The organism is Streptomyces sp. NPDC004609 (genome assembly GCF_042873655.1).
In the GTDB taxonomy this organism is placed as follows: Bacteria; Actinomycetota; Actinomycetes; order Streptomycetales; family Streptomycetaceae; genus Streptomyces.
On sequence record NZ_JBIALS010000004.1, the window covers coordinates 1 to 230686 of the forward strand.

Annotated in this window: 170 protein-coding genes, 2 tRNA genes and 11 pseudogenes (1 of these 183 cut by a window edge); 71 read left to right on the plus strand and 112 right to left on the minus strand. The window is 71.5% G+C overall.

The features are described from left to right. Window positions 1-616: 616 nt before the first annotated feature. The 6 genes from folE to dacB all read right to left on the minus strand — a co-directional run bounded on the left by folE (window position 617) and on the right by dacB (window position 8430). Window positions 617-1222, minus strand: coding sequence for a GTP cyclohydrolase I FolE (gene folE, locus ACFYT4_RS04820; RefSeq protein ID WP_389265307.1), 606 nt, complete (start codon window positions 1220-1222; stop codon window positions 617-619). 159 nt (window positions 1223-1381) lie between these two features. Then, a complete protein-coding gene (gene ftsH, locus ACFYT4_RS04825) occupies window positions 1382-3403 on the minus strand; it encodes an ATP-dependent zinc metalloprotease FtsH (RefSeq protein ID WP_389265308.1) in 2022 nt (673 codons plus the stop codon). A 253-nt stretch (window positions 3404-3656) separates the two neighbouring features. Further along, window positions 3657-4196, minus strand: coding sequence for a hypoxanthine phosphoribosyltransferase (gene hpt, locus ACFYT4_RS04830; protein WP_389265760.1), 540 nt, complete (start codon window positions 4194-4196; stop codon window positions 3657-3659). Between the two features lie 101 nt (window positions 4197-4297). Continuing rightward, window positions 4298-5506, minus strand: coding sequence for a tRNA lysidine(34) synthetase TilS (gene tilS / locus ACFYT4_RS04835; RefSeq protein WP_389265310.1), 1209 nt, complete (start codon window positions 5504-5506; stop codon window positions 4298-4300). 233 nt (window positions 5507-5739) lie between these two features. Beyond that, the gene (locus tag ACFYT4_RS04840; protein ID WP_389265312.1) at window positions 5740-6867 is read right to left on the minus strand and encodes a zinc-dependent metalloprotease; all 1128 of its coding nucleotides are present in this window, start codon (window positions 6865-6867) and stop codon (window positions 5740-5742) included. 147 nt (window positions 6868-7014) lie between these two features. Next, a complete protein-coding gene (gene dacB / locus ACFYT4_RS04845; protein ID WP_389265314.1) occupies window positions 7015-8430 on the minus strand; it encodes a D-alanyl-D-alanine carboxypeptidase/D-alanyl-D-alanine-endopeptidase in 1416 nt (471 codons plus the stop codon). Window positions 8431-8620: 190 nt separating this feature from the next. On the opposite strand from dacB, the gene ACFYT4_RS04850 reads away from it, so the two are divergent. Both ACFYT4_RS04850 and ACFYT4_RS04855 read left to right on the plus strand, forming a co-directional pair. Then, window positions 8621-9115, plus strand: a complete 495-nt coding sequence (locus tag ACFYT4_RS04850) for an inorganic diphosphatase (RefSeq protein ID WP_108151010.1) — start codon at window positions 8621-8623, stop codon at window positions 9113-9115. Window positions 9116-9640: 525 nt separating this feature from the next. Then, a complete protein-coding gene (locus ACFYT4_RS04855; RefSeq protein ID WP_389265316.1) occupies window positions 9641-11407 on the plus strand; it encodes a threonine/serine exporter family protein in 1767 nt (588 codons plus the stop codon). 287 nt (window positions 11408-11694) lie between these two features. Here the strand turns inward: ACFYT4_RS04855 and ACFYT4_RS04860 are convergent, their stop codons facing one another. Further along, window positions 11695-12414: a DedA family protein gene (locus tag ACFYT4_RS04860; protein ID WP_389265318.1), complete on the minus strand. Its 720-nt coding sequence runs from the start codon at window positions 12412-12414 to the stop codon at window positions 11695-11697. A gap of 186 nt (window positions 12415-12600) precedes the next feature. On the opposite strand from ACFYT4_RS04860, the gene ACFYT4_RS04865 reads away from it, so the two are divergent. Both ACFYT4_RS04865 and ACFYT4_RS04870 read left to right on the plus strand, forming a co-directional pair. Beyond that, window positions 12601-12969: a YbjQ family protein gene (locus ACFYT4_RS04865; protein ID WP_389265319.1), complete on the plus strand. Its 369-nt coding sequence runs from the start codon at window positions 12601-12603 to the stop codon at window positions 12967-12969. Between the two features lie 204 nt (window positions 12970-13173). After that, on the plus strand, window positions 13174-14610 hold the full coding sequence (locus tag ACFYT4_RS04870; RefSeq protein ID WP_389265321.1) for a glutamate decarboxylase: 1437 nt from the start codon (window positions 13174-13176) through the stop codon (window positions 14608-14610). A 53-nt stretch (window positions 14611-14663) separates the two neighbouring features. On the opposite strand, the gene ACFYT4_RS04875 is transcribed toward ACFYT4_RS04870, so the two are convergent. From ACFYT4_RS04875 to ACFYT4_RS04900, 6 genes are all read right to left on the minus strand, one after another. Next, on the minus strand, window positions 14664-15440 hold the full coding sequence (locus tag ACFYT4_RS04875) for an ABC transporter permease (RefSeq protein WP_389265323.1): 777 nt from the start codon (window positions 15438-15440) through the stop codon (window positions 14664-14666). After that, the gene (locus ACFYT4_RS04880; RefSeq protein WP_389265325.1) at window positions 15437-16453 is read right to left on the minus strand and encodes an ATP-binding cassette domain-containing protein; all 1017 of its coding nucleotides are present in this window, start codon (window positions 16451-16453) and stop codon (window positions 15437-15439) included. Before ACFYT4_RS04880 ends, ACFYT4_RS04875 begins: the two co-directional genes overlap by 4 nt. 141 nt (window positions 16454-16594) lie before the next feature. Continuing rightward, on the minus strand, window positions 16595-17236 hold the full coding sequence (locus tag ACFYT4_RS04885; RefSeq protein ID WP_389265327.1) for a PadR family transcriptional regulator: 642 nt from the start codon (window positions 17234-17236) through the stop codon (window positions 16595-16597). 189 nt (window positions 17237-17425) lie between these two features. Next, the gene (locus tag ACFYT4_RS04890; RefSeq protein ID WP_389265329.1) at window positions 17426-17977 is read right to left on the minus strand and encodes a DinB family protein; all 552 of its coding nucleotides are present in this window, start codon (window positions 17975-17977) and stop codon (window positions 17426-17428) included. Window positions 17978-18184: 207 nt separating this feature from the next. Further along, a complete protein-coding gene (locus ACFYT4_RS04895; protein ID WP_389265330.1) occupies window positions 18185-19642 on the minus strand; it encodes an aldehyde dehydrogenase family protein in 1458 nt (485 codons plus the stop codon). A gap of 161 nt (window positions 19643-19803) precedes the next feature. Next, on the minus strand, window positions 19804-20685 hold the full coding sequence (locus ACFYT4_RS04900) for a helix-turn-helix domain-containing protein (protein WP_389265332.1): 882 nt from the start codon (window positions 20683-20685) through the stop codon (window positions 19804-19806). A 331-nt stretch (window positions 20686-21016) separates the two neighbouring features. On the opposite strand from ACFYT4_RS04900, the pseudogene ACFYT4_RS04905 reads away from it, so the two are divergent. Both ACFYT4_RS04905 and ACFYT4_RS04910 read left to right on the plus strand, forming a co-directional pair. Next, window positions 21017-21355, plus strand: a pseudogene (locus ACFYT4_RS04905) (ATP-binding protein); the annotation flags it as partial. Window positions 21356-21673: 318 nt separating this feature from the next. Beyond that, window positions 21674-21790, plus strand: a pseudogene (locus tag ACFYT4_RS04910) (ATP-binding protein); the annotation flags it as partial. A 450-nt stretch (window positions 21791-22240) separates the two neighbouring features. Here the strand turns inward: ACFYT4_RS04910 and ACFYT4_RS04915 are convergent. Then, window positions 22241-22483, minus strand: coding sequence for a DUF397 domain-containing protein (locus ACFYT4_RS04915; RefSeq protein ID WP_389265762.1), 243 nt, complete (start codon window positions 22481-22483; stop codon window positions 22241-22243). A 458-nt stretch (window positions 22484-22941) separates the two neighbouring features. Here ACFYT4_RS04915 and ACFYT4_RS04920 point away from each other — a divergent pair, with 458 nt between their 5' ends. Continuing rightward, window positions 22942-23433: a hypothetical protein gene (locus ACFYT4_RS04920; RefSeq protein WP_389265334.1), complete on the plus strand. Its 492-nt coding sequence runs from the start codon at window positions 22942-22944 to the stop codon at window positions 23431-23433. Window positions 23434-23851: 418 nt separating this feature from the next. Here ACFYT4_RS04920 and ACFYT4_RS04925 read toward each other — a convergent pair whose 3' ends face one another. The 3 genes from ACFYT4_RS04925 to ACFYT4_RS04935 form a co-directional block, all read right to left on the minus strand. Then, window positions 23852-25915 (minus strand): FUSC family protein, encoded by a 2064-nt coding sequence (locus ACFYT4_RS04925; RefSeq protein WP_389265336.1) that lies wholly within the window; start codon window positions 25913-25915, stop codon window positions 23852-23854. 207 nt (window positions 25916-26122) lie between these two features. After that, window positions 26123-30712, minus strand: a complete 4590-nt coding sequence (locus ACFYT4_RS04930) for a hypothetical protein (protein ID WP_389265338.1) — start codon at window positions 30710-30712, stop codon at window positions 26123-26125. Window positions 30713-30731: 19 nt separating this feature from the next. Then, a complete protein-coding gene (locus ACFYT4_RS04935; RefSeq protein WP_389265340.1) occupies window positions 30732-31058 on the minus strand; it encodes a CU044_2847 family protein in 327 nt (108 codons plus the stop codon). A gap of 96 nt (window positions 31059-31154) precedes the next feature. On the opposite strand from ACFYT4_RS04935, the gene ACFYT4_RS04940 reads away from it, so the two are divergent. Continuing rightward, the gene (locus tag ACFYT4_RS04940; RefSeq protein WP_389265341.1) at window positions 31155-32009 is read left to right on the plus strand and encodes a serine peptidase; all 855 of its coding nucleotides are present in this window, start codon (window positions 31155-31157) and stop codon (window positions 32007-32009) included. A gap of 150 nt (window positions 32010-32159) precedes the next feature. Here ACFYT4_RS04940 and ACFYT4_RS04945 read toward each other — a convergent pair whose 3' ends face one another. Next, entirely contained in the window at window positions 32160-33407 is a 1248-nt protein-coding gene (locus ACFYT4_RS04945) for a DUF2786 domain-containing protein (protein ID WP_389265342.1), read from the minus strand. A 63-nt stretch (window positions 33408-33470) separates the two neighbouring features. Beyond that, the gene (locus ACFYT4_RS04950) at window positions 33471-34127 is read right to left on the minus strand and encodes a lipoprotein (RefSeq protein WP_389265343.1); all 657 of its coding nucleotides are present in this window, start codon (window positions 34125-34127) and stop codon (window positions 33471-33473) included. 104 nt (window positions 34128-34231) lie between these two features. Here ACFYT4_RS04950 and ACFYT4_RS04955 point away from each other — a divergent pair, with 104 nt between their 5' ends. Together ACFYT4_RS04955 and ACFYT4_RS04960 are read left to right on the plus strand one after the other, a co-directional pair. Continuing rightward, window positions 34232-34789 (plus strand): sugar O-acetyltransferase, encoded by a 558-nt coding sequence (locus ACFYT4_RS04955; protein ID WP_389265344.1) that lies wholly within the window; start codon window positions 34232-34234, stop codon window positions 34787-34789. A gap of 205 nt (window positions 34790-34994) precedes the next feature. Then, window positions 34995-36692, plus strand: coding sequence for a bifunctional 3'-5' exonuclease/DNA polymerase (locus ACFYT4_RS04960; RefSeq protein WP_389265345.1), 1698 nt, complete (start codon window positions 34995-34997; stop codon window positions 36690-36692). A 146-nt stretch (window positions 36693-36838) separates the two neighbouring features. Here ACFYT4_RS04960 and ACFYT4_RS04965 read toward each other — a convergent pair whose 3' ends face one another. Beyond that, entirely contained in the window at window positions 36839-37969 is a 1131-nt protein-coding gene (locus tag ACFYT4_RS04965) for a nitroreductase (protein ID WP_389265347.1), read from the minus strand. Window positions 37970-38691: 722 nt separating this feature from the next. Here ACFYT4_RS04965 and ACFYT4_RS04970 point away from each other — a divergent pair. Continuing rightward, a complete protein-coding gene (locus tag ACFYT4_RS04970; protein ID WP_389265349.1) occupies window positions 38692-41031 on the plus strand; it encodes a SpoIIE family protein phosphatase in 2340 nt (779 codons plus the stop codon). A gap of 895 nt (window positions 41032-41926) precedes the next feature. Then, entirely contained in the window at window positions 41927-43903 is a 1977-nt protein-coding gene (locus ACFYT4_RS04975; protein WP_389265764.1) for an ABC transporter ATP-binding protein, read from the plus strand. A 90-nt stretch (window positions 43904-43993) separates the two neighbouring features. On the opposite strand, the gene ACFYT4_RS04980 is transcribed toward ACFYT4_RS04975, so the two are convergent. Continuing rightward, window positions 43994-44482: a DUF1269 domain-containing protein gene (locus tag ACFYT4_RS04980; protein ID WP_389265351.1), complete on the minus strand. Its 489-nt coding sequence runs from the start codon at window positions 44480-44482 to the stop codon at window positions 43994-43996. Window positions 44483-44930: 448 nt separating this feature from the next. Here ACFYT4_RS04980 and ACFYT4_RS04985 point away from each other — a divergent pair, with 448 nt between their 5' ends. After that, window positions 44931-45287: a DUF805 domain-containing protein gene (locus ACFYT4_RS04985; protein ID WP_389265352.1), complete on the plus strand. Its 357-nt coding sequence runs from the start codon at window positions 44931-44933 to the stop codon at window positions 45285-45287. Window positions 45288-45439: 152 nt separating this feature from the next. On the opposite strand, the gene ACFYT4_RS04990 is transcribed toward ACFYT4_RS04985, so the two are convergent. Both ACFYT4_RS04990 and dnaE read right to left on the minus strand, forming a co-directional pair. Next, window positions 45440-46447 (minus strand): hypothetical protein, encoded by a 1008-nt coding sequence (locus ACFYT4_RS04990; protein WP_389265354.1) that lies wholly within the window; start codon window positions 46445-46447, stop codon window positions 45440-45442. Further along, window positions 46444-50088, minus strand: coding sequence for a DNA polymerase III subunit alpha (gene dnaE, locus ACFYT4_RS04995; RefSeq protein ID WP_389265356.1), 3645 nt, complete (start codon window positions 50086-50088; stop codon window positions 46444-46446). Before dnaE ends, ACFYT4_RS04990 begins: the two co-directional genes overlap by 4 nt. Before the next feature lie 300 nt (window positions 50089-50388). Between dnaE and ACFYT4_RS05000 the strand changes: the two genes are divergently transcribed. From ACFYT4_RS05000 to ACFYT4_RS05015, 4 genes are all read left to right on the plus strand, one after another. Then, the gene (locus ACFYT4_RS05000) at window positions 50389-50748 is read left to right on the plus strand and encodes a hypothetical protein (protein WP_389265358.1); all 360 of its coding nucleotides are present in this window, start codon (window positions 50389-50391) and stop codon (window positions 50746-50748) included. Between the two features lie 246 nt (window positions 50749-50994). Beyond that, the gene (locus ACFYT4_RS05005; RefSeq protein ID WP_389265360.1) at window positions 50995-52167 is read left to right on the plus strand and encodes a helix-turn-helix domain-containing protein; all 1173 of its coding nucleotides are present in this window, start codon (window positions 50995-50997) and stop codon (window positions 52165-52167) included. A gap of 591 nt (window positions 52168-52758) precedes the next feature. Beyond that, window positions 52759-53031 carry a hypothetical protein gene (locus ACFYT4_RS05010; protein WP_389265362.1) on the plus strand — a complete coding sequence of 91 codons (273 nt, stop codon included), beginning with the start codon at window positions 52759-52761 and terminating at the stop codon, window positions 53029-53031. A gap of 230 nt (window positions 53032-53261) precedes the next feature. After that, window positions 53262-53492: a hypothetical protein gene (locus ACFYT4_RS05015; protein WP_389265363.1), complete on the plus strand. Its 231-nt coding sequence runs from the start codon at window positions 53262-53264 to the stop codon at window positions 53490-53492. A 443-nt stretch (window positions 53493-53935) separates the two neighbouring features. On the opposite strand, the gene ACFYT4_RS05020 is transcribed toward ACFYT4_RS05015, so the two are convergent. The 10 genes from ACFYT4_RS05020 to ACFYT4_RS05065 form a co-directional block, all read right to left on the minus strand. Then, window positions 53936-54103 (minus strand): hypothetical protein, encoded by a 168-nt coding sequence (locus tag ACFYT4_RS05020; RefSeq protein WP_389265366.1) that lies wholly within the window; start codon window positions 54101-54103, stop codon window positions 53936-53938. A gap of 17 nt (window positions 54104-54120) precedes the next feature. Next, window positions 54121-54609 carry a S24/S26 family peptidase gene (locus ACFYT4_RS05025; protein WP_389265368.1) on the minus strand — a complete coding sequence of 163 codons (489 nt, stop codon included), beginning with the start codon at window positions 54607-54609 and terminating at the stop codon, window positions 54121-54123. Further along, window positions 54606-55361 (minus strand): ABC transporter ATP-binding protein, encoded by a 756-nt coding sequence (locus ACFYT4_RS05030; protein ID WP_389265370.1) that lies wholly within the window; start codon window positions 55359-55361, stop codon window positions 54606-54608. Before ACFYT4_RS05030 ends, ACFYT4_RS05025 begins: the two co-directional genes overlap by 4 nt. Then, a complete protein-coding gene (locus ACFYT4_RS05035; protein ID WP_389265372.1) occupies window positions 55358-57250 on the minus strand; it encodes an ABC transporter ATP-binding protein in 1893 nt (630 codons plus the stop codon). Before ACFYT4_RS05035 ends, ACFYT4_RS05030 begins: the two co-directional genes overlap by 4 nt. Then, window positions 57247-57789: a TlpA family protein disulfide reductase gene (locus ACFYT4_RS05040; protein ID WP_389265374.1), complete on the minus strand. Its 543-nt coding sequence runs from the start codon at window positions 57787-57789 to the stop codon at window positions 57247-57249. Before ACFYT4_RS05040 ends, ACFYT4_RS05035 begins: the two co-directional genes overlap by 4 nt. A gap of 103 nt (window positions 57790-57892) precedes the next feature. Further along, complete coding sequence (locus ACFYT4_RS05045; RefSeq protein WP_389265376.1) at window positions 57893-58423, minus strand: MauE/DoxX family redox-associated membrane protein; 531 nt, start codon at window positions 58421-58423, stop codon at window positions 57893-57895. A 2-nt stretch (window positions 58424-58425) separates the two neighbouring features. Beyond that, entirely contained in the window at window positions 58426-61101 is a 2676-nt protein-coding gene (locus ACFYT4_RS05050) for an ABC transporter permease (RefSeq protein WP_389265378.1), read from the minus strand. A 25-nt stretch (window positions 61102-61126) separates the two neighbouring features. Then, a complete protein-coding gene (locus ACFYT4_RS05055; protein ID WP_389265380.1) occupies window positions 61127-61375 on the minus strand; it encodes a hypothetical protein in 249 nt (82 codons plus the stop codon). Window positions 61376-61753: 378 nt separating this feature from the next. Continuing rightward, complete coding sequence (locus ACFYT4_RS05060) at window positions 61754-62653, minus strand: PaaX family transcriptional regulator C-terminal domain-containing protein (protein WP_389265381.1); 900 nt, start codon at window positions 62651-62653, stop codon at window positions 61754-61756. Further along, window positions 62650-63306: a GNAT family N-acetyltransferase gene (locus tag ACFYT4_RS05065; RefSeq protein ID WP_389265383.1), complete on the minus strand. Its 657-nt coding sequence runs from the start codon at window positions 63304-63306 to the stop codon at window positions 62650-62652. The genes ACFYT4_RS05060 and ACFYT4_RS05065 overlap by 4 nt, the downstream gene beginning before the upstream one ends. 111 nt (window positions 63307-63417) lie before the next feature. Here ACFYT4_RS05065 and ACFYT4_RS05070 point away from each other — a divergent pair, with 111 nt between their 5' ends. Continuing rightward, entirely contained in the window at window positions 63418-64677 is a 1260-nt protein-coding gene (locus ACFYT4_RS05070) for a DUF418 domain-containing protein (protein WP_389265385.1), read from the plus strand. Window positions 64678-64770: 93 nt separating this feature from the next. Here the strand turns inward: ACFYT4_RS05070 and ACFYT4_RS05075 are convergent, their stop codons facing one another. Beyond that, window positions 64771-65010 carry a hypothetical protein gene (locus ACFYT4_RS05075; RefSeq protein ID WP_389265387.1) on the minus strand — a complete coding sequence of 80 codons (240 nt, stop codon included), beginning with the start codon at window positions 65008-65010 and terminating at the stop codon, window positions 64771-64773. Window positions 65011-65139: 129 nt separating this feature from the next. Continuing rightward, window positions 65140-66054 carry a LysR family transcriptional regulator gene (locus tag ACFYT4_RS05080; RefSeq protein WP_389265388.1) on the minus strand — a complete coding sequence of 305 codons (915 nt, stop codon included), beginning with the start codon at window positions 66052-66054 and terminating at the stop codon, window positions 65140-65142. A gap of 238 nt (window positions 66055-66292) precedes the next feature. Between ACFYT4_RS05080 and ACFYT4_RS05085 the strand changes: the two genes are divergently transcribed. The 3 genes from ACFYT4_RS05085 to ACFYT4_RS05095 all read left to right on the plus strand — a co-directional run bounded on the left by ACFYT4_RS05085 (window position 66293) and on the right by ACFYT4_RS05095 (window position 68006). Continuing rightward, window positions 66293-66643, plus strand: coding sequence for a DoxX family protein (locus tag ACFYT4_RS05085; RefSeq protein ID WP_389265390.1), 351 nt, complete (start codon window positions 66293-66295; stop codon window positions 66641-66643). Between the two features lie 713 nt (window positions 66644-67356). Beyond that, entirely contained in the window at window positions 67357-67587 is a 231-nt protein-coding gene (locus ACFYT4_RS05090) for an antitoxin (protein ID WP_389265392.1), read from the plus strand. 5 nt (window positions 67588-67592) lie between these two features. Then, window positions 67593-68006 carry a type II toxin-antitoxin system VapC family toxin gene (locus tag ACFYT4_RS05095; RefSeq protein WP_389265394.1) on the plus strand — a complete coding sequence of 138 codons (414 nt, stop codon included), beginning with the start codon at window positions 67593-67595 and terminating at the stop codon, window positions 68004-68006. A 994-nt stretch (window positions 68007-69000) separates the two neighbouring features. Here the strand turns inward: ACFYT4_RS05095 and ACFYT4_RS05100 are convergent. The 7 genes from ACFYT4_RS05100 to ACFYT4_RS05130 all read right to left on the minus strand — a co-directional run bounded on the left by ACFYT4_RS05100 (window position 69001) and on the right by ACFYT4_RS05130 (window position 78686). Further along, window positions 69001-69717, minus strand: a complete 717-nt coding sequence (locus tag ACFYT4_RS05100; protein ID WP_389265396.1) for a hypothetical protein — start codon at window positions 69715-69717, stop codon at window positions 69001-69003. Between the two features lie 693 nt (window positions 69718-70410). Next, complete coding sequence (locus ACFYT4_RS05105; RefSeq protein ID WP_389265398.1) at window positions 70411-71727, minus strand: hypothetical protein; 1317 nt, start codon at window positions 71725-71727, stop codon at window positions 70411-70413. A 7-nt stretch (window positions 71728-71734) separates the two neighbouring features. Next, window positions 71735-72205, minus strand: coding sequence for a hypothetical protein (locus ACFYT4_RS05110; protein ID WP_389265400.1), 471 nt, complete (start codon window positions 72203-72205; stop codon window positions 71735-71737). A gap of 400 nt (window positions 72206-72605) precedes the next feature. Further along, a complete protein-coding gene (locus ACFYT4_RS05115; protein WP_389265402.1) occupies window positions 72606-75029 on the minus strand; it encodes a DEAD/DEAH box helicase family protein in 2424 nt (807 codons plus the stop codon). Then, on the minus strand, window positions 75026-76618 hold the full coding sequence (locus tag ACFYT4_RS05120; RefSeq protein ID WP_073795366.1) for a site-specific DNA-methyltransferase: 1593 nt from the start codon (window positions 76616-76618) through the stop codon (window positions 75026-75028). The genes ACFYT4_RS05115 and ACFYT4_RS05120 overlap by 4 nt, the downstream gene beginning before the upstream one ends. Window positions 76619-76863: 245 nt before the next feature. Further along, complete coding sequence (locus ACFYT4_RS05125) at window positions 76864-77406, minus strand: GNAT family N-acetyltransferase (RefSeq protein ID WP_389265403.1); 543 nt, start codon at window positions 77404-77406, stop codon at window positions 76864-76866. Next, window positions 77403-78686 (minus strand): XRE family transcriptional regulator, encoded by a 1284-nt coding sequence (locus ACFYT4_RS05130; RefSeq protein WP_389265405.1) that lies wholly within the window; start codon window positions 78684-78686, stop codon window positions 77403-77405. The genes ACFYT4_RS05125 and ACFYT4_RS05130 overlap by 4 nt, the downstream gene beginning before the upstream one ends. Window positions 78687-78917: 231 nt before the next feature. On the opposite strand from ACFYT4_RS05130, the gene ACFYT4_RS05135 reads away from it, so the two are divergent. The 6 genes from ACFYT4_RS05135 to ACFYT4_RS05160 all read left to right on the plus strand — a co-directional run bounded on the left by ACFYT4_RS05135 (window position 78918) and on the right by ACFYT4_RS05160 (window position 87258). Further along, a complete protein-coding gene (locus ACFYT4_RS05135; RefSeq protein WP_389265407.1) occupies window positions 78918-79364 on the plus strand; it encodes an ATP-binding protein in 447 nt (148 codons plus the stop codon). A gap of 54 nt (window positions 79365-79418) precedes the next feature. Then, complete coding sequence (locus ACFYT4_RS05140) at window positions 79419-79598, plus strand: FxLD family lanthipeptide (protein WP_347726181.1); 180 nt, start codon at window positions 79419-79421, stop codon at window positions 79596-79598. A 216-nt stretch (window positions 79599-79814) separates the two neighbouring features. Continuing rightward, complete coding sequence (locus ACFYT4_RS05145) at window positions 79815-82745, plus strand: lantibiotic dehydratase (protein WP_389265766.1); 2931 nt, start codon at window positions 79815-79817, stop codon at window positions 82743-82745. Continuing rightward, complete coding sequence (locus ACFYT4_RS05150) at window positions 82745-83977, plus strand: lanthionine synthetase C family protein (protein ID WP_389265409.1); 1233 nt, start codon at window positions 82745-82747, stop codon at window positions 83975-83977. The genes ACFYT4_RS05145 and ACFYT4_RS05150 overlap by 1 nt, the downstream gene beginning before the upstream one ends. 22 nt (window positions 83978-83999) lie before the next feature. Then, the gene (gene fxlM, locus ACFYT4_RS05155; RefSeq protein WP_389265411.1) at window positions 84000-86081 is read left to right on the plus strand and encodes a methyltransferase, FxLD system; all 2082 of its coding nucleotides are present in this window, start codon (window positions 84000-84002) and stop codon (window positions 86079-86081) included. A gap of 76 nt (window positions 86082-86157) precedes the next feature. Then, window positions 86158-87258: a hypothetical protein gene (locus tag ACFYT4_RS05160; protein WP_389265413.1), complete on the plus strand. Its 1101-nt coding sequence runs from the start codon at window positions 86158-86160 to the stop codon at window positions 87256-87258. Here ACFYT4_RS05160 and ACFYT4_RS05165 read toward each other — a convergent pair whose 3' ends face one another. The 5 genes from ACFYT4_RS05165 to ACFYT4_RS05185 form a co-directional block, all read right to left on the minus strand. Continuing rightward, window positions 87259-88959, minus strand: a complete 1701-nt coding sequence (locus tag ACFYT4_RS05165) for a relaxase/mobilization nuclease domain-containing protein (RefSeq protein WP_389265415.1) — start codon at window positions 88957-88959, stop codon at window positions 87259-87261. Further along, the gene (locus ACFYT4_RS05170) at window positions 88956-89603 is read right to left on the minus strand and encodes a MobC family plasmid mobilization relaxosome protein (RefSeq protein WP_389265417.1); all 648 of its coding nucleotides are present in this window, start codon (window positions 89601-89603) and stop codon (window positions 88956-88958) included. Before ACFYT4_RS05170 ends, ACFYT4_RS05165 begins: the two co-directional genes overlap by 4 nt. Before the next feature lie 245 nt (window positions 89604-89848). Next, a complete protein-coding gene (locus ACFYT4_RS05175; protein ID WP_389265419.1) occupies window positions 89849-90571 on the minus strand; it encodes a DUF2637 domain-containing protein in 723 nt (240 codons plus the stop codon). 373 nt (window positions 90572-90944) lie between these two features. Then, a complete protein-coding gene (locus ACFYT4_RS05180; RefSeq protein WP_389265421.1) occupies window positions 90945-92216 on the minus strand; it encodes a DUF3631 domain-containing protein in 1272 nt (423 codons plus the stop codon). A 311-nt stretch (window positions 92217-92527) separates the two neighbouring features. Further along, window positions 92528-92758 (minus strand): hypothetical protein, encoded by a 231-nt coding sequence (locus ACFYT4_RS05185; protein WP_389265423.1) that lies wholly within the window; start codon window positions 92756-92758, stop codon window positions 92528-92530. Between the two features lie 95 nt (window positions 92759-92853). Here ACFYT4_RS05185 and ACFYT4_RS05190 point away from each other — a divergent pair, with 95 nt between their 5' ends. Both ACFYT4_RS05190 and ACFYT4_RS05195 read left to right on the plus strand, forming a co-directional pair. After that, window positions 92854-93531: a helix-turn-helix domain-containing protein gene (locus tag ACFYT4_RS05190; RefSeq protein WP_389265424.1), complete on the plus strand. Its 678-nt coding sequence runs from the start codon at window positions 92854-92856 to the stop codon at window positions 93529-93531. Beyond that, a complete protein-coding gene (locus ACFYT4_RS05195) occupies window positions 93528-95129 on the plus strand; it encodes a tyrosine-type recombinase/integrase (RefSeq protein ID WP_389265426.1) in 1602 nt (533 codons plus the stop codon). The genes ACFYT4_RS05190 and ACFYT4_RS05195 overlap by 4 nt, the downstream gene beginning before the upstream one ends. 128 nt (window positions 95130-95257) lie before the next feature. Here ACFYT4_RS05195 and ACFYT4_RS05200 read toward each other — a convergent pair. The 11 genes from ACFYT4_RS05200 to ACFYT4_RS05250 form a co-directional block, all read right to left on the minus strand. After that, a tRNA-Thr gene (locus ACFYT4_RS05200) sits at window positions 95258-95331 on the minus strand. A 154-nt stretch (window positions 95332-95485) separates the two neighbouring features. After that, a complete protein-coding gene (locus ACFYT4_RS05205; protein WP_389265427.1) occupies window positions 95486-97042 on the minus strand; it encodes an alpha/beta hydrolase in 1557 nt (518 codons plus the stop codon). Between the two features lie 195 nt (window positions 97043-97237). After that, on the minus strand, window positions 97238-98443 hold the full coding sequence (locus ACFYT4_RS05210) for a DNA polymerase III subunit delta' (RefSeq protein WP_389265429.1): 1206 nt from the start codon (window positions 98441-98443) through the stop codon (window positions 97238-97240). Between the two features lie 194 nt (window positions 98444-98637). Next, window positions 98638-102153 (minus strand): dTMP kinase, encoded by a 3516-nt coding sequence (gene tmk, locus ACFYT4_RS05215; protein WP_389265431.1) that lies wholly within the window; start codon window positions 102151-102153, stop codon window positions 98638-98640. A gap of 307 nt (window positions 102154-102460) precedes the next feature. Then, window positions 102461-105319: a type I DNA topoisomerase gene (gene topA / locus ACFYT4_RS05220; protein ID WP_389265433.1), complete on the minus strand. Its 2859-nt coding sequence runs from the start codon at window positions 105317-105319 to the stop codon at window positions 102461-102463. Window positions 105320-105586: 267 nt separating this feature from the next. Beyond that, window positions 105587-105784: a hypothetical protein gene (locus tag ACFYT4_RS05225; protein ID WP_389265435.1), complete on the minus strand. Its 198-nt coding sequence runs from the start codon at window positions 105782-105784 to the stop codon at window positions 105587-105589. A gap of 950 nt (window positions 105785-106734) precedes the next feature. After that, window positions 106735-108267: a methyltransferase gene (locus tag ACFYT4_RS05230; protein WP_389265437.1), complete on the minus strand. Its 1533-nt coding sequence runs from the start codon at window positions 108265-108267 to the stop codon at window positions 106735-106737. Between the two features lie 228 nt (window positions 108268-108495). Further along, on the minus strand, window positions 108496-109065 hold the full coding sequence (locus ACFYT4_RS05235) for a small secreted protein (RefSeq protein WP_389265438.1): 570 nt from the start codon (window positions 109063-109065) through the stop codon (window positions 108496-108498). 220 nt (window positions 109066-109285) lie between these two features. Continuing rightward, a complete protein-coding gene (locus ACFYT4_RS05240; RefSeq protein WP_389265440.1) occupies window positions 109286-111694 on the minus strand; it encodes a sodium-translocating pyrophosphatase in 2409 nt (802 codons plus the stop codon). 282 nt (window positions 111695-111976) lie between these two features. After that, the gene (locus ACFYT4_RS05245) at window positions 111977-112417 is read right to left on the minus strand and encodes an ATP-binding protein (RefSeq protein ID WP_389265441.1); all 441 of its coding nucleotides are present in this window, start codon (window positions 112415-112417) and stop codon (window positions 111977-111979) included. Between the two features lie 99 nt (window positions 112418-112516). Next, the gene (locus ACFYT4_RS05250; protein WP_328318827.1) at window positions 112517-112870 is read right to left on the minus strand and encodes an STAS domain-containing protein; all 354 of its coding nucleotides are present in this window, start codon (window positions 112868-112870) and stop codon (window positions 112517-112519) included. A 79-nt stretch (window positions 112871-112949) separates the two neighbouring features. Here ACFYT4_RS05250 and ACFYT4_RS05255 point away from each other — a divergent pair, with 79 nt between their 5' ends. After that, window positions 112950-115436: a DEAD/DEAH box helicase gene (locus ACFYT4_RS05255; protein ID WP_389265444.1), complete on the plus strand. Its 2487-nt coding sequence runs from the start codon at window positions 112950-112952 to the stop codon at window positions 115434-115436. A gap of 453 nt (window positions 115437-115889) precedes the next feature. Here the strand turns inward: ACFYT4_RS05255 and ACFYT4_RS05260 are convergent. The 7 genes and pseudogenes from ACFYT4_RS05260 to ssd form a co-directional block, all read right to left on the minus strand. Continuing rightward, a pseudogene (locus ACFYT4_RS05260) lies at window positions 115890-116549 on the minus strand (Rv3654c family TadE-like protein); the annotation flags it as partial. Continuing rightward, on the minus strand, window positions 116447-116803 hold the full coding sequence (locus tag ACFYT4_RS05265) for a TadE family type IV pilus minor pilin (protein WP_389265446.1): 357 nt from the start codon (window positions 116801-116803) through the stop codon (window positions 116447-116449). The pseudogene ACFYT4_RS05260 and the gene ACFYT4_RS05265, both read right to left, overlap by 103 nt. Next, window positions 116790-116993, minus strand: coding sequence for a DUF4244 domain-containing protein (locus ACFYT4_RS05270; protein ID WP_389265768.1), 204 nt, complete (start codon window positions 116991-116993; stop codon window positions 116790-116792). Before ACFYT4_RS05270 ends, ACFYT4_RS05265 begins: the two co-directional genes overlap by 14 nt. A gap of 53 nt (window positions 116994-117046) precedes the next feature. Next, window positions 117047-117826, minus strand: coding sequence for a type II secretion system F family protein (locus tag ACFYT4_RS05275; protein ID WP_389265448.1), 780 nt, complete (start codon window positions 117824-117826; stop codon window positions 117047-117049). Next, window positions 117823-118653, minus strand: a complete 831-nt coding sequence (locus ACFYT4_RS05280; RefSeq protein WP_389265770.1) for a type II secretion system F family protein — start codon at window positions 118651-118653, stop codon at window positions 117823-117825. Before ACFYT4_RS05280 ends, ACFYT4_RS05275 begins: the two co-directional genes overlap by 4 nt. Window positions 118654-118667: 14 nt before the next feature. Further along, window positions 118668-119816, minus strand: coding sequence for a TadA family conjugal transfer-associated ATPase (locus ACFYT4_RS05285; protein WP_389265449.1), 1149 nt, complete (start codon window positions 119814-119816; stop codon window positions 118668-118670). Beyond that, window positions 119813-120913: a septum site-determining protein Ssd gene (ssd, locus tag ACFYT4_RS05290; protein WP_389265451.1), complete on the minus strand. Its 1101-nt coding sequence runs from the start codon at window positions 120911-120913 to the stop codon at window positions 119813-119815. Before ssd ends, ACFYT4_RS05285 begins: the two co-directional genes overlap by 4 nt. 468 nt (window positions 120914-121381) lie before the next feature. Here ssd and ACFYT4_RS05295 point away from each other — a divergent pair, with 468 nt between their 5' ends. Further along, a complete protein-coding gene (locus ACFYT4_RS05295) occupies window positions 121382-122281 on the plus strand; it encodes an HAD family hydrolase (protein ID WP_389265453.1) in 900 nt (299 codons plus the stop codon). A gap of 513 nt (window positions 122282-122794) precedes the next feature. On the opposite strand, the gene ACFYT4_RS05300 is transcribed toward ACFYT4_RS05295, so the two are convergent. Further along, window positions 122795-123754, minus strand: coding sequence for an oxidoreductase (locus ACFYT4_RS05300; protein WP_389265455.1), 960 nt, complete (start codon window positions 123752-123754; stop codon window positions 122795-122797). 102 nt (window positions 123755-123856) lie between these two features. Between ACFYT4_RS05300 and ACFYT4_RS05305 the strand changes: the two genes are divergently transcribed. After that, window positions 123857-124852 (plus strand): ATP-binding protein, encoded by a 996-nt coding sequence (locus ACFYT4_RS05305; RefSeq protein WP_389265457.1) that lies wholly within the window; start codon window positions 123857-123859, stop codon window positions 124850-124852. A gap of 7 nt (window positions 124853-124859) precedes the next feature. On the opposite strand, the gene ACFYT4_RS05310 is transcribed toward ACFYT4_RS05305, so the two are convergent. Further along, window positions 124860-126239, minus strand: a complete 1380-nt coding sequence (locus tag ACFYT4_RS05310; RefSeq protein ID WP_389265459.1) for a hypothetical protein — start codon at window positions 126237-126239, stop codon at window positions 124860-124862. Between the two features lie 287 nt (window positions 126240-126526). Between ACFYT4_RS05310 and ACFYT4_RS05315 the strand changes: the two genes are divergently transcribed. The 6 genes from ACFYT4_RS05315 (at window position 126527) to ACFYT4_RS05340 (ending at window position 135616) form a co-directional block, all read left to right on the plus strand. Beyond that, window positions 126527-128896 carry a bifunctional SulP family inorganic anion transporter/carbonic anhydrase gene (locus ACFYT4_RS05315; protein ID WP_389265460.1) on the plus strand — a complete coding sequence of 790 codons (2370 nt, stop codon included), beginning with the start codon at window positions 126527-126529 and terminating at the stop codon, window positions 128894-128896. 697 nt (window positions 128897-129593) lie between these two features. Continuing rightward, window positions 129594-131549, plus strand: coding sequence for an acetate--CoA ligase (acs, locus tag ACFYT4_RS05320; protein WP_389265462.1), 1956 nt, complete (start codon window positions 129594-129596; stop codon window positions 131547-131549). Window positions 131550-132017: 468 nt separating this feature from the next. Further along, on the plus strand, window positions 132018-133409 hold the full coding sequence (gene nhaA / locus ACFYT4_RS05325) for a Na+/H+ antiporter NhaA (protein ID WP_389265464.1): 1392 nt from the start codon (window positions 132018-132020) through the stop codon (window positions 133407-133409). 98 nt (window positions 133410-133507) lie between these two features. Then, complete coding sequence (locus tag ACFYT4_RS05330) at window positions 133508-133963, plus strand: phage holin family protein (protein WP_389265466.1); 456 nt, start codon at window positions 133508-133510, stop codon at window positions 133961-133963. 321 nt (window positions 133964-134284) lie between these two features. Then, window positions 134285-135214 carry an alpha/beta fold hydrolase gene (locus ACFYT4_RS05335; RefSeq protein ID WP_389265468.1) on the plus strand — a complete coding sequence of 310 codons (930 nt, stop codon included), beginning with the start codon at window positions 134285-134287 and terminating at the stop codon, window positions 135212-135214. 213 nt (window positions 135215-135427) lie between these two features. Beyond that, window positions 135428-135616, plus strand: a complete 189-nt coding sequence (locus tag ACFYT4_RS05340; RefSeq protein WP_389265470.1) for a hypothetical protein — start codon at window positions 135428-135430, stop codon at window positions 135614-135616. A 326-nt stretch (window positions 135617-135942) separates the two neighbouring features. On the opposite strand, the gene ACFYT4_RS05345 is transcribed toward ACFYT4_RS05340, so the two are convergent. From ACFYT4_RS05345 to nth, 3 genes are all read right to left on the minus strand, one after another. Beyond that, window positions 135943-137142, minus strand: coding sequence for a MarP family serine protease (locus ACFYT4_RS05345; protein WP_389265472.1), 1200 nt, complete (start codon window positions 137140-137142; stop codon window positions 135943-135945). A gap of 89 nt (window positions 137143-137231) precedes the next feature. Then, the gene (locus ACFYT4_RS05350; protein WP_389265474.1) at window positions 137232-138143 is read right to left on the minus strand and encodes an NUDIX hydrolase; all 912 of its coding nucleotides are present in this window, start codon (window positions 138141-138143) and stop codon (window positions 137232-137234) included. Window positions 138144-138189: 46 nt separating this feature from the next. Next, window positions 138190-139158, minus strand: coding sequence for an endonuclease III (gene nth / locus ACFYT4_RS05355; protein WP_389265476.1), 969 nt, complete (start codon window positions 139156-139158; stop codon window positions 138190-138192). 312 nt (window positions 139159-139470) lie between these two features. On the opposite strand from nth, the gene ACFYT4_RS05360 reads away from it, so the two are divergent. Continuing rightward, window positions 139471-140145: a Crp/Fnr family transcriptional regulator gene (locus ACFYT4_RS05360; RefSeq protein WP_003956804.1), complete on the plus strand. Its 675-nt coding sequence runs from the start codon at window positions 139471-139473 to the stop codon at window positions 140143-140145. A gap of 216 nt (window positions 140146-140361) precedes the next feature. On the opposite strand, the gene ACFYT4_RS05365 is transcribed toward ACFYT4_RS05360, so the two are convergent. The 5 genes and pseudogenes from ACFYT4_RS05365 to ACFYT4_RS05385 all read right to left on the minus strand — a co-directional run bounded on the left by ACFYT4_RS05365 (window position 140362) and on the right by ACFYT4_RS05385 (window position 144360). Next, window positions 140362-141249: a prohibitin family protein gene (locus ACFYT4_RS05365; protein ID WP_389265478.1), complete on the minus strand. Its 888-nt coding sequence runs from the start codon at window positions 141247-141249 to the stop codon at window positions 140362-140364. A gap of 105 nt (window positions 141250-141354) precedes the next feature. Then, window positions 141355-142185, minus strand: coding sequence for an MBL fold metallo-hydrolase (locus ACFYT4_RS05370; RefSeq protein ID WP_389265480.1), 831 nt, complete (start codon window positions 142183-142185; stop codon window positions 141355-141357). Between the two features lie 335 nt (window positions 142186-142520). Beyond that, window positions 142521-143372 (minus strand): annotated as a pseudogene (locus ACFYT4_RS05375) (NUDIX hydrolase); the annotation flags it as partial. A gap of 362 nt (window positions 143373-143734) precedes the next feature. Then, entirely contained in the window at window positions 143735-144205 is a 471-nt protein-coding gene (locus ACFYT4_RS05380) for a RidA family protein (protein WP_389265482.1), read from the minus strand. Beyond that, a complete protein-coding gene (locus ACFYT4_RS05385; RefSeq protein ID WP_003967454.1) occupies window positions 144202-144360 on the minus strand; it encodes a DUF4177 domain-containing protein in 159 nt (52 codons plus the stop codon). Before ACFYT4_RS05385 ends, ACFYT4_RS05380 begins: the two co-directional genes overlap by 4 nt. Before the next feature lie 209 nt (window positions 144361-144569). Here ACFYT4_RS05385 and ACFYT4_RS05390 point away from each other — a divergent pair. Beyond that, window positions 144570-145538, plus strand: a pseudogene (locus ACFYT4_RS05390) (ArsA family ATPase); the annotation flags it as partial. A gap of 233 nt (window positions 145539-145771) precedes the next feature. Continuing rightward, on the plus strand, window positions 145772-147229 hold the full coding sequence (locus ACFYT4_RS05395; RefSeq protein ID WP_389265484.1) for an ArsA family ATPase: 1458 nt from the start codon (window positions 145772-145774) through the stop codon (window positions 147227-147229). Between the two features lie 504 nt (window positions 147230-147733). On the opposite strand, the gene ACFYT4_RS05400 is transcribed toward ACFYT4_RS05395, so the two are convergent. After that, window positions 147734-148078 carry a WhiB family transcriptional regulator gene (locus ACFYT4_RS05400; protein WP_389265486.1) on the minus strand — a complete coding sequence of 115 codons (345 nt, stop codon included), beginning with the start codon at window positions 148076-148078 and terminating at the stop codon, window positions 147734-147736. Window positions 148079-148528: 450 nt separating this feature from the next. On the opposite strand from ACFYT4_RS05400, the gene ACFYT4_RS05405 reads away from it, so the two are divergent. Then, a complete protein-coding gene (locus ACFYT4_RS05405; RefSeq protein ID WP_389265488.1) occupies window positions 148529-150793 on the plus strand; it encodes a transglycosylase domain-containing protein in 2265 nt (754 codons plus the stop codon). 580 nt (window positions 150794-151373) lie between these two features. Here ACFYT4_RS05405 and ACFYT4_RS05410 read toward each other — a convergent pair. Further along, window positions 151374-151838, minus strand: coding sequence for a GatB/YqeY domain-containing protein (locus tag ACFYT4_RS05410; RefSeq protein ID WP_389265490.1), 465 nt, complete (start codon window positions 151836-151838; stop codon window positions 151374-151376). Between the two features lie 218 nt (window positions 151839-152056). Between ACFYT4_RS05410 and ACFYT4_RS05415 the strand changes: the two genes are divergently transcribed. Both ACFYT4_RS05415 and ACFYT4_RS05420 read left to right on the plus strand, forming a co-directional pair. Next, window positions 152057-152983, plus strand: a complete 927-nt coding sequence (locus ACFYT4_RS05415) for a metallophosphoesterase (protein WP_389265493.1) — start codon at window positions 152057-152059, stop codon at window positions 152981-152983. Between the two features lie 108 nt (window positions 152984-153091). Continuing rightward, a tRNA-Pro gene (locus ACFYT4_RS05420) sits at window positions 153092-153165 on the plus strand. Between the two features lie 104 nt (window positions 153166-153269). Here ACFYT4_RS05420 and ACFYT4_RS05425 read toward each other — a convergent pair. The 3 pseudogenes from ACFYT4_RS05425 to ACFYT4_RS05435 form a co-directional block, all read right to left on the minus strand. Continuing rightward, a pseudogene (locus ACFYT4_RS05425) lies at window positions 153270-153812 on the minus strand (LacI family transcriptional regulator); the annotation flags it as partial. Window positions 153813-153888: 76 nt separating this feature from the next. After that, window positions 153889-154223, minus strand: a pseudogene (locus ACFYT4_RS05430) (glyoxalase superfamily protein). Between the two features lie 419 nt (window positions 154224-154642). Further along, a pseudogene (locus tag ACFYT4_RS05435) lies at window positions 154643-155111 on the minus strand (PE-PGRS family protein); the annotation flags it as partial. 171 nt (window positions 155112-155282) lie between these two features. Between ACFYT4_RS05435 and ACFYT4_RS05440 the strand changes: the two are divergent. The 5 genes from ACFYT4_RS05440 (at window position 155283) to ACFYT4_RS05460 (ending at window position 164414) form a co-directional block, all read left to right on the plus strand. Further along, on the plus strand, window positions 155283-156905 hold the full coding sequence (locus ACFYT4_RS05440) for a TIGR02677 family protein (protein ID WP_389265495.1): 1623 nt from the start codon (window positions 155283-155285) through the stop codon (window positions 156903-156905). Next, a complete protein-coding gene (locus tag ACFYT4_RS05445; protein ID WP_389265497.1) occupies window positions 156902-158227 on the plus strand; it encodes a TIGR02678 family protein in 1326 nt (441 codons plus the stop codon). The genes ACFYT4_RS05440 and ACFYT4_RS05445 overlap by 4 nt, the downstream gene beginning before the upstream one ends. Continuing rightward, window positions 158224-162471, plus strand: a complete 4248-nt coding sequence (locus ACFYT4_RS05450; RefSeq protein WP_389265498.1) for a TIGR02680 family protein — start codon at window positions 158224-158226, stop codon at window positions 162469-162471. The genes ACFYT4_RS05445 and ACFYT4_RS05450 overlap by 4 nt, the downstream gene beginning before the upstream one ends. Beyond that, window positions 162468-163739 carry a TIGR02679 family protein gene (locus ACFYT4_RS05455; RefSeq protein WP_389265500.1) on the plus strand — a complete coding sequence of 424 codons (1272 nt, stop codon included), beginning with the start codon at window positions 162468-162470 and terminating at the stop codon, window positions 163737-163739. The genes ACFYT4_RS05450 and ACFYT4_RS05455 overlap by 4 nt, the downstream gene beginning before the upstream one ends. Before the next feature lie 252 nt (window positions 163740-163991). Then, window positions 163992-164414 (plus strand): SRPBCC family protein, encoded by a 423-nt coding sequence (locus ACFYT4_RS05460; RefSeq protein ID WP_389265502.1) that lies wholly within the window; start codon window positions 163992-163994, stop codon window positions 164412-164414. A 361-nt stretch (window positions 164415-164775) separates the two neighbouring features. Here the strand turns inward: ACFYT4_RS05460 and ACFYT4_RS05465 are convergent, their stop codons facing one another. Further along, the gene (locus tag ACFYT4_RS05465; protein ID WP_389265503.1) at window positions 164776-165357 is read right to left on the minus strand and encodes a hypothetical protein; all 582 of its coding nucleotides are present in this window, start codon (window positions 165355-165357) and stop codon (window positions 164776-164778) included. Between the two features lie 904 nt (window positions 165358-166261). Between ACFYT4_RS05465 and ACFYT4_RS05470 the strand changes: the two genes are divergently transcribed. Then, window positions 166262-167494 (plus strand): hypothetical protein, encoded by a 1233-nt coding sequence (locus ACFYT4_RS05470; protein WP_389265505.1) that lies wholly within the window; start codon window positions 166262-166264, stop codon window positions 167492-167494. Between the two features lie 274 nt (window positions 167495-167768). Here the strand turns inward: ACFYT4_RS05470 and ACFYT4_RS05475 are convergent, their stop codons facing one another. Then, a complete protein-coding gene (locus tag ACFYT4_RS05475; protein ID WP_389265507.1) occupies window positions 167769-168227 on the minus strand; it encodes a hypothetical protein in 459 nt (152 codons plus the stop codon). A gap of 215 nt (window positions 168228-168442) precedes the next feature. Beyond that, window positions 168443-169873: a hypothetical protein gene (locus ACFYT4_RS05480; RefSeq protein ID WP_389265509.1), complete on the minus strand. Its 1431-nt coding sequence runs from the start codon at window positions 169871-169873 to the stop codon at window positions 168443-168445. Window positions 169874-170226: 353 nt separating this feature from the next. Between ACFYT4_RS05480 and ACFYT4_RS05485 the strand changes: the two genes are divergently transcribed. Beyond that, entirely contained in the window at window positions 170227-171558 is a 1332-nt protein-coding gene (locus ACFYT4_RS05485; protein ID WP_389265512.1) for a chloride channel protein, read from the plus strand. A 115-nt stretch (window positions 171559-171673) separates the two neighbouring features. On the opposite strand, the gene ACFYT4_RS05490 is transcribed toward ACFYT4_RS05485, so the two are convergent. Continuing rightward, window positions 171674-172360 carry an SRPBCC family protein gene (locus ACFYT4_RS05490; RefSeq protein WP_389265514.1) on the minus strand — a complete coding sequence of 229 codons (687 nt, stop codon included), beginning with the start codon at window positions 172358-172360 and terminating at the stop codon, window positions 171674-171676. A 185-nt stretch (window positions 172361-172545) separates the two neighbouring features. Beyond that, a pseudogene (locus ACFYT4_RS05495) lies at window positions 172546-172869 on the minus strand (ArsR/SmtB family transcription factor); the annotation flags it as partial. 150 nt (window positions 172870-173019) lie between these two features. Here ACFYT4_RS05495 and ACFYT4_RS05500 point away from each other — a divergent pair. The 3 genes from ACFYT4_RS05500 (at window position 173020) to ACFYT4_RS05510 (ending at window position 175068) form a co-directional block, all read left to right on the plus strand. After that, window positions 173020-173595, plus strand: coding sequence for a TerD family protein (locus ACFYT4_RS05500; RefSeq protein ID WP_389265516.1), 576 nt, complete (start codon window positions 173020-173022; stop codon window positions 173593-173595). 269 nt (window positions 173596-173864) lie between these two features. Then, window positions 173865-174575, plus strand: a complete 711-nt coding sequence (locus ACFYT4_RS05505) for a 4'-phosphopantetheinyl transferase family protein (RefSeq protein WP_389265518.1) — start codon at window positions 173865-173867, stop codon at window positions 174573-174575. Window positions 174576-174765: 190 nt separating this feature from the next. Beyond that, the gene (locus ACFYT4_RS05510; RefSeq protein WP_389265772.1) at window positions 174766-175068 is read left to right on the plus strand and encodes a DUF6191 domain-containing protein; all 303 of its coding nucleotides are present in this window, start codon (window positions 174766-174768) and stop codon (window positions 175066-175068) included. Between the two features lie 200 nt (window positions 175069-175268). Here the strand turns inward: ACFYT4_RS05510 and ACFYT4_RS05515 are convergent, their stop codons facing one another. Then, complete coding sequence (locus ACFYT4_RS05515) at window positions 175269-176096, minus strand: class I SAM-dependent methyltransferase (RefSeq protein WP_389265520.1); 828 nt, start codon at window positions 176094-176096, stop codon at window positions 175269-175271. A 70-nt stretch (window positions 176097-176166) separates the two neighbouring features. Here ACFYT4_RS05515 and ACFYT4_RS05520 point away from each other — a divergent pair, with 70 nt between their 5' ends. Further along, complete coding sequence (locus ACFYT4_RS05520; RefSeq protein WP_389265523.1) at window positions 176167-178017, plus strand: prolyl oligopeptidase family serine peptidase; 1851 nt, start codon at window positions 176167-176169, stop codon at window positions 178015-178017. Between the two features lie 21 nt (window positions 178018-178038). Beyond that, window positions 178039-178791, plus strand: coding sequence for an SURF1 family protein (locus ACFYT4_RS05525; protein ID WP_389265524.1), 753 nt, complete (start codon window positions 178039-178041; stop codon window positions 178789-178791). Between the two features lie 978 nt (window positions 178792-179769). On the opposite strand, the gene ACFYT4_RS05530 is transcribed toward ACFYT4_RS05525, so the two are convergent. The 7 genes from ACFYT4_RS05530 to ACFYT4_RS05560 all read right to left on the minus strand — a co-directional run bounded on the left by ACFYT4_RS05530 (window position 179770) and on the right by ACFYT4_RS05560 (window position 186766). Continuing rightward, the gene (locus tag ACFYT4_RS05530) at window positions 179770-180999 is read right to left on the minus strand and encodes a hypothetical protein (protein WP_389265526.1); all 1230 of its coding nucleotides are present in this window, start codon (window positions 180997-180999) and stop codon (window positions 179770-179772) included. A gap of 83 nt (window positions 181000-181082) precedes the next feature. Then, window positions 181083-181820 carry a SigE family RNA polymerase sigma factor gene (locus ACFYT4_RS05535; RefSeq protein ID WP_389265528.1) on the minus strand — a complete coding sequence of 246 codons (738 nt, stop codon included), beginning with the start codon at window positions 181818-181820 and terminating at the stop codon, window positions 181083-181085. A gap of 569 nt (window positions 181821-182389) precedes the next feature. After that, a complete protein-coding gene (locus tag ACFYT4_RS05540; protein WP_389265529.1) occupies window positions 182390-183457 on the minus strand; it encodes an aspartate-semialdehyde dehydrogenase in 1068 nt (355 codons plus the stop codon). A gap of 22 nt (window positions 183458-183479) precedes the next feature. Next, window positions 183480-184751 (minus strand): aspartate kinase, encoded by a 1272-nt coding sequence (locus ACFYT4_RS05545; protein ID WP_389265531.1) that lies wholly within the window; start codon window positions 184749-184751, stop codon window positions 183480-183482. Window positions 184752-185072: 321 nt separating this feature from the next. Continuing rightward, window positions 185073-185729 (minus strand): DUF5063 domain-containing protein, encoded by a 657-nt coding sequence (locus ACFYT4_RS05550; RefSeq protein ID WP_389265533.1) that lies wholly within the window; start codon window positions 185727-185729, stop codon window positions 185073-185075. Next, complete coding sequence (recR, locus tag ACFYT4_RS05555) at window positions 185722-186321, minus strand: recombination mediator RecR (protein WP_389265535.1); 600 nt, start codon at window positions 186319-186321, stop codon at window positions 185722-185724. Before recR ends, ACFYT4_RS05550 begins: the two co-directional genes overlap by 8 nt. A 109-nt stretch (window positions 186322-186430) precedes the next feature. Then, a complete protein-coding gene (locus ACFYT4_RS05560) occupies window positions 186431-186766 on the minus strand; it encodes a YbaB/EbfC family nucleoid-associated protein (protein WP_389265774.1) in 336 nt (111 codons plus the stop codon). Window positions 186767-187075: 309 nt separating this feature from the next. Between ACFYT4_RS05560 and ACFYT4_RS05565 the strand changes: the two genes are divergently transcribed. Then, window positions 187076-187822, plus strand: coding sequence for an SLATT domain-containing protein (locus tag ACFYT4_RS05565; RefSeq protein ID WP_389265537.1), 747 nt, complete (start codon window positions 187076-187078; stop codon window positions 187820-187822). A 220-nt stretch (window positions 187823-188042) separates the two neighbouring features. On the opposite strand, the gene ACFYT4_RS05570 is transcribed toward ACFYT4_RS05565, so the two are convergent. From ACFYT4_RS05570 to ACFYT4_RS05580, 3 genes are all read right to left on the minus strand, one after another. Next, window positions 188043-188693: a hypothetical protein gene (locus ACFYT4_RS05570; protein ID WP_389265776.1), complete on the minus strand. Its 651-nt coding sequence runs from the start codon at window positions 188691-188693 to the stop codon at window positions 188043-188045. 171 nt (window positions 188694-188864) lie between these two features. Beyond that, window positions 188865-191330, minus strand: coding sequence for a glycosyltransferase (locus tag ACFYT4_RS05575; protein WP_389265538.1), 2466 nt, complete (start codon window positions 191328-191330; stop codon window positions 188865-188867). Next, on the minus strand, window positions 191327-192004 hold the full coding sequence (locus ACFYT4_RS05580) for a GntR family transcriptional regulator (protein WP_389265540.1): 678 nt from the start codon (window positions 192002-192004) through the stop codon (window positions 191327-191329). Before ACFYT4_RS05580 ends, ACFYT4_RS05575 begins: the two co-directional genes overlap by 4 nt. Window positions 192005-192103: 99 nt before the next feature. On the opposite strand from ACFYT4_RS05580, the gene ACFYT4_RS05585 reads away from it, so the two are divergent. After that, window positions 192104-192544, plus strand: coding sequence for a hypothetical protein (locus ACFYT4_RS05585; protein WP_389265778.1), 441 nt, complete (start codon window positions 192104-192106; stop codon window positions 192542-192544). 37 nt (window positions 192545-192581) lie between these two features. Here the strand turns inward: ACFYT4_RS05585 and ACFYT4_RS05590 are convergent, their stop codons facing one another. Next, window positions 192582-194141 (minus strand): hypothetical protein, encoded by a 1560-nt coding sequence (locus tag ACFYT4_RS05590; protein WP_389265542.1) that lies wholly within the window; start codon window positions 194139-194141, stop codon window positions 192582-192584. Between the two features lie 224 nt (window positions 194142-194365). Between ACFYT4_RS05590 and ACFYT4_RS05595 the strand changes: the two genes are divergently transcribed. Next, a complete protein-coding gene (locus ACFYT4_RS05595; RefSeq protein ID WP_389265544.1) occupies window positions 194366-198484 on the plus strand; it encodes a hypothetical protein in 4119 nt (1372 codons plus the stop codon). Window positions 198485-198667: 183 nt separating this feature from the next. After that, a complete protein-coding gene (locus tag ACFYT4_RS05600; RefSeq protein WP_389265545.1) occupies window positions 198668-200266 on the plus strand; it encodes a TerD family protein in 1599 nt (532 codons plus the stop codon). Between the two features lie 416 nt (window positions 200267-200682). On the opposite strand, the gene ACFYT4_RS05605 is transcribed toward ACFYT4_RS05600, so the two are convergent. Further along, window positions 200683-202050: an aspartate aminotransferase family protein gene (locus ACFYT4_RS05605; RefSeq protein WP_389265546.1), complete on the minus strand. Its 1368-nt coding sequence runs from the start codon at window positions 202048-202050 to the stop codon at window positions 200683-200685. Window positions 202051-202222: 172 nt separating this feature from the next. Between ACFYT4_RS05605 and ACFYT4_RS05610 the strand changes: the two are divergent. The 3 genes and pseudogenes from ACFYT4_RS05610 to ACFYT4_RS05620 all read left to right on the plus strand — a co-directional run. Next, a pseudogene (locus ACFYT4_RS05610) lies at window positions 202223-202834 on the plus strand (DJ-1/PfpI family protein); the annotation flags it as partial. Window positions 202835-202977: 143 nt separating this feature from the next. Beyond that, window positions 202978-203424 (plus strand): MarR family winged helix-turn-helix transcriptional regulator, encoded by a 447-nt coding sequence (locus tag ACFYT4_RS05615; RefSeq protein ID WP_389265549.1) that lies wholly within the window; start codon window positions 202978-202980, stop codon window positions 203422-203424. 395 nt (window positions 203425-203819) lie between these two features. Further along, window positions 203820-205427, plus strand: a complete 1608-nt coding sequence (locus ACFYT4_RS05620; protein WP_389265551.1) for a serine/threonine-protein kinase — start codon at window positions 203820-203822, stop codon at window positions 205425-205427. 29 nt (window positions 205428-205456) lie between these two features. Here ACFYT4_RS05620 and ACFYT4_RS05625 read toward each other — a convergent pair whose 3' ends face one another. After that, a complete protein-coding gene (locus ACFYT4_RS05625; protein ID WP_389265553.1) occupies window positions 205457-206701 on the minus strand; it encodes a hypothetical protein in 1245 nt (414 codons plus the stop codon). Between the two features lie 289 nt (window positions 206702-206990). On the opposite strand from ACFYT4_RS05625, the gene ACFYT4_RS05630 reads away from it, so the two are divergent. Then, the gene (locus ACFYT4_RS05630; RefSeq protein WP_389265780.1) at window positions 206991-209012 is read left to right on the plus strand and encodes an ABC transporter ATP-binding protein; all 2022 of its coding nucleotides are present in this window, start codon (window positions 206991-206993) and stop codon (window positions 209010-209012) included. Between the two features lie 280 nt (window positions 209013-209292). Beyond that, on the plus strand, window positions 209293-209454 hold the full coding sequence (locus ACFYT4_RS05635) for a hypothetical protein (RefSeq protein ID WP_389265555.1): 162 nt from the start codon (window positions 209293-209295) through the stop codon (window positions 209452-209454). A 121-nt stretch (window positions 209455-209575) separates the two neighbouring features. Here ACFYT4_RS05635 and ACFYT4_RS05640 read toward each other — a convergent pair whose 3' ends face one another. Continuing rightward, window positions 209576-210136: an RICIN domain-containing protein gene (locus tag ACFYT4_RS05640; protein ID WP_389265557.1), complete on the minus strand. Its 561-nt coding sequence runs from the start codon at window positions 210134-210136 to the stop codon at window positions 209576-209578. A 425-nt stretch (window positions 210137-210561) separates the two neighbouring features. After that, a complete protein-coding gene (locus ACFYT4_RS05645) occupies window positions 210562-211845 on the minus strand; it encodes an adenylosuccinate synthase (protein ID WP_389265559.1) in 1284 nt (427 codons plus the stop codon). A 162-nt stretch (window positions 211846-212007) separates the two neighbouring features. On the opposite strand from ACFYT4_RS05645, the gene ACFYT4_RS05650 reads away from it, so the two are divergent. Together ACFYT4_RS05650 and thyX are read left to right on the plus strand one after the other, a co-directional pair. Continuing rightward, complete coding sequence (locus tag ACFYT4_RS05650) at window positions 212008-212796, plus strand: diacylglycerol kinase (protein ID WP_389265561.1); 789 nt, start codon at window positions 212008-212010, stop codon at window positions 212794-212796. 324 nt (window positions 212797-213120) lie between these two features. Beyond that, window positions 213121-213906, plus strand: coding sequence for an FAD-dependent thymidylate synthase (gene thyX, locus ACFYT4_RS05655; protein WP_389265563.1), 786 nt, complete (start codon window positions 213121-213123; stop codon window positions 213904-213906). Between the two features lie 330 nt (window positions 213907-214236). Here the strand turns inward: thyX and ACFYT4_RS05660 are convergent, their stop codons facing one another. After that, window positions 214237-214749: a GbsR/MarR family transcriptional regulator gene (locus ACFYT4_RS05660; protein WP_389265565.1), complete on the minus strand. Its 513-nt coding sequence runs from the start codon at window positions 214747-214749 to the stop codon at window positions 214237-214239. Between the two features lie 93 nt (window positions 214750-214842). Between ACFYT4_RS05660 and ACFYT4_RS05665 the strand changes: the two are divergent. Further along, a pseudogene (locus ACFYT4_RS05665) lies at window positions 214843-215774 on the plus strand (ATP-binding cassette domain-containing protein). Then, a complete protein-coding gene (locus tag ACFYT4_RS05670) occupies window positions 215771-217393 on the plus strand; it encodes an ABC transporter permease (RefSeq protein WP_389265567.1) in 1623 nt (540 codons plus the stop codon). Before ACFYT4_RS05665 ends, ACFYT4_RS05670 begins: the two are co-directional and overlap by 4 nt. Before the next feature lie 956 nt (window positions 217394-218349). Here ACFYT4_RS05670 and ACFYT4_RS05675 read toward each other — a convergent pair. The 5 genes from ACFYT4_RS05675 to ACFYT4_RS05695 form a co-directional block, all read right to left on the minus strand. After that, the gene (locus tag ACFYT4_RS05675; RefSeq protein WP_389265568.1) at window positions 218350-219105 is read right to left on the minus strand and encodes an SRPBCC domain-containing protein; all 756 of its coding nucleotides are present in this window, start codon (window positions 219103-219105) and stop codon (window positions 218350-218352) included. 200 nt (window positions 219106-219305) lie between these two features. Further along, on the minus strand, window positions 219306-219857 hold the full coding sequence (locus ACFYT4_RS05680) for a dihydrofolate reductase family protein (RefSeq protein WP_389265570.1): 552 nt from the start codon (window positions 219855-219857) through the stop codon (window positions 219306-219308). Between the two features lie 152 nt (window positions 219858-220009). Continuing rightward, on the minus strand, window positions 220010-220588 hold the full coding sequence (locus ACFYT4_RS05685) for a DUF6069 family protein (RefSeq protein ID WP_389265572.1): 579 nt from the start codon (window positions 220586-220588) through the stop codon (window positions 220010-220012). Between the two features lies 1 nt (window position 220589). Further along, window positions 220590-221204 (minus strand): ArsR/SmtB family transcription factor, encoded by a 615-nt coding sequence (locus ACFYT4_RS05690; RefSeq protein WP_389265573.1) that lies wholly within the window; start codon window positions 221202-221204, stop codon window positions 220590-220592. Window positions 221205-221611: 407 nt separating this feature from the next. Then, window positions 221612-222331: a TetR/AcrR family transcriptional regulator gene (locus tag ACFYT4_RS05695; protein ID WP_389265575.1), complete on the minus strand. Its 720-nt coding sequence runs from the start codon at window positions 222329-222331 to the stop codon at window positions 221612-221614. Between the two features lie 86 nt (window positions 222332-222417). On the opposite strand from ACFYT4_RS05695, the gene ACFYT4_RS05700 reads away from it, so the two are divergent. After that, the gene (locus ACFYT4_RS05700) at window positions 222418-223452 is read left to right on the plus strand and encodes an FAD-dependent oxidoreductase (RefSeq protein ID WP_389265577.1); all 1035 of its coding nucleotides are present in this window, start codon (window positions 222418-222420) and stop codon (window positions 223450-223452) included. 122 nt (window positions 223453-223574) lie between these two features. Here ACFYT4_RS05700 and ACFYT4_RS05705 read toward each other — a convergent pair whose 3' ends face one another. The 5 genes from ACFYT4_RS05705 to ACFYT4_RS05725 all read right to left on the minus strand — a co-directional run bounded on the left by ACFYT4_RS05705 (window position 223575) and on the right by ACFYT4_RS05725 (window position 228785). After that, a complete protein-coding gene (locus tag ACFYT4_RS05705) occupies window positions 223575-223832 on the minus strand; it encodes an MW1434 family type I TA system toxin (protein WP_389265579.1) in 258 nt (85 codons plus the stop codon). A 176-nt stretch (window positions 223833-224008) separates the two neighbouring features. Continuing rightward, window positions 224009-225244 (minus strand): cytochrome P450, encoded by a 1236-nt coding sequence (locus ACFYT4_RS05710; RefSeq protein WP_389265580.1) that lies wholly within the window; start codon window positions 225242-225244, stop codon window positions 224009-224011. Between the two features lie 86 nt (window positions 225245-225330). Next, on the minus strand, window positions 225331-225999 hold the full coding sequence (locus ACFYT4_RS05715; RefSeq protein ID WP_389265582.1) for a response regulator: 669 nt from the start codon (window positions 225997-225999) through the stop codon (window positions 225331-225333). Then, window positions 225996-227303 (minus strand): sensor histidine kinase, encoded by a 1308-nt coding sequence (locus ACFYT4_RS05720; protein ID WP_389265583.1) that lies wholly within the window; start codon window positions 227301-227303, stop codon window positions 225996-225998. Before ACFYT4_RS05720 ends, ACFYT4_RS05715 begins: the two co-directional genes overlap by 4 nt. Before the next feature lie 225 nt (window positions 227304-227528). Beyond that, window positions 227529-228785 carry an alkyl sulfatase dimerization domain-containing protein gene (locus tag ACFYT4_RS05725; protein WP_389265585.1) on the minus strand — a complete coding sequence of 419 codons (1257 nt, stop codon included), beginning with the start codon at window positions 228783-228785 and terminating at the stop codon, window positions 227529-227531. Window positions 228786-228998: 213 nt separating this feature from the next. Here ACFYT4_RS05725 and ACFYT4_RS05730 point away from each other — a divergent pair, with 213 nt between their 5' ends. Beyond that, window positions 228999-230686, plus strand: the 5' portion of a protein-coding gene (locus ACFYT4_RS05730; protein ID WP_389265587.1) for a flavin-containing monooxygenase. The gene runs 37 nt beyond the window's last position; only the first 1688 of its 1725 coding nucleotides appear in the window; its start codon is at window positions 228999-229001; its stop codon lies beyond the right edge, outside the window.

The following is a 230686-nucleotide window of genomic DNA, read 5'->3' on the forward strand; positions in this document are numbered from 1 at the left end:
AACACCCCAGACCGTTCGTCTGGACCAAGACAGCCGACGAGATCCTCGACAAAGTCGCCGCATACTGCCAACGAATCTCCGACTCAGGTCACTAGGGCGTTTCTGACGGATCTTGCTGGGGCGCGTGCCCTGGCCTCCACCGTCACCCGTGGCGGGGCCCGTTGCGGGCTTCGGGCACCCGCGCCACGACCGCGGGCCTCCGCCCGGCCTCTCCGCCCCGCGCCGGCCCCCGTACACGGCACGCCTCCTGCCCGGTCCTTGCCGCATCACTCGCGCCCGATACGGGGATGGGCCGCCCCTCGCGCGGGTGACGAAGCCCATGCGGCTCGGACAGCTCTCCCGTGGCTCGGACAACTCGGCGTGGCTCGGACAGCCCGGCTCGTACACATCCCGCGCCACGTCCCCGCTCCCCCATACGCGCTCCTCGTGACCGCGTGGCCGCGTGGCCGGGCCCGAACACCCTGATCCCGCCCCGGGTCGCTGGATGCCCCGCGCAGGCAAGGAGCGCAGGGCACGGATCAGGGGGTGGAAGTCCCCGGAGGTGCCAAGGGGTCAGCGGGTCAGCGGGTCAGCGGGTCAGCGGGTCAGCGGGTCAGCGGGTCAGCGGGTCAGCGGGTCAGCGGGCCATGATCAGGCTCATCGCCTCGTTACGGGTCGCCGGGTGGCGCAGTTGGCCGCGGACCGCGGACGTGATCGTCTTCGCGCCCGGCTTGCGGACACCGCGCATGGTCATGCACATGTGCTCGCACTCGACGACGACGATGACGCCACGGGGTTCGAGGATCTCCATCAGGGATTCCGCGATCTGGGTCGTGAGCCGTTCCTGGACCTGGGGGCGGCGGGCATAGACGTCGACGAGCCGGGCCAGCTTGGACAGGCCGGTGATCTTGCCGTCGGTGGAGGGGATGTAGCCGACATGGGCGACCCCGACGAAGGGAACGAGATGGTGCTCGCAGGAGCTCATCACCTCGATGTCCTTCACCAGGATCATCTCGTCATGGCCGAGGTCGAACGTCGTGGTCAGCACATCCCTGGGCTGCTGCCACAGTCCGGCGAATATCTCCCTGTACGCACGGGCCACCCGAGCCGGCGTTTCCCTCAGCCCCTCGCGGTCCGGGTCCTCCCCGACCGCGATGAGCAGTTCGCGGACAGCGTTCTCGGCACGCTTCTCGTCGAACTCACCGATCGTGCCCTCGCCGTCCAGTGTCACCGGGTCGGTCATCTGTGCCTCGTTCCTGTTGCTCCGCGTGCGCGACGCGCGGTCATACGACATGAGTCGGCGGTGATACGACAAGAGTCATACGAATGCCGCGTCCCCCCAGGCTAAAACCTGGGGGGACGCGGCATCCATCCCGTGACCGGTGTGACCAGGGAGACAGTGTCAGCTTTCGGGACGCTCCTCGGGGGCGATCTCGACCCCGGGGCCCGTGTCCGTCGCCGTGGTGCCGTTGGCCCCTGCCGCGCCGTTCGTCAGTGCCAGCTCCTTGGGGGAGAGGACCGGCGGACGGGTGGAGGGGGTGCGACGGGCGGAGCCGGTCCACGCCGGGCGGGCCGGGCGCTTCACGATCGTGGCGAAGACCTCGGCGATCTGCTCCTTGCCCAGCGTCTCCTTCTCCAGCAGCTGGAGCACCAGATTGTCGAGGACGTCGCGGTTCTCGACGAGGATCTCCCACGCCTCGTTGTGCGCGGTCTCGATGAGCTTCTTGACCTCTTCGTCGACCAGCGCGGCGACCTCTTCCGAGTAGTCCCGCTGGTGCGCCATCTCCCGGCCCAGGAAGGGCTCGGTGTTGTCGCCGCCGAACTTGATCGCGCCGAGGCGCTCGGTCATGCCGTACTGCGTGACCATCGCACGGGCCGTGGCCGTCGCCTTCTCGATGTCGTTCGCCGCGCCCGTGGTGGGGTCGTGGAAGACGAGTTCCTCGGCCGCCCTGCCGCCCAGCATGTACGCGAGCTGGTCGAGCATCTCATTGCGGGTGGTCGAGTACTTGTCCTCGTCGGGGAGGACCATCGTGTAGCCGAGGGCACGGCCGCGGGACAGGATGGTGATCTTGTGGACCGGGTCGGAGTTCGGCGAAGCCGCCGCGACCAGGGCGTGGCCGCCCTCGTGGTACGCGGTGATCTTCTTCTCCTTGTCCGACATGATCCGGGTCCGCTTCTGCGGGCCCGCGACCACACGGTCGATCGCCTCGTCCAGCGAGTGGTTGTCGATCAGCTTCTTGTCGCTGCGCGCGGTGAGCAGCGCGGCTTCGTTCAGCACATTCGACAGGTCCGCGCCGGTGAAGCCGGGCGTGCGCCGGGCGACGGCACCGAGGTCGACGTCCGGGGCGACCGGCTTGCCCTTCTGGTGGACCTTCAGGATCTCCAGACGGCCCTGCATATCGGGGCGGTCGACCGCGATCTGCCGGTCGAAACGGCCCGGGCGCAGGAGCGCGGGGTCGAGGATGTCCGGCCGGTTGGTGGCGGCGATCAGGATGACGCCGCCCTTCACGTCGAAGCCGTCCATCTCGACGAGCAGCTGGTTCAGCGTCTGCTCGCGCTCGTCGTGACCGCCGCCGAGGCCCGCGCCGCGGTGCCGGCCGACGGCGTCGATCTCGTCGACGAAGACGATCGCCGGAGCGTTCGCCTTGGCCTGCTCGAAGAGGTCACGCACACGGGAGGCACCGACGCCGACGAACATCTCGACGAAGTCGGAACCGGAGATCGAGTAGAACGGGACGCCCGCCTCGCCCGCGACGGCGCGCGCGAGCAGCGTCTTGCCCGTGCCGGGCGGGCCGTACAGCAGGACGCCCTTGGGAATCTTGGCGCCCACGGCCTGGAACTTCGCCGGCTCCTGGAGGAACTCCTTTATCTCGTGGAGCTCCTCGACGGCTTCGTCGGACCCCGCCACGTCGGCGAAGGTCGTCTTCGGGGTGTCTTTGGTGATCAGCTTGGCCTTGGACTTCCCGAAGTTCATCACTCGGGAGCCGCCGCCCTGCATCTGATTCATCAGGAACAGGAAGACCAGCACGATCAGCACGAAGGGCAGCAGCGAGAGCAGAATCGAGAGGAACGGGCTCTGCTTGGAGGGCGAGACGGTGTAGCCCTCCTTGATGTCACCGGCCTCGTACTTCTGCTGCAGCTTCGCGGCGAGATCGGCGCCCTGCGTCCCGATGTAGCTCGCCTGGATCTTGTCGCTGCCCTTGACCTTCTGGCCGTCCTTGAGGTCGACCTTGATGATCTGATCGTCGCCGGTCGTCAGCTTGACCTGGTCCGCCAGGTTCTTGTCGATCGACTGAACGACCTCGCCGGTGTCCACTGTCTTGTAGCCGCCCGACGAGCCGACGACCTGCATCACCACGACCACGGCAAGGACGGCCAGCACGATCCACATGACCGGCCCACGGAAGTATCGCTTCACGTCCATCCATACGGGGCGGAATCGCCCCGTTCCTCCTGCCCGTAGGTAAATGCTGCTGTGAGAAAAGACTGTTCTTCGGACGGTACCTCAGCATCGCTGCCGTGACCGCACGGTACGGCTGACAAACCCGCCTTCCCCTGCTTCAACGGCGCGGGACGGTCCTTGGTTCCCGCCCGGCCCCGCTGTCGTACGAGTCCGGCGCCGCGCCACCCGGGCCGCACCTCGTCACACCGTGGCGGGAATCACGCCCCGGCGGCCGTCAGCCACCGTAGACATGCGGTGCGAGCGTGCCGACAAAGGGGAGATTGCGGTACTTCTCCGAATAATCCAGCCCATAGCCGACAACGAACTCGCTGGGAATGTCGAAGCCGATCCATTTGACGTCGATCGCGACCTTTGCGGCATCCGGCTTGCGCAGCAGAGTGCACACCTCGATGGAGGCGGGCTCGCGCGATCCCAGGTTGGAGAGCAGCCACGAGAGCGTGAGTCCGGAGTCGATGATGTCCTCGACGATCAGGACGTGGCGGCCCTTGATGTCGGTGTCCAGGTCCTTGAGGATCCGCACGACACCGGACGACTGGGTGCCCGCGCCGTACGACGACACCGCCATCCAGTCCATGGTGACGGGGCTCGACAGGGCCCGCGCCAGATCCGCCATCACCATCACGGCGCCCTTGAGGACACCGACGAGCAGCAGTTCCTTGCCCGCGTACTCCGCGTCGATCTTCGCCGCCAGCTCCGCCAGCTTCGCGTCGATCTCTTCCTTGGTGATGAGCACCGACTGGAGGTCGGTGCCCATGTCCTTCTCGTTCACGCGGTCGCTTTCTCTCGCCGGGGTCCGGACGCCCCGGTGGAAGGGCTCCCGGGTGATCGCAGCCGCCAGGCTCACGCCGCGGCCGGTCAGCCTTGCCGGATGACAAGTCTGCCACTCTGCCGGCGTGCCTCGACGCGGCCGGGCAGATTGATGGCTCCCTGGCCGCGCCAGCCGGTGATCAGCCGGTCCACTTCCTCGACATGGCGGGCGAACAGCGAACCGGCGGGTGCTCCGGCATCGATCACGGCCCGGCGCAGCACCCGGCGGCGCACGGCGGGCGGCAGCGCGTACAGCTTGGCGCAGTCCAGTTGCCCGGCCTCGTCGCGCACGGAGGCCGCGGCGTCGGCGGCCCAGGTGTCCAGGGCGTCGGCGTCGTCACGGGAGAGCTGGGCGGTACGGGCGAGAGCTTCCACGACCCCCTTGCCGAGCGCCTTCTCCAGGGCGGGCAGGCCCTCGTGGCGCAGGCGGGAGCGGGTGTAGGCGGGGTCGGCGTTGTGGGGGTCGTCCCAGACGGGCAGTGACTGGACCAGGCACGCCTTGCGGGCGGTCTGGCGGTCGAGCTGGAGGAAGGGCCTGCGGTAGCGGCCCTGGGCACCCGAGACGGCGGCCATCCCGGACAGCGAGCGGATGCCGGAGCCGCGGGCGAGGCCCAGCAGGACGGTTTCGGCCTGGTCGTCGCGGGTGTGGCCGAGCAGCACGGCGGCGGCACCGTGGCGCTCGGCGGCGTCGTCGAGCGCGGCGTAGCGCGCGTCCCGGGCGGCGGCCTCGGGGCCGCCGCCGCGGCCGACCCGCACCGAGACGGCCTCGACGGGGTCGAGCCCCATCGCGGCGAGGCGGCTGGCGACCTCGGCGGCGCGCAGGTCGGAGCCGTCCTGGAGGCCGTGGTCGACGGTGACTCCCCCGGCGCGGACGGAGAGCTTGGGGGCTTCGAAGGCGAGGGCGGAGGCCAGGGCCATGGAGTCGGCGCCGCCGGAGCAGGCCACGAGGACGAGGGGGGCGGGGGTGCCGACGGGGAGGCCGGGCAGCCTGCCCGGGGAGGAGGTGGAGGGGCGCGGCAGGGAGGAGGCCGCGGAGGTCTCGGGTCGCCCGGTCCGCGCGGAGCGGTGGGCGCCGGGGGAGGTGCGGTGGGCCTCGGCGCGGGCGGCCGGGGACGCGTCGGAGCGGGCGGCCTCCGAGCGCGGGGAGGAGCCCGCGTGGCTGAGGCGCGCGACTCTCTCGGTGTGTTCGGTCAGTACGTCGTGGAGTACGCGGCGGACCGCCAGGCGTATCGCCGCGACCGCAGGATGGGGACCCATGTCCGGTGCCCTTCGTGAAGAGTTTGGGGGGTGCCTCGGCTCTGCCTCGGCCGGAGATCGGAGCAAGGAGCGTCTCCGACTCCAGTCACTCAGAGTGCGTCGATGGTGACAGAACCGAGCCGTTCCCCGAGCATTGCACGCCTATCCCAAGGCCTACGGTCCCTCGGATGGGTGATGCTGCACCCCCAAGGGGGCGTGTCCCCGGCCTGTGCGAGCGAATGCCGTCATTGCGCTCACGGCTCCGCCTTGCGATGCACCCGTGCGACCCAGTCCGCCGGTTTGGCGATCTCCGCCTTGGTGGGGAGCGTGTTCGGGGAGGTCCAGACACGGTTGAACCCGTCCATACCGACCTCCTCCACCACGGCGCGTACAAAACGCTCGCCGTCGCGGTACTGCCGCAGCTTCGCGTCGAGCCCGAGCAGCTTGCGCAGCGCCAGGTCCAGCCGGCTCGCGCCCCGGGCCCTGCGCTGCTGGAACTTCTCCCGGATCTCCGCGACCGAGCGCACCACCTCCGGTCCCACACCGTCCATCACGAAGTCCGCGTGCCCCTCCAGGAGGGACATCACGGCGGTGAGGCGGCCGAGGATCTCGCGCTGCGCGGGCGTCTGCACCAGTTCGACGAGGGAACGTCCGCTCTCGCTCTCCTCGCCCTCGGGGCGGGCGCCGGACAGCGACTGGGCGGCCTCCCTCAGGCGCTCCAGCACGGTCATCGGGTCGACCTCGGTCTGCCCGAGGAAGGACTGGATCTCGCCCTCCAGATGGTCGCGCAGCCACGGCACCCCGGTGAACTGGGTGCGGTGGGTCTCCTCGTGCAGACAGACCCAGAGCCGGAAGTCGTGCGGATCGACCTCCAGCTCGCGCTCCACGTGCACGATGTTCGGGGCGACCAGGAGGAGCCGGCCCCCGCCGTTCCCCGCGGGCAGATCACGGGTGGCGGGCGCGAAGGTCTCGTACTGCCCGAGGACGCGCGAGGCCAGGAACGACAGCAGCATCCCCAGCTCGACGCCGGTGACCTTGCCGCCGACCGCGCCCAGCACCGCGCCCGTGGGGCCGCCCGTGCGGCGCTCCTGCATCTTCTCCAGCAGGGGCTTGAGCAGTTCACGGAAGCCCGCGACATTCGCCTTGACCCAGCCGGCCCGGTCCACGACGAGGACGGGGGTGTCCTCCGGCTCGTGGTTCTCGGGGATCATGCGGGTGAAGCCCCGCACATGTTCCTCGGAGTCCCTGGCATGCCGCCGCAGCTCGGCGACGACCGCGCGCGCCTCGTCCCTGCTCACGTCGGGACCGGGCCGCACGAAGCGGGTCGCGGTCGCCACGGCGAGATTCCAGTCGACCATCTCGGCACCACCGATGCTCGTCATGCGTCAACCGTACGTGGTGGGCCCCGGGCACGGTGGGGTGTGACCCGACCGGCCGCCCCCGCCGCAGGCCGCCACCGGGGCCGGTCCCGGTGGTGTCAGGCCGGTGCGAGGGTGTCCCCGGACAGCACCCGGCTGTTTACGGGGGCGTCAGGACACCAGGGCCGCCGCCAGGCGGTCGAGGGCGAGCTGGGCCTCGTCGCGGGAGGGAGTCCGGTCCGCCAGGAAGGCGAAGGCCAGGAGTCGGCCGTCCGGGGCGACGACCGTGCCGGACAGCGAGTTCACCCCGGTCAGGGTGCCCGTCTTGGCGCGGACGAGGCCGGCGCCCGGTGAGGTCGCGGGGTAACGGGAGTCGAGGGTTCCGGTGAAGCCCGCGACCGGGAGACCCGTGAGGACCGGGCGCAGTCCGGGGCGGCCCGGCTCGGCGGCGCGGGCCAGCAGTGCGGTCAGCAGCCGGGCGGAGACCCGGTCCTTGCGGTCGAGGCCGCTGCCGTCGGCGAAGTTCGTCCCGGCCAACGGGACCTTCAGCCGTGCCAGTTGTTTCTTGACGGCCCGTCCGGCACCCGCGAAGCTCGCCTCCTCGCCGGTCGCGATCGCGGTCTGCCGGGCGAGGGACTCGGCGATGTCGTTGTCGCTGTCGGTCAGGGTCCGTTCGACGAGTTCGGACACCGGCGGGGAGAGCACCCTGGCGAGTTGCCGCGCTCCGGGGGCGGGTGCGCCGGAAGCGGGACCGCCGGCGATCGCCACGCCCCGGGCCTCCAGCAGCCTCCCGAAGGCGCGGGCCGCGTCCCCGGCCGGATCGCCGCTGCGCTCGGCGGGCCCGGTGGACCGGGGGTCCAGGCGCCCCTGATCGACCATCAGCGGGGTGACCTCGGCGAGGTTCCCGTTCACGCCGATGGGGTGGAGCACCTTCCCCCGGTACAGCGAGGTGCTGTACGCCAGCCGGACCGGCGCCGGTCCGGCGGCGCGCAGGGCGCTCGCCGTGCGGTCGGCGAGCGTCCCGAGCCGGGCGCCGTCCAGGCTCGCGTCACCGCCGCCGACCAGGGTGACCACGGTCCCGGCGCCCTTGCCGGACGCGACGACGGTTGTGGGGATGCGGTGGTCGGGGCCGAGCGCGGACAGGGCGGCGGAGGTCGTGGCGATCTTCGTGGTGGAGGCCGGGACCATCGATGCGCCCGAGCGGGTCCCGTACACCTCCCGGCCCGTCGCCATATCGACCACGGAGGCGGCACTGACGGGTCCGAGGCCGCGGTCGCGGAGCAGCGGCCCGAGCTCCCGCGCGAGCCCTTCGGCGGGCGCCGTGGCCGCCCGGCCCGGAGCGGCGGCCCCGGCCGAGGAGCCGAGCGCGGTGAGTACTCCCGGGGCGGATGGGGCGGCTGCGGTCCGTTTCCCCTCGGATGCGCGGTGATGTGCGCCACCACCGGGGGCCCGGTCGGCCGCCCAGTCCCGCTCGGCCTTACGCTGGCCCGAGTCCCACGGGCCGGCCGCGGCCACCGCTCCGGCCGCCAGGGCGAGACCCACCACGGTCGCGCCCGCCGCGAGCTGCCATGTCCTGATCACCGGCATACCGGCACCTCGCACCAGCCCCTTTCGCGATCACACACGTGCGTGAGGGACACTTAACCACCAGAACTGCGTCTTGCCGCGAGCATGGCACCCCGGTCGGCACCAGAGACATTCGACCGGGGGTCCGGGGTCATCGCCCGGAGGGGCACAGCATCACCGGACGTATGTGTTGATCATGGAGGAGCCACCCGTGGAGTTCGACGTCACCATCGAGATCCCGAAGGGTTCGCGGAACAAGTACGAGGTGGACCACGAGACGGGCCGCATTCGACTGGACCGTCGACTCTTCACCTCGACCAGCTACCCGGCCGACTACGGCTTCGTCGAGAACACCCTCGGCGAGGACGGCGACCCGCTGGACGCCCTGGTCATCCTCGACGAGCCGACCTTCCCCGGCTGCCTGATCAAGTGCCGGGCCATCGGCATGTTCCGGATGACGGACGAGGCGGGCGGCGACGACAAGCTGCTCTGCGTTCCGGCCTCCGACCCGCGCGTCGAGCACCTCCGCGACATCCACCACGTCTCCGAGTTCGACCGCCTGGAGATCCAGCACTTCTTCGAGGTCTACAAGGACCTGGAGCCCGGCAAGTCCGTCGAGGGCGCGAACTGGGTCGGCCGCACCGAGGCCGAGGCCGAGATCGAGGCGTCCTACAAGCGCCTGGAGGCGCAGGGCGGCGCCCACTGAGCCCCAGCACACCCCACGTCCAGCGGGCGGGACACCCACGGGGGTGTCCCGCCCGCTGCGCGTGCTCCGAAGATCTCCGGGCACCCGGGAGGAAACCACGGATCCACACGAGTGAACCGAAGGAGCCACACGGGTGCCGACCAGGGCCAGCACCCAACGCCACAGCCCCCGCGCCTGCGCGCGGGCGAGCCGAAGGGCCACCCGGGATGCCGGTGGTTGCGCCGGGGCCGCGCGGGTGCCGAGCCAGTACAGACCCCGCACTCTTGGGCGAGTGAGCCGAAGGGCCACGCGGGGTACCGGCAGGCGAGCCAGGCTCACGCAGGAAGCCGAGCACGCGGAGACCCTCGCCCGTTGGGCGAGTGAGCCGAAGGGCCGCGCGGGTGTCGAAAGGGAGAGCGCGCGGAGGTCCCGAGGAACGAGGGACCGAGCACGGTCGACCGTCGACACACGCTAAAGCGGCCCGGTGGGGGTTCCCCCGGACGGAGTCTGGGGGAGAACCGAGCCACAAAAGAGAGAAGGGAGCACGTGGTGGCGGAGCCGGAGGGTCCGGAGCCGGAGGGCGAGGGGCCCGAGCAGGCCGAGGGGCCGGGTCAGAGCGGACGGAAGCCCACATCCGACGAGGCGCACAGCGCCTTCGCCCCGCCGACGGTGCCGGCCCGCCCGGAGCCGCCCGCCGAGGAGCATCCGACGTCGGAGTTCGCGGTTCCGGCCGGGGTCGCCCCGCCCGGCACCTCCGAGGAGGACCAGCCCACCTCGGAGTTCGCGACGCCCACGGGAGTGGCGGAGACGGCGGGAGCGGCGGAGACGGAGGGCTCTGCCTTCGCCCCGCCGTCCACCTACAGCGCGCGGCACTCGCCGCCCGCGTTCACCCCCGCCGAGGGCGTTCCCCTGGTCACGCTGACCAAGGACGCGCCCTGGCAGGACCGGATGCGGACCATGCTGCGGATGCCGGTGGGCGAGCGGCCCGTGCCGGAGGCGGTGCAGCGGCACGAGGAGGGCGGTCCGGCCGTACCGCGCGTGCTCGACCTGACCCTGCGTATCGGAGAGCTGCTGCTCGCGGGCGGTGAGGGCGCCGAGGACGTCGAGGCGGCCATGTTCGCCATCTCGCGCTCGTACGGGCTCGACCGCTGCGAGCCGACCGTCACCTTCACCCTGCTCTCGATCACCTATCAGCCGTCGCTGGTCGACGACCCCGTGACGGCGAACCGGACCGTACGCCGCAGGGCCACCGACTACACCCGGCTGGCCGCGGTCTTCCGGCTGGTCCACGACATCAGCTCGCCGGAGTCGGAGGTCTCGCTGGAGGAGGCGTACCGCCGTCTCGCGGAGATACGGCGCAACCGGCACCCGTACTCCGGCTGGGTACTCACGGTGGCGAGTGGCCTGCTGGCGGGTGCGGCGTCGGTGCTGGTCGGCGGCGATGTGCTGGTGTTCCTGGCGGCGGCGGTCAGCGCCATGCTCGGCGACCGGCTGGCGTGGGTGTGCGCGGGCCGGGGGCTGCCGGAGTTCTACCAGTTCGTGGCGGCGGCGCTGGCTCCGGCCGCGATGGCCGTCGCGCTGACGCTCTCGCCGCTGGATGTCCGTGCCTCCGCGGTGATCACCGGTGGGCTGTTCGCGCTGATCCCCGGCCGGGCGCTGGTCGCGGGGGTGCAGGACGGTCTGACCGGCTTCTACATCACCGCCGCGGCCCGGCTCCTGGAGGTCGGCTATCTGATCGTCGCCATCGTCATCGGTGTGCTGAGCGTGCTCTATCTGGGGCTCGCGCTGGGCGCGGGGCTCACCCCCGAGACCGCGCTGCACAGCGTGGAACGGCCCGAGGTGCAGCTCCTGGCCGCGATGGCGCTGTCGCTGTGCTTCGCCGTACTGCTTCAGCAGGAGCGCAACACCGTGCTGCTGGTGACCCTGAACGGCGGGGTCGCCTGGTCGGTGTACGGTGCGCTCGCGCTCACCGCGGACATTCCGACGGTCGCCGCGACGGCGATCGCCGCGGGCCTGGTGGGCCTGTTCGGCCAGATGCTCTCCCGCTACCGGTACGCGTCCGCGCTGCCGTATGTGACGGCGGCGATCGGGCCGCTGCTGCCCGGCAGCGCGACCTACTTCGGGCTGCTGGCCATCGCGCGGGGCGAGCTGAACAACGGTCTGGCCTCGCTCTCCAAGGCGGCGGCGCTGGCACTGGCGATCGCGATCGGGGTGAACCTCGGAAGCGAGATGTTCCGGCTCTTCCTGCGGGTGCCGGGTGTCGGCGAACCGGCGCCCCGCCGCAAGGCGGCCAAGCGGACCCGGGGCTTCTGACGCCTGGCCCCGGCCTCTTCCGGTCACCCGGCCGCAGGGACCCCACCCCAAGCCCTGCGCAGGCTCCCCCAAGCCCTGCACAAACGGTCACCCCGACCCCAGCACAGGCACCCCCTGCACAAACCCCCACCCCACCCCCGACCGAACCCCACCCCAACCCCGGCACAGGCACCCCCAACCCCGACCGGACTCCCCCCGGGCCGTCCACCGAATCCCACCCGCCGTGAACGGAAGAAGCCGTGCCCCGTTCGGTACGGGCACGGCTTCCCAGGTCGTACGGAAGGGGCTCAGCGCTTGGCGTGGCGACCGCGCTGGACCGGGGCGGGGGGCTGGGTCCGGTCGGCGGAGGCGCCGCCCTCGCCGCCGCCCCGCGCGGCCTCCTTCTTCCCCTTGGAACGGGCCCGCAGGAGCTCGATCACGATCGGCAGCACCGAGATCAGCACGATCAGGATCAGGATCTTCTCGATGTGCTGGTGCACGAAGTCGACATTGCCCAGCGCCGCGCCGAGCAGGGTGACGCCCGCGCCCCAGAGGATGCCGCCGACGATGTTGTAGGTGATGAACGAGCGGTAGTTCATCCGGCTGACACCGGCGATGATCGGCGTGAACGTCCGCACGATGGGCACGAAGCGGGCGAGGACCAGCGACTTCGGGCCGTACTTCTCGAAGAACTCGTGCGCCTTCTCCACGTTCTCCTGCTTGAACAGGCGGGAGTCGGGCTTCTTGAAGAGCGCGGGGCCCACCTTGCGGCCGAAGAGATAGCCGACCTGGTCACCGGCGATGGCCGCCAGCACGATCAGGGCGCACACCGCCCACAGCGGCAGGGTGTCCAGCGTCCCGGTCGTGACCAGCAGACCGGTGGTGAACAGCAGCGAGTCGCCCGGCAGGAAAAAACCGATGAGCAGCCCCGACTCGGCGAAGACGATGACCAGGACCCCGATGAGGCCGAAGGTCCCGATCAGATAGTCCGGGTCCAGCCAGCTCGGTCCGAGCGCAAGGGTAGTCACGAGGTCCGGGCTCCTGAGTCTCTGGGGCGGTGTCTCGGCACGCGCACAACCGGCCGACGTCCAAATTTATCAACGCATCGGTCCAGGTCCGCGTTCCACGGGCCCTTTCAGGATGCACTGTGCCCGCACCGGTACAAAGCTGTGCGTCAAAGACGCTGAACCAGGAGTGACGGAAGGCGGACGAACATGGGCATCGAGGACTACGGCGGCGGGCAGGGGCCGCACCCCGACGTGCTGGTCGTCACCACGAACGACGTACCCGGCTATCAGGTGCAGCAGATCATCGGCGAGGTCTTCGGGCTCACCGTGCGCTCCCGCCACCTCGGCAGCCAGATCGGCGCCGGGCTCAAGTCGATGATCGGCGGTGAGCTGAAGGGGCTGACGAAGACCCTGGTGGAAACGCGTAACCAGGCGATGGACCGGCTGATCGAGCAGGCACGCTCGCGAGGCGCGAACGCGGTGCTGATGTTCCGTTTCGACGTGACGGAGGCGGCGGACGTCGGTACCGAGGTGTGCGCGTACGGGACCGCCGCGGTGATCGCGCCCCAGCCGTGAGCCGGTGAGGGCCGCAGCGCTGGGGTCCCGGGCCGAGGGGTCCGGCTGAGCCGGGCTCCCGCGGCGCCTGGGAGCTGCTGTTCCGCGGGCTCGTACGGCGGCCCGGTCCTCGCGTTGCGGGGGCTGGGCCGCCGTATGAGCCTGAGAGCTACCTGAGCTAGCCGGGTGCCGTTCGGCGCCCGGACGCGGAAAGGCGGCGAGCAGATGGCACTCCACAAGGGTGCGGACACGTCCTCCGGTGCGGAGACCGAGGGGGAGCGGGAGGTACGCAGGCTCTCCCTGAACCCGTTCTACGGCGAGGCGAACCCGGTCAGTGGAATGACCTCGGCGCCGCCGACGCACCGGCTGCCCGCCGGGCCGCTGCCGCCGATGACCGCCTATCAGCTCGTCCATGACGAGCTGATGCTCGACGGCAACTCCCGGCTCAATCTGGCCACCTTCGTCACCACCTGGATGGAGCCCCAGGCAGGGGTGCTGATGAACGAGTGCCGGGACAAGAACATGATCGACAAGGACGAGTATCCGCGCACCGCCGAGCTGGAACGGCGGTGCGTCGCCATGCTCGCGGACCTGTGGAACGCGCCCGACCCGTCCGCCGCCGTCGGCTGCTCCACCACCGGGTCCAGCGAGGCGTGCATGCTCGCGGGCCTGGCGCTCAAGCGCCGCTGGGCACAGCGGAACGCCGACCGCTATCCCGCCACGGCGAAGCCCAATCTGATCATGGGCGTCAATGTGCAGGTCTGCTGGGAGAAGTTCTGCAACTTCTGGGAGGTGGAGGCCCGGCTGGTCCCCATGGAGGGCGAGCGCTTCCATCTCGACCCCCGGGCCGCGGCGGAACTCTGCGACGAGAACACCATCGGGGTCGTGGCGGTGCTCGGCTCCACGTTCGACGGGTCGTACGAGCCGGTCGCGGAGTTGTGTGCGGAGCTGGACGCGCTGCGGGAGCGCACCGGGCTGGACGTTCCCGTCCATGTCGACGGCGCGTCCGGAGCGATGGTGGCGCCCTTCGTGGACGAGGACCTCGTCTGGGACTTCCGGCTGCCGAGGGTGTCGTCCATCAACACCTCCGGGCACAAGTTCGGGCTGGTGTACCCCGGCGTGGGCTGGGCGCTGTGGCGGTCGGCCGAGGAACTGCCCGAGGAGCTGGTCTTCCGGGTGAACTACCTCGGCGGGGACATGCCCACCTTCGCCCTCAACTTCTCGCGGCCGGGGGCGCAGGTGGTCGCGCAGTACTACACGTTCCTGCGGCTGGGGAAGGACGGATTCCGCGCGGTGCAGCAGACCACGCGCGACGTGGCGACGGGGCTGGCGCGGAAGTTCGCCGCGTACGACGAGTTCCGGCTGCTCACGAAGGGCGACCAGCTGCCGGTGTTCGCCGTCACCACGGCGCCCGGGGTGACCAACTTCGATGTCTTCGACGTGTCGCGCCGGCTCCGGGAGCACGGGTGGCTGGTCCCGGCGTACACCTTCCCCGCGAACCGGGAGGACCTGTCCGTCCTGCGGGTGGTCTGCCGGAACGGCTTCTCCGCGGATCTGGCGGAGCTCCTCATGGAGGACCTGGACCGGCTGATGCCGGACTTGCGGCGGCAGGAGCGACCGCTGGTGAAGGACGTCGCGGCGGCGACGGCGTTTCATCATTGACCGGGCCGTCGCCCCGGGGCCGGGCGTACCGGCCCCGGGGCGACGGCGCGGGGCTACTTGCTCAGATCACGGAAGCGGCGGACCGCCAGGGGGAAGAAGACGGCGAGGAGCACCAGCGGCCACGCCGCCGCGAGGAGCGCCGCATGGTCCGTGGCCCAGCCGCCTCCCGGCACGGCGATGCCCGAGAGGTCGCGTACCACCGTCGCCGTCGCCGACATGGGGTTCCACTCGACGGCGAGCCCCAGCCAGTCCGGCATCGACGCCGGCGACGCGAACGCGGTGGACAGGAAGCCGATCGGCCAGACCAGGATCTGCACCGCCTGCAGCATCTCCGGCTTGCCCGCGACCATCGCGAGGTGGATGCCGATCCACAGCATCGCGAACCGCAGCAGAAGCAACAGCCCCACCGCGCCCAGCAGTCCGCCGAAGCTGCCGTGCCAGCGCCAGCCGATCGCGTATCCGGCACCGATCATGGCGGTCAGGCCGAGCACGGATTCGAGCATGTCGGCGACGCTGCGGCCGACGAGTACCGCCGAGTCCGCCATCGGCATCGAGCGGAACCGGTCGATCACCCCCCGGTTGAGGTCCTCGGTCACCGCGAGCATCGTCGACTCAAGGCCGAACGCCATGGTCAGCGCCAGCATCCCGGGCACCAGATAGCCGATGTAGGCGCCCTCGACCCCCCGGCCGCCGCCCATCACGAAGGCGAACATCACCATCATCATGACCCCGAAGGCGACGCCGACGACGAGCTGCCACGGCATCCGCACCCAGTGGGCGAGTTCTCGCCGGGTCATGGTCCACGCGTCGGTCAGTACGTGCGTACTCATGCCGAGACCTCCTTGCCGGCGGCCTGGGTGGATTCCCGGGGGTTCCCGGGACCCGCGGGGTTCCGGGCCCCGGGCGGTGCTTCGGCGGGGTCGCCGGTGAGGTGCAGGAACACCTCGTCGAGCGTCGGCCGGCGGACCGCGATGTCCTCCGCCTCGATGCCCGCGGCCTCCAGCGCCCGTACGGTCTCGGTGAGCGCCGCCATCCGCCCGGTGACCGGCGCGCTGAGCAGCCGCCGGTCACGGTCGAACGTCACCGCGCGGTCGAAGGGCAGCAGCGCCGCGACCACCGCGAGATCCTCCGCGTCGCGCAGGACGACATCGATCCGGTCGCCGCCGGTCGCCGCCTTCAGTTCGTCGGGGGTGCCGTCCGCGACGACCCGGCCCGCGTCGACGACCGAGACACGGTCGGCGAGTTGATCGGCCTCCTCCAGATACTGCGTGGTCAGCAGGACGGTCGTGCCGCCGCCGACCAGTGAGCGGACCGCGCTCCACACCTCGTTGCGCCCGCGCGGGTCGAGTCCGGTCGTCGGCTCGTCCAGGAACAGCACCTCCGGTTCGGTGATCAGGGAGGCAGCGAGGTCCAGCCGTCTGCGCATACCGCCGCTGAACTGCTTGACCGCCTTCGATCCGGTGTCCGCGAGGCCGAACCGCTCCAGGAGTTCATCGGCCCGCGTTCCCGCCCGGCGCGCGCCCAGATGGTGGAGACGCCCGAACATCTCCAGGTTCTGCCGGCCGCCGAGGTGCTCGTCGAGCGCCGCGTGCTGGCCGAGGAGCCCGATCCGCCGCCGCACCTCGGCGGAGTCCTTCCGTACGTCGTACCCGGCGACGCGCACCACGCCCTCGTCCTGCCGCAGCAGCGTCGCCATGATGCGTACGGCGGTGGTCTTGCCCGCGCCGTTGGGCCCGAGCACTCCGTGGACCGTGCCCCGGCCGACCGCCAGGTCCAGTCCGTCCAGGGCCGGTTTCCCGCCGAACCGCTTCCGCACGCCCTCGATGACGATCACGTCGGTCATAGGTCTCCTTCCGTGCCTCCACAGGGCCTGTAGTCAAATTTGATTACAGGCACGGCAAGGTATCCTCCGATCGCCGGTTAGTCAAACTTGATTACTGAACGGCGGGAGGACACGAAAGGCCCGTTCCACCGGGCCCGGTTGTCAGCTCAGATCGCCTTCGTGCGGCTCACCCGTCGCGTACGGGTTCTCCTCCCCCTCGCCGAGCACCCCCACGAAGGGCTCCCCCTCCCCCGCGAAGGAGTACGCACCGCCCTCGATACGGGCGATCAGGCCGCGTGTCCACTCGACGCCGAAGTCCGCCGAGGAGACCCAGAGATTCATGATCTCGCCGATGTGCCCGAGCTGCCCGGGCCCGTCCTCGGGGACGTAGTAGCCGGTCACGGCCGACCGCCAGTCCTCCATCCCGCGCACGCGCTCCTTCAGCAGCGCCACGGCCTCCTCCCGGGTCAGCTCGACGATGAAGCCGACGGCCCCGGAGAGGGCGTCCATCTTCTGGTCGTACCCGGTGAGGGCCTCGCGCAGCAACCGGAAGAACTCCTCGTCGCCCTCCTCGGTGATCTCGTACTCGGTGCGCGGCGGACCGCCCGCTGTGGACGGCGCGATCTCGTGCGCGTGCAGCAGGCCCTGCTTGGCCATCTGCTTGAGCGCGTGGTAGATCGAACCGGGCTTGGCGTTGGACCACTCGTGCGCGCCCCAGTACTCCAGGTCGTTGCGGACCTGGTAGCCGTGCGCCCGCCCGTGCTGGCGCACGGCTCCCAGGACCAGCATGCGGATCGCTGACATCGTCCGGGACTCCCATCTCTTCAACTTTGACTAGAGTAGGGGGTGACTTCCCCGGCGTGTCGCCACCCACGCCACCCACCGGCGCCCACGCCTCTAGCCGAGGTCCGCCGGCGCCCGTGAGCCTCCCGCCGAGGTCCGCCGGCGCCCGTGAGCCTCCCGTGCGCACAGCGGCGCACGGGAGTGCCCGGCCTACCCGCCCCAGCTCTCGCCGCGCTCCAGCGCCACCAGCTCGAACGCCGTCTTCCCGTCGAGCGACTCGCGGAGGATGTCCGCGTGGCCCGCGTGCCGGCCGATCTCCTCCACCAGATGGAGCATCAGCCAGCGCATGGACACCCTGCCCTCCGGGGGGAACCACGGCGCCTCGGGCAGCGGGAAGGTGTCGTTCAGGCTGGGCACCGAGTGGATGAGCTCCGTGGTCTCCCCGGCGACCGAGTCCCAGAACACCAGGATGTCCTCGATCGACTCGCCCTCCACCAGCCGGAAGCCGTCACCCCAGGTGTCCTCGGTGCGCTGCTTCTCGTTCGGGCGCTGCTGGGCCATCCGCAGCCAGTTCAGCTCGGTCTCGGCGACATGCTTGAGCAGACCGGACAGGGACAGTTCGCCGGCGCTCGGCCGGCTCGCGGCCTGCTCCTCGGTGAGCCCCAGGACCGACCGCCGGATCGCACCGCGCTGCGCCTCGACGAAGGCGAGCAGCGCCCCGCGCTCGTCTCCGTGGGCCTCCGCTGGAACATGAGTGACCATGGTGTACGCCCTTCGGGCTGCTCCACAGGAGAGGCTCCCGCCCTCCCTCCGACACCGCAAACACTACGGACCATTGAGGACAGGTCCTGTCCTCAATGGTCCGGGTGGAGCAAACATTCTCACCGGGTGCGCGCCCGGCCCGGCGGGAGCCGGACGGCGGAGAACCGAGACGGCGGTGAACCGGGCCCGGAAGGCCCGTCGGCCCGGTCAGAAGGGGAACTGCGAGCGGCCGTGCTGCACCGAGATCCACTTCTGGGTCGTGAACGCCTCGATCATCGACTCACCGTTCAGCCGCCCGCTGCCGGAGTGCTTCTCACCGCCGAAGGGGACGATGGGCTCGTCGTGGACCGTGCTGTCATTGATGTGGATCATGCCGGTGTTGATCCGCTTGGCGATGGCCACGCCCCGCTCGACATCGGCGGTGTGGACGGCTCCGCTGAGTCCGTACGGAGTGTCGTTCGCGATCCGCACCGCGTCGTCCTCCCCGTCGAACGGCACGATCAGCACGACAGGACCGAAGATCTCCTGCCCCAGGACCGGGGAGTCGGTCGCGATACCCGTGAGCACCGACGGCTCCACCAGATTGCCCTCGGAGCCGCCGCGCAGCAGCGCGGTCGCGCCCGCCTCGACCGTCTGCGCGACCAGTGTGGTGACGGCGTCGGCCTGACGGGAGTTGATGAGCGGCCCGATGTGGGTGGCGGGGTCGGCCGGGTCGCCCACCTTGAGCGTGCGCACCTTGGCGACGAACTTCTCGGTGAACTCCTGCTCGATCCTGCGGTCCACGAGCACCCGGTTCGCCGCCATGCACACCTGGCCCTGGTGCACATAACGGCTGAAAACCGCCGCATCGACGGCGTAGTCGATATCCGCGTCCTCCAGGACGATCAGCGCGCTGTTGCCGCCCAGCTCCAGAATCGCGCGCTTGAAGTTGGCCGCGCAGACGGTGGCGACGTGCTGGCCGACCTTGTCGGAGCCGGTGAAGGAGATCGCCTTGGGGACCGGGTGCTCGATGAGCGCGTCGCCGATCTCCGCGATGTCCGTGATCACGACGTTCAGCAGACCGGGCGGCAGCCCCGCGTCCTCGAAGACCTTGCCCACCAGCGAGCCACCGCAGATCGGGGTGTTCTGGTGCGGCTTGAGGACGACCGCGTTGCCGAGCGCCAGCGAGGGCGCGACCGACTTGATGGAGAGGAGGAAGGGGAAGTTGAAGGGACTGATCACCCCGACGACACCGACCGGCAGCCGGTAGACGCGGTTCTCCTTGCCGTCGACCGGTGAGGGAAGAATCCTTCCTTCGGGCCGCAGCGCCAGCTGGATCGCCTCGCGCAGAAACTCCTTGGCCAGATGCAGCTCGAATCCCGCCTTGAGGTGGGTGCCACCCAGCTCGGCGATGATCGCCTCGGTGATGTCCGCCTCGCGCTCCTCGATGATGCGCAGGGCGTTCTCGAAGACGGCGCGGCGGGCGTACGGGTTGGTCTCACCCCAGGCCACCTGCGCACGCTCGGCCGCGCGGTACGCCTGGTCCACCTCGACCGCCGTCGCGACGGGTATCGAGGCCAGCTTCTCCCCGTTGTAGGGGTTGAAGTCGATGATGTCCCAGGAGCCGCTCCCGGGCCTCCACTCGCCGTCGATGTACTGGTGGGCCAGCTCGGTGAACAAGGACATGTGATCCGATTCCTTACCCTCAGTTACCTCTTGCGGAAGCAGTGGGAGCCGTCAGGAGAAACAGATGCCTGATGTCACGTCACTATACTTGCGCAGAGGGCGAGTTGGAGTAGACCACGGGCAGGTGATTCCGATCGGACCGCAGGTCACGGTCGTCCCGTTCAGGTCAGCTGCAACAGACCGCGCAGTACGTCCCGGCTCTGCGCCGGGTCGGGGCTGTCCTCCTGGAGGCGCTTCATCGCCTTCTCGTACTGGGCGACTTCCTCGCGCTTGTCCAGGTAGAGCGCGCTGGTGAGCTGCTCCAGATAGACGATGTCGGAGAGATCCGACTCGGGGAAGCGCAGCATGCTGAAGGCGCCGCTCTCACCCGCGTGGCCGCCGAAGCTGAAGGGCATCACCTGGAGCGTGACGTTCGGCTGCTCCGAGATCTCGATAAGATGCCTCAACTGCCCCTGCATCACGGCTCGATCGCCGTAGGGGCGGCGCAGTGCCGCCTCGTCGAGAACGGCGTGCAGCTGCGGGCCGCGCTCCGAGACGAGCACCTTCTGGCGCTCCAGGCGCAGCGCCACCCGGCGGTCGATGTCGGCCGGGGTGGAGTTCGGCGTGCCGCGCGCGACGACAGCGGCGGCGTACGACTCGGTCTGGAGCAGACCGTGGACGAACTGGACCTCGTAGATCCGGATGAGCGAGGCCGCCGCCTCCAGTCCCACATATGTCTGGAACCAGCCGGGCAGCACATCTCCGTAGCTGTGCCACCAGCCGGCGATATTGGCCTCCTTGACGAGGGCGAGCAGTGCGCCTCGCTCCGTCTCGTCGGCGACTCCGTAGAGCGTCAGCAGATCTTCGACATCCCTCGCCTTGAAACTCACACGTCCCAACTCCATGCGGCTGATCTTCGACTCTGATGCGCGGATCGAGTAGCCGGCCGCCTCACGGGTGATGCCGCGCGATTCGCGCAACCGCCTCAGCTGCGAGCCCAACAGGATGCGCCGCACCACGGATCCGCCACCCGGCCCTTCGGCCCACGACTCGCCTGCGGTCACGACTCCAACCCTCCTCGTCCTTCTCGTCCAACGTTTCCGGTCCTCCGGTCCCTACAGCCTGGGGCATCCCCTAGCCCCAAGTGCCGGATTCTGCCACCAAAACACTCCAGCCCGTACTCATTCGATTACTGAAATGGGAAGCGCTTGGGAAGCCCATGAAAGAGATGTGGGGAAGATATGACCCAGAACTCGCACGGGAGCGGACAGAACGGGCGCGTGCACGTGCATCTGCCCTTGCATCTGCCGTACGCATTCGGAACCATGGTCCCCGCGCACCTGCATGCTCGTTTGTGTTGAAGCGTCACAGCCGCGATTCCCGGGAGTGCCTCGCATGGGGACGAATGGATCGACCATGCTCGAGCCTTTAAGGCAGGGGCTTCCCCCCATCGACCAGGCGAGGGCCACCAGTTCGGCGTCCTGCTCGCTGTCGGCCCGCTATGAAGCGGTGCGCGGTGCGCGCAAGTTCACCCGGGCGACCCTCCGGGACTGGAACCTCGACGACCGTTTCGACGATGTCAGCCTGGTCGTGTCCGAACTCGTCACCAACGCGCTGCGGCACGCCGTGCCCGACGGGACGAGGGAGACCCAGGATCCACCCGTACGGCTGCATCTGATGCGGTGGCCCGGCCGGCTGGTGTGCGCGGTGCGCGATCCCAGCCCGGCGAGTCCCGGGATGTCGTTCGGCAACGGGGCGTACGGGGAGGGGGGCCTCGGCGGCAACTCTCTGGGGAACGGGTCGTCGGCCAACGGGGCTCTCGGCAACGGGTTGCCCGGTGGCGGGGCGGCGGGCAACGGCGTGCTCGGCAGCGGGCCGTCGGCCAACGGTTCATCGAGCAACGGTTCGTCGGGCAACGGTTCGTCGAGCAATGGGTCGTCGGGCAATGGATCCCTCCCCGGCGGGTCGCTCGGTGACGGGTCCTTCGACGACGAGCCCTTCGGTGACGGGAGCTTCGGTGAGGACTCACCGTTCCCCGACCCCCGCGGTCCGGCCGAGTCCGGCCGGGGCCTGTTCCTCGTGGACGCCTTCAGCGACAGCTGGGGCTGGCACCCGCTCGCCGGGGCGCTGCACGGCAAAGTGGTGTGGGCGCTGTTCCGACTGAGCTGAACTCTCTCCGCCGGGCCGAACCGGCGGAGAGAACCGGTCCAACGAGCCGGAAGCGGGCCCGCTGTCGGGGGACGGGCCCGCTTCTTCGTTTCCCCCGATTCGTTTTTTCAGGGTTCTCCCGGTTCTCCGCATGCTCAGGGTTCTCCCACGAGGCGGTCCGAGGTCATGGACGGTTGCCGACGGGCCGTCGACCGCCGTGTCCCGGTACGCCGCGCCGCCCGGTCCCGCAGTCCGGGCAGTGGATCTGCCGGGGTCGCCCCGGCGCGGTCCGGCCCGCCCGCGCGTACGACTGTGCCCCGCCGGAGCCCGCAGGCAGCGCCTGGCGGGGCACGGCCTGCGGGCGGCTACGGGGCACCCGGGAGCCGGGCGCGGTCGGGCTGGGACGGGCAGCCGGTTCGAACAGCCCGTGCCAGGCCGCCCGTTGAGATTCCGGCGCGAGGCGGCGGCCGGTCAGCCGCCCGCTATCAGATGGTCGAACTCCCCGTCCTTCACGCCCAGAATCATCGCTTCGATCTCGGCGGGCGTGTAGACGAGCGCGGGACCGTCGGGATGCCGTGAATTGCGCATCGCCACATTCCCGCCGGGCAGCTTGGCGAACTCCACGCACGAACCCTGGGAGTTGCTGTGCCTGCTCTTCTGCCAGACGACCCCGGGAAGCTCCGTGGCCGCCATGCCGTTGTACGCGTGGTGCACGAGTAGCTCCCGAGGTACAAGGTGCATGTGTCAACTGTCGGGGATCATAGCTCTGTTCCACCTGCGAATGCATGAGCGTCCGCACGAGCAGATGCACGTGCACGTGGGGTGTTCCTCCGGTTACGCAGTGAGCGGTTTCCGGCGGATCACACCGTGTCTGTGACTTCGAGTGCCCCCTCGATCGCCCGGGGAACGGACGAGCGCCGGCCGCCGTCCGTGAGCGTGTGCGCCGACGTCCGGGGCGGGCCGTCCGGGTCGTTTCCCCCGTGCACTAGTAAGAGACGCGTAAGGGGCCCTTCCGGCTCCCATTTCCAGGTAACAGTCCAGACAAGTGCTGGTCGGACGGTACGACAGGAGTCCGGCCCGCGTGAGGAATCGCACGCCGGATTCCTCCCGGGGGTATCCGCTTCCTCCTGGTAACTTGGCGCGGTCTTTCATCCGACACAGGGGGACATCCCATGCGTGTACGTACATCCGTGGCCGCGGCCGGAATCACCACGGCGATCGCTCTTGTGCTGACCGGTTGCGGCAGCGACGGGGACGGTGGCGGGGACTCGTCCAAGGAGAAGAGCGCGGTGCCCGGCGGGCCCGCGACCTCGGCGACGGACTCCGCGACGAAGGAACCGGCCAGCGGTGGCGGTGACATCACCGGCGCGTGGTCCGGCATGAGCGAGGGCAAGCCCGTCAGCCTCGGGATCACCGACAAGAAGGCCGTGCTCGTCGCGGAGGGGCACACGTGCAGTGGTGAAGTCGCGGACCACGGCAAGCAGATGCTCTCGCTGACGTGTGTCGACGGCAACAAGGACCGGACGATGGGAACGATCGAGTCCAGCGACAGCAAGACGCTGGTCATCTCGTGGGACTCGGGCAAGAAGGACACGCTGAGCAAGGTGGGGGCGGGGCAGCTCCCCACGGACCTTCCCTCGATCCCCAAGCTTCCCGGCGCGTGATCTCTCTGCCCCGGGCGCGTGCGGGGCTCCGCCCCGGGCCCTGCGCCTCAAACGCCGGCGGGGCTGAGTTTTCCGGCCCCTCCGGCGCCTGAGGGCGGGCCCGGCGGCGGCCGGCGAATCGGCGTCGCCTGTACCCGCGGCTCTGGCCATCCGCCCCCGTGGCCGAAGGCACAGGCAACCGTGCCGCGGCCGCGTGCGGGGCTCCGCCCCGAACCCCGCGCCTCAAACGCCGGCGAGGTTGATTTTCCGACCCCTCGCCTCAGACCCGGGCGGGGCTGAATGTCCGACGCCGCGCCTCAGACGTCCGCGAGGCCGAATGTCCCGGTCCGCGCCTCAAGTCTCGGCGGGGCTGAATTTTCCGACGCCGCGCCTCAGGCGCGGGCGAGGCTGAATTTTCCGGTGGGTTGAGGCGTGGAGCTCAGGGTGAGGGGGTGGGGGAGGCGAGCGCGGTGGTGAGGTCCGTGAGGGCCTCCGCGACGAGGGCGGTGCCGCGGTCGAGGACCTCGTGTTCGGGGGTCCACTCGGCCAGCGTCCGGTCCGCCCGGTCCCAGTGGGGGGTACGCCGTTCGCGTACCGCTCTCGCCGCCCGGTCCGCGTCCTGGCGGAGCGCCTTGGCGAGGGCCGCGGCGGCGGGAACGGGACTGTCGGCCCGCCCTGGGAGATGGGCCTCCAACAGCATGCCGCCCCGGCCCAGTTTGGCGAGCGCCTCGGACGCGGCCTCCGCGGCGGCGCGGGACAGCCCCCGGCCGCGTACCGGCTCGTGCGCCGCCCTCGTCATCGCCTCCTGCCAGGCGATCCGGGCGTCCCGCGCCGCCAGCAGCGCCCGCCGGATGTCCCGCGCCGAGGCATCCGCCTCGGCGGGCCGGGCGTAGTGGTCGACCACCGCGGCGACATAGCGGCAGTCCGCCGTGAGCCAGTCGGCGAGCCGGTTCCGCAGCCGGGGCGTCTCCCACGCCGGGTAGAGGGCGTACGAGAGCATCGCCAGCAGCCCGCCGATCAGGGTCAGCAGCACCCGTTCCGGCACGGTCTGGCCCACGTCCTCGCCGCCCATGCCGAGCAGGAACACGACGTACGCGGAGATGCAGACGTTCGTGGCGGCGTACCCCGACCGCAAGACGAGGTACGTACAGAACGCGCACAGGACCGCGAGCGCGGCCGACAGCCATGTCCCCGGCCGTGCCGTCTCCAGGACGGCCGTCGCCAGGCTGACGCCGATCAGGGTGCCGCCGAAGCGGGCGACCGAACGGGCGTACGTCTGGGTGAAGTCCGGGCGCATGACCATGACCGAGGTGATCGGCGCCCAGTACCCGTGGCCGAGCGGCAGCGCGGAGCCGACGAGATAGCTGGTGACCACGACCGTGGACACCCGCAGTGCGTGACGCAGGATCGGGGAGCCCCGCCGGACCTCGGCGCGCATGGCGCGCAGGGCGCCGGGCAGCAGACGCAGAAGCGAGGGACGGTCGCGGTGGCCGCCCTGGCGCGCGCCCTCGCCCTCGCCCTCGCCCCGGGCCGTCTCGACGACGTCGTCGAGGAGGGCCCCGAGCCGCAGCGCCGCCCGGCGGGGCGGGCCGCTGAGGATCGCTCCCGTGTCCGGGGTCCTCAGCACGGCGAGCGCGGGCGCCGGTGGCGCGACCGGTTCGCCGTGGCGGACGGTCCGGGCCGCGGTGTCGAGTACGGTCCCGGCGGCGGCGAGCAGCTCCCGTACGCGGTCCCGCTCGGGCCCCTCGTCCGGCACCCCGAGTGCGGGGTCCGCCAGTGACGCCAGCACCGGTCTGATCCGTTCGGCGAGCCCCCGCGCGCCGTGCAGCTCGGCGGGCCTGCGGCGCGCCTGCCGGGGGCTGACGGCGGCGGCGTTCCGGGCGAGCATCAGGGGCGCCGGGTCGAAGGGGGCGGTGGGGTCGTGGCGCAGCCGCCGCGCGTAGTCCGCCTCGGCGGCGAGTGCGTCGGCGAGGGCGTCGCGCTGGGCGCCCCAGGGGCGTACGGGGAACAGCACGATCAGCGCCGCCTGCACCACCCCGCCGACCGCGATCACCGCGGCGTGGCCCGCCGCCGCGGCGACCGAGGTCGGCAGGGTGACCGTCACCAGCATGATCGCGACGTTCGAGGCGCCGATGATGCCGACGGTGGGCCCGACCGTCCAGGCGAGCCCGGCGATCAGGGTCCACACCGCGAGCAGCAGGGCGAAGGTCCCGGGATGTCCCGCGGCGAGGTACCCGATGAACGTCGACACCGCGAGGCTGCCGCCGGACGCGAGGGCGAGCACGGGTCGGGGGCGCCAGCTGCGCTGCAGTGTGGCGATGGCGGCCTGGAACGCGCCGAAGGCGGAGCTGACGGCGACGACGGGTCCGAAGAGGGCGAGGGCGCCGCCGACGACGAGCGCGAGTCCGCATGCGCCTCGCAGGGCCACGGCGGGGGCGACCCGCCGCGGTTCCAGGCTGAGCCCGGAGCGGGCGGTCTCCTTCAGGGCCCGGAGCCAGGTCATGGGGCGAGAGTACCGGTTGTTTGCACATGTTTGAGGTGTTTTGTACGGCGCCCCTCCGGTGTGTAAGGCACCCCTCCCCGGCGTCGGGCGGGCCCGGGTCCGCGCTCCCCCGACCGCCCGTCACCTCGCCCGCCGTCCTCGGAAGTCGTACGGGGGCGCCGAAGGCCCCGACCCCACGGGAGACGGCCGCCCGGGCCTGCCGTGCCGTCAGTGCAGCGACGCCCCCGGAGGCCCGGTGATGCCGGGCGACTCCTCCAGCACCACCAGGTCCCGTCCGAGTCCGAGAGCGATCCGGCCGGGGGACGACCAGGCCAGGTCGTGCGCGGCGGACGGCAGGTCCAGGACCGCCAGCGGCCGGCGCTCCTTCAGGTCCCATGTCCGCAGGGTCGCGTCGGCGCCGAGGCTGAAGACGGCGGGGACACCGGCGAACCGTCCGGCCGCGAGCCGGCCGACCGCGTCGGAGTGACCCGTCAGCGGCTCGCCGTCCGGCTCCCCCGACAGCGCGTCCCAGACCCTGACGGTCCGGTCCGCACCACCCGTCAGCGCCAGCCCGCCCACGACCCGGACACAGGTGACGGCGCCCGGAAGGCGGGCGAAGGACCGCTGGACGAGGGCCTGTTCGGTCAGCTCCCAGAAGCGCACGGTGCCGTCGTCGCCGCAGGAGACCAGCCGGGCCCGGCCCCCGGCGTCCGGCGCGAACGCCAGCCCCCTGACCGGTGCGTCGTGCGCCGTCGCGTGCTCGCCGACCAGTGACCCCGACGGCAGGTCCCACACCGCGAGGGCGCCGTCGCCTCCGGTCACCGCCACCGGTCGCCCGTCCAGGCGCCCCACCGCGAGCGCGTCCGTCCGCCCCGCACGCGAGATCAGCGGGGCGCCGACGGGAGTACGCCGCCGCGCGTCCCAGATCCGCAGGGTCCAGTCCGCGCCCGCCGTCAGGATCACCGGGCGGCGGCCGAGCCGGGTGAACGCCAGCGCCGTGACACCGACCTGCCCGGTCCGGATCCGCCCGGTCGTCAGGCCGGTGGCCGGATCGCGCATCCAGACCTCCTCACCGGAGGCGCCGAGGAGCAGCCGCCGCCCGCCCGCCGAACCGGCCGTCACCGCCACCACCGGCCCGGGGTGCCGCTGCCCGGCGTCCGGCGCGCGGGGCGCCGTCAGATCCCATACGCGTACGGAACCGTCGGCGCTGCCCCCGACCAGGATCCGGCGGCCACCGGCGACGGCGGAGGTGAGTGCGGTGAGGGAGCGCGCCGAACCGCCGAGAATCCGCCGGCCCTCACCGGGCGTGTCCACCGGGTGAAGCGTCACCGAACCGCCGTTCGCCACGGCGGCGACCGGGCCGCCCGACTCGTCCGCGAAGAGATCCACCGGTCCGAAGTCGTCGTACGGCTCCCCGCTCGTCAGCGGTACGGCCCGGACCTCCCGATCGCCCTCGGCGGGCCCCGGCCCGGACACGTCCCAGAACACCGGACCCGCCGAGGTGACGGCGAGCACCAGCGTCCGGCCGGGCCCGACCGCGGACACCGCGACCGCGCGCACCACTCCGGGTGCCCCCGTCAGCCGGAGCGGCGGCAGCGGTACGGGCCCGGCCGGGTCCAGCAGGCGGATCTCCTGCGAGTGGAGGACCAGGGCGGCCAGCGGCTTCCCGGAGGACTCGGCGACCCCCGTCCGCACACCGGCGAGAGTCGCCGTCTCGCCGCTGCGTTCGTCGAAGACGGTCAGGAGCCCGTCGGCCGGGCTGAACGAAGCCCGGACGGCCGGACCGTCCGCGCCGGGGGCCGGACCGCCGCCCGGCCGAGCGTTCATCCACCTGGCCAAGGCCGTCGCCCCCGCCCGCAGGAGGGCGGGGAAGACCACGCCCTTCGCCGGAACGGCCGGGTGAATCCCCTGGGCGCTCGCCAGATCCCATCTGCTCGTCCACCCGGTCCCGCCCGACGCCAGCACCTCGGTCCGGCCGGACCACTCCTCGACGGTGAGGCTCCGGGCCGCCCCGGGCGCCCCCGTCAGCACCGCCACCGGCGCCTCCGCCCCCGCCGAACCGGACGCCCACAGCGGGGACCAGCCGCCCGTCCCGCCGCCCGGGGCTCCCGCCTCGCCGTCCCGGCCGGCGGTGAGCAGCGCGGCGAGACCTCCGCGGCCCGAGCGCATCGCGTCCAGCGCCAGGACGGACCGGCGGGCGCCGGGGTCGCAGAGCCGGTGCCGGGGCGCCGACATCCGGTAGACGGCGGCCAGTTCACGGGCCTCTTCGCTGTCGAGCCCGTCCAGGGCGGCGGCGGGCGGACCGGCGTTGACGAGGAACTCGGGATCGGCGACGAGTTCGTCGGCCCGTCGGGCGTCCCCGGCGTGCTCCAGCACGTGCCGCAGCTGGTACGGAAGGGCCAGCCGCCACCGGACCGGCTCGGCAGGGTCCGGGCTGAGCGGGGAGAGCAGCGCGCGCAGGACGGCCGGGGCGGCGGGTTCTCCGCTCGCGGTCGGCAGGGCCCGGAGATGGTCGACCAGTTCCTGGTGGAACAGCCGGTAGAGGGTGGGCCCTTCGGGGTCGGCGGTGCGGCGCAGATAGAACCCGACCCGCTCCAGGGTCCCGGCCGCGTCGGGTACAGGGGGCACGGGGGCATTCGGCGCGGCGGCCGTCACCCGTCCGGCGCCCGCGGGGAGGCCGCCGCCCTCCGGCGGCCCGCCGTCGTCCGGCGGCCCGCCTTCCTCCCCGGGCCGGTCCGCGGCGGGCACGTTCGCCACCGGCCCGTCGTGCGCCTCCGGCCCGTCCGCCGGGGGCGCGCCGTTCATCCAGGGGGCGACGGCGCGGGCGAGGGCCGCCGGAATGCCCGGGTGCTTGGCGTGGGCCACCGCGACGAGCAGCGACCGGGCCCAGGGGTCGCCCAGCCGCGCGAGATCCAGTTCCAGCATGTCGGCGACGGTGCGCGGGGCCCGGCCGACCACGTCGTCGATGTCGTCGGACCCGATCGCCTCGGGAGCGTCCAGGAGTTGATGCAGGTAGAGCCGGGCGAGCAGATACGGGCCGGGAGCGCCCGGGTGCGTCTCCTCCCCCACCAGCGCGTCGGCCAGTCCGCCGCTGAGCCGATCGCGCAGATCCTCCTGGTGCCCGGCGTCGTACAGCGGCGAGAGCTCCAGATGCCGGCGCACGAACTCGGCGACGTCGTCCCGCAGTACGGTCCGGTCGGCGTCGTCCAGGTCGAGCAGCCGCCCCCGGTCCCGCGCGCCCGCCACGACGGCCGCCGTGTCCTCGACGTCCCGGGTCCCGACGAGCAGCCGGCAGACGGCGGTCTCGGCGCCGGACCGGGTCCTCTTCGTCCGCGCCCCGGCGAGGGGCAGCAACAGCAGGTCCACCACATCGGCGGGGTTCAGCGCCTCGTCGAGCGCGTCGAGGACGACGGTGGCCACCGGATGGCCCCGTTCCGCCCGCCGTCCCAGGGCGGCGATCAGCTGTACGGGGGTCAGTCCCGCGGCCGGGACCGAAAGCCCCAGTTGCCGCCCGATCGACGACGCGAGCTGCCCCGCCTCCCGCCCGCGCGCGTGGACGGCGGCGAAGGCGGTCGCCCGCCCGGGCAGCCTCAGCTGCCGGGGCAGCCGTTCGAGGAGGGCCCGCCGCAGCTGGGGATGCGCCGCGCAGACGAGCATGCCGAGCAGCGCGGACTTCCCGGTGCCGGGGCTGCCCGTCACCACGACCAGGGAGGGCGAGGGCGGACCGGCCGGTGACGGGCCGTGCGACGGAGAGACCCGGGCCCGCGAGGCACGCGACCGCGGGACAGGCGACGGGGAGGAGGCGGCCGAGGTGGTGTTCAACCACGGGGTCAGGATCTCCAGTTCGGCGTCCCGGCCGCTGAAGAGACAGCTGCCGACCGCGTCGTCCCGCGCCCCGAAGGCGCGGGTGATGTAGTGGTACGCGTCGAGCACCGGGTCGAGTTCGGCGAGGAAGCTGCGCAGCGAGTCCTCGGCACCCAGTCGCAGCCGCGCGAGGGTCGTCGGAGCGAACCGGGGGTTGCGGAACAGCCGCAGCGCGGGCTCCTCCCCCAGCGCGAGCGGGGTGCTGTCGAGATGCTGCGGCACCCCCTTCTCGTCCCGCCACAGCCGGTCGAGCGCCGCCCGTATCTCCCTGGTGACGAGCGAGACGGGGACGAACTCCAGGGACGGGTCCGTCTCCAGACCGTCCACGCGCAGACGTTCCAGCACGGCGGCCACCGCCTCGCTGAAACGGCCGTTGAACGCCTTCTCCTCCGGCGCGGCGGCGGCCAGCACCCAGGCCCGGCGCGCGTTCGCGCTGCGCGCCTCGGCCCGCAGCCGCATGGACCAGTTGTTCCACTGCCAGCGGACGGCCGCGCCGGCATGGCAGACGTCCAGCATGATGAGCGCCGCCGGGCGCCCCTCGCGCTCCAGGTCGCGCAGCCACGACTCGACGTCCAGCCCGTCACCGGGCGCGCTGTCGGCCAGGGCGATCCGCAGGGAGCCGGAGGAGTCGGTGTGGCCGTGGCTGACGAGGTGGACCACCAGCCCTCCGCCGGCGGGTGTGCGCCCGACGGCGTCGTCGAGTGAGGTACGGGCGACCGTGAGGGTCGGGTCGACGAGCACCGCGCCGCCGTGCAGCCGGTATCCCAGCGCGGCGAGGGAGGCGCCGACCGCCGTGGCCCGGCCGGGGGCGAACTCCAGCTCCGGAAAGCCGGTACCGCCCCTGAGCGGCACTTCGTCACCGTCGTCGGGCAGCGGGCTGTGCCGGAAGTTCCGTACGGCGAGGACCACCGCGTGATCTGTGTCCGGGGCGCTGTCCCCGGCGACATCGGTCATAGGGGGCGGGTTCCGTGCCTCAGTAGACCGTGTTCCTGTCCCAGGTGGCCTTGATATGGAAGTGCCCGTCCTCCGAGCTCTTGACGATCGTCGCCCCCGACTCGGCGCTCAGCTGCACACTGAACTCGATCTCCAGCTCGTTCGGCCGTGGGCCCGGCACGTCGAGAAAGCTCCTGACCATGTCCGACATCGCCGCCCCGATGGCCCGGGTGGCGTCGCCGAGGGAACTCCTCGCCTCGTAACTGCCCGTGACGTCCCGGTACCCGACGTCCAAGGCATCGTCGACGTCCACCTCCATGTTCACGACGCTGCCGTCCGACAGCCGGAACCGGGATACCTCGCGCATCGTTCTCCTTCTCCGGGCGGACCGGCCGGAACTGGGCAGGACTCCGCCCAACATAGCGGCGCCACGGCGCTGTCGGGGGCTCGGGGAGGAGACAGGATGCGCATTCTGGGCGTACACGGGGTCGGGAATCACTACGCGGGCGCGACGTCCGCCGAGGCGCGCGCGAAGCTCGCCGCCACCTGGACGAAAAACCTCGCCCGTGGCCCCTTCGGCGCCTCGGTACGGGAGTGCGATCTCGCGGTCGCCTACTACGCGGATCTGCTGCGCGAGCCCGGCGGGCAGAGCATCGACGAGGTGACCCTTGAGGAACTGGGCCCGGAGGCCGAGGCGTTGATGCGCCTGTGGCTGGACGAGCAGGGTCTGCCCGAGGAGGTCCCCCAGGGCTGGGCCACCTGGCCGCTCCGCCAGGCCCTCGCCTGGGTCGCGGCCCGCGACGGACTCGCGCCGTCGATGGTGGAAGCCTTCGTCGCCCGCTTCTTCGCCGAGGTGGCGACCTATCTGGGCGAGCCGGACGGCCGTCCGCGCGCGGACGCGGGTTCGGCGGTCGCCCTGGCCCTGACCGAGCACACCCCCCGGGTCGTGATCGCCCACTCGCTCGGCTCGGTCGTCGCGTACGAGGCCCTGTGGGCACACCGGGGCGCACCGGTCGACCTCCTGGTCACCCTCGGCTCCCCGCTGGCCCTCCCCCACGCGGTCTTCCCCCGGCTGCTCCCCGCGCCCGTCCAGGAGTTGGGCTCCCGCCCGCCGTCCGTCCGGCGCTGGGTGAACATCTCGGACGTCGGCGACCTGGTGGCCATCCCGAAGGGCGGTGTCGCGCGCGCCTTCACCGGCGTATCGGCCGACCACCACGACAGCATCCACGCCTTCGACTTCCACCTCGCCGCGAACTACCTGCGGTGCGATCCGCTGGCGCGGATCCTGCGGGAGGAGCTGGCCCGCCCGGTGACCTGACCCCGCCGCACCGCGAACGGCCCCCGGCGGGGGGGTACTGCCGCGGAGGCGCCCCCGGGCTCCTCGTAGATCCTCTGGCCGACGGCGTGCTGTCCCCCACCCCAGCGGAACGCGACCGCCTCGATCAGCGCGAGGCCCCATCCCGACTCGCTACTCGCGCGGCTCCGGCATGCGCCGGTGATCTTCACGGAGCCCTTCCCGTCCGCGGCCGGTGTTCCGTGCGGCTCGTTCCCGATCGGGGTCCCGGGCGTCGACGGCGCGGCGGTCCCGGGAGACCTTGGCGCTGTCCGCCGCCGCGCGGCCCTCCAGCCAGCCGGCCTCGTCGCCGGCACCCCGTACCCGGGTCGAGGTGGTGCGCGGGAACAGTTCCTCCGTACGGGAGGTGACGGCGATCTCCCGGGTGGCGAGGACGGGCAGCAGATCGGCGGGGGCGGACACGGTCCGCGCCGCCGCCGTGAGGCGTTCGCCGAGGCGGGCCGCGTAGGAGAGCAGGAAGGACTGGCGGAAGGTCTTCGTCCGTCTGCGCCCGCCGGCGCGCTGGGTCGCCTCGGCGCGGGTCATGGCGGCCGTGCCCTGGACGAGCAGGGAGGTGTAGAGCAGTTCGACCGCTTCGAGGTCGGAGTCGAAGCCGACGACGGTCGCGAAGCCGAAGCCCTCGTTCCAGACGGCGCGGCAGCGGTTCGCGGAGGCGACGGCGTCGAGGAGGATCGCCTTGGACGTCTCGTACGGCGGGTCGACACCGATCCGGCAGGCCGCGGGCACGGCGGACGCGGCCGACGCACCGGACGCGGACGCGGTGCGGGCGTCGCGTGCCGCGAGGGCCGACTCGTCCACGCTGTGGCGGGCCGCCAGTTCCTGGGCCTTCGCGGTGAGGGCCTCCGCCTCCTCCGGGTAGTCCGTGGCCTCCGCCTTGGCGAGCAGGGCCCGTATCCGGGTCAGCATGCGGGGCTCGTACACCGACGTGGGGGCGAAGGGCTCGCCCGGCACCGGGCCGACGGGTTCGAGGGCGGGGAGGCGGATCAGCAGGCGGTACAGCTCCAGGACGGCCGTGGCGTACGAGAAGCGGTCGGCGCTCCGGGCCGGGGCCGGCTCCAGTTCGGTGAGCTGGGCGGACCAGCGTGGGGCGAGCACGGCGTACCGCCGCGACTCGGAGACGATGAGGCCGGAGACCAGGCGGACATGGTGGTCGCCGAGATCACGGCGGACGAGACGGACGACATCGGCGGGCTGCCAGCCGCGTTCCCAGGCACGGCGGACGAACTCCTCGCCCCGGCGGGCGAGTTCCGCGTCGGCGGACCGGTCGGCGGCGAGGAGGGACGCCGCGGTGTCGAGGGACGCGTCCCCCGACGCGTACAGCGCGGCCGACAGCGCGGTGTCGACCGTGCTCGGCGTACTCATGGGAATCCTCTCGGGAGGCGGGCCGGGGCCCCGGGATGTGCGCCGTACCGGCTCGGTACGGGGTCAGGCCGTCGCCCGGACGGACTTCTTCGCGCGTTCGAAGGCCGGGAGCATCGCCTCGTGCTCCTCGTCGTCCATCCCGCTCATCTCCAGGACGACCAGGCCCTGGTCCGTGGCGAGGGCGAGCGCGCGCACCTTGGTGACCTCCTCGGTCAGCGCGGTCGCGTTGAGGAAGTCCGCCTCGGCCGACGCGAACCCGCCCGTCCTGGCCTCGGTGTAGACGACGTCCTTGCTGTTGTCGACGTACTCGGCGACGAACGACTCCAGTGCCCGGCGCGGGTCGTCGCCCTTCGCGCCGCCGGTCCAGACGCGGAGGAAGCCGACGTGCCCGGCCGGTTTGGCGTCGATCTCGCAGACGAGCCGCACCGGGCCCAGGGAGGGCATCGCCGTTTCGCCCCCGCCCTTGACGGCCTCCGGCCGCCACTTCGGCGCGAGGTCGAAGGTGACGGGCAGCGGGCAGGGGGAGCCCTTGCCGCCGACCGTACCGCTGCCCCCGGCCGCCGAGGGCGTCGTGGTGCCGCCCGTCTCCTGGTTCTCCCCGCCCTTCAGCGATGTCGCCGGCCGGTCCGGCTCCTGCCCACTGGAGCAGCCGGTGACCAGCGCGGCCAGCAGGATCGCCGGTGTCACGCGGTGCATCAGACGGCGTACGGGCCGCGCCATGACGTTCCCCTCTGGTTGAGCCGGTCGTATGAGGCGATCCTAGAGAACGGTGCGCGGAACAAGCACCTCGTGCGGGGTGCCTGGAGAGGCGGGAGGGGCCGGGAGTGGGCGAGCAGAAGGACCGGATGCTGGCCGGTGAGTGGTACATCGCGGACGATCCCGAACTGAAGGCGGACACCCTGCGCCGGGTCGCGCTGTGCGCGGCGTACAACGCGAACGGTGGCGCGCCCCCGGAGAAGCGGGCCGCGATACTGCGCGAGCTGCTGGGCTCGGTGGGTGAGGGCGTACGGATCCGGCCGCCGTTCCAGTGCGACTTCGGCGCCCGGATCTCGGTCGGCGACCGGGTCTTCGTGAACGTCAACGCGGTCTTCCTGGACATCGGCCCGATCACGATCGGCTCGGACGTCCAGATCGGGCCGAACGTACAACTGCTGACGCCGACGCACGAGCTGGACGCCGAGCGCCGTCGCGCGGGCTGGGAGAAGGGCGAGCCGATCACGATCGGGGACAACGTCTGGCTGGGCGGCGGGGTGATCGTCTGCCCGGGGGTGACGATCGGGGAGAACACCGTCGTGGGGGCGGGGGCCGTGGTGACGAAGGACCTGCCGCCCGGGGTACTGGCGGTGGGGAACCCGGCACGGGTGATCCGCGCGCTGGGGTGACATCGGCAGGGGCGGAGTAGGCGGTGCGCGGGGGACGGTACTCGGGGTCCGGGCGCGGGGCGGGCGCTGCATGGGGCCCGGGGGACGGGTGCGCCGTGCCCGGGCACGCGGGCGCTCTGGAGGGCGTGACGCGCGGGGTGGCGCCACGGCCACCGGAACCCGCCGGTCACCGTCGATGTCAGTGGTGGGTGCAAGACTCGGGGACATGGGTGGTCGGTGGGCGCTGGCGGCGGCGGAGGGCGACGGGGCGCGGCTCGTCCCCCTCGGCCCCGACGGGCTGCCCGCCGGGCCCGTGGTGGAGGAGCCCGACCTGGTCGAGGCCGTCCGGTCGCGGCCCCGGGTGGAGCGGTGGGTGTGGCGGTCCACCGCCGAGATCTACCCCCGGCTGCTGGCCGCCGGGGTGCGCGTCGAGCGGTGTTACGACATCGAGGACGCGGAGCTGTTGCTGCTGGGGCACGAGGGGCGTTCCGGGGAGCCGCGCTCGGCCGCGGCGGCGCTCGCGCGGCTGCGGCACGCCCCGGTGCCGCCCGATCCGCGCCCCCGCGCGGCCGAGCCCGGGTCGCAGTCGTCGCTGTTCGAGCCCCAGCCCGTGCCCGTACCGCTGGAGTCGCTGCTGGAGGTGTACGGGGAGCAGCTGCGGCGGCACGAGGCGGCCGAGCACCCGGGGCGGATGCGGCTGCTGACGGCCGCCGAGTCGGCGGGGATGCTGGTCGCCGCGGAGATGAACCGCGCGGGGCTGCCGTGGCGGGCGGATGTGCACCGGCGGGTGCTGCACGAGCTGCTGGGCGAGCGGTACGCGGGCGGGGGCGAGCCGCGGAGGCTGGCAGAGCTGGCGGACGAGGTGTCGGCGGCGTTCGGGCGGCGGGTGCGGCCGGATCTGCCCGCGGATGTGGTGAAGGCGTTCGCGGGGGCGGGCATCAGACTGCGGTCGACCCGGCGCTGGGAGCTGGAGGAGGTCGACCACCCGGCGGTGGAGCCGCTGATCCAGTACAAGAAGCTGTACCGGATCTGGGTGGCGCACGGCTGGAGCTGGCTCCAGGACTGGGTGCGGGACGGGCGCTTCCGGCCCGGCTATCTGCCCGGCGGCACGGTCTCCGGGCGCTGGACGACCAACGGCGGCGGGGCGCTCCAGATACCGAAGGTGATCCGGCGGGCGGTGGTCGCGGACGAGGGCTGGCGGCTGGTGGTCGCCGACGCCGACCAGATGGAGCCACGGGTGCTGGCCGCGATCTCCCGCGACCCCGGTCTGATGGAGGTCGCCGGTCATGGCGGCGATCTGTACTCCGTCCTGTCCGACCGGGCCTTCTCCGGCGACCGCGAGCACGCCAAGCTCGCGCTGCTCGGCGCGGTCTACGGCCAGACCTCCGGCGACGGTCTGAAGAACCTGGCGGCCCTGCGGCGCCGGTTCCCGGCCGCCGTCGCCTATGTGGACGAGGCGGCGCGGGCGGGCGAGGAAGGCCGGCTGGTCCGCACCTGGCTGGGGCGCACGAGTCCCCGGGCGTCCGGGGCGGGCGACGACGACGATGAGGCCGGGCTGCCGCAGGACGGCGGGGCGTCCGATCCGGACGGCCCGCCGGGCGGGGGCGACGGACCCCGGGGCACCTCCTCCGACGCGCGGGCCTGGGGGCGCTTCACCCGTAACTTCGTGGTGCAGGGCAGCGCGGCCGACTGGGCCCTGCTCCTTCTCGCCGCCCTGCGCCAAGCCCTGTCCCCCCTGCGGGCCGAGCTGGTCTTCTTCCAGCACGACGAGGTGGTCGTGCACTGCCCGGCCGAGGAGGCCGACACGGTGGTGAAGGCGATCCACGAGGCGGGGGACCTGGCGGGGCACATCGCCTTCGGCGAGACCCCGGTGCGGTTCCCGTTCACGACGGCGGTGGTGGAGTGCTACGCCGACGCGAAGTGAGGGCGGGGCCGACCGCGCGTCCCCGCGCCTCTCGGGCACCGCGCCCGTCGGCACCTCCCGGCCCCCTGGGCGCAGGCCCTGGGCGCAGGCCCTGGGCGCAGGCCCTGGGCGCAGGCCCTGGGCGCAGGCCCTGGGCGCAGGGTCCGCTACTCCTCGTACGTGTCGATCGACAGCACGTCGTCCACCGAGCGCCTGTGTGTCAGCGGCCCGGCGGGCCCGTATCCCAGTCTGATGACCATGTGTACGTGGCCCATCGCCGAAGCGGGGTCGCGCACCGCCCAGCGCAGGTCGCTCCACTCCAGGGCCTGGGAGGCGACGGAGGTGGAGAGGCCGTCGAGGGTCGCTTCGAGGAGGACGCGTTCCATCGCCTGGCCGGCCCGGAGCCAGTCGAGCGGACGGTCATGGGTGGTGCCGAGCAGGGCGAGCTGCGGAGCCTGCTCGAAGTCGGCGAGCTCGTGGGCGAGGCTGCCCTCGGGCGTGCCGAAGTCGCGCATCGGGGCGCCGCCGGTGCGCGGGCGCGGGCCGAAGGCGTAACCGGGAATGCCGTCGCCACGCGGCTCGCCACCCGGCACGTCACGAGGCCCCTGGCCCGCGCCGCTCTCCGCGCGGGCGTCCGTACCGGTATCCGTACCGGTATCCGTGGGGGCGTCGGTCCGGTCGCCGGTCCAGCGGGCGGTCTCCTCCCGGTGCGCGGGGTCGTGGAACTCACGGATGCCGGCCTCGTTCCCCAGTTCGAGGATCGTCTTCCGGTGGAAGTCGTCGGGGAACGCGAGCCGTGCGCCTTCGAGAAGGGCCGCCCGGCGCAGGACGTCGAGCAGGGTTTCCTCGATCCGCTCCTCGCGGAAGGGGGCGCGGCTGGTGTGCCGGCGGTGGAGCGCGGGGTAGAGGTCGGCGAGTTCGTCGTACGTCTCGCGGGGGCGGGCGAGTTCCACCTCCGCCAGCAGTTCGGGGGCCGAGGGGTCGGGGAGCAGCCGGGTGACGGGCTCCCAGCCCGCGTGCACGACGGCGACCCGGAGATTGAAGATCGCGGCGGCACAGCCGAGGTGGAGTGCCCTGCGGTCGGGGTCGGCCACCGGCATCTCGCGCGCCGGATCGGCCCGTACCCGGAACATGCGGGCCCGGGGGTCGAAGGCGAAGGCCCAGGGTTGGGCGTTGTGCATGGACGGGGCCAGTGCGGCGTCCTCCACGAGGGACGCGAGGGTGGCGGCGTCCGGTACGGGGGCCTGGGGTGTATCGGGGGCGGCTGGGGTCGTGTCGGAGGGGTGCACGAGTGACATGGCTTCCTTGTGGGATGTCGGGCGGTCCACCGGATCTTGTGGAGGGCGAGCGTCCGCCGGAGGGCGTCGTCCTGCTCCCAGGGTTCCCGCCCGGAGCCCTGAAAAGGACCGACAAAAGTCCCATATGAGTAATAAACTCATAAGACTCCACTTTGCTGGAATTTTAGTCGATCGGGTCTTGCCGACAGCGTCCTCGCGGGACTCGTCGGAGCCCGGCACCAGGCCCGCCCCGAGGCCCGCCCCAAGGCCGGTTACGCGATCGGATTCGAGGCCGGTTCCACGATCGGTTCCGAGAACGGATTCGACGTCCGGGACCGGGTGGAAGGGCGGTGGTCCGGGCGGGCGGGCCCCCGGTGGCGGTCGCACCCACCCCCGGCGGCCCAGAAGGAGGAAACTGGTCGAGAGAGCCGCCCCTGGAAGGGGGCGCGGCCGTTACGGAGACCGGCGCCCGGCCGTGCCGGGGCCACCGGACCGGAGAGGAGGAGGACGACCGGGTCGTACCTGACCCGGGCCGTCGCATGGGTGAGCACGTGAAGTGAGGAGGTGAGGCAGTGGCAGCGGAAGACATCCCCCGCGGCGCGGACCGGGCGGCGCCGAGTTCCCCCGCGGACCGGCCCCCCGAGCCCTCGCGCCCCCCGGACCCCGGCTCCCCCGCGGTCACCCGGCCCCCGCCTCCCACCGAGGCGGCGCACCCGGCCGCCTCGGCCTCCCTCCCTCCCCCCGTGTCGGGGACACCGTCCGCGCCCACGCGCGGGTCAGCATCCGCACCCGCGTCCACATCACGCACCACCGGCACCACCACCACCGGCACAGGTACCGACACCACCACCGGCACGGGCACGGACACCACCACCGGCACCAGCACCAGTACGGGCACCGGCACCGGGCCCGCCATGCGGGACGCCGTGATCCGGCTGCTGAACTGCCCCGACTCGGAGACCCTCCTCGCCACCGCCCTCGACATCGGGCTCGTGGGCATCAGGGCCGAGGCCGGGGCCGTCTACCTCGCCGAGGACGACGGATGGATGCGGCTGGCCGTGTACAAGGGCATGGAGAAGGAGATCATGGACCGGTTCCCCGCCGTCGCCCCCGACTCCTCGCTCCCGCTCGCCGTCGCCGTACGCGAACAGCGGCCCGTCCACGGACTGGCCGAAGACCTGCTGGGGCGCTATCCGGACCTCGACGCCCTGAACGTGCCCATCGACTTCGTCGTGATGCCGCTGCTGGTCGACAACCGGTGCCTCGGCGGGCTGATCGTGCGGTTCGCCCGGACCAGCGCGCTCTCCCCGGAGGACGACCAGCTGCTGACGATGGTCGCGGACGTGTGCGCACACCGGCTGGAGCATCTGCTCGTGCTGGAGCGTTTCGGGCCCCCGGCGGGCATCCCCGGCCCCGGGCCGGATTCCGCGGACCGCGAGGAGCTGGCCCGCCGGACCCGGCACTCCCGGCGCACCCGGCTGGAACTCGCCATGTCCGGCGGCAACGTCGGCGCCTTCGAGTGGGACATCCCCACCGACACCATCATCTGGGACGAACGACTGATCAGACTGTTCGGGTTCGACCCCGAGAAGTTCGACGCCCACGTCCACACCTTCCTCGACGCCATACACCCCAGCGACCGGCCCGCCATGGAGCGGGCCGTCCAGAGCAGCCTGGTGTCGGGCGAGTACCACTCCATCCACCGCGTCATCCGGCCCGACGGCGCCATCCGCTGGCTGGAGGCGAAGGGCACCATCGAGCGCACGCCCGAGGGCGACCCCGGACTGATGGTGGGCGTCGCCTGGGACATCACCGAGCAGCGGGAACGCGCGGCCCGGCGTGAGGCTCGCAGGGAGTTCGTCCTCAGGGTGACCAGCGCCTTCGCCGCCGCGCTGACGACCGAGGACATCATCGGCGCCATGACCGGCACGGTCCTGCCCGAGCTGGGCGCGCACGCCATGGCCATCCACCTCGAACGCGACGGACGGCTCCTGCTCGCGGGTGCCGTCGGCTATCCCCCGGAGACCCTGGAACGGCTGCAGCTGATCGGCACCGAGGACGACAACCCCATGGCCGAGGCCCTCCGGGTGGGCCAGCCCCTGTTCTTCGGTTCACGAGAGGCGTATCTGCGGCGCTTCCCCGGCGCCCGTCTGCGCCCCGCCGACCATCATCACGCGTTGGTTTTCCTGCCGCTCACCTCGGCGGACGGCACGGTCGGGACCTGTCTCATCTCGTTCGACGAGCCCCGCGAGTTCAGCCCCGACGACCAGCTCGTCGCCGCCGCCGTCTCCGGCATCCTCGCCCAGTCCCTGGCCCGCGCCCGGCTCTCCGACGTGTTCCGGGCACGGATGACCGAACTCCAGGAACTGATGATGCCGCGCACCCTGCCGCGGCTGCCCGGCTTCGAGGTCGCCGCACGCTATCTCCCGGCCTCCGAGGGCATGCAGGTCGGCGGTGACTGGTTCGACATGATGCCGCGCGAGGACGGCGGCGCGTCGTTCGTGATCGGCGATGTGCAGGGGCACAGCGCGCAGGCCGCCGGGGTCATGGGCCAGCTGCGCACGGCCCTGCGGGCGCACGCGTCGGACGGCTACCGCGCCGAGCATCTGATGGCCCGTGGCAATCAGACCCTGTGGGGCCTGGACACGGATCGGTTCGCCACCTGCTGCATCGCCGATGTGTCACCGCGCGCCGGGCATCTCCAGATCGTACGGGCCGGACATCCGAGCCCGCTCCAGTCCGAGCCGGACGGCACCGTCCACGAGCTGGCGGTGCCCGGCACAGTCCCGCTCGGATACGCGCCGGACGACCGGTACCCCGTCTTCCACGGCCAACTCCGGCCGGGCGCGGCCCTGCTGCTCTTCACGGACGGGCTGGTGGACCGCCCCGACCGTTCGTACGACGAGGCCGTGGGGGCGGTGTCCGCGGCCTTCGGCCAGTGGATGAAAAAGGCCCAGAACAGCGGTCCCGACAAGCCGGCCGATCTGGAGGAGCTGGCCGACATCCTCGTATCGGACGCTTTCACTCACCCCGGATACGACGATGTGGCGGTGCTGCTGATCAGGCGCGAGCCGCAGCCGTAGGCGCCCGGCGCGCGGGAGAGCGGTCCCGGCCGCCCGTATGCATCAGGCGGCCCCGCGCGGCGGCGTTGCCCTCCGCCGGGTGCGCGCCTCCGCCACGGGGTGGGCTCCTCATCCGTCGGTGGGTGCCTGTCCGTCATCGATACGACCCGCGACGGCCGGAGAGCCCGACGCGCCCGGATGAAGAGCCCCGAGTGTCCTGACAACCCCCGGTTCGGGTGGCCCCCACCGCCCCTGTGATTCGAACTGCGGATCACGGCGACCGCGCCGCGCGCCCACGGGCAACACGGCCCGGATATCGAATTTCTGACCGATGGCCGACCGTTACGCATCTCTGATCAGCAGCGTTGTACGGGCGCCGGAACGCAGGGCTCACGTACTACCGAGACGGGTGGCTCGTATGACACAGCGCGGCGAGAGCACAGAGAATCGAACGGGGAAGCAGGCGACCTCCGGGACCGAAGGGGCTGACGGGACCGGGGAGGCCCGGCAGGCACAGGATTCCGAGGGGGGACCTCAACCCGATACGGCGCCGGATTCCCGGACGGCCCGGGAATCCGGAACGTCACCGGAATCCGGAACCGTTCGGGAGACCGGAACCATTCGGGAATCCGGTGCGGTGCGGGAATCCGGAACGGCACGCCGATCTGGGAGAGCGCGGACGTCCACGAAGGCGTCCGCGAACGCGTCCACGAAGACGGAGAGGCCCGGCACGCACGGCCGGAAATCCCAGGAGCCCCAAGGAACCCAGAAATCCCAAGAATCCCAGGATTCCCGGAAACTCCAGGAGCCCGAGGAGATCTCGGAATCCGAGCAGCTGCTGTTCGGCGGCCCTCTCCGCTATGACGGGGGCTGGAACGAGCACGACGGCTCGTTCCTCGAACTGAGCCTCCGCAGCATGATCGCCCGGATGCCCCGCCTGATCGCCTCCACGGTCCGGCTGGCCCACCGCGCCGATCGCCGCGCCCTGCGCCAGGTGGCGGGCGCGGAATTCGGCAGCGGTATCGCACAGGCCGTCGGACTGGTCGCCGTCAACCAGGTCCTCGTCCACATCCTGGGGACGGGCGAGCCGGGCGAACGCCTCCTCGCCGCCGTGCCGGCCTTCGTCGCCGTGGCGGTGACCGCCCTGATCGCCGCGCTGATGCGGTCGGCCTCCACCGCCGGGACGGGCCGCCTCGAACCCAAGGTGTTCCGGGTGGCGACCGAGGAGTATCTGGAGCGGGTGGCGCGCGTCGAGCTGGAGGCGGTCGAGGACGAGCAGTTCCACAAGCTGCTGGACTCCGCCCAGTGGGGCGCCGAGTCCGCGCGCCGGATGATCAGGTTCTGTACCTCGGTGGTGAATGCCACCATCTCGCTGACGGCCGCCGCCGGTGTGCTGACGATCCTGCACCCCGCCCTGCTGCCGCTGCTCGCGCTGATGACCCTGCCCAGCGCCTGGAGTTCGCTGACGATCGCCCGCCGCCGCTATGTCTCGTTCCACATCTGGGTCCAGCACGCCCGCGCCGGTCAGCTGCTCGGCCGTCTCCTCATCGACGCGCAGGCCGCGCCCGAGGTACGGGTCCACCACATCGGCCCGTTCCTGCTGAGGCACTTCCGCACGATGGCCGAGACCGGAGAGCGCGAGCAGACCCGGCTGGCCGGGCTCGCGGCCCGTACCGGCCTGGTCGCCTCCGCCTGGACCGGGCTCACCGCCGCCGCCACGTACGCGACACTCGGTCTGCTGCTGTGGGCGGGCGCGATGGATCTGGCGGTCGCCAGTACGGCGGTCATCGCCATCCGCACCGGCTCCGCCAATCTGGAGGCTCTCGTCATCCAGCTCAACTACCTGTACGAGGAGAGCCTGTTCGTCGCCGACCTGGACCGGCTCTGCCGGGAGGCGGACCGCCGGCTGATCCCCACGACGGGCCGCCCGCTCCCTGAGGACCTGCGCGCGATCCGCTTCGAGAACGTCACCTTCACCTACCCCGGCGACCACGACGAGCCCGCGCTCGACGGGGTGGACGTGACCATCCCCACCGGCCGGATCGTGGCGCTCGTCGGCAACAACGGCAGCGGCAAGTCCACGCTCGCCAAACTGCTCTGCGGTCTGTACGTCCCCGACTCGGGCCGGATCCTCTGGGACGGCGTCGACGCGGCGGAGGCCGACCGGAACGAGCTGTTCGACCGGATCGCCGTCGTCGCGCAGGACTTCTACCGCTGGCCGTTCACCGCGCGGGTCAATGTCGCCATCGGCCGCCCCGACGCACCGCACGACGAACCGCTGCTGGACGCGGCGGCCGAGTACGCCGGAGCCGACGAGACGATCACCTCGCTCCCCCGCGGCTGGGACACCCTGCTCGCCCGCGGTTACAAGGGCGGCCACCAGATCTCGGGCGGGCAGTGGCAGCGCCTCGGCATCGCCCGCGCCCGCCACCGCGACGCGCGGATCCTCGTCGTGGACGAGCCCACCAGCGCGCTGGACGCGGAGGCCGAGCAGCGGGTCTTCGACCAGATCCGCGATCTCGCGGCCGAGGGGCAGACGGTCGTCCTGATCACCCACCGGCTGCACAGCGTCCGGCACGCGGACGAGATCTATGTGCTGGAGAAGGGGCGGGTCATCGAGCACGGTTCGTTCGCGGAGCTGATGCGGGCGGGGGAAGGGGCCTGTGACGGCGTCGGCGAAAAGGCCGGTGCCGGAGGCGGAGCTGAAGCCGGGGGGCGGGGTGGCTCTTTCCGCCGGATGTATCTGACCCAGTCACGCCAGTACGCGTACGAGAGCGGGGCGGAGACCTCGAACGGCGGGGAGGGCGGGACGGAGAACGGTACGGAAAGCCGGGGCGCGGGGGTGCCCGGCCGACGGGACGGCGCGGAGGCGGCGACGGCCCCGGCCGACTGACGCGGTACGGCCCGGCTTTCCCAAGGAGACCGGGCCGTACACCTGCATCACGCCGTGATATCCACCGTGTTTCCCCGTGGGAATCCCCGCTCAGGCAGCCTCGAACATCTCCCGGAGCTTGGCCTCGTCGTCCTTGGAGAGATTGCTGCGGATCAACTCGGCGGTTCCGGGCGGGAACGCGTCGTGGACACGGTCCACCACCGTGTCCGAGGTCAGCAGGAAGAGCGCGGAGGTGCCCGGCTCCACCTCCTTGCGGACGCCGGCGATGAAGTCGTCGTCGATTCCGACGTCCGCGAGCGACCCGCCGATCGCACCGGCGGCGGCGCCGATCGCCGCGCCGAGCAGCGGCACGAAGAAGATCAGGCCGAAGAGCATCCCCCAGAAGGTCCCGGACAGGGCGCCGACGGCGGCGAGGTTGTGGAGCTGCTTGGTCTTCGGCTGTTTACGGTCGGTCGGCCAGGTCACGACGGCGGCATCGTGGATCTGGATGAGGCTCTGCTTCTGGAGCGACTTCAGGGTGTCCTCGACCTGGGCGGCGCCCTCGGGAGTGTGGAACTTCCAGGCGGTGAGCGTGGCCACGGATGTCTCCTTGTCGAACGGCCGGGCACCCCTGGGCCCCCGGCAGAGCAGTGGTGCTGCGGTCGCGCACTGTCACCTATCCCAGCATTGAAGGTCATTTCCTGCATGTCGGGCGGATCGGAGCGTGATCCGGGGACGGTTGCCCCGCCCTCCCCCGGCCCCTCCCGCCCCCTCCCGTCCGGTCCGGGACGCCCCGCTCGGGCCGGTCCGCCCGGTGGTCCACACCAGTTACGCGGGCCCTGAATACGGAGGAAAGAAATCCGGAACGCCCGTTCCACAGGCACTTGTGGCCGGTTCGGGAAGAATTCGCGGGCTTTCGATTTCCCTCATATAACAGCTCGCCCGGAACCGTCCTTCTCCGCTTGACCCGAACACTTCAAGGCGCTTACCTTCTGCCCCTGGCTCGCTCCGTGAAGGACGGGCCCCACCGCATCCTCGGGGGACACCCATGCATTGGTACACAGATGTGCTCAAGAAGTACGCGGTATTCAACGGGCGGGCCCGCCGCCAGGAATACTGGATGTTCACACTGTTCAGCACGATCATCAGCATCGTCCTGAGCATCCTCGACAGCATCTTCGGCACGGTCGCCCTTTTCTCGGGCGTCTACGCCCTCGCCGTCCTGCTGCCCTCCCTGGGTGTCTTCGCCCGCCGGATGCACGACACGGGCCGCTCGGGCTGGTGGTTCTTCATCGCCCTCGTCCCGGTCGTGGGCTTCATCGTGCTGCTCGTCTTCCTGGCCACGGAGGGCAAGCCGGAGGAAAACCAGTACGGCCCGAACCCGAAGCTGGCTCCGAGCTACTGACCGTCCGTACGCCTTCCGCAAGCGGGCCGGCGGGAACCGCTCTCCCCATGGCCCGGCACAGCCCCGTCCTGCTCGCCAGGGCGGGGCTGTCCCCTGTCCGTCGTCCGGCGAACTCCCGCCAACGCGGCCCCGCCGCCTCCCGGTCGACGCGGTCAGCCGGATCCCGGCGCTTCCGGGCCCGGGGCAGGAGGCAGCCCCGCCAGCGCGGCCGGACGGACAGCCGAGGGGCCGAAGCGGGCGCGGGCCCGGTCCGCGGCGGCCTCGATCCTGCGGGCGGTGTCGTCGGACGGGTCGAAGGTCAGCTGATGGGTGGCGAGTTCGGCGGGGCCGATGTCCTCCGCCCGGAGGGTGACGGCGCGGACCCGGGCCCGCTGGAGAGCCAGCGCCGTGTACATCCGGTCGGCGGCGTCGGCGAGCGCCGGGGAGTGCGCGGTCGGCTCGGGCAGCGTACGCGCGCGGGTGGTCGTGGACCGGTCGGCGTAACCGATCGTGAGGACGAGGACGCGGGCGACCTGATGGTCGCTGCGGAGCCGCCAGCCGAGTTCCTCGGCGTTCGCGAGCAGGGCGCGGTGGTGCTGCCGGGGGTCGAGTTCGTCGCGGCCGAAGTCATGGGTGGCGGTGAGGGCGCGCGGCGGGGCGGTGGGGGTGACCGGGGTGGGGTCGATGCCGTCGGCGTACTGCTGGAGCCGGCGTCCGGTGGGCCCGCCGAGGATGCGCTGGAGGGTCAGGGGCGGGACGCGGCGGAGGTCGCCGATGGTGTGAAGGCCGTAGGGGGCGAGGGTGCGTACGGTGGCGGGCCCGACGCCGGGCAGCGCGGCCACCGGCAGGGGCGCGAGATACGCGGCGACGCCGTCCGGGTCCGTGGGGGTGGCCCGGATCGAGCCCGGCGGCCCGGACTGCGCGGCGATCCGGGCGAGCAGCGGGTTGGGGCCGATGCCGATGGTGCAGTCGGCGCCGTACACACCGGCGGCGCGCATACGGACGAGGGCGGCGAGTTCGAACGCGTCCCGCCGGAAGTAGCGGTGGGCTCCCGTGACATCGGCGAGGGCCGCGTCGGGCGGCGCCGCCTGGACGACGGGGGTGATCCCGCGCAGGAGACCGAGAAGCCTGCGGTAGGCGGCCTCGCCGCCCGGGGCACCGAAGTGGACGTAGAGGATCATCCCGCACTTCCCCGGCTGGCGTGGTGGAGGGTACGGCCGCCGACGAGGGGGACGCCGGGGGGCCGCAGATCGGCCCATGCGTTCATGACGTAACCGGTGGGCTCGGTGAGCGTCCGGCTTCCGGCGGTGGCGGAACGGGCCGCCGGGGCGGGGCGGGTGAGCCGGTCGGCGACGGCCGAGGCACCGCCGTCACGGTACAGGTCGATCAGTTCGGCGAAGTCCCAGGCGGCGAGCCCGGTGACGCTCAGGCTGCGCGGCCGGTTCCGGGGGCGGCTGACCGTGCCGCGTACCAGCAGCAGGGCGCTGTGGAAGACGGTGGACGCGCACAGGTCGTGGCTGTCCTCGAAGAAGGCCAGGTCGGACAGGCCGGTGGGGTCGTCGAGGGTCGCGAAGATCACCCGCCGCCCACCGCGTATCGGCGGGGTCTGGGTGGCGGTCTTCACTCCGGCGACCAGGACCGTGGTGCCGTGCGGCAGCTGTCCGAGGCGGGCGGCGGGGGTGGCGCCGACATCGGTCAGCAGGGACAGATGGTCGTCGAGGAGATGGCGGGTGACATCCATGTCGAGTACGTCCAGTTCGGCGGCGAGCTGGTCCCAGCCGTCCATGGCGGGCAGCCCGCTCGGGGTGGCCGGGCCGTCGCCGCCGCCGTCGTCCCCGAGGGGGAGCTGGCCGGATCCGGTGGACGCCCGCCCCTGCCGGTGCAGTTCGGCGATCTCCAGCAGCAGGTCCCGGCGACCCGTGCCGAGGCAGTCGAGCGCGCCGACGCGGGCGAGCCGGTCGGCGGTGGGGCGGCTGGGGCGGGCGCGCTGCCAGAAGTCCTGGAGCGAGACATAGGGCTGCCCGGTGATGATCCGGCCGGTCTCGGCCGCGCTGATGCCCCGGATATGCGCGAGGCCGATCCGCACCCCCCATTTCTCGGACATCGGTTCGCTGCCTTTCCCGGACGTCGGTACGTTGCCGGGGGCGGGGTGGGTGCGCACCGATTCGATCCGGGAGTCGGAATGGGCGTGGTTGACGTCCGGGAGCAGCAGCGGCACCCCCCGGCGGCGGGCGTCCGCGACGAACACCCGCTTGTGGTACATCCCCGGATCATGGGTGAGCAGCCCGGCGTAGAAGGCCGCGGCCCGGTGCCGCTTCAGCCACGCGGACTGGTACGTCGGCAGGGCGAAGGCGGCGCCGTGCCCCTTGCAGAATCCGTACGCCCCGAAGCCTTCGAGTACGGCCCACACCTCCCGTACGACCTCGGCGGAGTAGCCCCGCTGCCGCGCCCGGTCGGCGAACCAGGCGCGCAGCCGCCCCTGCCGGTCCCGGTCGGAGAGCGCCCGGCGGGCCTCGTCCGCCTGCCCGAGGTCGCAGCCGGTCATCGTCTCGATGATCCTGATGACCTGCTCGTGGAAGACGACCTGACCGCTGGTCTCGCGCAGGATGTCCCGCAGGTGCTCGTGGGGGTAGCCGACCCTGGACCGCCCGTCGCGTACGGAGATCAGCGGGTCGATCATGTTCGCGGCGACCGGGCCGGGCCGGAACAGGCTGATGTCCAGCGTGATGTCGTCCATGGACGCCGGTTTCAGCCTGCGGACCAGGTCCCGCTGTCCGGGCGACTCGATCTGGAAGCAGCCCATGGTCTGCGCCGACTGGATGAGCCGGTAGGTGGCCGGGTCGTCCAGCGGTACCTGGGCGGGGTCGTCGATGTCGAGTCGCTCGCCCGTGGCGCGCCCGATCTCGGCGACCGCGTGGGCGAGCGCCGACTGCATCCGTACGCCGATCAGATCGGCCTTGATGTGTCCCGTGTCCTCCACGTCCTCCTTGTCGAACTGGGCCATGGAGATGCCGTCGACCGTGGTGGGCACCACCGGGGTACGGTCCAGCAGCCCGTCGTCCGAGATCAGCAGGCCGCAGGGGTGCATCGCCATGCCGTGCGGCAGCCCGTCCAGCGCCTCCACCAGCGTCCACAGCCGCCCGTGGTCCTCCCCGGCGACCTCCCGCAGCTCCGGCAGCTCCCGCAGGGACGCCCGGACGTCCTTCGCCCGGATCTGCGGGAAGCTCCTGGCCAGCCGGTGCGCCTCCTCCGGCTCGATGCCGCGCGCCCGCGCCACGGCCTCGATCGCACCGCGCGCCCGGTAGGTCTCGTAGACGGCGAGCGTGGCCACCCGCTCATTGCCGAAACGTTTCAGCACCGCCTGGTAGACCTCCACCCGCCGCGCGCTCTCCACATCCAGGTCGATATCCGGCATGGCGGTGCGGTACGGGGAGAGGAAACGTTCCATCAGAAGCCCGCGCTCCACGGGGTCGACCGGGCTCATCCCGAGCAGGTGCACCACCAGCGAACCCACTCCCGAGCCGCGCGCCGACACCCGTACGCCCAGGCCTCTGGTGACCTCCACGATCTCCGCCATGGTCAGGAAGTACCCGGCGAGCCCGCGCCCCGCGATGATCCGCAGCTCGCTCTCCAGCCGGTCCCAGCGCGCGGCGTCGCGGTGGTGGCCGCGGTGCATCATCGCCCCCGCGCACCGGGCGGCCAGCACCCGGTCCGCCGTCTCCCGCGTGGCGCCGATCAGATGCGGCTCCGGCAGATGCAGCCGACCCAGCCCGAACGCGTCCCCCGGGTCCACCTCACAGGCCGCCGCCGTCTCCTCCGTCGCCGCCAGCAGTTCCCGCGCCCGCCGGGCGGGGCGCCCGGCCGCCTCGGTGACCCGCTCGGCGATCCGCTCCATGCTCCCGGCGTCCTTGAGCCACCGCTCGCCGCCGTCCAGCAGCGCGCCGTCACGGGTGTCGACCGGCACCAGCAGCCGCGCCGAGTCGAGGATGTCCGCGATCTCGCCCTGGCCGGGGTCGGCGTAACGGACCGCGTTGGTCAGCACCGCGGTGATCCGCTGCTCGTCCGCGAAGCCGAGCATCCGCGCGGCCAGCCGCAGCGACCCCGGCCCGGTCCCGGGCCGGTCGTGGCAGACGACCTCCAGCCGCAGCGCGTCCCCGAACCGCTCCCGCCACGGCTCCAGCAGCCGCACCGCCCGGTCCGGCCGCCCCTGGGCCAGCGCCCGGCCGACCTCGGAGTCCGCGCCGAGCAGGACGAACAGCTCCGCGCCGGGCGCTCCGTCCAGATCGCCCCAGGTGATCCCGTCCGCCGCCGAGGCCGACACCAGACGGCACAGCGCAGCCCAGCCGGCCGGCGTCCGCGCCAGTACGGTGGCGCGCTGGGGGGCCTCCTCGACGAAGGCTCCGCCTCTGGCGGGCGTACGGGAACGTCCGGCGCCGCGCGCGGCGGCACCGCTGCTCCCGGCGCCCTCGGCACTCCCGGCGGGGCCCCTGGCGGCGTCGCCCACGGCAGTCGTGTGCTCGGGCCGGGCCGTTCCGCTTCCGCCGTGCCCGGCGCCACCGCTGTGACCGGCGCCCGCGAACCCGGCTCCCGCGAACCCGGCATCGGGCACGGCGGGCATCGCGAGATCGGCACCGAACAGCGGCCGGACACCGGCCCTGGCGCACGCCTTGGCATGGCGCACCGCGCCCGCGAGGCTGTCCCGATCGCTCAGCGCGAGCGCGTCGAGGCCCCGTTCCGCGGCTCTCTCCGCCAGATCCTGGACATGGCTGGCTCCGTAGCGGAGGGAGTACCCGGAGGCCGCGCGGAGATGCGTAAACGACATACGCACCTCCTCTCACCAGCCACAACGCTCCCTCCGGTCGAATCGACCCTCGCGAACTCCTCCTCTCTCACGATAGACCAATTTCGAAGAAACGTTCGAACGGAGGGAGGGGCGGGATCGCCCGAGGTCGGACGCGCTCTCCGTGATCAACCGGGAGCGTGACCCGGGGCGTGACCGGGGGTCGGCAACCAGAGCCGGGGCGGGGCGGAGGGAACGGGTGCGCCGGGCGGCGCCCGCCGACACGGAGCCCGCCGACGGGCACGGCGGGGGCAGCGACGCCGACGCGGACGGGGGGACCCGGTGAGCACCGGCCATGGTCCGGGGCCCGTGGTGCGGGCGCTGCACCGCCATGTTCCGGACGTGGAGGAGTCCGGGGAGATCCGGGCCGGATTCCTGAGCCCCGACACCTTCCGGCCGTACCCGCCCGGGGCCATGGTCGTTCTGGACGCCGGGGAAGGCTGGTGGGCCCACGCGCACACGTGCGCGGTGATCGCGGGGGCGCTCGCGCACACCGGACACATCGCGATCACAGGGACCGGGCCCGACCGCACCCGGGGCGCGGACGAGCGTCACGGGGCGCTGTACGGGCTTGACGCCATCGCGGACGCCATCACCCGGGCGCACGCCCTGTACGGCCACGTGCGTGCACTCCCCCCCTGACCAGCCATCAGACACCCGGTGCGCTGGCACAGACCGACACGGACCGAGGAACCGGTTCCACCACCCCCTACACGTAAGGCCCGACCGGTCGCACCCCCGCCCGCGCGCGAAGGTCGACGACCACACCGCCAGGAATGGGACCCCCTGTCATGGCCGCTCCCGAACACCACCCGACCGGGGAACGGCGGTCGCAGAGCGCGCCGTTACATCTGACCCCCGCCGCAACAGCGGGCGTACTCTCGTGATATGAGCAACGCGGGTAAGCACGTGAAGGAAGTCCGTAAGCGCCGGGGGCTCACGCAACAGGGTCTCGCTGAAGCCTCGGGCGTCTCACTGTCGATCATCCGGAAACTGGAGCAGGGGGAGCGGGAGACCGCCCGCCTTGAGACGCTGCGGAAACTCGCCGTCGCACTCCGTGTGCCGACCATGCGTCTGTCGGGGGGACCTAACGAAGAGGGACCCCGGGCAGGCACCGAGGCGCGCTGGAAAGCCGTACGCGCCGCCCTCGAACAGCCCCCGCTCATCCCGGAACCAGACGACGACCAACCGACCGTGGCCGGTGTACGAGATGCGCTGAGCGCGGCGGAACCCCTTTTCCGCAAGGACGAGTTCGGGAGCCTCGCCGTAGTACTGCCTCCGCTACTGCGAGACGCGGAAGCGTTGGGAGCGGAGGGGCGCGCCATCCGCGTACGGCTTCTGCAGCTTGCCGGGTGGCTCATGGTCCAGACGCGTCAGTTCGACGCGGCAGAGACCGCCCTACAGCGCGCGTTGGACGACTCTGCGGACCGTATGGAAGGCGCAGCGACCGTCAACACGATGTGTTGGCTGTTGCTGCGTCAGGGGAAGTTGGACACGGCACTGAACCTAGCCGTGAAGTGGGCTGACGAGACCGAGCCACGTATCTCGCGGGCCACTGCGGCGGAGCTGAGCACTTGGGGGTGGATGCTGCTCCGGGTGTCGGCGGCAGCAGTGCGGAACTCGCAAGCCGGACAGGCGGCGGACGCGCTTAAGCTCGCTCAAGCAGCGGCTATTTTGCTGGGGCGCGAGCACACGCACGAATACGAGCTTCGGCGAACATTCGGCCCAACCACGGTGAAGCTGAAAATCGCTGAGAACGCGGGTGTCATTGACCGCCCGGATGCCGTACTGCGACTGGCAGAGCTGGTTCCGGGACCCGCGCTGAAGACTGTGACGTCCAACAACCGCAACCGCCACTTTCTCGATGTGGCGGACGCCTACGCAAAGACGGGCCAGTTCTCAGAGGCGTTCGGGAAGCTCGAACAGATCAGGGCCGGTAGTCCGGAATGGCTGCCCAATCAGCGGTACGCCCGGGACGTCCTTTCCAAGATCGTCAAGGGTCGTCGGACGCTGACACCTGAAATGCGGACCATGGCTGACGTCGTGGGGCTGCCGCTGTAGCTGAACCCTGGGGCACTTCGATGTGGCAGGTCATCAAAGTGCCACAGACGAGAGAATTGCCTCTCCGTAGCTTCGTCGTCACTCAGGCGAATCACGGGCGGGTGGGGCGACGTGTCAGGAGAACACGCGGGAAGGCGCACGGACTCGGGCCGTTCAGCACCCGATGACGTGACGGAGCCAGCGACCGGCTTACCAGTCCGGTTACACGCCCCCTCCACTCCCGACCCGGAGCCCGCACCCGTGGATGGCTGTTGTCTCTGTGCCGCTGCGGGGCGGGGGCGTGCGTCGGCACAGCACCGGGGCAGCGTCGGAGACGTACGCCACTACAGCGAGATCACCGGCAGCATCCCCACCGCCGGGCCACGGACCGAAAAGGGGTCGGCTGGTGAATCTCGACTTCCCCGAGAACGGTGAGCCCCCGGTCCGATCGGCGCTCGACTGGCCCCCGTGCAGGTGCGGGTTACCCACGTGCCCGGACGCGCCCCCCGCCGGGGACGGGCCGGATCAGGCGGATGCCGACTCGGAGGTGCTGCGGTCGCTGCGTGCCCGGGTGCGTGAGGAGAACCGGGCACGCCGGAACAGGTGGCCGCTGTGACGCTCCTCTACGTACGGCTCGTACTCGCCTTGGTTGCGGCGGAGATCCGGTTACGGGAACGCTTCCCCCGCCTGATGTGGAGGCTGACGACGACGCGTCGGCAGCGCCGGGCGCTCATGTCCGAGTTACAGCGTCTGGAGAGCGACCCCGAGTTCGCCGCACAGGCACGCGCCCGGCTCGACGCCGAGTTTGACCAGCAACTCGACCGCGCGTTCGCGGAACTGCTCCGGGCTCTGACCGACCCCGACAGCCCGGACGCCCACGGGTGAGCAACCCCCGCTCCTGACCCGCTGGCCCATCACACGAAAGCACCCCGACGGACCGAATAGGCCCGGTCCGCCGAGGCTCCGCCGAACAGCCAACTGGAGCTGAACGACGTATGCCCGACTGTATCCCCCGCACCCTCGCACGGGTGCTCGCACTCCTCCTGAGGACATGCCGCCCCGGGCCCGGACGCCACACCGGCCGGTACCTGACAGGGCACCCTGAGCCCAAGCCCATGCCCGTACCGGTGAACCCGTGGTCCCGCCCGTGGACCGGACCGACCAAGGAACAAGCACGCGCGATCTTCGAGCAGCAAGCGGAGACCACCCTCCAACTCCGCCGGTTACCGCAGCGGCGGCAGCGGACCACGCTCTACTACGCGCCCCGGGGAATCGATCTCCCCCACATGTTTCGGGGCGCCCTATTGCCCGCCGACACCGTCTCCACGGTGGAGGCCACCCCGTGAACGCCGACTCCTTCTTGACATCACTCCCGCCCGCACCCGCCGTCCGCTGCTGCTACTGCGGCAGGCTCACCACCGCACCGATCCCAGTCCGGTGGGCAGCCGGTGCCGACAGGTACGGAACAACCCTCTACGCCTGCCCCCACTGCGCCCCCACCCTCATCCCGGGCCCGACCCCCGGGGAACTCACACCTGACTCGTAACCCCCGCGCATGGAGCCCACCCCCATACGGCGGTCCCGGTCGGCCGTACCCGTACGACGACCGGGACCGCTCCTCGTTCCCGATGACGAGGGATCACCCGCCCCGGGGCACTCGGTGCCGACGGAGCAAAGAGCCAGTGCGTGTGTCTCCTATGAAAGGTGACAACGTCGAACCGGCGCGCCATCGGGCACCGGCACCGCCACCGGCCGACACCGCGCCCGCAGCCGTACAGCCGTCAGACGCTCAGAGGTCCTGGCCCCGGGACACAGGACTCCCGGGCCCCTCCGCCGACGGATCCCTGCTCCCGCGCGTGACGAGACTGGTGGCGAGGAAGACCTGGCGCGACTGCCGGCCCGGTTCGCCCATCCGGGCCGGCAGCATCTCCGTGGCCTGTGTGGTCAGCTCGCTCACCGGCTGCCGGATCGTCGTCAGCGGCGAGGGTTCGGGTGAACGTCCTCGCGTACGGGGTGTGCCGGGGCCGCTCGGCCCAGGGGGCGGACCACCACGCCCAGGACCTGGTCCACCGGGCAGGGCCCGTGGCTCCGGGAGTCGTCGCTGTACGCGCCGTCGCCGACCACCGCGAGATGGCCCGCCGGTACCGGTCCGCCGCCGAACGGGTCACCCGCCAGCGCCACCGCCCGCTTGATGAACCACTCGGTGGCCGTGAGGTCACCGGAGACCGGTGGCCTCTCCCGCCACGAGGTGTACAGATCGGGGCAGGCGACCACCACGATGTCGTCGCGCCGCAGCCCGCGCGCGCCGCGCCGGATCAGCACCCGGTCGCCGTCGGACAGGGTGGGCAGCATGCTCCCGCCGCGCACGGTCACGGCCACATAGCGCTGCCGTACCCGCCACGCGGCGACGGCGGCGGCGCCCGTACCGGCCAGGGCGACGAGCAGGACGAGGGACCACCTCATGCGATCCGGCCGTCCCGCAGCTGGACCACCCGGTCGCAGCGGGCCACCACGTCCGGGTCGTGGGTGGCCAGCACCACGGTCGTGCCGTGCCGGTCCCGCAAGCCGGCCAGCAGGTCGAGGACCTCCTCTCCGGCCCGGGAGTCCAGGTTGCCCGTCGGCTCGTCCGCCAGGATCAGCCGGGGGTCGCCGATCAGGGCGCGGGCGACGGCCACCCGCTGCTGCTGCCCGCCCGACAGCTTGGAGGGCAGGGACTCCTCCCGGCCCTCCAGCCCCACCGAGGCCAGCAGCTCACGTGCCCTGGCCCGCCGGTCGAAGTCCACCCGGTACGGCAGCACGGGCGCGATGACGTTGTCCAGCGCGGTGAGCGCGGGCAGCAGGTGGAACCGCTGGAAGACGAAGCCCACCCGGCGCCGGTACGCCGCGAGTTCCGCCCGCTTCATCGCGGTGACGCGCTGCCCGGCCACGTCGATCGTGCCCGAGTCGGGCTGCTCCAGCGCCCCCAGGAGGTACAGCAGGGTGGACTTGCCCGAGCCCGACGGGCCGGTCAGGGCGACCGTCTCCCCCTCCTCGATCCGCAGGTCCACCTCGTCGCAGGCCCGTACCGGGGCCCCGGACCCGCCGTCGTACGTCTTGCACAGGCCGCTCACCTCGACCAGGGGGTCCTTCCGGCTCGCGGAGCCTCTCCCGGCCGCCGGGCCCTTCCGGTCCCTGGGCGGCTCCGCCTCGGCCGCCTCGTCCATGGGGGCGCTCACACCGCCACCTCCTCGTCCTCGTTCTCGTTCTCGTCCTCGGTGTATCCGGATGCCTGAAGCGCGAAGAGTCGTGCGTACTCGCCGCCCAGAGCGACGAGTTCGCCGTGGCTGCCGCACTCGCTGATTCTTCCGTCCGCCAGGACCACGATGCGGTCGGCCCGGCGCACGGTACCCAGCCGGTGGGAGATCAGCAGGCTGGTCGTTCCCTCGCGGTGGGCCCGCAGCCGCTCGTGCAACCGCTGTTCCGCGGCGGGGTCGAGGCCGGCGGTGGGCTCGTCCAGGATGAGCAGATCGCGGCCCTCGCGGAGCATCGCGCGGGCCAGGGCGAGGCGCTGCCACTGACCGCCCGACAGAGCCACCCCCGCCGACGGCTCGCCCGTCTCCTCGTCGTCGGCCTCGGGGAAGGTACGGGACAGCAAGGTGGCGTAGCCGCGCGGCAGTTCGCTGAGGAAGCCGTGGGCGTCGGCGCGGCGGGCCGCGTCGGCGATCCGCTCGGGGTCGTCGAGATGGCGCAGGTCCCCGATGCCGATGTTGTCCGTCGCCGACAGGTCGTAGTCGACGCGGTCCTGGAACACCGCGCTGACCCGGCCCCGCAACAGCTCCGGGTCCATCTCGCGGATGTCCGTACCGTCCCACCGCACGGTGCCCCGCGTCGGGTCGTACAGGCGGCAGACCAGCTTGACCAGGGTGGACTTGCCGGCGCCGTTGAGGCCGACGAGGGCGACGGACTCGCCCCGCGCGATCGTCAGACTCACCCCGCGCAGCACCCAGGGGCCGTCCTCCCGGTAGCGGAACCAGACGTCGTCGAACGCGATACGGTCCGCGAGCGGTGCCACGGGCACCGGGTCGGGGCGCACCGGGAGGTCGGCGGGGAGGCGGTTCACCTCCACGTAGTGACGGATCGTCAACAGGGCGTGGTAGCCGGCGGTGATGTAGGAGATCCCGGTGGCCAACGCCCCCTGCACGCCGGCGGACGCGGCGAGGAAGGCCGCCACGCCCCCGGCGCCGAACCGCCCGGACAGCGCGCCGCTGACCGTCCACGCCAGCCCGCCCGCGGTGATGAGCGCGCCGAGGAGGGCGGGCGGCGACTGGAGGGCGAGCACCCGCCGGTCGTGCCGCTCCTCCGCGGCGTTGATGGCGCGCGTCTCGGTGTCCATCCGGCCGAGCAGGAACCTCCCGGCGCCGAACAGCCGCACCTCCTTGACCGCGGAGACGTCCAGCATCAGCCTCTGGTAGAAGAGCTGGCGCCGGTTGCGGGGACTGATCGTCCACGCCAGCCCGGCCTCCCGCCGGGCGAGAAGGACCTGCACCAGCAGCACGGGCACCGCCGCCGCGATCGTCACGACCGTCAGCCACGGAGAGATCGAGGAGAGGACCGCGACCATCCCCGTCACCGCGACGGCCTGCTGGACCAGGCCGAACATCGAGGTGGTGATCTGGCCCGGCGCACTGGTCGCCGAGTCCTGGGCCAGCCACAGCCGGTCCAGGAACTCCGGGTCCTCGAAGCGCCCCATGCCCACGAACCCGTTCACCTTGCCGTACAGGCGCCGCTGGGCCAAGTGGGCGATGCCGCGCTGGAGCCGGGCCTGGGTGTAGCTCGCGGCGAGTGGCAGTACGGCCATCAGCGCCGTGATCGTGCCGACGCCCACCGCGAGCGCCAGGGGCGAGAGCCCGGCGGTGTCCCGGCCGTACTGGAGCGCGTCGAAGAGCCACTTCGTCAGGAGGGTGACCCCGGCGGGCAGCAGCCCCTGCGTCACGGTGAGGACGACATGGCAGACGAAGGTGACCGGACCCGCGCGCCAGGTCAGCTCCAGGGCGGCGACCGAACCGGTGGCGAACCCGCGTGCACCACCGAGTCGGTGTGCCCCGGTGTCCCGGCTCCCGCTCACGCGGGCAGGCGGTCCAGCACCGGGTTGGTGCCGGCCTGGGCGTAGGTGACGGTGCCGTCCGGGGCGACCATCACCGTGGTGGGCGTGGCCTCGATCGTGTACCGCGTGGACAGCGGGCCGGAGGTCTCCTCCCGCACCACCGTCGCCACCCCCGCCAGCGGAGCCATCATCTCCTGGGCCGCCGTCTCGTCGTCCCCGGCGATCACCACCACCATCTGCGCGGCGTCCATCCCGGTGCGCCGGGCGAACTCGGGCAGGTCCCCGGCGGCCGTGACGCAGACGCCGCAACTGGTGGACAGGAACGTCAGCGCGGCTTCCCGGCCCTTCAGGGCGTCCGAGGTCACCGGCGTCCCGTCGGTGGCGACCGCGGTGAAGACGGGCAGCGGCTCACCCGTCGGGGGGCCCGAATCCACGGTCTCGTACGGCCGCTTGCGCTCCTCCTCGTGACGGCGCAACCGCCGGATGACCGCGAGGTTCAGCACCAGGTTCAGTGCGGTGACGGCTCCCAGGAGCAGCAGTGCTACGGACACGTAGACCATGTCACTTCCCTTTCGTCCGGTGAGTCGGGGTGTCGGGGTGTCGGGTGCGAGTGGTGCGGGTGGCGGCTGGTACGAGGGCGGAGCAGGCCCGCGTGCCGCGCCGTCACGGGGTGGCGAACAGGTCGGCGATGTCGTCGAAGAAGGCGGTCACCACGGTGATCACCGCCGCCGTCACGGCGCACAGGACGACGGCGGGCGGCGCCGGTGACGCCCCCGGGCCCGCCCCGGCTCCCGCCAGGCCCAGGACCGCCAGGCCCAGCAGGGGCGTGTTGCGCACGATGTGCCGTCGGCCCAGTCGCGCGGTAGGGCGGCCGAAGCAGGCGCACGACACCTCGGCGCGGGAGACGGTGGCCACGACGGCGACGGCGGTGAATCCCGCGGTGAGCGCGACGGCGGCGACGAGCCCGGGCCGTACCGTCTCCCCCGGGCCGAGCAGGGCGAGCCCGGTGACGCCCTCCGCCGCGATCAGGGCGGCGGCCGCGGGCCGGGCCAGGCGGCGGGCACCGGGGCCGACGCGGCGGAGGAGTCCGTCCGTCATGGCCCGGGCGTCTTCAAAGGACCGTGCCTTGGCGATCGCGGACACCAGGAGGACCCCGGCGAGCGCGAGCCGTGCCGTGAGCACCGCGTAGATCACCCTCACTCCTCCGCCAGCAGCCGGGCCGCGGACCTGCGCCGCTGGATCAGTACGGGGACCAGGCCGGCCGCCGCGGACAGCGCCGTGCCCGTGACGACGACCCCGGCGGCCGGGAGGAGCAGCGAGCCCGCCCCGCCGCCCGGTGCGAGCCACAGCGCGGCGGCCCCGCCGAGCAGCGTTCCGGCCACCGAGCCCAGCAGACCGATGAACATCCCCTCCAGCAGCACCAGCCGGGTCGTCACACCCTCGCCCCAGCCGACCGCCCGCAGCAGCGCGAACTCGGACGCGCGGTCCTGCACCCCGAGGTACATCACATCGCCCACGGCCACCGTGGACAGCAGCACCATCGTCACGACCGCGGCGACGTCGGTGGACCGCACCTGCACCGAGATGGTCTCGCCGAGCAGCGAACCGGCGAGGGTCCCCCGGAACGTGGAGGTCGCGGCGAGGAGGAGCAGGGTCGCGGCGGCGGCGGTGGCGACGGCGGCGGCACCCAGCAGGCTGCGGCCCCGGGCCCGTACGGCACCGGCCAGGGCCATGCCCGTCACCCCGGCGAACATCCGGGCCCGGCGCCCGGTGGTGACGGCCGGCCGCAGCGCGGCGACGGGCTGGACGCGTGCGGCGAGCCAGGCGGGTACCGCCCCGCTGACCAGTGCCACGACCAGGGCGACCGGGACGGCGAGCAGCGCCCGTACGACGGGCACGTCGATGCCGAGGGCGCGGCCGGTCACCCAGGCCACGGCCGTCCCGAGCACCCCGGCGACGGTCCCCAGCAGCAGCAGTTCGCCGAGGACGACGGTGAACAGCTGCCGTCGGCGCCAGCCCACGGCGGCGAGCAGCCCCAGCTCCCCGCGGCGCGAACGCACCGAGGCCGCCGCCGCGTTGGCGACGAACAGGGTGCACACCACGAGTACCAGGACCAGCAGGAGCAGGGACTTGGCGTCGGACGCCTCGATGATCCGGGCGGCGACGTTCTTCTTGCTCCACCACTCGGTGAGCGCCAGCTCGGGGCGTCCGTTCTCCCCGGCGGGCAGCGCCACGGTCGTCGCTTCGGGGGAGGAGCCGAGGACGATGTCCACGTGCAGTCCGGTGCGCTCGCGGATCTCCTCGGCGGCGACCCGCACCCGTTCCCGGGAGACCTCGTCGGCACCGGTCACCCCGGCGACCCGGACCCGGATCGCGGAGACGGGCGCGACGGTCTGCCGGTGGGAGGACAGGTGGTTGTACTCGGCGAGCCACTTGACCGACTCCATCGAGACGAGCATGAGCGGCGGCTGCTGGATGTACGCGGTGGGGGAGGACGCGGGCCGCATCGCCCCTCCGCCCAGAAGCTTGCGGGAACGCTCGTCCGCACCGGAGAGGGCCGGTTCGCCGTACGTGCCGAGGGGCAGCCGGGCGGCGGCGTCGAATTCGGGCAGCCGCTCGGGATCGAAGGTGCCGACGATCTCGGGGAGGATGGTTCCCCCCGACACGTTCTGGTTCTGCGGCAGGATCGTGCGGAACCAGGTGTCCTGGCCGTCGAGCGGCAGGAGCGTCTCGGAGCGCGCGGGGCGTTCGACGCGGCGGGGCCGCAGGGTGCCGTCGTCCGCCCGCTCGTAGGTGACCGGGCTGGTGGCCGTGAACGCGCCCGTGGCGATGTCGCTGACCTTGCCGACGGGATGTTGCAGGTAGCGGGCCCCGGCCTCGTACCGCTTGCGCAGCAGCGGACGGTCCTCGCCCCGGCGGGTGAGGGTCACCGAGACCGTGAGGTCGGTCGCGGTGCGCTCGGAGCGGAGCATCTGCAGGGCCGACGCCGGGTCGTCGGCCGGTCGGGACCGCAGCCGGGCCGGGGCGGCGGAGGTCAGGTACCGGCCCCGGGTCACCGCGCCGTCGAGCCCGAACAGCTCGGACTCGGCCTTCGGGTCGACCCCCGCGACGAGGTACGACACGGGGAGGTTGACGGGCACCCACGTCAGCGGCCCGTACGACCCTTCTTGGAGCCCCCCCTTGTAGGTGGTCCCCGACCAGCTCAGGCACTTCACGGTGCCGACGAGGTTGGTGACGTTCTCCTGCGCCCCCGCGCTGCCCTGGCACACCTCACGGCGCCGGCCCGAGGGGAGGACCTCGAAGTGGCGGTAGGTCTGATGCTGCATGGACACGCCGGTGGTCGCGTGCCGCCGCTGCACCGTGGGGCCGGGGCGGGCCTCCAGGCGGTGAGGGGTGATGAAGACGGGGTACGGCTTCTGGGTGATGGACGACAGCCCCCGGTCGTACCGCCAGGTCCGGCCCAGGTCGAACGTCCCCCGGGTGCCTTGGGGAACCAGTGCCGCGAGGTCGACGACGACCGCCCCGGTTTCCGGCTGGTGCCCGAGCACAGCGAGCGGCGCCGCGACGTCCACGCCCGGAACGCGCCGTACGGCGGCGACCTGGTCGAGGGTGATGCCGCCGTAGACGTCCGAGAGCGAGTTGGGGCGGATCAGCCCCTCGGCCTTCTCCGGTTCCTGCACCGCGTTCTCGGGGCGGACGAGGATGTCGTAGGCACCGCGACTCTTGGAAACGGTCCCCGTGACGGTGAGCCTGCTGGACTCCGTGGTGGCCGTCAGCACGACGAACGCCGACACCGCCACCAGGATCCCGGCAAGGAGGGCCGCGGACCTGGCCCGATGACGCGTCGAATGGAGCAACATCAGGCGGAACACGGGCCCTCCTCGTGAAAGATCGCGGTCAGCGGCCGGGAGAGCAGATGGTGAGACCGCAGTTCTTCCAGGGACCGCAGTACGGAGCGGGACAGGCGCCGCCGCCCGAGTAACAGCACCGCATGTGCAGCCGGTTGGCTATGCACTTTTCCTGGGTGTAGGAGGTCAGACAGGCGCCGGAGCAGCTGCCCAGGCACGGGTTGTCGGCGGCCCACGCCTCGGTCTCGGGGGCCAGTCTGTTCAGCAGGGTGTCGCCGAGTCGGGTCAGGAACTTCACGGGTTCGCCTCTTCTTGTCCGTCGGTGCACCGTGGTGGTTCTGACGGCCCGGGTCCCGTGATCTCTCGGAACCCGGGACGGCGCGTCCATCCTGAACGCGCATTGGAGTAGACCACTCACTCCCCGTGATCACAACGGATGGATCGACATTGTGACCGAGGGCACACGGAGAGGTGCTTATCTGCTCAACTCCCTTATACATAGGGGGCTTTGAGCCATCCGCGACGGCCCTCCGACGCTCCGACCGCGACCCACCCCGCCCCGTCCCGAGCACGGAGAGGCACCGCCCGGGGGCCGCCGTACCCCTGGAGCCCCGGGCCCGCGGCCGTCATCCGGGGCGGGCGCTCCCGGCTCGCGGACAAGGGGTCACCGTGGTCGTCACTGCCCGTCGGGTGGGGTGACGGCGTCACTGTAGAGGCGGAAGAGGCGGGGCAGTGGTGTGGGGGTGCCGTGCGCGGCGGGGAGAGCGCGAAGGGCGGTCCAGCACTCCTGGGCAAGCCGGCGGGCACGGCTGCCGGGCCAGGGCTGAGGCAGCAGTTCCGGTGGCAGGAGCGGGTCGGGTTCCATGGCGCGGGTGAACTCCGCGGCGAGTTCCACGGCCAGGGTGAGCCGTTCGGCCCCGGACAGGCGTGGCCCGCTCGCCAGGTGGCGGGCGCATGCCGTGGCGAAGGCGGCGAGTTGTTCGTACCGGGCGGCGATCTCCTCCAGCGGCCACATGGCGGCTGCCAGCCGTCGGGGGTCCCCGGTGTCGCCCATGCGCAGGTCGGTGCTGGTGAGGAAGGTGACGGTGTCGAGTACGCCGAGGTGGCGGGCCTGGGCCTCGACCGGTTCGGCGATGGGGTTGGCGCTGACGTACAGGCCGCCCTGGACGGGCGCCGCGCCCAGGTGGAGCAGCGTTCCCCGGAGGGCGTCGCGGGCGGTGCGACGCGATTCCGGGACGGCGAAGGCGAACAGGTGCCAAATGCCGTCCCAGGGCGCGAGTCCGTGGTCCTGCCGGTAGGCGTGGCGGACATGGCCGGCATCGGGGGCGACGGCTCCGGTGGCATCGGCCACAGCCCGCAGGACGGCTTTGCGCCCCCGGCCTTCCCGGGTGAACCGGCCTTCGGTGACGAGGCGTTTGACGCACAGCCGGACCTGCTGGTCCGTCATGCCCAGGAGGCCGGCGACGGCGTAGAGCTCACCCGCGTCGACGGTCCCGTCCTCGCGGACCAGGGCGTGCACGAGCAGCCGGGTGGGGATCTCCGGGCGGCCCGTTTCCGGTGTGTCCCCGTGATTCATCGAGTGCCTCCTTCGCCCAGGTCGTCCGGAGTGACAGGACGGTGCATGGTCGTCACGGCGTCAAAGCCCGTCAGGGTCCGCAGGAACGAGGTCTGCCGCGTGCCGACGGCGGTGAAGCCATGGCGCTCGTACAGGGCCTTGGCGCGCGGGTTGCCGCTGATGACGTCGAGCCGGACGCGTGAGCAGCCGTTCTCGGCGGCCACGGCGGCGACCTCGCGCAGCAGCAGGCCGCCGATGCCGGAGCCGCGGTGCGCGGCTGCCACGCAGATGCCGTCCATCACGAGTTCGCCCTCGGCGGGTCTCCGTTCGAACAGGGCGAGGAGGGCCAGCCGGGGCAGCCCCCGCAGCAGGCCGTAGCCGGACAGGACGTCACGCGCGGAGCCCCCGGTCAGAGAGCGGCCCGCGAGGTCGTATCCGGCGACGCCGACGATCCCGCCCTCGGCGTCGAGGGCGGCGATGCCGCGGTCGTGGTGCAGATGGGACGCGAGGAACGCCCGGCCCTTCTCGGGCGGCCCCAGGGCGGCGCCGAGCTTGCGGCCGAACGCCTCCCAGTACAGGGCGGCCACCTGCCGCTCGGCCCCTTCCGGGATCCCCCGGTGCAGGCGGGGGGCACTGTTGCCGCCCGGGCCTGCCGACTCCTGTCGTGCGCCCACGGTCCTCCTCGGTCCCGGCGGAAGTCGTCGCACCCTTCCACGCACCCGGCATCAACTATATTACGATCGTTTTCCATACGACCGTTTCACTAACGATAGTTTGGAGCTGCCGTGAAAGCTCGGTCACGCACTCAGGGGCCCCCGCGTCCCCCTGCGGCAGCGGAACAGCGGCAGGGCGGTGGCGCCCGGCTGGCGCAGGTCGACGCACTGCGCGGCTTCGCGCTGTTCGGCATCCTGATGGTCAACATCACCTACATGGCCTCCGCCTACCACGGCACCGGCCTGGAGGACCCCGGCCTCGGCGGCCCGGTGACCGAGGCCGTCCGCCTGCTGGTCGCCCTCCTCTTCGAGGGCAAGTTCTTCCTGCTGTTCTCGTTCCTGTTCGGCTACAGCTTCACGCTGCTGCTCGACTCCGCCGAGCGCCGGCACGCCGCCTTCGTGCCGGGCTTCCTGCGACGGCTGACCGGTCTGTTCGCGTTCGGTGCCGTCCACGCCGTCCTGCTCTTCTCCGGCGACATCCTCACCCTCTACGCCGTCCTCGGCCTGATCCTGCTCGCGCTGCGCGGCATCCGGCCCCGCACGGCGGTACGGATCGCCGTCGCGCTGCTGACGGTCACCGCCATCGGATACGCACTGGTCGCGCTCGCCATCGCCGAGTCGGGCGGCGGCACGATCCCCCGGTCCGCGGCCTCCGCCGCGGCCGAGGCGACCGAGGCCCTGCGCGGTGGCCCGGTCTCCGTCATCGGAGCGCATCTGGAGGCACTGCCGGACATGGCCTTCCTGCTGATCTTCTTCCAGGCGCCGTCCGCGCTCGCCGCCTTCCTCCTGGGCCTGGCGGCCGGACGCCGACGGGCCCTCGCGGACACCGACCGGCACCAGCGGATCCTGCGCAGGCTCCAGTGGGCCGGCTTCACGGCCGGGCTCGGCGGCGCCCTCGTGTACGCGGACGCGAGCGTGAACCATCCCGAGTCCGCCTACCAGGTCTTCGCCATGGGCCTCGACGTGATCACCGCTCCGCTGCTGGCCGCCGCCTACGCGGCGACCGTGCTCCGACTCGCCCAAGGCCGTCACGGCCGGGCCGTGGTCACCGCGCTCGCACCGGCGGGACGGATGTCGCTGACCAACTACCTCGGCCAGTCCCTGGTCTGCGCCCTGCTGTTCACCGGCTACGGGGCCGCCCTGGTCGGCCGCGTCGCACCCATCGGCGTCGCAGCGATCGCGGTCACGCTGTTCACGGCGCAGACAGTGGCCTCCCGCTGGTGGCTGAAGCGCCATGCCTACGGCCCGCTGGAGTGGCTGCTGCGCGCATGGACCACACTGTCGGTCCCGCCATGGCGCCCGCGGGTGAAGCCCGGGACGCCCCGCCGGTGATTCGCGAGATCCCGCCTCCCGTCCCGGGGCCGGTGACCGCATGGCCACGTGACCGCCGGGGACCGTACGACGCGGTTCCTGACGGGGCGCCCCTCACCCCGCCCCTCGCCGGTCCGCCGTCACAGCGGGGACCACGCGGGTGCGGTCGGTGCCGGCCCCGGCGTGCCGCCTCGCCCGCCGTACCGGGGCAAGAGCCGCACCCGACGCCTCGTACGCGCGGTCTCCCGGCACGCCCTCGCCCGGGGACAGCATGGTGTACGCGTCCTTCTCACCCGGCTTGCGCTGGAACGAGCCGCAGTACGGTGCCGACTCGACAACCACGGCTGGCGGCACCGGCCGGCTCCGCCGGCCTGACCCGATGCGGCACCTGGGACATCGTCCCGCCCGACTTGACCGCGCAACGAACGGCTGCGCGTCGGCGGGGGCGTCCGAGGCCCTTCCCGGTCCATCCGCAGCGTCGGGTCAGGCGGGGGTTCCGCCCGGCGGGGACGGCCCGCTGTCCCGGCAGCAGCGGACGAAGTCCTGGACGACGGGGTCGGTGTCGTCAAAGGGCGCCCAGGCGATGCCGACCCGGCTGGGGCTGACACCGCTGACGGGCCGATAGACGATGCCGGGGCGCGCGTAGAAACGGGCTGAGGACTCCGGGGTGAGAGCCACCCCGTAGCCGTTGGCGATCGCGCTGAGCCATTCGTCGGGCTGGTCGGTGACAGCGCCGATACGCACCGGGTGGCCTTCCCGTTCGTCGGCGGCCAGCCAGTACTCCCGCCACCAGCCCGTTTCGGGCGGGGCCGCCACGAAGGGTTCATCCCACAGATCCCGGAAGAGGATCTGGTCACGCGCGGCGAAGGGGTGGGCCGTGGGGAGCGCGACCCAGCGGGGTTCGGTGAACAGCACCTCCACTCGCAGTGCGTCCTGACCGGGGAAGGGCAACCGGAGCAGGGCAACGTCGACGTCACCGCTGGCGAGTCCCGCGGTCGGGTTCGACCACGCGGCCTGCCGCATGTCCACGCGCCAGCCCGGCCGACGCCGGGCGAACGCCGCGATGATCTGCTGGGTGCTCTCATTGGCGGCGCTGGCCACGAAACCGACCCGCAACACCCGGGCCGCGTGGTCGGCCGACCTCTTCGTCTCCCGCAGCGCCCGGTCCCAGCCGGCCAGGAGCGCGGGCACCTTCATGACCAAGGTCCGGCCGGCCTCGGTGAGAGCCATACCGGCCCGCGACCGCGTGAACAACAACACGCCGAGCTGGGCCTCCAGTTGCTTGATCTGTTTGGTCAGCGCCGGCTGGGACACGAACAGCCGCTCCGCGGCTCGGGTGAGGCTCCCCTCCTCCGCCACAGCGGCGAAGTAGCGCAGCAGTCGCGTGTCGACATCCATGCCATCAGGTTATAGACGCAGGTATTGGACGCAACCCCAGGAACCACCGAGGGTGGATACAGCACACGGATACCGGCTCGCCAAGCCAAGAGCCCACAGATTGAACCCACTGCCCGGCATCGAAGCGGCACGACAACTCCAGTCGGCCGTGGCCAAGTGGGCCGTCGGCACCAGACCGACACCACTGCCCCTGCGACTCCTCGGTGCTCACCGCCTCTCCTCCTGAACGGTCCACACCATGTCCATCGCCTACATCGTCGTCACCTCCGTCACGATCGCCGTCAACGCCGCGATCGCCATCACGGACTTCGCCAGGGCCAGGTTCGTCCTCGCCAACTCAGCCGAAGTGGGCGTCCCGCAGTCCTGGCTCCCGGCGCTCGCCACACTGAAGACCGCCGGAGCCGCCGGACTCGCCATCGGGCTCCTGGGCGTCCGACCCATCGGTATCGCCGCCGCGATCGGGCTCGTCCTGTTCTACACCGGCGCCGTGGTCACCCACCTTCGCGCCCGCGTGTTCCACAACATCGCCTTCCCCGGGGCCTTCCTCGCACTGGCCATCGCCTCCCTCGGACTCGCTCTCGCGCCATGACGACATCCCTCGTGGACGAACGTCCCCTGCGGCCCGAGCGCCCGCCGAGGAGCCGGCCCGCGCCTACGAGCCGATCCCGGAGCGTTTCCTCACAGCAGTCGGATCTGATCGGCACCCGGGCAGAACCGCCCAGCCAAACCGGCACCCCTGCCACCGCACCTCTCCGCACGCCGCCTGCACCCATGCACTCCCCCGGACCGGGCAGCACGGTCGGGACGCCCGCCCTCGCCGTGACAAGGGCTTGGATGACAAAAAGCCAGGTCAGACGGATCTTGACCTGGCTTTCGGACTGAGCCGCCTTCGGGATTCGAACCCGAGACCTACGCATGACGAGACCGCGATGGATCCTGTTGCGTGGTGCCTGCTCGTGCTGCTGGTGACGTCTTTCCTGATCGGAGCACGTGCGACCTGTTGACCCGTGACGCCTCGCGTTGCACCGTCCAAAGGCGTCTGTCCACCGGCTGTCCACCGGTGGGGCTCTCGCGGGCCCGCCAGTGTGGCTGCCGCCGGGCTACCAGCGATGCTGTCGACCGGTCGCAGAGACGAGCGGAGGTCACTGTCGGACCCCTACAAGCCATCCGCCAGTGGGTTCCTCTACAGATGCATCCCCGATAGCACCTCGTCCTGGCCGCTACCTGCCAGGCAGCACCGGCATGCAGCACGACCAGCCCACAGCGACTGCATATTGCCTGCATTGCCGCTAAAGTGAAGGCATGACCGCGATCACGATTCGGGATGTCCCGGAGGACACAGTCAACGCCCTGAAGGCCCGCGCCGCGCAGGCGGGCAAGTCGCTCCAGGCCTATGCCCTGGAGCTTCTCTCCCGGGAAGCTGTTAGGCCCACCCTCGCGGAGATGGCCACACGCCTGGAGCGTGAAACCCGCACCGAGCTCACGACGACCGACATCCTCGACGCCATCGAGGACGGGCGGGACCGACGTTGATCGTCATGGACTGCTCCAGCCTGGTGCACTTCCTCCTCGACCACGGCAAGACGGGAACCGCGATCCGTGAGCGGGTGGGTCGCGCCGATACTCTCGCAGCGCCGGGCTTGCTGGACTACGAGATCACCTCGGCCGCCTTCGGGCTTGCTCGCGGTCGGCGAGGGGGCAAGCCGAAGATCACGGAAAAGGAGGCCCTGAAGGCGATCACCGACTACCAGGCCCTCGCCGTCGATCTGCACCCCACGCTGGTCCTGTGGCAGCGCGTACGCGAGCTGTCGAACAACCTCTCCGTCTACGACGCGCATTACGTGGCCCTCGCCGAGAGCTTCGGTGTTCCGCTGATCACCAGCGACGCCAGGATCGAGCGCAGCGGGGCGGCCCGCTGCACGATCGAGACCTTCGAGGCATCTGGCACCTGACCCCAGCAGCACCTGGCGTCCAGGAGCAGGGCGTCGGCGGGACGCAGTCCGTCGAGGGCGACGATGTCGAAATTCGGCAGGACCTTGATGCCGCGGCAGTCTGTGTCGACGGGGGGCCGGCGCGGGGATGTAGGCGGTGGCGCGGCCGGTGGCGTACTCGCCGAGTGGGTTCAGGCGCAGCGCGAGCAGGCCGTCATAGCGGGAGAGTTGGTCGAGGTCGTCGCCGCCCCAGTTGTCGCGGTAGTCCTCACGGGCGCCGACGGGCGGAACGTACTCGATGTCGATGAGGCCGAGGGTGGCGGCGTACTCGAACAGGACGGCGAGTGTGTAGCGGCCCTGGAGCAGGGGCCAGTCGTGAAAGCCGTCGTAGCCGAGGCTGCCGTACTGCGGGTCTTGCAGGTACAGCTTCCACAGGGCGCGGTCGCTGCGCGCGATGGTGAAGTCGAACCCGCTCTTGCGCATGGCCGCGAACAGGTCGTCCGTCCACCTGGGTCCACTGCCCCGGTGCGCAGGCGCCGAGGGCCTGGCCGACCGTCTTGCGGCGGGCCCTGCGGCGGACAGCACCGCCGATGCGCGTTGGCCCTTGATCTCCTCGATACGGGAGAACTCGTCCAGCACGGCGCGGTTCAGCCACCGCTGCCACAGGAGCCTGAGGGTGTCATGGGGCGGCTTGGCCAGGGCTGCCCGCCCGCGGGTGGTCAACGCCAGTTTTCCTGCGGTGAGTTCGGCGAGGCCTCCGGCCTGGAGCAGCAGCGGCCAGGCGAAGGCGGCGATGGGGTCAGCCGCGTAGAAGTCGCCGTCCTGCTGGATCTCGGCGACAGCCGCCACCGTGGCCGCACCCGGGCGGTGCGTCTTCTGGCAGCACGACAGCTTCCCGGCCGCGCACAGCCGCAGTACGCGAGCAGGTTGGCCCCGCGCTTCCTGCTCAGTGCACCGCACTGTGCCGCGCGACGCCTGCTCGGTTGTCACAGGTGATGCCTCTCCGACACCTGTGCTACAGGTGTGCGATGTAGCGGTAGTTGTCCGCGCCACAGGTCCGCTCAAGCTGCCGTACGACGGCACGGGGGTCGTCGTGGGGGCCGGAGATGTAGAACGGTCTGCCGCCCTGCCCGTACCGGATCTCGGGCAGGCCGGGCGGCGCGGAGCCCAAGTGCCCAACGGCCGCATCGAATCCAGTGGCGGGCTCGAAGCCCAGAGCGCGCGCGTAGGCGACCGCGCCGTGGACGATCGCCTGGACCTGCTCCACGCCGACGCTCAGCGGCGGGTGGTCGAAGGCGGAGTAGTAGGAGCGGGCGTATGCCTGAAACGATCCGGCCCCCATCACCTCCGGACCGGTGACGTTCTTGACACCCAGGCAGTACACGTCCACCAGGAACCCGCATACCGTCACCCGGCTGGCGCGCTCCCGCCGAGCCAGCAACACCTGCGCGAACCCGCCCGTACCGAGATCCTCCCGGGCGTGCAGAGGGTCGGACGCCGCCCAGTCGGGAGCGGCGTCCATCCCGAGCCCAACGCTCCAGCCGGCGTTGACGAAGCAGCCCACCACCGCACGTTCGGCCGGCTCGACGCCTGTCTGCTGGGCCTCCGCCACCCGCCGAACCAGCGCGGTGGCCTGCGCCGGGCGCAACCCCAGCACCTTGGCGATCTGCTTCGGGCCGCTGCCACGCGCACGCATCTCCCGCACCCGGCCGAGAAGTTCATCGTCCTGCACCACCCCATTGTGCCCCGTCGCCTCACCTGGGCAGACCAATCCCAGGAAGCGGTAGCCGCAAGCTGCACCGATCCGGGTGCGGTGCACACGCTGAGAACACCGGCGCCGTGGTACGGCCCAGCCGAAGCCCAGCACCCTTGTTTTCGTCAGAAGCCGCCTACGCCGACAGACAGCGGCCCGCTGTCGCCAAGGCCAGAGAAACAGCTCCCACCGCGAGGCACTCGGCCGCTACCCGCACCGCCGCCGCAAGGCCGTCCACCGCTCGTCCACCGGAGACCGTTCACGTGAGCCTGCATCAACAGTCGGAAGCACGTGAAAACCCCGGCTCAAGGGGCTCAGCACCTGGATTCCGTCACGGAAACGGTATCTACGACCTACGCACTACGACGCACAGACCACAGGTGCCCGATTTACCCGAATTCCAGGTCAACGGAAAGAAGAAACCCCAGGCCAGATGCTTGACCTGGGGTTCACCATGGAGCCGCCTTCGGGATTCGAACCCGAGACCTACGCATTACGAGGACCTACAAGATCATCCCGGGTGGTGCTGGGCAGTGCCCCCGAATCCCGTTTCCGCTGACCAGAGGCTTGCAACCGTGATCACCGTGACACCTGGTCCTCCCTCGTGCCACCCAGTCCGCTCACGCAGCGCTCACGCACAGGACCCGGCATGCACACTGGCCCCATGGATGCTCAGAAGTCCAGAGGGTCACTCTGGGCAAGATCGTTAGTGATATCGGGAGCGCCTGCGGCCCACGGCCAGATCGGGTTGCCGTGCCTCCGGAAGAACAGGAAGGACCGATCCGCGAGGAACAGCTTTCGGCTGGACTTGTTGTAGGTGAGCACAAGAGGCTGCACACCGATCTTCAGCTGCAGACTGTCGATGCGGTCGAGGGCCTGCGTCAGGTCCGAGGCCCGGATTGCAGCTCCACCGGGATGAGATGCGATCCGCTGCAGCAGGACTGCAGAGTCGATGCCGTCGAGCAGCTCTTGGTCGCTGGCATCGGTGACGGCCTCGAGCAGGTGCCTGTAGACCTCAAGCCCTTGCGGAAGCCGGCGCATCCCTCGGACGAAGTTGTCGGCGAAAGTCTCGAAACGGCCCTCCATCTGATCAGCAACAGCTTGACGAGCCACAGCGAGGGAGGCGCCAACATCGAGGTTCCGGCGTGCCCCTCCGAACCCCGGCGAAGAGTAGACCTGCTCAGCCGTACATACCTGCTCAGCCAGTCGCTGAAGCAACCCCACGTTCCCCGACGCCTCCCTGACCAACTCTGCGATCAAGGCTGCCGAGAAAGTGATCTTCAAAGCGTCGGCACCCTGAACAAGAACTCTGGTCAGCTCGGCATCGCTCCAGGTCAGGTGAATATCGTCGACGCGCCCCTCAAGATCGCCGTTGTAGTACGAGAGGAGGTGCGTTTTCGGCCACACCCCCACAATCACTACAAATAGCCCATACTCACCCATCGCCTTGAGCATGAAGGCGAGTTCACGCTGAACGGTCTCATCGATGTAGTGGAAGTCTTCCAGGACAAGCCTGTGGTCGGACGCCGCGATCGTCTCCGCGACCCAAGCCAAATCGGCCGCGGTCTGACCGATCGGCTGAAGCTCCTTACCCTGCTGGATCTTGGCCTTGGCCCCCAACTTCCCCGTCAGACTGAGCTTGGCGAGAATCTTGGCTCCAAGCTCACCGGAGCCTGAGAAGTCGAGACTCCCCTCAAGGTCACGGCTGTTGGTCATCTTGAGGACCGCCTGCACGCCAATCCGGCCTAGCGCCTCTTGGAGGAGCGAGCTTGCGGTGGCCCCCGGCGTGCATTGAACGACGATGGTGGCCTCGCCTTCGAGCCCCTTGGTCCTGAGCCAGGTCTTCCCCTGCTTACTACCACCGTGAACCGCGATGTGCCGGTCGGCGGCAAGAGCCTGCCGAAAACGGGCGTCGAGCCCTCCCCTGTCCACGTAGGACTTCGAGTTAGCGTTTGCGCTAATCCCAAACACGGCACTCAAGTTGACCATTCGAGCATCATACGAGGATCAGCTGCTGCGGCGACCCCCCGCCCAGGCGCTCAGGCTGCAACTTCGCCGGGGTCTTCGTCCTCGTCATCCCGGTCAGGAAGGACCACGGGCGAACACAGGTGTAACCAGGGGGAAGGTCACAGCCCCTCAGCTCCCTGTACCTCGCGTTGGCCTCCTCGCTGGCACGCTGACCGGCGGGGAGCCTGCGAAGAAACGGATCGCGGTCAGGGTCGAGGAAGGACTGACGAGGCTCGTCCGTGGCTTCAGGATCGGAGAACGACTCGGAATCCCCGATGTCCTCGGCGTCGTTCCTCTCGGCCTCCACCTGCTCATGGAGATGGGCGACCACCGCCAGGCCCACGGCCAGAGTCACGCCGAGGGCGACGCGGATCTTCGGCTTGTGCTTCCCATACCAGTTCTCCGTCTTCTCGACGAAGGAGGTGGGCTCGCCGTCCTCGGGAGGCATGGAGTCAGTCACCTGCACAGATCTACCCGACCCATCCCTCACCTGTCAGGCAATCACCCGAAATCGGCCGATCAAGTTCAGCAGCCCGAGATGCGAGCCCATGGGATCAGACCTCATTCCCTCGGCGCCCAACCCCTGGCCCCAGACATCTTCCGCCACAAGGGCAAACAGACTCACGGCGTAGGCGCCCCAGAGCAACAAGTAGGCCAGGCCAGACGATGTCTGACCTGGCCTACTGAGGCACCTTCCAGATTTAAGCCCGAGACCCACATCACGAGGTCCACAAGATCACCCCGAAGGGCCGGAAAACGTCCCTAAATCTCGTTGCCGCTGATCAGGGGCCTATTCCCTTCATCGGCAAGCCACCTGGTCCGCTCTGGCACCGCCCCACCTGCTCACGCAGCAAGGCTGATCATTCCGGCTTGGCCAACGCGATCAGGGACTCCCACGATCCCTTAGCATCCTTGATGATCTTCTCGGTCGCGAAGATGTACCGCCACGTGCCGAACTCGCCATAGTCCCGGACGAAGCGCGCCCAATCCTCAGCAGCTCGCCGCTTCTCCAGCACCTCGGGATCATTCGCTCGGTCGTTGGCCTTGCCCTCCACGACCCAGTACGTTCCCTCGGCATCGAGGACGATGAAGTCCGGGTAGTACTTCTTCCCGTTGTCCCGCTCGATCCAGATGGGGCCCGGATCGTAGTTGCGCAGCCACCACTGGACGCTGGGGCTCGCGTCGAACAGGTGCGCCAGGGCGTACTCGGTACTGCCGGCGTCGAAGGAGGCAACCGGTTCGACTGAGTGCTCCCAGCCCTCGTACCAAAGGTCCTTACGGAAATCCGCCCACTTGCTGACGACGTTCGAGGGCATGGGCGGCGGGGGAACAGTCGGGACGTCTACCGGCCGGAAGGCGTAAGTGGGCTGGAGCTTACGGGTGTCGTAGGCGGTCTTGACCAACTTTCCGAGGGCAGTTGCTGCCTGGGTGGCACGCAGTTCACTCCACTCGTGTTCCTGGTCTTCCGCGGTGACGCCGGCTCCCGCCAAGAACTCGCGGACAACACGTTCGGCCGCTCGGGATTCGGCAAGCGTCTCCTCCACGTATCCGGTGTTCCAGATCCGCCCAAAGAGATCGTTGCGGAGCTCAGAGATCGAGATGAACTTCTGGGTGGCGTCAACCGATTCGGCTGCCGTCACGAACGTGCCCACCTTGCTGTCCAGGCCACGCTGGGCGTCGACCGCCTGCCGCACCAGCGGGACCTTGAACTCGTGCTTGTATGCGGCACCCTCAGACCGCGCGGCCGCATTGTCGATGTAGCTGAAGGAGAAACGAACAGGAAGAATCTCCCGCTCACGCCTGGGGAAGCGGATCGTCGGTGCACCGGGGACCTTGGTGCGGAGCGTTGCAACGGCCTTCGCGTCCCGCTTGCCTTGAGCCATGACAGCGTCAAACGACTCCACATGCAGCAGCGGAGAGCCGTCCACCAAGTCGTCGCCGATGACACGCGGGCGTGACGTAAAGGTCAGGATCTGCTGCTCATCGCCGCTGCTCGGCTGGTTCGCAACAGGGGCCGGCTGCGGACGGCCCTTGTCCAGGTCACCGCCGTCAGCGGGCAGAACCTGCTGCAGCAGCGCGTCCTTGTTGGCCAGCAGCTGCCGGTAGGACTCGTGGGCAACAAGGTCAACCGTGTCCACCATGGGAGTGCCGACCCTCCGCCCATAGGGCAGCCGCAGCCCTCGACCGAGGACCTGCTCCGTCAGAGTCTCCGAAGCAAGAGCTCGCAGGCCGACGATCACCCCGATGTTCTTGACGTCCCAGCCTTCCTTCAGCTTGTTCACCGAGACCACGACGCGTACCGGCGAGTCGGCCTCTTCCACCGCAGCCAGGGCCCGCAGTGCGGTGTCGCTCGACTGCGAGGTGATGGTGAGCACTTGTCCCTCACCGGGAAACATGTCATCGGCTGTCAGCCTGTTTGCGACGCGCTCGGCGTCAGGGATGTCACGGCATACCACGAACAACACGGGGTGCACGGGGGTCCTGCCCTGTGCTTCTGCCCAGGCAGTCCATGCGGCGTCCTTTATCCGCAGCAGATGGCAAGCATCGGCAAGGACCGTGCTCTCGTCCTTCCGGCCATCCGGGCGGTAGACGATCACAGGGATCTTCACGAAGCCGTCGGCAATGGCCTCGGCAAGGGAGTATTGGAAGATCGGCTTGACACCTGGTGCAGGTGTCGCGGTGAGTCCGACGACCGCCCGCGCGCCCAGTTCCTCGATGGCCTGGTTGAATGACTTGGCTCTTGAGCTGTAGACGTGGTGCTCGTCTGCGATGACGACGAGGTCCTCTACCTGCTGAAGGTGCTGGTAGAGACCCGTGCCGATGAACTCGTCTCGGGCCCGGACTTTTCTGGACGTCTTGTCGCTGGGCCGGATCAGCTGCTGCACGTTGAAGACGAACAGCTTCGTGATCGTATCGTCGTGCAGGGCATCGCCCACCTGTCCCCGGGAGAAGTTTTCCGAGGTAATCACCAACGGCTCGGCATCGCTGCCGTTCACGAACTTCGGATGCCCGGGAGTGAAGTTGGCGACCGTCTTATCCTGGATCGTCGTCCCTGGCGTGACGACCAGGATGTTCCGAACTCCCTGGGCTGCCAGGTAGTCCACCAGGCCGGCAAGGATGTACGTCTTGCCGACGCCCGTCGCCAGGTCGCACACCACTTCGCGGCCGTTCCCGTCCGCGATCGCTTCGGCAACCGCGCGGACGGCCGCTGCGTTGGGTGCCCGAAGGTCCAACCTCGCGGCGATGTCGTCCACGAGCGAGGCGTCGTAGTCGATCCAGGTCATCGCACAGCCTTCCCGCGACGCACCAGATCGCGAGGCGCCTTAAGCACCTTGGACCCTCGGCTCAGCTCCGCAACGAGACTCTCAGCTTCGGGCGTGATGCCCCTGCCGACGATCACTGCTCGTTCTCCCTCGTCCAAATGCCCAATAACGCCTCGGGCCACGACCTCGTCCACGACGCCGTCGACAACGGCCAGCCGGGCACGTCCCTTCGTACCGCAGAACGGCCCACCGTCCGCGCTGTCATACATGAAGCCCAGCTGGGCTGCGACGACGGCAGTAAAGTCTTCGCCCTTCACCCAATCCGCGAGGAAGACTCGGCCATCGGCGATCTCGAACGCGGACGGCGATGCCTTGAGGCTCCTGAAGCCGCCTCCGCCTTCCCATCCAACGGTCTTCGTGATGCCCCCCGGGTCGTCGCCGGCAACGACCTTCTCCAAGCGGGGACGGGTGAAGGTCTCAGCCGTCTCTTCGAGGATCTCGGCAGTCACCCACCGGCGTCCCATCTTGTGCGCTACCGCAGCGGTAGTGCCCGAACCGGCGAAGACGTCGACGACCACGTCGCCCGGATCGGTAGCGATCTGGATCACGCGCTTCAAGAGAGCCTCAGGCTTCGGGGTCGAGAAGATCCGGGACCGGTCGAAGAGCTTGGTCACCTCGGCCTTCGCCTGGCGGTTGTCGCCGACCTCGTCGTGCGTCCAGAATGTGGTAGGCACGAGGCCACCCAGTTCCGACTGGAATCGCTTTCTGAACGGGAAGGTGCGCCCCGTCTTCCCCCACCAGAGCCGGTTGTCCTCACGTAGTGAGTCGAAAGTCTCCCTTGAGCACGACCACCAACGGTTTCCTCGCGGGGAAAACACGTCCCCGTGCGGACCGACCACCTCATAGCGTCCGTCCTCGTATGCATGGGAAGCCGTGAGATCCGACCTTCGCCAGGGGCCGCGAGGGTCATTGTCCGGGTTCCAGAACTCCTGGTCGCTCAGCTCCGTGCGATCGATCTTGTTGAGGACAAGATCGCTCTTGGAGCGAGCGTAGACGAGGAGGTAGTCATGGACCGAGGAGAGATGCTGGGCTGAGTTATTGCGCGCGTGGATCTTCTGCCAGACGACAGTCCCGACGAAGTTGCCACGCCCGAAGACCTCATCCATGAGAACGCGGCAGTAGGCCATCTCGGCATCGTCCAGATGAACCCAGACCGATCCGCCAGGGGCAAGCAGGTCACGGATAAGCAGGAGCCGGTCACGCATCATCGTGAGCCAGACAGAGTGCTCAAGCGCGTCGTCGTAGTGCTGGAAAGCCTGGCCCGTGTTGAACGGCGGATCAATGTAGACGAGCTTCACCTTGCCGCGGTAGTGATCACCGTACTCCGGGTTACGGACCAGGGCCAGCAGGGCGTCGTAGCTGTCGCCATGAATGAGAAGGTTGTCGGCTGCCGTGCCGGTGACATCGCCTGCCTTGCCTGTTTCCTGCAGTAGGCGGACTTCTGTAACCCGCGGATCTTGCCGTGAGACCCACTCGTATCCGCCGTCCGCTGTGTTTCGCAGGGCCTCGTCCCTGCCGACCCACGACAGGGTCAGACGCCCACTCGTCACCCGCGACCACTCCCTTTTGTACTCGATCGGCCCCGGCACCCGGCGCGGACCACAACACTCGCTGCAACCGTACCGGCCGCTGCCGACAGTGGCGGGCGCTTGGATACCGTCGGCGCCGCAGTTCCATAGAGGGGCACCACTCGACCCGGGCACCATGTGCCGCACCTCATAGGCCGCAGCCGACCCTGCATCGACTGCGGGTCCTGCTCAGGCGTGTGCCTCAAGGCGGCGATCACCGCTATTGCTCAGCGGATCGCTCGGACCATCACGATCAGAAGCGGCGAGGCTGGCGACGGTTGGCTCCGGGCCATGTTCTCGTACCCCCACGACCTGTAGAGCGCGTGAACCTTGCCGTCGCCAGCAGCCGGATTGACCATGAGTGTGACATGCATCTCATCGCGGGTGCGGGCGAGGAGGGCGTCGTGAATGCGGCGAGCTGTGCCCGTCTTGCGCCAGGCATGCCGGACGCCGATCTCCTTCAGGGCCAGGGCTGGGCGCTCGGTGTACTTCTCCGGCGGCTCCGGGGTGGTGCGCTGCCAGTAGCGGTCGCCGCGTTCGATGGTGTTGCCGTAGGCGTAGCCGACCGGTTCGTCGTCGGCATAGGCGAGGACTGCGACGAAGCCCGGTTCAGTGCCGTGGCGGTCCAGGCGTTCGCCGAAGGTGGTGACCGCGTAGTTCGGGAGGTGGAGGAGGGGCGCGCGTACGTCGGCGTAGACGTCGAGGAGGTCGCCGCGGACGGGGTCGAGGTTGGTGAAGGTGCGCAGTTCGATGGCGGGGGCCGTGGTCATGTGGTGGTCCTCCAGGTGGCGGCGTGCTCAGCCCAGGTCTGCACGGTGGTGCTCCCGGGGGCGGTGGCGCGCAGGGCGGCGCCGAACTCCTGGAGCATGCGGGCTACCCGGGCATGGTGGGTGGCGACGTCGGTGGGGACCTTCATCGCGGTGGCCGTGGCGGCGTCCGCGGCCCCCTGCGCGAGCTGGGCGTGGGCGAGGCGGGTTGTCGCGATGGAGCGGGATCTGATCATGTGGGGGCGGAGTGCGGCCAGGCAGCGGTGGGCGTGGTACTCGGCGGTCGGGTAGTCGCCCAGGGCCAGGTTCGCGGAGAGGGCCAGGGAGTCCAGCTCGGCCTGGTCGTAGAAGGCGAGCATCCACACGGGGCGGTAGTCCGTCGGGTCGGAGCGCAGCATGGCCTCCTGTGCCTGGTCGAACGTTCGGCGCATGCCGCTGCGGTCCTGGGCCGTGCCCAGGATGGCTCCCTGCCGGGCCAGGCCGAGGGATGCGAACAGGGGGTCGCGCCGGGTGAGGAACAGGTTCCGGGCAACGTCGTTCGCGGCGAGCGCGTCGGCGGGGCGGCCGAGGTGCCGGTACATGGTTCCCGTGTGGCTCCAGATGCGGAACTTGATCGCCTGGTCACCGGACATCTCGGCGAGGGTCTGAGCCTCCCGCATGTGGGTCTTGGCGTCGTCGTAGCGCCGACCGTCAATCGCGGCCCACATCGCGGAGGAACGGAACGCCGCGGCGGAGGCGTACAGGCTGCTGCGTACGCGTTGGGTGGCGCTTCCCGCATTCTGGAGGTTCAGTGCCTCGTCGGCGAGGGCGGCAGCTCGCTGTTCGATGCCGAGCTGGCCGCCGTGCCGGTGGTCGCTGGCGATGATCTCGGCGAAGCGTTTCTGGAGACGGTCGACGTCGCTCATGCCGATCCTGCGTGGCGACGCGGTGCCGGGTGAGGCCGCGGCGACGGCGGCCGTCGCGAGCCCGCCGACGAGTGTGCGGCGCTTCATATCAGGGTCCTCCTGCTGCGGTGGAACCAGGGCCGACGGAGTCCTGCCCCGTGGAATGAACCCTAAAGCGGTGGCGGGCAGACCGGCGATGTCCTCAAGCGCCTTGCGGGTGGCCGACTTCGGCCACTTCACGCGGCCGGCTTTCCAGCCCCGGACCGATGATCCGTCGAGCCCTCCGGACCTTCCGGTCAACTGCTCTAAGGACCTGTTCACAGCGTCGGCGAGGCTGTTGGAGCTGTAGCCGTGCTCTGCCATCCACGCCTCAAGAACGGTGTTGCGCGTGGCATCCATCCCGGCACGGTAGCGCTCGCGTCGCCCAGTCGTCAGGTAAACGCTAGGTCAAATCGCCCTAGGTCGACCCGTTGAGCACATGCCTGATGGTCCTAACCAGCCGAACGGAAGCCGGGGTTATCTAGGTGCCGGCCGCCCACCATTCCGGGCGGCTGTTGACGGCCCGGTCCGCACGCTCATATCCCGCAAGGGGCGGACCGGGCGCCGAGACAACCCGAAGGCTCCATCCCCATGACGAGTCTCAACACACCTGTTCATGCCGCCCGTGTCGGGCGCCCCGCCTACAGCCAGACCATCCCGTGCCAGCCGTCCACCGCTGAGACCTGCCGCAAGCTCGTCCAGCGTGTACTCGGTGCGTGGTGCCTCAATGAACTCGCCGACGGTGCCGTGCTGATCGTCACGGAGCTGATCGCGAACGCGTCGAAGCACACCTCGTGCCACGACATCCGTCTGACCGTGGGACGCCCCAGCGCGTCGCGAATCCGGGTCGGCGTCGTGGACTGGGAACCGGAGCGTCTGCCCGCCGCCGGCCACGCGGACCACGGTGATGAGTCGGGCCGCGGCCTGCTCCTCATCGACGCGGTGTCGGACTGCTGGGGCTATGACCTGTACGGCTCGGACAGGTGCCCATGGGGCAAGGAGGTCTGGGCCGAGCTTCAGCTCACCAGCGACGGATGAACGACCCGTCGGCCGCATCAATCAGTGAACCCACGAAACAAGGAGGTAGTCACCATGACGCGCAACATCGTGGTCCCCAGTCTCACCCAGGTCCGCCCCCAGGCACGGGAGGCGTCGGACGGCTTCGACCTGGACGTCTCCCTCGTCGAGATCGCCGACCCGGCCGGGCTGGTCAACCTGACCGACGACAACTGCGGCACCACCTGTGGTGCCTGCACGACCAACGTCGCCTGACCTGTCCGTGACCAGTTCGGCTGGTGCCGCCGCCTTGGTGCGGCGGCACCAGCCGCCCGTTCCCGCACCCTACGGAGGTAGTCGGTGGTTACCACGACCGCGGCGTTCCGCGCCGGAACAACCGCCCTCGTACGCGCCGTCGCCCAGCCGCCGCTGGCGGTCCTTCCTTGGCCCGACCTGGACGGCGGGTTGCCCGGTGCCGCAGCAGCTCAAGCAATGTGGCTGCGTGCGGTCTGGGCGAACGAGAACCTCGTCCAGACCTTGCAGCACTCCAGTCCGGCGCTGGCCGCGCAAGTGCAGGGCCTGTGCACCGACCAACGGCCCGATCCGCGGGCCCTCCGGCGTACGGTGCTTTCCGTGGTCCGGTATTCGTTGCGGGCCCAGCACCGGGCGACTCCCTTTGGGCTGTTCGCCGGTGTGGCCGCCGCATCATTCGGATCGCGGGCGAGTGCGGACTGGGGCGAGGAACACGTGCTCGTCGGCCGAGCCGGGGCAGAGTGGCTGACCACGGTCGTACAGCGGCTGGAATCGTGCGCGGAGCTGCTCGAACGGCTGCCCGTTGTTTCCAACAGCACCGCGTCGGTTCGTGGGGACCGGCTCATCGTGCCGTTTCAGTCCGATGGCCGAGGCGGCGAGACCCGCGCCGTCGAGGCATCGTTGGCCCTCACCGCACCAGTGCAGGCGGCCCTCACTGCGGCCGAGGCGCCGATCAGGGTGGGCATGCTTCTTAGCAAGCTCCGGGCGGAGTTCCCCGAGGCCGGGCGGGAGAAGACTCGCCGGCTGTTGGCGGAGCTGATCCAACGGCGGGTGCTGATCACCAGCCTGCACGCCCAGAGCACCGAGACTGATGCTCTCGGGTACCTCGTCGACCGGCTCGATGCCGTCGAAGCCGAGAGCATTGCACCGATCTCGAAGACGGTGGCCGAGCTGCGCGCGATCCGGGCGGCCTTGGAGGGGTGCACCACGCGTGGTGGTCGGGGCAGAGCCGCCGCGCGGATGCGGGAGCTCGTGCCGGACGGGAACGGCCACCCCATCGCGTTCGACCTACGGCTGAACGCCCAGCTCGTACTGCCGGAGGCGGTGGCCCGGGAAGTGGAACGTGCCGCGCTCGTCCTGACCCGGCTGAGTGCTCGCCCATACGGAACCGCCGCGTGGGGTGAGTATCACCAGCGGTTCTACGAGCGGTACGGCATCGGCACGATGGTGCCCCTCAAGGAGGTCGTTGCGGACAGCGGCGTCGGCTACCCCGACGGCTACCCAGGCACTCCGGCCGGTGCGCGCCGACCTCGGGTCTCCGCTCGGGACGACGTACTCGTACGTCTGGCGCAGACGGCCGCGCTCGAAGGCCAGGAGGAGGTCGTCCTCACCGACGAACTGATCGCCGCTCTCGATGTGGGGCCCGACGAGCCACGAGTACCGCCGCACCTGGAGGTGGGCGTACGGGTGCACTCGGCCGACTTGGGCGATTTGCGGCGCGGGCGGTTCCGGCTGGAGGTCGTGAGCGTGTCACGCGGGTCAGGCGTCTCCACGGGCCGCTTCCTCGGTGTGCTGGAGCCCGGTGATCGCGAGGCGCTGAGTGCGGAGCTGGGGGATCTCCCGACTGCGGACAGCGACACCGTGCCCGCGCAGCTCTCCTTCCCGCCGCTCCTCCCCGAGAGCGCCCACGTCACTCGTACACCTCAGATCCTGCCCACCGTGATCAGCCTCCAGGAGCATCGGGCCCCCGACCCGGGCGTTCTCACCCTCGACGACCTCGCGGTCGCGTGCGACGGACGCCGGATGTACCTGGCCGCCCCCGAGCGGGGCCACCGCGTCGAAGCCGTGGGGATGAACGCGCTGAACCTGCGCACGCACACCCCGCCGCTGGCTCGGTTTCTCACCGAACTGTCCCGGGCACAGTGTGCGCAAGTCACCGTCTTCGACTGGGGCGCCGCCGCGGCGATGCCGTTCCTTCCGCGTCTCCGCTACGGACGTACCGTGCTGGCTCCGGCGCGCTGGCGACTCGAATCCTCGGAGCTGGCCAGCGGCGCCGAGTGGGACGCGGCTCTGGCTGACTGGCGGGTTCGGCGGCGGCTGCCTCGGCAGGTCTATCTCGTGGAGGGGGACCAGTACCTCTTCCTCGACCTAGACGAGGCCGGTCACCGAACGCTGCTCCGCGAGCACCTCGACCGTGCGCACACCGCCGTGCTCGTCGAAGCCCCGGAGGGGTACGGCTGGTGCGGCGGGCGTGCCCACGAGGTCGTCTTGCCGCTCAAGGCGGTACGGCCGACGGCGTGGCCGCCCTTGCCCGTCCCCACTCCGGCTCGGGCACTCTCACCAGCACAGATGCAGACCCCGGTCACTTCCTCCGTTCTCCTGGCCACCCTGTACGGAGACGCCCGCCGCCAGGACACCGTGCTCGCCCAGCACCTGCCCGGCCTACTGGAGCAGTTCGGCAACCCACCCTGGTGGTTCATCCGCTTCCGCGACCCGGCCCAGCACCTCCGCCTCCGTATCGCCCTCCCCCATCCGGACGCCTTCGCCGAGACCGCCCGTACGGTGAGTGAGTGGGCCGACGAACTGCGCCGGGCCGGCCTGCTGGCCGATCTGCGCTATCCGACCTCGTACCGCGAGATGGGCCGTTGGGGATCCGGAGCAGCGTGGGACGCTGCCGAGGATGTCTTCCGGGCCGACTCCCTCGCCGTGGTGGCGCAGCTTGCGCAGCAGCAGCGTCCCGGCCAACGCGCCCTGGTGGCGGCGCACACCGTCGCCATCGCCTCCGCCTTCCTCGGAAGCACGGAAGCCGGGATGCGATGGCTGGTCGACCACATTCCACCGACAGCTCCCGTGCCCGTACCGCGCCCGCAATTCACGGAAGCCGTACGGCTGGCCGACCCCCGCGACGGCTGGGCGGCGCTGCGCGGAGTACCAAGCGGGGACGCCATCGTGTCCGGGTGGGCGGAACGGGACACGGCCCTTGCCGCCTATCGGCCCCATCTGCCGGGCCCGGACACCCAGGGAATCGCCGTCGATGACGTTCTGACGTCCCTCTTGCACGTCCACTTCGTACGGCATGTCGCGGTGAACTTTCCCGAGGAAGAGGTGTGCCTCTACCTGGCGCGCGCTGCCGCTCTCGCCTGGACCGCCCGGCCAAAAGGGAGGTCGTGATGACCACCCACCCGGCCCTCGACCTGGTCGACGCCATCACGTCCCAGCTCACCGATCCCGAAGTGCCTCGGTCCTGGGCCTTGCCCGCGTACGGGCAGCACCTGGCCTACGGCCCTCCCGGCATCGCGCTCCTGCATATCGAACGGGCCGCGTGCGGCCTCGGACCGTGGCAGCGCGCTCACGACTGGCTCGCCGCCGCCTCCCGCCAACCCCTCACCAGCGGTCCCGACAGCCACCCCTTCTACGGGGCTCCCGCCCTCGCCCATGCCCTGGCCTGCGCGGCGGACCGCCTCCCCGGGGCCTATCAGAGTGCCCTGGACTCGTTGGACCGACAGATCGTGATCGACGTCCGACGCCGTCTGGAGGCCGCCCATCGCCGCATCGACGCCGGACGGCTACCGCAGCTCGCCGAGTTCGACGTCATCCGAGGGCTCACCGGGTATGGGGCCCATCTTCTGCGGCGCAGCCCCGACGTCCCCACGACTCGTGCCGTGCTCGACTACTGCGTACGCCTCACCGAACCACTGACCGACCAGGACGAGACCCTGCCCGGCTGGTGGACGGAGACCGGCCCCTCGGGCAACCCGGACGACCGCTTCCCCGGCGGTCACGCCAACCACGGCATGGCACACGGCATCGGCGGCGTACTCGCCCTCTTGGCCCTGGCCGCCCGGCACGGCACCGTCGTCAGCGGGCACCACGCGGCGATGCGTACCATCCTGGCGTGGCTGGACCGCTGGGAGACCGGGCCCGGTCAGGCGTGGCCGTACTGGATCACCCGCGACGAACTACGGACCGGACGCCTCGCCCCGTCCATGCCCCGGCGGCCGTCCTGGTGCTACGGAACCGCCGGCCTCGCCCGTGCTCAGCAGCTCGCAGCGCTCGCCCTCAGCGACACCGACCGCCGTATCCGGGCGGAGAGCGCTCTTGTGGCCGCCCTCACCGACTCCGATCAGCTCAAGGACACCACAGACAACGGCCTCTGCCACGGCTTTGCGGGGCTCGCCCACCTGGCGGCCCGTGTCGCCGAGGACGCCCATGCCACGACCACGGACCGGATACGCGCCGCGATCCCAGCACTCCTGGACAAAATCCGCCCACCGGGCGCAGTACTCGGGAGCGGAGATCCTGGCCTGCTCGACGGTGCCGCCGGTGTCGCCCTGGCGCTCATCGCGCCCAGCACCAGCACCCCGGCCCGATCCTCCTGGGACTCCTGCCTTCTCATCGCCTGATCCGCCTGACCGAAGGACCCCAATGCCCTCCGACCGCTGGCACCAGCACAACATCACCTTCGTCGACCGCTCGCGCGCCCAGCTGGTCATCACCGAACGCCTCGCCCCCGCGCTGATCACCGCCGAGGCGACCGGACAGCTCTCCGGCTGGTGGTTCATGAACAAGCAGCCCTGGCCGCTGCGATACCGCGCCGACGAACCGGCGCCAGCCGTGGAGTCGCTGCTGGACGACCTAGTCGGTGAAGGCTCGGTCGTGTCATGGCTGCCAGGTACGTACGAGCCCGAGATCGATGCATTCGGCGGCCAAGCGGCCATGGACACAGCCCACGAACTGTTCCACAGCGACTCCCGCCACCTGCTGACGTACCAGCCGGGACCGAAGCACCTGGGGCGGCGGGAGACCGTCGTCCTGCTGGTGAGCGCCATGCTGCGCGGTGCCGGGCTCGACTGGTTCGAGCAGGGAGATGTCTGGTCGAAGGTCGCTGCCCTTCGACCGGCCACCAATCCTCTGCCGGCCGAACGCACCGCTTCGTTGGCCCCCGCAGTGCGCAAGCTGATGACCGTCGACGCCCGCAGTCTCTGCAACCCGGGCGGCCCGTTCCACGGGCACGACGAATGGGTCACCACCTTCGAGCGGACGGGGGCAACGCTCGCCGATCTCACGGACCACGGTGGTCTCACCCGCGGCCTTCGAGCCGTGCTCGCCCACCACGTGATCTTCCACGCCAACCGCGCCGGTCTCCTTCGGGACGACCAGAGCGCTCTGTTCAACATCGCACGAGAGGTAGTCATGGGAACCAGTGACAACACCGCGTCGCCCAGCGGGGCAGCGGCGGACGTCGATAGCGTCGGCGCGGTGAACACCGACACGATCACCGCCAACTCGTCGGAGGCCGAGCGCCTCCGAAACGCCCTGGTGGACCAGATCCTGGCGAACGGCCACGCCCGTACCCCCGCCGTCGAGCAGTCTCTGCGGGCCGTCCCCCGCCATGTGTTCGTGCCCGACGCGACACTCGAAGACGCCTACGCCAACGCGCCGGTGCACATCAAGTACGACACCGAGGGCGCGTCCATCTCCTGCGCTTCCCAGCCAGGGGTCGTCGCCCTCATGCTGGACCAGCTCGATGTCCGGCCCGGCGAGCGCGTCCTCGAACTCGGCGCGGGCTCCGGCTACAACGCCGCACTTCTCGCGCACCTGGTCGGCGAGGCGGGCCACGTCACCACCCTCGATGTCGACGAAGACCTCGTGGAGGGTGCCCGCGCCCACCTCACCGCAGCCGGGATCACCAACGTCGAGGCCGTGACCAGGGACGGAGCCCTCGGATACGCGGAGGGAGCACCGTACGACCGGATCATCGCCACCGTCGGCGCGCACGGCGTGCCGCACGCCTGGCTGGACCAGCTCGCTCCCGACGGTCGGCTCCTCGTCCCCCAGCGCCTCAAGGGCAGCGTCGCCCGCTCCATCGCGTACGAACAGCGCGACGGCCGGTGGGTGTCCCTCGGCAGCGAGATGAACACCTTCATGCCGCTCCGGCGGGGCATCGCCGACGACGACCGCCGTGTCATCCCGCTCAGCGCCGACGGCACCGTCCGGCTCCAGGCCCCCGCCGGCCAGGACATCGACGCCGACGCCCTCGCCCACGTACTGGAGCAGCCACGCACCGAGGAATGGACCGGTATGACGGTCCGCGCCATGGAGTCGCCGGAATGGATGGAGCTCTTCCTCACCTGCTCCCTGCCCTCCGGCCTGATCCGCATGCTCTTCCCCCAGAGCGCCAAGGGCAGCCTGCTCACCGAGGACCCCTACCCCTCGTCCACCGCGGCCGTCGACAAGGGCGCCATCACCTACCTGGCCCGGCGGCCGCTGGAGAAGAGGACCCCGGAGGGCGGCAAGCTCTGGGAGTTCGGCGTCATCGGCCACGGCACCGGCAGCGACGAACTGGCCGCGAAGGTCGCCGACGCCGTCCGCACCTGGGACCGGGAGTACCGCGGCCGGGAGGCCACCTTCGAAATCCAGCCCCTCGACGCTCCACCCATCGAACAGCGCCCTGGGCTCTTCGCCCTCAACACCCCGCTGAACCGGATCATCGTCGACTGGCAGTGACAACCGACAGATAGAGGACGGTGCCCGTCGGCCTACGGCGGCGGGCACCGGCCCAAACCACGCCCCCGGGGGACTCATGGACCCGCACGGACCCACCGCCCAGCGCTTCCCGCTCGTCGCCCGATTCCGTCCCGCCTGCTTACCCCTGCCCCAACGTATTCGCGCGCTCGTCGAGCTGGCCGATACCGCGGTACGGAAGGCCGACCAGGGACTGGCATCGGCCGTCTACAACCAGGCCGCGCTCATCGCCTCCGACCTCGGCCTTCCCAACCTGGCACGCGAGCTGTGCCACCAGCACGCCGCCGCATACCTCCATGCCTGTCCGCTGCCCGGGATGAGCGCGATCCGAGGACTCGAACCCGTCGTCAACCTCGCCCGCCTCCAGATCCGCGCCGACCGAGCCGACGAAGGACGGCAACGACTGCTCGACCTGTACGGAGCCGTCGAAGCCGGCGCGCATGCCCGCTTCGACGGCGTCGGGATACCAGCGGACCTCACGGCGACCGAAGCCGACCGCCAAGAGGTCCGCGCATGGCTCTGGCGCGTGCTCCTCGCCGACGGCACCCGCACTCTCACCACCGCAGGCCGCTGGGTTGAGGCCCTGAAGCACATCGAGTCGCACCGGGGCGTCGGCCAGCGGATGCTCGACGGCCGCCAGGTCGCCGTACTGTCCGCCCTCGTCTCCGGCGACACGACCTCGGCAGCAGCGCTCCTCCACGACACGACGCCCGGCGACCCCTGGGAACAACACGTCACGGCGTGCCTGACCGTCTTGTGTCGCCGCGATGCCCAGCAGCCGGTCGACGACCACCTGGCAGAACTGATCGCGGCCTATCTTCAACGGTCACCGGAACCTGGGATGACCGTCTTCGACATCCGGCTGGGCCTCACCCTTCTCGAAGCCGTCGGTCCCGCCGAAACACCCGCCGCGCAGGACGTCGTGCACGCCCTCCACTGCAGGACGACCGAAGCGGAGGACGGCTACGCGGCCCGTGAGGTCCTGGCTCACCCTCTCTTCCCCGCCCTGGCCACAGATCGGGAGGCGCAGGACTGCCGCGCCCTGGTCAGGGTCTGCGCGCTGGGAGCCGGGGCCATCCCGGGTCATCTGCACGGCGAACTGGCGGCGGCCCTACGCGCCAGCGACAAGGTGATCCGGGACAGCCTCGTGCCCCGATGATCAGCGTCGGCGCCCCGGCGCCGAAGGCTGTGGCGGCGTGAACTCTGCTGGACGAGACGGGGCGCTACTCCGTTTGGCGGTACTGCGTACCCGAGCCACACGGTCTCGGCTACTGGGCACCTGACCTGTGCTGAGTCGCTGTACGCGCCATGTCAGCACTCGGGCGGGGTGGCGGGCGTCATCCAGGGCACGCTGATCGGTGGCCTGCCTCAGCAACCGATCCGGATCATGGCCAGCGGCCTCGGCTTCGGACAGAACGGCGACGAGGGCGTCGAAGGCAGGGTCTGCGAGGACCCGCTCCGCCTGACTGGGGACAGCACGGCGTACGCGGTGGATGTGCCGTTCCACGATCTGCCGGGATGGCCGGCCTTGGGCGAGGGCGGTCCATGGAGCGACGGCGGCCTGGTCGTAGGCGACTTGGAGATGCAGCAGAGCCTGGTGGGCAGCTTCGACCTGTTGGTCGTGATGGCGGAGCTGATGCCAGCGAGCTGCGGCGATGACGACGAGGACGGCGGCGTCGAGAAGCATTGCCAGGAAGGCTCCATCCTTTGGCGGGGGCTGCCGGAGCATTGCTCGTGCGGCGCTGCGCAGCGCACGGGCCTGGTTCTGCTCGGCCCGGACGCGGGAGCGGGTGGCGCGTTCGAACGCGGTGGCGGCGTCTCGGAGCTGGGTCCGAAGCTGCCGGGGTGCAAGGAGGGGAAGGGCGTCGAGGATTTCACCGAAGGCGTGGAGGTGGGCCTGGGAGGCTTCGTCGTCGGCTTGGTCCAAGTGGTGGGGAATGAGTTCGATCATGGTGATGGTCTGGTGCCACGGGTCGGGCGTGTCCCGGTTCGGTTGCTGGTCGGCGTCCGACTCGATGGTGTCCAGACGTTCCCGGATCTTGGGGAAGGACAGGTCCGGGGCGAGTTGGGAGCCGGAGAACCAGATGGGATCGCCTTGGGCATTGGTGTCACCTTTGAGCGCGATCTTGTATCCACGTACGTCCCCGGATGGGAAGTAGACGACCTGGGTGAGCACACCGTCGATCTGGCTGAGCAGGTGAGCGAATTCCTCGATGGTGGAAGCGGCGGCAACGGCGGTGCGGACGGTGGTGCGCAACTGCTCACGCGCGGTCGTTTCTCGGCCGCGACGGTGTGCCTTCTCCTGTTCGGCGCGGGTGGGGCGCTTGGCGGCGGTGCGATCTCCACGTGCGACTTGGCGGAGGCCGTACTCCTTTTCCACAGCGACAAGTTCGCGGTCGGCGTTGCGGTAGTCGTGCCAGTTGCGGGCACCACTCAGGTCACCGCGGACCTTGGTGGCGGCGATGTGGATGTGGTCCGGGGCGTGGCGAACGGCTACCCAGTGGCATCCGTCCGGATCGCCTTCGGGGGCGATGCCGGTGGCGTGGACGATACGGCGGGCTACCTCGGCCCACTCGTCGTCCGTGAGCTCTCGGTCCTCGGGCGCGGCCCGGACCGAGCAGTGCCACACATGCTGTTCGGGTGCCCGGCCGAGCCGCCTGGCCTGTTTGACCCGCAGGTCGAGGTCAGCGACGAGAAGCTTCTTGGTGGCGTCGAAGTCCTCGGCCCGGCCGGGGTCCGGGGCGAAGCCGTCCCAGGATGCGACCAGGTGCGGGTCGGTGTGGTCCTTGGCCTTCTTCGTGTCGAACAGGTACCAGATGAGGCCGGCGGTGCTCTTGCCGCTGGTGATGCTCGCGATCACTGGCCCTCCTTCCTTGTAAGGGCTTGGTTCGCGGCTGCTGCGATCCGGCGGACGGTGGTTCCGGTGTCCGCCAGGGTGCGTTCGGCTTGGGCCAGGAGCTCGGTGTCCCCAGGCTGGGGATGGCCACCGGCATTGAGCTTGCGGGCGATCTGGTTGATGTTGTTGCCGATCCTGGTGACCTCCCCGCGGAGGGCGGTCAGCTCATCGATGTAGTCGTCGAGCGGGGTGCGCTGGCCTGGCAGGGCGAGATCTCCGTGGATGTGGGCCATGACGACCGCACCGACGTAGTGGGCTCCGGCGATGTTCAGTGACCTGGCTCGGGCGAGGATCGCCGTCTTCTCGTCGACGCTGTAGCGGGCGTCGACACGCTGCTTGCGCTGGCCGCTCGGATCACGCCGGCGACGACGGGCGATGCGATGCAACGCGGCGGCTTCGGCTGCTCGTGGCAACGGGCTGGCGGCCGGAAACGCTGACGGTTCTCCCTCGGGCACCCCCTGGTGCCCGAACTCCTCCGCCACCCCTGGGGCGGAGGCATCCGCATGGGACCGGCCCTTGGACGGTCCAGCGGCATACCTTGCTGCGCTGGTGACCGCAGTGGTCGTCTCCTGGGGGTCGAGGGATTGAGGGCTGGCCGGGTGGGGCATGTGGCGGTTCTCCTCGAGGTGTGCTCGTGAAGTGGGTGGAGTCGTCGGACGGGTCCGGGAAAGCCACGGCGACGAGTGCTGAGACCACAGGCATGAGGCGGAGAAGGCTCGGTGGCAGGCCAACTTCTCGTCGCCATCCTGGGCTGCAACTCAGAGGGGTCTCGGTCCCGTCCGCGACAGGTGGTCCGTGACCGGGGTGGTCGGAAGGGTTCCGACCACCCCGTTCTTGTTCCGGTGGGGTGCGGTCAGCCGTCGGCGGGGGTGGTCTCGCTCTCAGCTCGCAGGGTGTTCATGACCTCGGTGAGCCGCTCTCCGCTGACCTTGAGACCCTTGTCCCTGATCGCTTGGAGGACGGTGGAGCGGGAGATGCGTCCGTGCTCGGCTACGGCGATTCGGCCGATCTCGACGAGTTCGTCGAGGGTTGCGTCCGCCGGCCGTCCACCTCGTCGGGTGGTCGTGGGTTCGCTGGTGGGCTGTTCCGGACTGCGGAGAAATGCCGGCGGGGGTGCTGTGTCGGTGGTGGTTTCGCGGGTGATGAGGATGTGGAGGTGGACGGCTCCGGCGAGGGCGAGTGGGGCGAGGGTGGACAGGATGCCGACGGTGAGGTCGCTCAGGTGGAGCGTGCCGGGCGGGTTCTGTTGGTTGATGCGTACGGCGTGGAGGGCGTTGGCCCAGATGCTGGCGCAGGTGGCGGTGCCGAAGAGGGCCCATACGTAGAGGCGGGCTCGGAACGGGGCGGTGCGCAGGACGAGGAGGGCGCGTACGCCGTAGGCGATGAATCCGTCGATGACGAGCGGGAACAGGTAGGTGAGGAGTCCGCGGACGTGGATGGCGACGGCCATCTGTTGGAGGGCGTCGTACGAGAGGGCGCAGGCGGCGGCGCCGAGGGAGAGGATCGCGGCGCGGTCCCAACTGGTCGCTCGGTGACCGGTGTCGGGGTGTGCGGGCGGTATGGCGGATGGGGCCATGGGGGTGTGTGCTCCTGGGGTGGTGCGTGGGGCTGTCGGCGTGGTCCGTATTTGCCGTCTTGGCCGTTGCAGGCGCAGGTCAGGGCCGGTACGTCAGCCGGGCGGTGAGAGTCCCAGTGGTGTCATGCCCTGTGGGACGGGTCGTGGACGGATGTGGTCTGCCTCCCGTCCCGGAGCGCGGGGCTGTGACCTGCGGCGATACGGTGGGTACGGCTGGGACGGCACGAGACGGATCGGGACGCGGTTGGGCAGCCCAGGCGGGCGGGAGTGATCGTGTTTCCGTCTTGGGCCCGGTTGCCGTCTCGTTCGGATGCCTGTTGACCTGCGAGATCACGTCAGGGACGGCATGGACGGCAACCGGGGCGGGGCTGGGTCAGCCCTCGGCGCCGGGGTCGGCGTCGAGCGGGTGGACGGTGGGGCAGTAGCGGCGCCAGGCGTCGGCGAACTTGTTGCGGGTGTAGCCCTTGCGCTGGATGTCGCCGACGCGGACGTTGCCGGAGGCGATGGTGTAGTCGCGGAGCATGGCGCCGAGCCCGCGTGGTGTGAGCCCGTTGCGGCCCCATTCGGCCCAGGGGGCTTCGGTGTCGCTGTTGAGGGTGAACAGGAGGTCGTCGGTGCTGAGGCTCTCCGGGTCGCCCTTGGCGTGGAAGATCCGCCGGATGTCGGCGAGGATCTTCGCCCCGCTGGGGTTCTCCTCCTCCGCCCGCTCCTCGGCGGCGACCATCCGCGCGCACGCCGCCCGTGCCAGGCGGGGCCAGGGCCCACCCGAGAGGTCGGCGATGATCACCAGGGGTTCCCAGGTGTCGGCGGCGCGGTCCTCGACCGGGAGTTCTGGTTCCAGGTCGGCCGCTTCGTCCAGCAGTGGGCGGGCCCAGGCGGCGATCCGGTCGCGCAGTTCATGCAGGGCCGGGATGTCGCGGCGGGAGCGGAAGGGTTTGACGTGCTCTCCCTCGGCCCGGCGGCGCATGCGGATCACCACGGCGCGGTCCATGATCGTGTCGGGGAGGTCTCCGATGCCCGCGATGGCGGCCATGGCGAAGGTGGCGAACTTGTGCGGGGTGTGGTCGTTGCCGACGACCCGGGTGACGTAACGGTTCCGCTGGTGCCCGGCGTTCAGCAGGCCGCGCATCTCCTCGTTCTTCTCGGCCTGCTTCGGCGTGCCGAAGATGGTGTCCGCCTCGTCGACCAGGAGAGTGGGCGGCTCCTCGGTGATCGAACGGAAGACCGCTGCTGGGGTGGTGTTGATGGTGAGCATCGGCTCGTGGACCGTCTCGGTGAGCACGTCCAGGAGCCGGGACTTGCCACACCGTTTCGCCGGGCCGACGACCGCGAGGCGCGGCGCGTGCTGCCATGCGGGCTGGAGGTGCGTCGCCGCCACCCAGAGCGTCACCGCGTCCAAGGCCTCGGACGAGGGCAGGATCACGAACCTGGCTATCTGGGCACGCAGTTCGTCCAGCAGGGCGGACCCTGCGGCCGGTTCCGGGTCGGGTGCCGTCTCGTGGGGCAGTACGTCTGCTGGAGCAGACTCCGTCGCGTCCCGGCTGACCAGCAGGGACGCTTGGGCGGCGGGGTGGCCGGGGACCGCGACCGGGGGCCACGCCGGCTTGGCGGGGGTGGAATAGGGCTCGGTGGGGGTGTGTTCCACTGGGCGGCTCCTCTTCTGGCGGTGGCGGGCTTGCACGCCCTTGCCGCCGGGTTGGTTCGTGACAGGCCGATAGGGGTTGCCGGGGCCTTCGGCGTTGCACCGCCGGAGGCCCACCCCGTCCCTTCGGGGCCGGCAAGCCGTGTTCCGAAGCGGAGCGGACCGGGCGTTCCGAGACGGAACACGGGCGGTGTTCCGAGACGGAACAGGCCGGGCGTTCCCCGAGGGAACAAGGACAGTACGTCCACACCCCTGCACAGTCCAGCGATTCTGTGTCAGCTCAGCGCAGAACCGCCTGCTACGCTCCCTGCCCCTCACGCCGCCAGACCGAGCAGGTCCAACAGGTCCGCCGTCACAACCCGGTACGCGTTGCCGAGCCGCAGCACCTTGCACGGATAGGCGCCCCGCTTCGCCAACTCGTACCCCTTGCTCCGCCCCAACCCGAGCGCACGGTTGCCGGTGTCCAGGTCAACAGCGACCGGGAGAGCGAGCAACTCCTCCCGGCTCATCCCCTTCGGTCGTCCACCCGTGGCGTGTTCGCGCATGCGGCATCCCCTCTTCGGTGCAGCCGTCGGCGAACGCGTCCATCACGTCCGGCTCCGGGCCACTCCACCGATGATCCTCAAGCTAATGTGTCTGCATGACACAACGCGATTTCGATGATGAAGAAGACGACTTTCCGGAGTGGATGGACCGGATCAAGGCCACCGTGGCCGGCGAGGTCCGGCGCAGAAGGAGGAGGAGGGGATGGAGCGCACAGGACCTGGCCGACCGCTGCGAGGAGCTGGGGCACCCGATCCCGCGCAACGTGATCGCCAACATGGAATCCGGCCGCCGCGCCACCCTGCCCCTGGTGGACGTCATGATCCTGGCCGCCGCCCTGGAGACCTACCCGGTCTGCCTGATCTTCCCCGTCGGCTACATCGAGGAGACCCAGGAACTCCCCTTCCAGGAACTCGTCCCCACCTGGGACGCACTGCGCCGCTTCACCGGCGAGGAAGACGTTTTCGAGAACGACCCCGGAATGGTGCCCGAATTCGAGCACCACACCCTCCTCATCCGCACCGCACTCGCCGCACTCGACGAGGAGAAGCAGGCCCGGTTCGACACCAGAACCGCCGCCTCCCGCGCCCAGCGGGAGAACGCCGAACGCCAGCGGGCCGAGTACGCCGACCGCGCCATCGCGGCCAAGAGCGAGCTCCGCAAACTCCGGCGTGAGATCCGCGAGGAAGGCGCCACCCCGCCTGACCTCCCACCCGCACTCCACGACGTCGACCCACCCGAAACCGACACCGACCCCACGGAGGAAACCGCTTGAAGGGCTCCACGCACCGCCGCTGCTACTGCCGCGACCCCCACACCGGCAAACCGCTCGGCAAACAGTGCCCCAAACTGTCCAGCCGCAAGCACGGCTCCTACTCCATCCGCCAGGAACTACCGCCCCGCGAAGACGGCACCCGCCGCTCCTTCAGCCGCGCCGGCTACGACACCCTCAAAGCCGCCCAGGCCGACCTCGACCACGTCCGCGCCCTGCTCGGCCTCACCGACACAGACGACCCGGAGGGCATGTCACTGATCGCGGCCATGCTGGAGGAGATCGGCGACGAGAAAGCACCCCTACCCGACGTGGAGGAGACGCGTCGGCGACTCAACGCGGGCCAGGACCTCGTCGGCAGCCTCACCGTCGCGGAATGGCTGGACCGGTGGCTCGCGGGCAAACGCATACGGAAGTCCGGCATCAGCCGCTACGAGACCGACATCCGCATCCACCTCAAGCCGCACATCGGCCACCGCCGCCTCGACCGGCTGCGCGTAAGCCACCTCAGCGACATGTTCACCGCCATCACCGATGCCAACACCGAGCTCCTCGAACAGAACGCCCAACGACGCGCCGCGATCGACGAACTCGCGACCATCCCATGGAAGGGCGCGGAGCACCGGGCCCACCGCAAAACGTTGAAGGCCGCCATTGACACGATGCCGCCCTTCCGCCGCGTCACCGGCCCCGCCACCCGCCAGCACGTCAAAGCCACCCTCCGCGCCGCCCTCAACGACGCCATCGGCCAGCAGATCATCACCTTCAACCCCGCCGCCCACGTCGAGATCGACCCAGCACGCAAGCCCAAGGCCCTCGTCTGGACGGACGAGCGCGTCGCGCTCTGGGAGCAGACGGGCGAGAAGCCCTCGCCCGTCATGGTCTGGACACCAGCGCAGACCGGCGCGTTCCTCGACTCTGTCGCTGAGGACCGGCTGTACGCCATGTGGCACCTCATCGCCTTCCGCGGCCTGCGACGGGGCGAAGCATGCGGCCAGCCCTGGTCGGAAACCAACCTCGACACCCACTCCCTCACCGTGTCCTCGCAGCTCGTCCAGGACGGCTGGGCCGTCGAGACCTCCGAACCCAAAACGGACAGCGGCTTCCGCGTCATCGCACTCGACGACGACACGGTCAACGTGCTCAAGGAACACCGCGAACGCCAAGACGCGGACCGCGAGGAGTGGGGAACGGCCTGGGTCGAGACCGGCATGGTCTTCACCCAGGAAGACGGCACCTGGCTTCACCCCGGCAAGGTCACCGACCTCTTCGAACGCCTCGTCGCCGCCTCCGGCCTCCCACCGATCCGGCTGCACGACCTCCGCCACGGCGCGGCCACCCTCATGCTCGCCGCCGGCATCGACGTCAAGATCGTCTCCGACACCCTCGGCCACAGCGACACCCGGATCACGCGCGACATCTACCAGAGCGTCCTTCCCCACGTCGGCAAGAACGCAGCCGAAGCCACCGCCAAGCTGGTCCCGCTTCAGCGGAAGGCCGAGGCTGCGGAGGCCAGCAAGGCTGCCAAGAGGGCGGCGTCCAAGGTGAAAGCCGAAGCCAGGACCAAGAAGAAGGGCAAGCGGAAGAAGCCCAAGAAGTAGGGCACCGGACCGCTCCGCTCACGCATCGCTCACGCAAGCCATCTCGCGGCACCCCGGCCGTGTGACGCGTCATGCTCCAAACAGCGAAAAACCCCAGGTCACGGCGAGTGAGTCCTGGGGTAATTCAGAGCCGCCTTCGGGATTCGAACCCGAGACCTACGCATTACGAGTGCGTTGCTCTGGCCAACTGAGCTAAGGCGGCAGGCTGCGGATATGACCGGCCTCGCAAGGACACGTTCGCATCAGCAGCGGCGCCAAGTCTACAGGGTTGTTCCGGGTGCCCCGAACCACCCGGGGGTCCGATGGGCCCGGCCCCCGGGCAGGCCCATCAGGGGGTCCTGGCAGGCCGGAGGTGGTCAGCGGCAGCGTTTGGCGGGTGGGGGGACGGTGCCCTCCAGGAGGTAGGTGTTGATCGCGGTGTCGACGCAGTCGCTGCCGCGGCCGTATGCCGTGTGGCCGTCGCCGTCGTAGGTGAGGAGGCGGCCGGAGGAGAGCTGGGCGGCGAGGGACCGGGACCACTTGTAGGGGGTGGCGGGGTCGCGGGTGGTGCCGACGACGAGGATGGGGGGCGCGCCCTCGGCGGTGATGCGGTGGGGGGTGCCGGTCGCGGGAGTGGGCCAGTAGGCGCAGTTCAGGGCGGCCCAGGCGAAGTTCCGGCCGAAGGCCGGGGACGCCTTCTCGAACTCGGGGAGCGCGGACTCGACGGCCTTCGGGTCCGCGAAGGCGGGCGGGGCGTCCAGGCAGTTCACGGCCGCGTTGGCCATCATCAGGTTGGCGTAGGAGCCGTCGCCGTCGCGTTCGTAGTAGGTGTCGGCGAGGGCGAGGAGGGGGGCGCCGTCGCCGTTCATGGCGCTCGTCAGGGCGGTACGGAGCTGGGGCCAGGCTCCCTCGTCGTACATGGCCGTGAGGACTCCGGTGGTCGCCAGCGACTCGCCCAGCCGCCGGGACTCGCCGGTGGGGACGGGCCGCGCGTCCAGCTCGGCGAAGAACGCCTTGAGACGGTTCGAGGCGTCGGCGGTGGAGGTGGTGCCCAGCGGGCAGTCCTTGCGCTTGACGCAGTCCGCCGCGAAGGACTGGAACGCGGTCTCGAAGCCCTCGGTCTGGTCGCGGTTCAGCGCACGGGCCGACAGGGAGGGGTCCAGCGCGCCGTCGAGGACGAGGCGGCCGGCGCGGGCGGGGAACAGTTCGGCGTAGGTCGCGCCCAGGAAGGTGCCGTACGAGGCACCCACGTACGTCAGCTTCTTGTCGCCGAGCACGGCGCGCAGGATGTCCATGTCACGGGCCGCGTCGACGGTCGAGACGTGCGGCAGGACCTTTCCGGAACGCTTCTGGCAGCCGGCCGCGAAGTCCTTGAACGCGGCGCTGAGACGAGCCGCCTCGGCCGCGTCGTCGGGCGTCTGGTCGACCTGGGTGTACGCGTCCATCTCCTTCGCGGTCAGACACTCGACGGGCTCGCTGCGGGCGACGCCGCGCGGATCCATGGCGACCATGTCGTAGCGGGCGCGGACCGGGGCGGGGTAGCCGATGCCCGCGTACGCCTGGAGGTAGCCGACGGCCGAACCGCCGGGGCCGCCGGGGTTGACCTGGAGGGAGCCGAGGCGCTTGCCGGGGCCGGTGGCCTTCTTGCGGGCGACGGCCAGCCGGATGGAGTCCCCGCCGGGCTTGTCGTAGTCGAGGGGGGCCTTCAGCGTGGCGCACTGGAAGCCGGGGACACCGCAGTCGCGCCACGACAGCTTCTGCGCGTAGTACGGCTTCAGTCCCGCCGCCGGAGCGGACATGGCGTCCGAGCCCGAGCCGCCCGTCGTGGACGCGGAGGCGCTGGGCGACGAGCCCCCGCCGGTGCAGCCGGACAGCAGCACGCCGGCCGCGGCCAGCACGAGAGCGGAACTTCTGAGCACGCGCCTTGGGTCCATGTCCGGAGCGTAGGGGACACTGCGGAGAGTTGCCCATTCGTGCCGGTACGAACCGGTGTGGCGGCCCGTCCGCACTCCGGCACGCGCCCTCGCACACGCCCCCCGCGACCGCGCAGAGCAGGCACGGGCAGGCCACCGGCGGAGGGAGCCGCCTCGCCCGGGAGCCCGCCGGGCCGGCTCCGCCCGGCTCGTCCCTCAGCCCGCGCGCAGCGCCATCGTCATCGCCTCGACCGCCAGCAGCGGTGCCACATTCGCCTCCAGCGCGTCTCGGCAGGCGATCACCGCCTCTATCCGGCGCAGGGTGCGCTCGGGCGTGGAGGCGCGGGCGATCCGGTCGAGTGAGTCCCGTACGTCGTCATTGGCGATCGCGACCTCGCTGCCCAGCTGGAGCGTGAGCACATCGCGGTAGAACCCGGTCAGATCGCTGAGGGCCAGATCCAGGCTGTCGCGCTGCGTACGCGTCTTGCGGCGCTTCTGTCTGTCCTCCAGCTCCTTCATCACGCCAGCCGTCCCCCGCGGCATCCGGCCGCCCTGCGCCGCGCCGAGCGCCGCCTTCATCTCCTCCGTCTCCCTGACGTCGACCTCGTCGGCGACCTGCTTGGCGTCCTCGGCGGCGGCGTCGATCAGCTCCTGCGCGGCCTTGAAGCAGCCGCCGATGTCGTCGACCCGCAGCGGCAGCTTCAGCACGGTCGTCCGCCGCGCGCGGGTCCGCTCGTCGGTGGCGAGGCGGCGGGCCCGGCCGATGTGGCCCTGTGTGGCGCGCGCCGCGGCGGCGGCGACGTCGGGCTCGATGCCGTCCCGCCGGATCAGCACATCGGCGACCGCCGCGACCGGTGGCGTACGCAACGTCAGATGGCGGCAGCGTGAGCGGATCGTCGGCAGCACGTCCTCCAGCGAGGGCGCGCACAGCAGCCATACGGTACGGGGCGCGGGCTCCTCGACGGCCTTCAGGAGGACATTGCCCGCGCCCTCCGTGAGGCGGTCCGCGTCCTCCAGGATGATCACCTGCCAGCGCCCGACGGCCGGGGAGAGCTGGGCGCGGCGGACGAGATCACGCGTCTCCTTGACGCCGATGGAGAGCAGGTCGGTGCGGACGACCTCCACATCGGCATGCGTCCCCACGAGGGCGGTGTGGCAGCCGTCGCAGAACCCGCAGCCCGGCGCGCCGCCCAGGGCTCTGTCGGGGCTGACGCACTGGAGCGCGGCGGCGAAGGCACGGGCGGCGGTGGAACGCCCCGACCCCGGCGGCCCCGTGAACAGCCATGCGTGCGTCATCCTGGACGCGTCGGGGTGCCGCTCCCCCTGGGCCACGGCGGTGACGAGGGCGTCCGCGTCCCGCGCGGCGGCGGCGAGCTGCGCCTGGACGCGCTCCTGCCCGACGAGGTCGTCCCATACGGCCATGTGCCGTCACCTGCCTCTGCCTTGTGCTGGGACCTCCATTGTGAGGGAGGGGTCTGACAACGGAGTCCCCCACCCTTGAGCGCCCCCACCCTTGAGTCCCGCGGCCCGGTGAAGTGCCTCGGCCCTTGAGTCCCCCGGCCCGGTGAAGTGCCTCCGCGCCGCAGCCGCGCCGCAGCGCCTCGGCGTTCCGCCGCTCAGCCCCTGCGCCTGCGGCGCCCCTCGTCCTCGTCGTCGTGGGGGCCCAGCAGTTCGTCGGCCAGGGTGGGGAGGTCGTCCAGCGGGGTCTCCTCCGCCCAGTCCGAGCGGCGGCGGGGGCGGCCCGTGGCCGGGTCCACCTGGGGGAGTTCCCGCGTGCGGTCGTTGGGGCCGGCCGACGCGCCGGAACCGGAAGCACCGGAGGACCCGGAAGCGCGCGGGGTTCCCGGAACACGTGAGGCTCCCCGAGCGCCCGGGGACCCGGCCCGCTCGTCGCGGAAGATGCCAGGCGGCACCCTGTCCTCCGGAGACTCGTCCCGGACCGGCGGAAGAACCGCGGTCTCCGCCACGTCAGACCCGTCGGCCCCGTCGGCCTTGTCAGACCCGTCGCTCCGGTCGGCTCCATCGGCCCGGCCGGCCGCACGCCCCGCCCCGGCGGCGCCCGCGGTCCCCGTAGCCCCCGCCTTCTTCGCTGTCCTGGACGGCCTGGACGGCCTGGACGGCCCGGAAGGCCCGGCCGGCCCCGACGACACCGACGGCAGCACGGCCGTCTCGGCCGAATCCGCGGGCGGCGAGACCTTCGGAACCTCCTGGGTGACCTCGTCCGGGCGGACCACGGGCGTCGGCACCGTCACATCATCCGGCCGCACCACGGGCGTCGGCACCGTGACCTCGTTCGGCGAGACCCCGGACGCCTCCGAGGCCGCCTCGGCCGCGGAAGCCGCCCGCGCCGCCGCTTCGGCCGCCTGACGCGCCGCCGCTTCCTCGTCGGCCTGGCGAGCCGCCTGACGCGCCGCCTCCGCACGCTGGGCGGCCTCGGCCTCCGCCCGGCGCGCCGCTTCGGCCTCCGCGCGGCGGGCCTCCTCCGCCTTCAGCAGGGCCTCCTCGGCCTTGCGCTGCTTCTCCAGCCGGCGTTCCTCCGCCTCGGCCCGCAGCCGGGCCTGGTCCTCCGCGAGCTTGCGCAGGCGCTCCTGTTCCTCCCGGTGCGCCTTCTCCTCGGCCTCCCGCTTGCGGCGCTCCTCGTCCGCGAGCCGCCGTGCCTCCTCGGCGCGCCGGCGGGCCTCCTCGGCCTGGCGCTCGGCCTCACGCTGCCGCGCGGCCTCCTCCTCGGCCTTGCGCCGGGCCTCCTCCTCGGCGCGGAGCCTGGCGAGCTGCTCCTGGCGCTCGCGCTCCAGACGCTCCTCCTCCGCCTTGCGCGCGGCCTCCTCCTCGGCCTTGCGGCGCGCTTCCTCCTCGGCCGCCCTGCGGGCCTCCTCCTGCGCCTTCACCTCGGCGGCGGAGAGCGGAAGCAGCTGGTCGAGCCGGTGGCGTACGACGGTGGTGACGGCCTCCGGCTCCTGGCCGGCGTCCACGACCAGATACCGGCCGGGGTCCCCGGCCGCGAGGGTGAGGAAGCCCGCACGCACCCGCCGGTGGAACTCGGCGGGCTCGGACTCCAGCCGGTCGGGCGCCTCGGTGAAGCGTTCGCGCGCGGTCTCGGGCGAGACGTCCAGCAGAACCGTCAGATGCGGTACGAGCCCGTCCGTGGCCCACCGCGAGATACGGGCGATCTCCGTCGGGGACAGATCCCGCCCGGCGCCCTGATAGGCGACGGAGGAGTCGATGTAGCGGTCGGAGATGACGATCGCACCGCGCTCCAGAGCGGGCCGTACCACCGAGCCGACGTGCTCGGCGCGGTCGGCGGCGTACAGCAGCGCCTCGGCGCGGTTCGTCAGCCCGGCGGACGAGACGTCGAGCAGGATCGACCGCAGCCGCTTCCCGACCGGGGTCGCGCCCGGTTCGCGCGTGACGACGACCTCGTGGCCTTTCGCCCGGATCCACCCGGCGAGCGCCTCGACCTGGGTGGACTTCCCGGCGCCGTCGCCGCCCTCGATGGCGATGAAGAAGCCGGTGGCGGCGGGCGCCTGCGCCGGGTCGGCGCCGCCGCGCAGCGCGTCGCCGAGGTCGCGCCGGAGCGGCACGCCCGAGCGGTCGTCCGTCTTGGCGAGGACGATCGCGGCCACGGGCAGCAGCAGCGCGCCCACCAGCATCAGCGTGAAGGCGGCCCCGCCGTGCGCGAAGACGAAGTCCCCGCTGGCGAGCCGGTGCGGTCCGATCGCGGCGGCGAGCAGCGGGGCGGCGATCGCGCCGAGGCCGATGCCGACCCGGACGACGGCCTGGAGGTGGTCGGTCATCCGGATGCGCCGGGGCTCCTCCGTCTCCTGGTCGATGAGTGTGTGCCCGGTGCTCGCCGCGACTCCCGCGGACACCCCGGCGAGCAGCGCGATGAACAGCACGGTCGCCGTGTCCGGCACCAGACCCATCGCGAGCAGTGCGACTCCGGTGAGCGCGAGGGCGAGCGCGAGCAGCCGCCGGCGCGACAGCGCGGGCAGGACATACCGCGCGCCGCGGATACCGAGGGCCGTACCACCGGTCAGCGCGAGCACGAGGAGCGCGAAAGCGGCGGCTCCGCCTCCGAGGTCGATGGAGTGCAGTACGGAGACGGCGACGGCCGACGAGATCGCGCCCGCGACCGCCCCGCACCCGAGGACGAGCAGCGGTATGGCGCCGGTACGCCCCTTGTCCGTACCCGCCTTACGGGCCTTGTCGCTGCCCGCCGGCGCGCCCAGCGAGGGCCGGCGCAGCCCTTCGAGCGGCGAGCGCGGCCTCGGGGTCTGCGTGTTCGGCAGTTCGACGAAGAACAGGGCCGAGACGGACGCGGCGAAGAGACCGGCCGCGACGTACGACCCGAGTGCCGCCGGGTGCAGCAGGAACCATTCGACGCCCTGGCCGATCAGTTCGCCGACGAGGGTGGCGACGAGCAGGACGGCGGCCCCGAGGGGGATCGCGGCGAAGGAGGTGCGCAGCCACAGGCGGCGCAGCGCCTCAAGGTGGTCCGGAAGCGGTCGTACGGCCACGCCCTCCAGGGGTGGCGCGGGCAGCAGCGCGGGCGCGGCACCGTCACGGGCGACTGTCCAGAAACGTTCCGCGGCGCCGATGAGGAAGACCGTGACCAGCAGGATCACCGTCGCGTTCGCGGGGGTCCAGTCGATCCACAGCGGTGCCACGATCAGCAGCGCGAGCCGCAGTCCGTCCGCCCCGATCATGGTCCAGCGGCGGTCGAGCGGGCCCTTCGGCGAGGTCAGCGAGGTCAGCGGGCCGAGCAGTACGGCTCCGAAGAGCAGCGTGGCGAGGACGCGGGCGCCGAGCACGGCGGCGACCGCGAAGGCCGCGCCGCGGTAGCCGCCGCCGAACATGCCCTGGGTCACCGCCGCCTGGAGCGTCAGCAGCAGCAGCACGAAGACGGCGACGGCGTCCCCGACGCCTCCCACGACCTGGGCGTTCCACAGTCTCTTCAGCGTGGGGACCCGCAGCAGGGCGCGCAGGGCCCGCTCACGGGAGTCCGCGACGAGGTCGCTGTGCGTTTCGTGGGGCTCGTGGGAGTGCTGGGGTACGGAGGTGCCGGAGTCTGAGGCAGTCTCTGAGGCGGTGCTCACGACCGCCTGCTGCTCGGCTGGCTGCTCGGCTCGCGTCATCCGCCCAGCCTATCCGGAGCGCCCTGCTCCCCGGAGGGCCGTACGAACATACGGGTGCCGTGCGCGACGGCCCCCGCGCGGGGTCCCGGCAGGGGACGGCAGCGGCGATCCGGGAGTCGGGGCGGGGTGCGACGGGACGCTCCGGGCCGGAATGCGCACAGCGGGCGCACGCTCCCGTACCGCCGGTAGCACCCCACTCGCCCGGTGCCTCGCGACGCGTCCGGTGATCCACCACGCCTCGGCGCGTCCAGCCGCCGGACGCGACCGACGCGCCCGACCCCCCACCGACTCGTCCGAACTACTCGTCCTACTCGTCCTTGGCCGCGGAGGCCGCCGTCTTCCCGGCCGTGGCCTTCTTCGCCACGGTCTTCTTCGCCGCGGTCTTCTTGGCGGCCGTCGCGGCGGACGTCTTCTTCGCGGCGGTCTTCTTCGCCGGAGCCGCCTTCTTTGCAGGTGCCTTCTTGGCCGCCGTCTTCTTCGCGGTCTTCTTCGCGGGCACCTTGGCGCGCTTCTCGGCGAGCAGTTCGTACCCGCGCTCGGGCGTGATCTCCTCCACGCTGTCGCCGGTCCGCAGGGTCGCGTTCGTCTCGCCGTCGGTGACGTACGGTCCGAACCGGCCGTCCTTGACGACCACCGGCCGCTCGCTCACCGGATCGGTCCCCAGCTCCTTCAGCGGCGGCTTGGCGGCCGCCCGCCCGCGCTGCTTGGGCTGGGCGTAGATCGCGAGCGCCTGCTCCAGCGTGATGCCGAAGAGCTGGTCCTCGGTCTCCAGCGAACGCGAGTCGGTGCCCTTCTTCAGATACGGGCCGTAGCGGCCGTTCTGCGCGGTGATCTCCACCCCCTCCGCGTCGGTGCCGACGACCCTGGGCAGGGACATCAGCCTGAGCGCGTCGTCCAGGGTGACGGTGTCCAGCGACATGGACTTGAAGAGGGAGGCCGTGCGCGGCTTGACCGCGTTCTTGCCGGTCTTCGGCGTGCCCTCGGGCAGGATCTCGGTGACGTACGGGCCGTAGCGGCCGTCCTTCGCGACGATCTCGTGGCCCGACACGGGGTCCGTGCCCAGCGCGAAGTCACCGCTCGGCTTGGCCAGCAGCTCCTCCGCGTACTCCACGGTCAGCTCGTCGGGCGCGAGGTCGTCGGGCACGTCGGCGCGCTGATGGCCCTCCGCGTCCTTCTCGCCGCGCTCGACGTACGGGCCGTAGCGGCCGACCCGCAGCACGATCCCGTCGCCCACCGGGAAGCTGGAGATCTCCCGCGCGTCGATCGCGCCGAGGTCGGTGACCAGGGCCTTGAGACCGCCGAGGTGGTCGCCGTCGCCATTGCCCGCGGCGGACGCGGTTCCGGCTCCCGGGGCGGCCCCCTCGGAGCCCTCGCCGAAGTAGAAGCGCTTCAGCCACGGCACCGCCTGCGCCTCGCCGCGCGCGATGCAGTCGAGGTCGTCCTCCATCTTGGCGGTGAAGTCGTAGTCGACGAGCCTGCCGAAGTGCTTCTCCAGCAGATTGACGACGGCGAAGCTCAGGAAGGAGGGCACCAGGGCCGTCCCCTTCTTGAACACATAGCCGCGGTCGAGGATGGTGCCGATGATCGAGGCGTACGTGGAGGGGCGGCCGATCTCGCGCTCCTCCAGCTCCTTGACCAGCGACGCCTCGGTGTAGCGGGCGGGCGGCTTGGTGGCGTGGCCGTCGACCGAGATGTCCTCGGCGGCGAGCGCGTCGCCCTCGCCGACCTGCGGCAGCCGGCGCTCACGGTCGTCCAGCTCGGCGTTCGGGTCGTCGGCGCCTTCCACGTACGCCTTCATGAAGCCGTGGAAGGTGATCGTCTTGCCGGACGCGGTGAACTCGGCGTCCCGGCCGTCCGACGCCGTGCCGGCGATCTTGACCGTGACCGAGTTCCCGACCGCGTCCTTCATCTGGGAGGCGACGGTCCGCTTCCAGATCAGCTCGTACAGCTTGAACTGGTCGCCGGCGGGCAGCCCGGTCTCGGCGGGAGTGCGGAAACGATCACCCGAGGGCCTGATGGCCTCGTGCGCCTCCTGCGCGTTCTTGACCTTGCCCGCGTACACCCGCGGCTTCTCGGGCAGATAGTCCGACCCGTACAACTGGGTGACCTGCGCGCGGGCGGCGGCCACGGCGGTGTCGGAGAGCGTCGTGGAGTCCGTACGCATATAGGTGATGAAGCCGTTCTCGTACAGCTTCTGCGCGATCTGCATGGTGGCCTTGGCCCCGAAGCCCAGCTTGCGGGAGGCCTCCTGCTGGAGCGTCGTCGTACGGAACGGGGCGTACGGCGAGCGGCGGTACGGCTTGGACTCGACCGAGCGCACGGCGAACGAGGCGTTCTCCAGCGCGGCGGCCAGGGCGCGCGCGTTCGTCTCGTCGAGGTGGAGCACCTGGCCCGACTTCAGCCGGCCGTCGGGGCCGAAGTCACGGCCCTGGGCGACACGCTGTCCGTCGACCGTGTTCAGGCGGGCCGTCAGCGACGAGGGGTCGGACTGGTCCCCGGCGCGGCCGGTGGAGAAGGTGCCGGTCAGATCCCAGTACTCGGCGGAGGTGAACGCCCTGCGCTCCCGCTCACGCTCCACGACGAGCCTGGTCGCCACCGACTGGACCCGGCCCGCGGAGAGCCGGGGCATGACCTTCTTCCACAGGACCGGCGAGACCTCGTAGCCGTAGAGACGGTCGAGGATACGGCGGGTCTCCTGGGCGTCGACCATGCGCTGGTTCAGCTCGCGCGGGTTGGCGACGGCGTCGCGGATCGCGTCCTTGGTGATCTCGTGGAAGACCATCCGGTGGACGGGGACCTTGGGCTTGAGGACCTCCAGCAGATGCCAGGCGATGGCCTCGCCCTCGCGGTCCTCATCGGTGGCGAGGTAGAGCTCGTCGGACGCGGCGAGCTGCTCCTTGAGCTTCTTGACCTGGGCCCTCTTGTCGGCGTTGACGACATAGACGGGCTGGAAGTCGTGCTCGACGTCGACACCGAGGCGGCGGACCTCACCGGTGTACTTCTCGGGGACCTCGGCGGCTCCGTTGGGGAGGTCGCGGATGTGCCCGACGCTCGCCTCGACGACATAGCCGGGGCCGAGATACCCCTTGATCGTCTTCGCCTTGGCAGGCGACTCGACGATCACGAGTCGGCGGCCGCCCTGTGCGGTCTCGCTGGTCGGGGACAACTTCGCTCTTCTCTCCGGTCGACGCTCGATGGGCAGACACAGCAGTACTGCGCTGGTCGCGCACACTGCTGTGACGCTGCAATGGTGCCCGCAGATTCCGCGTCATGCCCATGCGGAGACTGCGTGGTGCTGCTGCCGCTGCGGAGTGTGACGGTACAACCCGCCCCTGTGTCAAACGGCAAAAGCCCGCAACGGCCACTCGAACGGTAACCCGAGTCCGGGCATTCCTGCCGCCCGGACCGGCACGCCGACGCCCGGGAACCCCGCTCAGACGCGGCCGAAGCACCACAGCCCGAGGGCCAGGGAGACGACGCCGGAGAGGGTGGTGAGGGCGATGGCCGTGGCGGGACTCACTCCCTGGGCGACGGGTGCGCGGTGCATCACGCGCACTCCGGTCCACAGCAGCAGCGCCGCTCCGAACAGCGCGAACGCCGTTCCCGCGAAGATCGCCGGCCCGCTCTCCATACCCGCACCCCGTCTTTCTGTGTGCTGCCGCGCCGCCCGGGGATACGGAGACTCTCCCCGGAGCCGAGGCTGACACTCCGGAGCGTCGGAGACACGAATTCCGGGTGAACGCCGCGTGGGTTCACCCGGGCGGGGCTCCCCGCCGCCGCAGGGAGCCCCGCCCCGCGCCGGGGCCCGGGCGGGGGCGGGGGTTCGGGCGGGTGGGCGCCGGGGTCCGGGCGGGAGTCCGGCGGGGGCCCGGGGCGCTCCCGCCCCGGGCGCGCGGAGCCCACCCGGGGCGACGACCGGGGAAACCGGGAGAAGCCGCTCCGGGTGCGCAGAGCCCGACCGGAGCCAGGCGGGAGGGGGCGGGCGTTGCCGGGAGGCGGGGGCTACGGGCAGGCGCGGAGGTCCGCCGGGCGGGCGCCGGGATCCAGCGGGCGGCCGGGCGCGGCGGGATCCGCGTGATCACCGAGTGACCGGGCCCGGGAAAGGAGGACGGCAGGCCGACCGGTGAAGGGTCCGGTCCGGGGAGCCCGGGTGGCGGGGTGACGGGTGGGTGGGCCGCCGGGTGAGGCGTACAACGGGCGGGGGAAGGCGTGGCAGGGAGGGCGAGACAAGCCACGTAATCCGAACATTGGCCGATTTCACCCCGTCATCCGGCTCGAACTACCCTCCTCCGCTCGCCCGACCGAGGCCCGGCTCATCCCCCGGCCTGCCCCCGCTCGTACCCCCGGGCCCTGCTCCGGGCCTCGGCGCGAGAGCCGGGGCGACCGGGCCTGGAACGACGTCCCCCACGACCGCCCCGAGTACCGACGACCGGACCGTGGTCGCGGGCCACACGGCAGGCCGGGCAAGGGATGCCGCCCCGGTGTGAGGGACACGCGCGTGGCCGGTATGAGGGGCTGGGCCCGGCCCCGTACAAGCCGGGCGAGGGCGGTGCGCGGACCCGCCGCGAGAGCGGGCGGGGGCTACCCGACCGGCGGCACCGGTTCCAGGAAGCCCTCCTCCACCAGGAGCCGGAGCGCCTGCGGGGTACGGTCGCGCAGCAGGACCGGGTCCTCGTCGATGAGCTGGGCGATCGCGTCCAGAATGCGGCCCGCGCTCAGTGTCCCGTCGCACGCCCCGGCGAACCCCGCGCCCACCGTGTCGACCTTGGTGGCCCGCCGCATGCCCCGGTTCTGCCGCAGGACCACATGCTCGGGGTGCTCCGCGCCGGGCAGCCCGACCTGCTCCTGCACCACCTCGGCCGCGAGAACGAAATGATCGGCGAGCAGGGCCGCGTCGTCATGCGTGCGCAGATAGTCCTGGCGGTCGAAGTGGGCCCGCACGCTCTCGCCGAGCGGCTGCTCCACCGGGTGCGGCCACTCCTCCGCGACGACCGACGGCCGGTCGGAGTCCGACCTCCGCAGGGTGATCCAGCCGAAGCCGACCGCCTTGGTCCCGCGCGCCTCGAACTCGTCCAGCCAGGCCTCGTACCTCGCCGCGTACGCCTCAGGGTCCCCGCGGTGATCGCCGCTGTCGCGCAGCCACAACTCGGCGTACTGCGTGATGTCCTGCACCTCGCGCTGCACGATCCAGGCGTCGCACCCGCGCGGCACCCAGGAGCGCAGCCGGTCCTGCCACTCCTCCCCCTCCACGTGCTGCCAGTTGGCGAGGAACTGGGCGAACCCCCCGTGATTCAGCCGCTCGCCCGCCTGCTGAACGAGTGAGCGGCACAGATCGTCCCCGCCCATTCCGCCGTCCCGGTACGTCAGCCGGGCGCCGCCGTCCACGGCCTCGGGAGAGATCACGAACGGCGGGTTCGACACGATCAGGTCGTACCGGTCCTGCCCGGCCGGCTCGAAGAGCGAGCCCTCCCGCAGCTCGGCCCCGGGCGCGCCGGAGAGCGCGAGCGTGAGCCGGGTGAAGCCCAGGGCGCGCGGATTCAGATCGGTGGCCGTGACCCGGGTGGCGTGCTGCGCCGCGTGCAGCGCCTGGATGCCGGAGCCGGTGCCGAGGTCGAGCGCGGACTCCACCGGCGTACGGACCGTGATCCCGGCGAGGGTCGTGGACGCGCCGCCGACGCCCAGAACGACCCCCGGGCCCTGACCGCCCGCGCCCGCCGCGCCGCCGACCGCGCATCCGAGGTCGGAGACGATGAACCAGTCCTGCCCCGCGGGCCCGCCGTAGGGCCGTACGTCCACGGTGGCGCGGAGCGAGTCACCGTCGCGCACCAGCCAGCCGTCGGCGAGGCACTCCTCCAGCGGCAGCGCGGCCTTGGCCCTGTCGTACGCCACGGGCCGCTGGAGCAGGAACAGCCGCACCAGGGTCTCCAGGGAACCGTCCCCGCGGGTGGCGCGCAGGGCGGGCACGGTCTCACTGCGGGCGAGCGCCGCGTACGCGGAGCCCCCGAGCAGGTCGAGCAGCCCGTCGGCGGTGAAGTCGCCGGCGAGAAGGGCCTCGCGCAGCCGGGGCGCGTGGTCGGGCGAGGGGATGCCTGGAACGGCGCTGGTCGTACTCACCCGACCATTGTGTCCGCCGCCACTGACAAACGCCGCCCCCGGCCCGGCGGTGGCGGGCGGGGACGGCGCGTCCGGTTCGGCGGCGGCGGGGCAGTCCGTCAGGCTGGGTCCGGAGTCCGGCTCGGTCCGGAGCCTTGCGCGGTCCGGAGTCCGGCTGGGTCCGGAGGCGGGCTGGCCCAGGAGCCGCGCAAGGAAGCGGCCGGACCGGTGCTCCGGACCGTGCACGTCCTACGAGGGCGAGCCCGCCCCGGCGGTCGGCGCGGCGGCCGGCTTGCAGCCCGGCTGCTTGGCCATCGCCTTGCCCGTGCTGCTCACCCGCAGCTTGTTCCACGCGGCGCGGTTCTGCTCGATCTTCGCCAGCCCGTCGGCGACCGGCTTCAGACCGTCCGCGAACTTCTGCTGGTCCTGCGCGTCGAGCGCGTCGACCTGCTTCTTCAGGGCGAGATACGAATTGGCGTTGGCGTCGAACTCGGCGGCGGCCGCGTCCACCAGCTTGCGGTCCTCCTTGACGGGAGTCTGACCGGCGGTCCGGTAGGCGGCGGCGAACGCCTTGTTCACATCGGAGAGGTCCTGGAAGGCCTTGGAGTCGGCGGCCTGGATGTCGCCCGGCTTGCCGTCCGACGCGGTCGAGCGGATGAGCTGTTCGACCTGGGCCTGCTTCTGGATCTGCGGCTTCGCCAGATCGCAGTACTTCTTGGCCCAGTCGTCGACCGAGTCCTTGTCGTTACTGCTGCAACCGGACAGCGCCAGTACCAGTACGGCGCTGCCGGACAGTACGGCCGCAAGCTTCTTGTTCACCGGATTCGGTCCCTTCCAAGGCTCCTCGCGCCCCGGAACATACACGCCGTGTGGGCGGCAAACGCATGCCAGCCGCCTGGTTCCTCCTCTGTTGTAGCCATTTGCACCAAGGGAGACAAGGCTCACCCGGAGCGGGAAAACGAACGGACGGCGTGTCAGGACATGCCGTCCGTCCGCCTCTTGAGCGGGTGTGGGAGTGCTGAGGGGGTTCGGGTCCGGTCTATGTCACCGTCGCAGGGTCGGGTGACGTGGTGTTGCGCTCGGCGGAGTCGGGCTCGTCGTCCCCGACGGTGATGCCCCGCCGCTTGGAGACGTAGACGGCCCCGACGATGACCAGGATGGCGAGGACCGCCACCAGGGCCCTGACTCCGGCGCTCGCGTCGTCCCCGTAGCTGAACTGGATCACCGCGGGCGCGATCAGCAGCGCCACCAGGTTCATCACCTTCAGCAGGGGGTTGATCGCGGGTCCGGCCGTGTCCTTGAACGGGTCACCGACGGTGTCGCCGATGACGGTCGCGGCATGCGCCTCACTGCCCTTGCCGCCGTGGCTGCCGTCCTCGACGAGTTTTTTGGCGTTGTCCCAGGCGCCTCCGGAGTTCGCCAGGAAGACCGCCATCAGGGTGCCGGTGCCGATCGCGCCCGCGAGGAACGCGCCGAGCGCCCCGACGCCGAGGGAGAACCCGACCGCGATCGGGGTCAGCACGGCGAGGAGTCCCGGAGTGGCGAGTTCCCGGAGCGCGTCCTTGGTGCAGATGTCGACGACCCGCCCGTACTCCGGTTTCTCGGTGTAGTCCATGATCCCGGGGTGCTCGCGGAACTGCCGCCGCACCTCGTAGACCACCGCCCCCGCCGAGCGGGACACCGCGCTGATCGCCAGCCCCGAGAAGAGGAAGACGACCGCCGCGCCGAGGATCAGGCCGACCAGATTGTTGGGCTGGGAGATGTCCATGACGAGATTCACGGGCGCGCCCTCGCCGATCTTCTCGCCGACGTCCCTGGCCGCGGTCGCGATGGCGTCGCGATACGAGCCGAAGAGCGCGGCGGCCGCCAGTACGGCGGTGGCGATGGCGATTCCCTTGGTGATCGCCTTCGTGGTGTTGCCGACGGCGTCCAGGTCGGTGAGCACCTGCGCGCCCGCGCCCTCGACGTCACCGGACATCTCGGCGATGCCCTGCGCGTTGTCGGAGACGGGTCCGAAGGTGTCCATGGCGACGATGACGCCGACGGTGGTGAGCAGACCGGTACCGGCCAGCGCCACCGCGAAGAGGGCCAGCATGATCGATGTGCCGCCGAGCAGGAACGCGCCGTACACACTCAGGCCGATCAGCAGCGCCGTGTAGACGGCGGACTCCAGCCCTATGGCGATACCGGCGAGGATGACGGTCGCCGGGCCGGTCAGCGAGGACTTGCCGATGTCCCTGACCGGGCGCCGGCTGGTCTCGGTGAAGTAGCCGGTGAGCTGCTGGATCAGGGCCGCCAGCACGATGCCGATCGCGACGGCGACGAGCGCCAGGACCCGCGGATCGCCGCCGTGCGTACTGATGGCGGCCTCGGTGACTCCCTTCAGGTCGGCGTAGGAGGAGGGCAGATAGAGGTAGACGGCGATGGCCACGAGGACGAGCGAGATCACGGCGGAGATGAAGAAGCCGCGGTTGATGGCGGTCATACCGCTGCGGTCGGTGCGCCGCGGGGCGACCGCGAAGATGCCGATCATCGCGGTGAGCACCCCGATCGCCGGAACGATCAGCGGGAAGGCGAGTCCGGCGTCGCCGAAGGCCGCCTTTCCGAGGATGAGGGCCGCGACCAGGGTGACGGCGTACGACTCGAAGAGGTCCGCGGCCATGCCCGCGCAGTCGCCGACGTTGTCGCCCACGTTGTCGGCGATGGTGGCGGCGTTGCGCGGGTCGTCCTCGGGGATGCCCTGCTCGACCTTGCCGACGAGGTCGGCGCCGACGTCGGCGGCCTTGGTGAAGATTCCGCCCCCGACACGCATGAACATGGCGATCAGGGCGGCGCCGAGGCCGAAGCCCTCCAGGACCTTGGGGGCGTCGGCGGCGTAGACGAGGACGACACAGGAGGCACCCAGCAGGCCGAGGCCCACCGTGAACATGCCGACCACGCCTCCCGTACGGAATGCGATCTTCATGGCCTTGTGCGCGACGGCCGTCAGGTCCTTTTCCGGCTCGCCTTTTGCCGGTGTCGCCTCACGCGCGGCCGCGGCCACGCGCACATTGGCCCGTACGGCAAGACGCATACCGATGTATCCGGTGGCCGCCGAGAAAAGCGCACCCACCAGGAAGAACACCGAGCGTCCGGCGCGCTGTGACCAGTCGTCCGCCGGAAGAAGCATCAGCAGGAAGAACACCACGACGGCGAAGATGCCGAGAGTGCGCAACTGCCGTGCCAGATAGGCATTCGCGCCTTCCTGCACCGCCGCCGCGATCTTCTTCATGGAGTCGGTGCCCTCGCCGGCGGCCAGCACCTGGCGTACCAGCAGCTGGGCCACGACCAGAGCCGCCAGCGCCACCGCGGCGACGACGACGACGATCAGTCGATTGTCGTCTGTCAGTACCGCGGCCGAGAGGGAAGTCGGATGATCGATCATTTCCGTTTTGAAGAGCCCCGCCATTCGTCCTCCTTGACGTCGTTCAGAGCTCAAGATGTGGACGGATTGTAGGGAGCGGAACCCGATCTAAACAGGGCACGACAAATTCAATTGACCTTCACTTGCCACCCAGCAAATGATCAGGTTCAAAAAACGACCCCGAAAGGGGTAATGGGGCAAAGGCATTGACGCATGATCGATGATCTATGAAATGATCTAGATATAAATGAAAGAGGCCCTGCTGAGCAGGGCCTCTTCACACTTATGGACCGCCGTACGGGAACGGGGTCGGGCGTCCCCGCGCGGTCAGGGCAGGGCGCTGACGGACGCGGTCGGCCAGCTCATACGGATCACACCGCCCTCGTCGCTGGTGGAGACCTCCATGTCGTCGACGAGCCCGCTGATCACCGCCAGCCCCATCTCGTCCTCGCCCTCGGCGTCCTCGTCGGCGCCTGCGCGCCCGCCGGATCCGCTCCGGGAACCCTCGGTGCCCGGGCCGGGGACCTCGTCCCCCACCTCGATCGAGAAGGTCTTGTCCTCCTCGGTCAGCACGACCTTGATGGGGGCCGTGATGCCATGGCCGCGATGCAGCCCCACAGCACGGCTGCACGCTTCACCGACCGCGAGCCGGACCTCGTCCAGCACTGCCTCGTCGACCCCCGCCCGGCGCGCCACGGCAGCGGCCACCAAGCGGGCGGTCCTCACATGCTCGGGCTGAGCGCTGAAGCGAAGTTCGACGGTGGTCATGCGATCCCCCTCGGACGTACGGGCGTGCATCTCAGGGGCCCGGGCTGGCTGCCCGGTACCCCTTCTCTTCCGGTGATCTCGGAGAGTCCCGGCCCGACCTCAGTCGGTGGCCGCGACGGCATCGTCGACCGTGGTGTGGATCGGGAACACCTTGGTGAGACCCGTGATCCGGAAGATCTTGAGAATGCGCTCCTGGTTGCACACCAGGCGCAGCGAGCCCTCATGCGCGCGCACGCGCTTCAGGCCGCCCACCAGGACGCCGAGTCCGGTGGAGTCGAGGAAGTCGACGCCCTCCATGTCGACAACCAGGTGGTAACTGCCGTCGTTCACCAACTCGACCAACTGCTCGCGCAGCTTGGGCGCGGTATACACATCAATCTCGCCACCGACCTCGACGACCGTACGGTCGCCACCAGGGCCGGACACATTGCGAGTCGACAGGGACAGGTCCACGGATCCTCCAGCACCTTGCTATCGAGCGGCCGCCCCCTGAGGTCTCCCCGGCGGAGCCGGGGGACGGTCGCCAGCCGCGATGGCATTCAATCACTTACCAGCAGCCATGCACGACGCCTTGGGACCATTGTCCGTCACGCCGGTGACACACTCGGTGCCGATGGCCAAGAAACTCCGTCCCAGACGACCACCCGAGAACGGGGAGACCCGCCCCGCCCCCGGTGCGGTCCTCGACCGGCTCGCCGCGGGGGCGAACAGGGCTACGCGCATCACTCATACGGAGCACTTGCCCCCGAGACCCGGCCGCCATGCCGTCTGGCCCGATCGCATCCGGCCGGAAGTGATCGACGCCATTCAGCGGGCCGGGATCGACCATCCCTGGGTCCACCAGGCATCCGCCGCCGAGCACGCGCTGGACGGCGAGTCCGTGGTCATCGCCACCGGCACCGCGTCGGGCAAGTCGCTGGCCTATCTCGCACCCGTCCTCAGCACCCTCCTCGACGGCGCCGAGGCCCCGAACGGGCGGGGCGCGACCGCCCTCTACCTCGCCCCGACCAAAGCGCTGGCCGCCGACCAGTGCCGGGCGGTCAAGGACCTCGCCTCGCCGCTCGGCAACCGGATCCGGCCCGCGGTCTACGACGGGGACACCCCCGTCGAGGAGCGCGAATGGGTCCGCCAGTACGCCACGTACGTCCTCACCAATCCGGACATGCTCCACCGCGGGATCCTCCCCTCGCACCCGCGCTGGTCCTCCTTCCTGCGCGCCCTGCGCTATGTCGTCATCGACGAGTGCCACACCTACCGGGGTGTCTTCGGCTCCCACGTCGCCCAGGTCCTGCGCCGGCTCCGCCGGATATGCGCCCGCTACGGTGCGAATCCGGTCTTCCTCCTCGCCTCCGCCACCGCGGCGGAACCGGCGGTGGCGGCGGGGCGGCTCACGGGGCTGCCCGTCCGGGAGGTCGCCGACGACGCCTCGCCGCGCGGCGAACTCGTCTTCGCCCTCTGGGAGCCCCCGCTCACCGAGCTCCACGGTGAGAAGGGCGCTCCCGTCCGGCGTACCGCCACCGCGGAGACCGCCGACCTCCTCACCGATCTGACCGTGCAGGGGGTCCGCACGGTCGCCTTTGTACGCTCCCGGCGGGGCGCCGAGCTGATCTCCGTGATCAGCAAGGAACGCCTGGCCGAGGTGGATCTCTCGCTGCCCCGGCGGGTGGCCGCCTACCGGGGCGGCTATCTCCCCGAGGAGCGCCGCGCCCTGGAACGGGCCCTGCACTCCGGCGAACTCCTCGGCCTCGCCGCCACGACCGCCCTGGAGCTGGGCGTGGACGTCGCCGGTCTCGACGCCGTCCTCATCGCCGGGTATCCCGGCACCCGGGCGTCCCTGTGGCAGCAGGCCGGCCGCGCCGGACGCTCCGGGCAGGGCGCGCTGGCCGTACTGATCGCCCGTGACGACCCGCTGGACACCTTCCTCGTGCACCACCCCGAGGCGCTGTTCCGGCAGCCTGTGGAATCCACCGTCCTCGATCCGGACAATCCGTACGTCCTCGCGCCCCATCTGTGCGCCGCCGCCGCGGAACTCCCGCTCACCGAGGCCGATCTGGAGCTCTTCGGCCCCGCGGCCGGCGACCTCATGCCACAGCTGGAGGCCGCGAGGCTGCTGCGGCGCCGGGCGTCGGGCTGGCACTGGACCCGCCGGGAGCGGGCGGCGGACCTCACCGACATCCGGGGCGGAGGGGGCCGTCCCGTCCAGATCGTCGAGGAGGGCACCGGCCGGCTGCTGGGCACCGTCGACGAGTCCGCCGCCCACACCACCGTCCACGAGGGGGCCGTCCACCTCCACCAGGGCCGTACGTATCTGGTGCGCAGGCTGGACCTGACGGACCCCCACGGCTCCGTCGCCCTCGTCGAGGAGGCGGTCCCGCCGTACTCCACCACCGCCCGTGACACCACCACCGTCTCCGTGCTCGAAACCGACACCGAGGTCCCCTGGGGCCGAGGGCGCCTGTGCTACGGCTCGGTCGAGGTCACCAACCAGGTCGTCTCCTTCCTGCGCCGCAGGCTCATCACCGGGGAGGTGCTCGGCGAGACCAAGCTCGATCTGCCGCCGCGCACCCTGAAGACGCGGGCCGTGTGGTGGACCGTCACCGAGGAACAGCTGGACTCGGCCCGGATCAATCCGGAGCAGCTCGGCGGCGCCCTGCACGCCGCCGAGCACGCCTCCATCGGGATGCTGCCGCTCTTCGCGACCTGCGACCGCTGGGACATCGGCGGGGTCTCCGTCCCGCTGCACCCGGACACCCTGCTGCCGACGGTCTTCGTGTACGACGGGCATCCGGGCGGCGCGGGATTCGCCGAGCGGGCCTTCCGCACGGCCCGTGACTGGCTCACCGCGACGCGCGAGGCCATCGCCTCGTGCGAGTGCGAGGCGGGGTGTCCGTCCTGCATCCAGTCCCCCAAGTGCGGCAACGGCAACGAGCCGTTGCACAAGCGCGGTGCGGTGCGGCTGCTGACGGAGCTGCTGAGGGAGGCGGCACCAACGGACGGCACGGGAACGGACGGCACATGAGCCGAGGGCACATGAGCGGACGGCCGAAGGCACGGCCGTGGCCGGGCACGCTTCCGCGGGCCCGCCCGGCACCGGTCGGCGCCCTTGCCCCTGGCGGTGTGTGTGCCCCTGGCGGTGTGTGTGCCCCGCAGGGCGCGTGAGGCCAGGAGGGGGTGCCGAGCCGAGAGAGGGCGCCGGGGTTGGAGGGGCCGCCGGGCCGAGAGCCCGGGACTCCGGGAGGTCCCCGGGGCGCCCCGGGGGACGGTGGGACGGGGGCGGAGCCCCGTGGCCGGGAGAAACCCGTGAGGGGCCCTCCCGCGGCGTGAACGGGGTGGACGGGGCGGCGGGCCCGGGAGGGTGCCGGAGCCCTGGAGAGAGCGGCACAGGGGGCTCCACGGCGGCAGGACGCCCCGGCGGGCCGGCCCGTGATCTGACCGACGGGGCGTAGGGTCCGAGGCGGGCCTCGGCCGTCACCTCCGCCACCTCGCCGCTGATCACACAGCGGACGACCGTCACGTCCTGGGCGCGGGCCACCTCCGCCGCCTTCGCACACGCCGCGGCACGGCCCTCCAGGGCGTGGTCGGCGGCCGCCAGCGCCGCCAAGTCCGCCGTGGACCCCGCGCGATGACGTGCCACCACGACCTGGCCCATCGCCAGGACCGTCCCGAACACGGCGCACAGGACGGTCGCCGCGAGGGCCGCCCACACGGTCGCCGCGCCGCGGTCGCGCCCCCTCGTCCCGCCGGCACCACCGGCACCACCGGCACCACCGGCCCGCCTCCGGGCCGGGGCGCCTCCGGGGTCCCCCGTGCCCCCGGCCCGCCTCGTGCCCCTGGCCCGCCTCGTGGGCCCGGCGCCCGGGAGGTGCCGGAGGTCCCGGAGGTCCCCCGTCCGTCTCAGGCCCACGGCCCGCCCGGCACCACGGGCGCCCGGGGCACCCCCGGTGCCACCCGCCGACCTGCTTTTCGTCCGCCCTGCGGCCCCGGCTCCCGGGGCCGCCCGAACGCCGCGGGCTCCCCCTGCTCCCCCGGTCACGGCAGCACCGCCTCCTCCGCGTGGGCCGCCGCCTCGGCGGCGAGGGTCAGGCCGAGGGCGCCGGGGCCCGGTGTCGGGGCCTCCACCCGGACGTGCCACAGGTCTCCCTCGCGCCGCACGGCGATCCGCGCCCCCTCGGGCGCGGTCGAGCGGGCGAGGGCCACAGCGGTCTCGCGGGGTTCGGACCTGGCCACCGCCCGGGCCCCGGCGCGGGCCGCGTCCACGCACCGGATCTGCGCGGAGGCCGCCGTCAGCGCCCACACCAGCGCCATGACGAAGACCACCAGGGCAGGCACGGCGACGGCCGCCTCCGCCGTCACCGACCCCCGGTCGCCCGTCTCAGAACTGCGCATCGAGCGCCTTCCCGATCACCGACTGCAGCGCGTCCGAGACGGCGCCACTGGTGACGATCTTGTAGAGCACGGCCGCGAAGCCGCATGCGGCGATCGTTCCCATCGCGTACTCGGACGTGGTCATGCCCGCGTCGGGGCGTCGCATCGCGCGGGACAGCGCCCGCAGCCATGTCCGTACCGGATTCACCATGTCAACCCCCATGAGTTCTCGTTCAGTTCTTGTTGCCATCGCCCGGTTCTCGTTCAGCCGGCGTTGAGCAGTCCGCCGGCCAGCCCGATGACGACCGGTGCCACGCCGACCGCGAGAAACGCGGGCAGGAAGCACAGCCCCACCGGTGCGGTGATCAGGACCTGGGCCCGGCGGGCACGGACGGTCGCCGCGCGGGAGCGGGCCGCCCGCAGACGCCGGGCCAGCCGTGACACCGGCTCCGCGGCCGGGGCACCCGTGGTGTCGGCCCGCTCCAGACAGCGGGCCAGTTCGAGCGCGCCCGGTATCCGGGCGAACCCTCCCCACGCCCGGGCCGGTTCGCCGCCGAGGCGCAGTTCGGCCGCCGTGGTCAGCAGCCGTTCGCCGAGCGGGCCGCCCAGGGACTCGCCGACGGCCTCCGCCGCCTCACGCGGGCCCGCCCCGGCCGAGACACAGGCCGCAAGCAGGTCGGCGGCGAGCGGCAGCCTCCCGTCCGGGTCCTCGCTCACCGGAGCGGGCCCCCGGGCCGACCGCCGACGGTGTACGGCATAGGCCCCGGCCGCTCCGGCGGCAAGGCCCAGCACGCCTCCGACCAGGACGTACCCGATGATCACCGCGCTCGCCGGAGGTGCCCAGCGCCTGATCCACATCCCGTACCGCGGCCGCCGCCCACGAGGCCGGTGCCCGCGAGGAGGCCGTCCGTCGGCCAGGAGTGCTTCGACCCGCCCGCGCGTGTGGCGGCCGAGACGCCGTGCGGCGACCGTGAAGGCCAGACAGGCCATCAGGGCGAGCAGACAGACCACCACCGCCGGCCGGTGGACGGCGTCCCCGGTCATCGGGCCTGCCCTCCCTTCACGATGCGCGCGGCCCAGCAGAGACCGGCGGCCTCCAGCACCGCGCCGATCAGCAGGCACATCAGGCCCGCCGGTGTGTGCAGCAGCACGCGCAGCGGGTCGGCCCCCATGGCCCAGCCCATGGCCAGTGCCACCACGGGAAGCAGGGCCAGCAGGCCGATCGTGGACCGCGCTCCCGACAACTGGGCGGCCATGTCGTCCCGTTGGTCCCGGTCCGCCCGCAGGGCCGCCTCCAGCCGGTCGAGCCCTGCGGCCAGGCCGGCACCGCTGTCCACGGCCACCCGCCAGCAGGCCGCGACTCCCGCAAGGCCGTCCGCACCCGGCTCCCGCGCCGCCGCCCGGAGCGCCTGCGGCACATCGCCGCCGAAGCGGGCCGCCGCGATCACGGCCGGTTCGGCCTCCCCGAGCGCTCCGCCGGATCCGGCGGCGGCGACCAGCGCGGGCCCGGGCTGCAGCCCCGCTCTCAGTTCCCCGGCGGCGGCCCCGCAGAGGTCGATCACCGCGGCGGCCCGGCGCTCGCGCTCCCGCCCGCGCTCACGGGCCGCCAGTCGGCGCCTCACCAGGGGCACCGCCGCCGCCCCGGCGAGCAGGGGCAGCACGGACTCCCCCAGCGCGGACAGGACCAGCGCCACCGGCAGGCACAGCCACTCCCGCCGGAGCCGCACCACCGGCACCAGCCGCTCCCACGACCACCGCGGCATCTCCTGCACCGTGGCTCCGGCGACCAGCAGCCGCGCACGCGTCAGCCCCCGGTCCCCGCCGCCGATGAACCAGGCCGCCGCTCCCGCGCACAGGGCCGCCGCGTACATCGGCTCCCCGGGGATCACAGCGCACCCCCGACCATCGCGGCGAGCCGCTCCCAGCCCCGCTCCCGGGCGAAGGCGTCCGGGCCCCACCGCAGTGCGGGCACGGTGACCACCAGCCCGGCCGGGTCCCGCTCCAGCACGTGGACCTCGGCGACCCGCCTGTGACCGGCCCGGTCCCGTACGAGATGGATCACCACCGACAGGGCCGCCGCCAGTTGGCTGTGGAGCGCGGCCCGGTCGAGTCCGGCGGCCGTCCCGAGGGCCTCCAGACGAGCCGGAACGTCCGCGGCCGCATTCGCGTGGACGGTGCCGCAGCCGCCTTCGTGACCCGTATTCAGAGCGCTGAGGAGCTCGGTGACCTCGGCTCCCCTGACCTCGCCGACGACCAGCCGGTCCGGCCGCATCCGCAGGGCCTGGCGCACCAGGTCCCGCAGGGTGACGCCGCCCGCGCCCTCCTGGTTGGCCGTGCGGGACTCCAACCGCACCACATGCGGATGGTCGGGCCTCAGCTCGGCCGAGTCCTCCGCGAGGACGATCCGCTCGCGCTCCCCCACGAGCCCGAGCAGGCCGGCCAGGAGTGTCGTCTTCCCCGTGCCCGTACCCCCGCTGATCAGGAACGACAGCCGGGCCTCGATCAGCGCCCGCAGCACCCGGTCACCGCCCGGGGGCACCGTCCCCGCCTCCCTCAGCTCCTCCACCGAGAACGCCCGGGGGCGCACCACCCGCAGCGACAGACAGGTCGATCCGACCGCCACGGGAGGGATCACGGCGTGCATCCGGGTCCCATCCGGCAGCCGGGCGTCCACCCATGGGCGGGCGTCGTCCAGCCGCCGGCCCGCGACGGCGGCGAGCCGCTGGGCGAGCCTGCGTACAGACGCCGCGTCGGTGAAGGTCACCCCGGTCAGTTCGAGCCCGCGGCCCCGGTCCACCCACACCCGGTCGGGCGCGGACACGAGGACGTCCGTCACGGAAGGGTCGCCGAGCAGCGGCTCCAGCGGCCCGGTCCCCACCAGCTCGCACCGCAACGTCTCGGTGCCGCCGAGGACTTCGGCGTCCCCCAGCAGCCGCCCCTGGGCCCGCAGGGCCGCCGCGACCCGTGCCGGGGTGGGCTCGGCCCCGCTCTCCGCGAGGCGCCGTCGCACGGCGTCCAGCAGTCCGGTGCTCATGAGACCGCGCCTTCCGCCAGGGCCCGGTCCCAGAAGGCCGTACAGAACCTGGCCAGCGGACCGCGGGCGGCGCCCGGCGGCGCGCCCGTGTCCAGGGCGGCCGACAGCGCGGGCTCCCAGGGCAGTTCACCCGCCAGGGGCAGCCCCAGCGCGGCGGCCACCCACCGGTCGTCCAGCCCCGCCGCGTACGGACCGCGGGTCACCACGCGCAGATCCTGGAGGACCATGCCGGCCAGCGACGCCACACGGTTGGCGGCGGCGACCGCCCGCAGTTCGCCCGGCACGACCAGCAGCCCGACATCCAGCTGGGCCAGGGCCTCCGCGACGCCCTCGTCGACGCGGCGCGGCAGATCGACGACGACCACCCCGCCGCGCCTGCGGGCGGCGGCCAGCACCGAACGCATCGCCTCCGGCGGGACCACGACCGAATCCCCGCGGTCCCAGCTGAGCACCCGGAGCCGGTGCAGCTCGGGCAGCGACTCCTCCAGCGCGCCACCGGCCACCCGCCCCTTGGAGGCGGCGAAATCCGGCCATCGCCTGCCCTCGGCCCGTTCGCCGCCGAGCAGCACGTCGATGCCTCCGCCGAGCGGGTCGCCGTCGACGAGCATCGTGCGCCGGCCGGATCGCGCGGCGGTGACGGCCAGCGCGCAGGCCAGTGTGGACGCCCCCGCACCGCCCCGGCCGCCGATCACCCCGACGGTCAGCGCCTGCTCGCCGACGCCTTCGACGACATCGGCGATACGGTCGACGAGCCAGCCCTCCGCGTCGGGCAGGCGCAGCACGCAGTCCGCTCCGATCTCCACGGCATGCCGCCAGACGTCGGGGTCGTCCTGGCCCCGCCCGACGAGCAGCACACCGCGCCTGCGGGTGGCGCCGCGGCAGCGCGCCGCCGCGTCGTCGCCGACGAGGACCAGCGGGGCGCCCTCCCAGCCGTCCCCGTGTTCCGGCAGCCGGTGGTGGACGTCCGGCTCGGCGCCCGCCGCGGCGCACAGCCGCAGCAGATCGTCCAGCAGCTCCAGGTCCTCGGTGACGATCAGGGGTCCGTCCCGCCGCCCTTCGACGACGGGGTCCCTCTTCGATGTGATGGATCCGGCCACGATCTCCGCCCCTCGCTTGATTCGATCTCGCTGCGATACGAGATCCGTGATTCCCGGTGCCCGCGGACTACGCGGGTGGAATCACGGTGCGGGCCACTGGAAAATCGTGTGGATCTTGCTGAAAAACTGTGGACAACTACCCACCTGTGAATATCTCGGTAGCTCATACCAGTGACTCCCGGAGAGCACCCCTTCCGCTACGCACAGTGACGATGCAGAGTGAGGGGAAGCCACTGCAAGCGGAACCCGCGGAAGGGGAGACTCATGGAAGTGGATCTCGACCCGATGGCAGAAACGTGCCCGGACATGCGACGACCCCCGCCGGGGGGGAGAGCGGGGGTCGTCTCTCCGGCCGACTCGGGGGGGGGAGGAGCCGGACCGGGTTAGCACGGTCGCGAACGATCCGTGACTTCCATGGTGTACCCGAGAGCCTTCTCAGGCAAACCCACACGCCCCGGCGTACGCCGAATGGCGGCCACCTATGCTCTGCTCGTGGATAACCACTCCTTGCCTCGCACAGCTGCCTTCTTTGACCTGGACAAGACGGTCATTGCGAAGTCTTCGACGCTGACCTTCAGCAAGTCCTTCTACCAAGGCGGCCTGATCAACCGACGGGCCGTCCTGCGGACCGCCTATGCCCAGTTCGTTTTCCTCGCGGGCGGCGCCGATCACGACCAGATGGAGCGGATGCGGGAGTACCTCTCCGCCCTCTGCAAGGGCTGGAACGTCCAGCAGGTGAGGGAGATCGTCGCCGAGACCCTTCACGATCTGATCGACCCGATCATCTACGACGAGGCCGCCTCCCTCATCGAGGAGCACCACACGGCCGGCCGCGACGTCGTCATCGTGTCCACCTCGGGTGCCGAGGTGGTGGAGCCGATCGGCGAGCTCCTCGGCGCGGACCGGGTGGTCGCCACCCGGATGGTGGTCGGCGACGACGGCCGTTTCACGGGTGAAGTGGAGTACTACGCATACGGCCCGACAAAAGCGGAAGCCATCAAGGAACTGGCCGAGTCCGAGGGTTACGACCTTTCCCGGTGCTATGCCTACAGCGACTCCGTCACCGATGTGCCGATGCTGGAATCCGTCGGACATCCGTACGCCGTGAATCCGGATCGCGCACTGCGCCGGGAGGCGACCGCCCGGGACTGGCCGATTCTCGTCTTCAACCGGCCGGTCAGGCTGAAGCAGCGGCTGCCCGCGTTCTCCATGCCACCGAGGCCGGCGCTGGTGGCAGCGGCAGCGGTGGGCGCGGCGGCGGCGACCGCGGGGCTCGTCTGGTACGCCAGCCGCCGCAGGAACGCGGCGGCGCAGACCGCGGCCGCACGGGCCATGACTCGCACCCTCGGCCAATTCGCCCGTATTTGAACCTAAAAGTAAAGAATGTGGCGAGGGGTTCCGCTTCCCGTCGGGCAGGAGTACAAAGGAGTCAACGGCCCGCGAGACCAAGGACATCCGAAAGGATCACCTAGAAAACGCAGATGGCCCCACGGACCGAGCATGGAAACCGAGTACCCACGCGACGTCGACCCGTCGATTACGGGCCAGCCGCACCAGGTGACGGGCAGAAGTTCCCGACCTGATGGGCAATATTCGAGGACGCTTGGTAACTCGGTGGACATGCCAGCGGCGGTACCGGAACCGGTACCGCCGCAACCCTGTTCAGGTGCTTCGCACCCGGTGCGCGCCGATCACCGGTACCTCTGAGTGCCGGCCCGGCCGCCGATGTTCCGCCAACCGCCCGGCCAACCGCCCGGCCGCCCGCCCGGCCACGAGCATGACCTACGGGCACCCGGGCTCGGCCACTCGTCCGGCGCCCGAGGTCCACCACCGGACGACCGCCGACTGGCTGACCGCCGACCAGTGAAAACCGAGGCTCCGTCAGGCCGCCCCGCGCTGAAGCGCCTCACAGACCGCCGTCGACTCCCTGACTCCCAGCTCCACCGAGCGCCCGCAGTGGGCGATCCAGGCGGCCATGCCCTCCGGGGTGCCCGACAGATATCCGCCGAAGGCCGCCGTATACGCTTCCCGGCCCTGCTCCGCGTGCCCGACCTCCGCCGGGCAGACCGACTTCGGGTCCAGTCCGCTGCCGACCAGGACGATCCTCTCGGCGGCGCGCGCGACCAGGCCGTTGTGCGAGCCGAAGGGGCGCAGCGCCAGCAGCTCGCCGTGGACCACCGCCGCGATCACGAGAGCCGGGGCGGAGCCGCCCGCGACGATCAGCCCGGCCAGACCGTCGAGCCTGCCGTTCACCTCGTCCGCGTCCGGAAGCGGAGCCTCGATCAGCGGCTCGTCGACCGGCTCCCCCGCCAGCCGCGGCCGTCCCACGGTCTCGTCGTCGCCGACGCCACCGGCCGCGACCAGGTGCAGCCGCGCCAGCACCCGCAGGGGTGACTGCCGCCAGACGGAGAGGAGTTGACCTGCCTCGGCGGTCAATCGCAGTGCCGCGCCGACCGTACGGGCCTCGGGGTCGCCGCTGAAGTCGGTGCGCCTGCGGACCTCCTCCAGCGCCCAGTCCGCGCCGGACATCGCGGCAGAACCACGCGCTCCGCGCAGCGCCGCCTCCGAGGTGATCTCATTGCTCCGCCTGCGCATGATCCGGTGCCCGTAGACCCGGTCGACCGCCTTGCGTACGGAGTCCACGGAGTCGGCGACACCCGGCAGCTCGCCGAGAGCGGCGAGCGGATCGGCCGACGAGGCCCGCGCGCCCGACGGAGCCGGTGACGCCGGGGAACCGGGCGAACCCCCCGGCGAATCCGGGGATCCCGAGGGCGCCGGGGAGCCCGGCAGCCCCGGGGCGGCGAACGGGTCCGACGAGGCGGGTGTGGCATTCGTGCTCATAGGCAGCGAGGCTACGCGCCCTCGGCGCACGCCCCTCCTTGGAGTGGTCTTCTTCACGCACGTTGACGACTCCCGGCGATCGAGCCACTACCCTAGGTGAACATGAAGATCGCTTTCGTAGGGAAGGGTGGCAGCGGCAAAACGACGCTGTCCTCGCTGTTCATCCGCCATCTGGCAGCCAACGAAGCCCCTGTGGTCGCGGTGGACGCGGACATCAACCAGCACCTGGGGGCCGCGCTCGGGCTCGACGAGCAGGAGGCCGCCGCGATGCCCGCCATGGGCGCGCATCTGCCGCTGATCAAGGAGTATCTGCGGGGCTCCAACCCCCGGATCGCCTCCGCCGACACCATGATCAAGACCACCCCGCCCGGCGCCGGCTCGCGGCTGCTGCGCGTGCAGGAGGACAACCCGGTCTACGAGGCCTGCGCGCGCACGGTCCGGCTCGACGACGGAGACATCCGGCTGATGGCGACCGGCCCGTTCACCGAGTCGGACCTCGGGGTGGCGTGCTACCACTCCAAGGTCGGCGCGGTGGAGCTGTGCCTGAACCACATGATCGACGGGTTCGACGAGTACGTGGTCGTCGACATGACCGCCGGGTCGGACTCCTTCGCCTCCGGGATGTTCACCCGCTTCGACATGACGTTCCTGGTGGCCGAGCCGACCCGTAAGGGCGTCTCCGTCTACCGCCAGTACAAGGAGTACGCGCGGGACTACGGCGTCGCGCTGAAGGTCGTGGGCAACAAGGTGCAGGGCCGGGACGACCTGGAGTTCCTCCAGGACGAGGTCGGCGAGGACCTGCTCGTCACCGTCGGGCACTCCGACTGGGTGCGGGCGATGGAGAAGGGCCGGCCACAGCGTTTCGAGCTGCTGGAGGCGGACAACCGCATGTCGCTCCAGACCCTCCAGAACACCGCGGAGGACACCTACGAACAGCGCGACTGGGAGCGCTACACCCGCCAGATGGTGCACTTCCATCTGAAGAACGCGGAGAGCTGGGGAAACGCGAAGACGGGGGCCGACCTGGCAGCCCAGGTCGACCCCGCCTTCGTGCTGGGAGAACGGACCGCGGACGCAGGCGCTCCGCTGCCGGCCTGACCTCGCCCTACACCGCGGGCGCCGCCGCGGCCGGGGGCTCGCCGGGCCCGGCCGGATCGGCGGGCCGGCCGGCCGGGGCATCCGCACCGGCCCCGGACTCGTCCTCCGGCGCGTCGGCGGGCCTGGCCTCCGGCTTCTCCACGGGCTTGGCGGGCTTGCCCGCCGGCCCCGCCGACTGAGCGCCGAGGAAGGCCGACCAGCCCTCCTTCGGCGCCTCACCGACCTTGAGAGTGCCCAGCTTGGCCACGACGCGCGGGTCCTGGGCGTCGAGCCAGTCCACGAGCTGCTTGAAGGACACGCACTTCACGTCCTTCTTCACACAGACGGTGGCGATCGTCTCCTCGATGGCGCGCATGTACGTGCCACCGTTCCAGGACTCGAAGTGGTTGCCGATGATCAGCGGGGCCCGGTTCCCGTCGTACGCGCGGTCGAACGCCTGGACCAGGCCGTCACGCATCTGGTCGCCCCAGAACTCGTGCTGCGCGGGGTCGCCCTTGACCGTCCCGGACTGGTTGACCATGAAGTTGTAGTCCATGGACAGGGTTTCGAAGGCGCGGCCCGGGAACGGGACCAGCTGGAGCGAGAGGTCCCAGAGCCCCGTGTCCTTCTCGGGCCAGACCTGGTCGTTGATGCCGCTGGTGTCATAGCGGAAGCCCAGCTGGCTCGCGGCCTTCACAAAGTTCTTCCGGCCCTCCAGACAGGGGGTGCGGGCGCCGATGAGCTCCTTGTCGTAGTCGAAGGGCAGCGGCTGTTCGCCCGCCAGACCGGAATTGGTCTTCCAGTTCTTCACGAAGGACTTGGCCTGGCCGATCTCGCTCTTCCACTCCTCGACGGACCAGTCCCCGCCGCCGTCCTTGCCGCAGAAGTGCCCGTTGAGGTGGGTGCCCACCTCATTGCCCTCCAGCCAGGCGCCGCGCAGCTCGCGCACGGTGTCCTTGATGCCCTGGGTGTCGTTGAAACCGATGTCCGAGCGCCCGGCGGAGTGCTTCGGCGGGAGGTACAGGGACGCCTTGTCCTCGGGGAGCACGTACACACCGCTGAGGAAGTACGTCATCGTCATGTCGTACTTCTTGCCGACCTTGCGGAAGTGGGAGAACAGCTTCTGGCTGTCCTCACCGGCGCCGTCCCACGAGAACACCACGAACTGCGGCGGCTTCTGACCGGGCTTCAGGCGCTGTGGCTTGAGTTGACGCGGCTGGGCTCCGGTGAACGCCGTGGAGCCGTCACCGATCAGCTGCGGCGCGGCGGCCTTGGGGGCGGGCGCCTTCTTGGCGCCGGGCGCGCCTTCCTTCGTTTCCTGGTCCGAGAGCCCGGTGCAGCCCGCCAGTCCCGCGACCAGCGCCGTGGCCACCGCGCCGACGGCGAGCCGTTGTGTGACGGCCTTCATCCGCCCACCCACTTTCGTATGACTTTGTGTTTTTATGACTGGCTTAAACCGAATCGACAAAGTCGCACTCTGGTGGCAGCGAGGGGCGCACGACGGGCCGCCTTACCTCAGCAATCACCGGAATGGGTGAAAGATTGCCCTATTTGCCCGACCCGTCCCGCCGGGGTCTTTACTCTCCATTACGATTCATTTACTGAGAGTTGAGTTATCCCGCCGCTGCACGCCGTGACCCACGGCCGCGTCCCCCCACATTCCGCGACCGCGCTGCCCCGGAGGAGACGGGAACCATGTCCGCCTGCGTCCCCACCCGCACCGACACGCCATCTCGTAAGTCCCGAAAGCCCCGCAGACCCCGCAAGACCCGCCAAGGCCGACCACACAGCCCGCCCCCGCCCGGCGGAGGCGACCGCCGCCGCTTCCGTGTCGCGGGCGCCGATCTGTCCGCGTCCATCTCCGTGTTCCTGATCGCGCTGCCGCTCTCCCTCGGCATCGCACTCGCCACCGGCGCACCCCTCCAGGCCGGGCTGGTGGCAGCGGCCGTCGGCGGCATCGTCGTCGGCCGGTTCGGCGGGGCACCGCTCCAGGTCAGCGGCCCCGCGGCGGGGCTGACCGTAGTCACCGCCGATCTGATCCAGCAGTACGGCTGGCGTATCACCTGCGCCATCACCGTCCTCGCCGGACTGGCCCAACTCGCCCTGGCCGCCCTCCGGGTGGCCCGCTCGGCGCTCGCCGTCAGCCCGGCGATCGTGCACGGCATGCTCGCGGGCATCGGCGTGACGATCGCCCTGGCACAACTCCACATCGTGCTCGGCGGCACCCCCCAGAGCTCCGCGACCGACAACATCCTCACGCTGCCCGCCCAGCTGGCCGCGCTGCACCCGGACGCGCTCTCCGCCAGCGTCCTGACCGTCGCCGTACTGCTCGCCTGGCCCCGGATCCCCGGTCGCGCGGGCCGGATCGTCCGGACGATCCCCGCCGCCCTCGCCGCGGTCACGGGCGCGACAGCGCTCGCCGTGGTGGCCGGACTCCGGCTGCCGAGGGTCGATCTGCCCTCGTGGAGCAGCCACGCCCTGCCGGCGATGCCCGAGGGCCCGGCGCTCGGCCTGGTCGCCGCCGTCCTGACCATCACCCTCGTCGGCAGTGTCGAGTCGCTGCTGTCGGCGGTGGCCGTCGACAAGCTGGTCGCGGCCCGCAAGGAGCCGGACGTACGGATTCCGCGCGCCGACCTCGACCGGGAGCTGGCCGGGCAGGGAGCGGCCAATATGCTCTCCGGGGCGCTGGGCGGACTGCCCATCACCGGGGTGGCCGTGCGCAGTTCGGCGAACGTCTCCGCGGGAGCCGTGAGCCGCCACTCCACCATGCTCCACGGCCTGTGGATCGTGCTCGCGGCGGTGCTCCTGGTGCCCGTCCTCGATCTCATCCCGCTGGCGGCGCTCGCCGCGCTGGTGATGGTCGTGGGCATCCAGATGGTCAGCATCACGCATATGCGGACCGTGAAGCGGAACCGCGAGATGCTGGTGTACGCGGTGACCCTCCTCTCGGTCGTCGTCACCGGGGTGCTGGAGGGTGTGGTCATCGGGATCGCGGTGGCGGTCGCGGTGGCGCTGCACCGGCTGACCCGGACCCGGATCACCGAGGAGGAGCAGGAGGGCGTCCACCGAGTGCGGGTGCGCGGCCAGCTGACGTTCCTCGCCGTGCCCCGGCTGAGCAGGGCGCTGAGCCAGGTGCCCCAGGGGACCGACTGCGTGGTCGAGCTGGACGGCTCCTTCATGGACCACGCCGCGTACGAGGCGCTGCACGACTGGCAGTCGTCGCATGTGGCCCGGGGCGGGACGGTGGAGTTCACCGGCCGGGCGGGGGGCCGGATCAGCGAGCCCGCCTCGGAGACCCACGGCTGCTGCCGCCCCTGGACACCGTGGCGCAACCACCACTGCGACGACCGGCCCGACCGCCCCGAGCGGACCACCGCGCACCGGCTGGCGGACGGCCTCAGCTCGTTCCAGCGCGATACGGCTCCGCTCGTCCGGGACGAGCTGGCACGGCTGGCGCGGGAGGGGCAGCGGCCCTCGCAGCTGTTCCTCACCTGCACCGACTCCCGGCTGGTCACCAGCATGATCACGGCCAGCGGACCGGGCGATCTGTTCACCGTGCGCAATATGGGCAACCTGGTGCCACTGCCGGGCGCGGAGCACAGCGACGAATCCGTCGCCGCGGCGATCGAGTACGCCGTGGATGTGCTGGAGGTCGACTCGATCACCGTCTGCGGGCATTCGGACTGCGGTGCGATGCAGGTACTGCTGAGCACCCCTCCCGGTGGCGGGGGTACCCCACTGCGGCGATGGCTGCGACACGGCCTGCCGAGCCTGGAGCGGATGAGGAGCCGCGACCGCTCCTGGGCGAGGATCTCGGGAAGGCTGCCCGCCGATGTGATCGAGCAGCTGTGCCTGACGAATGTGGTGCAGCAGCTGGAGCATCTGCGCGCCCATGAATCGGTGGCCCGCCGGCTCGCCGAGGGCACGCTGGAGCTGCACGGCATGTACTTCCATGTCGGCGAGGCGCAGGCCTATCTGCTCGCGAGCAGCGACGAGCACGCCTTCGACGCGGTCTTCGACCGGGTCGCGCCCGCGTCGTCGGCGCTGGTACGCGCCCGGGTGTGAGCGCCCCGGCGAACGGCGGGGCGACCCGGGCATGAGCAGGCCGACCCGGGCATGAGCGGCGGGGGGCGGCCGGGTGCGGGCGGCGGGGGCCGAGCCCGGCCCGGGCATCGGGCATACGGAGGCGGGCCTGGGCGTGGGCGGGCCCGTGCCCATCGGCGGGCGTGCCCGTGCCCAGGCCCCGACGGCGGGCCCCGGCCTGACGAGCAGGCGCCACGGGCCGGGGCCGCCCCCGGGCGTACGGCGGGTGCCCGGGTCCATGACAAGCGAGCATGGCCCGGGCTGCCCGTGCCATCCGCCCCGAGGGCCCGGGCCCGTGACGCACGAGCCCCGGCCCGCCCCGGCCCAGACACCAGACACCGGGCATCGGGCATGCGGAAGCGGGCCGCCCGGGTCCTCCGGGCCCCAAGCCCCGGCATCGGCGGGCGGACCCGGCCCGGGCGGGCCTATGAGGTGAGTCACCTTGACTCCGGCCGCGCACGGGCCGAACCGATCCGCGGTGGCAGCCGTGGGAGGGTATGGCCCCTTCTTTCCACCGCCCGGGAAGGAGGGGCCGCCCATGGCCCCGCGCACGGCCCGCCAGAACGGCTCGATAGGTCTAAACCAATTATCAGAAGGCACTTGTCACCCGGCCCTGTGGCTGGTGAGCTATGGCCTGGGACACATAGGCACATAGGACGCCCTGGGAAAGGGAGATGTCGTGAGCAACGAAAGCCTGGCCAACCTGCTTCGTGAGGAGCGGCGGTTCGCGCCGCCGGCCGAGCTGGCCGCGAACGCCAATGTCACGGCGGAGGCGTATGAGCAGGCCAAGGCGGACAGGCTTGGCTTCTGGGCCGAGCAGGCGCGGAGGCTCACGTGGGCCACCGAACCGACCGAAACCCTCGACTGGAGCAACCCGCCCTTCGCGAAGTGGTTCGCGGACGGGAAGCTCAACGTCGCGTACAACTGCGTCGACCGCCATGTGGAGGCAGGGAACGGCGACCGGGTCGCGATCCACTTCGAGGGGGAGCCCGGCGACAGCCGGGCCATCACCTACGCCGAGCTCAAGGACGAGGTCTCGCGCGCGGCGAACGCCCTGACCGAGCTGGGAGTCACCAAGGGCGACCGGGTCGCCGTCTACCTCCCGATGATCCCCGAGGCCGTCGTGGCGATGCTGGCCTGCGCCCGTATCGGCGCCGCGCACTCGGTGGTCTTCGGCGGCTTCTCCGCGGACGCCGTGGCCTCCCGTATCCAGGACGCCGACGCCAAGCTGGTCATCACCGCCGACGGCGGCTACCGCCGGGGCAAGCCGAGCGCGCTGAAGCCCGCCATCGACGAGGCCGTCACCAAGTGCCCGCAGGTCGAGCATGTGCTCGTCGTCCGGCGTACGGGTGAGGACACCGCGATCACCGAGGGCCGCGACGTCTGGTGGCACGACATCGTCGGGCGCCAGTCCAGCGAGCACACCCCCGAGGCGTTCGAGGCCGAGCACCCCCTGTTCATCCTCTACACCTCCGGCACCACCGGGAAGCCCAAGGGCATCCTGCACACCTCCGGCGGCTACCTCACCCAGACGTCGTACACCCACCACGCCGTCTTCGACCTCAAGCCCGAGTCGGACGTCTACTGGTGCACCGCCGACATCGGCTGGGTGACCGGCCACTCGTACATCGTGTACGGGCCGCTGGCCAACGGCGCGACCCAGGTCATCTACGAGGGCACCCCCGACACCCCCCACCAGGGCCGGTTCTGGGAGATCGTGCAGAAGTACGGCGTGACGCTGCTCTACACCGCGCCGACCGCGATCCGTACGTTCATGAAGTGGGGCGACGACATCCCCGCCAAGTTCGATCTCTCCAGTCTGCGCGTCCTCGGCTCGGTCGGTGAGCCGATCAACCCGGAGGCGTGGATGTGGTACCGGGAGCACATCGGCGCGGGCAAGGCGCCCATCGTGGACACCTGGTGGCAGACCGAGACCGGCGCGATGATGATCGCGCCGCTGCCGGGCGTCACCGAGACCAAGCCCGGCTCCGCGCAGCGCGCGCTGCCCGGTATCTCCGCGACCGTCGTCGACGACGAGGCCAACGAGGTGCCGGACGGCGGAGGCGGCTATCTCGTCCTCACCGAGCCGTGGCCGTCCATGCTGCGCACGATCTGGGGCGACGACCAGCGTTTCATCGACACCTACTGGTCACGCTTCGAGAGCCGCTACTTCGCGGGCGACGGCGCCAAGAAGGACGACGACGGCGACATCTGGCTGCTCGGCCGGGTCGACGACGTCATGCTCGTCTCCGGGCACAACATCTCCACCACCGAGGTCGAGTCCGCGCTCGTCTCGCACCCCAAGGTCGCCGAGGCGGCCGTCGTGGGCGCGACCGACGAGACGACCGGACAGGCGATCGTCGCCTTCGTCATCCTGCGCGGTACGGCTTCGGAGGACGAGAACCTGGTCGCGGAGCTGCGCAACCACGTCGGCGCCACTCTCGGCCCGATCGCCAAGCCGAAGCGGGTCCTGCCGGTGGCGGAGCTGCCGAAGACCCGCTCGGGCAAGATCATGCGCCGGCTGCTGCGCGATGTCGCCGAAAACCGCCAACTGGGCGACGTCACCACCCTCACCGACTCCTCGGTGATGGACCTGATCCAGACGCGCCTGCCGAGCGCCCCTTCCGAGGACTGATTCCGGCTCCGCCCGGGAACGGGGTACCGGCCTCCCCCCGGGGGCCGGTACCCGACTCCCCGGCTCCCCCGACGGCCCTCGGCTCCCCGGCTCCCCGACAACCGACGGTCCCGGCTCCAGGGCCCGCGGGAGCTCCAGGGCCCGGGGGACCATTCCCGCCAACGCCCCGAACGGGCATTCGCGTGTCCCACGACGCGCGGGTGCCCGTTCTGCTGCGTAAGGTCCCTTGTAGCCGAGGTTCCTGCAGCTGAAACAAACCCTGACCGTCGTGCGCGAACGTGTACAGAACACAAGAACTCACGAACGCACGAACCTCGGCAAAGACAGCCGGATACCCACTTGCGCCCCTTAGGTAAAGTAAGCACCGCGTCAACATCACGACAAGGACGCGACAAGAAAACCTAGGTGCGCCGGGAAGTCTGGTCGGCATGTGCTTCGCCCTGCCCGACCGACCGGAGGATTCCCGACATGCCCGCGCCCCGCCCCCGTAAGCTCCTCGGCCGCCTCTCCCTGCCCGAGCGGACTTTCGTGGCGGACGCCCTGCGCACCGAAACCGTCGGCGGCGTGCTGCTCCTGGTGGCCGCCATCGCCGCGCTGATCTGGGCGAACACCCCGCTGGGCGACAGCTACGACACCGTTCGCGACTTCCACATAGGCCCCGAGTCCCTCGGCCTGGACCTGTCCATCCAGCACTGGGCGGCCGACGGGCTCCTCGCGATCTTCTTCTTCGTCGCCGGGATCGAGCTCAAGCGCGAACTGGTCGCCGGTGAGCTGCGCGACCCCAAGGCGGCGGCGCTCCCCGTCATCGCCGCGATCTGTGGAATGGCCGCGCCCGCGCTGGTCTATCTCGTGGTCACCACGGCCGGCGGCGGCGACACGGGCGGCTGGGCCGTCCCCACGGCCACCGACATCGCCTTCGCGCTCGCCGTCCTCGCGGTCATCGGCACCTCCCTGCCGTCCGCGCTGCGTGCGTTCCTGCTCACGCTCGCCGTCGTCGACGACCTCTTCGCGATCCTGATCATCGCCGTCTTCTTCACCAGCGATCTGAACTTCGCGGCGCTCGGCGGGGCCGTGCTCGGCCTGGTGGTCTTCTGGGTGCTGCTGCGGAAGGGCGTACGGGGCTGGTACGTGTACGTCCCCCTGGCCCTCGCCGTCTGGGGCCTGATGTACAACAGCGGTGTCCACGCCACCATCGCCGGTGTCGCCATGGGCCTCATGCTGCGCTGCACCCGGCGCGAAGGCGAGGAGTACTCGCCCGGTGAGCACATCGAGCACCTCGTACGTCCCGTCTCGGCGGGCCTCGCCGTACCGCTGTTCGCGCTGTTCTCCGCGGGCGTCGCCGTCTCCGGCAACGCGCTCGGCCAGGTCTTCACCCGGCCGGAGACCCTCGGGGTCGTGCTCGGGCTGGTCCTCGGCAAGGCGTTCGGCGTCTTCGGCGGCACCTGGCTCGCGGCGCGCTTCACCCGGGCGGAGCTGAACGAGGAACTCGCCTGGCCGGATGTGTTCGCCGTCGCCACGCTCGCCGGTATCGGCTTCACCGTCTCGCTCCTCATCGGCGAACTCGCGTTCGCCGACGACCCCGCCCTCATGAACGAGGTCAAGGCCGCGGTCCTGATGGGCTCGCTGATCGCGGCGGTTCTGGCCGGGGTACTGCTCAAGATGCGCGTACGCACCTACCGGGCGCTGTGCGACGACGAGGAGCGCGACGAGGACCAGGACGGCATCCCCGACATCTACGAGCAGGGCAATCCCGCCTATCACTTGCGCATGGCGGAGATCTACGAGAAGAAGGCGGCCGAGCACCGCCACCTCGCGGAAGTCGCGGGGGCGTCGCGCGCCGACGGCGGCGGTCCGGCATGATCTGATGTCGGACCTTGGATGATTCAACAGATTCGGGAAAGACGCGTTCAGATGAAGTGTCGGACCTCAGGAGAGACCTCAGAAGAGAGGGAGCAACGATGAGCGACCCCGGCAGCAGCGCCGAGCGCAGTCTCGGCCAGCTGGTCGCCTCGGCGACCGCCGAGATGTCCGCGCTTGTGCACGATGAAATCGCCCTGGCCAAGGCGGAACTGCGGCAGGACGTCAAGCGGGGGGCGACGGGCGGAATCGCCATCAGCATCGCGGGTGTCTTCCTGCTGTTCTCCCTGCCGGTGTTCAGCTTCGCGGCGGCCTACGGGATCCACAATCTGGGTCTCGGACTCGCCTGGTCCTTCCTGATCGTGGGCGGGGCGTTTGTGCTGCTCGCGGCGCTGCTGGCGCTGCTGGCCGTCTCGAAGTTCAAGAAGGTCAAGCCCCCGGAGAAGACGATCGCCTCGGCCAAGGAGACGGCCGCCGTACTCCAGAACGTCAAGCCGCATCCGCGGGCGCCGCAGGAGCTGCCCGTGGATGCCGTCCCCGCCCTCACGAAGCGCTGACCACACACTGATCAAACACTGATCAAGCGCTCACGAAGCGCTCGGGAAACGGTGGGCGCACCGGCCCCGCAGGAGAACGCGGGGCGGCGCCGGAACGGTCCGGGGAGGGGTTTCTTCCTGTTCACCAGGGAGTCGGAGCAGGATCCGGAGGACGGGTCCGAGGGAGGACCGGACGACGGGTCGAGGCGGCTCGCCAACGGTGAGCCGACGCGAACCCCCGTGGCGGACGCGCTCCGCGGGTGCTCCGGGCCCGCCTCCCGCCTCCCCGGCCGCACGGGGCGTGGCCACCGCGGACCCCTTCCGTGTGGCACGCTCGTCAGCATGACGGCCCCTGATACCGGTACCGGAAGCCCTGTACGCATCGAAGGTCCCTGGACCCATCGCGACGTGGCGGCCAACGGCGCGCGCTTCCACATCGCCGAGATGGGCGACGGTCCGCTGGTGCTGCTTCTGCACGGCTTCCCCCAGTTCTGGTGGACGTGGCGGCATCAGCTGCCCGCGCTCGCGGAAGCGGGCTTCCGGGCGGTGGCCATGGATCTGCGGGGCGTGGGCGGCAGCGACCGTACGCCCCGGGGTTACGACCCCGCCAACCTCGCGCTCGACATCACCGGCGTGGTGCGCTCGCTCGGCGAGCCGGACGCGGCGCTCGTCGGCCATGACCTGGGCGGCTATCTGGCGTGGACGGCGGCGGTCATGCGGCCGAAGCTGGTGCGCCGGCTCGCGGTCTCCTCGATGCCGCACCCCCGGCGCTGGCGTTCGGCGATGCTCTCCGACTTCGCGCAGACGCGGGCCGGGTCGTACGTCTGGGGCTTCCAGCGGCCGTGGCTTCCCGAGCGGCGGCTCGTCGCGGACGACGCCGCGCTGGTGGGCGAGCTGATCGAGGACTGGTCGGGGCCGAAGCCGCCGGACGAGTTCGCGCTCGACACCTACCGGCGCGCGATGTCCATCCCCTCGACGGCGCACTGCTCGATCGAGCCGTACCGCTGGATGGTCCGTTCGATGGCGCGGCCCGACGGCATCCAGTTCAACCGCCGGATGAAGCGCCCGGTACGGGTACCGACACTGCACCTGCACGGCTCCCTGGACCCGGCGATGCGCACCCGGAGCGCGGCGGGCTCGGGCGAGTACGTGGAGGCCCCCTATCGCTGGCGCCTCTTCGACGGCCTCGGCCACTTCCCGCACGAGGAGGATCCCGTGGCGTTCACCTCGGAACTCGTCAACTGGCTCAAGGACCCCGAACCCGACCGGTGACGCACCGGCCCCGGTGAACGACCACGCGCGCCGGAGGTGTCCTGGGACCCGGGTCCCGGCCCGTATCCGAAACGGCCCGCCGACACCGGCCCCACCGCGCCCCCGCAACCCCAGGGAACACGTGTCCTACGAACAGCCAAGTGCCCGGCGCATAGGCCAATTGGCCGCCCCTGACACGGTTACCGACCTTGGGGCACGGGCAGACGTCCCGGTATGGGTTGGACGTACGACTATGGTGACGCGGCACGCAACCGTCGCTCGGCCAATGGGCCGAGCACCCATGACAGCGATGGCCCGCAGGGCCCGGGTCATGACCATTCTGCGCGAGGGATCGGCATTCCCCGGATCCTGAGGCGTCGCGCCCGCTGGGTTTCCGCCCGTCTGCGGCATACCCGCGGCTGAGGAGCGGTCACCCGCGGGGGTGATGACGTCTCCGGCTTCCTGACGCAGCCGGGACCGCGCGGGGATCGGACGAGCGCGGGGCGGTATGCACCGGACCCGAGCCCGTACCGAGTCGTACGGTCACACCGGGCCGCACCTCGTCCCACCGGACCAAGCCGCACCGAGGCGCGCCTCTCGCACGGCCACGCCGCGCCTCGCAGGGAGCCGTGCCCGGCATCGAGCCGCCTCGCGCTGATCCGCGCTCGGGCTCGCGCTGAACCGGCCAGGTGTCGAGCCGCGCCCTCGCATCGAGCGCCGTCCCGCCGGGCGGAGCCGGGCCCGCCGGGTTACAGGGCGCACGCCTCCGTGTCGACCGCCTGGTTCGCCGACAGGCCCGCCGAGATGTCTCCGGCGATCTCGTCCACCGTGAGGGCGTACCCCGTGTTCGCGTCGTCCAGCGACCTGGCGAAGATGACTCCGTACACCCGGCCGTCGGGGGTGAGCAGCGGTCCGCCGGAGTTGCCCTGGCGGACCGTGGTGAAGAGGGAGTAGACGTCGCGGCCGACGGTGCCACGGCGGTAGATGTCGGGGCCGGTCGCGTTGATCCGGCCGCGGACGCGCGCCGAGCGCACATCGTAGGAGCCGTTCTCCGGGAAGCCGGCGACGATCGCGCTGTCTCCCGTGCGGGCATGGGAGTCGGCGAAGAGGAGAGGCTCGGCCCTGAGGTCGGGGACGTCCAGTACGGCGATGTCTCGCTGCCAGTCGTAGAGGACGACCTTCGCGTCGTACAGCCGCCCTTCGCCGCCTATCTGCACGGTCGGTTCATCGACTCCGCCGACGACGTGCGCGTTGGTCATGACCCGGCGCTCGCCGAAGACGAAACCGGTGCCTTCGAGGACCTTGCCGCAGCTGTTGGCCGTGCCGACGACCTTGACGATGGACTGCTGGGCTCGGGCCGCGACCGGGCTGCCGACGAGCGCGGGGTCGGGGGCCTGGACCTCGGTGATGGGCTCGTTGGAGAACGGGCTGAAGACCTGCGGGAAGCCGTTCTGCGCCAGGACGGAGGAGAAGTCCGTGAACCAGGTCGACGCCTGACCCGGCATCACCCGGGAGACACCGAGCAGCACCTTGGAGTTACGGACCTCCTTGCCGAGCGTGGGCAGGGCGGTCCCCGCGAGGGCGGAGCCGATCAGCCAGGCGACCAGCAGCATCGCGACCACGTTGACCAGCGCGCCCCCGGTGGCGTCCAGCGCGCGGGCGGGCGACCAGGTGATGTTCCGGCGCAGCTTGTTGCCCAGATGCGTGGTGAACGCCTGGCCGACGGAGGCGCAGACGATCACGATGACGACGGCGACGACCGCGGCGGTGGTGGACACCTCGGCGTCGTTCGACAACTCTCCCCAGATCACGGGCAGCAGATAGACCGCCACCAACCCGCCGCCGAGGAAGCCGATCACCGACAGGATGCCGACGACGAAGCCCTGGCGGTAGCCGACGATCGCGAACCACACGGCGGCGACCAGCAACAGGATGTCCAGCACGTTCACCGTCATTAGCCTCGCAGTTTCATCTCCGGATGTTCGGTCCGGATTGTCGCCGGGTCGCTCCGGCCGGGTCGGTCCGGGGAGTCAGCCTGTCATGCGCGCCAGTCCAGTGGGACCTGCTTGCCGCGGTCCCAGGGCTGCTCCCAGCCGGCGTAGTGCAGGATCCGGTCGATCACGCCGGCGGTGAAGCCCCAGACCAGAGCGCCTTCGACGGTGAACGCCGGGCCGAGGTGACCGCTCGGGTGCGCGGTCATGGCACGGTTGGCCGGGTCCGTGAGATCCGCCACGGGCACGGTGAAGACGCGAGCCGTCTCCGCGGGGTCGACCGCGCCGACGGGGCTCGGGGCACGCCACCAACCCAGTACGGGCGTGACGACAAAACTGCTCACCGGGATGTAGAGCTTCGGCAGCGCGCCGAAGATCTGGACGCCGGAAGGATCGAGTCCGGTCTCCTCCTCGGCCTCCCGCAGTGCCGCCCTGAGCGGTCCGGTGGTGGCCGGATCGCCGTCCTCGGGGTCCAGCGCGCCGCCGGGGAACGCGGGCTGCCCGGCGTGCGAGCGCAGGCTGCTCGCGCGCTCCATCAGCAGCAGCTCGGGGCCGGTCGTGCCCTCGCCGAAGAGGACCAGGACGGCGGACTGGCGGCCTCCGGTCGGGGGCGGCAGAAAGCGGCTGAGCTGCGCGGGCCTGATGGTGTCCCTGACACGTACGACGGGATCGAGCCACTCGGGCAGTCCGTCGACGGAAACCGGAACAGGGGCGGAAACCGGAACGGCGGCGAGTTCGGAGGCGGGAAGGGGGGCGGGGGCCGCAGGGGCACCGTCCAGAGCCGTACGGACGCCGCCCCGGGGCCCGGGCCGGTCGCCCTGGCGTCCTGACGGGCCCCCGCCCCCGGGCGGCTCGCGGTCCCGGCGGCTGCCGCCGTCGGGCGCCGCCTCGCCGTACGCCTGGCTGTTGTGCACTTCGGCCTCACAGACCCCGCTGTACGTGTCTTCCCCTGTGCGCATGGGCACCCCCTCGTTCACAACGCCCCGAGGCGCACGGATCGTTCCGTCACCCGGTCTCCCGCGCGGCCGGCTCTCCCAGCGCGGGGGCCGGTTTGCCCGGGTAGTCCGGAGGCGGGTTCAGCCGCTGGCCGGGGTAGCCGCCCATCTCGTACTTCAGGAGCTTCTTGGCCTTCTCCGGGTCGGTCTCGCCCTCCCCGTACGACGGGCACAGGGGCGCGATCGGACAGGCGCCGCACGCCGGCCTGCGGGAGTGGCAGATGCGGCGGCCGTGGAAGATCACCCGGTGCGAGAGCATCGTCCACTCGGATTTCGGGAAGATCGCGGCGATCTCCGCCTCGACCTTCTCCGGGTCCTCCTGCTCCGTCCACTTCCAGCGGCGCACCAGGCGGCCGAAGTGGGTGTCGACGGTGATGCCCGGCACTCCGAAGGCATTGCCGAGGACGACGAACGCCGTCTTGCGGCCGACGCCGGGCAGGGAGACCAGGTCCTTCAGACGGCCGGGGACCTCGCCGCCGAAATCGTCCCGGAGGGCGGTCGAGAGCCCGATGAGGGACTTCGCCTTGGCGCGGAAGAAGCCGGTGGGGCGGATGATCGCCTCCAGCTCCTCGGGAGGCGCCGCGGCCATGTCCTCGGGCGCCGGGTACTTCGCGAAGAGCGCGGGCGTCGTCTGGTTGACCCTCAGGTCGGTCGTCTGGGCCGACAGGACGGTGGCGACCAGCAGCTCGAAGGGGTTGCGGAAGTCCAGCTCCGGATGGGCGTACGGATAGACCTCGGCCAGCTCGCGATTGATCCGGCGGGCACGGCGGACCATCGCCAGGCGCGATTCGGGCTTCGCCGGTTTCGCCGGCCCGCCCCGCTTGCCGGAGCCGCCGGACGCCGCCTGTCCCCGGCTCCCCGGCCCGGCCGCCCCGCCCGGCACCGCCGCCTTGGCCGGATTCCCCGTCTGCGTCGCACCTTTGCCCGATTTACCCCTTTGCTTGGCATTTCGGGCACCGTTGGACGCCTGTTCGCCCACAGCGGAATTCTGCTTTCCGGACACTCGTACGGCCCCCTTGGCCTGCGCTCTCACCGGCGAATTGGACACCCCGCCAGCCTACGGGCCGTGACTGACATCCGCCCCGGCCCCAAGCATTCCGGACCCAATCGGGCCCCTGCCGCACGAACAGGCGCACCGGTGCGTCAAACTTGTTGTGATTGATCGCACGAATATGTACTTGCCTGGTCCGCCGCGGCGAAGCTTCGTACGCGGGTGTCCCCCGGACGGGCACACTGCGGTCCGGCATCATGGGGGCCACGGTCCCTGAGCAGGTCGACAAGGAGAGAACTCGTGGACGACGTTCTGCGGCGCGCCCCGCTCTTCGCGGCGCTCGATGACGAGCAGGCCGCGGAGCTGCGCGGCTCGATGAGCGAGGTGACACTCGCCCGAGGTGACGCGCTCTTCCACGAGGGCGACCCCGGTGACCGCCTCTATGTGGTCACCGAGGGCAAGGTCAAGCTGCACCGCACCTCCCCGGACGGGCGGGAGAACATGCTCGCCGTCCTCGGCCCGGGTGAGCTGATCGGTGAGCTGTCCCTCTTCGACCCCGGCCCCCGCACGGCGACCGCTACGGCGCTGACCGAGGTGAAGCTCCTCGGCCTCGGCCACGGCGACCTCCAGCCCTGGCTGAACGCCCGCCCGGAGGTGGCCACCGCTCTGCTGCGCGCCGTCGCCCGCCGGCTGCGGAAGACCAACGACCAGATGTCCGACCTGGTCTTCTCCGATGTGCCGGGCCGGGTCGCCCGGGCACTCCTCGATCTGTCGCGCCGCTTCGGCGTGCAGTCGGAGGAGGGCATCCACGTCGTCCACGACCTGACCCAGGAGGAGCTGGCCCAGCTGGTCGGCGCCTCCCGCGAGACCGTGAACAAGGCGCTCGCCGACTTCGCCCAGCGCGGCTGGCTGCGACTGGAGGCCCGCGCCGTGATCCTGCTGGACGTGGAGCGCCTCGCGAAGCGCTCGCGCTAGCACCACCTCCCGTACGGAGAGGGCGCCCCGGTCACTTCCGGGGCGCCCTCTCCGTACGGGAACGCTTCCACGCGTACGTCCGCCGGTAGGGGCGGACGGCATCGCGCGGCATGAGGCGCCGACAGCCCGTGCGCTACGACGGCGCCGTTTCGCCGCCCCGGATTCCGACGGCCCCGCTACCGCCCGCCTCGCCTCCGTCGGCGTCGGTCCCTCGGCTCAGTTCCGCTTGCTGCCGTCGACGATCAGCGGATTACCGCTGCCGGCGCCGCACGGCACCGCGTACACGGGGTTCTTGGCGGCGGCCTCCCTGTACGCCTCGATGCACTGGTTCATCAGCACCTTGTCGCTGAGCGAATTGCTGAGGATCTTGTTCGCCTTGGCGATGCCCTCGGCCTCGATCCTGCGGCGCTCGGCCTCGGCGGTCGCCGTACGCGCCGCCTCCGTCGCCCGCTCGGTGGCCTGCTGCTGCTGGATCTTGCGGTCGATCTGGTCCTGGAGCTGCTCGGACGGCTTCACATTGCGCAGATTCACCGTGGTGACGTCGATCCCGCGCGGGGCCAGCCGCTCCTTGATCAGTTGGCCGATCTCGTTGTTGATCTTCTCGCGGGCGGAGGAGTAGCCCTCCTCGCTGGTGTGACGGGCGAAGACGTTACGGATGATCTCCCGGCTGTCCGGGAAGACCAGCCGCTGCTGGATGGCGTCCTCGCTGCCCGCCAGCCGGTACAGCTCGACGGCCTTGGCCGGGGTCACCGCCCACTTCACCGTGACCTCCACTTGCATGACACCGCCCTGCTGGGAGCGGACCTCGACCACGTCCTTGTCGGAGAGATTGAGGTCGACGGGACGGGTGGAGAAGGTGGTGACGTTGGTGAACGGCGAGGTCAGATTGAGTCCCGGGGTCATCGGCGAACCGACCTTGCCGAAGGTGACCGGGACACCCACCTCGTACGCGCTGATGACGTGTACGCAGCTGGATATGCCGACGAAGAGGCCGGCTGTGAGCGCGGCCAGGGCGCCGAGTCTGACCTTGCCGTTCTCGGTGCTGCGGCCGACGAAGTAGAGCACCGCAGCGATGATGACGAGCAGTACGAACAGAACGAACACGCCTATCCCCCCATGACGAAAGCCAGATGTAAGCGGAGCCTAAACAACCGGACATGGCATGCGACGCCCGCGGCTGGTGGGCGGTTCCGGGGAGGCGCGGGTGGTTCAGATCAGGCCGTGCTCACGCAGGTACTCCAGCTGGGCGCGGACGGAGAGTTCGGCCGCGGGCCACAGGGAACGGTCGACGTCCGCGTAGACGTACGACACCACCTCGGCCGGATCGCGGTGGCCGTTCTCGACGGCGGTCTCGACCTGGGCGAGGCGGTGGGCACGGTGGGCGAGATAGAACTCGACGGCGCCCTGGGCATCGTCCAGGACGGGGCCGTGGCCCGGCAGAACCGTATGGACGCCGTCGTCGACGGTCAGGGAGCGGAGCCTGCGCAGGGAGTCGAGGTAGTCGCCGAGCCGTCCGTCCGGGTGCGCGACCACCGTCGTACCGCGGCCGAGGATGGTGTCCCCGGTCAGTACAGCGCGGTCGGCGGGCAGATGGAAGCAGAGGGAGTCGGCGGTGTGGCCGGGGGTGGCGACGACCCGCAGCTCCAGGCCGCCGACGCGGACCGTCTGGCCCGCCCGGAGGCCCTCGTCGCCGAGCCGCAGCGCGGGGTCGAGGGCTCGGACGTTCGTACGGGTCAGCTCGGCGAAGCGGCCCGCGCCCTCGGCGTGGTCGGGATGGCCGTGGGTGAGCAGGGTCAGCGCGATCCGCTTGCCCGCCCGCTCGGCGGTGTCGACGACGCTGCGCAGATGCACGTCGTCGAGCGGGCCGGGATCGATGACGACGGCAAGCTCGGAGTCCGGTTCGGAGACGATCCAGGTGTTGGTGCCGTCGAGTGTCATCGCGGACGGATTGGGCGCGAGGACGTTGATCGCGCGTTCGGTCGCGGGCCCGGTGAGCACTCCGCCGCGCGGCTGTCCCGGCAGAGCGGCGGCGTCCGTCATCGCGGCTCTCCCGCCACCGGACCGAGGGCTCCCGCGGCCCCGGTGCCGCCCGGGGCTCCTGTACCGCCCGGCACACCTGACGCTCCTGGTCCGTCTGCCCCGTGCGTTCCGTCTCTTCCGTCTCTTCCGTCTCTTCCGTCTCTTCCGTGTGTCCCGTCGGCGGATCCGGACCTGGCTCCGCGACCGCGTTCGTCACCGTGTCCGGCCTCGTCACCGCGTCCGCGTACGGGCCCGTCACCGTGGCCGGCGGGACCGCCCGAGTCGGACGGTCCCATGGTCCCCGTCCCCGCCGCCCCCGCGGATTCCTCCGGTCCCGTTGCCCCCGGTGTCGCCGCTCCCGTCGGGATGCGCTTGGTGAACTCCTCGTGGCCCGGCCAGCTGAGGACCAGTGTTCCCCCCTCCACCCGGGCCCTCGCCAGCACCGGAGTCAGATCCTGCTCCCCCGCCACCGCGACCACATCGGCCGCCGTGGCGTACGGGGTGAGGGTCCGCAGCGTCGAGACCGTCGGCGGCATCATCAGCAGCTCGCCCTTGTCGTACCCGGCGGTCGCGTCGGACGGGCGGATCCACACCGTCCGGTCGGCCTCGGTGGAGGCGTTCCGGGTGCGCTGGCCCTCCGGGAGGGCGGCCACGAAGAACCAGGTGTCGTAGCGGCGGGGCTCGAACTCCGGGGTGATCCAACGGGCCCACGCGCCCAGCAGATCCGAGCGCAGCACCAGACCGCGCCGGTCCAGGAAGTCGGCGAACGACAGCTCGCGGTCGACCATCGCCTGCCGGTCGGCCTCCCAGTCGTCGCCGGTCGTGTCCCCGACGACCGTGTCGGGGGTGAGACCCGCGAGCAGTACGCCCGCCTCCTCGTACGTCTCCCGCACCGCCGCACAGACAACGGCCTGGGCAGTCGCCTCATCCGTGCCGAGCCGGGTGGTCCAGTCGGCGACCGAAGGGCCCGCCCAGCCGACCGGCCGGGAGTCCCGGGCGTCCACACCGCCACCCGGATAGGCGTACGCGCCTCCGGCAAAAGCCATGGAGGCCCGGCGGCGCAGCATATGCACGGCGGGACCGTCCGGCGTATCGCGCAGCAGCATGACGGTCGCGGCCTGTTTCGGCGTCGCTGGCGTGAGTGCACCGCTCGCGAGCGCGCGAATCCGGTCCGGCCACTCCGGTGGGTACCACTGACCATGGGACATGACCGGATGCTATGTGCATCCGTCGGGATGTTCGAGAGGCTCTTGGTTTCACGTGGAACAGCGCACCTGACCGGCTGCCGTCCCGGACGTCGTGGCAGCCGGTGAACGACGGCGTCCGGAGAAGCCTTGGGGAACCCGCACCCCGGGCTCTCGTCCGGCGCCGACGAGCCTGCTTTCACCGCCTTCGCCGGGTTCAGCGTTCAGCGCTTCAGCGGACGGGCGGGTGTACGGGCCGGTGCAGCCCTCCGCGTACGAACAAGGCCCCGCGCCCTCCCTCATCAGGAGGCGCGGGGCCAGGGATGTTCGGACGGACCCTTCAGTCCCGGTCGCGCGGACTCACTCCTGGACGAGCTCGCGCGGACTCATTCCTGGACGAGCTCGATCTGGAACTCGACCTCGACGGGCGCGTCCAGCGGAAGGACGGCGACGCCCACCGCGCTGCGCGCGTGCACGCCCTTGTCACCGAGCACCTCGCCCAGCAGCTCGCTCGCGCCGTTGATGACACCGGGCTGGCCGGTGAAGTCGCTCGCGGAGGCGACAAAACCGACGACCTTCACCACACGGGCGATACGGTCCAGGTCGCCGATGACCGACTTCACGGCGGCCAGACCGTTGAGCGCGCAGGTACGGGCGAGTTCCTTGGCCTCCTCCGCGGTGACCTCGGCACCCACCTTGCCGGTGACCGGAAGCTTGCCCTCGACCATCGGGAGCTGCCCCGAGGTGTAGACGTACCGCCCCGAGACCACGGCCGGCTGATAGGCGGCCAGCGGAGGCACGACCTCCGGCAGTGTCAGCCCCAGTTCGGCGAGCTTCGCGCCGACGACCCCACTCATGCTTTCTCCCGCTTCAGATACGCCACGAGCTGCTCGGGGTTGTTCGGCCCGGGAACGACCTGGACGAGCTCCCACCCGTCCTCGCCCCAGGTGTCCAGAATCTGCTTGGTCGCGTGCACGAGAAGGGGCACGGTCGCGTATTCCCACTTGGTCATGGGCCGACTGTAGCCGTACGGCCGCACCTGCCCGTGACGCAGCCCGGACCGGGCCCCGGAGCCCGGCACCGGACTCCGCTCCCTCCCCTCGGCGATGAGCCGGGACCGGTCCCGGGCACGGTGCTCCGGGACGTACTGGTTACACGAGTGACGCAGCCCGCACGCAGCCTCGTGCGTAGCGCGCGGCCCGACTGGTTAGGCTCGAAAGCGTGAGCAGGCTCCAGGTCGTCAGCGGCAAGGGCGGCACCGGTAAGACCACGGTGGCCGCCGCCCTCGCGCTCGCCCTCGCGACCGAGGGAAAGCGGACTCTTCTCGTCGAGGTCGAGGGGAGGCAAGGCATCGCACAGCTCTTCGAGACGGAAGCGCTCCCATACGAGGAGCGGAAGATCGCCGTCTCCTCCGGAGGCGGCGAGGTCTTCGCGCTGGCCATCGACGCCGAGCGGGCGCTTCTCGACTACCTCCAGATGTTCTACAAGCTCGGCAGCGCGGGCCGCGCCCTCAAGAAGCTCGGCGCGATCGACTTCGCCACGACCATCGCGCCCGGAGTGCGCGACGTCCTGCTGACCGGCAAGGCGTGCGAAGCCGTACGCCGCCGGACGAAGCAGGGTTCGTACGCGTACGACTACGTCGTCATGGACGCCCCGCCCACCGGCCGCATCACCCGGTTCCTGAATGTGAACGACGAGGTGGCCGGACTCGCGAAGTTCGGCCCGATACACAATCAGGCCCATGCCGTGATGCGGGTGCTCAAGTCACCCGGGACCGCGGTCCACCTGGTGACCCTGCTGGAGGAGATGCCGGTCCAGGAAACCGCGGACGGGGTCGCCGAGCTGCGCGCGGCCGATCTCCCCGTCGGCCGGGTCATCGTGAACATGGTCCGCCCGCACATCCTCGACGAGGAGGCGGTGCGCCACGCGGCGGACGGCCGCCGCCCGGACATCGCCAAAGCGCTCGCGGCGGCCGGAGTGAGCGGTGCGGCCCGCCTGGTCACCCCGCTGCTCGACCAGGCCGCCGACCATGCCCGGCGGGTCGAGCTGGAGCGCGAGCAGCGGTCCGCGTTGAGCCGCCTGGACCTCCCGTCGTACGAACTCCCGCTGCTGAGCGAGGGGGTCGACCTCGCCGGGCTCTACCGGCTGGCGAGGCTGCTCCGGGAGCAGACCGCCGACCAGATCGGTGAGCGGACCGGTGAGCGGAGCGCCGGAGCCGGCAACGCGCCCGGGCGCGGCCGGAACGCCGACGCGCCGTCCGGTGAGACCCCCGGCGAGAACTCCGGTGACGGCTCGGGCGACAGCTCCGGAGAGCGGCCCGACGCGCCGTCGTCCGGCAGGCGGAGCGGCCGGACGACGGAACACGGAACGCAAGGGACCGGAAAGCAAGGGCACGGGAAGCACACGAAGCAAGGGACCGGTTCATGACCCTGGACGCGTCGGCCACGCCCCTCGAAGTCGACCCGCTCATCGACGACCCGGCCACGCGCATCATCGTGTGCTGCGGGGCGGGCGGCGTCGGCAAGACCACGACCGCCGCGGCTCTCGGCGTACGGGCCGCCGAGCGCGGCCGTCATGTCGTCGTGCTGACGATCGACCCCGCGCGCCGGCTGGCCCAGTCGCTGGGCATCGACTCCCTCGACAACACCCCGCGCCGGGTCAAGGGCATAGAGACCGACGGCGAGGGCCCCGCGGGCGAACTGCACGCCATGATGCTCGACATGAAACGGACCTTCGACGAGATCGTCGAGGCCCACGCGGACGCCGAGCGGGCGCGCGCGATCCTGGAGAACCCCTTCTACCAGTCCCTGTCCGCCGGTTTCGCCGGCACACAGGAGTACATGGCGATGGAGAAGCTCGGCCAGCTCCGGGCCCGCGACGAATGGGACCTGATCATCGTCGACACTCCCCCGTCGCGCAGCGCGCTGGACTTCCTGGACGCGCCCAAGCGGCTGGGCTCGTTCCTGGACGGGAAGTTCATCAAGCTGCTGATGACCCCGGCGAAGATGGGCGGCCGGGCGGGGATGAAGTTCCTGAATGTCGGCATGTCGATGATGACCGGGACCCTGGGCAAGCTGCTCGGCGGCCAACTGCTGCGTGATGTACAGACCTTCGTGACCGCGATGGACACGATGTTCGGCGGCTTCCGCACGCGTGCCGACGCCACCTACCGGCTGCTCCAGGCCCCCGGCACCGCCTTTCTCGTGGTGGCGGCGCCGGAGCGAGACGCGCTGCGGGAGGCGGCGTACTTCGTGGAGCGGCTGGCGGAGGAGGAGATGCCGCTGGCCGGTCTGGTCCTCAACCGGGTCCACGGCAGCGGCGCCGCCCGGCTCTCCGCCGAACGGGCCCTCTCCACGGCGGAGACGCTGGCCGCCGCGGAGGAGGCGTGGGAGTCCGGTGAGGCCGTCGATGGCGCGGCCCGCCCGGCGGGGGAAGAGGCCGCGGAGGGAACGGACGCTTCGGACGCCGGTGCAGAAAATCTTGGAACCGGCCGCATTGTCGATCAGGGGACAGGGAAGACTGGTGTTCGTGAGGCCACGGGCGCCTCTCCCGAATCCCCGCCCGTGGACCCTTCCCCGGACCACATTCCCGAGCATCGCGACCGTCCCGAGCCCACCGAGCATCGCGAGGATCCCACCGAACACAGCACTGAACAACTGACGGCTGGTCTGCTGCGCCTGCATGCCGAACGGATGCAGGTGCTCGCGCGTGAGCAGCGGACGCGCGACCGTTTCACCGCACTCCACCCGGAGGTGGCGGTGGCCCATGTGGCGGCCCTGCCCGGCGACGTACACGACTTGGCGGGCCTGCGGGCGATCGGTGATCAGCTCGCGGCCGGCACGACCGACGGCACCCGCCGTACCGGCAGGACGGCGAAGTGACCGAGCCCGGTCCTCGGCCGGTTGCCGCTGAGGCCGGCACGCGGCCTGCTCCGTAGCGGCCGACAGGGCGGCCCGCACCGCGAGGACGCCCCCGGCCCGAACGCACCTCGCCGGGGCACGACCGGCGCGGATGCCGCTCCGGGCCCGACGGCCCGGCAGGAGGCGAGGCGGCAGGGCACGAATCCGTGGGCACCGACGTCTTGGGCACCCGACGCCATGGGCCCGAATGCCGTGGGGACGCCCATTCGTGGAGCCCTGAGCAGGAAGAAGCAGGGAAACGCGAGCAGGGAGATGTGAGGCGCGGAGTCGCAACGGCCTGTCCGCCGTGCTCACCGCGCCACACTGCGAGCCTCCGTCTTCCGTCTGCGCAGGTCGCGCGCATCCGCAGACGCAGGACCCGGCGTACCCCGGGACATGGCGTACATCCCCGGGGTCGCCCCAGGGGCCGGCGGGGCTCTGAACCGTTTCCGGACGAGCCCCTGAACCACATCCCGCAGCTGTGAGTTATCCCACAGCCGCGTACGCCGCGTATGTCTCGTCGTCGTCGAGGCCCACGGGCAGGATGCCCGCGCTGCGCTCGTACTCCGTGCGCGCCGTCTCAAGGAGTCTGCGCCAGGAGGTGACCGTGGGACGCCTGCGCAACAGCGCACGCCGCTCCCGCTCGGTCATTCCCCCCCATACGCCGAACTCCACGCGATTGTCGAGGGCATCGGCCAGACACTCGGTCCGCACCGGACATCCGGTGCACACCGCCTTGGCCCTGTTCTGCGCTGCCCCTTGTACGAACAGTTCATCCGGATCGGTAGTGCGGCAGGCTGCCTGCGCACTCCAGTCGGTTACCCAGCCCATTCCGGCTGCCGTCCTCTCCCGAATCGAGGCTCCCCCACGGCGGCAGCGGCATATTCACCGCTGCCAGTTGAGGACGTTACGGAAGGCGGGCGCGGCGCAACACCCCCTGCGGGCCCAATCTCGAATGGCCCGAACGGACTATGGGTCCGTGGCAGATCACCCAGGGGGGTGAGGTGAAGGCATAGCGAACGAACCCGACAAAACAGGGCAGACCAGCTGAGTCACAGCGGGCATCTGATGATGCGTAAGGCAGATTCCGGCGAAATTCGGGCACGGAGTGTCGGGTTCCACTTTCGCTGCCGGAGGCGTCTGATGACTAGAGGACACGCCACGAAGTTGCTGTGGATTCCTGGAATGCCTTGATACAAAACCGCACGGCTGTGACAGTTGAGAGCAGCTTAGGCCATGGCCTATACCTATGTCCGGCGAATGAGAACGTAGGCTGCCTGCATGTCGAAGAAGCGCTCGGGCGGTGGTCTGACCGGGACCCAGCAAGCCGCCAAGTTCCTCGGTGTCAGTGTGCTCTCCGGAGCAGTACTGGCCGGCATCGCCCTGCCGGCCGCCGGTGCGCTGGGGCTGGCGGCCAAGGGTACGGTCCAGGGGTTCGACGAGATTCCCGCCAACCTCAAACAGCCCCCGCTCAGCCAGCGCACCACCATTCAGGACGCCAAGGGCGGCACGATCGCCACCGTCTACAGCCGCGACCGCACGGTGGTTCCGCTCGCCAAGATCTCGCCGTACATGCAGAAGGCCATCGTCGCCATCGAGGACTCGCGCTTCTACCAGCACGGCGCGATCGACCTCAAGGGCGTGCTGCGCGCGCTCAACCGCAACGCCCAGTCGGGCGGTGTCGCCCAGGGCGCTTCGACGCTGACCCAGCAGTATGTGAAGAACGTCTTCGTGGAGGAGGCTGGCGACGACCCCGACAAGGTCGCCGAGGCCACCCAGCAGACGCTCGGCCGCAAGATCCAGGAGCTGAAGTACGCGATCCAGGTCGAGGAGGAGCTGGGCAAGAAGAAGATCCTGGAGAACTATCTCAACATCACCTTCTTCGGCCAGCAGGCGTACGGCGTCGAGGCAGCGGCCAAGCGGTACTTCTCGAAGTCGGCCAAGGAACTGACGCTGGAGGAGTCAGCGCTGCTCGCGGGCATCGTCCAGTCCCCCAGCCGTTACGACCCGGCCAATGACACGGAGGAGGCGACCAAGCGCCGGAACATCGTGCTCCAGCGCATGGCCGACATCCAGGACATCACCCAGGACCAGGCGGACAAGGCCAAGGCCACCCCGATCAACCTCAAGATCAGCAAGCCGCGCAGCGGCTGTATCGCGGCCGAGAAGGGCGCGGGCTTCTTCTGCGACTACGTCCGCGCGGTGTTCCAGTCCAGCCCTGTCTTCGGCAAGACCCGCGAGGACCGGGTCAAGCTCTGGAACCGCGGCGGCCTGACGATCAGGACGACGCTGGACCCGAAGGCCCAGGACTCGGCGCAGGAGGCCATCAAGGAGTACGTCTACGCGTCGGACAAGGTCGAGAGCGCGGTGACCATGGTCCAGCCGGGGACCGGCAAGGTACTGGCGATGGCCCAGTCCAAGCCGTACGGCCTCGGGAAGAACGAGAACACGATGAACTACTCCGTCAACAAGAAGATGGGGGGCTCGAACTTCGGCTTCCCGGTCGGATCGACCTTCAAGCCGTTCGTGGCGGCCGCGGCCATGGAGCAGGGCAGGTCACCGGGGCAGTCGTACCCGGCGCCGTACTCCATGCCGTATCCGAGCCCGATCCAGACGTGCGACGGCGGCAAGCCCTGGGTGAACACCGAGGGAAGCAAGGTGGAGAACGAGTTGAGGGAGGAGGTCGGTCCCTACGTCCTCAAGGACGCGATGGCGAAGTCGGTCAACACCTACTTCGTCCAGATGATCGCGGACATCGGCCTCTGCCCGGTCGTGGGGATGACCGACAAGCTCGGAGTGATCCAGGGCGACGACGAGAAGCTGCCCGTCTCCCCCGCGGCGATGTCGCTCGGCGCGCGGGGCATCTCCCCGCTGACCATGGCCAGCGCCTACGCGGCCTTCGCCAACCGGGGCATGTACTGCACGCCGATCGTCTTCGAGTCGATCCGCACCGCCGACGGCAAGAACCTCGAACTGCCCAAAAGCAGCTGCTCAAGGGCGATGAGCGAGCGGACCGCCGACACCATCAACTCGCTGCTGAGCGGTGTGGTCGACTCCGGTACGGGTCAGCGGGCCGGTCTGACGGGCCGCGACAACGCGGGCAAGACCGGTACGACGGACGAACGGCGGAACGCCTGGTTCGTCGGCTACACCCCGAACCTCTCCGGTGCCGTGTGGGTGGGCAGCGCCGACCAGCAGGTGAAGATGGAGAACATCACCATCGGCGGCCGGTACAAGCCGAAGGTGTTCGGTGGTGAGGTCCCCGGATCCATCTGGCGCGACATGATGACCGGCGCCCTCCGAGACGAGTCGGCGCCCTCCTTCAACGATGTCCCGATCCCGGACGCCCCCAGGCCCCCGGAGCTCCCCGACGACGGCAAGCCCGGCGACGGGGGCGACGGTGACGGCGAGGGCCCGATTCCCGGCATCTCCCTCCCCCCGAACCTGATCGGCGGCGCCGACAGCCGCGGCCAGGGCAACGGGGGTAACGGAGGCAACGGCGGCGGCGAGGGCAACGGAGGCGGCCAGGACGGCTTCGAACCGTAAGGCGCTCCGCGAGACGGGGTGGTGCCACCCGCTCACTGATACGCAACGAGGGGCCCGGGTCACCACGACCCGGGCCCCTCGGGCTTGGGCGCGACGCGGGGTGCGAGGCCTGTGGTGGCGGGGGCGGGGCCGCCCGGGACGAGCCGGGTGAGCGGGGCGGGGTGCGGGCCGGGCGGGGCTCGGCCACGGGGTGGACGGCCCTGGGCAGGGGCGGCCCGGGCCCGGGGCCGGGCTGGAGAGGGAGGCGGGCGTCGGGCGGGAGAGGGCGCGGGCCCGAGATGGGCAGCCCCAGACCTGTGCGCGAGTGGCACCCGCGCGTGAGGGCCCGCCCCCAGGGACACTCCTACAGGCGAGGATCACGCCAAGACAACGGTCACCACCTCATCGGCCGCATCGCTGCCTGTGGAACGAGCCGCCCAAACCAGCCGGGCTCCCGGCTGCCGCAACGGCCCGGCGGCCCAGCCCCGCGCACTCGGCTCAGCCCGGCCCCTCCGCCCGGCCCGATCAGCACTCTCGCAGCCCGGCCAGCGCTCCCGACCCGATCAGCACTCACCCAGCCTGATCAGCACTCCCGGCCCGATCAGCCGGCGAGGAGCTCTTTCACCGTCGCGGCCACCCGGCCGCCCTCCGCGCGCCCGGCGACCTTCGGGCTGACGATCTTCATCACGGCCCCCATGGCCCGCGGCCCCTCCGCCCCGGCGGCCCTGGCCTCCTCGACGGCCTGGGCGACGATCAGACGAAGCTCGTCGTCGCTGAGCTGCTGCGGAAGGTACGCGTCCAGCAGCACCCCCTCCGCCTTCTCCCGCTCCGCCTGCTCGGCCCGTCCGCCCTGGGCGAAGGCCTCGGCGGCCTCCCGGCGCTTCTTCGCCTCCTTGGCGATCACCTTCTGTACCTCGTCATCGGAGAGCTCCCGAGCCGTCTTGCCCGAAACCTCCTCCTTGGTGATCGCGGCGAGGGTCAGCCGGAGCGTGGAGGAACGCAGTTCGTCGCGCGCCCTGATCGCCTCGGTGAGGTCTTGCTGGAGCGTGGCCTTGAGCTTGGTCATACAGGGAGTGTGACAGGTGGGCCGATGCAGCTGCCCGATCATTTCGGGTCGGTACGGCCGTGCCGGGCGGGGGTGGCATGGCGGCGCGGAGGGCGGGTTCCCGTATCCGAACCGACGCACCAGGTTCCGGTGACGGCGGCCACCGGCGCGTACGACCGACTCGGGCCCGCCGAACGCCGGCCCGGCGCCCGCGCGCGCCGGTCTGCGACGATGGACACATGCGCGCACGCTACGGAGTACCCCTGGGAATCACGGCAGTCGGAGCAGCCGGCCTTGTCTACGCCGCCGCCTTCGAGGCACGGTCGTTCCGGCTCCGACGGCTGACGGTCCCGGTGCTCCCGCCCGGTATGCGCCCGCTGCGGATCCTCCAGGTCTCCGACATCCACATGGTCAGGGGCCAGCGGAAGAAGCGGGCCTGGCTGCAGTCCCTCGCGGGGCTCCGCCCGGACTTCGTCGTGAACACGGGAGACAACCTCTCCGACCCGGAGGGCGTCCCGGAGGCCCTGGACGCGCTCGGCCCGCTGATGGAGTTCCCGGGTGTGTACGTGTTCGGCTCCAACGACTACTACGGCCCCAAGCTGCGCAACCCCGCCCGCTACCTCTTCGAGAAGGCCCAGGGCCGCCACGGGCTGAACGGCAACGCCCCCGCGGTCGGCGCGGTACACAACCCCTGGGAGGACCTCCGTGACGCGTTCGACTCGGCGGGCTGGGTCGGCCTGAACAACACCCGCGGCCGCCTGAAGCTGGAGGCGGGCGAGATCGCGTTCACGGGCCTGGACGACCCGCACATCAAGCGTGACCGCTACGAGGAGGTCGCGGGCGGCCCCGAATCCGGCGCCGACCTCTCCCTGGCCGTCGTCCACGCCCCCTACCTGCGCACTCTTGACGCCTTCACCGCCGACGGCTACCCCTTGATCCTCGCCGGCCACACCCACGGCGGCCAGCTCTGCATCCCCTTCTACGGAGCCCTGGTCACCAACTGTGACCTCGACACCGACCGGGTCAAGGGCCTCTCGACCCACCAGACCGCCGGCAAGACCGCCCATCTCCACGTCTCCGCCGGCTGCGGCACCAACCGCTACACCCCGGTCCGCTTCGCCTGCCCCCCGGAAGCCACCCTCCTGACCCTCGTGCCCCCCGCCTAGCCCCCTCCTCCCGGCCGCCTCTCACCGCCGGGACCCCGCGAAAACCGGATTTCGCCTGGGAGCGCGGGTGGGCTAAAGTAATCGATGTCGCCGTGAAGCCGGTGGCATCGGGGTGTAGCGCAGCTTGGCAGCGCGCTTCGTTCGGGACGAAGAGGTCGTGGGTTCAAATCCCGCCACCCCGACAGTGAAATAGCAGGTCAGGGTCGTTCTCCTTCTCGGGAGACCGGCCCTGATTGCGTTCCTGGGGTGTGCTGGGTGTCAACTGGGGGTGATCTTGGTCAGCGGTTCACGTCTCGGTGGCACGCTGCTGCAACAGCCGGTCCGGCACCGGTACCGGGGAACGCGGGTGCAACAGACGACGGGCGTCCAGCGACTCGTTCGTGCCAGACCTCTGTCAACTGGTCCAACAGCGTCGCCCGCATGTGAGTCGGTGACGTGGCTGTAGCGGGCGCCGACCGATCCGTCCTCGTGCCCCATCCGCTCGTCCATGAGGACCTTGGGCGTGCCCAGTTCCTCCATGAGCGTCCGGTGTCCGTGGCAGAGGCCGTGGCGAGTGAGCCGATCCCTGATCGGCATCCAGCAGGCTTCAGCCCGGTTGGCGGCGCCCCGGCCGCGCACCGGTATGCCGGGGAAAGGGGCGCCCGCCACGGGGACGGGGTGCGCGTCCTGTGGGCTTTCTTCGGGTGCCAGCCGGTCGCGGCCGGGGTGAAGATCCACGTAGCGTGGCCGGAGCGCCGCCAGTGGGCCGCCTCGCGCGACGGGCCGACCTGCCGGACGAAGCCGCTTCGGCGATGGCCTTCTCGACTCGGGTGCGCTTCGCCTCCGCCACATCTCGGGCCGGTCACGCGGGCGCGTACTCCCTCAGCCGCCAGCACAGATTCCCTGCTGCGCGCTGCCAGCGAGCGTCATTCCGTCGGCGTGCCGATCCGCAGGCGGTTGCCGTCAGGGTCGCGCAGCTCAATCTCACGCGCCCATGGAACATCTTTCGGCTGCACACTGAACTCGGAGGCGATGGCCTCGACATCACGCATGCGGAGGTAGACCAACGTGTCGGGGGGCGGGCGTCGCCCTCGTGCTCCGACAAGAACAACCGCACCCCACCCCGGGCAACCTCGACGAACGCGGGAAGTCCCGGTTCGAAGCGGTGTTCCCACTGCTTGGCGAAGCCCAGCCGCTCGTACCACGCGACCGCCGCCGCAGCGTCCTCGACGCGAAGAATGGGAATGACTTCCTCGTCCATGGAGTCATCGTCGCAGAGCGCCCAGGGCGAACATTGCCTGATGCGGCACTAGAGGGCGGGGTGAGTGGTCCATCGGGATCCGGCGTGCCCGGCTATGGCATGTGAGATCTGTCCTGGGGTGACGCCCAGGCCGCGAGCCTTGGTGACCACGATCCAACCCGTACGTCCGTCCAGATAGGGAGCAATCTGCTGGTGCGCCGCGCTGGGGGAGTCCCTGTCGCGGCAGTGGGCTGGACGCACACGGACATCCGCCTGGGGGCGGGCCGGACGGTGACCTGCTGGATCTGATCCCACCGGTACGTGCGGCGGGATTTGCCGACCTCGACGGTGAGACCGTCTGCGGTGACGCGGAGCGATCGCCGTGCGGTGCGCCGGCCCCACCTGATCCACAGGACTCCGGCCATGCTCAACGGAATCGAGACACCGTGACCGCGGTCGCGTAGGGCCTTGACCGCCTTCTCGACGAGTTCTCCGAGCCGGATGACCTCCGCACGCAGGGCAACCAACTCGTCGTGGCGGTCGGCCTTGTCTTCGCCGCACCACGCCCGGACGGTCCGTGGGACGGCTGCCTCCGCGTCCAGCGTGCGATCGTCCCGGCGGCCGTAGGAGGACCCGGAGGTTTGGGTGCGCTCCTGCTCGATGTCCTGCTGCTTGCGATCCATCTCGGGGAGGATCTCCCCCGCGAGACGGCCGGCCACCTGGCGGGCGACATGTTCGGTGACCGGCCGCCCGGCGAAGCACGAGCCGTCGCTCCTCTCGTAGACCATCGAGTCGGCACGTAGTTCAGCGGCGTCCAAACCGATGACCGGTGCGGTGTCGTCAAAGCGACCCGGCTCCGGGACTCCCGCGTCCGCAACCCCTGCGCAGACGCAACCTGTTCCTCGGCCGACCCGGAGGGTGCTCACAGACCCCAACGCAAAGCGCCTGGTCAAGCCTGTCGCACACGGAAGCGGTCGGTCCCGGTCGGCCGTCGGACACCAGGCCGTTGCCTGGCACACGTCCGGGGCGTTTTCGGCCGCACACCGGCGGCGCCCGGATGCGCCGCGTAACCTCACGGGCATGGGGGGATCCGCATCCGGCGCAGCTCAGGATGCCGGCGAGGAGGCGCGTCGGCGGCTGAACGCGTACACGTACCTCAGCGCGCCCGAGCGGCTGGAGCACGTCGCGATCATGCGGATCTTCTGTGGAACGCTGCTGGCGGATCTTGCCGTCCCGGACATCATGGCGAAGCTGCGCCAGGGTGGTGGTTCCGCCGCAGGGCTCGACGCCGACACCCTCACGGCCCGGCTGGAACAGCTGGTGCAGTGGGGAAACCTGCTGCGCAGCAGCCACACCGTGAAGGCGTCCAGCATCGGCGAGTACCAGCGTTCCCGCTCGCGCTACCAGCTGTCGAAGCTGGGCGAACGCATCCAGCGGGACGCCGACGGGGTCCTGTCCGAGGCCGACGCCGCCCGCGAGGTGAGCAACGAACTGCTGGCGCTGGTCGAGCGCGGACTGCGGGAGCTGGCCGACCTCGTGACCGCGCCGGGCGGCGTCGAGCCGCAGGACGGACTGGAGCGGATCAGCACGCTGTTCGTGCAGTTCACCGAGTTCGCGGACTCCACACGCGACTTCTACGCCTACCTCGGCCAGGTGCTGTCCCGCTACGACCTGGACAGCGCCGAGTACCAGGGCTTCAAGGAGCTGCTCCTGGACTACGTCGAGGCGATCACGGAGGACGTGGCGTTCCGCGCGCCCCGTATCTCGGGGGCACTGGACACCCTGTGGCCGCACGTGCCGGCCCTGCTGGACCGGCTGGACACCCATGCCCAGGGCCTTGCCGGGTTGTCTCCGCAGGGCGAGAACCGGATGGAGATCCGGGTCCAGCGCAGCCGGGGCCGCGAGCTCGCGGACTGGGAGGGCCTGCGCGGCTGGTTCAGCGACACCGACGGTCAGGGCAGTCAGGTCGACCAGCTGCGGGACGCCACCCTGCGCGCGTTGCAGTCGCTGCTCGCCAACGCCAAGCGGATGCTGCGGTCGGCCACCGGGGAGATGTCCCGGCGCAAGGATCTGCTGCGGCTGGCCCGCTGGTTCGACGAAGCGGCGCCGCAGGACGCACACGACATCGCCGTCGCCGCCTTCGGACTGTACGGCGCCCGTCATCTGGGCATACCCCCGGCCACCGACGAGGCGGTGCCCGCCTACACGAGTTGGTGGACCGGTCCGGTGGTCGAGGTACCGGTGGCCCTGCGGGAAAGGGGCAGTCGCGCCCAGCGGGGGCGGGCGTCCTCGGTGGAGGACCACTCCGCGCAGAAGCAGCGGCTGCGGGAGGCCGCCCGTCAGCGGGCGGCGGCCAGGGCTGCGGCGGCGGACGAACTGCGCAGCGCGTCCGGCCGGTTCGCCGAGGTACGCCTCACGTCGGCGGCGCTCGGGCTGCTCCTGGAGCTGCTGGCCACGGCGCTCGGAAACGCGCAGCTCAGCAGGCACGTCGGCACGGACGGGGAGAGGACGGCGGGCTTCGGCCTCGACGCGGCGAGCAGCGAGGACGCCGAGCTGGGTATCCGGCTCACCGTGCGCCGGACGGCGGGCACGCGGACGGCGCTGTACTCGGCCGACGGCGACCTGCTGCTGGACGATCTGGAGCTGGGCATCAGCCGTACCTCCGCCACGGCCGACGGCGAAACGGAGGCGAGCGTGTCATGACCCTCCCCTCGGCTCACGACGTGGCCCTGGCGGCCGAGCGCCGCACGGCCGCCCGGCTGCTGCTCGCCCACCCCCTGGTCGCGTCGGACGGCCCCCATGCCGACCTCTTCCCGCTGATCCGTCGGCACGCCGACTGGCTGGGCAAACGGTTCCAGCAGGTGCTCGGCTACCGCCTGCTGGTCGACAGCTCCTTCGCCCGGCTGTTCAAGGCGGGGCTGGGAGCGGGCTCGGGGCACCGGCTGGAGCGCTCCACCGGCACGCCCTTCACCCCGCACACGTACGCCTGCCTCGCGCTGGCGCTGTCCGTGCTGGTGACCGCGCCCGAGCAGATGCTGCTGTCGCAGCTGGTCGCCGACATCCGGGCCGCCGCGGCCGACGCGGGGATCGAGCTGGAGGAGACGGGCCGGGTGGCCGGAAAGCGGACCCTGGTCGCGGCTCTGCGCCGGCTGGTCGACTGGGGCGTGCTCATCGAGACCGAGGGCCATGTGGCCGCGATGGTGCAGGAGGCGGGCGGAGAGGCCCTGATCACGGTGGATCGGGAGCTGGCACGCGTGGTCGTCGCCGGCCCGCTCGCACAGGCCCGGGACGGCGCCGACCTGGTCCGGCGGGCAGCGGACCCGGGGTTCGGCGGACCGCGCACCTATGTGCGTCGGATGCTCGTCGAGACACCCGTCGTCCACCTCGACGAGCTGACCGACGCCGAGCGCGACTGGCTGCGCACCCGACAGCGCCGGGAAGCCCAGGCTTTCTCCGAACTCCTGGGCCTGGAGATGGAGATCCGGGCCGAGGGCGTGGCTCTGGTGGACCCCGAGGAGGAGCTGACGGATCTGCACCTGCCGGGCACCGGGACCGTCGCACAGGCCGCGCTGCTGCTGGCGGAACGGCTCGTGGAACAGCTTCGGCCGCAGGAGCCGGGGCATCCGGCGACCGGCGGGAGGCTCGTCACCGGGGTGGCCGTCCCGGACGGCCTGGTGGATGAGGTACTGGCCGGGCTGATCGCCGAGTACGGGCAGCGCGGCAACTGGCAACGCGGCTATCTGGAGGACCTTCCCTCCCTGCGAGAGGCCGTACTGGACCTGCTGGTCCGCATGCGGCTGATGGCCCGCGCCGGGCGGCTGCGCGCCGAGGGAGAGGGACTGCCGGAGGGATACGTCGAAGAGGCGCCGGAAGGACGCACGGTGACCGATGTCCATGGCGCACGGCCCGGCGGCAACGGCTGGGTGCTGCTGGCCGCAGCGGCCCGCTACGCCACCCACGTCACCGTGCGCCCGGCCACCGCGGCCGGCAAAGGCACGGACGTTCAAGAGGAGTTGCCGCTGTGACCACCGACGCGCGTGGCCTCGTTCCACCGCCGCGTTCCGGCCCCGCGACGACCGCCGGCGCCCGCTTCCGGCTGTACCGGGCGGGCATCCAGAACGTCTGGCAGTACGACGAGCAGGAGTTCTCCTTCGGCGACGGACGGCTGCTGCTGCGCGGCAAGAACGGCGCGGGCAAGTCCAAGGCCCTGGAGATGCTGCTCCCGTATCTTCTGGACGGCGATTCCCGGGCACTGGACGCGACGGGCACCGGCCGCACCACGCTCACCTGGCTGATGCTGGACGGGTTCGAGCAGACCAACCGCCTCGGGTACCTGTGGGTGGAGTTCCGGGGCACGGCCGACGACGGCGGTCACCGCCACCTGACGCTCGGTGCCGCCATCCGTGCCTCGAAGTCGACGCAGAAGGCGCTGCCGACGTTCTTCGTCACCCCGCTGCGGATCGGTGAGGACCTGCACCTGGTCGAGGCCGGTAAGCCGCTGCCGGTCGACCGGCTCAAGGAGATCGTCGGCTCCGACAACGCGACCGACCGTGCGGTCCTGCACCGCTCCCGTGTGGCCCGGGACCTGTTCGGCATCACCGACGCGACGCGCTACCGCAACCTCACCCAGCTCCTCCACCGGCTGCGGCGCCCGACGGTCGGGGACCGCATCGAACACGGGGGCCTGGCCTCCCTGCTCAGCGAGACCCTGCCGGGGCTCGACGAGGACGTGGTCGAGAAGGTGGCGCGCAACCTCCACGACCTCGACGCCGTACGGGACGAACTGGGCCGCCTGGAACGCACCGACGCGGCCTTGCGCACGTTCCTCACCAGTTACCGCGGCTACCTGGCCGGAGTCCTGCGCACCTCCGCGCGGAGTGTGAGCCACGAGCTGGGCGTCCTCGCGCAGCGGCGCCGGGCAGCCGGAGACGCCGCACAGCGGACGAGCGACCTGAGGACGCAGGAGGAGGAGTCGGAGGGCCGACTGGAGACCCTGCGCGAGGAGGAACAGGCCGCCCGGACCGACCTGGCCGCCCTGCACGCCAGTCACGCCTACCGCAGCCTGCGCGAACTGTCGGAGCGCCGCGGCACGGTGGAGGCGCTGCACACCGCCGCCGTGGCCGCGTTCACCACCCTGCGGAACGCACACGACGCGGAGGAGAGCTCGGCGGAGCGGCTGGCCGAAGGTGTCGAACACCTCGGAAGCCGGCTGGCCGAGCTGGGAACCGAACACCGGGAGCTGCTGACGCAGGCGGAGAAGGCCGGGCTTCCCACCGGCCATCTCGGCGAGGCGGTGGCCCTGCCGCGCACGGTTCTCGCCCAGGCCACCGCGACTGAGCTGACGACTCCGGACGGGGAGACGCGCACCGTACGGCACCGGTCGGTGGCCCGCGTGGACACGGTCACGACGCAGGAAGGGCTGCGGTCCTGGCAGAACCAGTTGGAGAACGCCGAGGCGGTCGCGAGAAACCGGGCCCGGATGGTTCAGGAGGTGACCCGCCTCATCTCACGGGCGGACGAGGCCCGGGCCGGGGCAGCTCAGGCCGATGGCGAGCGGGAACGGCTGGAGGGCGAGGCGGAGGAGGCCGCCGGCCATCTCGACGGCAGCCGCCAGAAGGTCGCCGAGGAGAGCGGCGCCTACGCCCGCCATGTCGCCGAGTGGGCGGCGCACACGCGGGCTGCGCTGGGTCCCGGCTGCCCGCCGCTGAACGCCGTCCACGCCTCGGTCGGCTGCGAGACCTCCGCCGACGCGCCGTTCGCGGACCGCACTCTGCCGCCCGACATCGACAGCCGGGCGTGGCGGATCGCCCAGGCCGTATGGGAGCCGTACGGCGAGGAACTCACCGGGCGCCGGGACGCCCTGGCACTCGGCGTCAGCCGGCTCGGCGAGGAAATCGACCGCCTGGCGGAGCAGAAGCGGGACTGGGAGCGACGTACCGACCCTGAGCCGCCGGCCCCGCACCATCGCGTCGCCGCGAGGGCGCCGGGCAGTGGAGCACCTTTCCACCGGCTTGTGGACTTCGCTGACGACCTGGCTCCGGCCGACCGGGCCGGTCTGGAAGGGGCGCTGGAGGCGAGTGGAATCCTGGACGCGTGGGTGGGTGCGCACGGCGTCCTTCTCGATCCGCGCACCCGGGACACCCTTCTCCAGCCGGGTCCCGTGCTGTCCGACGGGCCGACTCTCGCCTCGGCCCTGCGCCCGGCCCCTGAACCGGGTTGCGGCGTCACGTCCGAGCAGGTGGGGCGCTTGCTGGCCACCATCGCACTCGCACCGGCGCAGGAGACCTCCGCTCACAACGCGGTGTTCCACGACGGCAGTTGGCGTCTGGGCGTGCTCAGCGGCCGTCACGACAAGGGCGACACCGAGTACGTGGGCGCCGCCGTACGCGCCGGGACCCGGCGACGCATCCTCGCCGAGCTGGAGGAGCGGATCGCGCAGACGGAACAGCGGCTGGCCGACGTCCGCGAGGAACTCGCCGCAGCCGATGCCCTGCGCCGGGCTCTCACGCACGCGGAACGGGACTTCCCCAGGGCACGGAGTCTCGCTGACGCATGGAGCAGGACCGCATCGGCGGAGAGGACGCTGCGTGATCTGACCGCCAAGGCGACCCGGGCGGCACGGCTGGCCGAGGAGACCCGCGCTCTCGCGGTATCGGCGCGTGCCGAGGCGGATGCCACCGCGACCGCCCACGACCTGCCCGGCGACCCCGCCGCCCTGGACCGCGTACGCACCGCACTGGCTGCCCTGCTCAGCGGTGTCGGGCATCTGCGCAGGGCCGTCGGCGGCACGGGCGAGCGGCTCGGCGCGAACCGGGCCGATGCCGACCGGTACGGACGCGCCCGAGAGGGCCGCCTGGCCGCGGACGAGAGCTACCGGCTCCACCTCGCCGGACTGCGCACCGCTGAGCAGGACCTGCGCACCCGCGAGGAGGCCATCGGGTCGTCCGAGGAGGAGATCCTCGCCCGCGAGCAGGAGGCCAGGCAGCGCATCGCGAACGCCGTCCACGCCCTCCCCGCGGCACAGCGAACCCGCGACGAACTCCACGACCTGCGCGTGCGCGCGGAAGAGGACGAGAAGCGCCTGCGCGGGAACCTGGCGGACCAGGAGACGGCGGTCATCGACACCGGCAGCGCTCTTCGCGGTGCTCTCGGCCGACCCGAGGTGGTGCGCGGCGCCGGGCTGGACCGGTCCTCGCTGCCCGAGTACGTGTCGGACGATCCCGGCGCGGACGTCCGCAGCCGTCTGCGAGCACTGCGGGCCATCGCCGACGCCGTGGAACATGCCCTCGGCCGCCCGAAGGGCGATGTGTCGGACAGCACGCTGCTCAACCGCCACACCGAGCTGCGCGACCAACTGGTCGGCGGGTTCGACGCGCAACTGGAAGAACGCGACGGAATCAAGGTGTGCCGCCTGGCCGACGACCACGGGTCCCATGACGTCGCGGCCGTGGGCGAGCGGATCGCGCTCCAGGCCGCGGAGGCCCGGGGACGGCTCACCGAGCGCGAACGTGAGGTGTTCCAGCGGTTCCTGACCGGTGAGCTCGGCGACCACCTCTCGGCGCAGGTCATCACCGCGGCGAACCTGGTCGCGGCTCTCAACGACACCCTGCGGACCGTACGCACATCCCACGGTCTCGGTGTCGAGCTGCTGTGGAAGCTGGACGAGTCCGCAGTGGACGCAGACGCGGATGTGCGCGCGGCCGTCGAGCTGCTGCGCAGTCCGTCGAGCCTCAGGACGCGCGAGCAGACCGAACAGCTGCGCGAGGTACTGCAACGCCGGATCGAGGACGCCCGACGCGCCGACCCGTCAGCCGGTTACGCCGCCCATCTGCGGACCGCGCTGGACTACCGCGACTGGTTCCGTTTCCACACCTTCGTGGTCGAGGACGCGGCTCCAGGCCGCCGGCGGAGGCTGACCGGCCGGACCGGGCTCAGCCAGGGCGAGCAGCGGGTGCTCTCCTATCTCGTACTCTTCGCCGCGGCCGCCGCCCACTTCACCGGCCTCGCCGAGTCGGCACCGCACGCGCCGCGGCTGATCCTCCTGGACGACGCCTTCGCGAAGGTCGACGAACCCACCCATGGCCGGCTGGGCCGTATTCTCGTCGACCTCGATCTCGACTTCGTCCTCACCAGCGAGCGGCTCATGGGCAACTGGCCCGAGGTTCCGTCCCTGCACATCTACGAGTGCCTGCGTGATCCCCATGTGCGCGGGGTGGCCACCCTGCACTACACCTGGAACGGTCGGCACCGGCGTCTGGTGTCCGTATGAGCGGGCTGCCCTCCGCAACGCGCGACTGGCTGACGGGACCTGGGCTCACCCGGCTCTGGGAGGGGGTACGCACACGCCTGGAGAGCAACGGCGTACAGGCCACGGGTTCGCTCCGGCTGACCGCGGTGAACGCCCAGGAACGTAACGACCTGTCTCTCCTGCTGGGCAAACCCCTCACAGGTACCACCGTGACCGTACGGCTCGACGTGCTCGACGCACGGCTGCGTGCCTCGGCCGCCGCACTCGGCCTCAGGGAGACCCTGGAGGAACTCGGCCCGCCACTCACCGACCGCCGTGCCGCCCGCGCGGACGTGGCGGCACGGCGGGAGCAGGTGTGGTCGTCCCTCGCTTCGTCACTGGACGCCTCCCCGCTCGCCGACCGGGAATGGCCCCGGCAGTGGTACGACCTGTCGCGCCGTGCCGGCGTTCCGAGAGGAGTGAGGCCCGAAGCGGCGATAGGGACACTCCGGCAGGCGGTCCACGTCCTCACCGCTCTCCTCGGACCCGAGCGCAACGGCGCACGCGGCCGGGGAGAACTCGCCGCCATGGCGACCGGCTCCGCTCACGGCCTGGACGACGGCACCTGGCTCGCACGCCTCGTCCAACGCGGCGTCGCCCTCGCCCATGGCACCGAGTTCCCCGACGACGCGGCCGGTCGCCGCGCTCTGTGGCGGCTGGTGTCCGTCACGCCGGACGAGGTCTCCAGCACGGTGCTGGCCTACGGGCTGCGACCCGACGGCGAGGGCTGGCGGGAGCGGGCCCTACGGGAGCGGGCCGAGCATCACGCCGAAGCCCACCTCACACCGCGCGACCTGCACGTCCTGCGGCTGCGACTCCCCGCCGGAACGCTCATCCACATCTGTGAGAATCCGCGCGTGGTGGAAGCCGCGGCGGACGCGGCGTGCGTCCAGCCGCTCGTGTGCACGTCCGGCAGCGCCGCCACGGTGGTCCTCACGCTTCTCGACGCCCTCGCCGCCACGGGCTGCCGCTTCGCCTACCACGGCGACTTCGACTGGCCGGGGATCGCTCTGGCCAACCGGGTCATGCGCCGCTACGAAGCCTTGCCGTGGCGCATGGGCGCCGCGGACTACGAGCACCTCGCCGCTCGCAGTCAGGCTGAGGGCGTCCCCCAACTGGCGCTCGACGGACCGCCGGTCGGCGCGGACTGGGACCCGGATCTCGCCCCTGCCATGACCGCCCTCGGCGTCGCGCTTCATGAGGAGGCCACTCTCGAACTCCTGGTGGACGACCTGTCACACCAGGTGTAGGGACGCCGACGGTATGCCGTCTCGATGCGGACTCAGGGTTCCGGGAGCCGTCTGGGAGCCGACCCGCTCCCCGAGCCCCTTCGAGACCACCCGAGCAAAACGCCCTGACCAGGCACAGCAAACCACCCGGAGGGGAAACCGGCCCTGCTTCGTTGTGCGTGACGACGGCGGAGAGGTCCTGTCCACGTCGCGGTGTGAACCTGACCGATTCATTCAAGACGGCGGCGGCAGCGGCTTCGTACCGTCGCGGCCATGGAGACTACTGCTTCTGCCTCGCGGCATATCAGCACACCTATCGATCGCCCTGTCAAGGATGTCTACGACTATGCGTCGGACCCCGCCAACCTGCCGGAGTGGGCTCAGGGGCTGGGCAAGTCCATCAACAGGATCGATGGGCAATGGATCGCGGAGTCGTCTCCCATGGGGCGCGTCGTCGTTGCCTTCGCGCAAGGGAACGAGTTCGGTGTGCTCGATCACGATGTCACGTTGCCCTCGGGTGAGGTCGTCTACAACCCGATGCGAGTGATCGCCGACGGCACCGGGTGTGAGGTGGTGTTCACTCTCCGCCGACTGGCGTGGATGGATGACGAGCACTTTCAGCGTGATGCAGATGCCGTACTCGCCGACCTCACCGCACTCAAGAACGTGATGGAGCGCAGCGACCGGCCCGGGTGAGGAGTCGCCGACAAGCCGAACTCCAAGGGCCCGGGCTGCGGCCGGTCGCCGCCGCCCGGGACACGGACTCCGATGTGCGGTACGGGTTCACCGCCGAGGCCCCTGTGTCCGAGTGGGAGGGCCATGCGCCGGAACCCTTGACGGCCGGGCAGTTCGAGAGCGTCTGGCGCGCCGCCCGACGCCACCTCACGGCCAGCGCCTCGCGGAACCGGACCTTCCCCCTTCTCGGGATCGATGAGGGGGTGAATTCACCGGAGCCCGATTTCCCGGAGCCGGGAGCCCGATGCCCGATCCCCGGTGCCGGGAGCCCGATGCCCGGTGTTCCGGTCCGCCCGTGCTCCGGACGGCGGCCACGAGCACCTCACTCCGTCGTCAGGGAGCGGCGGTAGTCCCGGAGGGCGCCCTTGGCCCACAGGGGGATCAGGCGGGGGAGTTCGGTGTGGGGGACGCTGCCGCGGAGACAGCGGAGGGCGAGTTTGGAGAGGGAGTCCGCGGCCTCGTTGAGGGGGTGGCCCGCGTGGGCCTTTTCGTGGAGAAAGGTGAGGTGGGGGGTGTATTCGGCAAGCATCTGCAGTTTGACCAGGCTGGGTTGGGCGCCCCGGGAGCGGAGGTGGGTGTCGTAACCGTCGGGCATCTGGGAGCCGCCCTGTTGCCAGCGGCGGAGGAAGGTGAGCGCCTGGAGGTTGTCGACACGGGTTTCGACGGGGCGGCCGGGGTGGGCGCTCAGAACCGTGCTCAGGCCCCAGTAGACGGCGCGGAGTTCGGTCACCACCACTCGGGCGGAAGGGCGGGCGAGGTACGGAGGGTAGGCGTGGGCGCGGAGGCCGGTGTGGCCCGTGGTGGCGAGATAGCCGGAGGCGGCGAGGTCGGGGGTGACGGAGGCGTCCGTGGCCAGGACGATCGGGTCGGGGAGGCCGGGGACGCCCGGAACCTTGTGGTTCATGTACACCTGGCGCCGACGGTCCGTGGGGGGTCTGGAAGTGCGCGCGAGCGGGGATCGGCGGCCCATGGCGGACCTCCTCTTCCGTGGATGCGGACAAGGCTGTTGGGGACAAGTGTCCCGCTACCGCGCGGCAGTCAGGCGATGTTCACTGAAACCTTCCTACCGATTCCCCTGCCGTTCAGAGCCTCGGAGGAGTGAGCGGGCCGCTCCTCGCCGGGCCTCGGTCGTCACGAGGTCCGGTCGTGCCCACCCGTACTCCTCCTCCACCTGCGGCCACCCGGGCGACGCGGGCCGCTCGGGCGCCCGCGGCCACTCACACCCGGGGGCCGCACACAACCCGCGGACCGCTCGGACACCGAGAACCGAACGGCCCCCGGACCGCCCGGAGACCCGGGATCCCTCGGACACCCGGGACCGCTCCGGCGGCCGGGGCGCTTCCTGCTGCTCTCCCCGCAGCAGCACGGGGACCCCACGGCGCCGGCCCCGGAGCCCGGAGCGCGGGCGGCCCTGGACGTACGCCGACGCGGTGGTTCGCCGCGCCCGCCTTTCCCTGGGCGAGCGGTGCGCTGCCGGGCGTCGCCGCGATGGCCGAGGCGCCGCGGACGGGGGCCGGGACCGCGCCCGCCGCCGTCGGCGCCGCGCTCGCGGCCACCGTGCCGCTGATGTGACGGCGTACGCGCCCGGGGCAGGCATCTGGCCGTACTGGCGTCGTGACCCGTGCGGCCCGTGCATGACTCCCCGTCACACCGGAGGGACAGATTCCGTGTACGCCCAGCGCGGACAGCGCTGGACACCGGTGGCGGGCCGGTGCTCTCCTGGCTCGCCTGAAGGCCACTCACGCCCCTCCGACGGACAGCAGACACCCACGCCCCACGCATGCGCTCCCTCCCCCAGGAGACAGGACATGTCGAAGCCCGCGCCCAAGCTCCCGTCCGGGTTCTCGCCGAGAGGAATCGCGGTCACCGCGGTCACGGCGCTCGCGCTCACCGGTCTGTACGGCTCCCAGGCCGGGGCGGCTCCCACGGCTCCGGCCACCGGCGGCACCGGCGCCCGTACGGCCGACGGGCCCGCCGCCGGCGAGGGAGCCCGCATCGACGACGAGCCCGGCACCGGCAAGGGATCCCGTACCGGAACGGACACGGCCACGGGCGCGGACACGGGCGCGGACACGGGCGCGGGCGCGGACACGGGCGCGGGCGCGGGATCCGGTGCCGGCGACGAGTCCGCCGATACGGGGTCCGGCGCGCGGGAGGGCTGTGTCCTCAGGGCCTCCACCGCGCGTGTCCTCGCCCGCCTCGACCTGGACGCGGGCCGGCAGCCCGAGAACATCGCCGCCGAGCCGGGCGGTTCGGTCGTCGTCACCTTCGCGCACGCCCGCGCGCTCGCCCGCGTCGGCCCGGACGGGACCGTACGCGTCATCGCCACCGTGCCCGCGCCGCCCCCGGAGTCGGAGACGCCCGCGTTCGGGGAGCCCTTCCTCGGGGGTGTGGTCCGCGCGGACGACGGGACTCTCTATTTTCTGTACGCCACCGGGACGTCCGAACTCACCGGTGTCTGGCGGCTGTCACCCGGTGCGGCCGCCCCGCGCCGGGTCGCCCCCCTCCCCGCCGCTTCGCTGCCCAACGGCCTCGCCCTGGATTCCGCCGCGCGGCGGCTGTACGTCGCCGACTCCGTCGGCGGGACCGTCTGGCGCGTGCCCCTGGGCGGTGGGCCGGCCGAGCGCTGGAGCGACGACCCCGCGCTCGACCCGGCGCCCGGCGAGGGGTTCCTCGGCGCCAACGGCGTCAAGGTGCACAACGGTTCGGTCTGGGTCACCAACCACGACCGCGGTACGGTCCTGCGCCTGCCTCTCACCGGCGGCCGGGCGGGCGAGCCGCGGACCGTGGCCGACGGGCTCGGCGAGATCGACGATCTGCTGTTCCCCGGGCGCGGCGACGACTTCCTCGTCGCCCGGGTCACCGACAACCGCGTCGACCTCGTCCGCGAGGACGGCCGCCGTACGCCGGTGCTGACCGCGCGTCAGGGCCTTCAGAACCCCACGGCGCTGGCCCGCCACGGCTCGGCCGTCTACGTCGCCAGTTCCGCGGCGTACACGCTCACCGATCCGAACGTCCTGCGCGCGGACCTCTCCCGGTGACCGGTGACCGGTAGACCGGAAACCGGTCGCCAGCCGCCGGTAGCCGACTGCCGCTCGTCGACTGCCGGTCGCGCGGAGGAGCGGGACCGGCCCGCGCCACGGCCACCCGCGCCGGGCGACATCACGGAGCACGGGGTGGCCCACCGTCGCGTGGGCCCGCTCGGCACCTGGCCGGTCTCACCGGGTCGGCGACGGCGCCGCGAGTGCCCGGTCCACCACTGTGGACCGGGCACTCGGGTGCCGCTGCCGGCCGCCGGGCCGTGGGGACGACGGGTCAGACCAGGGCCTCCCGGCCGTTGGACCGGTAGACCGCCAGCGCCCAGATGATGAAGCCGTCGATCGCGATCATGATCACCGACCAGATCGGGAGGTACGGAAGGAACATGAACTGGGCGATGAGGCTGATGGCGGCGAAGAAGATGCCCGCGTACCGCGCCCAGGCCATGTTCTTCAGCACGCCCGCGCCGGTGATCACGAGACAGACGCCGATGACCAGGTGGATCCAGCCCCACCCGGTCAGGTTGATCCGGTAGACGTAGTCACCGACGACTCCGTACACGACGTCTTCCGCGATCGCGGCGATGCCCTGGAGGATGGCGAGCACACCGTTGCACAGCAGCAGGACGCCCGCGAACACGACCCCGCCCACCGCCCAGCCGCTGTTCTGGTCCCTGACAGGACCAGGGGTCGGCCTGGACTGCGGAGTCCCGGTCGGCTGAGATGCCTGGGTCATGGGGACTTCCCTTCTCGTCATCCCGTACGCCGGATGCGGACGGTGATTCGAGCCTCGGCTGCCCCGGGCCGCCCCGCCATCGGGACGGGGCGTTCGGGTGACGAGCCCTCCGCCGCGCCGGCCCCTGGTCACGATCACGGTGCACGGTCGCGGCCCCTGATCGCGGTCGCGGCACCTGGCCACGGTGCACGGTCGCGGTCCCGGCACGGTCCGGATCAAGGCCCGGGTCCGGGGTCGTGGCCCATCGGTGCGTGTTCCGGTGCGGCGCCCGGCCCAGGTGCCGCACCTGGGCCCGGTCCCGGTCCTGGCCCCGATCCCCGCGCGGGCCCCGCCTCCGGCGCCGGCTCCTCCAGGAACTCGACGACCGCCAGCGCGAAGAGCAGCGCCAGCGCCAGCCCGACGACCACCCACCCGGTGGGATGGCTCCACAGCAGATACGTCAGCAGGGCCAGCCCCACCAGCACCCAGGTGATCCAGTGGCGGTACCGGTGGGTCCACGGTCCGACGGGACCGGTCCGCAGACCGGCGCGGTCGGCCGCCGCGCGGGCTCCGGAAATCCCCGAGTGCCAGAACTGGCGTACGAAGACGGCCCGGTGGCCCCGGCCGGTCACCCACGCGGCGAACGCGACCACCAGGCCCAGCGCCACCACCATCCGTACCGTCGTCCGCATCAGCCGGACGAGCGCGTCGTACACGGCCCCGGCGGCGGGCTGGGAGACCCCGGCGGGCAGCGCGTCGAGATAGACGGCGCGGAAGACGGTCAGCCCGAGGCCGAGCAGCGCCGTCGCGAAGGCGACCCCGAGCGCGGCGGCGACGAGTGTACGGCGGCGGCGCGCGGCGAGGAGGATGCCGCCGGCGATGAGCACCAGCGTGAGGACGGGCAGCCAGAACCCGGAGAGCTGAAGCAGCCGGAAACCGGTCTTGACCTTGCTGATGTCGTCGGAGCGCACCAGCGTGATGTCGGTGTGGACCGCGGGGATCTTCCCCGCCACCGTGAGCCCGTCGGCCACCAGCCTCTGTTTGACCTGGTCGACGACCGGCCCCAGATCGAGCTGCACCGAGTTGTCGGTGAGCTGGATCGCCCCTCCGCCACTGCCGGTCAGGGCCTTGTCCACGGCGTCGTGGGCCTTGCGGTTGGCGTCCGTCCAAACGGTCTGGAAGGTGTCGGACGCGACGACGGCCTGCGCCTTGTCGTGGACGAAGCTCCTGACCGAATCCTCCAGCGAGCCGCCCAGCCTGCCGAGCGCGGTGGCCAGGCGGGGACGATCGGCCGGGGCCACGCCCGCCAGCAGGGAGTTCAGGTCGATGTGCGCCATGAGGGCGTCGGTCACCCGGTTGGCGACCGCGGACTGCACCGCCGGATCGGAGGCAAGCGGGGCGACCGTGGCGACATAGCGGTCGGTGTCGCCGACCTCCTGGGACGCCCACGCGGCGACGACGCCGAGCGGGGCGAACACACAGCCGACGACGATGAGCAGCGCGGAACAGAAGGAGCGGAAGCGGTGGTGGTGGGGCACGCGCCCGCCGCCCTCCAGTGCGGTGACCCGCTCCCGCAGGCGCGCGAGCTCTCCGTCGCTGTCACCGGCGCCTCCGCCCGCGCCGACGTCCGGGCCGACGTCCGGGCCCGGCCCCGGGCCGCCGGGCACCTCCGGCCCGGTTCCTTCCCCGCCGCGTCCGGTTCCTTCCCCACGGTGTCCAGGCCCTCCCCCACCCGGTCCGGCGCCTTCCTCACCTGGTCCCGTGCCTTTCCTGCCCGGTCCGGCTCCTTCCTCGCCCGGCCCGTGATCTCGATTCGCCTCGTCCGCCATGAGGGACACCTCCGCGCTGCCGGGATGCGCGGCTCGTGGCGCGCTCGCTGAAGCCAGCGAAACCGTGCCGGGCCCGGCGGGCGAGCCGCGCTGCCCCGTACGGGTGGACGGCGGGGCAGGGCCGGGCGCGTCCTCACCCGTTCGGACCTGCCCACGCGCAGAACGCCCACCGTGACCGTTGCATGGGGCACATGGCTGAGACGGTGCCGGGCGCGGCGAGCGACGCGACTCCCCTTCACGACATCCTCCGCAGCCGCGGCTACGTCAAACTGCTGCTGTTCTCGGCCCTCCTGGGCGTGCCCATCGCCCTCGCCTGCTTCCTCTTCGTGAGCCTGCAGCACTGGCTCCAGCACGGGGTGTGGGAGTCCCTGCCCCGCGCCGTCGGCTATGACGAGCCCCCCTGGTGGTGGGCGCTGCCCGCGCTGCTGCTCGCGGGTCTGCTGCTCGCGCCGATCGTCACCCGCGCCCCCGGCGGCGGCGGTCATGTGCCGGTGAAGGGGCTCGCCGGGCCGCCCAGCGGGCCCGCGGCGCTGCCGGGTGTCCTGCTCGCCGCGCTCTCGACGCTGCCGCTGGGTGTGGTGCTGGGGCCCGAGGCCCCTCTGATGGCGCTGGGCAGCGGGCTGGCGCTGCTGACCATACGGTCCGCGAAGCGCAGGGCCCATCCCCGGGCGGCGCTGGTCCTCGGAACGGCCGGCTCGACCACCGCGATCTCCACCATCCTGGGCGGGCCGCTGGTGGCCGCCGTGATGATGGTGGAGGCGGCCGGGCTCGCCGGGACGCAGCTGGTGGTCCTGCTGCTGCCCTGTCTGCTGGCCAGCGGGGTGGGCGGGCTGGTGTTCACGGGCTTCGGGGAGTGGACCGGTTTCACCATCGGGGCGCTCCAGTTGCCCGTCGTCCCGCCCAATGTCTCCCCGGATGCGGGCGACTTCCTGTGGGGGATCCCCCTGGCTGTGGTCATCGCGGTCGTGGTGACGGCCGCGCACCGCGTCGGTTATCTGACCGCGGAGTGGACCGGGCGGCGAACGGCTCTGCGCACGGTGGTGTGCGCCGTCGCCGTGGGCGTACTGATCACCGCGTACGCCCTGATCACCGGCCGCTCCCCCGCCGAGGCCGCGCTCTCCGGGCAGGCGACCCTGGGGGCGCTCGCCGCCGATCCGCAGGCCTGGTCGGTCGCCGCCCTCGTGGTACTCGTCCTGTGCAAGGGGCTGGCCTGGGGCATCAGCCTGGGCGCGCTGCGGGGCGGTCCGATCTTCCCGTCCGTCCTGCTCGGCGCGGCGATGGGGGTGGCCTGTTCGGGGCTGCCGGGGCTCGGTACGGCACCGGCCCTGGCACTCGGCATGGCGACCGCGACCGCGGTGGTCACCCGGCTGCCGGTCACCAGTGCCGTCCTGGTCGCCCTCCTCATGGGCGGGGACGCGGCGAACCAGATGCCGCTCATCGCCGTGTGCGCGGTCGTGGGGTTCGTCACCGCGCAACTGCTGGACCGGGGCGCGGCGGCGGGGCGCGGCACGGGTGGGGCGTGAGCGGGAGCCGAAGCCGCGGCGGCCCCGCCACCAGCGCCGACCCACGGCGGCGCGGGCCCGGGCTTCGGGCGACGGCCCCGCTTCGGGCATCGGCCTCCGGCTTCACGGGTCGGGGTCAGGCGCTGTCCGGCTTCTCCGACGGTTCCGAAGACTCCGAGGGCTGTGTCGGCTGTGTCGGCTCCGGTGCGTAGAAGGCCGTGGTACCCCGTACGGCCGCCGCGACGACGTCATCGGGCGCGCCGGACGCCGCGTACGCCTCACCCCACCGCTCACTGCTGCGGGTCATGCACTCCCGTGCCTCCTCGGACTCCTGCCACTGCGCCGGATCCTTGATCTCGCCACCGCGCAGATGCAGTCCGAGGCCGAGCGCCATCAGGTCCCAGCCCACGCCGACCGCGCCGGGACCGAACTGGTCCCACATCTCGGGCGGTACGACCGCGACGTGCTCCAGCTCGAACACGGTCCGGTCCTCACCCGCGGGCGTGACGCGGACCTCGACCTCGCTGAAGCCGGGGTTCGGGCCGAAGAGCCAGCTCACCCTGAGCCGCCTCGGGGGCTCGCACTCCAGGATCTCGCCGCCCGCGTTGCCCTCCAGCTGGTAGTGCCCGCCGAGCTTGAGATCGCCGCTGACCGGCAGGAACCAGCGGCTGATCCGCTCGGGGTCGGTGCAGGCGTCCCAGACGTCGTCGGCGGTGGCGTCGTACGTGCGCCGCAGCAGGACGGTACGGGCCTGCTCGTCCGCCACCGGGCGGGTTCCGACCTCACGGTGGATGCCGTTGATCTGATCGACGAAGTCACTCATCGCTGCTCCTCTGCTGCTGCGTCCTGCCGCTGATGCGGATGTTGCTGTTGTTGTTCCCGCTGCACTTGGCGTTCTTGTCGTTCTTGCTGTTGTTGCTGTTCATGCCGTTCCTGCTGCCGCTGCCGGGAGCCGGCCGGTGCGGGCGGCCCCGGCTGTCCGGGCCGGTCCGGCGGCACCGCCTCCCCGCGGCGCTCGCGTCTGCCGCGCGCCAGTTCGGTGCCGAGGGCGTCCAGGCGTTGCTCCCAGAGGCCCCGGAACCGGTCCAGCCAGAGGTCGACCTCGCGCAGCGGCCCGGCGTCGACGGCGTAGAGCCGCCGGGTGCCCTCGGCCCGCACGGAGGCGAACCCCGACTCCCGCAGCACCCTCAGATGCTGGGAGACGGCGGGCTGCGAGATCCCGAACTCCGACTGGATCACCGCGCCGAGCGCGCCCGACGGCTGCTCGCCCTCGGCGAGCAGCTCCAATATCCGGCGTCGCACCGGATCCCCGAGAACATCGAATGCGTGCACATCCCTACTATGCAGTCTGCGCTTATATAAGTCAAAACTTAGATATTGCTTTCCGGGATCGGGAACCGGAGTCGTGGGAGGCTCGTTGTCCTCAGTGGGCAAACGAAACGTCAAAGGCGCGGCCCGCGCCGGATTGCGCAGGGGATTTCCATGGGTGTCAGCCTGTCCAAGGGCGGCAATGTCTCGCTCAGCAAGGAGGCCCCGGGCCTGTCTGCGGTAGTCGTGGGCCTGGGCTGGGACGTTCGCAGCACCACCGGTACCGACTTCGACCTGGACGCCAGCGCCCTGCTGGTGGATGGCAACGGCAAGGTGCTCAGCGACCAGCATTTCGTCTTCTTCAACAACCTGAAGAGCCCCGACGCCTCCGTCGAGCACACCGGTGACAACCTCACCGGTGAGGGCGAGGGCGACGACGAGCAGATCAAGGTGAATCTGTCGGGCGTGCCTGCCGACGTCGACAAGATCGTCTTCCCGGTCTCCATCCACGAGGGCGAGAGCCGCGGCCAGTCCTTCGGCCAGGTGCGCAACGCGTTCATCCGCGTCGTCAACCAGGCCGGCGGCGCCGAGCTCGCGCGCTACGACCTGAGCGAGGACGCCTCGACCGAGACCGCGATGGTCTTCGGCGAGCTGTACCGCAACGGCGCGGAGTGGAAGTTCCGCGCGGTGGGCCAGGGTTACGCCTCGGGTCTGCGCGGCATCGCGCAGGACTTCGGCGTCAACATCTGAGCGGTGCCCGAGCGGCATCCGAGCGCCCCTCACAGGGCCTCACGGCGCGTCACCAGGGCCGCGTTCCGGCCCTGGTGACGTGCCTGCCGTGGGCCGAGGGCCTCTCCGAAAGCCCAGGTCCTCGGCGCGCGCGGACGGTGTACGGCGAGGGCCCGGCTCCCGGTTGGGGCCGGGCCCTCGCCCGTATCCCCCGCCGCCTCCGTACCTCGTGCGCGGTTCGCTCCGCCGTACCCTCCCGTCCCGCCGACCCACCGGAAGGGCACTGACCCATGGCTCCCGAGACCTCCGCCGGATCCGGCTCCCTCCGCGGCCCCGAAGGCGGTGCGCCGTCCCCGCCGCCGGGAGTGGAGCTGCTGTGGACCGGCCGGGTGGCCGAGCACGCCGGGGACGCGATGGCCCACCGCCGCCTCCTCGACGCGGAGGAGTCCGCCCGCCTCGACGCCTTCCACCGTCCCGCCGACAGGGAAGCCTTCGCGGTGGCGCATGTCGCCCTGCGCCGACTCCTCGGCGCCCGGCTCGGACGGGCACCCGAGGCCGTCGCACTGGCCCGTGAACCGTGCGGCCACTGCGGCGGACCGCACGGACGGCCCGTCGTCCCCGGCACCCCGGTGCACTTCTCGCTCTCGCACACCAGCAGTACGGGGTCCGGCCTGGTGCTGATCGCTCTCGCCCCCGGCCGGGTCGGGGTGGATGTCGAAGCGGTCCCCCGCGAGAGCACGATCGCCGATGTCGCGCCCCAGCTGCACCCCCGGGAGCGTACGGAACTGGCGGCGCTGCCCGCGGCCGACCGCCCTCTCGCCTTCACCCGCTGCTGGACCCGCAAGGAATCCCTGCTCAAGGCGGCCGGTGTCGGCCTGGGCGGCGGGCTCTCCCTCACCTATGCGGGCACCGGCCCCCACCCGGCCACGGACACCGGCTGGTCCCTCAGCGATCTGCCGGTCGACCCGGGTTACGCGGCGGCCGTCGCGGTACGACCCTGAGCAGACACCCCTGGAGCGGGAATCAGACACCCTCTGAGGCGGGAACTGACGCCGTTCGGGCGCCGGCCGGTGCCGCACGAACGACCGATGCCGTACGAAAAGGGGGCAGCCTCCGCATGTCCCCCCGGCCCCTCGCCCTCTCAGCCCGCGGCGCTGGCCGACCCGGCCGCTCGTGGCGGAGACTGACGGCATGGAGTTCATCGTCTTCATGACGCTGCCCGGACTGGTCATCCTGCTGACGGTCATCGCCTTCGGCGACCAGCTGCTGCGCGCGACGGGCCGCGGCAGGAGGACCGGACAGGTGTCCTCCACCGGCTTCGAGCAGTTGCACGCGACCTTCTCCCCGGGCAAGCAGAGCGAGCTGAAAGAACGTCAGATTGCGTTGCTGCTGAAGGACGACGACGAGGACGGCGCCCCGCCGAACCGCTCGACGGTGGATCTGGACGGGGGCCGGGCGGTGGTGCGGCTCCCGAGGACACCGGAAGACCGGTGACGGGACCGGACAGCCGCCCCGGGCCGCCGGCCACTGGCCGCTCACGGCTCACGGCAGGCGGCTGACGGCCCGCCGCCGCCGGCTGCCGCGCCGAGACGCCGCGTACCACCGGGCCGACGCCCCACAGGACCCGGGCTCGGGAACACGGGCCCCGGGAACAGGTCCGGCACCGGCGGCGGGCGCGGGTCGGCCCGCCGGTGTCAGGCGCGCGTCGCCTTGAGCGAGTACATCAGCGGGATCCGGGGCCGGTCCGCCGGAAAGCGGTAGAAGCCGTCGTCGTGCCGGGTGAGTGTGTCGAAGCGCCCGAACAGCGAGACATCGTGCTCGTGCAGAAAGTCCAGCCGCAGGCCCGCCGCGACGATCGCGGAGACCACCTCGCCGATGGGGTGCTGCCACTCCACCGTGCGGTTGTGGCGGGTTTCGGCGTCCCGGTCGGCGTAGGTGCCGGGTATCTCCTCCACCCACGCGTCACGCGAGAAGTAGTCGTGCACCACCGCCGAGCCGGTCTCGTCGTCGAGGACATCGGTCAGCGGGTGGAACTCCGCGAGGTAGAGGAAGCCGCCCGGGGCGACCAGCGAGGCCGCGGTCTCGGCCCAGCGGGTGATGTCCGGAAGCCAGTTCAGCGCGCCGACGCCCGTGTAGACGATGTCGTACGAGGAGTCGGGGACCGCCTCGGCCGCGTCGTACACGTCGGCGGCCACGAACGCCGCACGGTCCGGTCCGAATCCGAGTTCCGCGGCGAGCGACCGCGCGCTCTCCACGGCCGGTTCGGAGAAGTCGAGCCCGACGACCTGCGCGGCACCGCGACGGGCCCAGGACAGGGTGTCCAGGCCGATGTGGCACTGGAGGTGGAGCAGCTTACGCCCCTCGACGCCACCGACCTCCGCGATCTCGAAGTCGCGCAGGGCGTCCTTGCCGGAGCGGAAGGAGCCGAGGTCGTAGAAGTCGCTCGCCATATGGATGGGGACGCGTTCGTCCCAGTTGGAGCGGTTGGCGTCACGCCAGTCCGCGGGCGTTGGTATGTACATGGATCCGAAGTTATCCACAGGCTGCGGACGACGCGAACGGATTGTCGTGAGTCCGGCGCAGAATGGGGTCATGACTGAGATCACCGACTCGACGCCCGACTGGGAGAGGCGCTTTCGCGCACCCCGCGTCTCCCTCCCCGACTGGGCGGAGGACGCCCCCGCCCGTTCGCTCTTCGTGTCCAACGCCACGGGGACGTACGAGCTGTACGCATGGGATCGCGCCACCGGCGCCCAGCGACAGGTCACCGACCGGCCGAACGGCACGACGGACGGGGTGCTGTCGCCCGACGGCGCGTCGATCTGGTGGTTCTCGGACACGGACGGGGACGAGTTCGGAATATGGATGAAGCAGCCGTTCGGCGGCGGGGAGGACGTGCCCGCCGTGCCCGGACTCGCGCCCGCCTATCCGGCGGGCCTCGCGATCGGCCGGGGCGGTGTCTGTGCGGTCGGCCGGTCCACGGAGGACGACGGGACGACGATCCACTTCGTGGGGCCCGGTGAGGATGCCGTGCCCGTGGAGATCTACCGCCACCGCCAGTCCGCGGGCGTCGGCGATCTGTCCCGGGACGGGACGCTGATCGCGATCGAGCACACCGAGCACGGGGACGCGATGCACTCCGCGCTGCGTGTCGTCGGCCTCGACGGCGCCACGGTGGCGGAGCTGGACGACACCGCGGCGGGGACCGAGGAGCTGGGGCTCGAAGTCCTCGGATTCGCGCCCGTGGAGGGTGACACCCGGCTGCTCGTGGGCCATCAGCGCAAGGGCCGCTGGGAGCCGATGATCTGGGATCCCGCCACGGGCGAGGAGACCGCTCTCGCGATCGACCTGCCGGGCGATGTGATCGCCGAGTGGTATCCGGACGGTTCGGGGCTGCTGGTCGCGCACAGCTTCAAGGCGCGCGGGGAGCTGTGGCGGTACGACCTGGCGACGGGCGTGCTGACCCCGATCGAGACCCCGGCCGGTTCGGTCTCGGGCGCGACGGCCAGGCCCGGCGGAGAGGTGGAGTACCTCTGGTCGTCGGCGGCGCTCCCGCCGCAGGTGCGTTCGACGGCGGGCGGTGTCGTTCTCGATCCGCCCGGAGCGAAGGCGCCGGAGTCGGTTCCGGTCGAGGACGCGTGGGTGGAGGGCCCCGGAGGGCTGGTGCACGCGCTGGTGCAGCGGCCCCCGGGCGCGAGCGGCCCGCTGCCGACCGTCTTCGAGATCCACGGCGGCCCGACCTGGCACGACAGCGACTCCTTCGCGGCGGGCCCCGCCGCATGGGTCGACCACGGCTACGCGGTCGTCCGGGTCAACTACCGCGGCTCGACCGGTTACGGACGCGCCTGGACGGACGCGCTCAAGCACCGGGTCGGACTGATCGAGCTGGAGGACATCGCGGCGGTCCGCGCCTGGGCGGTGGAGTCCGGTCTCGCCGACCCGGAGAAGCTGATCCTGGCGGGAGGCTCCTGGGGCGGTTATCTGACCCTCCTCGGCCTCGGCACCCAGCCGGACGACTGGGCGCTCGGGCTCGCCGCGGTCCCGGTCGCGGACTACGTCACCGCGTACCACGACGAGATCGAGGCCCTCAAGGCGATGGACCGCACCCTCCTGGGCGGGACACCGGAGGAGGTCCCGGAGCGCTTCGAGGCGTCCTCTCCGCTGACGTACGTGGACGCGGTCCGGGCGCCCGTCTACATCTCCGCCGGCGTCAACGACCCGCGCTGCCCCATCCGCCAGGTGGAGAACTATGTGGACCGGCTCGCGGCCCGTGGCGCCGTCCACGAGGTCTACCGGTACGACGCGGGGCACGGATCCCTGGTGGTGGAGGAGCGGATCAAGCAGGTCGCCAAGGAGATCGCCTTCGCCGCGGCCCATCTGGGAGCGCCCCGCGGCACGTCCGCCGCGGCGGCGGGAGAGGGGGGCGGACCGGAGGCGCCGTGACGCGTTCCGTACCGTGGAGGGGTGTACCGGTTCCTGCTGACGCCCCGCTGGTGGGGGATCAATGTCTTCGTCCTGCTGGCGGTCCCCCTGTGCGCCTTCATGGGGACCTGGCAGCTCGGACGGTTCGAGGACCGCGTCGACACCCAGCGGGCGGCCGAGCGGGCGCCCACGGCCGACGAGCGCAGGCCCACGCCCCTGGACGAGCTGCTCCCCGTCGACAAGGAGACATCCGGCCGGACCGCGACGGCCACCGGGCAATACAGCGAGCAGTTCCTCGTCCCCGATCGCGAGCTGGACGGAAAGCGCGGCTCCTATGTGCTGACCCTCCTCAAGACCGACGGCGGCCGGACGCTCCCCGTGGTCCGCGGCTGGCTCGCCGAGGGCAGCCCGGCGCCCTCGGCACCCGCCGGTGAGGTCACGGTGACGGGCGCGCTCCAGGCGTCCGAGACCGTGAGCACCGACGGGGTGCACACGGCGGGCGGGCTGCCGAGCGGCCAGCTGGGGATGATCAGCGCGGCGTCGCTGGTCAACCTGGTACCGGACCAGGTGTACGACGCATGGGTCACCCTCGCCGACGCGGACACCGGTCTGGTGCCGGTGCCCGCGTCCCTCCCCGAGGGCACCGGCCTCGACCTGAAGGCGTTCCAGAACCTCGGCTACTCCGGCGAGTGGTTCGCGGGTGTCGCCTTCATCCTGTTCATGTGGTTCCGCCTCGTACGTCGCGAGCGGGAGGCGGTCAGGGACCGCGAGCTGGGCCTGGCCCCCACCCCCTGAATCCCGGGCCCCACGCCGGCTCCCCGACCCCCGGGGCCCGCGCCACCCCGGTCCGTCCGCGACCGGCCCTCGGCCCGGCTGCACGCCCGTCCCGCGGACCTTCGTCGACCGCGGCGGCCGATCCCGCCCGCACCGCACTCGGGCCATACCGGGCCCGGCTCCCGGGAGGCGGACGAAGCCGTACGCGGTGCGGCGCATCCACTGCGGATGTCATGCCCGGGGTCCCACGCCCCGGCCCGGGCGCAGGCCCGGGCAGGGCAGGCCCGGGCAGGGCAGGCCCGGCCCAGGCCGGGGCAGGGGCAGACGCGGGCGAGGTGGGCCAGGGCAGGCAGGGCGGGCCCGTTGTCCAGGCGGGCCAGAGCAGGGCAGGCCAGCGCAGGGCGGGTGCAGGCCCGGGCGGGCCAGCACAGGGCGGGCCCGAGGTCCGAGTCGGCGTGGCGCTGTCACCGTGGGCCGTCCGGCCGGGCCCGGTGGCCCGGGGCCGACCCCGCGCGCATGGCCACCCGGTGCTCGCTCCCCTATATGGCCGGCCGCACCCGGGCGCACCGCGCGCAGGGCCACCCCGCCCATGATCCGGCGGGGCGCCGGGGGCTCCGGAGCAAACCGGCACCCAGGGCTCGGCACCCGAGGTCCGAGGTTCGGGGTCGGCAACCGGGGTTCGGGGTCCGGCACCCGAGGCCCAAGGACCGAGCGGGGTCTGGGGCCCGGGCCCGAGGTCCGGCACCCCAGGTCCGGGGTCTGGCAACCGAGGCCCGAGGTCGGGCACCCCAGGTCCGGGGTCTGGCAACCGAGGCCCGAGGTCGGGCACCCGGGGTCTGGGGGTCTGGGATCCGGGGTCTGGGATCCGGGGTCCGGGGTCTGGGGCCGGAGGGCCGGGAGGTGGCAACCGAAGCCGTCGCGCGAGGCCCGGATTCAGGTGGCCGGGTCGTTTCGCGTGTGCTGGGGTCCGTCCCCGTGCCGTCGCGGCCGGGGCGCGGGTCAGCCGGTCAGGACGCCCGTGCGGTAGATCGTGCCGGCGCAGGCGTTCGGGATGACGGTCTCCGCGCTGGGGGCGCCGGGCTCGGCCGTGTGGGTGACCGAGACACTGCCGTCGGACGGCGTGTTCTCGGCGGTGCCGAGCTGGGGCTGGGGATTGCCGGGAGCGGAGCCGTTGGTGCCGCTGACGCTGCCCGAGGTGTTGCCGGCCGAGGTGGACGGCTCGGGGGACGGGCCACCGGTCGGACAGGTCTCCTTCGGCACCCAGGCGAATCTGACCTCGTACACCGAGTCCGGCTTCAGCAGCAGCGCCGCCGCCTCCTGCGAGGGATCGGGCAGCCCGGTGGCGGCGTCGCCCGGCGCGTGGTCGACCACATTGATCTTGGAGGCGTCGGCCGCGCCCTGTGCCTGGAAGCCGATCTTGCCGCTCCCGTTGACCGCGCATTCGGTGGCGGAGACATTGGCGACCCGGAAGGCCCCGTAGACCTTACCCTCGGCGTCCGGCTTGGCCGCCTGCGCGGAGGTGACCCCGAGTTGCTCGGCGGCGCAGACCGGGGAGTCCGGGGCCGCGGTGCCGGGCGGTACGGCCGAGCCGCCCGTACCGCTGTCGCCGGTGCCCGTGCCGGAGGGCCCGCCGGGCGACCGGCTCGCGCTGCCCGGCCCGCTCCCGGTCTCCGCGTCCTCGGTGGGACCTCCCTCGCCGTGACCGCCGGAGGATTCCGTCTCGTCTCCCGTGCTGCCCTGGGAATGCTTGCCGTGCCCCGCGTTGACCGTGCTGGTGCTGTCGCCGCCGCCGGAGTTCGCCACATGGACGAACGCGGGGACGCCCGTCCCCATCAGCAGAACCGCCGCGGCCACGCCGATCAGTGCCTGGCGCTTGCGGGCCCTGCGGGCGGGAACCGCCCTGCGCAGATGGTCGAGGGAACCTTCGGACGGCCGGATGTCCTCCACCGCGCCCCGGAACAGCCGGCGCAGCTCCTGCTCCTCCGAGCCGAACCCCTCGTCGCCGAACCCGCCGAACCCGGCGAACCCCCCAGGGCCGCCGTGGCCGCCGTCGCCCCCGCGGCCCCCGTCCCCGGAACCGCCCGATCCCGCCGTACGCGATCCCGCCGAAGACTCCGGTCCCGCGGAAGACTCCGGTCCCGTCGAGCCGCCCGGTTCGCCGTCCCGTCCCTTCGGCCCGTCAGGCCCCGCGCCGGGGCCGTTCCCTTCGTTCTCCGGCCCGTTGTTCACAATTCCGTTCCCAGTCCGGTCGTCAAACGGCCCGTCCGGCTCGTACCGCTCACACCTGTTCCCGTGCCCGTCGTCCCGGCCGCTCATGACGTGGCCTCCATCGCGACGCGCAGCGCCGCGATGCCCCGGGAACCGTACGCCTTCACCGAACCCAGGGAAATGCCCAGGGTTTCGGCGACCTGTGCCTCCGTCATGTCCGCGAAGTAGCGCAGTACCAGCACTTCGCGCTGGCGGCGCTGGAGCCCGCGCATCGCCTTGATCAGGGCGTCCCGCTCCAACTGCTCGTACGCGCCCTCCTCCGCGCTCGCCATGTCCGGCATCGGCTTGGAGAGCAGCTTGAGCCCGAGGATGCGGCGGCGCAGCGCGGACCGGGACAGATTGACCACGGTCTGCCGCAGATAGGCGAGCGTCTTCTCCGGGTCGCGGACCCGGTTGCGCGCGGAGTGGACCCGGATGAACGCCTCCTGGACGACGTCCTCGCAGGAGGCGGTGTCGTCCAGCAACAGCGCAGCGAGACCCAGCAGCGACCGGTAGTGGGCGCGGTAGGTCTCGGTGAGGTGATCGACGGTGGTGCCCGAAGCCATGGTCTGGTCAGTGCCCTCGCGCTGGGAGGGGAGCTGGGCGGCCCGGGGAGTGGGCATGGGCGCGATCACCGGCATACCGCCGGCCGGGCGGGGCGTGCGAGGGGGACGTACCGAGACGCCGGGTACCGGCACCGCGAGCGGGACCGGGGCCCCCGGCACACCGCGGCGCACCGGGGCGCCACAGGCCGGAGCCACTCCCGCCGGGGCCGTGCCCGCGAAGTCGAGTACCTCTGCCACGCCTGTTGGACACGCTTCCCCCCATCAGGGTTGTACGCGCACGCCACCGCTTTTGACGGTGATTCGTTTGCAGCCATGCGTACTCGCTCTTCCCCAATGCCCCATTTTTCGCGGCACCGTCTAGAGGCGTCCGCAAAGACGCTCCCCACCCAACTGGCGGTTGCAGACCAGGGGGAGGGGAACTGCCGATCATCCTCGCACCCCTGCTCACATGGTACGGACCTACGACTTACTCACGGGGCGTTCACAGATCCTACAAAGTGTAGGAGGCACTCACACAAGAGCGATCACCGGAACGGACCAAGAAATCCGATCATGGAATGACCGGCAGCCGCGGAGAGTCATGCCATGGCCAGAATTCTGCGTGTGAGTCCCGCGGTACCTGCGGGTGAGTCCGCGCGGGGAACTGCGCGGGAGTCCGCGCGGAATGCCTCGGATAAGTCGGTATGTGAGCCCGCCCGCCGACAGCCCCCGCCCGCCCACCGGCGCGGGTCCGGCCCACCACCGCAGCCGGCCCACCTACAAGACCCGGCCCACCTCCACGGCCCGGCCCGCCGGCAAAGCCCGGCCTACCGGCACAGTTCTGCGGCGATCGACTCGGCGATCTGCGCGGAGTTCAGCGCGGCGCCCTTGCGGAGGTTGTCGCCGCAGACGAACAGCTCCAGCGCGCAGGGGTCGTCCGGAGCCCGGCGCACCCGCCCCACCCAGGTGGGATCGGTCCCGACGACATCGGCGGGCGTGGGGAAGTCCCCCATGGCCGGGTTGTCGTAGAGGACGACCCCCGGCGAGGTCGCCAGGATCTCGTGGGCCCGCTCCACCGTGACCTCGTTCTCGAAGCGCGCGTGCACCGCGAGGGAGTGGGTCGTCACCACGGGCACGCGGACACAGGTCGCGGCCACCCGCAGCCCCGGCAGATCCAGGATCTTGCGCGTCTCGGCCCGCAGGCCCAGTTCCTCCGACGACCAGCCGCCGTCCTCGTGCGTCCCGGCCCACGGCACCACATTGAGCGCGATCGGCGCCGCGAAGGGCCCGAGCCCGTCGCCCGCGACATCGCCCACGGCACGGCGTACGTCCCCCGGTCCCGCGCCCAGGTCCGTACCGGCGACGAGGGACAACTGGGCCCGCAGCGTGGCGACGGCGTCCCGCCCCGCGCCGCTGACGGCCTGGTACGAGGAGACGACCAGTTCGCGCAGCCCGAACTCGGCGTGCAGCGCGCCCACCGCCGGAATCATGGCGAGGGTGGTGTCGTGCGGGCTCGCGACGATGCCGCGCGGACGCACCCGTACGGCATGGGGGTTGACCTCCGGCACGACCAGCGGCACATCGGGGTCCAGCCGGAAGGCGGCGGAGGTGTCCACCGCCACCGCGCCCTTGGACGCGGCGATCGGCGCCCACTGGGCGGACACCTGGTCGGGCACGAGGAAGAGCGCGACGTCGACGCCCGCGAGGGCCTCCTCGGTCAGCGCGACGACCTCGCACTCCTCCCCGCGCACCTCCAGCTTGCGGCCGGCCGAGCGCGGGGAGGCGACCAGCCGGATGTCGCCCCAGACGTCCTCGTGCTGGGACAGGATCTGGAGCATCACCGCGCCGACGGCTCCGGTCGCCCCGACGACCGCGAGCGCCGGCTTGCGGGTCATCGGCCGGGGCCTCCGTGACGGATCATCGCCCGGTGCCTCCGTAGACGACCGCCTCGTCGGAGTCGCTGTCGAGCCCGAAGCGGGTGTGCACGGCGCACACGGCCTCGTTCACATCGTCGGCACGGGTGACGACCGAGATACGGATCTCGGATGTCGAGATCAGCTCGATATTCACGCCCGCGTCCGAAAGCGCCTCGAAGAAGGAGGCGGTCACGCCCGGGTTGGTCTTCATGCCCGCGCCGACCAGCGAGATCTTGCCGATCTGGTCGTCGTAGCGCAGCGACTCGAAGCCGATCTGCGCCTTCGCCTTCTCCAGCGCGTCGATCGCGCGCGCCCCGTCCGTCTTCGGGAGGGTGAAGGAGATGTCGGTCAGCGCCGTGGTCGCCGCCGAGACGTTCTGGACGACCATGTCGATGTTGATCTCGGCGTCCGCGATCGTACGGAAGATGGCCGCGGCCTCACCCGGCTTGTCGGGCACTCCGACGACGGTGACCTTGGCCTCGGAGACGTCATGGGCGACTCCGGAGATGATGGCGTGCTCCACCTGCTGGTCTCCCTGCGGCTCGTTGCTGACCCAGGTGCCGCGCAGCCCGGAGAAGGACGAACGGACGTGGATCGGGATGTTGTATCGGCGTGCGTACTCGACGCAGCGGTGCAGCAGCACCTTGGAGCCGGACGACGCCAGCTCCAGCATGTCCTCGAAGGAGATCCAGTCGATCTTCCGGGCCTTCGGGACGACCCGGGGGTCGGCGGTGAAGACGCCGTCCACATCGGTGTAGATCTCACAGACCTCGGCGTCCAGTGCGGCGGCGAGGGCGACGGCGGTGGTGTCGGAGCCCCCGCGGCCGAGGGTGGTGATGTCCTTCTTGTCCTGGGACACACCCTGGAATCCGGCGACGATGGCGATATTGCCCTCGTCCAGAGCGGTACGGATCCGGCCCGGGGTCACATCGATGATGCGCGCCCTGTTGTGGACCGAGTCGGTGATCACGCCTGCCTGGCTGCCGGTGAAGGACTGGGCCTCGTGGCCCAGGTTTTTGATCGCCATGGCCAGCAGGGCCATGGAGATACGCTCTCCGGCGGTCAGCAGCATGTCGAACTCACGCCCGGCAGGGATCGGGGATACCTGCTCGGCGAGATCGATCAGCTCATCCGTCGTGTCGCCCATCGCGGAGACCACGACGACCACCTGGTGGCCGTTCTTCTTGGCGTCCACGATCCGCTTGGCGACACGCTTGATGCCTTCGGCATCGGCGACGGAGGAGCCTCCGTACTTCTGCACGACAAGGCCCACGTGCGCTCCTCGCTCGGTTCTCCACCACAGCCATGTACTGCGGTGGGCTCAGTTTAACGAGCGGACGGGCTCCCTCCGCGTGCAGTCACATGGTGAGACGCGCCGCTCAGGGAGTGATCACAACCGCCGCTCGGGTCCACTCTGCCCGCGGGGCGGCCGCGTACGCGCTTTGTGTGGCGGGTCACAGGGGGTCCCGGGCCCGAGCCAGGGCCTCCCCGGGACTCCCGGGGACCGTGCGGCCGCCCGTAGGGGTCCTGCCCGCAAGGACCGGAACCCGGCCCAGGGGCGTCCCGGCCCGGCGGCAGGCGGTCGCGGGCGGACTCAGGAGGTCCGCAGGCCCAGCGGCACGGCGATCTCCTCCGCCATCACCTTCCCGGCCTCCTCCGCCAGCGCGTCCTCCGCCAGGTCCTCGTCCGTGTCCAGACCGTCCAGCGCCTGGAGCGGCTGGTCGAGACGGACATGGGAGACGAGCGACTGCAGGGCGCGCAGGGTCGCCGACGCGGTCGGCCCCCAGTTGGAGAAGTACGAGAACTGCCACCACCACAGCGCCTCGGTGGTGCGCCCCGCGCGGTAGTGCGCGAGACCGTGCCGCAGATCGGTGACCATGTCGGCGAGATTGTCGGAGATACGGAAGGCGACCGGCGCCTTGCGCGGCTCGTACGGGTCGAAGACCTCGGAGAAGACGTCCACCGGGTCCAGGAGCACCGCGAACCGCTCCCGCAGCTCGTCCACGTCCGGCTCCGGGCCGGTGTCCGTCTCGTACCGCTCGTCCGGGACGATGTCCTCGTGCGCGCCCAGCCTGCCGCCGGTGAGCAGCAGCTGGGAGACCTCCAGCAGCAGGAAGGGCACCGCGCTGTCGGGCTCGTCGCCCTTCGCGACCTCGGTGGTCGCGACGATGAAGGACTCGATGGAGTCGGCGATCTGGACCGCGAAGTCCGCCGGGTCCTGGTTCACGGCGTGGAGCATGGCGTCAGACATCGAGAAGTCGTCTCCCCTCGAAGGCACGCCCCAGCGTGACCTCGTCGGCGTATTCCAAGTCTCCCCCCACGGGCAGACCGCTGGCCAGCCGGGTGACCTTCAGGCCCATCGGCTTGATCATGCGCGCCAGATACGTGGCGGTGGCCTCGCCCTCCAGATTGGGGTCCGTGGCGAGGATCAGCTCGGTGACCGAGCCGTCCGCGAGGCGTGCCAGCAGCTCACGGATGCGCAGATCGTCGGGGCCGACGCCCTCGATGGGGCTGATGGCCCCGCCGAGCACGTGGTAGCGGCCCCGGAACTCCCTGGTCCGCTCGATCGCCACCACGTCCTTCGACTCCTCCACCACACAGATGACGGACGCGTCGCGGCGCGGGTCGCGGCAGATGTTGCACTGCTCCTGCTGTGCGACGTTCCCGCACACCGCACAGAAGCGGACCTTGTCCTTCACTTCCAGGAGGGCGTGGGCGAGCCTGCGGACGTCCGCAGGCTCGGCCTGCAGGATGTGGAAGGCGATCCGCTGCGCGCTCTTGGGACCGACGCCGGGCAGCCTGCCCAACTCGTCGATGAGGTCCTGAACCACGCCTTCGTACAACGGACTGCCTCTCCTTCGCCGGCCGCGCGCGGGCCCGGCCGCACACCGGTGGTGCGCCGCCCGGCCGTCCGGCCCCTACGGCCGTTACGTTAGTTGGTGAACCGCCGCGTCAGAAGGGCAGACCCGGCATCCCGCCGAGACCCTGGGCGAGCGGGCCGAGCTTCTGCTGCTGGAGCTGCTGCGCGTTCTCGTTCGCGGCCTGGACGGCGGCGACGACGAGGTCGGCGAGGGTCTCGGTGTCCTCGGGGTCGACGGCCTTGGGGTCGATGACCAGTCCCCGCAGCTCACCGGCGCCGGTCACGGTCGCCTTCACCAGACCACCGCCCGCCTGCCCCTCGACCTCGGTGTGCGCGAGCTCCTCCTGAGCCTGTGCGAGGTCCTGCTGCATCTTCTGGGCCTGCTGGAGCAGCTGCTGCATATTGGGCTGGCCACCACCGGGAATCACGGTCACTCCTGGCACTTCGACGACGGTTGTTCGGTATGCCGAGCCTACGTGGTCCCCGGGCGGCCCGCCCCACCCAGCGACGACAACTCCGCGGAGTGAGTAAGCTGCGGGTCCTCTACCTGATCAAGACCTGCTTGTGGACGGAAATACTGGGATTTCCACCACACGGCCCACCATTCGGCGGTAGGAAGAGCATGCGCATCGGTGCGTAACCAATCGCACGCGATGCGCACAGTTGTGCGTACGCGTCTCCAGAGGTGCTGCGCACCACGCGTCACGTACCACACCACGTCGTAGAGGAGTGCCCCGGTGAGCCAGCCGGAGATGCAGCCCGGGGGGCCGGCCCGGGAGGAGCGCGGCGAGGTGCCGCGCGGCGATCTGACCGGAAGGCCGTTTCCGCTCGGCGACTGGGGTGAGCCCGCGGAGCGTCTCGACGAGCTCTACCGCTGGGTCGAGACGGCCGCGCTGCGCACGGTGGACTGGTATCTGGCGGACCGCGTCTGGAAACGGCGTACGGGCCGCATACTGCGCCTCGGCACCGCGCTCGGCACCGTCGCCGGAGCCACCCTCCCCCTGCTCGACCTCACGGGTCTGGTGGACGGCGCGGCGGGCTGGGGTTATCTGTCGCTGCTCCTGGGCGCGGCCGCGCTGGCCTGCGACCGGTACTTCGGGGTCACCTCCGGCTGGATGCGGAACATGGCGACCGCGCAGGCCGTGCAGCGCCGGTTGCAGACTCTGCAATTCGACTGGGCGTCGGAGAGCGTACGGGAGATCCTCGGCCCGGCCGAGGGCACCGCGAGCGAGGCGGCCGAGCGGTGCCTGGGGGTGCTGAGGCGCTTCTCGGAGGATGTGCAGGAGCTGGTCCGCTCGGAGACAGCGGACTGGATGCGGGCGTTCCACGGCGGGCTGGACGCGCTGGTGCTCCAGTCCACCCCGCTCCCGCTGGCGGGCGGGCACGCGCGGGGGGCGGAGCCGGGCTTCGCGGGCCGCTCGACCCTGCCGCCGGGAACGCGCCCGAACATGCCGAGGCAGCGCCCGCCGGAGCCGCCGAGGTAGCGGCGGCCTGGAGCGGGCGGCCCCCGGGTCCGGGACGGCCGGTACCGCGGGCGCCCCGCCCACACGGGCCGCCCGCACAGGCACCCGCCAGCCGGTCTGCACGAGCCGCCGGCACAGGCACCCGCACGGGCCACCCGCACGGCCGGTCCACACCGGCCGCCCGCACAGGCACACACCGTCGGCCCGCACGGCCCGCCCTCCCCGCGCCGGGGCGCGCCCCTCAGCTGAAGATGATCATCGAGCCCTGGCCGAGGCTGCGGGTCGCCGCCGCGTGCAGGCCCAGCCAGGTGTAGCGCTCACGGGCGAAGGGGCTCTCGTCGTACGGCATCGGGCCCGCCGGCTCCTCCAGCGACGTCGGCCGCTCCGGCGGCAGGGGCGCCTCGGGCGGATTCGCCGGGTCGATGCCGATCGACGGAGCGACGAACTCCAGCTCCCGCAGCAGCCCCTGCGTGGACCCCAGGGGGCCGCCGCCCGCGAGCAGTTCGTCGTTGAACAGCGGCGCCGCGAAGTCGACGGGCACATAGGCCCCGGCGTGGTCGTAGTGCCACACCAGATGCGACTGCTGCGCGGTGGTCTCGAACATCTCCAGCAACTGCTCGTAGTCACCGCCCAGTTCGTCCACGGGCGTCACCGCGAGCCCGCACAGCTGGAGGAGATACGCCCGCCGCAGAAAGTGCAGCGCGTCGTAGTCGAACGCGGCGACCGGAGCCACATCACCCGACAGTCCGGGCATATAGGCGAAGACGGGCACGGTCGGCAGCCCGGCGTCGTTCAGGGCCTTGTCGTAGGAAGCGATCTCTTCGGCGAAGGGGTTGTCAGGGCTGTGGCACAACACATCGACGAGGGGGACCAGCCACAGGTCACAGGCCAAGGGAGGCTCGCTCTCCAACGGGATCACGGGATCGGGCGCTGTCGTCATACGACGGTCGGCCCAGGGTAGTTGCTCGTACCACACCCCCGCCCGCCCAGGTCCCGGGTCGGGCCGTCACCGGCCCCGGACCGCCCGCGTCCCTCGCTCCGTACGGGGCCCGCCCCCAAGGTCTCAGCGGGTCTCGGGGAGGTCCCACACCCACACCCCGCCCACGCGCTCGCCCGGATCGGACAGCAGCGCCGTCACGGCGGCGCGGAGGGCGCGGTCGTTGTGCTGAGGAAGCAGGATCACCGCGCCCGCGTGCCAGGACTTCAGATCGAGGCGGGCCTGCTCCTGGAGGGCGGGGCCGATGTCGGGGATCCGGCCGGTGTGGCGGACGTCGGTGAGGAGGTTGGAGGTATGGGTGGGCGAGGAGCCGTAGATCCCGAGGCGGTCGGGACCCCAGGGGCCGACGAAGTAGCCGCCCGCGAGGGAGAAGCCGAAGCCCGTGGAGGACTGCCAGTGGAGGGCGTCCGCGCCGGCGGGGGACGGGAGGGGGACCGTGACCAGTGACTCGCCGCGGGCGAGGTAGGGGCGGTACAGGGCCTGGGTGATGAAGGCGGGCACCTTCGGGCGCTCACGGACCGGGTACGGGGTCGGGAGCACCGGGAGCAGGGCCAGGGCGATCGCCGTGAGGCCGGCGGCACGGAACAGCCGGTCGCCGCCGAGCAGCAGCCGGTCGGCCGTCAGCGCGAGGAGAACGGCGAGGGCCGGTACGCAGATCAGGGCGACCCGGGACTCGATGACCGCCTCGAACAGGGGCGCGTCGGCGAGGGCCCGCCAGGGACCCGGCAGCACGACGTCCGTGTACGGGAGGCGGATCTTCTCGCCGAGGGAGAGCAGGGCCGCCGCCACGGCCGTCGCGGCGAGGGCGCGCACCAGGGGCCGGCGCCAGAGCCGGATCACGATGGCGACGGAGAGGGAGACCAGCGGCCAGCCGAAGAAGGCGTTCTGCTCGGTGCGGTTCAACGCGAAGCGGTCGGCCCGCTCGTCCGAGCCGAGCAGCGAGCGGCCCGCGAACTCCAGGAACGCCCGGGGGCCGTTGCCCGTGTTGTCCCCGTGCAGGACGTTCGAGTAACTCCCCGGGCCGAAGAACTGCCAGCTCAGCGGGAAGGCCACGATCGGCAGACAGACGAGCAGGGCAACCCCGAGGCCGGTCAGCAGGGGCCGCAGCGCCCGCCGGGCCACATCGGGCCGCACCAGCGCGTACGCGAGGGCGAACAGCAGCATGCCCATGGCCGCGAGCAGCAGCGGTTCCTCGCCGAGGAAGACCTGGTACGCGGCGAACAGGCCGAGCAGCACCCCGTCCCGTACGACGTCACGCCCCTCGCACAGCCGCAGCGCACGGTCGGTGATCAGCGGGATCATGAACAGGAGGAGGAAGTTGGGGTGGGCGTTGCCGTGCGAGATCATCGGCGGCGCGAAGGCGGCGAAGGCCGCGCCGAGGGCCGCCGCCCCGCGGTGGGAGACCAGCCGGCGGGCGAACAGCCAGTACCAGGAGGCCGCCGTCGCCGCGAGGCCGAGGGTGAGGACGAGCGCCCAGGTGACCGTCGGGCCGAACAGCAGCGTGACCGGGGTGAGCGGGACGGAGACGCCGAGCATCACCGTGTTGCCCATCAGGTTCACCCCGTCCGGGGCGCCCTGGAAGGTGGTGAACAGCGGGTTCCGCAGGTGGACCACGTTGTCGGCGGTGACCGCGAAGAACCACTCCCACTGGTTCTGGTCCTGGCCCGAGTCCGCGAGATAGCCGCGGTCGAGATCGGCCCACAGGCCCTGGTAGAGCACGAAGGAGGCGAGCAGGAAGAGTCCGGTCACCATGAGGTCGGCGGGGCGCAGGGCCCGGGTCCGCAGCCGGACGAGTTCGACGAGGACCCTGGCGTAGTCCAGCGGTCTGACCTTGGAGCCCGACACGTGCGACCAGCGCACCGGGACCTCCGTCACCGGCCAGTCCGCGCGCCGGAAGTAGCGCAGGATCTCGACGTCTATGCCCCATCCGTCGAGCCGTGAGTCGGCGAAGGCCGCACGCGCCCGGTCGCCGTCGAAAAGCTTGAAGCCGCACTGGGTGTCACGGATTCCCGGGACCGCGACCAGGCGTATCAGCCGGTTGCCCGTCCGGCCGAGCCACTCGCGCACCCGCCACTGGTGGACCTCGATCCGGGACTCGGGGTGGGCGCGGGAGCCGATGACCGCGCCGGCCCCGTCGGCGGCGAGCCGCTGGTGGAGGTGGTCCAGTTCGTCGATGGGCGTGGCCAGGTCGGCGTCGCTGAGCAGGACCTGACGGCCGCGGGAGGCGAGGACGCCCTGGCGCAGCGCGTGCCCCTTCCCCCGGTTGACCGGGCTGGTGATCAGCCGGACGCGAGGGTCGGCGGCCGCCGCCTCCCGGGCGATGCGGGCGGTGCCGTCCGTGGAGCCGTCGTCCACGACGATCATCTCCCACTCGCCCCAGCGTCCGGGGTCGGCGAGCAGATGGGCGCGGATGGCGTCCAGCGTGGGGCGCAGCCGGGCTTCCTCGTTGTACGCGGGCAGGACGACGCTGAGCCCCCGCCCGCCGCTGGGCGCCTCGGGCTCGGGTACCCCCGTGTCCACAGCGGCGCTCACCGCTCCAGCCGATCGGCCCAGGCGAGGGACTGCTCGTAGTACGCGAAGATCACCCCGCGCGCCTCGCTCATGTCGCCGAGCACCACCGCGTCGATCAGTACCTCGTAGCCGGTGAACAGCCAGTCCCGGGCCTGGGGGTCGGCGCGCAGGTGCGGGACGGCGAACACCCAGCTCTGGACGCGCAGCTGGTGCAGGAATTCGGAGATGTAGCGGTTGGCGACGATCGCGCCGAGCTCGCGCCAGAAACGGAGGTCGTAGCCGATGAGGATGTCCAGATCGCCGCAGCGGGCGGCGCGGGCCGCCTCCTCCGCGCGGCGGCGCACCGGTACGGCCGCCTTGGCGTTGACCCGGGTGCGGCCCTGCCGCTCCGCGTGCTGGATGATGCCGTCGATGACGAGCGAGCGCGTCTCCGCCATCTCGCGGTAGTCGTCCACCGAGAATTGATGCACCCTAAAGCCACGGTGCTGGTCGGAGTCGAGCAGTCCCTGGGCCGAGAGATCGACCAGGGCCTCGCGTACCGGCGTCGCGGAGACCCCGTACTGCTCGGCGATCTGTTTCACCGTGAACTCCTGCCCGGGCTGCAGGCGGCCGGCCAGCACCTCGTCCCGCAGCGCGTCCGCGATCTGCTGCCGCAGGGTGCTGCGGGTGACAGAGGTGCTGCCGGGACCGGGCATCGATGGCTTCTCCTTCGCAGGGGGTTCCGCCGGACACGATAGGCCAGCCGTGACGCGCCCCGCGCTCGTGCACGTCCGGCGGAGACAGGGGAGTTGGCAGTGGGCGAGGTCTTCGAGGCGGCCACCGGGGACGGTGCGCCGGTGCCGGGCGACCCGGCGGGGCGGGCCGAGGAGGTGCGTACGGCGTTCGCCGGGCTGATGCAGATCCGCCGGCTGACGGGCGGCGCGCCCGCCGAATGGGAGCGGAACCGGATGGTCCAGGCGATCGCGCTCACGCTGGAGGCGGCGGGGGTGCCCCCGTCGGCGGTGGACGGGGAGGGGGTGCCGGTCGTCACGGGATACCGCGTGCGGGCCGCGGACCGTGCCGGGGCCGTCCGGGTGGACTGGCTGGGTCCGGCGGGCAGCGGCGCGGTCCGGGAGTCGGAGGCGCGGCTGGCGGAGTGCGCCGACGCCCTCACGGCGGCGGGCGGCTGGGAGCCCCTGCTCTACCGGGGCCCCAAGGGGCGCCGGTTCCTGGAGGTGGAGCCGGTCGGAGGGTGAGCGCGCCGGGCCGCCGGGGGCCGGGGGCGGCGCACGGTCACGGGCACGGTGTGCCCGTACGGACATGGATCCCGATCCTGGCCTGGCCGACCAGCCGCTCCTCGCAGAGGGTGAACGACTCCCGCAGCACCTCGCGCTTGACCTCCTCCGCCGGGACGTCGTCCAGGGGCTGGTCCCTGAGGTCCTGGAGGACGATGAGCCGGGTGACGCCGGGAGCCAGCATGCGCGCGCGGATCAGAGGCGGGGGTGCCTCCACGCCGAAGAGGGTGCCGGAGGAGCGGGGCGAACGGCCGAGGGAGACATCGCCGAGCCGGCGGAACGGCTCCGGGTGGGCCAGGGTCCACACCCGGCGGCGGGCCGGGGTGAACAGGAGGCCGTCCCCGGGGCGGGCGATCTCGTCGACGGCCGCGGCGACCGCGCCGACGTCGTTCTTGCGGCTGTCCGGGGAGCGGAGGTGCGGTCCGTGGACGGCCAGGGTGATCAGCGCGGCGGCGGCCGTCGCGACGGCGAGGAGCCCCGACCAGTACCGGTCGAGCACCGCGCCGAGGAGAAGGGCGAGCCCTATGACGTACGGCAGGACATAGCGGTCGACGAACAGGGGGTGCACGAAGGAGACGGCCATCAGCAGGGCGGTGGGGACCACCAGGAGGGGAAGCGCCACCGCGCGTACCGCGGAGCCGCCCTCGGTACGGGCGCACGCCCGCCCGAGCAGGGCGATCAGCAGGAACGGGACGACCTCGGGCACACCCGGGCGCCCGATCCACTCCACCTGGGAGGACTGGGTCGTGCTGAACAGCGCGAGCGGGGCCAGCCCCGCCGTGACACAGCCCGCCGCCACCAGCCAGCCGCGCGGCAGACCGCGCGTACCGCGCCGCGACAGCGCGAGCCGGGCACGCGGGCCGGGCACCCCGGACACACGACGCGCGCCGGACGGGACAGCAGGACCCGCCGGGACGGCCGGACCGGACGCGCGCGGATCACGAGCATCACGAGCATCACGGACATCTCCGCCCGGACCGGACGTCAACGGGTCATCGGCGCCGCCCGGGCCGGGCTCCGGGCGGGCGTGCGGGACACCGCGCCGCACCGTCACCCCGTGCGCCACCACCGCCAGGACCGCGAACTCGTGCAGCAGGCAGGCCGTCAGCATGACCACCGCGTACGCCGCCCACGACCGCTTCAGCAGCAGCCAGGTCCCCCAGGTCACCAGCCCGCACACCAGCGCGTACGACCGGCCCTCCTGCGCGAACCGCTGCACCACCGGCAGCAGGGGCACGACGAGCCCCGCGAGGAGCCCGGCACGCGGGCCCGCCAGCCGCCGCCCGATCAGCGCGACGCCCCCGGCCGTGAGGCACATCCCGAGGACGGACGGCAGCCGGAGCGGGACGAGACCGGGCCCGAAGACGGCGAAGAGGCCGTGCATCAGGAGGTAGTAGAGGCCGTGGACGGCGTCGACGGAACCGAGGGTGCGCCAGATCTCCGGGACCGTGCGCCGCGCCATCTCGTAGGTGACCGCCTCGTCGCCCCAGAGCGTTCCCTCGCGCGTGATCCCCCACAGGCCCACGACGAGCATCAGCGCCACGGGCGGAAGGGCCACCGCCGACCGCCCCCGCGCGGAGACCACGGCTGCCCCAGAGGCCCCGGAGGGTGCACCGGACCCTGAGGCCCCGGGGGACGCGGCGGGTGCGTCGGACGGCGCGGACGGGGAGACGGCATTGATCATCAGCCGAGTCCAGCCGCCGTCTCATTGATGGGCAGGCCCCCTGCGCCGTACCCATCAATTCATTACCCTCCAGTCTGGAGAACGGGCGGAGGGCAACGATGGGGCGTCGGGAAAAGCCGCTCGACCCGGACGAGGGACCCGTCCAGCGCTTCGCGTACGAACTGCGCGAGCTGCGGCGGCGGGCGGGCGGACCCACCTACCGCACGATGGCCCGGAACTCGCCGTACTCCGCCCCCACCCTCTCCGCCGCCGCGTCCGGCGAACGGCTGCCCTCGCTGCCGGTGGCCCTCGCGTATGTGGCCGCCTGCGGAGGGGACGCCGAGGACGCCGTCCACTGGGAGAAGCGCTGGCGCGAGGCCCTCGCCGACGAGCCCCTCCCCGATCCGGACCAGCAGGGGCCCTACCCCGGTCTCGCGCGCTACGGCCCCGAGGACAGCGACCACTTCTTCGGGCGGGACGACCTGGTCGCCGAACTGCTCGCGCTCACCCGGCGGCGGTCCTTCACCGCGCTCGTCGGCGCGTCCGGCAGCGGGAAGTCGTCGCTGCTGCGGGCGGGGCTCGTCCCCGCCGTACGGGAGGGGCCCGAGCCCCCGTCGGTGATCCGGATCCTCACCCCCGGGCCGGCGCCCGCCCGCAGCCACCGGGAGCTGTTCACCGAAGGCGCGCTGGTGCTGGTCGACCAGTTCGAGGAACTGTTCACGCTGTGCCGCGATCCGGCCGAACGGAGCGCGTTCGTCACGCTGATGCTCGACGGCGGCGCCGATGTCGTCATCGCCGTGCGCGCCGACTTCTACGGACGCTGCGCCGAGCATCCGGCGCTGGTCCGCGCGCTGAAGGACGCGGTCCTGCTGGTCGGGCCGATGACCCCGCGTCAGCTGAGGGACGCCGTCGTGGGGCCCGCCGCCGCCGAGCGGCTGATCGTCGAGCGCGCGCTGACCGCGCGGATCGTCGCCGATGTCGCCGACGAGCCGGGCGGGTTGCCGCTGATGTCGCACGCGCTGCTGGAGGTCTGGCGGCGCAGACGCGGCCGGACGCTGGCCGAGGAGGCGTACGAGGCCATAGGCGGCGTGCAGGGCGCGATCGCGCACACCGCCGAGGAGGTCTTCGCCGCGCTCACCCGGGAGGAGGCCCCGGCCGCCCGTGCGCTGCTGCTGCGGCTGGTATCCCCCGGTGATGGGACCGAGGACACCCGGCGGCCCGCCGACCGCGAGGAACTGGTGCCGTCCGGTTCGCGGGTGTACGAGCACGTTCTGGAGCGGCTGGTACGGGCCCGGCTGCTGACCGCCGACGACAACTCCGTGAACCTCGCGCACGAGGCGCTGATCACCGGCTGGCCCCGGCTGCGGAGCTGGATCGAGGAGGACCGGGATCTGCTGCGGCTGCACCGCAGGCTCACGGAGGCCGCCCGGACCTGGGAGGAACTCGGGCGGGACGCCGGGGCGCTGTACCGGGGGGCGCAGCTGGCGGCGGCCCGGGAGGCGTTCGGGGCGCCCCCGCCCGGGACCGGCGCGGAGGCGGTCGCCGGCGGTACGGGTACGGGCGGCTCGGGTGTCGGCGCCCGTACGGACAGCGCGGGTATCGGCACCGGAACGGGTCCGCGCGGCCCGGACCGCCCGGGGAGCGGAGCCGTCACCGGTGTCCTCGCCTCGACCGGTACCGCCACCGGCCCCAACACCACCCGCACCACGGCCACCCGCACCACCACCGACCACGCCGGTGACGAACACGCCGGTGACGACCGCGCGGGTGTCGGCCCTGCCGGTGACGGCTCCGCGGCCACCGGCTCCCCCGGCGCCGTGTCCACCGGCCCGCGCGCCCGTATCGCGCTCACCCCCCAGGAGCGCGACTTCCTCACCGCGTCGATCGGCGCCCACGACCACGACGTGCGGGCCGCCGCCCGCACCACCCGCCGGCTGCGTACGCTCACCGTCACCCTGTCCGTACTGCTGTGCCTGGCCGCCGTCGCCGGTCTCACCGCCTGGCAGCAGAGCCGTGTCAGCGAACACCGCGCCACCGAGGCGGAGGCGCGGCGGATCGCGGCGGTCGCGGACACCCTGCGCGCGTCCGACCCGCGCACCGCGATGCGGCTGAGCCTGGCGGCCTGGCGGCTGGCCGACGTCCGGGAGACCCGGGAGGCCCTGTTCGAGGCGGGGGCGCAGCGCGAGATCGACACCTTGACCTCGACGTTGCCGGGGTTCCACGAGCCGGACGACAGCAGCACCTGGCGGCGGCTGAGCGGGGACGGCCGCACGGTGACCGTGATCAGCCGGGGAAGCACCGAGCGCTGGGACGTGGCCACGCACCGGAAGCTGCCCGCCTCCCCCGGGCTGGGCGACGCCGCCGCGCGGATCATCCAGGTCAGCGACGACATGCGGAAGGTCGCCGTCAAGAACCCCGGCGGGGTGCGCGTCTGGGACACGGCGACGGGGAAGCCGGCGAGCGGCCCGGTGTTCGGGCCCCGGGGCGATCAGGTGGACGGCGCCTTCTCCCCGGACGCGAGGCTGTTCGCCACGTACGACTACGGCGGCGGGACCCGCCGGCCGCTCCAGCTGTGGGACACGGGCACCGGCCGTCTGCTCCTGGAGACACCCGGCCGCTGGGAGAACGTCCGCCGGATCCGGATCTCCCCCGACAACCGGCTGCTCGCCTTCTGCCCGGACGAGGACGCCCTTCAGCTCTGGGACATCGGCGAGCGCCGCCTCGTCCCCACCCCCTGGGCGGCGAAGGGCGGGGTGTGCGAGGTGGACGACGTCCTGTTCACGCCCGACAGCCGGACGCTCGCGATCGGTGCCGAAACGGGAGTACGGAGCTGGGACGTCCGGTCCGGCCGGGAGCGGCCCCTGATCCCCACCGCCACGCCGCCCACGGCGGCGTTCAGCGCGGACGGCTCCCATGCCGTGACCCTCGCGGACGACGAGGTCCGGCTCTGGCGGCTGTCGGGAACGCCCGTGCCCGTGCTCGCACTTCCCCTGAACGCGGTGAATCCCACCGAGCCGCGGCTGGATCCGGCGGCCGGGGTGATCCGCTTCGCGGACGGCCTCGGCGCCACGCTCTCCGTACGGACCATCGCGCTGGACACCGGGGCGGCCGGGCGGGACTGGGAGCGTGTCCCGTTCACCGGAGCCTGGTTCAGCCCGGACGCCCGGACCCTGGTGACGGCCCGCACCCCCACCGCCTCCGACCCTCCGGCAACCCCGGACACCGCAGGCCCCACGGACAACACGGACAACACGGCGTCCTCCCCCAGCACGGCGGGCACCCGGGGGACGGTGACCACCGCGGAGAAGCCGGCCCGCCCCCAGTCGTACGAACTCCGGGATCCCGGCGACGGACGGCTTCGCCGGGTCCTCACGCGGAACGGCCCCGGTCCGGAGGGCTTCGATCCGGTGGCGTTCAGCCCGGACGGCCGGCTCTTCGCACATCTCGACACCTCGGACAGGGTGACCGTGCGCCCGCTCGCCGGGGGCGCGGCCACGACGCTGCCGTACCGCTCCCTCGTCCAGGGGCTCGCGCTCGGCCCGGAGGGCACCTGGGTCGCCGCTTCCCGGCTGGCGGAGTCCCTCAGGTCCGCCGACGCGTCCACCGAGATACTGGACCTGGGCGGCGTCCGGCGGTGGTCCACACTGCGGCCCGGCCGGGAGGGCGCCCCCCTCACCACCGCCCCGGACGGCCGGATCCTCACCGAGGACCACCAGTTGATCGATCCGCGCACGGGCCGGGCCACCCGCGTCATGCAGGGCGAGGACAGTGCGAGGGCGGCGGTGTACGCCCCCGGGGGCAACCGGCTGGCGATGACCGACGAGCACGGCCGGACCACGCTCTGGGACGGGGAGGGCAGGCAGCGGCTCGCCGTGTTCACTCCCGCGGTGCCGAGAAACGGTCAGGACGAGGACCGGCGCGCACCCGCCCTGGCCTTCTCCCCCGACGGCCGGACGGTCGCGGTCGGGGACTCGGACGGCCGGATACGGCTCTGGGACACCTCGGCCCCCCGGTCGACGGGCTCACCGCTCCCGGTCGCCGACGGTCCGGTGCTGGCGCTCTCTTTCGCCCCGGACGGCCGCACCCTGCGGGTGGTGACCCCGCGCACCGCGTCGCGCGTCTACTCCCTCAGCGCCCGGGACACGGCGGAGGCGGTGTGCGTACGGGCGGCGGGCGGGCCCTCCCGCGCCGAGTGGGAGACCCATCTCCCGGGCATCCCCTACCGGACCGTCTGCTGACCGGCCCCGGGTCCGGACCCGGGCGGCCCGCCGGCCCCTCCGCGGCCCCCCTCCGCTGCCCGTCCGCCGTCCTCTCCGCCGTCCTCTCCGCCGGTCCAGACCCGGGACCTCCGCTGATCGGCCTCCGTCCGGACCGCCGATCGGCATCGACTTCTCCGGGACCTCGATGTCAGCATGTGCCCCATGACGAACATCCCCAAAGGCGCGAATACTCCTGTCCCGACCGCTCGGCTGCGGGTGGCCGTGGGTCACGCCCTGACGCCCTCGGCACCGGCCGTGGACGCGGTGGCGCTGCTGCTCGACGGGCGGGACAAGACGCGTCCGGGCCGTTCCGACGTGGTGTCCAGCCAGGGGACCCTGCACCCGTCGCGGGCCGTGGGGCATGTCGGCAGCACCACGGGCAACGGACAGTTCGCCGTATGGCTGGACGTAGATCTGCCGTCCGTGGAGGCCGAGATCCAGCGGGTGCTGATCATCGCGCTGTCCTCGGGCGCCGCGTTCGGGTCCGTGTCCGGTCTGTATGTGCAGGCGTCCGGGCTGGACGGGGTGCCGGTGGCCCAGTACGCGGTGACCGACGCGACGAACGAGACGGCGTTCGTGCTCGGGGAGTTCTACCGGCGCAACGGGGCGTGGAAGTTCCGGGCGATGGGGCAGGGGTACGCCTCCGGAATCCAGGGCGTCATCGCGGACTACGGCACGGTGGCCCAGCCCGGTCCGGCCGGACAGCAGGGCGGACAGCCCCCGTACGCGGGGCAGCACCAGCAGCCCCAGCCGGCGCATCCCCCGCAGCCGTCCGCGTACCAGCCCCCGGGCGTACAGCCGGGACACCAGCAGCCCGCGGGCCAGCCGTACGGCCCCGGCCCCGGCAGGACGTACGCACCGGGGCACGGCGTTGTCCATCCCCAGCCGCCCGCACCCCAGCCGGGGTACCAGCAACCGGGGTACCAGCAACCGGGAGGCGCTCCCGGTCATCAGCAGCCGGGGTACCAACAACCGGGATACCAGCAGCCCGCGCAGCCCTACCAGGCGCCCGCGCCCCACCCCGGTGCCGCGCCCCAGGCCCCGTATCAGCATCCGGCCCCCGGGCCCTCGGGGTACCCCTACCCGGCGCAGCCCGGAGCGGCCCACCCCCACCAGGCCGGGGCCCAGCCGCACCAGGCCGACGACCCGTTCTCCCGCTTCCCCGCCTTCCGGCCCCACACCATCCGCGGCCACCAGAACGGCAAGGCGGGCTTCGATGTGCCGATCCCGCCCGGTCCGGTGATCCTGGAGATGGCCCACCGCGGCGACGGCTGGATGTCCGTCTACCAGCTCAACCAGCGCCATGAGTCGGGGGTTCCGCTCGCCAACTCGATGGCGCCGGACTTCCACGGCCGCGCGCCCGCCATCGCGCCGGACGGCTATCCCCTGCGGCTGGAGATCCTGGCGGAAGACGACTGGATGTTCACCGTGCACCCGGTGTCGACGGCGCGCCGGATCGGTTCGGGAACGCTCCACGGCGAGTCCTACGAGGTGCTCGCGCACCACGGGCCCGACATCGACCTGGAGGTGGAGTTCCGGGGCTCGCAGCACGAGTCGTACGGCGACGGTTCCACCCTCACGCTCATCACGATGGGGATCGACGACATCTGGAACGAGGAGGCGGACTTCCACGACGTCACCCATCTGCTCACCTCGGCGGTCGCCCCGTTCCGCCAGACGGTGCACCTGAAGGGCGGCCCACGCCTGCTCGCCGTCCGAGCGGAGGGCCCCTGGGCTATCACACCCCGCCCCAGAATGTGAGTCACCCCGCGCCAGCCAGCCGATAAAGCGCACGGGTGCTCCCGTGATGTGGGGGTTCCCGCACGTCCCGCGGATGAACCGAAGAGACGCACGGGTCCCACCACAGGCCAGGGTTTCCCGGGCGTTCGCGAGTGAGCCGAAAAGGCACGTGCGTGCCGCCTCGGGGCCGCGGTCCCCGAGCCTTCCGCGAGTGAGCCGAAGAGGCGCGCGGGTGCCGCCACGGGCCGGGGTTCGCGCGCGTCCCACGAATGAGCCGAAAAGGCGCGCGGGTGCCGAAAGGGAGAACGCGCGGAGGCCGCGAGGAACGAGCGGTCGAGCACGATCGACCGTCGGCACACGCTAAGGCGCCTCGGAGGCGAACCGAGCGCTCAAAAAAGAGGCGAACCGAGCGCTCAGAAAAAGGCGCCCAACCCCCCCTACACCACGTACCCGTCCGCCACCCCCAGCGCCGCGTCCAGCGCCGCCAGGCCCTCCTTGGCCTCCGCCTCGCTGATGTTGCACGGCGGGACGACATGGGTGCGGTTCATGTTGACGAAGGGCCACAGGCCGTGGGCCTTGCAGGCCGCGGCGAAGGAGGCCATGGCCGCGTTCGCCTCGCCGGAGGCGTTGTACGGGACCAGGGGCTCGCGGGTCTCCCGGTCACGGACCAGGTCGAGCGCCCAGAAGACGCCCGTGCCCCGGACCTCGCCGACGCTCGGGTGCCGCTGTGCCAGCTCCCGCAGGCCGGGGCCGATGACCGTCTCGCCGATGGTGGCCGCGTGCTCGACGACCTGCTCCTCCTCCATGACCCGGATCGTGGCGACGGCCGCCGCGCACGCCAGCGGATGGCCGGAGTAGGTGAGTCCGCCGGGGTAGGGCCGGGTCTCGAAGGTCGCCGCGATCTCCGCGGAGATGGCGACACCGCCCAGCGGTACGTAACCGGAGTTGACGCCCTTGGCGAAGGTGATCAGATCGGGCACCACGCCGAAGTGCTCGGCGGCGAACCACTTTCCGGTGCGCCCGAAGCCGGCCATGACCTCGTCCAGGACGAACACGATCCCGTACCGGTCGCAGATCTCCCGTACGCCCGCGAGATAGCCGGGCGGCGGGACCATGATCCCGGCCGTGCCGGGGATGGTCTCCAGCACGATCGCGGCGATGGTCGCGGGGCCCTCGAAGGCGATGGTCTCCTCAAGGTGCCGGAGTGCGCGGGCGCCTTCCTCCTCCTCGGTGGCGGAGTAGAAGGGCGAGCGGTAGAGGAAGGGCGCCCAGAAGTGCACGACCCCGGCGGTACCGGTGTCGGAGGGCCAGCGGCGGGGGTCGCCGGTGACGTTGATCGCGGTCTGGGTGCCTCCGTGGTACGAGCGGTAGGCGGAGAGCACCTTGGGGCGGCCGGTGTGCAGCCGGGCCATCCGGATCGCGTTCTCGATGGCTTCGGCGCCGCCGTTGGTGAAGAAGATCTTGTCCAGGTCGCCGGGGGTGCGCTCGGCGATCAGCCGGGCCGCCTCGGAGCGCGCCTCGACGGCGAACGCGGGCGCGAAGGTGGTCAGCTTCCCGGCCTGCTCCTGGATCGCCGCGACGACCTTCGGGTGCTGGTAACCGATGTTGGTGTAGACGAGGCCGCTGGTGAAGTCGAGATAGCGCTTCCCGTCGTAGTCCCAGAAGTACGAGCCCTGGGCGCCGGCGACGGCGAGCGGGTCGATCAGGCCCTGGGCGGACCACGAGTGGAAGACGTGCGCACGGTCCGCGGCCTTCACGGCGGCGCCGGCCCGCGGGTTCGCGGGGTCAACAGCTTGAGGCGTCATGTGCTCCAGCGTATGGACCGCCGGGCGGGGTCCGACATCACCATCCTGTCTGCCCTGCGCGGGCTTCCTGCGGCGTTCTGTCCAGCCGAGGACAGTTGACAGCATTCTGTCGTCATGACAGTCTTCTGTCATAGCTATCTGAAGCCACCGAGGGAAAGCCGCGGAGGACACCATGGACACCACGACCACCGGTACGGCGGGCTCGACCGTTCATCTCGCCGTGTACGACACCTTCGCCGACTGGGAGACGGGCCACACCACCGCGCATCTCACCCAGCACGGCTTCACCGTCCGCACGGTCGGACCCACCACGGCACCGGTCACCACCATGGGCGGTGTGCGTATCCAGCCCGACCTGGCGCTCGCCGATCTCGACCCCGCGGACAGCGCGCTGTTGATCCTCACGGGCGCGAGCGCATGGGACACGGGCGACGCTCTCGCGCCGTTCGCGGCGAAGGCGCGGGCGTTCCTCGACGCGGGTGTCCCGGTCGCCGGGATCTGCGGGGCGACGGCGGGGCTGGCGCGCGAGGGCCTGCTCGACGACCGCGACCACACCAGCGCGGTCTCCTTCTATCTCGCCGCCACCGGCTACGGGGGCGGCGACCGCTACCGCGAGGCCGACGCGGTCACGGACGGCGATCTGATCACGGCAGGCCCGACCGAGCCGGTCGCCTTCGCCCGTGAGGTCTTCGCCCGGCTCGGTGTGTACGAGGGCGGGAAACTGGACGCCTGGTACCGCCTGTTCCACGACTCCGACGCCTCCGCGTTCGCGGTCCTCGAAGGCGGGGACGGGCCGGAGGGCACCGAAGGCACGGCGGCCCCGGAGAGCCCGGCGGACGGGAACACGGCGGGTCACAACGGGCCAGCGGGTCACGACGAATCGGCACGTCACAACGGATCGACGGGTCACGACGGGTCGGCCGTGGCATGAGCCGCGAGGAGCAGGACCTGCTCAGCCGTACGGCCCTCGGAGTCTTCCGGCTGAACGGCCAGTTCCTCGCCGTCTCCGAGGAACTGGCCGGACCCGCCGGTCTCACCGCCGCCTGGTGGCAGGTACTCGGAGCCGTACTGCGCACACCGCTGCCGGTGGCCGGGATCGCCCGGGAGATGGGCATCACCCGCCAGAGTGTGCAGCGGATCGCGGATCTGCTCGTGGAGCGCGGTCTCGCGGCGTACGAGCCCAATCCGGCCCACCGCAGGGCCAAGTTGCTCCGCCCCACCGACGAGGGCCGGGAGGCGATCTCCCGGATCGAGCCGGGGCACGCCGAGTTGGCGGCCCGACTGGCGGGAGTTCTCGGGCCGGAGGAGTTCGCGCGGACCGCGGAGGTGCTGGAGCGGCTGTCGAAGGCCCTGGACACGATCGCCGAGCCCTGAGGATGTTTCACGTGGAACCGAACGGGCCGACCGGCCGGCCTGAGAAGGGACCAGGACGGCCGGAATCGATCTGGGCCACGTGCGGCCCGGCTCCGGACCGACCCCCGACCCACTCCGGCGGGACCGGACCGACCTGGCCCCGGCCCGGTCCCGGGCCGGTCCGCCGGGCCCGCCCTGTCAGCCGTAGTCGAAACCTGACCGTATGTCATCGGACCGCTCCCGGCAGAAGCCCCCGGCGCCCGGCCCGGGGCACGGGGGGGACAACGGGTTGGCCTCGGGTTGCAGGGGGCCCGCGCGCGCGACCGGCCGCGCCGCCTATCCTCGATTCCGTCCGACACCATGGGGTGGTTCGGATGCGGGGTTCGGAGTTACAGGGTTTCGGGGGACATGCGGCCATGGATCAGCTGGTGCCGGGGGATCCACAGCACATAGGCGGGTACCGGCTGCTCGCCCGCCTCGGCGCGGGCGGCATGGGCCAGGTCTATCTCGCGCGCAGCGACCGGGGCCGCACGGTCGCCGTCAAGCTCGTACGGCAGGAACTCGCCGCGCAGGAGACCTTCCGTGAGCGCTTCCGGCAGGAGGTGCGTTCGGCCCGGCGGGTCGGCGGCCAGTGGACCGCGCCCGTCCTGGACGCCGACACCGAGGCGCCCGTGCCCTGGGTCGCGACCGGATACGTCGCCGGGCCCCCGCTCAACGAGGTGGTGTCCGGGGACCACGGGCCGCTGCCCGAGCGTTCGGTACGCATCCTCGGCGCCGGTCTCGCACACGCGCTCGCGTCGATTCACACCGCCGGGCTGATCCATCGCGACCTCAAGCCGTCCAACATCATGATCACCATCGACGGTCCGCGCGTCATCGACTTCGGTATCGCGCGCGCCCTGGAGACGGCCGCCGACGGCGGGCTCACCCGCACGGGCGCGCTCGTCGGCTCGCCCGGCTTCATGGCCCCCGAGCAGGTCCGCGGCGAACCGCTCACCCCGGCGGCCGACATCTTCTGTCTGGGCTCGGTCCTCATGTACGCGGCGACCGGGCGGCTCCCGTTCGGTACGGCCGAGAGCGCCGGACACGCGCTGATGTTCCGTATCGCCGAGGAGGAACCGGATCTGACGGGTCTTCCGATCGGCCTGTTCGACCTCGTACAGCACTGTCTGGACAAGTATCCGGGCCGGCGGCCGGGGCTGGAGGAGATCCTGGCGCGCACGGCGACGCAGCCGAGCCACGAGCCCTGGCTGCCGGGGGCGCTGATCGCCCAGCTGGGCCGCCACGCGGTCCAGTTGCTGGAGGTGGAGCACTCGGGTCCGGCCAGCGCTCCCGCACCACCCCCCTCGCCTCACGTACCGACGGCACCGGCCACGGCACCCGCGCACCACCTCGCCCCGGCCCGGGCCCCCGCTCCCGGCCCGCGCGGCAACGGCAGTCCGTCTCAGCCGCACCGGCCGGAGCCCGCCCCCTACAGCCCGCCGACCACCACCCGGTCACGGCGCGCACCCGCCGACCGGGGACGGACGGCCGCCCTCGTCGGGATCGGCGTCGCGGTGGCCGCCGTTTTCGCGGTGGCGGCGGTCCGCGCACTCGGCGACGACAAGAACGTGGCCGACGACCCCAAGCCGGGCCCGTCGACCTCGGCCGTCTCGGACACCACCTCCGGGACGGTCCCTCCCGCGGAAGGCCACGTGCCGGAGCACTACCTCGGCACGTGGCGGGCCACTTTCGAGACCGCCGACGGCAGCAATGAGCGGCTGATGACGATCATTCAGGGGCGCACGGACGACACGGTCATGACGCTGACCGGCAGCGGACCCACGTACGCGTGCAAGTGGTCGGCAAAGCTCCAGTCGTCCGGGGTGGAGCTCCAGCTGGGCCCGACCCGGGTCCTGTCCGGCGACCCTTCCAAGTGCTCGCCCGGCCAGTGGAGCCGCCTGGAGATGCCGGACAGCTCCACGATCGTGCGCGAACTGGTCGGCTCGTCCGGCGCCCCCCTCCGCTACACCAAACAGCGATAGGCCCGCCGGCGGCCCCGGGCACCGCCGCCTCAGACGTTGATCGCGTACACATACCGGTCGAGCGGATACTCGTTGAGCGACCAGATCCGGCCCGCTCCCCCGGTGTCCTGGTAGCTCACGTCCTCGGGGCCGACGGGCAGCCGCTGCCGGCTTGTGGCCACGGCGACGTGGCCGCGCGGACGGGCGGTCTTCAGATGGCCCCGGCCCGTGCCGCCGTTGCTCACGGACAGGTAGTACGTCCCGTCGGCGCTCACCGCGCCCTGGATCTGGTTGCCCCGGTCGATCTCCACCGCCGGGCGGGAGGTCAGCGATCCGAGAAGGCCGTACCGGCTCGCCGGGTTGAGGTTCCAGCGGACGACGTCCGTCCTGCGGCGGCGGTGGAACTCGCTCACCACCAGGGAGTGGGGTGTGGTCGTGCGGTCCAGTGCCACCTGCGAGAACTTCAGCCGGTTCCTGGGGCCGACCAGCCGGTAGATCCGGCTCTGCGGCAGTACATAGCCGTTGTTGAAGGCGTGGTACCGCCCGTCGGCCAGTCCGCAGAGGTCCGGGTCGAAGCCGGTGGCGCGGAACATCCGGTCGGTGTCGAAGACCCGCAGGGCCCGCAGACCGCTGTCGGCCACGTACAGCCGGTGCCTGTACCAGGCGATGCCCCCGGCGTGTATCTCCACGGGCTCGTAGGTGTACCGCGTCGAGGGGCCGACGCGCAGCGCGCGGGGCTCGACCAGCAGGACGTGGCGGTACCTCGGGGTGCTCCCGTTGGCGTCGACGAAGGTGACCTTGGAGCCCTGGTAGTAGTTGGCGCCCTTGCCGTACCAGGAGACGAGCAGGGTGTCGTCGCCCGTCGTCCCGGCGGCGTCATGGACACCGGTGATGCCCTGGGGATACCACAGGGTGTCCCCGACGTCCCGTTCGTCCCAGGTGAACGCCTTGGCCAGCCCCGTGGGCGCGTTGGGGAACCCCGTGGTGAACCGCCCGGCGCGGTCGAGGTCTCCCAGTACCTCCGTCGGCCCGGCGGGCGGCAGGCCCGCCGCACTCAGCCCACGGATCGCCGCGCGGAACGAGCCGCCCACACCCGAGGTGACCGGCCGCAGCACGAGCCGGGCTCCCGGCGCCGCCTCGGCCGTACCGGTGAACAGCCCGCCCGCCGCGGCGGCCAGCGGGGCAACGGCCAGTCCGCGCAGAAGGTTTCTCCTGGTGGTGCCCGTGCCACTGTCCGGGGTGACACCCGTGGTGCCGGCGTCCGTACCGCTGTCCGGGTCCGTCGTGATGTCCATGGGCGGGGACACTAGTTCCGGAAGTGCCCCTTCCGTCCGCATGACGCCTGTCCGGGACATGTCCCGGACAGCACCGGCCCCACCGGCGCCGGTGGCCCGGCCCCTGACCTCACCCCGCCGGTAGCCCGGCCCTCGAAGCCCGTATTCCGCAGCCGGGTCCGGAGCCGGAGGACCGAGGGCACAGAACAGAGACGGCAGGGCTCGGTCGGACCCGAAGACGCCGAAGGCCCAGAAGACCCCGAAGGGTTGACCTCAACAAAGCTTGAGGTTCTACGGTCCTCGCATGAGTATGGAGATGACCGGCTGGAGCCAGCTGCACACCATGAAAAACGCCGAGCAGGGGAATCGCCCCCTCGCCCGCGCCACCCTCCGGCGGATCATGGGCTTCGCACGGCCCCACCGCCGCCGTATCGTCCACTTCGTCCTTCTCAGCATCCTGGGCGCGCTGCTCGCGGTGGCCACCCCCGTGCTCGCGGGGCGGGTCGTCGACGCCATCGTGTCCGGCGACGCGGCGGGGACCGTCGTCCGGCTCGCTCTGCTGATCGCGCTGATCGCGGTCGTGGAAGCCGCGCTCGGCCTCCTCGAACGCCGGCTCTCCGCGACCCTCGGCGAGGATCTGATCCTCGATCTGCGGCGGGCGGTCTTCGACCATGTGCAGCGCATGCCGGTCGCCTTCTTCACCCGGACACGGACGGGCGCGCTCGTCAGCCGCCTCAACAACGATGTGATCGGCGCCCAGCACGCCTTCAGCAGCACGCTCTCCGGTGTCGTCAGCGATGCCGTCACCCTGGTGCTGACCCTCGTGGTGATGCTCACCCTGTCGTGGCAGATCACGCTGCTCGCGCTGGTCCTGCTGCCGGTGTTCGTCGTGCCCGCGCGGCGGATGGGCACCCGGATGGCACGGCTCCACCGGGAGGCCGCCGAGGTCAACGCGGCCATGGGGACCCGTATGACGGAGCGTTTCTCCGCGCCCGGGGCCACGCTGATCAAGCTGTTCGGACGACCCGGGGAGGAGTCCCGGGAGTTCGCGGCGCGGGCGGGCAGGGTCCGGGACATCGGGATCCGTACCGCGATGGCGCAGTACACCTTCATGACCGCGCTCACCCTGGTCTCGGCGCTCGCCCTCGCCCTGGTCTACGGCCTCGGCGGCTACTACGCCCTGCGCGGCACCCTGGAGCCCGGGGCGGTCGTGGCGCTGGCACTGCTGCTGACCCGGCTGTACGCGCCGCTCACCGCGCTCGCCGGGGCGCGTGTCGAGGTGATGAGCGCCCTCGTCAGCTTCGAGCGCGTCTTCGAGGTCCTCGACCTCAAGCCGCTCATCGACGAGAAGCCCGGCGCCCGGGAGGTGCCCGAGGGGCCCGTGGCCGTCGAGTTCGACGGCGTCCGCTTCGGCTACCCCTCCGCCGACAAGGTCTCCCTCGCCTCCCTGGAGGAGGTCGCCGCCCTGGACACCCGCGGTGGCGACGACGTCCTGCGCGGGATCTCGTTCCGCGCCGAGGCCGGGCAGACCGTCGCCCTCGTCGGCTCCTCCGGCGCGGGCAAGTCGACCATCGCCGCGCTGCTGCCCCGGCTGTACGACACGGACGAGGGCACGGTCCGCGTCGGCGGCGTCGACGTACGGGATCTGTCCGCCGGGTCTCTGCGGGCCACCCTCGGCATGGTCACCCAGGACGGGCACCTCTTCCACGAGTCCGTACGCGAAAACCTGCTCCTGGCCAGGCCGGAGGCCACGGAGGAGGAGCTGTGGGACGTCCTTGCCCGGGCCAGGCTCGACGTTCTGGTGCGGTCGCTGCCCGACGGGCTCGACACCGTCGTCGGTGAGCGCGGCTACCGGCTCTCGGGCGGTGAGCGCCAGCGCATGACCATCGCGCGGCTGCTCCTCGCCCGCCAGCGGGTCGTCATCCTCGACGAGGCGACCGCCCATCTCGACAACACCTCCGAGGCGGCCGTTCAGGAGGCACTCGCCGAGGCCCTGGAGGGCCGTACCGCCGTGGTGATCGCCCACCGGCTGTCCACCGTCCGCGCCGCCGATCTGATCCTCGTCGTCGAGGGCGGCCGGATCGTGGAACGCGGCACGCACGAACGGCTGCTGGCGAAGGGCGGGCGGTACGCGGAGCTGTACCGGACCCAGTTCGCGACACCGGACAGGGGTCCCGGGCCGGACGCCGACGGGACCGTGACCGGGACCGGACGGCCGGACACCGCCGGGACAGGACGGGCGGACTCCCGTCGTACGGACACCGGACGGGCGGACGCCGAGCGGACGGGTACGGACACCGGCCCGGCGGCCGGAGTGAAGGTCCCGGCATGAGCGCCCGTACGGGAACGGGCCCGGCCGGCGCCCCCGGCCGGTCGACGCGCGGGCGGTCGGACTGCCGGGAGCGGGGGCCTTCGCCACGGACCCGGCCTCCGGATACCCGCCGGGCACCCCCGACGTGCCCACCGCCGCGGCACCGGAGCCGCGCTGCACGACGCCTTCTCGCTCCTCGTCTTCGCCGCGCTCATGGCGGCCTGCCCCGTCGTCGCGCGGCGGTTCGCGCGAGAGGGCGAGCGAGGGCCGGGCGGCCGGCTCGGCCGTCGCGGGGACGTTCGTGCTGTCCGCCATGGGCTTCGACCAGCGGGGCGGACTCGCCGACACCGCCGGGCTCTTCCAGCGTGTATCGATCACGGCGGGGCGGGGCCGGCCAAGCCTGCTCGCGCTGGATCTGCTGTGCCGGGTCCCGTACACACGGGAGGGCGGGGGTTCACGGTGAACACCCCGCCCACCGCCGTACACGGCCGCGGCCCGGATCGCCGCCGGTCCACCGGGCCGCTCCGGCCGTCAGATCACCCGCGGCCTCCCGGGCCGCCGGGTCACCCGGACCGCCGGGCCGGTCAGAGGTCCTCGGCCACGGCGAGCCAGACGTCGTTGGCGGCCCCGGCGCCGGTGCAGGTGTACTGGATCAGATTGCGGCCCTGGCCGACGCCACCGGAGACGTTGAGGCACTTGTTGCTGGACCTGGCCACGATCTGGTAGCCGATGCCCTTGGGCACGAGCCGCCACTGCTCATTGGCCGCGGTGCCGCAGGTCCACTGGATGACCTGGGCGCCGTCCGCGCTGCCGCCGCCCTTGACGTTCAGGCACAGACCGCTGTCCACGGACCGGAAGCGGTAGTAGCCGCCACCGGTCGCCTCGGGCTCCCAGCGCTCGTTCGCCGTCCGGGAGAGTGGCCACTGGATGATCGCCGCGCCGTTCTGCTGGGACGCGCCCTTGACGTTCGCGACCTGACCCGGGTCGCTCGCCAGCCGGAGGGTGACCTGCTGGACGTCGACGGAAGCGGCGCGAGGCGCGGCGGCGGGCCCGGCCGCTCCGGCGCTCGCCGAGCCGGGGAGCCCCAGGGCGAGGGCGGCTCCGGCCGCGACCAGGACCGCGCTCGTCTTCAGTGCTGTACGCATGACCACTCCTGCTTCACTGTGGGTTACTGACGATCGCTATACGTAACCAACATCACGAGTGGTAGTCCTGCATTCTAACCAAAGGAGCAATAGGCGTATGGGCGGACAAACCTCTGCGAGTCCCCCGTACAGGGCCGGAAAGCACGGCGGGCACGGCGCCCGGTGACCGGGGAACCGTGCCTGCACACACCACCGCAGCCGCCGGTGGACGGCGGCCCCGGAACCACCGGGTGCCCGGGATCCGCCGACCGGGCCGGGCGGCGGAACGCCACGGCGGCACCGGACACCCGGGACACCTGACGGCACCGGACACCCTGACGGCACCGGACGCCGCACCGGGTCCGGACGGCCCGACGGAACCGGACGGTCTCGCGGAACCGGATGCTCCGACGGAACCGGACGGTCCCGGTCGCGCCGGGCCGGCCTCAGAGGAACGAGTTGATCTCGATCGTCTCCGTACGCCCCGGACCGACACCGATCGCCGAGATCGGCGCGCCCGACATCTCCTCCAGCGCCTTCACATACCCCTGCGCGTTCTTCGGCAGGTCGTCGAAGGTCTTCGCCTTGGTGATGTCCTCGGACCAGCCCGGCAGCATCTCGTAGACCGGCTTAGCGTGGTGGAAGTCCGTCTGCGAGTACGGCAGCTCCTCCACGCGCCTGCCGTCGATCTCGTACGCGACACAGACCGGGATCTGCTCCCAGCCGGTCAGCACGTCCAGCTTGGTGAGGAAGAAGTCGGTCAGACCGTTGACCCGGGTCGCGTACCGTGCGATCACCGCGTCGAACCAGCCGCAGCGGCGGTCCCGCCCGGTGGTCACACCCCGCTCGCCGCCGATGCGGCGCAGCGCCTCGCCGTCCTCGTCGAACAGCTCCGTCGGGAACGGGCCCGCGCCGACGCGGGTCGTGTACGCCTTGAGGATGCCGATGACCCGGGAGATCTTCGTCGGGCCCACGCCCGAGCCCGTGCACGCGCCGCCCGCCGTCGGGTTCGACGAGGTCACAAAGGGGTACGTGCCGTGGTCCACGTCGAGCAGCGTGCCCTGACCGCCCTCGAACAGGACGACCTTGCCCTGGTCGACGGCCTGGTTCAGGATCAGCGTGGTGTCGGCGACGTACGGCCTGATCTGCTCCGCGTACTGGAGCATCTCGTCGACGATCCGGACCGGCTCGATCGCCCGGCGGTTGAAGACCTTGGCGAGGAGCTGGTTCTTCGACTCCAGCGCGGCCTCGACCTTCTGCTCCAGGATCGACTCGTCGTAGAGGTCCTGGACGCGGATGCCCACCCGGTTGATCTTGTCGGCGTAGGTCGGTCCGATGCCACGGCCCGTCGTGCCGATCCGGCGCTTGCCGAGGAACCGTTCCGTCACCTTGTCGAGCGTGACGTTGTACGGGGTGATCAGATGAGCGTTTCCGCTGATCAACAGCTTGGAAGTGTCGACACCCCGGTCGTTGAGCCCGCTCAGCTCGGAGAGCAGGACGGCCGGGTCGACCACGACCCCGTTGCCGATGACCGGGGTGCACCCCGGTGAGAGGATCCCGGAGGGGAGGAGGTGCAGTGCGTACTTCTGGTCGCCGACGACGACCGTATGGCCGGCGTTGTTGCCGCCCTGGTAGCGCACCACATAGTCAACGGATCCACCGAGCAGGTCGGTGGCCTTTCCCTTGCCCTCGTCACCCCACTGAGCACCGAGCAGCACAAGTGCGGGCACAGGCGTACACCCCTTCCGGGCGGGGCATGTCCAAGGTCAGGGGGCCTCAGCCTGCCTGAGTTGCCTGAGTTCATTGGACCGGTTGCCCCGGAATAGACGAAGCCCCTGGCGCAATAGCGCAAGGGGCTCTTGCACAAAGATGCTACCCGAGGAAGGACCGAGGTGTCGGCTCACGACCAGCTGCTGGTGGTCATCGACCCGGTCGCCCGCCGAAGTGACGGCGAGTCCGTTCGGATCGCGAAAGATGTGCTGTGCGGCGGGTCGGAGGCGAAAATCTGCCTTCCGGAGGGCCCGGAGGAGTTCGCGCGGGCGCTCGCCCGCAGGGGTTCCCGGCGGCCGGTGGTCATCGGCGACGACCGCGCCCTGCTGCGCGCGGTGGCGCTTTTGCACCGGGACCGGTGGCTCGGGGACGGCGCGCTGTCCCATGTCCCGGTGGGCCCGGCCGTCGAGCTGGCGCACTCCCTCGGCGTGCCGCGCGGCGCGGTGGCCGCGGCACGGGCGGTGCTCGACGGGGTCGTCCGCCGGCTCGATCTGCTGGTCGACGAGAGCGACGGGGTCGTCGTGGGCGATGTCACCATTCCGGCGGGCCGGACACCGGGCGGGCAGGTGCCGGGCTCGCTCTGGTCGGTGTGCCGCACCCTCGTCCGCGGGCTGGTCAACCCGGCCCCGCCGCCGGTTTCCCGCCCGTACCGGCTGCGCGTCGAGGCGGACGGTGTCCTCCTCGCGGACCTGGACCAGGAGACCGTGGCCCTCACCGTCCGTACCGCCCACGGCCGCGCGGAGGTCACGGTCCAGCCCCGGCCCCCCGCCGAACCGGTCACCGCGAAGGCCCTGACGGTGACGGTCTCGGGCCCGGACTTCCGCTACCGCGCGGACACCCTGATCACGGGCCCGGTCCGCACCCGGACCTGGACCCTGCGGGCGGGTGCGTGGGGGCTGACGCTGCCGTAGGGCGGGGGCGTTTCCGTGGCTCGGCTCACCTCCGGGCCGCCTCGGCGGACGCCGACGGTCGATCATGCCCGGGCCCTCGCTCGCCGGGGCCTGCGCGTATCTCTTCCGGCACCCGCGCGCCCCTTCGGCTCACGCGCCCCACGGCGAGAGCGACGCGTGAATCCGCGTACGGACGTGACGAGGGTTCGGCGACGCCCCGGTCGACGGCGGCCCGATCACTCCCGGCGAAGCCCCGCGGTCGGCGGGCGCCCCCCTTTCAGGGGACGCCTACGACGGCATGAAAGACTTCGGGCGTCCGGTTGCCGAGCTTTTGCGGAGGATGTCTTGCGGCGCGTCGAACCCCAGGTCCGTATCATCGCCCGGCCCGAACTGGACTACGACGAGGTCGCCGGCTACCTCGCCGAGGTCGGCGGGGAGACCTGGCTGGAGCGGGTGGACCGCGGTGAGCTGGACGACGCGCAGAACCTCGCCGAGTTCGCGGGCCGTATCTGCTACCGCTCGTGGGAGCCGGGGCTGAACCCGAACGTGAAGCGGATCCGTACGGACCAGGACGTGTATCTGCGCAACATCCTGGCGAGCGCGCACGGTTCCGTCCTGGAGCATGTGAACTTCACGTTCGTCCTGCACGACGTCAGCCGGGTCGCCACGCACGAACTCGTCCGGCACCGCGCCGGGACCGCCGTGTCGCAGGAGTCGCTGCGGTTCGTGCGGCTGGACGATCTGCCGTTCTGGTTCCCGGAGTGGGCCGAGCAGGACGGCGAACTGATGGAGCGCGCCACCGCCCTGCTGGAGCAGATGGAGGCCTTCCAGCTCTGGATGGCCGAGCGCTTCGGTCTGGACGAGGAGGACACCCGCTTCGGCGAGAAGAAGGCCAAGACCTCGTTCATGCGCCGGTTCGCGCCCGAGGGCGTCGCGACCGGCCTGGTGTGGACCGCCAACGTCCGGACCCTGCGGCATGTCATCGAGAACCGGACGGCCCCCGGAGCGGAGGAGGAGATCCGTCTGCTCTTCGGCAAGGTCGGGGAGCTGATGGCGAAGGAGGCCCCGGCGCTGTTCGGGGACTACGAGATCGAGAACGGCGCCTGGGTTCCCGGCTGGCGCAAGGTCTGAGCCGTACGGGTCCCGTGCGGCGGACCGCATCCCCCGGCCCTGCACCAGCCCCCAGGGCGTGTATCGAAAGTAGCGCCGTCCGCCCGGAGGGCGGGGCCTGCGGCGTCCGGTGCGTGCAATCGCAAGGCGGAGGGTCGCCCTCGTACTGGACGTACTTGGGCGATTCCGACAACGCAGCGAGTGTGCGTGCTGGGCGTCGCAGGCCAGGCGGGACTTTCGATACACGCCCTAGCCCCCAGACCTCAGGCGCTGGACACCCACGCGCCGACACTCCGACGCGTCCCAGACCGCCCGGCGCGCCCCGCGGGCGTCAGGCGTCGGGCCGCACCTCTACTCCGGCCCGAACAGCTTCTCCCGGTGAGCCCGCCAGCGCTCCAGCAGCAGGGGCAGCTCCTGCTTCACGAAGGAGAAGAACTCCAGCGTCTCGGCCATCCGCTCCCCCGCGGGGGACTCGTGGCCGAGGCTCGCGACGCCCTCCCGCAGCGTTTCCTCCCAGCGGTGCATCATCTGGTCGCGGCTGGTGAGCGCCTCGTACCACTGGTTGGTGTGGACGCGGTAGCGCTCCCGCCGTGAGCCCGGCTCCCGCTCGCGGGAGACCATGTGGACCTGGGCGAGATAGCGCACCGCGCCGGAGACCGCCGCCGGGCTGACCTTCAGCTGCCGCCCCAGCTCCGCCGCCGTCATGACGCCGGAGTCGGAGGCGAGGATCGCCGCGAAGACACGCGCCGGCATCCGGGTCATGCCCGCCTCCACCAACTGCGCGGCGAAGCGTTCCACGAAGGCGGAGACCACCTCCTCGTCGCGCTCGCGCGTCGCTGACTCGGGCGAGGGCTGCTCAGTCATGCTTTCGATCCTCTCCCCTGGTCACGTACCCCTGTCGACTTTATATGCTTCCTTAACTTCACAAATTTCTGAAAGCAGCGTACTTTCTGAACCATGACGAAGGCCATGACCGTGTCCGGACTGCACAAGTCCTTCGGACCCACCCACGCACTGGACGGCCTCGACCTCGCGGTCGAGGCCGGCGAGGTCCACGGCTTCCTCGGCCCCAACGGCTCCGGGAAGTCCACGACCATCCGGGTCCTGCTCGGGCTGCTGCGCGCCGACTCCGGCGCGGCCCAGCTCCTCGGCAAGGACCCCTGGCACGACGCCGTCGAGCTGCACCGCCGTATCGCGTACGTACCCGGCGATGTGACCCTGTGGCGCAATCTGTCCGGCGGCGAGGTCATCGATCTCTACGGACGGCTCCGCGGCGGACGGCTGGACCGAACCCGCCGGGCGGAGCTGATCGAGCGCTTCGAACTGGACCGACCAAGAAGGGCCGCACCTACTCCAAGGGCAACCGTCAGAAGGTGGCCCTCGTCGCCGCGTTCGCGTCGGACGTGGACGTCCTGATCCTCGACGAGCCCACCTCCGGGCTCGATCCGCTGATGGAGGAGGTCTTCCAGCGGTGTGTGACTCAGGAGCGGGACCGCGGCCGTACGGTGCTGCTGTCCTCGCACATCCTCAGCGAGGTGGAGACGCTCTGCGACCGGGTGAGCATCATCCGCAAGGGCCGGACCGTGGAGACCGGTTCGCTCGCGGATCTGCGCCATCTGACCCGTACGAGCGTGACCGCCGAACTCGCGGGCCCGCCCGACGGACTCGCCCACCTCCCCGGCGTCCACGGCCTCGACGTCCAGGGCAGGCGGGTGAAGCTCCAGGTCGACACCGACAAGCTGGACGCGGTGCTGCGCGCGCTCACCGGGACGGGCGTCCGGTCGCTGACCAGCGCCCCGCCGACGCTGGAGGAGCTGTTCCTGCGCCACTACGCGCCCGGGAACGGGGACGTGGCCCACGCGTCCCAGGACGGGGCGGCGGCCCGATGACCGCCGTGGCCGAAGCCTCCCCGGCCCTGCCGCGTACGGGCTCGACGCACCCCTTCGCCGGTACGGGCACACTCCTGCGGCTCGCCCTGCGCCAGGACCGGCTGATGATCCCGGCCTGGGTGATCGTGCTCTCCCTGGTCACCGTCAGCGGCGCCGGCACGATCGAGGGGCTGTACGACACCGCCGCCAAGCGCGCCGAACTCGCCCAGTCGATGGTCACCAACGGATCGCTGCGCGCGATGTACGGGCCCGTCTTCGGCGACTCCCTCGGCGGTCTCGTCGCCTGGCGCTTCGGCGGATTCATCGCCGTGACGGCCGCCGTGATGAGCCTGCTGATCGTCGTCCGGCACACCCGTGAGGAGGAGGAGACCGGGCGCCAGGAGATGCTGTCGTCCGCGGCCGTGGGGCGGCGCGCCCCGCTGACCGCCGCGATGCTCGCCGCGCTCGTCGCCAACGCGGGCGTCGCCCTGATCATCACCCTCGGCCTGGGCGGTCCGACCGGCTCCACGACCGGCGCGCTCGCGCTGGGCCTCGCGATCGCCGGGATCGGCATGCTCTTCGCGGGCATGGCGGGGATCATGGCCCAGCTCACCGAGAGCGCCCGGCTCGCCCGCGGCCTCACGGCGGCGACCCTGGGCACGGCCTACGCCCTGCGGGCGGCCGGTGACGCCTCCGCCTCCGACGGCGGCTCCGTGTGGACCTGGCTCTCCCCGCTCGGCTGGGCGGAGAACGTCCGCCCGTACGCCGGGGAACGCTGGTGGGTCCTGCTGATGCTCGGCGCCGCCGTCCTCGTCCAGGGCTCGGTGGCGTACGTCCTGGCCGGACGCCGCGATGTCGGCATGAGCTTCCTGCCGACCCGGCCGGGACCGGCCGAGGGACGGATCACCACGGCCGCCGGACTCGCCCTGCGCCTCCAGCGCGGCACGCTCATCGGCTGGACCGCGGGGTTCTTCGTCGCCGGAGTCGTCTTCGGCGGGATGGCCGAGGGCGCGGCCGACCTCGTCGGCGAGAACGAGGGCGCGAAGGAGATCTTCGAGCGCATGGGCGGCCAGACGGGGCTGACCGACGCGTTCCTCGCCGCGATCACCGGCCTGTGCGGCCTGGTCGCCGCGCTGTACGCGGTGTCGTCCGTGCTGCGCCTGCACGGCGAGGAGACCTCCCAGCGCGCCGAGCCGATCCTCGCGAACGCGGTCGGCCGCGTCGGCTGGGCGGCGGGCCATCTGACCATCGCGTTCGGCGGCACGGCCGTGATCATGACCGCCGCGGGCGCCGGCCTCGCCATCGGCCACGGGCAGGACGCCGGCCGCCTCCTGGGCGCGGCCCTGGTCCTGCTCCCGGCCGTCTGGCTGCTGGCCGGCCTGGCGTTCCTGCTGTACGGCCTGCTCCCGAAGCTCGCGACGGCGGCCTGGGGTGTCGTCGGCCTCTGCCTGGCCATCGGCTGGATCGGCCCGGCCCTCGACCTCCCCGAGGGTGTCCTGAACCTCTCGCCGTTCAGCCACCTCCCGAAGATGCCGGGCGACGGGATGTCCTGGCCCCCGGCCCTGATCCTGACGGCGCTGGCGGCGGCCCTGGTGTCGGCGGGCCTGACCGCCCTGCGCCGCCGCGACCTCCACAGCTGACCGGCCCCGGGGGCGTGTCCGGGGGCGCCGGCTGTCCGGGGTGCCGGTCCGGGCACATGGGCAGGCCACACTTACACCGGGGCCAGCTCAGCGCCGAACGGACCGGGGGCTCCCCATGACCGGGGCAGTCGACATTCACGACATGGCTCCGGCCCGTTCGGCGGCCTGACGGCGGGGCCGGGAGGCCATGTCCCAGTCATTCCGTACGGAGAGCATGCGGCCCCGTGCCTCGGCCGGTTCGCGCGCAGGCCGCGCCGAGCCGTGCCTGCGGCAGCCGTCCACCGAGCCGGACGTGAGAACGGCGGACGCGGCTGAGAAGTGAACGGCGCCCGGTATCGCGGCGTCTCCCGCTGTCCGGCGGGCCATCCGCGCGGGACGGGGTGTCCCGCTGTCATCTGTGTGCGCTCTCAGCATGTCGCCTGCCTGCCCTTGTCGGCTCAGTAGGGGAGACGCTGCGGAGAGGCAGGCCCGACGTCTGTGTCACTTCGGCAACCCATCGAGTCGAAATGACACGCGATGGTTTACAGAGGGAGTCCGACGAGGTCCGCCATATCTCTCATCTCCCTGGTCAGAGTCCGGCGGCCCTTCACCACCCTGCCGAGGATGTCGCGCGCGTACCGCTGATTCGGCAGCCACTCGGGACTGCTCGCCCTGATCTGTTCGAGCTTGCCGAAGGCGTCCGCGTACCGGCCCGTCTTGGCATTGGCGTCGGCGACATCGAGTAGATGACGGAGAGTTCCGTGAACTGATCGCGGGCAAAGTGATGCAGCGTCTCCCGTGCTGCCGCCCGCACCCCGGCGACCGTCGGGAGCTCGTCGTCGCGGCCGATGCCGAGCGGCGGCAGCTCCAGGGCCGCACGGACGGCTACCCACTGATCCACCGTGGCGGCGCCGCGTCCCCCTGGGCAGGGCACGGCCCGGCCGGGGTGAACCCCCGCCGGGCCGAGGAGGACTGTTCTAGAAGGTCAGCCCGGCGAGCCAGTCCCGCCAGGCCCGTTCGATCGGCTCGATGTCCGCGTCCGCCGTGAAGATGTGGTGGCCGAGGACGACGACGTTGCCCCGGTCCGGGCCGGAGTGGATGAACCGGTAGAGGCCGTCGTCGGTGCGTACGCCCAGGAAGGTCGGCGCGGCCAGGTAGTCGACGACGCCCTCGATCGGCGGGGCGCCCGGCGCGGCCAGCCGGACCGCGTCGCCCTCGGCGAGGCCGGCGGGCAGCCCGAGCGCGTCCCTCAGGACCGCCCACGCCCGCTCGGGCCCGGCCGCCCCCGGGCGGAAGGCGGCCACGGGCTTCGCGACCCGGCCGGGGAAGTGGGTGAGGTAGGTGGCGAGGGTGTGCAGATACATGTCCCACCCGACGGCCATGGCCTCGTACTCGGTCTCCCAGTCGTCGCCCAGGACACCGCTCTGTACGAGCCGCAGGACGGTACTGCCCTGGTCACGGCCCTCGACCAGGAACTCCAGCGCCATGAACGATCCGTCGTCGCCCTCGGCCGAGCGGTGCGCGAAGCGCAGGGGCGGCTCCCACGCGGTGACGGTGGACTCCTGGACATGGCCGCCCAGGTCCATGCCGTTCCGGCCGCCCACACCCGGCGTCACCTCGTTGCGGCCCATGAACCAGGAGTCGATTCCCGGGCCCGTCGCGATCGCGTCCCAGACCTCCTCGGGCGTCGCGTCCAGCGCGATCTCTTTGCGTAGCTCGAACTTGTGCGACATCTCGGGATCTCTCGTTCTCTCGTACTTCAGTGGGGACCGTACCGGACGGGTCCGCGAGGCTGTGCCGTTCCTGGCCGCGGGCGGCGGGGCGGCCCCGCCCCTCTCCCCTGCGCGGGTCCGCGGGCGGCGGAACTGCCCCAGGCGGCCCACACGGCGCCTGCGCGCCGGTCGGCCGCCGGTGGCGACGCGATCTCGTCCGGTCAGTCGGTGGCCGGGGCGTAGGTCAGGTGCAGCACCCCGTTGTCGAAGGTCCGGCTCCCGGTGAGGGCCAGCTTCGACGTCGGTACGCCCTCGGGGAAGAGCCGAGGACCGGTGCCGTGCACCTCGGGGTAGACGACCAGGTGGAGTTCGTCGACCAGGCCGTCGGCGAGCAGCGCCCGCACCAGGGTGCCGCTGCCGCTGACGTAGATCCCTCCGTCGACGCTGTCCTTGAACCGGCGGATGGTATCGGTGTCGTACCCGCCGAGCACGGTCGAGTTGTTCCAGTCGGCGTCTTTCAGAGTCGACGAGACGACGTACTTGGGGGTCTCGTTCATGAACGGTGCGCCGGGGTCGTCGGCCATGGAACGGGATGACCAGGCCGGCGCGAACTCCTCGTAGGTGGTCCGGCCGAGCAGGATCGCCGCGCACGATTCCGTGAAGCCGCCGATGGACTCGGCCATTTCGGGGGTGAACCCGTAGTCGACCGTCCAGGTCGGCGCGTCGATCACTCCGTCGAGGGTGATGAACTCCTGGACCTTGATCGTTCCCATGATGATCTCCTTCTGTGGTCAATGCGGTTCTGTGGTCAGTCTGGTTCTGTGGTCGATCCGGCCGTGGTTGTCTCCGCGGCCTGTCGTACTGGTGGTGTTGTCCCTGGGCGGACAGCCGAGCCTTCGGTCGAGGTCGGGGTCCGGTTCGGGTCTCAGCCAGCCGCGGGCTTTGTGTCGCCGCCCGCCCCGCCGCCGGGCACCGCGCCGCCGGGCACCGCACCCTCTCCCGTCGCGCCCTCGCGGCGGAGCATCGGCAGCAGGGCGACGGCCACGACGACATGGAGCACCACGAGCGCGGTCCTGGTCGCGGAGGTGGCCTGCTCCAGGCCGATCGGCACGAAGGACAGGACCAGTACGGCCGCGGCGAGCACGCTCCAGATGAGCCGGGCACGGCGGGTGTAACGCTCCAGCAGCGCCAGGACGCCCCACCCGAGCAGCGCGGGCAGCAGGGTGAAGGCGATGATCTCCGGCAGGATCAGCGTGTGCCCCTCGGTCTTGCCGGGGTCGGTGATCACGAAGTCGGTGCCCAGCGCGCGGGCGGTGAGGAAGATCGCGGTGTTGGCCACCACGGCGACACCGACGGCCTTGGCCCTCAGGCGCCGCCGCCCGGCCGTCACGGCTGACGCGTCCGTCACGGTCGGCGCGTCCGTCACGGTCGGCGCGTCCGTCACGGTCGGCGCGTCCGTCGCGGTTGTTGTGGAAGTCGGGGCGATCACAGTCGTGGTGGCCATGTCAGGATTCCTTTGTCTCAGGGTTGCCCGCCTGCTGGTTGACACTCGGGTGGAGGGCGACGACGACGCGGTGGTCGCGCCCGCCCTCGGCGTTTTCGGTGTGGTACTTGGAGACCAGGGCGGTGACCGCGCCGGCCAGCTCCTCGGCGAACGCGGCACGGTCGGCCGCCGAGGCGAAGCGCACCCGGCCGTCGATCGCGAACGTCGCCACGCGCTTGCGCGCCTTGGCCGCGCCGGTGAGCAACGCCCCTACGTCGCCGACGAGTTGGGCGGCCACCGCAAGCAGCCACCGCGCCGACAGCTGATCGGGGAAGCGCGACGGATCGGGCCGCACCCCCGCCATCGCCACGGGCGAGATCACGAAGGACTCCGCCGTGGCCCGCATGACGCGCTCGGTCACATTGCCCTTGCGGCGCTCCTCGACCAGCTCGATCAGGCCGTGCCGCTCAAGGGCTTTCAGGTGGTAGTTGACCTTCTGCCGGGGCAGGCCGACCTTGGCCGCCAACATCGTCGCCGATGCGGGCTCGACCGCCAGCGCGGCCAGCAGCCGGGCCCGCATCGGGTCGAGCGACGCCTCGGCCGCCGCCGCATCCTCGATCACCGCTACTTCGAACATGACCCCACCTTCACACCGACCATCCAAACTGTCAAGACAATTTTTTTTGTCGGTACGCGAAGGGTCCGCGCCGGACGACCCGCGCGGGACCGATTCACGGCTGCCGAGTACCGATCCGGGGCTGCCGAATGGCGGTGGCGGGGCTGCGGCTCGATGGGTTCGCCCGCCCGGCGAAGACTCCACGCACGAGCTCGTACGGTGACCGGCCCGAGGCGTACGCCCCCCAGCCGGACGTGGACCTCACCCGGCTCCGCAAGCAAGGCGTGGCCGACACCGTCGCCGGTCAAGCCGCCCGGGGCGGCCGGCAGCTCATGGAGGGTGAGGCAGGCACCGCCCGGCGACGACCGCCGCCTGTCACCTGCGGCGACGGGCAGGGGCAAGCCGGGAGACGGTGATCCGAGCCGCGGTCAGCGTGCTGTGCGCTGGTCGATGAGTGCGGCCAAGCCGTCCAGGATGCGCTGCAGCCCGAACTCCCATGCCTGGTCCTGCCCACCGGTTCGGGCTGCTGACGCGAGGGCCGCCGCGAGTGCGGGGAATCGCTCGCCGTGTTCCCGCATCAAGCCGCCGAGGAGGGCGCCCAGTTGGGCCTCGGAGTTACCCGCGGGCCCTGCGGCACGGGCCTGCTGGGTGATACCGCGTACGTGACCGACCAGCAGGACGGCCGCGTCCATCCGTTCGGTGCCGCTCAGCCCCGTACCGTCCAGGGCGGAGACGGCACGCTCCAGCCAGGACAGCTCCCCCGGTCCTGTGATCCGCGGCCCGACGGTGGCGTCCAGCACCCAGGAGTGCCGGTGAAAGACGTCGATCAGCTGACGGGCCCATTCCTCCAGTTGCTCACGCCAGCCGCCGCGTCCCGCCTTCGCCGCCGGGTACGGGCCGATCGCGGTCTCCACCATCAGAGCGACCAGCTCGGCCTTGCCCGGCACGTATCGGTACAGCGCCATCTTGGTCACGCCCAGCTGCGCGGCGACCCGCTGCATGGACACATCGGCCAGCCCTGCCGAGTCGGCGATCTCGATCCCGGCCCGCGCGATGCGCTCCAGGTCGAGTGTCGGCCTGGGTCCCCGCGCGGGCCTGGGGTGCGGTCCCCACAGCAGTCGCACCACCTCGGCGTGCCCGTCACCCATGGCTGCCGCCCTTCGTCGTCGAACTGGCCCCGGCCCTGCGCGGCGGCGGTCAGGCTGTGGATTTCCGCGGTGAAACGCACCTGACCGTGCTGGAACGGATGGGTCTGATCCCCGGGCTACGACGCATCCGGACCGGCGGCAGCCCGATGCGCTTCGTCGACGAACTCGGCCGGACGCTGCTGCACCTGCCGGCCGAGTTCGCCGGCGGTGAGATCGAGGTGCTCCGCGGAGACCTGGCCCGCGTGCTGTACGAGCACAGCCTCCCCCACACGGAGTACGTCTTCGGCGACTCGATCACCGGCCTCACCGAGACCTCCTCCGGCGTGCGGGTCGACTTCCGGCGCGGAGCCTCACGGGACTTCGACCTGGTCATCGGCGCGGACGGGCTGCACTCCCACGTCCGTCGCCTCGCCTTCGGCCCGCAGAAGGACTTCGTGAGCCACCTCGGTTACTACGCCGCCGCCTGGCAGCTGCCCAACGACCTGGGCCTGGGAAAGGGCTCGATCGGCTACAACGTCCCGGGGCGGCTCGCCTCCGTCGGCGCCGACCACCGGGACCCAGCACGGGCAGGGGCGTTCTTCGTCTTCGCCGCGCCTGAGCTGTCGTACAACCGCCACGACGCCGAAGAGCAGAAGCAGCTGATCGACGACGCGTTCTCCGGCCTCGGCTGGGAGGTGCCGCGCCTGCTCGCCTCGCTGCACCAGGCCCCCGATCTGTACTTCGACTCGATCAGCCGGGCGGACGTGGACACCTGGTCCACGGGACGCGTGTGCCTCGTCGGGGACGCCGCCTGCGGGGCCACCATCGGCGGCATGGGCACGGGAACCGCGGTGGTCGCCGCCTATGTGCTGGCCGGCGAACTCGCACAAGCCCGGAACGACCACCGCGCGGCCTTCACCCGGTACGAGAGCAGGCTCCGCACATACGCCCGGGGCTGTCAGTCAGGCGGCGACCGCACCGGGAAGTTCCTCGCACCCGGCACCGCCACCGGCATACGTTTACGCAACGTCCTGCTGTCCCGTCCGTTCCTCCTGAACGGAATGCTCAGGCTGGGGGAGAAAGTCAGCAGCACCGTGGCCCTGCCCGACTATCCCGCCGACCCCGGCCGCGTTGGCCGGTGACCGCCCCGGCCCGCCGGACCGGCCTCCGCCGCCGAAACAGTCCGACGGCCCCGCCGGACCCACCGGACCGTGGCGGCGACCGCCACCGCACCGGACGCGACGGCCTCACGACGGCTGCTCCGTTACTCCGTCTCCTCGACCACGGCCCAGTCGTCACCGGCCATCCCGTCGAACGTCGGCAGCCAGGGCTCCGCGACGCCCCGACTCCCCTTGTGCGGACGCACGAACACCGCGTGCCCGACAAGGTCCCTGACCGCTCCGTCCGGTGTTCGCACCTCCCGGGACGGCTCCCAGTACACGTACTTGCCCGGCTCGACCCAGCTGGTGCGCGTCACCCGGGCCCCGGCCTTGATCGCACGCAGTGCCTCTGAAAAGTCCACGCGCTCCACGGTACGCCGGAGGTACCCGGGCCGACCCGAGGTCGACCGGTCACCGTGGGCGGGCAGCGGAGGCCGGAACCACAGGCGCGGGCGGCGGTGTCATGGGCGTTCCACCGGACAGGGCGCCGAGGCCGCCCGTACGCCATGGCCGAAGGACCCTGCGAGCACACCCCGTACTACAGCTCCACCTTCAGCTCGTGCACACCCCGGATCACATAGCCCGGCTTCCACTCGGGCTCGCCCGTCAGCCGCATCGCCGGGGCCTCCCGGAGCAGTTCGCCGAAGACGGCGGTCAGCTCGATACGGGCGAGGGGGGCGCCGAGGCAGTAGTGGATGCCCGCGCCGAAGGTGACGTGGGGGTTCTCCTCGCGGGAGAGGTCGAGCTCCTCCGGGCGGTCGAAGCGCTCCGGGTCGCGGTTGGCCGAGCCGAGGAGGAGGGCGAGTTCGGAGCCGCGCGGGATGAGCGTGCCGTCGATCTCGATGTCGTCGAGGACCCAGCGCTCGAACATCTGGAGCGGGGTGTCGTACCGCAGCAGCTCCTCCACGGCCGTGGACAGCAGGGAGTGGTCGGCGCGCAGCGCCGCGAGCTGCCCGGGGTGCCGGAAGAGGGTCCACCAGCCGTTGGTCGTGGTGTTGACGGTCGCCTCGTGGCCCGCGTTCAGCAACAGCACACAGGTGGAGACCATCTCCTGCTCGCTGAGCCGGCCCGCCCGGCCGGGTCCGCCGGGTCCGCCCTCCTCGTCCTCGTACGCGGCGATCAGCGCCGAGATCAGGTCGTCGCCCGGCGTCCGGTGCCGCTCGGAGATCAGCTCGCGCAGATACGCCGAGAACTCCAGCGACGCCGTGACCGCCTTCCTCGCCGTCTCCTCGGAGGGGTTCAGCTCGTACATCCCGCAGATGTCCGCCGACCAGGGCCGCAGCAGCGGCCGGTCCGGCTCCGGGATGCCCAGCATCTCCGCGATGACGGCGACCGGCAGCGGCTCGGCGACATCGGCGAGCAGATCCCCGCCGCCCTCGCGCTTCAGATCCGCGACCAGCCCGGCGGCCAGCCGCTCCACGGTCGGCTCCAGCGCGGCCACGGTCCGGGGCGTGAACGCCTTGGTGACGAGCCGCCGGATACGTGTGTGGTCGGGGGCCTCCAGATCGAGGAGGCCGTTGTCGTTCAGGGTGTGGAACGGCTCGTGCTCGGGGGGCGGGGGCGTACGCCCGAACTCCTCGTGCGTGAAGCGGTGCAGATACGTACGCCCCAGGCGCCGGTCCCTCAGCAGCGCCGACACGTCCGCGTGGTGCGGTACGAGCCACTGACGCGTCGGCTCGAACCAGTGCACCCGCCCGCCGGCCCGCAGCCGCCGGTACGCGGGATACGGATCGGCGACGAAGCCGGGCGACCACGGTTCGAAACGTGCGTTCATACGCGGACGCTAACCTCCGCGGCCCGGCGTCGGCCAGACCGGATCACCGGTCCTGCCCGGCATCCCGGGGGCGGGGGACCTCGGCGTCAGGAGGGCGTGACCAGTCTCGCCTCGTACGCGAACACCGCGGCCTGCGTCCGGTCCCGCAGGCCCAGCTTCACCAGCACCCGGCTCACATGCGTCTTGATCGTGGATTCGGCGACCACCAGGCGCGTGGCGATCTCCGCGTTCGACAGCCCCTGGGCGATCAGCACCAGCACCTCCGTCTCGCGCTCGGTGAGATCCCCGATCTGCACCAGCGCGGGCACCCTCGGGCTCTGGCTGAGCTTCGAGAACTCCGTGATCAGCCGCCGTGTCACCGTCGGTGCGAGCAGCGCCTCCCCCGCGGCGACGACCCGCACCCCTTCGGCGAGCTGCCGCGCGGAGGCGTCCTTGAGCAGAAACCCGGACGCCCCCGCGCGCAGCGCCTGGTAGACGTACTCGTCGAGGTCGAACGTCGTCAGCACCAGCACCTTGGAGTCGGCGTGCGCGGCGACGATCTCGCGGGTGGCCTCGATGCCGTTCAGCTCGGGCATCCGGATGTCCATCAGCACCACGTCCGGCCCCAGCTCGGCGACCTTGTCGACGGCCTCGCGGCCGTTGACCGCCTCGCCGACGACCTCGATGCCGGGCATGGCGTTGAGGAGGACGGAGAACCCCTCGCGGACCATCATCTGGTCGTCGACGATCAGCACCCGGATCGGCTGCCCGGTCATGACGTCTCCTCCGCGGCGACGGCGGGCTCGCCCGGGGTGACGGGGATGTAGGCGGCCACCTCGTAGCCGCCGTCGGCGGTCTCCTCGGCGGTCATCTCACCGTTCAGCATCGTCACCCTCTCCCGCATGCCCGTGATCCCGTGCCCGGCGCCCGGCGACGGCTTGACCAGCCCCTGGGCCGCGGTGTTCACGATCCGCAGGCCCAGCCCGCCGAGCACATAGGAGATCTCGACCCTGGCCGTCGAGCCGGGGGCGTGCCGCAGCGCGTTGCTCAGCGCCTCCTGGATGATCCGGTACGCCGACAGCTCGACGCCCGGCGGCAGGACCCGTACCGCCCCGGTGACCGCCTTCTCCGCCTCCAGACCCGCGACACGGACGTTGGCGAGGAGATGGTCCAGATCGGCGAGTACCGGCTGGGGCGCGTCGGGGGCCTCGTAGTCCTCCGCGCGTACGACTCCGAGGATGCGGCGCAGCTCGGTCAGCGCGGCCACCGCGTTCTCCCGGATCGTCACGAACGCCTGCTCCAGCTCGGGCGGCGGGTTCTCGACGCGGTAGGGAGCGGCTTCCGCCTGGATCGCCACCACCGACATATGGTGCGCGACCACGTCGTGCAGTTCGCGGGCGATGGTCGTGCGCTCTTCGAGGAGGGTCCGCTTGTCCCGCTCGACGGCCGTGACGCTCTGCTGCTCGGCGACCTTCTTCTCGGCGGTCCGCCGCACATTGACGACGGTCGCCATCAGCAGGATCAGCGCCGAGACGATGAGCATCTGCGGGATGTCGCTGTCGGAGTACCTGAGAACCAGCATGTCGGCGATCAGACCGCTGAGGGCCGTGAGCACCCACATCCAGACCGCGGTACGCGGCCGGGTCCGCAGGGTCATCACCGTCATCACCATGAGGTGTGCGATGAACGAGGCGGCGGACCACGGCCACGGCCCGAAGTTGTCGGTCACCGACAGAAGGGGCGCCGACACCAGGGAGATCCAGAACGCGGCCACCGGTCTGACCAGTGCCATCGCCATGATCACCGCCGGGGCCACACCGAGCGCCATGCTCGTGGGGTAGGCCCCGTAGGAGGCGGTCACGATGAGGAACGTGAACCCCGCCACCGCCAGGATCAGGGCGTGCGGAGTCCACTTCGCGAAACGCTGCACCCGTGGCGGCAGATGGCGCAGGAACGGCCCCTCCGGCCTCAGCGGCGGCAGCGGCCGGTAGGCGAACGCGTCTTGGAAGAGATCCTGCCGCAGACCCCGGAGGGCTCCGACGGCCAGGCGGTATTCGGGGCTTCGGATCGTCTCGGTCACCTACAGAACGGTAGGCGGCGTTCCGGGCGAGGTCGTCAGGCTCACTATGGATCCTCCCCCGTCCCTCCTGAGGACTACGAAGGGTTCCCACCGACCCGATTCCGGCCGGGCGACGCGGCTCCCGGCAGCCAGAGGGGCCGCCATCGCGGATGAACGCCCCTGCGAGAACCGATTCTGGTCCCGCACCGGATTCCGGTGCGGGACCGCGTCCCGGTGTCGCGCGGATCAGTGGAAGGGGCGGCCCTCGCGGGCGTACTGGGCGGCGGAGCGGTAGATGTTGACCGCCATCAGGCTCTCCTCCGCCTCGGCCCGTGCCTCGTAGACCGCGGCGGCCTCGGCCCGTACCCGCTCGTCCGCCGGGTCGGTCTCGACGGCCCAGTCGGCGAGGTGGCACGCCAGCCGCAGATCACCCGCCTTCCCGGCCAGGGCGGCGCGGGCGAGCAGTGCCTCGATTCCGCCGGCGAGTTCGCCGACCAGGGCCGCGACGTCCCGGCGCGGTGCGGGTTTCAGCTCGCTGGGCCGGCCCGAGTACCAGCCCCCGTAGTAGCGGATGACGTTGCGGACGAGGAAGTCGGCCTCGTCGTAGACCGGGCGGAGCCAGGGCGAGTCGGTGGACGGAGGGGTGACGCGCTCGACGATGTCGGTGTGCGGCGGGGCCCCCTCGTTGAGCGCGGCGAGGGTCTGCTCGACGATCGAGTCGAGATAGTCGGCCGTCTCCACGAGCAGCCGCTGGACGGTCTCGGGGTCGTCCACGATCGGGGCGCCGTGCCCGGAGCACAGGGTGCGGGGGTGCAGGGCGGCCATGGCGCGCAGCGCGTCGGCCCACTCCCAGGCGGAGCGCTGCACCTGCTGCGGGTTGCCCGCGTTGGGTACGGCCCAGATGACCAGGTCGCCGGGGCAGAGCACGCGGTGTTCGGGGTTCCACACCCAGGTGTGGTCGTCGGTCTCGCCCCGGGCGTGGTGCAGTTCGAAGGTCAGCCCGCCGGCCTCGACGGTCAGCGTGTCCGCGTACAGGGTGTCCGGCGGGATCGGCGGCGGCGTGAACCGGACGGGCTTTTTGGTCACATCGCCGGAGGCCTGCCGGGCGTTGATCGCCTCGTTGTAGCCGCGCGTGCGGGTGTAGCGGGCGGAGCGGGCGGGCAGCGCGGAGTGCGCGATCACCCGCGGGGCGCTCTGGCCGGGCAGCAGGAAGGCGGGCAGGCCGTACGCGTGGTCGAGGTGGCCGTGGGTGTAGACGGCGGTGTGCACCGGCGCCTGGGTGAACTCGCGCAGCCCGCGGGCCAGTTTGGGGGCCTGCGCCTCGGTGCCGGTGTCGACGAGGACCAGTCCCTCGCGTGTCTCGAAGGCCGTGACACCGGAAACCAGCGCGGTGTGCCAGACGCGGTCGGCGACCTCGAAGGGGCCGCCCCGCCAGAAGAACCCGGCCTTCTCGGGCGATTGCTGGGGGCCGTGGAACAGAGCCGACGTGGGATTGCGGGACATCGTGTCCTCCTCTGGGTGCGCGGATTCTCCTGGACTCCCTCTTGATCAGATGCATAATGCATTCTAAGGTGGCCTCAAGGCTAGACCCGGGGCCGGGGATTCCACCGCACGGCCCGGCCGCCGGGGTGGGGCACCGGCCGCGACCGGCTCACCCGCCTCACCTGCGGCGCCGGTGCGCTTCCGGCCCGGGAACACCGTTCACGAAGGGACGTCATGTCGCAGCACCGCCGCCCCACCGACCCTCACAGCAACTCCACCGGGCTCGACGCCGTGATCGTCGGGGCCGGCTTCGCCGGCCTGTACATGCTGCACAAGCTGCGGGGCCTGGGCCTTGAGGCCGTGGTCCTGGAAGCGGGCGACGGGGTGGGCGGCACCTGGTACTGGAACCGCTACCCCGGCGCCCGTGTGGACGTGGAGGCCATCCACTACTCGTACTCCTTCTCACCCGAGCTGGAGCAGGAGTGGGAATGGCAGGAACGCTACCCGGCCCAGCCGGAGATCCTCCGCTACCTCGACCACGTCGCCGACCGCTTCGATCTGCGCCGTGACATCCGCCTGTCCACCCGCGTCAGCGCAGCCGCCTACGACGACACCGCCGCCCGCTGGACGGTCACCACCGACCGGGGCGAGACCTACGACGCCCGCTTCTGCGTGATGGCCACCGGCTGTCTCTCCTCCTCCCGGGTGCCGGACATCAAGGGACTGGAGACCTTCGACGGGCCCTGGTACCACACCGCCCGCTGGCCCCACGAGGGTGTGGACTTCACCGGCCTGCGCGTCGGCGTGATCGGCACCGGCTCCTCCGGGATCCAGTCGATCCCGCTGATCGCCGAACAGGCCGCCGAGCTGACCGTCTTCCAGCGCACCCCCGCCTACAGCCTGCCCGCCCGCAACCGGCCGCTCGACCCGGCCGAAGTACGCGCCGCCAAAGCCCGCTACCCCCTGCTCCGGGCCGAGGCCCGCACCTCACCCGTCGGCCTCCCCGGCCTGCCCCACCCGGCCGGCAGCGCCCTCGACGCGACCGAGGAGGAGCGCCGCGCGCGCTACACCGAGCGCTGGGAGGAAGGCCTGCTCCACGGCCTGGTGTTCACCTACACCGACATCCTCACCGACCCCCGGGCCAACCGGACCGTCGCCGACTTCGTCCGCGAGAAGATACGCGAGACCGTCACCGACCCCACCGCCGCCGATCTGCTGTGCCCCGCCGACCACCCCTTCGGCACCAAGCGGCCCGCCCTCGACACCGGCTACTACGCCGCCTACAACCGCGACCACGTCCGCCTCGTCGACATCCGCAGTGCACCCATCACCCGGATCAGCACGCGCGGCGTCGTGACCGCCGACGCCGAGTACCCCCTCGACGCCCTGGTCCTCGCCACCGGCTTCGACGCCATGACCGGCACCCTCAACGCCATCGACATCCGCGGCCGCGCCGGACTCCCCCTGCGCGACAAATGGGCGGCCGGACCCCTCACCTACCTCGGACTCCAGAGCGCGGGCTTCCCCAACCTGTTCATCGTCGCCGGCCCCGGCAGCCCGTCCGTGCTCACCAACATGGTGACCGCCATCGAGCAGCACGTGGAATGGATCGCGGACTGCGTCCTGCACATGCGCACCAGCGGCACGGACGCCATCGAGGCGACCGAGGAGGCCGAGACCGCCTGGGTCGATCACGTCAACGAGGTGAGCGGCGCGATGCTCTACTCCGAGGCCGACTCCTGGTACCTCGGCGCGAACGTCCCCGGCAAACCCCGCGTGTTCATGCCGTACGCCGGCGGCCTCGGCACCTACCGCGGACACTGCGACGCCGTCGCCACCGCGGGATACGAAGGATTCGTTCTTTCCGCCGGGCAGCCGCAGGATGTGGACCAGCGGACAAACGGACCAGCAGAACGAGCGGG

Excerpts from the sequence above, each read along its gene's own strand:
- folE (WP_389265307.1), bottom strand. The coding sequence starts at position 1,222 with ATGACCGACCCGGTGACACTGGACGGCGAGGGCACGATCGGTGAGTTC.
- ftsH (WP_389265308.1), bottom strand. The coding sequence starts at position 3,403 with ATGGACGTGAAGCGATACTTCCGTGGGCCGGTCATGTGGATCGTGCTG.
- hpt (WP_389265760.1), bottom strand. The coding sequence starts at position 4,196 with ATGGGCACCGACCTCCAGTCGGTGCTCATCACCAAGGAAGAGATCGAC.
- tilS (WP_389265310.1), bottom strand. The coding sequence starts at position 5,506 with ATGGGTCCCCATCCTGCGGTCGCGGCGATACGCCTGGCGGTCCGCCGC.
- ACFYT4_RS04840 (WP_389265312.1), bottom strand. The coding sequence starts at position 6,867 with ATGACGAGCATCGGTGGTGCCGAGATGGTCGACTGGAATCTCGCCGTG.
- dacB (WP_389265314.1), bottom strand. The coding sequence starts at position 8,430 with ATGCCGGTGATCAGGACATGGCAGCTCGCGGCGGGCGCGACCGTGGTG.
- ACFYT4_RS04865 (WP_389265319.1), top strand. The coding sequence starts at position 12,601 with ATGGGCATCGAGGACTACGGCGGCGGGCAGGGGCCGCACCCCGACGTG.
- ACFYT4_RS04870 (WP_389265321.1), top strand. The coding sequence starts at position 13,174 with ATGGCACTCCACAAGGGTGCGGACACGTCCTCCGGTGCGGAGACCGAG.
- ACFYT4_RS04875 (WP_389265323.1), bottom strand. The coding sequence starts at position 15,440 with ATGAGTACGCACGTACTGACCGACGCGTGGACCATGACCCGGCGAGAA.
- ACFYT4_RS04880 (WP_389265325.1), bottom strand. The coding sequence starts at position 16,453 with ATGACCGACGTGATCGTCATCGAGGGCGTGCGGAAGCGGTTCGGCGGG.
- ACFYT4_RS04885 (WP_389265327.1), bottom strand. The coding sequence starts at position 17,236 with ATGTCAGCGATCCGCATGCTGGTCCTGGGAGCCGTGCGCCAGCACGGG.
- ACFYT4_RS04890 (WP_389265329.1), bottom strand. The coding sequence starts at position 17,977 with ATGGTCACTCATGTTCCAGCGGAGGCCCACGGAGACGAGCGCGGGGCG.
- ACFYT4_RS04895 (WP_389265330.1), bottom strand. The coding sequence starts at position 19,642 with ATGTCCTTGTTCACCGAGCTGGCCCACCAGTACATCGACGGCGAGTGG.
- ACFYT4_RS04920 (WP_389265334.1), top strand. The coding sequence starts at position 22,942 with ATGCGTGTACGTACATCCGTGGCCGCGGCCGGAATCACCACGGCGATC.
- ACFYT4_RS04925 (WP_389265336.1), bottom strand. The coding sequence starts at position 25,915 with ATGACCTGGCTCCGGGCCCTGAAGGAGACCGCCCGCTCCGGGCTCAGC.
- ACFYT4_RS04930 (WP_389265338.1), bottom strand. The coding sequence starts at position 30,712 with ATGACCGATGTCGCCGGGGACAGCGCCCCGGACACAGATCACGCGGTG.
- ACFYT4_RS04935 (WP_389265340.1), bottom strand. The coding sequence starts at position 31,058 with ATGCGCGAGGTATCCCGGTTCCGGCTGTCGGACGGCAGCGTCGTGAAC.
- ACFYT4_RS04940 (WP_389265341.1), top strand. The coding sequence starts at position 31,155 with ATGCGCATTCTGGGCGTACACGGGGTCGGGAATCACTACGCGGGCGCG.
- ACFYT4_RS04945 (WP_389265342.1), bottom strand. The coding sequence starts at position 33,407 with ATGAGTACGCCGAGCACGGTCGACACCGCGCTGTCGGCCGCGCTGTAC.
- ACFYT4_RS04950 (WP_389265343.1), bottom strand. The coding sequence starts at position 34,127 with ATGGCGCGGCCCGTACGCCGTCTGATGCACCGCGTGACACCGGCGATC.
- ACFYT4_RS04960 (WP_389265345.1), top strand. The coding sequence starts at position 34,995 with ATGGGTGGTCGGTGGGCGCTGGCGGCGGCGGAGGGCGACGGGGCGCGG.
- ACFYT4_RS04965 (WP_389265347.1), bottom strand. The coding sequence starts at position 37,969 with ATGTCACTCGTGCACCCCTCCGACACGACCCCAGCCGCCCCCGATACA.
- ACFYT4_RS04975 (WP_389265764.1), top strand. The coding sequence starts at position 41,927 with ATGATCGCCCGGATGCCCCGCCTGATCGCCTCCACGGTCCGGCTGGCC.
- ACFYT4_RS04985 (WP_389265352.1), top strand. The coding sequence starts at position 44,931 with ATGCATTGGTACACAGATGTGCTCAAGAAGTACGCGGTATTCAACGGG.
- ACFYT4_RS04990 (WP_389265354.1), bottom strand. The coding sequence starts at position 46,447 with ATGATCCTCTACGTCCACTTCGGTGCCCCGGGCGGCGAGGCCGCCTAC.
- dnaE (WP_389265356.1), bottom strand. The coding sequence starts at position 50,088 with ATGTCGTTTACGCATCTCCGCGCGGCCTCCGGGTACTCCCTCCGCTAC.
- ACFYT4_RS05005 (WP_389265360.1), top strand. The coding sequence starts at position 50,995 with ATGAGCAACGCGGGTAAGCACGTGAAGGAAGTCCGTAAGCGCCGGGGG.
- ACFYT4_RS05015 (WP_389265363.1), top strand. The coding sequence starts at position 53,262 with ATGCCCGTACCGGTGAACCCGTGGTCCCGCCCGTGGACCGGACCGACC.
- ACFYT4_RS05025 (WP_389265368.1), bottom strand. The coding sequence starts at position 54,609 with ATGAGGTGGTCCCTCGTCCTGCTCGTCGCCCTGGCCGGTACGGGCGCC.
- ACFYT4_RS05040 (WP_389265374.1), bottom strand. The coding sequence starts at position 57,789 with ATGGTCTACGTGTCCGTAGCACTGCTGCTCCTGGGAGCCGTCACCGCA.
- ACFYT4_RS05060 (WP_389265381.1), bottom strand. The coding sequence starts at position 62,653 with ATGAATCACGGGGACACACCGGAAACGGGCCGCCCGGAGATCCCCACC.
- ACFYT4_RS05080 (WP_389265388.1), bottom strand. The coding sequence starts at position 66,054 with ATGGATGTCGACACGCGACTGCTGCGCTACTTCGCCGCTGTGGCGGAG.
- ACFYT4_RS05085 (WP_389265390.1), top strand. The coding sequence starts at position 66,293 with ATGTCCATCGCCTACATCGTCGTCACCTCCGTCACGATCGCCGTCAAC.
- ACFYT4_RS05090 (WP_389265392.1), top strand. The coding sequence starts at position 67,357 with ATGACCGCGATCACGATTCGGGATGTCCCGGAGGACACAGTCAACGCC.
- ACFYT4_RS05095 (WP_389265394.1), top strand. The coding sequence starts at position 67,593 with ATGGACTGCTCCAGCCTGGTGCACTTCCTCCTCGACCACGGCAAGACG.
- ACFYT4_RS05105 (WP_389265398.1), bottom strand. The coding sequence starts at position 71,727 with ATGGTCAACTTGAGTGCCGTGTTTGGGATTAGCGCAAACGCTAACTCG.
- ACFYT4_RS05115 (WP_389265402.1), bottom strand. The coding sequence starts at position 75,029 with ATGACCTGGATCGACTACGACGCCTCGCTCGTGGACGACATCGCCGCG.
- ACFYT4_RS05125 (WP_389265403.1), bottom strand. The coding sequence starts at position 77,406 with ATGACCACGGCCCCCGCCATCGAACTGCGCACCTTCACCAACCTCGAC.
- ACFYT4_RS05130 (WP_389265405.1), bottom strand. The coding sequence starts at position 78,686 with ATGGATGCCACGCGCAACACCGTTCTTGAGGCGTGGATGGCAGAGCAC.
- ACFYT4_RS05135 (WP_389265407.1), top strand. The coding sequence starts at position 78,918 with ATGACGAGTCTCAACACACCTGTTCATGCCGCCCGTGTCGGGCGCCCC.
- ACFYT4_RS05140 (WP_347726181.1), top strand. The coding sequence starts at position 79,419 with ATGACGCGCAACATCGTGGTCCCCAGTCTCACCCAGGTCCGCCCCCAG.
- ACFYT4_RS05145 (WP_389265766.1), top strand. The coding sequence starts at position 79,815 with ATGTGGCTGCGTGCGGTCTGGGCGAACGAGAACCTCGTCCAGACCTTG.
- ACFYT4_RS05150 (WP_389265409.1), top strand. The coding sequence starts at position 82,745 with ATGACCACCCACCCGGCCCTCGACCTGGTCGACGCCATCACGTCCCAG.
- fxlM (WP_389265411.1), top strand. The coding sequence starts at position 84,000 with ATGCCCTCCGACCGCTGGCACCAGCACAACATCACCTTCGTCGACCGC.
- ACFYT4_RS05160 (WP_389265413.1), top strand. The coding sequence starts at position 86,158 with ATGGACCCGCACGGACCCACCGCCCAGCGCTTCCCGCTCGTCGCCCGA.
- ACFYT4_RS05170 (WP_389265417.1), bottom strand. The coding sequence starts at position 89,603 with ATGCCCCACCCGGCCAGCCCTCAATCCCTCGACCCCCAGGAGACGACC.
- ACFYT4_RS05175 (WP_389265419.1), bottom strand. The coding sequence starts at position 90,571 with ATGGCCCCATCCGCCATACCGCCCGCACACCCCGACACCGGTCACCGA.
- ACFYT4_RS05185 (WP_389265423.1), bottom strand. The coding sequence starts at position 92,758 with ATGCGCGAACACGCCACGGGTGGACGACCGAAGGGGATGAGCCGGGAG.
- ACFYT4_RS05190 (WP_389265424.1), top strand. The coding sequence starts at position 92,854 with ATGACACAACGCGATTTCGATGATGAAGAAGACGACTTTCCGGAGTGG.
- ACFYT4_RS05205 (WP_389265427.1), bottom strand. The coding sequence starts at position 97,042 with ATGGACCCAAGGCGCGTGCTCAGAAGTTCCGCTCTCGTGCTGGCCGCG.
- ACFYT4_RS05210 (WP_389265429.1), bottom strand. The coding sequence starts at position 98,443 with ATGGCCGTATGGGACGACCTCGTCGGGCAGGAGCGCGTCCAGGCGCAG.
- tmk (WP_389265431.1), bottom strand. The coding sequence starts at position 102,153 with ATGACGCGAGCCGAGCAGCCAGCCGAGCAGCAGGCGGTCGTGAGCACC.
- ACFYT4_RS05225 (WP_389265435.1), bottom strand. The coding sequence starts at position 105,784 with ATGGAGAGCGGGCCGGCGATCTTCGCGGGAACGGCGTTCGCGCTGTTC.
- ACFYT4_RS05240 (WP_389265440.1), bottom strand. The coding sequence starts at position 111,694 with ATGGCGGGGCTCTTCAAAACGGAAATGATCGATCATCCGACTTCCCTC.
- ACFYT4_RS05245 (WP_389265441.1), bottom strand. The coding sequence starts at position 112,417 with ATGACCACCGTCGAACTTCGCTTCAGCGCTCAGCCCGAGCATGTGAGG.
- ACFYT4_RS05255 (WP_389265444.1), top strand. The coding sequence starts at position 112,950 with ATGGCATTCAATCACTTACCAGCAGCCATGCACGACGCCTTGGGACCA.
- ACFYT4_RS05265 (WP_389265446.1), bottom strand. The coding sequence starts at position 116,803 with ATGCGCAGTTCTGAGACGGGCGACCGGGGGTCGGTGACGGCGGAGGCG.
- ACFYT4_RS05270 (WP_389265768.1), bottom strand. The coding sequence starts at position 116,993 with ATGGTGAATCCGGTACGGACATGGCTGCGGGCGCTGTCCCGCGCGATG.
- ACFYT4_RS05275 (WP_389265448.1), bottom strand. The coding sequence starts at position 117,826 with ATGACCGGGGACGCCGTCCACCGGCCGGCGGTGGTGGTCTGTCTGCTC.
- ACFYT4_RS05280 (WP_389265770.1), bottom strand. The coding sequence starts at position 118,653 with ATGTACGCGGCGGCCCTGTGCGCGGGAGCGGCGGCCTGGTTCATCGGC.
- ACFYT4_RS05285 (WP_389265449.1), bottom strand. The coding sequence starts at position 119,816 with ATGAGCACCGGACTGCTGGACGCCGTGCGACGGCGCCTCGCGGAGAGC.
- ACFYT4_RS05295 (WP_389265453.1), top strand. The coding sequence starts at position 121,382 with ATGGCGGCCACCTATGCTCTGCTCGTGGATAACCACTCCTTGCCTCGC.
- ACFYT4_RS05300 (WP_389265455.1), bottom strand. The coding sequence starts at position 123,754 with ATGAGCACGAATGCCACACCCGCCTCGTCGGACCCGTTCGCCGCCCCG.
- ACFYT4_RS05305 (WP_389265457.1), top strand. The coding sequence starts at position 123,857 with ATGAAGATCGCTTTCGTAGGGAAGGGTGGCAGCGGCAAAACGACGCTG.
- ACFYT4_RS05310 (WP_389265459.1), bottom strand. The coding sequence starts at position 126,239 with ATGAAGGCCGTCACACAACGGCTCGCCGTCGGCGCGGTGGCCACGGCG.
- ACFYT4_RS05315 (WP_389265460.1), top strand. The coding sequence starts at position 126,527 with ATGTCCGCCTGCGTCCCCACCCGCACCGACACGCCATCTCGTAAGTCC.
- nhaA (WP_389265464.1), top strand. The coding sequence starts at position 132,018 with ATGCCCGCGCCCCGCCCCCGTAAGCTCCTCGGCCGCCTCTCCCTGCCC.
- ACFYT4_RS05330 (WP_389265466.1), top strand. The coding sequence starts at position 133,508 with ATGAGCGACCCCGGCAGCAGCGCCGAGCGCAGTCTCGGCCAGCTGGTC.
- ACFYT4_RS05335 (WP_389265468.1), top strand. The coding sequence starts at position 134,285 with ATGACGGCCCCTGATACCGGTACCGGAAGCCCTGTACGCATCGAAGGT.
- ACFYT4_RS05340 (WP_389265470.1), top strand. The coding sequence starts at position 135,428 with ATGGGTTGGACGTACGACTATGGTGACGCGGCACGCAACCGTCGCTCG.
- ACFYT4_RS05350 (WP_389265474.1), bottom strand. The coding sequence starts at position 138,143 with ATGCGCACAGGGGAAGACACGTACAGCGGGGTCTGTGAGGCCGAAGTG.
- ACFYT4_RS05370 (WP_389265480.1), bottom strand. The coding sequence starts at position 142,185 with ATGACGGACGCCGCCGCTCTGCCGGGACAGCCGCGCGGCGGAGTGCTC.
- ACFYT4_RS05380 (WP_389265482.1), bottom strand. The coding sequence starts at position 144,205 with ATGAGTGGGGTCGTCGGCGCGAAGCTCGCCGAACTGGGGCTGACACTG.
- ACFYT4_RS05385 (WP_003967454.1), bottom strand. The coding sequence starts at position 144,360 with ATGACCAAGTGGGAATACGCGACCGTGCCCCTTCTCGTGCACGCGACC.
- ACFYT4_RS05395 (WP_389265484.1), top strand. The coding sequence starts at position 145,772 with ATGACCCTGGACGCGTCGGCCACGCCCCTCGAAGTCGACCCGCTCATC.
- ACFYT4_RS05400 (WP_389265486.1), bottom strand. The coding sequence starts at position 148,078 with ATGGGCTGGGTAACCGACTGGAGTGCGCAGGCAGCCTGCCGCACTACC.
- ACFYT4_RS05405 (WP_389265488.1), top strand. The coding sequence starts at position 148,529 with ATGTCGAAGAAGCGCTCGGGCGGTGGTCTGACCGGGACCCAGCAAGCC.
- ACFYT4_RS05410 (WP_389265490.1), bottom strand. The coding sequence starts at position 151,838 with ATGACCAAGCTCAAGGCCACGCTCCAGCAAGACCTCACCGAGGCGATC.
- ACFYT4_RS05415 (WP_389265493.1), top strand. The coding sequence starts at position 152,057 with ATGCGCGCACGCTACGGAGTACCCCTGGGAATCACGGCAGTCGGAGCA.
- ACFYT4_RS05440 (WP_389265495.1), top strand. The coding sequence starts at position 155,283 with ATGGGGGGATCCGCATCCGGCGCAGCTCAGGATGCCGGCGAGGAGGCG.
- ACFYT4_RS05445 (WP_389265497.1), top strand. The coding sequence starts at position 156,902 with ATGACCCTCCCCTCGGCTCACGACGTGGCCCTGGCGGCCGAGCGCCGC.
- ACFYT4_RS05455 (WP_389265500.1), top strand. The coding sequence starts at position 162,468 with ATGAGCGGGCTGCCCTCCGCAACGCGCGACTGGCTGACGGGACCTGGG.
- ACFYT4_RS05460 (WP_389265502.1), top strand. The coding sequence starts at position 163,992 with ATGGAGACTACTGCTTCTGCCTCGCGGCATATCAGCACACCTATCGAT.
- ACFYT4_RS05465 (WP_389265503.1), bottom strand. The coding sequence starts at position 165,357 with ATGAACCACAAGGTTCCGGGCGTCCCCGGCCTCCCCGACCCGATCGTC.
- ACFYT4_RS05470 (WP_389265505.1), top strand. The coding sequence starts at position 166,262 with ATGTCGAAGCCCGCGCCCAAGCTCCCGTCCGGGTTCTCGCCGAGAGGA.
- ACFYT4_RS05475 (WP_389265507.1), bottom strand. The coding sequence starts at position 168,227 with ATGACCCAGGCATCTCAGCCGACCGGGACTCCGCAGTCCAGGCCGACC.
- ACFYT4_RS05485 (WP_389265512.1), top strand. The coding sequence starts at position 170,227 with ATGGCTGAGACGGTGCCGGGCGCGGCGAGCGACGCGACTCCCCTTCAC.
- ACFYT4_RS05490 (WP_389265514.1), bottom strand. The coding sequence starts at position 172,360 with ATGAGTGACTTCGTCGATCAGATCAACGGCATCCACCGTGAGGTCGGA.
- ACFYT4_RS05500 (WP_389265516.1), top strand. The coding sequence starts at position 173,020 with ATGGGTGTCAGCCTGTCCAAGGGCGGCAATGTCTCGCTCAGCAAGGAG.
- ACFYT4_RS05505 (WP_389265518.1), top strand. The coding sequence starts at position 173,865 with ATGGCTCCCGAGACCTCCGCCGGATCCGGCTCCCTCCGCGGCCCCGAA.
- ACFYT4_RS05510 (WP_389265772.1), top strand. The coding sequence starts at position 174,766 with ATGGAGTTCATCGTCTTCATGACGCTGCCCGGACTGGTCATCCTGCTG.
- ACFYT4_RS05515 (WP_389265520.1), bottom strand. The coding sequence starts at position 176,096 with ATGTACATACCAACGCCCGCGGACTGGCGTGACGCCAACCGCTCCAAC.
- ACFYT4_RS05520 (WP_389265523.1), top strand. The coding sequence starts at position 176,167 with ATGACTGAGATCACCGACTCGACGCCCGACTGGGAGAGGCGCTTTCGC.
- ACFYT4_RS05540 (WP_389265529.1), bottom strand. The coding sequence starts at position 183,457 with ATGACCCGCAAGCCGGCGCTCGCGGTCGTCGGGGCGACCGGAGCCGTC.
- ACFYT4_RS05550 (WP_389265533.1), bottom strand. The coding sequence starts at position 185,729 with ATGTCTGACGCCATGCTCCACGCCGTGAACCAGGACCCGGCGGACTTC.
- ACFYT4_RS05580 (WP_389265540.1), bottom strand. The coding sequence starts at position 192,004 with ATGCCCGGTCCCGGCAGCACCTCTGTCACCCGCAGCACCCTGCGGCAG.
- ACFYT4_RS05595 (WP_389265544.1), top strand. The coding sequence starts at position 194,366 with ATGGGGCGTCGGGAAAAGCCGCTCGACCCGGACGAGGGACCCGTCCAG.
- ACFYT4_RS05600 (WP_389265545.1), top strand. The coding sequence starts at position 198,668 with ATGACGAACATCCCCAAAGGCGCGAATACTCCTGTCCCGACCGCTCGG.
- ACFYT4_RS05605 (WP_389265546.1), bottom strand. The coding sequence starts at position 202,050 with ATGACGCCTCAAGCTGTTGACCCCGCGAACCCGCGGGCCGGCGCCGCC.
- ACFYT4_RS05615 (WP_389265549.1), top strand. The coding sequence starts at position 202,978 with ATGAGCCGCGAGGAGCAGGACCTGCTCAGCCGTACGGCCCTCGGAGTC.
- ACFYT4_RS05620 (WP_389265551.1), top strand. The coding sequence starts at position 203,820 with ATGGATCAGCTGGTGCCGGGGGATCCACAGCACATAGGCGGGTACCGG.
- ACFYT4_RS05625 (WP_389265553.1), bottom strand. The coding sequence starts at position 206,701 with ATGGACATCACGACGGACCCGGACAGCGGTACGGACGCCGGCACCACG.
- ACFYT4_RS05630 (WP_389265780.1), top strand. The coding sequence starts at position 206,991 with ATGGAGATGACCGGCTGGAGCCAGCTGCACACCATGAAAAACGCCGAG.
- ACFYT4_RS05640 (WP_389265557.1), bottom strand. The coding sequence starts at position 210,136 with ATGCGTACAGCACTGAAGACGAGCGCGGTCCTGGTCGCGGCCGGAGCC.
- ACFYT4_RS05660 (WP_389265565.1), bottom strand. The coding sequence starts at position 214,749 with ATGACTGAGCAGCCCTCGCCCGAGTCAGCGACGCGCGAGCGCGACGAG.
- ACFYT4_RS05670 (WP_389265567.1), top strand. The coding sequence starts at position 215,771 with ATGACCGCCGTGGCCGAAGCCTCCCCGGCCCTGCCGCGTACGGGCTCG.
- ACFYT4_RS05675 (WP_389265568.1), bottom strand. The coding sequence starts at position 219,105 with ATGTCGCACAAGTTCGAGCTACGCAAAGAGATCGCGCTGGACGCGACG.
- ACFYT4_RS05680 (WP_389265570.1), bottom strand. The coding sequence starts at position 219,857 with ATGGGAACGATCAAGGTCCAGGAGTTCATCACCCTCGACGGAGTGATC.
- ACFYT4_RS05685 (WP_389265572.1), bottom strand. The coding sequence starts at position 220,588 with ATGGCCACCACGACTGTGATCGCCCCGACTTCCACAACAACCGCGACG.
- ACFYT4_RS05690 (WP_389265573.1), bottom strand. The coding sequence starts at position 221,204 with ATGTTCGAAGTAGCGGTGATCGAGGATGCGGCGGCGGCCGAGGCGTCG.
- ACFYT4_RS05695 (WP_389265575.1), bottom strand. The coding sequence starts at position 222,331 with ATGGGTGACGGGCACGCCGAGGTGGTGCGACTGCTGTGGGGACCGCAC.
- ACFYT4_RS05710 (WP_389265580.1), bottom strand. The coding sequence starts at position 225,244 with ATGAACGCACGTTTCGAACCGTGGTCGCCCGGCTTCGTCGCCGATCCG.
- ACFYT4_RS05715 (WP_389265582.1), bottom strand. The coding sequence starts at position 225,999 with ATGACCGGGCAGCCGATCCGGGTGCTGATCGTCGACGACCAGATGATG.
- ACFYT4_RS05725 (WP_389265585.1), bottom strand. The coding sequence starts at position 228,785 with ATGTCCCGCAATCCCACGTCGGCTCTGTTCCACGGCCCCCAGCAATCG.